This is a genomic window from Helicobacter sp. MIT 03-1616 (genome assembly GCF_000765685.2).
Lineage (GTDB): Bacteria > Campylobacterota > Campylobacteria > Campylobacterales > Helicobacteraceae > Helicobacter_C > Helicobacter_C typhlonius.
On sequence record NZ_JROY02000002.1, the window covers coordinates 1 to 230,686 of the forward strand.

The 230,686-nt window shown below is 38.5% G+C and carries 217 protein-coding genes, 4 tRNA genes, 1 other RNA gene and 1 pseudogene (1 of these 223 cut by a window edge); 97 read left to right on the top strand and 126 right to left on the bottom strand.

The annotated features are described in order from the left end of the window. Window positions 1–336: 336 nt before the first annotated feature. The 16 genes from LS67_RS01300 to LS67_RS01370 form a co-directional block, all read right to left on the bottom strand. A complete protein-coding gene (locus tag LS67_RS01300) occupies window positions 337–825 on the bottom strand; it encodes a hypothetical protein (RefSeq protein ID WP_052099957.1) in 489 nt (162 codons plus the stop codon). A gap of 39 nt (window positions 826–864) precedes the next feature. Continuing rightward, window positions 865–1,542 (bottom strand): ParA family protein, encoded by a 678-nt coding sequence (locus LS67_RS01305; RefSeq protein ID WP_034367132.1) that lies wholly within the window; start codon window positions 1,540–1,542, stop codon window positions 865–867. After that, window positions 1,543–1,764 carry a hypothetical protein gene (locus LS67_RS01310; RefSeq protein ID WP_034327408.1) on the bottom strand — a complete coding sequence of 74 codons (222 nt, stop codon included), beginning with the start codon at window positions 1,762–1,764 and terminating at the stop codon, window positions 1,543–1,545. Between the two features lie 113 nt (window positions 1,765–1,877). Continuing rightward, window positions 1,878–2,894: a tyrosine-type recombinase/integrase gene (locus LS67_RS09855; protein WP_236096320.1), complete on the bottom strand. Its 1,017-nt coding sequence runs from the start codon at window positions 2,892–2,894 to the stop codon at window positions 1,878–1,880. Between the two features lie 74 nt (window positions 2,895–2,968). Beyond that, the gene (locus LS67_RS01320; protein ID WP_034327407.1) at window positions 2,969–3,196 is read right to left on the bottom strand and encodes a hypothetical protein; all 228 of its coding nucleotides are present in this window, start codon (window positions 3,194–3,196) and stop codon (window positions 2,969–2,971) included. Between the two features lie 248 nt (window positions 3,197–3,444). After that, a complete protein-coding gene (locus tag LS67_RS01325) occupies window positions 3,445–4,458 on the bottom strand; it encodes an ArdC family protein (protein ID WP_052057420.1) in 1,014 nt (337 codons plus the stop codon). Window positions 4,459–4,592: 134 nt separating this feature from the next. Further along, entirely contained in the window at window positions 4,593–5,126 is a 534-nt protein-coding gene (locus LS67_RS01330; RefSeq protein WP_034327406.1) for a hypothetical protein, read from the bottom strand. Window positions 5,127–5,136: 10 nt separating this feature from the next. Next, complete coding sequence (locus LS67_RS01335; protein ID WP_052057422.1) at window positions 5,137–5,478, bottom strand: single-stranded DNA-binding protein; 342 nt, start codon at window positions 5,476–5,478, stop codon at window positions 5,137–5,139. Window positions 5,479–5,527: 49 nt separating this feature from the next. Then, entirely contained in the window at window positions 5,528–6,421 is an 894-nt protein-coding gene (locus tag LS67_RS01340; RefSeq protein WP_034327405.1) for an ArdC family protein, read from the bottom strand. A gap of 9 nt (window positions 6,422–6,430) precedes the next feature. Continuing rightward, window positions 6,431–6,559 carry a hypothetical protein gene (locus tag LS67_RS10090; protein ID WP_268902978.1) on the bottom strand — a complete coding sequence of 43 codons (129 nt, stop codon included), beginning with the start codon at window positions 6,557–6,559 and terminating at the stop codon, window positions 6,431–6,433. 269 nt (window positions 6,560–6,828) lie between these two features. Continuing rightward, window positions 6,829–8,457, bottom strand: coding sequence for a class I SAM-dependent methyltransferase (locus LS67_RS01345; protein ID WP_034327403.1), 1,629 nt, complete (start codon window positions 8,455–8,457; stop codon window positions 6,829–6,831). Window positions 8,458–8,481: 24 nt separating this feature from the next. Beyond that, window positions 8,482–9,003 (bottom strand): hypothetical protein, encoded by a 522-nt coding sequence (locus tag LS67_RS01350; protein WP_034327401.1) that lies wholly within the window; start codon window positions 9,001–9,003, stop codon window positions 8,482–8,484. Between the two features lie 111 nt (window positions 9,004–9,114). After that, complete coding sequence (locus LS67_RS01355) at window positions 9,115–10,287, bottom strand: toprim domain-containing protein (protein WP_034327399.1); 1,173 nt, start codon at window positions 10,285–10,287, stop codon at window positions 9,115–9,117. 2 nt (window positions 10,288–10,289) lie between these two features. Then, a complete protein-coding gene (locus tag LS67_RS01360) occupies window positions 10,290–11,351 on the bottom strand; it encodes a hypothetical protein (protein WP_034327397.1) in 1,062 nt (353 codons plus the stop codon). A 105-nt stretch (window positions 11,352–11,456) separates the two neighbouring features. Next, a complete protein-coding gene (locus LS67_RS01365; protein ID WP_034327395.1) occupies window positions 11,457–12,209 on the bottom strand; it encodes a hypothetical protein in 753 nt (250 codons plus the stop codon). A 19-nt stretch (window positions 12,210–12,228) separates the two neighbouring features. Then, window positions 12,229–13,461, bottom strand: a complete 1,233-nt coding sequence (locus LS67_RS01370) for a hypothetical protein (protein ID WP_034327392.1) — start codon at window positions 13,459–13,461, stop codon at window positions 12,229–12,231. A 229-nt stretch (window positions 13,462–13,690) separates the two neighbouring features. Between LS67_RS01370 and LS67_RS01375 the strand changes: the two genes are divergently transcribed. Beyond that, the gene (locus LS67_RS01375; RefSeq protein WP_034327389.1) at window positions 13,691–14,134 is read left to right on the top strand and encodes a hypothetical protein; all 444 of its coding nucleotides are present in this window, start codon (window positions 13,691–13,693) and stop codon (window positions 14,132–14,134) included. 69 nt (window positions 14,135–14,203) lie between these two features. Here the strand turns inward: LS67_RS01375 and LS67_RS01380 are convergent, their stop codons facing one another. The 34 genes and pseudogenes from LS67_RS01380 to LS67_RS01540 form a co-directional block, all read right to left on the bottom strand. Then, window positions 14,204–15,670: a PcfJ domain-containing protein gene (locus LS67_RS01380; RefSeq protein ID WP_034327387.1), complete on the bottom strand. Its 1,467-nt coding sequence runs from the start codon at window positions 15,668–15,670 to the stop codon at window positions 14,204–14,206. A 2-nt stretch (window positions 15,671–15,672) separates the two neighbouring features. Further along, window positions 15,673–16,116, bottom strand: coding sequence for a YopX family protein (locus tag LS67_RS01385; protein ID WP_052099881.1), 444 nt, complete (start codon window positions 16,114–16,116; stop codon window positions 15,673–15,675). Continuing rightward, window positions 16,113–16,589 carry a methyltransferase gene (locus tag LS67_RS01390; protein ID WP_034327385.1) on the bottom strand — a complete coding sequence of 159 codons (477 nt, stop codon included), beginning with the start codon at window positions 16,587–16,589 and terminating at the stop codon, window positions 16,113–16,115. The genes LS67_RS01385 and LS67_RS01390 overlap by 4 nt, the downstream gene beginning before the upstream one ends. After that, entirely contained in the window at window positions 16,586–17,167 is a 582-nt protein-coding gene (locus tag LS67_RS01395; protein ID WP_034327382.1) for a hypothetical protein, read from the bottom strand. The genes LS67_RS01390 and LS67_RS01395 overlap by 4 nt, the downstream gene beginning before the upstream one ends. Further along, window positions 17,164–17,583, bottom strand: coding sequence for a YopX family protein (locus tag LS67_RS01400; protein WP_052057449.1), 420 nt, complete (start codon window positions 17,581–17,583; stop codon window positions 17,164–17,166). The genes LS67_RS01395 and LS67_RS01400 overlap by 4 nt, the downstream gene beginning before the upstream one ends. Window positions 17,584–17,636: 53 nt before the next feature. Beyond that, window positions 17,637–18,446, bottom strand: a complete 810-nt coding sequence (locus LS67_RS01405) for an outer membrane beta-barrel protein (RefSeq protein WP_052057447.1) — start codon at window positions 18,444–18,446, stop codon at window positions 17,637–17,639. A 263-nt stretch (window positions 18,447–18,709) separates the two neighbouring features. After that, on the bottom strand, window positions 18,710–19,255 hold the full coding sequence (locus LS67_RS01410) for a thermonuclease family protein (protein ID WP_052057444.1): 546 nt from the start codon (window positions 19,253–19,255) through the stop codon (window positions 18,710–18,712). A gap of 2 nt (window positions 19,256–19,257) precedes the next feature. Then, window positions 19,258–21,114: a type IA DNA topoisomerase gene (locus LS67_RS01415; protein ID WP_034327379.1), complete on the bottom strand. Its 1,857-nt coding sequence runs from the start codon at window positions 21,112–21,114 to the stop codon at window positions 19,258–19,260. 21 nt (window positions 21,115–21,135) lie between these two features. Next, window positions 21,136–21,405 (bottom strand): hypothetical protein, encoded by a 270-nt coding sequence (locus LS67_RS01420; protein WP_034327376.1) that lies wholly within the window; start codon window positions 21,403–21,405, stop codon window positions 21,136–21,138. 433 nt (window positions 21,406–21,838) lie between these two features. Beyond that, window positions 21,839–23,788 (bottom strand): annotated as a pseudogene (locus tag LS67_RS01425) (type IV secretory system conjugative DNA transfer family protein); the annotation flags it as partial. A gap of 2 nt (window positions 23,789–23,790) precedes the next feature. Then, the gene (locus tag LS67_RS01430) at window positions 23,791–24,258 is read right to left on the bottom strand and encodes a hypothetical protein (protein WP_034327054.1); all 468 of its coding nucleotides are present in this window, start codon (window positions 24,256–24,258) and stop codon (window positions 23,791–23,793) included. Window positions 24,259–24,268: 10 nt separating this feature from the next. Beyond that, window positions 24,269–25,201: an ATPase, T2SS/T4P/T4SS family gene (locus LS67_RS01435; protein WP_034327053.1), complete on the bottom strand. Its 933-nt coding sequence runs from the start codon at window positions 25,199–25,201 to the stop codon at window positions 24,269–24,271. A 10-nt stretch (window positions 25,202–25,211) separates the two neighbouring features. Then, window positions 25,212–25,412 (bottom strand): hypothetical protein, encoded by a 201-nt coding sequence (locus tag LS67_RS01440; protein WP_034327052.1) that lies wholly within the window; start codon window positions 25,410–25,412, stop codon window positions 25,212–25,214. A gap of 87 nt (window positions 25,413–25,499) precedes the next feature. Continuing rightward, entirely contained in the window at window positions 25,500–27,332 is a 1,833-nt protein-coding gene (locus LS67_RS01445) for a hypothetical protein (RefSeq protein WP_201273684.1), read from the bottom strand. Between the two features lie 66 nt (window positions 27,333–27,398). Then, window positions 27,399–28,955: a DNA type IV secretion system protein ComB10 gene (locus LS67_RS01450; protein ID WP_081947970.1), complete on the bottom strand. Its 1,557-nt coding sequence runs from the start codon at window positions 28,953–28,955 to the stop codon at window positions 27,399–27,401. Window positions 28,956–29,021: 66 nt separating this feature from the next. After that, window positions 29,022–30,305, bottom strand: coding sequence for a TrbG/VirB9 family P-type conjugative transfer protein (locus LS67_RS01455; RefSeq protein ID WP_034327051.1), 1,284 nt, complete (start codon window positions 30,303–30,305; stop codon window positions 29,022–29,024). Beyond that, window positions 30,302–30,619 carry a hypothetical protein gene (locus LS67_RS01460; protein WP_052057439.1) on the bottom strand — a complete coding sequence of 106 codons (318 nt, stop codon included), beginning with the start codon at window positions 30,617–30,619 and terminating at the stop codon, window positions 30,302–30,304. Before LS67_RS01460 ends, LS67_RS01455 begins: the two co-directional genes overlap by 4 nt. A 10-nt stretch (window positions 30,620–30,629) precedes the next feature. Beyond that, window positions 30,630–31,751 carry a VirB8/TrbF family protein gene (locus LS67_RS01465; RefSeq protein WP_081947968.1) on the bottom strand — a complete coding sequence of 374 codons (1,122 nt, stop codon included), beginning with the start codon at window positions 31,749–31,751 and terminating at the stop codon, window positions 30,630–30,632. Between the two features lie 16 nt (window positions 31,752–31,767). Further along, a complete protein-coding gene (locus tag LS67_RS09545; protein WP_161594466.1) occupies window positions 31,768–31,905 on the bottom strand; it encodes a hypothetical protein in 138 nt (45 codons plus the stop codon). A gap of 12 nt (window positions 31,906–31,917) precedes the next feature. Next, window positions 31,918–33,177, bottom strand: coding sequence for a type IV secretion system protein (locus LS67_RS01470; RefSeq protein WP_034327050.1), 1,260 nt, complete (start codon window positions 33,175–33,177; stop codon window positions 31,918–31,920). Beyond that, on the bottom strand, window positions 33,164–35,515 hold the full coding sequence (locus LS67_RS01475; protein ID WP_034327049.1) for an FtsK/SpoIIIE domain-containing protein: 2,352 nt from the start codon (window positions 35,513–35,515) through the stop codon (window positions 33,164–33,166). The genes LS67_RS01470 and LS67_RS01475 overlap by 14 nt, the downstream gene beginning before the upstream one ends. After that, window positions 35,512–35,691, bottom strand: coding sequence for a hypothetical protein (locus LS67_RS01480; RefSeq protein ID WP_034327048.1), 180 nt, complete (start codon window positions 35,689–35,691; stop codon window positions 35,512–35,514). The genes LS67_RS01475 and LS67_RS01480 overlap by 4 nt, the downstream gene beginning before the upstream one ends. Window positions 35,692–35,701: 10 nt before the next feature. Continuing rightward, window positions 35,702–35,965 carry a hypothetical protein gene (locus tag LS67_RS01485; RefSeq protein WP_034327047.1) on the bottom strand — a complete coding sequence of 88 codons (264 nt, stop codon included), beginning with the start codon at window positions 35,963–35,965 and terminating at the stop codon, window positions 35,702–35,704. Beyond that, window positions 35,965–36,261 carry a TrbC/VirB2 family protein gene (locus LS67_RS01490; protein WP_034327046.1) on the bottom strand — a complete coding sequence of 99 codons (297 nt, stop codon included), beginning with the start codon at window positions 36,259–36,261 and terminating at the stop codon, window positions 35,965–35,967. Before LS67_RS01490 ends, LS67_RS01485 begins: the two co-directional genes overlap by 1 nt. Window positions 36,262–36,281: 20 nt before the next feature. After that, the gene (locus LS67_RS01495; RefSeq protein WP_034327045.1) at window positions 36,282–36,953 is read right to left on the bottom strand and encodes a hypothetical protein; all 672 of its coding nucleotides are present in this window, start codon (window positions 36,951–36,953) and stop codon (window positions 36,282–36,284) included. A gap of 609 nt (window positions 36,954–37,562) precedes the next feature. Continuing rightward, window positions 37,563–40,628, bottom strand: coding sequence for an efflux RND transporter permease subunit (locus tag LS67_RS01500; RefSeq protein ID WP_034327043.1), 3,066 nt, complete (start codon window positions 40,626–40,628; stop codon window positions 37,563–37,565). Continuing rightward, window positions 40,628–41,716 (bottom strand): efflux RND transporter periplasmic adaptor subunit, encoded by a 1,089-nt coding sequence (locus LS67_RS01505; protein ID WP_034327041.1) that lies wholly within the window; start codon window positions 41,714–41,716, stop codon window positions 40,628–40,630. The genes LS67_RS01500 and LS67_RS01505 overlap by 1 nt, the downstream gene beginning before the upstream one ends. Continuing rightward, entirely contained in the window at window positions 41,713–42,999 is a 1,287-nt protein-coding gene (locus tag LS67_RS01510) for a TolC family protein (RefSeq protein ID WP_034327039.1), read from the bottom strand. The genes LS67_RS01505 and LS67_RS01510 overlap by 4 nt, the downstream gene beginning before the upstream one ends. Window positions 43,000–43,067: 68 nt before the next feature. Beyond that, window positions 43,068–44,063 (bottom strand): hypothetical protein, encoded by a 996-nt coding sequence (locus tag LS67_RS01515; protein ID WP_034327037.1) that lies wholly within the window; start codon window positions 44,061–44,063, stop codon window positions 43,068–43,070. Beyond that, a complete protein-coding gene (gene folP, locus LS67_RS01520; protein WP_034327035.1) occupies window positions 44,060–45,199 on the bottom strand; it encodes a dihydropteroate synthase in 1,140 nt (379 codons plus the stop codon). The genes LS67_RS01515 and folP overlap by 4 nt, the downstream gene beginning before the upstream one ends. After that, window positions 45,196–45,816, bottom strand: coding sequence for a DNA polymerase III subunit delta' (locus tag LS67_RS01525; protein WP_034327033.1), 621 nt, complete (start codon window positions 45,814–45,816; stop codon window positions 45,196–45,198). Before LS67_RS01525 ends, folP begins: the two co-directional genes overlap by 4 nt. Window positions 45,817–45,833: 17 nt before the next feature. Further along, the gene (locus LS67_RS01530; protein ID WP_034327031.1) at window positions 45,834–46,382 is read right to left on the bottom strand and encodes a HobA family DNA replication regulator; all 549 of its coding nucleotides are present in this window, start codon (window positions 46,380–46,382) and stop codon (window positions 45,834–45,836) included. A 7-nt stretch (window positions 46,383–46,389) separates the two neighbouring features. Beyond that, window positions 46,390–47,595, bottom strand: coding sequence for an aspartate kinase (locus LS67_RS01535; protein WP_034327029.1), 1,206 nt, complete (start codon window positions 47,593–47,595; stop codon window positions 46,390–46,392). Window positions 47,596–47,656: 61 nt separating this feature from the next. Next, window positions 47,657–48,151, bottom strand: coding sequence for an RNA pyrophosphohydrolase (locus LS67_RS01540; protein WP_034327027.1), 495 nt, complete (start codon window positions 48,149–48,151; stop codon window positions 47,657–47,659). Window positions 48,152–48,239: 88 nt separating this feature from the next. On the opposite strand from LS67_RS01540, the gene hemW reads away from it, so the two are divergent. Next, window positions 48,240–49,469 (top strand): radical SAM family heme chaperone HemW, encoded by a 1,230-nt coding sequence (gene hemW, locus LS67_RS01545; RefSeq protein ID WP_034327025.1) that lies wholly within the window; start codon window positions 48,240–48,242, stop codon window positions 49,467–49,469. A 14-nt stretch (window positions 49,470–49,483) separates the two neighbouring features. On the opposite strand, the gene LS67_RS01550 is transcribed toward hemW, so the two are convergent. From LS67_RS01550 to LS67_RS01585, 8 genes are read right to left on the bottom strand one after another with little or no spacing between them, the layout of a single operon-like run. After that, the gene (locus LS67_RS01550; RefSeq protein WP_161594467.1) at window positions 49,484–49,906 is read right to left on the bottom strand and encodes a glycosyltransferase; all 423 of its coding nucleotides are present in this window, start codon (window positions 49,904–49,906) and stop codon (window positions 49,484–49,486) included. 26 nt (window positions 49,907–49,932) lie between these two features. Then, window positions 49,933–51,213 carry a glycosyltransferase gene (locus tag LS67_RS10235; RefSeq protein WP_138109537.1) on the bottom strand — a complete coding sequence of 427 codons (1,281 nt, stop codon included), beginning with the start codon at window positions 51,211–51,213 and terminating at the stop codon, window positions 49,933–49,935. 33 nt (window positions 51,214–51,246) lie between these two features. Beyond that, window positions 51,247–52,386 (bottom strand): glycosyltransferase family 2 protein, encoded by a 1,140-nt coding sequence (locus LS67_RS10170; RefSeq protein WP_138109539.1) that lies wholly within the window; start codon window positions 52,384–52,386, stop codon window positions 51,247–51,249. A 15-nt stretch (window positions 52,387–52,401) separates the two neighbouring features. After that, window positions 52,402–53,241 carry a hypothetical protein gene (locus tag LS67_RS01565; RefSeq protein WP_034328416.1) on the bottom strand — a complete coding sequence of 280 codons (840 nt, stop codon included), beginning with the start codon at window positions 53,239–53,241 and terminating at the stop codon, window positions 52,402–52,404. Window position 53,242: 1 nt separating this feature from the next. After that, window positions 53,243–53,869, bottom strand: a complete 627-nt coding sequence (locus tag LS67_RS01570; RefSeq protein ID WP_034328414.1) for a haloacid dehalogenase-like hydrolase — start codon at window positions 53,867–53,869, stop codon at window positions 53,243–53,245. Further along, complete coding sequence (locus LS67_RS01575; protein WP_034328412.1) at window positions 53,869–54,720, bottom strand: glycosyltransferase; 852 nt, start codon at window positions 54,718–54,720, stop codon at window positions 53,869–53,871. Before LS67_RS01575 ends, LS67_RS01570 begins: the two co-directional genes overlap by 1 nt. Window positions 54,721–54,763: 43 nt before the next feature. Beyond that, the gene (gene pyrC / locus LS67_RS01580; protein ID WP_034328410.1) at window positions 54,764–55,792 is read right to left on the bottom strand and encodes a dihydroorotase; all 1,029 of its coding nucleotides are present in this window, start codon (window positions 55,790–55,792) and stop codon (window positions 54,764–54,766) included. 3 nt (window positions 55,793–55,795) lie between these two features. Beyond that, on the bottom strand, window positions 55,796–57,208 hold the full coding sequence (locus tag LS67_RS01585) for a phosphomannomutase/phosphoglucomutase (RefSeq protein ID WP_034343273.1): 1,413 nt from the start codon (window positions 57,206–57,208) through the stop codon (window positions 55,796–55,798). A gap of 236 nt (window positions 57,209–57,444) precedes the next feature. Here LS67_RS01585 and hisC point away from each other — a divergent pair, with 236 nt between their 5' ends. The 12 genes from hisC (at window position 57,445) to truA (ending at window position 69,163) form a co-directional block, all read left to right on the top strand. Further along, on the top strand, window positions 57,445–58,602 hold the full coding sequence (hisC, locus tag LS67_RS01590) for a histidinol-phosphate transaminase (RefSeq protein WP_034326831.1): 1,158 nt from the start codon (window positions 57,445–57,447) through the stop codon (window positions 58,600–58,602). 9 nt (window positions 58,603–58,611) lie between these two features. Then, window positions 58,612–60,330 carry a flagellar basal-body MS-ring/collar protein FliF gene (gene fliF, locus LS67_RS01595; protein ID WP_034326830.1) on the top strand — a complete coding sequence of 573 codons (1,719 nt, stop codon included), beginning with the start codon at window positions 58,612–58,614 and terminating at the stop codon, window positions 60,328–60,330. Between the two features lie 14 nt (window positions 60,331–60,344). Beyond that, window positions 60,345–61,376, top strand: coding sequence for a flagellar motor switch protein FliG (gene fliG, locus LS67_RS01600; protein ID WP_034326829.1), 1,032 nt, complete (start codon window positions 60,345–60,347; stop codon window positions 61,374–61,376). Then, window positions 61,363–62,187: a flagellar assembly protein FliH gene (gene fliH, locus LS67_RS01605; RefSeq protein WP_034326828.1), complete on the top strand. Its 825-nt coding sequence runs from the start codon at window positions 61,363–61,365 to the stop codon at window positions 62,185–62,187. The genes fliG and fliH overlap by 14 nt, the downstream gene beginning before the upstream one ends. 18 nt (window positions 62,188–62,205) lie before the next feature. Beyond that, the gene (gene dxs / locus LS67_RS01610; RefSeq protein ID WP_052099851.1) at window positions 62,206–64,062 is read left to right on the top strand and encodes a 1-deoxy-D-xylulose-5-phosphate synthase; all 1,857 of its coding nucleotides are present in this window, start codon (window positions 62,206–62,208) and stop codon (window positions 64,060–64,062) included. 78 nt (window positions 64,063–64,140) lie between these two features. Next, window positions 64,141–64,225, top strand: a tRNA-Leu gene (locus LS67_RS01615). 116 nt (window positions 64,226–64,341) lie between these two features. Next, entirely contained in the window at window positions 64,342–65,391 is a 1,050-nt protein-coding gene (locus LS67_RS01620) for a ribonucleotide-diphosphate reductase subunit beta (RefSeq protein WP_034326827.1), read from the top strand. Continuing rightward, complete coding sequence (locus LS67_RS01625; protein ID WP_034326826.1) at window positions 65,381–66,118, top strand: carbon-nitrogen hydrolase family protein; 738 nt, start codon at window positions 65,381–65,383, stop codon at window positions 66,116–66,118. Before LS67_RS01620 ends, LS67_RS01625 begins: the two co-directional genes overlap by 11 nt. Window positions 66,119–66,142: 24 nt before the next feature. Next, complete coding sequence (locus tag LS67_RS01630; RefSeq protein WP_173644103.1) at window positions 66,143–66,754, top strand: protein-L-isoaspartate(D-aspartate) O-methyltransferase; 612 nt, start codon at window positions 66,143–66,145, stop codon at window positions 66,752–66,754. Window positions 66,755–66,761: 7 nt separating this feature from the next. Beyond that, window positions 66,762–67,412, top strand: coding sequence for a prepilin peptidase (locus LS67_RS01635; protein WP_231944754.1), 651 nt, complete (start codon window positions 66,762–66,764; stop codon window positions 67,410–67,412). A 3-nt stretch (window positions 67,413–67,415) separates the two neighbouring features. After that, complete coding sequence (locus tag LS67_RS01640; protein WP_034326822.1) at window positions 67,416–68,435, top strand: LptF/LptG family permease; 1,020 nt, start codon at window positions 67,416–67,418, stop codon at window positions 68,433–68,435. Then, window positions 68,435–69,163: a tRNA pseudouridine(38-40) synthase TruA gene (gene truA, locus LS67_RS01645; protein ID WP_034326820.1), complete on the top strand. Its 729-nt coding sequence runs from the start codon at window positions 68,435–68,437 to the stop codon at window positions 69,161–69,163. The genes LS67_RS01640 and truA overlap by 1 nt, the downstream gene beginning before the upstream one ends. 22 nt (window positions 69,164–69,185) lie before the next feature. Here truA and prmC read toward each other — a convergent pair whose 3' ends face one another. Both prmC and LS67_RS01655 read right to left on the bottom strand, forming a co-directional pair. Further along, window positions 69,186–70,022, bottom strand: a complete 837-nt coding sequence (gene prmC, locus LS67_RS01650; protein ID WP_034326818.1) for a peptide chain release factor N(5)-glutamine methyltransferase — start codon at window positions 70,020–70,022, stop codon at window positions 69,186–69,188. Continuing rightward, a complete protein-coding gene (locus tag LS67_RS01655) occupies window positions 70,012–71,235 on the bottom strand; it encodes a M48 family metallopeptidase (protein WP_052082035.1) in 1,224 nt (407 codons plus the stop codon). Before LS67_RS01655 ends, prmC begins: the two co-directional genes overlap by 11 nt. A 139-nt stretch (window positions 71,236–71,374) precedes the next feature. Between LS67_RS01655 and pyrG the strand changes: the two genes are divergently transcribed. Next, complete coding sequence (gene pyrG, locus LS67_RS01660) at window positions 71,375–72,997, top strand: glutamine hydrolyzing CTP synthase (RefSeq protein ID WP_034326815.1); 1,623 nt, start codon at window positions 71,375–71,377, stop codon at window positions 72,995–72,997. After that, window positions 72,997–74,658, top strand: coding sequence for a single-stranded-DNA-specific exonuclease RecJ (gene recJ / locus LS67_RS01665; RefSeq protein ID WP_231944753.1), 1,662 nt, complete (start codon window positions 72,997–72,999; stop codon window positions 74,656–74,658). Before pyrG ends, recJ begins: the two co-directional genes overlap by 1 nt. Before the next feature lie 179 nt (window positions 74,659–74,837). Here the strand turns inward: recJ and traF are convergent, their stop codons facing one another. Genes traF through selA form a run of 6 tightly spaced genes read right to left on the bottom strand, consistent with a single transcriptional unit; the run spans window position 74,838 to window position 82,711 of the window. After that, window positions 74,838–76,472 (bottom strand): conjugal transfer protein TraF, encoded by a 1,635-nt coding sequence (traF, locus tag LS67_RS01670; RefSeq protein ID WP_081951342.1) that lies wholly within the window; start codon window positions 76,470–76,472, stop codon window positions 74,838–74,840. 10 nt (window positions 76,473–76,482) lie between these two features. Beyond that, window positions 76,483–76,899, bottom strand: coding sequence for a universal stress protein (locus LS67_RS01675; protein WP_034326813.1), 417 nt, complete (start codon window positions 76,897–76,899; stop codon window positions 76,483–76,485). A 16-nt stretch (window positions 76,900–76,915) separates the two neighbouring features. Beyond that, window positions 76,916–78,193 (bottom strand): molybdopterin molybdotransferase MoeA, encoded by a 1,278-nt coding sequence (locus tag LS67_RS01680; protein ID WP_034326811.1) that lies wholly within the window; start codon window positions 78,191–78,193, stop codon window positions 76,916–76,918. A gap of 30 nt (window positions 78,194–78,223) precedes the next feature. Further along, window positions 78,224–79,411, bottom strand: a complete 1,188-nt coding sequence (locus tag LS67_RS01685) for a cysteine desulfurase (RefSeq protein ID WP_034326809.1) — start codon at window positions 79,409–79,411, stop codon at window positions 78,224–78,226. After that, complete coding sequence (selB, locus tag LS67_RS01690) at window positions 79,411–81,294, bottom strand: selenocysteine-specific translation elongation factor (RefSeq protein ID WP_034326807.1); 1,884 nt, start codon at window positions 81,292–81,294, stop codon at window positions 79,411–79,413. Before selB ends, LS67_RS01685 begins: the two co-directional genes overlap by 1 nt. After that, the gene (gene selA / locus LS67_RS01695; protein WP_052082036.1) at window positions 81,287–82,711 is read right to left on the bottom strand and encodes an L-seryl-tRNA(Sec) selenium transferase; all 1,425 of its coding nucleotides are present in this window, start codon (window positions 82,709–82,711) and stop codon (window positions 81,287–81,289) included. Before selA ends, selB begins: the two co-directional genes overlap by 8 nt. A gap of 97 nt (window positions 82,712–82,808) precedes the next feature. Between selA and msrA the strand changes: the two genes are divergently transcribed. Next, the gene (gene msrA, locus LS67_RS01700) at window positions 82,809–83,306 is read left to right on the top strand and encodes a peptide-methionine (S)-S-oxide reductase MsrA (RefSeq protein ID WP_034326805.1); all 498 of its coding nucleotides are present in this window, start codon (window positions 82,809–82,811) and stop codon (window positions 83,304–83,306) included. A 33-nt stretch (window positions 83,307–83,339) separates the two neighbouring features. Here msrA and LS67_RS01705 read toward each other — a convergent pair whose 3' ends face one another. Next, window positions 83,340–84,107: a 3'-5' exonuclease gene (locus LS67_RS01705; RefSeq protein ID WP_034326803.1), complete on the bottom strand. Its 768-nt coding sequence runs from the start codon at window positions 84,105–84,107 to the stop codon at window positions 83,340–83,342. 5 nt (window positions 84,108–84,112) lie between these two features. Then, window positions 84,113–84,763: a ribulose-phosphate 3-epimerase gene (gene rpe, locus LS67_RS01710; protein ID WP_034326801.1), complete on the bottom strand. Its 651-nt coding sequence runs from the start codon at window positions 84,761–84,763 to the stop codon at window positions 84,113–84,115. Between the two features lie 137 nt (window positions 84,764–84,900). Between rpe and LS67_RS01715 the strand changes: the two genes are divergently transcribed. Genes LS67_RS01715 through LS67_RS01745 form a run of 7 tightly spaced genes read left to right on the top strand, consistent with a single transcriptional unit; the run spans window position 84,901 to window position 91,129 of the window. Continuing rightward, window positions 84,901–85,578 carry a hypothetical protein gene (locus tag LS67_RS01715; protein ID WP_034326799.1) on the top strand — a complete coding sequence of 226 codons (678 nt, stop codon included), beginning with the start codon at window positions 84,901–84,903 and terminating at the stop codon, window positions 85,576–85,578. Window positions 85,579–85,621: 43 nt separating this feature from the next. Beyond that, window positions 85,622–86,458, top strand: a complete 837-nt coding sequence (locus LS67_RS01720; protein ID WP_173644102.1) for a class 1 fructose-bisphosphatase — start codon at window positions 85,622–85,624, stop codon at window positions 86,456–86,458. Continuing rightward, window positions 86,451–86,693 carry a hypothetical protein gene (locus LS67_RS01725; protein ID WP_034326796.1) on the top strand — a complete coding sequence of 81 codons (243 nt, stop codon included), beginning with the start codon at window positions 86,451–86,453 and terminating at the stop codon, window positions 86,691–86,693. The genes LS67_RS01720 and LS67_RS01725 overlap by 8 nt, the downstream gene beginning before the upstream one ends. Before the next feature lie 48 nt (window positions 86,694–86,741). After that, on the top strand, window positions 86,742–88,688 hold the full coding sequence (metG, locus tag LS67_RS01730) for a methionine--tRNA ligase (protein ID WP_034326794.1): 1,947 nt from the start codon (window positions 86,742–86,744) through the stop codon (window positions 88,686–88,688). Window positions 88,689–88,709: 21 nt separating this feature from the next. Next, the gene (locus LS67_RS01735; RefSeq protein WP_034326792.1) at window positions 88,710–89,741 is read left to right on the top strand and encodes a hypothetical protein; all 1,032 of its coding nucleotides are present in this window, start codon (window positions 88,710–88,712) and stop codon (window positions 89,739–89,741) included. Beyond that, a complete protein-coding gene (cmoB, locus tag LS67_RS01740) occupies window positions 89,738–90,664 on the top strand; it encodes a tRNA 5-methoxyuridine(34)/uridine 5-oxyacetic acid(34) synthase CmoB (RefSeq protein WP_034342161.1) in 927 nt (308 codons plus the stop codon). The genes LS67_RS01735 and cmoB overlap by 4 nt, the downstream gene beginning before the upstream one ends. Window positions 90,665–90,673: 9 nt before the next feature. Next, window positions 90,674–91,129: a hotdog domain-containing protein gene (locus tag LS67_RS01745; protein WP_034327305.1), complete on the top strand. Its 456-nt coding sequence runs from the start codon at window positions 90,674–90,676 to the stop codon at window positions 91,127–91,129. Between the two features lie 242 nt (window positions 91,130–91,371). Here LS67_RS01745 and LS67_RS01750 read toward each other — a convergent pair whose 3' ends face one another. Beyond that, complete coding sequence (locus tag LS67_RS01750) at window positions 91,372–91,929, bottom strand: hypothetical protein (protein ID WP_034327304.1); 558 nt, start codon at window positions 91,927–91,929, stop codon at window positions 91,372–91,374. A gap of 55 nt (window positions 91,930–91,984) precedes the next feature. Continuing rightward, complete coding sequence (locus LS67_RS01755) at window positions 91,985–93,034, bottom strand: AI-2E family transporter (protein WP_034327303.1); 1,050 nt, start codon at window positions 93,032–93,034, stop codon at window positions 91,985–91,987. A 409-nt stretch (window positions 93,035–93,443) separates the two neighbouring features. On the opposite strand from LS67_RS01755, the gene LS67_RS01760 reads away from it, so the two are divergent. Continuing rightward, window positions 93,444–94,736 (top strand): O-acetylhomoserine aminocarboxypropyltransferase/cysteine synthase family protein, encoded by a 1,293-nt coding sequence (locus LS67_RS01760; protein WP_034327302.1) that lies wholly within the window; start codon window positions 93,444–93,446, stop codon window positions 94,734–94,736. 36 nt (window positions 94,737–94,772) lie between these two features. After that, entirely contained in the window at window positions 94,773–95,654 is an 882-nt protein-coding gene (locus LS67_RS01765) for a homoserine O-succinyltransferase (protein ID WP_034327301.1), read from the top strand. Here LS67_RS01765 and LS67_RS01770 read toward each other — a convergent pair. Further along, the gene (locus LS67_RS01770; protein ID WP_034327300.1) at window positions 95,649–96,095 is read right to left on the bottom strand and encodes a class I SAM-dependent methyltransferase; all 447 of its coding nucleotides are present in this window, start codon (window positions 96,093–96,095) and stop codon (window positions 95,649–95,651) included. The genes LS67_RS01765 and LS67_RS01770 overlap by 6 nt on opposite strands. A gap of 58 nt (window positions 96,096–96,153) precedes the next feature. Then, entirely contained in the window at window positions 96,154–96,372 is a 219-nt protein-coding gene (locus LS67_RS01775) for a hypothetical protein (protein ID WP_034327299.1), read from the bottom strand. Between the two features lie 468 nt (window positions 96,373–96,840). Here LS67_RS01775 and purD point away from each other — a divergent pair, with 468 nt between their 5' ends. The 9 genes from purD to LS67_RS01820 all read left to right on the top strand — a co-directional run bounded on the left by purD (window position 96,841) and on the right by LS67_RS01820 (window position 105,876). Next, window positions 96,841–98,127, top strand: a complete 1,287-nt coding sequence (gene purD / locus LS67_RS01780; RefSeq protein ID WP_034327298.1) for a phosphoribosylamine--glycine ligase — start codon at window positions 96,841–96,843, stop codon at window positions 98,125–98,127. 62 nt (window positions 98,128–98,189) lie between these two features. Further along, window positions 98,190–98,654: an RDD family protein gene (locus LS67_RS01785; protein WP_034327297.1), complete on the top strand. Its 465-nt coding sequence runs from the start codon at window positions 98,190–98,192 to the stop codon at window positions 98,652–98,654. Further along, window positions 98,651–100,828, top strand: coding sequence for an LPS-assembly protein LptD (locus LS67_RS01790; protein ID WP_236096322.1), 2,178 nt, complete (start codon window positions 98,651–98,653; stop codon window positions 100,826–100,828). Before LS67_RS01785 ends, LS67_RS01790 begins: the two co-directional genes overlap by 4 nt. A 10-nt stretch (window positions 100,829–100,838) precedes the next feature. Continuing rightward, the gene (locus tag LS67_RS01795) at window positions 100,839–101,504 is read left to right on the top strand and encodes a phosphoribosyltransferase family protein (protein WP_034327296.1); all 666 of its coding nucleotides are present in this window, start codon (window positions 100,839–100,841) and stop codon (window positions 101,502–101,504) included. Next, entirely contained in the window at window positions 101,501–103,612 is a 2,112-nt protein-coding gene (locus LS67_RS01800; protein ID WP_034327295.1) for a polyribonucleotide nucleotidyltransferase, read from the top strand. Before LS67_RS01795 ends, LS67_RS01800 begins: the two co-directional genes overlap by 4 nt. A 104-nt stretch (window positions 103,613–103,716) precedes the next feature. Further along, complete coding sequence (locus LS67_RS01805) at window positions 103,717–104,034, top strand: F0F1 ATP synthase subunit C (RefSeq protein WP_034327294.1); 318 nt, start codon at window positions 103,717–103,719, stop codon at window positions 104,032–104,034. Window positions 104,035–104,071: 37 nt separating this feature from the next. After that, window positions 104,072–104,156 (top strand) — tRNA-Leu (locus tag LS67_RS01810). Window positions 104,157–104,211: 55 nt separating this feature from the next. Beyond that, window positions 104,212–104,298 (top strand) — tRNA-Leu (locus LS67_RS01815). 99 nt (window positions 104,299–104,397) lie between these two features. Next, window positions 104,398–105,876 carry a Na+/H+ antiporter NhaC family protein gene (locus LS67_RS01820; RefSeq protein WP_052099874.1) on the top strand — a complete coding sequence of 493 codons (1,479 nt, stop codon included), beginning with the start codon at window positions 104,398–104,400 and terminating at the stop codon, window positions 105,874–105,876. A 187-nt stretch (window positions 105,877–106,063) separates the two neighbouring features. On the opposite strand, the gene motB is transcribed toward LS67_RS01820, so the two are convergent. From motB to LS67_RS01855, 7 genes are all read right to left on the bottom strand, one after another. Then, the gene (gene motB, locus LS67_RS01825; RefSeq protein WP_034327292.1) at window positions 106,064–106,816 is read right to left on the bottom strand and encodes a flagellar motor protein MotB; all 753 of its coding nucleotides are present in this window, start codon (window positions 106,814–106,816) and stop codon (window positions 106,064–106,066) included. 11 nt (window positions 106,817–106,827) lie between these two features. Continuing rightward, the gene (gene motA, locus LS67_RS01830) at window positions 106,828–107,595 is read right to left on the bottom strand and encodes a flagellar motor stator protein MotA (protein WP_034327291.1); all 768 of its coding nucleotides are present in this window, start codon (window positions 107,593–107,595) and stop codon (window positions 106,828–106,830) included. Window positions 107,596–107,639: 44 nt separating this feature from the next. Beyond that, complete coding sequence (locus tag LS67_RS01835; protein ID WP_407081049.1) at window positions 107,640–108,317, bottom strand: MBL fold metallo-hydrolase; 678 nt, start codon at window positions 108,315–108,317, stop codon at window positions 107,640–107,642. Continuing rightward, window positions 108,271–108,660 carry a 30S ribosomal protein S9 gene (rpsI, locus tag LS67_RS01840; protein ID WP_034327290.1) on the bottom strand — a complete coding sequence of 130 codons (390 nt, stop codon included), beginning with the start codon at window positions 108,658–108,660 and terminating at the stop codon, window positions 108,271–108,273. The genes LS67_RS01835 and rpsI overlap by 47 nt, the downstream gene beginning before the upstream one ends. 8 nt (window positions 108,661–108,668) lie before the next feature. Continuing rightward, on the bottom strand, window positions 108,669–109,097 hold the full coding sequence (gene rplM, locus LS67_RS01845; protein WP_011115340.1) for a 50S ribosomal protein L13: 429 nt from the start codon (window positions 109,095–109,097) through the stop codon (window positions 108,669–108,671). An 82-nt stretch (window positions 109,098–109,179) separates the two neighbouring features. Continuing rightward, a complete protein-coding gene (locus LS67_RS01850) occupies window positions 109,180–111,024 on the bottom strand; it encodes a menaquinone biosynthesis decarboxylase (protein WP_034327289.1) in 1,845 nt (614 codons plus the stop codon). Window positions 111,025–111,158: 134 nt separating this feature from the next. Then, entirely contained in the window at window positions 111,159–111,680 is a 522-nt protein-coding gene (locus LS67_RS01855; RefSeq protein ID WP_034327288.1) for an outer membrane beta-barrel protein, read from the bottom strand. Window positions 111,681–111,924: 244 nt separating this feature from the next. Between LS67_RS01855 and LS67_RS01860 the strand changes: the two genes are divergently transcribed. Further along, on the top strand, window positions 111,925–114,018 hold the full coding sequence (locus LS67_RS01860; protein ID WP_034327287.1) for an RNA degradosome polyphosphate kinase: 2,094 nt from the start codon (window positions 111,925–111,927) through the stop codon (window positions 114,016–114,018). Between the two features lie 130 nt (window positions 114,019–114,148). Here the strand turns inward: LS67_RS01860 and LS67_RS01865 are convergent, their stop codons facing one another. Next, window positions 114,149–116,347, bottom strand: coding sequence for a phosphoethanolamine transferase (locus LS67_RS01865; protein WP_236096323.1), 2,199 nt, complete (start codon window positions 116,345–116,347; stop codon window positions 114,149–114,151). A 27-nt stretch (window positions 116,348–116,374) separates the two neighbouring features. On the opposite strand from LS67_RS01865, the gene LS67_RS09735 reads away from it, so the two are divergent. Beyond that, on the top strand, window positions 116,375–116,593 hold the full coding sequence (locus LS67_RS09735; protein WP_034327363.1) for a hypothetical protein: 219 nt from the start codon (window positions 116,375–116,377) through the stop codon (window positions 116,591–116,593). Between the two features lie 480 nt (window positions 116,594–117,073). Here LS67_RS09735 and LS67_RS01870 read toward each other — a convergent pair whose 3' ends face one another. The 10 genes from LS67_RS01870 to LS67_RS01915 form a co-directional block, all read right to left on the bottom strand. Further along, window positions 117,074–118,420 (bottom strand): 2-hydroxyacyl-CoA dehydratase, encoded by a 1,347-nt coding sequence (locus tag LS67_RS01870; protein WP_173644082.1) that lies wholly within the window; start codon window positions 118,418–118,420, stop codon window positions 117,074–117,076. A 9-nt stretch (window positions 118,421–118,429) separates the two neighbouring features. After that, window positions 118,430–121,465, bottom strand: coding sequence for an acyl-CoA dehydratase activase (locus LS67_RS01875; RefSeq protein ID WP_081953928.1), 3,036 nt, complete (start codon window positions 121,463–121,465; stop codon window positions 118,430–118,432). 58 nt (window positions 121,466–121,523) lie between these two features. Beyond that, window positions 121,524–122,174, bottom strand: a complete 651-nt coding sequence (locus tag LS67_RS01880; protein WP_034327362.1) for a hypothetical protein — start codon at window positions 122,172–122,174, stop codon at window positions 121,524–121,526. A gap of 8 nt (window positions 122,175–122,182) precedes the next feature. Continuing rightward, a complete protein-coding gene (gene gmhA, locus LS67_RS01885) occupies window positions 122,183–122,749 on the bottom strand; it encodes a D-sedoheptulose 7-phosphate isomerase (RefSeq protein WP_034327361.1) in 567 nt (188 codons plus the stop codon). After that, window positions 122,746–124,176, bottom strand: coding sequence for a D-glycero-beta-D-manno-heptose-7-phosphate kinase (rfaE1, locus tag LS67_RS01890; RefSeq protein ID WP_034327359.1), 1,431 nt, complete (start codon window positions 124,174–124,176; stop codon window positions 122,746–122,748). Before rfaE1 ends, gmhA begins: the two co-directional genes overlap by 4 nt. Further along, on the bottom strand, window positions 124,177–125,175 hold the full coding sequence (rfaD, locus tag LS67_RS01895) for an ADP-glyceromanno-heptose 6-epimerase (protein ID WP_034327358.1): 999 nt from the start codon (window positions 125,173–125,175) through the stop codon (window positions 124,177–124,179). It lies immediately after the preceding gene. 11 nt (window positions 125,176–125,186) lie between these two features. After that, window positions 125,187–125,717, bottom strand: a complete 531-nt coding sequence (locus LS67_RS01900) for a D-glycero-alpha-D-manno-heptose-1,7-bisphosphate 7-phosphatase (protein ID WP_034327356.1) — start codon at window positions 125,715–125,717, stop codon at window positions 125,187–125,189. Between the two features lie 46 nt (window positions 125,718–125,763). Further along, window positions 125,764–126,474: a sulfite exporter TauE/SafE family protein gene (locus tag LS67_RS01905; protein WP_034327355.1), complete on the bottom strand. Its 711-nt coding sequence runs from the start codon at window positions 126,472–126,474 to the stop codon at window positions 125,764–125,766. Window positions 126,475–126,483: 9 nt separating this feature from the next. Beyond that, window positions 126,484–127,413 (bottom strand): ribose-phosphate pyrophosphokinase, encoded by a 930-nt coding sequence (locus LS67_RS01910; RefSeq protein ID WP_034327352.1) that lies wholly within the window; start codon window positions 127,411–127,413, stop codon window positions 126,484–126,486. A gap of 61 nt (window positions 127,414–127,474) precedes the next feature. Further along, window positions 127,475–128,212, bottom strand: a complete 738-nt coding sequence (locus tag LS67_RS01915; RefSeq protein ID WP_052099879.1) for a hypothetical protein — start codon at window positions 128,210–128,212, stop codon at window positions 127,475–127,477. Window positions 128,213–128,324: 112 nt separating this feature from the next. Here LS67_RS01915 and der point away from each other — a divergent pair, with 112 nt between their 5' ends. Next, window positions 128,325–129,860: a ribosome biogenesis GTPase Der gene (gene der, locus LS67_RS01920; RefSeq protein WP_034327351.1), complete on the top strand. Its 1,536-nt coding sequence runs from the start codon at window positions 128,325–128,327 to the stop codon at window positions 129,858–129,860. Between the two features lie 153 nt (window positions 129,861–130,013). Here der and LS67_RS01925 read toward each other — a convergent pair whose 3' ends face one another. Together LS67_RS01925 and gap are read right to left on the bottom strand one after the other, a co-directional pair. Further along, window positions 130,014–131,270 (bottom strand): glucose-6-phosphate isomerase, encoded by a 1,257-nt coding sequence (locus tag LS67_RS01925; protein WP_231944750.1) that lies wholly within the window; start codon window positions 131,268–131,270, stop codon window positions 130,014–130,016. A gap of 22 nt (window positions 131,271–131,292) precedes the next feature. Next, the gene (gap, locus tag LS67_RS01930; protein WP_034327348.1) at window positions 131,293–132,294 is read right to left on the bottom strand and encodes a type I glyceraldehyde-3-phosphate dehydrogenase; all 1,002 of its coding nucleotides are present in this window, start codon (window positions 132,292–132,294) and stop codon (window positions 131,293–131,295) included. A gap of 148 nt (window positions 132,295–132,442) precedes the next feature. On the opposite strand from gap, the gene LS67_RS01935 reads away from it, so the two are divergent. From LS67_RS01935 to LS67_RS01945, 3 genes are all read left to right on the top strand, one after another. Next, window positions 132,443–132,519, top strand: a tRNA-Arg gene (locus LS67_RS01935). A gap of 311 nt (window positions 132,520–132,830) precedes the next feature. Beyond that, window positions 132,831–133,655, top strand: a complete 825-nt coding sequence (locus LS67_RS01940) for an outer membrane beta-barrel protein (RefSeq protein ID WP_034327347.1) — start codon at window positions 132,831–132,833, stop codon at window positions 133,653–133,655. 99 nt (window positions 133,656–133,754) lie between these two features. Continuing rightward, window positions 133,755–134,351, top strand: a complete 597-nt coding sequence (locus LS67_RS01945) for a peroxiredoxin (protein WP_034327346.1) — start codon at window positions 133,755–133,757, stop codon at window positions 134,349–134,351. An 80-nt stretch (window positions 134,352–134,431) separates the two neighbouring features. Here the strand turns inward: LS67_RS01945 and LS67_RS09555 are convergent, their stop codons facing one another. The 4 genes from LS67_RS09555 to purH all read right to left on the bottom strand — a co-directional run bounded on the left by LS67_RS09555 (window position 134,432) and on the right by purH (window position 140,412). Further along, complete coding sequence (locus LS67_RS09555; RefSeq protein ID WP_156407286.1) at window positions 134,432–134,581, bottom strand: hypothetical protein; 150 nt, start codon at window positions 134,579–134,581, stop codon at window positions 134,432–134,434. Further along, window positions 134,582–134,728 carry a hypothetical protein gene (locus tag LS67_RS09560; protein WP_161594469.1) on the bottom strand — a complete coding sequence of 49 codons (147 nt, stop codon included), beginning with the start codon at window positions 134,726–134,728 and terminating at the stop codon, window positions 134,582–134,584. It abuts the gene before it with no gap. A 104-nt stretch (window positions 134,729–134,832) separates the two neighbouring features. Continuing rightward, entirely contained in the window at window positions 134,833–138,867 is a 4,035-nt protein-coding gene (locus LS67_RS01950) for a type IIG restriction enzyme/methyltransferase (RefSeq protein ID WP_138109543.1), read from the bottom strand. 9 nt (window positions 138,868–138,876) lie between these two features. Next, window positions 138,877–140,412 carry a bifunctional phosphoribosylaminoimidazolecarboxamide formyltransferase/IMP cyclohydrolase gene (gene purH / locus LS67_RS01955; protein ID WP_034327770.1) on the bottom strand — a complete coding sequence of 512 codons (1,536 nt, stop codon included), beginning with the start codon at window positions 140,410–140,412 and terminating at the stop codon, window positions 138,877–138,879. A 62-nt stretch (window positions 140,413–140,474) separates the two neighbouring features. Between purH and LS67_RS01960 the strand changes: the two genes are divergently transcribed. The 4 genes from LS67_RS01960 to trxB all read left to right on the top strand — a co-directional run bounded on the left by LS67_RS01960 (window position 140,475) and on the right by trxB (window position 143,388). Next, window positions 140,475–141,503, top strand: coding sequence for a 3'-5' exonuclease (locus tag LS67_RS01960; protein ID WP_034327771.1), 1,029 nt, complete (start codon window positions 140,475–140,477; stop codon window positions 141,501–141,503). A gap of 2 nt (window positions 141,504–141,505) precedes the next feature. Next, window positions 141,506–141,739 (top strand): hypothetical protein, encoded by a 234-nt coding sequence (locus tag LS67_RS01965; protein ID WP_034327774.1) that lies wholly within the window; start codon window positions 141,506–141,508, stop codon window positions 141,737–141,739. Continuing rightward, window positions 141,732–142,373, top strand: a complete 642-nt coding sequence (gene hisH, locus LS67_RS01970; protein WP_034327775.1) for an imidazole glycerol phosphate synthase subunit HisH — start codon at window positions 141,732–141,734, stop codon at window positions 142,371–142,373. The genes LS67_RS01965 and hisH overlap by 8 nt, the downstream gene beginning before the upstream one ends. A gap of 79 nt (window positions 142,374–142,452) precedes the next feature. Beyond that, the gene (trxB, locus tag LS67_RS01975) at window positions 142,453–143,388 is read left to right on the top strand and encodes a thioredoxin-disulfide reductase (RefSeq protein WP_034327776.1); all 936 of its coding nucleotides are present in this window, start codon (window positions 142,453–142,455) and stop codon (window positions 143,386–143,388) included. A gap of 133 nt (window positions 143,389–143,521) precedes the next feature. Here trxB and LS67_RS01980 read toward each other — a convergent pair whose 3' ends face one another. Next, on the bottom strand, window positions 143,522–143,869 hold the full coding sequence (locus LS67_RS01980; protein WP_052082068.1) for a toxin-antitoxin system YwqK family antitoxin: 348 nt from the start codon (window positions 143,867–143,869) through the stop codon (window positions 143,522–143,524). A gap of 210 nt (window positions 143,870–144,079) precedes the next feature. Between LS67_RS01980 and dapB the strand changes: the two genes are divergently transcribed. From dapB to LS67_RS02040, 12 genes are all read left to right on the top strand, one after another. Further along, window positions 144,080–144,847, top strand: coding sequence for a 4-hydroxy-tetrahydrodipicolinate reductase (gene dapB, locus LS67_RS01985; protein ID WP_034327779.1), 768 nt, complete (start codon window positions 144,080–144,082; stop codon window positions 144,845–144,847). Between the two features lie 72 nt (window positions 144,848–144,919). Further along, a complete protein-coding gene (purF, locus tag LS67_RS01990; RefSeq protein WP_034327780.1) occupies window positions 144,920–146,332 on the top strand; it encodes an amidophosphoribosyltransferase in 1,413 nt (470 codons plus the stop codon). Then, a complete protein-coding gene (locus tag LS67_RS01995; protein ID WP_034327783.1) occupies window positions 146,317–147,279 on the top strand; it encodes a TIGR01212 family radical SAM protein in 963 nt (320 codons plus the stop codon). Before purF ends, LS67_RS01995 begins: the two co-directional genes overlap by 16 nt. Before the next feature lie 262 nt (window positions 147,280–147,541). Then, on the top strand, window positions 147,542–148,045 hold the full coding sequence (locus tag LS67_RS02000; RefSeq protein WP_052082067.1) for a flagellar FLiS export co-chaperone: 504 nt from the start codon (window positions 147,542–147,544) through the stop codon (window positions 148,043–148,045). Beyond that, window positions 148,045–149,394, top strand: a complete 1,350-nt coding sequence (gltX, locus tag LS67_RS02005; protein ID WP_034327785.1) for a glutamate--tRNA ligase — start codon at window positions 148,045–148,047, stop codon at window positions 149,392–149,394. The genes LS67_RS02000 and gltX overlap by 1 nt, the downstream gene beginning before the upstream one ends. A 19-nt stretch (window positions 149,395–149,413) precedes the next feature. After that, on the top strand, window positions 149,414–149,713 hold the full coding sequence (locus LS67_RS02010; RefSeq protein WP_034327788.1) for a YggT family protein: 300 nt from the start codon (window positions 149,414–149,416) through the stop codon (window positions 149,711–149,713). Between the two features lie 9 nt (window positions 149,714–149,722). Continuing rightward, window positions 149,723–151,351, top strand: a complete 1,629-nt coding sequence (locus tag LS67_RS02015; protein WP_034327789.1) for a lytic transglycosylase domain-containing protein — start codon at window positions 149,723–149,725, stop codon at window positions 151,349–151,351. Window positions 151,352–151,361: 10 nt separating this feature from the next. Then, window positions 151,362–152,192 carry a UTP--glucose-1-phosphate uridylyltransferase GalU gene (gene galU / locus LS67_RS02020; protein ID WP_034327791.1) on the top strand — a complete coding sequence of 277 codons (831 nt, stop codon included), beginning with the start codon at window positions 151,362–151,364 and terminating at the stop codon, window positions 152,190–152,192. Window positions 152,193–152,229: 37 nt separating this feature from the next. Continuing rightward, complete coding sequence (locus tag LS67_RS02025; RefSeq protein ID WP_231944749.1) at window positions 152,230–152,592, top strand: hypothetical protein; 363 nt, start codon at window positions 152,230–152,232, stop codon at window positions 152,590–152,592. A gap of 22 nt (window positions 152,593–152,614) precedes the next feature. Beyond that, window positions 152,615–153,880 (top strand): UDP-N-acetylglucosamine 1-carboxyvinyltransferase, encoded by a 1,266-nt coding sequence (gene murA / locus LS67_RS02030; protein WP_034327795.1) that lies wholly within the window; start codon window positions 152,615–152,617, stop codon window positions 153,878–153,880. 89 nt (window positions 153,881–153,969) lie between these two features. After that, window positions 153,970–154,551 (top strand): toxin-antitoxin system YwqK family antitoxin, encoded by a 582-nt coding sequence (locus LS67_RS02035; RefSeq protein ID WP_034327797.1) that lies wholly within the window; start codon window positions 153,970–153,972, stop codon window positions 154,549–154,551. Window positions 154,552–154,562: 11 nt separating this feature from the next. Then, window positions 154,563–155,390 (top strand): hypothetical protein, encoded by an 828-nt coding sequence (locus tag LS67_RS02040; RefSeq protein WP_052099898.1) that lies wholly within the window; start codon window positions 154,563–154,565, stop codon window positions 155,388–155,390. Window positions 155,391–155,748: 358 nt separating this feature from the next. Here the strand turns inward: LS67_RS02040 and rnpB are convergent. Continuing rightward, window positions 155,749–156,078, bottom strand: an RNA gene (gene rnpB / locus LS67_RS02045) — RNase P RNA component class A. Window positions 156,079–156,139: 61 nt separating this feature from the next. On the opposite strand from rnpB, the gene LS67_RS02050 reads away from it, so the two are divergent. Next, window positions 156,140–156,580, top strand: a complete 441-nt coding sequence (locus LS67_RS02050; protein ID WP_231944748.1) for a MarR family winged helix-turn-helix transcriptional regulator — start codon at window positions 156,140–156,142, stop codon at window positions 156,578–156,580. 98 nt (window positions 156,581–156,678) lie between these two features. On the opposite strand, the gene LS67_RS02055 is transcribed toward LS67_RS02050, so the two are convergent. Next, window positions 156,679–158,019 (bottom strand): SLC13 family permease, encoded by a 1,341-nt coding sequence (locus tag LS67_RS02055; protein ID WP_064504581.1) that lies wholly within the window; start codon window positions 158,017–158,019, stop codon window positions 156,679–156,681. Window positions 158,020–158,490: 471 nt separating this feature from the next. Here LS67_RS02055 and LS67_RS02060 point away from each other — a divergent pair, with 471 nt between their 5' ends. Together LS67_RS02060 and LS67_RS02065 are read left to right on the top strand one after the other, a co-directional pair. Then, window positions 158,491–160,419 carry a heavy metal translocating P-type ATPase gene (locus LS67_RS02060; RefSeq protein ID WP_052099917.1) on the top strand — a complete coding sequence of 643 codons (1,929 nt, stop codon included), beginning with the start codon at window positions 158,491–158,493 and terminating at the stop codon, window positions 160,417–160,419. Next, on the top strand, window positions 160,416–160,763 hold the full coding sequence (locus LS67_RS02065; RefSeq protein WP_138109545.1) for a hypothetical protein: 348 nt from the start codon (window positions 160,416–160,418) through the stop codon (window positions 160,761–160,763). The genes LS67_RS02060 and LS67_RS02065 overlap by 4 nt, the downstream gene beginning before the upstream one ends. Here LS67_RS02065 and LS67_RS02070 read toward each other — a convergent pair. From LS67_RS02070 to flhA, 9 genes are all read right to left on the bottom strand, one after another. Then, a complete protein-coding gene (locus LS67_RS02070; protein ID WP_034328363.1) occupies window positions 160,700–162,448 on the bottom strand; it encodes an ATP-binding protein in 1,749 nt (582 codons plus the stop codon). The genes LS67_RS02065 and LS67_RS02070 overlap by 64 nt on opposite strands. Beyond that, window positions 162,432–164,174: an ABC transporter ATP-binding protein/permease gene (locus LS67_RS02075; protein ID WP_138109547.1), complete on the bottom strand. Its 1,743-nt coding sequence runs from the start codon at window positions 164,172–164,174 to the stop codon at window positions 162,432–162,434. The genes LS67_RS02070 and LS67_RS02075 overlap by 17 nt, the downstream gene beginning before the upstream one ends. A gap of 219 nt (window positions 164,175–164,393) precedes the next feature. After that, entirely contained in the window at window positions 164,394–166,193 is a 1,800-nt protein-coding gene (locus tag LS67_RS02080) for an extracellular solute-binding protein (RefSeq protein WP_034328341.1), read from the bottom strand. 9 nt (window positions 166,194–166,202) lie between these two features. Then, window positions 166,203–167,618: a sodium-dependent transporter gene (locus tag LS67_RS02085; protein WP_034328339.1), complete on the bottom strand. Its 1,416-nt coding sequence runs from the start codon at window positions 167,616–167,618 to the stop codon at window positions 166,203–166,205. Continuing rightward, on the bottom strand, window positions 167,618–168,802 hold the full coding sequence (locus tag LS67_RS02090) for a cation:proton antiporter (RefSeq protein ID WP_034328337.1): 1,185 nt from the start codon (window positions 168,800–168,802) through the stop codon (window positions 167,618–167,620). Before LS67_RS02090 ends, LS67_RS02085 begins: the two co-directional genes overlap by 1 nt. Further along, window positions 168,799–169,536: a phosphoribosylglycinamide formyltransferase gene (gene purN / locus LS67_RS02095; RefSeq protein WP_138109549.1), complete on the bottom strand. Its 738-nt coding sequence runs from the start codon at window positions 169,534–169,536 to the stop codon at window positions 168,799–168,801. The genes LS67_RS02090 and purN overlap by 4 nt, the downstream gene beginning before the upstream one ends. Before the next feature lie 14 nt (window positions 169,537–169,550). Then, window positions 169,551–169,817 carry a hypothetical protein gene (locus LS67_RS02100; protein ID WP_034326720.1) on the bottom strand — a complete coding sequence of 89 codons (267 nt, stop codon included), beginning with the start codon at window positions 169,815–169,817 and terminating at the stop codon, window positions 169,551–169,553. Further along, window positions 169,817–170,938 (bottom strand): DHH family phosphoesterase, encoded by a 1,122-nt coding sequence (locus tag LS67_RS02105; protein WP_034326718.1) that lies wholly within the window; start codon window positions 170,936–170,938, stop codon window positions 169,817–169,819. The genes LS67_RS02100 and LS67_RS02105 overlap by 1 nt, the downstream gene beginning before the upstream one ends. A 9-nt stretch (window positions 170,939–170,947) precedes the next feature. Next, complete coding sequence (flhA, locus tag LS67_RS02110; protein ID WP_034343892.1) at window positions 170,948–173,155, bottom strand: flagellar biosynthesis protein FlhA; 2,208 nt, start codon at window positions 173,153–173,155, stop codon at window positions 170,948–170,950. A 233-nt stretch (window positions 173,156–173,388) separates the two neighbouring features. Between flhA and leuS the strand changes: the two genes are divergently transcribed. From leuS to LS67_RS02150, 8 genes are read left to right on the top strand one after another with little or no spacing between them, the layout of a single operon-like run. Further along, on the top strand, window positions 173,389–175,881 hold the full coding sequence (gene leuS, locus LS67_RS02115; protein WP_034326717.1) for a leucine--tRNA ligase: 2,493 nt from the start codon (window positions 173,389–173,391) through the stop codon (window positions 175,879–175,881). Then, the gene (gene lptE / locus LS67_RS02120; protein WP_034326715.1) at window positions 175,881–176,420 is read left to right on the top strand and encodes an LPS assembly lipoprotein LptE; all 540 of its coding nucleotides are present in this window, start codon (window positions 175,881–175,883) and stop codon (window positions 176,418–176,420) included. Before leuS ends, lptE begins: the two co-directional genes overlap by 1 nt. 45 nt (window positions 176,421–176,465) lie before the next feature. Further along, window positions 176,466–177,728, top strand: a complete 1,263-nt coding sequence (locus LS67_RS02125) for a bifunctional folylpolyglutamate synthase/dihydrofolate synthase (RefSeq protein WP_231944746.1) — start codon at window positions 176,466–176,468, stop codon at window positions 177,726–177,728. Continuing rightward, window positions 177,728–178,600 (top strand): M23 family metallopeptidase, encoded by an 873-nt coding sequence (locus tag LS67_RS02130; RefSeq protein WP_034326713.1) that lies wholly within the window; start codon window positions 177,728–177,730, stop codon window positions 178,598–178,600. The genes LS67_RS02125 and LS67_RS02130 overlap by 1 nt, the downstream gene beginning before the upstream one ends. Window positions 178,601–178,603: 3 nt before the next feature. Then, the gene (locus LS67_RS02135) at window positions 178,604–179,500 is read left to right on the top strand and encodes a M23 family metallopeptidase (protein ID WP_034326711.1); all 897 of its coding nucleotides are present in this window, start codon (window positions 178,604–178,606) and stop codon (window positions 179,498–179,500) included. Further along, entirely contained in the window at window positions 179,458–179,877 is a 420-nt protein-coding gene (locus tag LS67_RS02140) for a bactofilin family protein (protein ID WP_034326710.1), read from the top strand. Before LS67_RS02135 ends, LS67_RS02140 begins: the two co-directional genes overlap by 43 nt. A 14-nt stretch (window positions 179,878–179,891) precedes the next feature. After that, window positions 179,892–182,897, top strand: a complete 3,006-nt coding sequence (mfd, locus tag LS67_RS02145; protein WP_034326707.1) for a transcription-repair coupling factor — start codon at window positions 179,892–179,894, stop codon at window positions 182,895–182,897. Between the two features lie 10 nt (window positions 182,898–182,907). Then, entirely contained in the window at window positions 182,908–183,231 is a 324-nt protein-coding gene (locus tag LS67_RS02150) for a hypothetical protein (RefSeq protein WP_034326705.1), read from the top strand. Between the two features lie 403 nt (window positions 183,232–183,634). On the opposite strand, the gene LS67_RS02155 is transcribed toward LS67_RS02150, so the two are convergent. The 4 genes from LS67_RS02155 to LS67_RS02170 all read right to left on the bottom strand — a co-directional run bounded on the left by LS67_RS02155 (window position 183,635) and on the right by LS67_RS02170 (window position 190,028). Then, window positions 183,635–184,318, bottom strand: coding sequence for a CheB methylesterase domain-containing protein (locus tag LS67_RS02155; protein ID WP_034326703.1), 684 nt, complete (start codon window positions 184,316–184,318; stop codon window positions 183,635–183,637). Next, a complete protein-coding gene (locus LS67_RS02160; protein WP_034326701.1) occupies window positions 184,315–185,157 on the bottom strand; it encodes a CheR family methyltransferase in 843 nt (280 codons plus the stop codon). Before LS67_RS02160 ends, LS67_RS02155 begins: the two co-directional genes overlap by 4 nt. Before the next feature lie 13 nt (window positions 185,158–185,170). After that, on the bottom strand, window positions 185,171–186,595 hold the full coding sequence (locus tag LS67_RS02165; RefSeq protein ID WP_034326699.1) for a Do family serine endopeptidase: 1,425 nt from the start codon (window positions 186,593–186,595) through the stop codon (window positions 185,171–185,173). A gap of 208 nt (window positions 186,596–186,803) precedes the next feature. Then, window positions 186,804–190,028: a DNA translocase FtsK gene (locus LS67_RS02170; RefSeq protein WP_034326698.1), complete on the bottom strand. Its 3,225-nt coding sequence runs from the start codon at window positions 190,026–190,028 to the stop codon at window positions 186,804–186,806. A 277-nt stretch (window positions 190,029–190,305) separates the two neighbouring features. Between LS67_RS02170 and LS67_RS02175 the strand changes: the two genes are divergently transcribed. From LS67_RS02175 to LS67_RS02205, 7 genes are read left to right on the top strand one after another with little or no spacing between them, the layout of a single operon-like run. Continuing rightward, window positions 190,306–191,799: a hypothetical protein gene (locus LS67_RS02175; RefSeq protein ID WP_034326697.1), complete on the top strand. Its 1,494-nt coding sequence runs from the start codon at window positions 190,306–190,308 to the stop codon at window positions 191,797–191,799. Next, window positions 191,796–193,757 (top strand): ribosomal protection-like ABC-F family protein, encoded by a 1,962-nt coding sequence (abc-f, locus tag LS67_RS02180; protein ID WP_034326696.1) that lies wholly within the window; start codon window positions 191,796–191,798, stop codon window positions 193,755–193,757. The genes LS67_RS02175 and abc-f overlap by 4 nt, the downstream gene beginning before the upstream one ends. 59 nt (window positions 193,758–193,816) lie before the next feature. Beyond that, window positions 193,817–194,740, top strand: coding sequence for a branched-chain amino acid transaminase (locus LS67_RS02185; RefSeq protein WP_034326693.1), 924 nt, complete (start codon window positions 193,817–193,819; stop codon window positions 194,738–194,740). A gap of 10 nt (window positions 194,741–194,750) precedes the next feature. Further along, on the top strand, window positions 194,751–195,851 hold the full coding sequence (locus tag LS67_RS02190) for a prohibitin family protein (protein ID WP_034326691.1): 1,101 nt from the start codon (window positions 194,751–194,753) through the stop codon (window positions 195,849–195,851). A gap of 3 nt (window positions 195,852–195,854) precedes the next feature. Continuing rightward, window positions 195,855–196,547, top strand: a complete 693-nt coding sequence (gene hisIE / locus LS67_RS02195; RefSeq protein WP_034326689.1) for a bifunctional phosphoribosyl-AMP cyclohydrolase/phosphoribosyl-ATP diphosphatase HisIE — start codon at window positions 195,855–195,857, stop codon at window positions 196,545–196,547. Between the two features lie 9 nt (window positions 196,548–196,556). Further along, window positions 196,557–197,327, top strand: coding sequence for a DUF2393 domain-containing protein (locus tag LS67_RS02200; RefSeq protein ID WP_064504565.1), 771 nt, complete (start codon window positions 196,557–196,559; stop codon window positions 197,325–197,327). A gap of 43 nt (window positions 197,328–197,370) precedes the next feature. Beyond that, window positions 197,371–199,050, top strand: coding sequence for a hydrogenase small subunit (locus LS67_RS02205; RefSeq protein WP_034326687.1), 1,680 nt, complete (start codon window positions 197,371–197,373; stop codon window positions 199,048–199,050). Between the two features lie 62 nt (window positions 199,051–199,112). On the opposite strand, the gene LS67_RS02210 is transcribed toward LS67_RS02205, so the two are convergent. From LS67_RS02210 to LS67_RS02220, 5 genes are all read right to left on the bottom strand, one after another. Then, the gene (locus LS67_RS02210; protein ID WP_034326686.1) at window positions 199,113–201,098 is read right to left on the bottom strand and encodes an FUSC family protein; all 1,986 of its coding nucleotides are present in this window, start codon (window positions 201,096–201,098) and stop codon (window positions 199,113–199,115) included. Window positions 201,099–201,121: 23 nt separating this feature from the next. Next, the gene (locus LS67_RS09745) at window positions 201,122–201,298 is read right to left on the bottom strand and encodes a hypothetical protein (RefSeq protein ID WP_162845533.1); all 177 of its coding nucleotides are present in this window, start codon (window positions 201,296–201,298) and stop codon (window positions 201,122–201,124) included. 324 nt (window positions 201,299–201,622) lie between these two features. Further along, the gene (locus LS67_RS02215; protein WP_034326683.1) at window positions 201,623–201,856 is read right to left on the bottom strand and encodes a hypothetical protein; all 234 of its coding nucleotides are present in this window, start codon (window positions 201,854–201,856) and stop codon (window positions 201,623–201,625) included. A 367-nt stretch (window positions 201,857–202,223) separates the two neighbouring features. Continuing rightward, on the bottom strand, window positions 202,224–202,358 hold the full coding sequence (locus LS67_RS10095) for a hypothetical protein (protein WP_268902957.1): 135 nt from the start codon (window positions 202,356–202,358) through the stop codon (window positions 202,224–202,226). A gap of 217 nt (window positions 202,359–202,575) precedes the next feature. After that, a complete protein-coding gene (locus LS67_RS02220) occupies window positions 202,576–203,259 on the bottom strand; it encodes a carboxymuconolactone decarboxylase family protein (protein WP_197631359.1) in 684 nt (227 codons plus the stop codon). 70 nt (window positions 203,260–203,329) lie between these two features. Here LS67_RS02220 and LS67_RS02225 point away from each other — a divergent pair, with 70 nt between their 5' ends. The 12 genes from LS67_RS02225 (at window position 203,330) to LS67_RS02275 (ending at window position 216,178) form a co-directional block, all read left to right on the top strand. Next, window positions 203,330–204,550 (top strand): HD domain-containing protein, encoded by a 1,221-nt coding sequence (locus LS67_RS02225; protein WP_034342881.1) that lies wholly within the window; start codon window positions 203,330–203,332, stop codon window positions 204,548–204,550. A gap of 209 nt (window positions 204,551–204,759) precedes the next feature. Further along, a complete protein-coding gene (locus LS67_RS02230; protein WP_138109551.1) occupies window positions 204,760–205,203 on the top strand; it encodes a CPBP family glutamic-type intramembrane protease in 444 nt (147 codons plus the stop codon). A gap of 496 nt (window positions 205,204–205,699) precedes the next feature. Beyond that, a complete protein-coding gene (locus LS67_RS02235) occupies window positions 205,700–206,737 on the top strand; it encodes a glycosyltransferase family 2 protein (RefSeq protein WP_034328597.1) in 1,038 nt (345 codons plus the stop codon). Window positions 206,738–206,925: 188 nt separating this feature from the next. Further along, a complete protein-coding gene (locus tag LS67_RS02240; protein WP_236096324.1) occupies window positions 206,926–208,503 on the top strand; it encodes a hypothetical protein in 1,578 nt (525 codons plus the stop codon). Window positions 208,504–208,544: 41 nt separating this feature from the next. Continuing rightward, window positions 208,545–208,778 (top strand): glycosyltransferase, encoded by a 234-nt coding sequence (locus LS67_RS10100; RefSeq protein WP_268902979.1) that lies wholly within the window; start codon window positions 208,545–208,547, stop codon window positions 208,776–208,778. Then, window positions 208,696–209,580: a glycosyltransferase gene (locus LS67_RS02245; protein WP_268902980.1), complete on the top strand. Its 885-nt coding sequence runs from the start codon at window positions 208,696–208,698 to the stop codon at window positions 209,578–209,580. The genes LS67_RS10100 and LS67_RS02245 overlap by 83 nt, the downstream gene beginning before the upstream one ends. After that, window positions 209,562–210,230, top strand: coding sequence for a hypothetical protein (locus LS67_RS02250; RefSeq protein WP_034328440.1), 669 nt, complete (start codon window positions 209,562–209,564; stop codon window positions 210,228–210,230). Before LS67_RS02245 ends, LS67_RS02250 begins: the two co-directional genes overlap by 19 nt. An 86-nt stretch (window positions 210,231–210,316) precedes the next feature. Beyond that, complete coding sequence (locus tag LS67_RS02255) at window positions 210,317–211,657, top strand: hypothetical protein (RefSeq protein ID WP_138109553.1); 1,341 nt, start codon at window positions 210,317–210,319, stop codon at window positions 211,655–211,657. Window positions 211,658–211,740: 83 nt separating this feature from the next. Then, complete coding sequence (locus LS67_RS09875) at window positions 211,741–213,240, top strand: DUF6056 family protein (RefSeq protein WP_236096328.1); 1,500 nt, start codon at window positions 211,741–211,743, stop codon at window positions 213,238–213,240. A 253-nt stretch (window positions 213,241–213,493) separates the two neighbouring features. Then, window positions 213,494–213,883 carry a GtrA family protein gene (locus LS67_RS02265; protein ID WP_034327333.1) on the top strand — a complete coding sequence of 130 codons (390 nt, stop codon included), beginning with the start codon at window positions 213,494–213,496 and terminating at the stop codon, window positions 213,881–213,883. Window positions 213,884–213,959: 76 nt separating this feature from the next. Beyond that, window positions 213,960–214,691: a 3-deoxy-manno-octulosonate cytidylyltransferase gene (gene kdsB / locus LS67_RS02270; RefSeq protein WP_034327332.1), complete on the top strand. Its 732-nt coding sequence runs from the start codon at window positions 213,960–213,962 to the stop codon at window positions 214,689–214,691. A gap of 113 nt (window positions 214,692–214,804) precedes the next feature. After that, window positions 214,805–216,178 carry an MATE family efflux transporter gene (locus tag LS67_RS02275; protein WP_034327331.1) on the top strand — a complete coding sequence of 458 codons (1,374 nt, stop codon included), beginning with the start codon at window positions 214,805–214,807 and terminating at the stop codon, window positions 216,176–216,178. On the opposite strand, the gene LS67_RS02280 is transcribed toward LS67_RS02275, so the two are convergent. Continuing rightward, window positions 216,166–216,780: a Crp/Fnr family transcriptional regulator gene (locus LS67_RS02280; RefSeq protein WP_231944744.1), complete on the bottom strand. Its 615-nt coding sequence runs from the start codon at window positions 216,778–216,780 to the stop codon at window positions 216,166–216,168. The two genes, LS67_RS02275 and LS67_RS02280, sit on opposite strands and share 13 nt — an antisense overlap. A gap of 83 nt (window positions 216,781–216,863) precedes the next feature. Here LS67_RS02280 and LS67_RS02285 point away from each other — a divergent pair, with 83 nt between their 5' ends. From LS67_RS02285 to LS67_RS02295, 3 genes are all read left to right on the top strand, one after another. Beyond that, entirely contained in the window at window positions 216,864–217,301 is a 438-nt protein-coding gene (locus LS67_RS02285; protein ID WP_034327342.1) for a copper resistance protein CopD, read from the top strand. 109 nt (window positions 217,302–217,410) lie between these two features. Further along, the gene (locus LS67_RS02290) at window positions 217,411–217,800 is read left to right on the top strand and encodes a group III truncated hemoglobin (RefSeq protein WP_034327329.1); all 390 of its coding nucleotides are present in this window, start codon (window positions 217,411–217,413) and stop codon (window positions 217,798–217,800) included. Between the two features lie 10 nt (window positions 217,801–217,810). Then, the gene (locus LS67_RS02295; RefSeq protein WP_052099876.1) at window positions 217,811–218,650 is read left to right on the top strand and encodes an alpha/beta hydrolase; all 840 of its coding nucleotides are present in this window, start codon (window positions 217,811–217,813) and stop codon (window positions 218,648–218,650) included. Between the two features lie 2 nt (window positions 218,651–218,652). On the opposite strand, the gene LS67_RS02300 is transcribed toward LS67_RS02295, so the two are convergent. From LS67_RS02300 to napA, 6 genes are read right to left on the bottom strand one after another with little or no spacing between them, the layout of a single operon-like run. After that, window positions 218,653–219,015 carry a chaperone NapD gene (locus LS67_RS02300; RefSeq protein ID WP_034327328.1) on the bottom strand — a complete coding sequence of 121 codons (363 nt, stop codon included), beginning with the start codon at window positions 219,013–219,015 and terminating at the stop codon, window positions 218,653–218,655. Between the two features lies 1 nt (window position 219,016). Beyond that, on the bottom strand, window positions 219,017–220,057 hold the full coding sequence (locus LS67_RS02305) for a WD40 repeat domain-containing protein (RefSeq protein WP_231944743.1): 1,041 nt from the start codon (window positions 220,055–220,057) through the stop codon (window positions 219,017–219,019). Window positions 220,058–220,059: 2 nt separating this feature from the next. Continuing rightward, window positions 220,060–220,626: a nitrate reductase cytochrome c-type subunit gene (locus LS67_RS02310; RefSeq protein ID WP_034327327.1), complete on the bottom strand. Its 567-nt coding sequence runs from the start codon at window positions 220,624–220,626 to the stop codon at window positions 220,060–220,062. Next, window positions 220,623–221,549 (bottom strand): quinol dehydrogenase ferredoxin subunit NapH, encoded by a 927-nt coding sequence (gene napH / locus LS67_RS02315; protein WP_034327326.1) that lies wholly within the window; start codon window positions 221,547–221,549, stop codon window positions 220,623–220,625. The genes LS67_RS02310 and napH overlap by 4 nt, the downstream gene beginning before the upstream one ends. After that, a complete protein-coding gene (gene napG / locus LS67_RS02320; RefSeq protein ID WP_034327325.1) occupies window positions 221,546–222,379 on the bottom strand; it encodes a ferredoxin-type protein NapG in 834 nt (277 codons plus the stop codon). The genes napH and napG overlap by 4 nt, the downstream gene beginning before the upstream one ends. Before the next feature lie 9 nt (window positions 222,380–222,388). Next, on the bottom strand, window positions 222,389–225,199 hold the full coding sequence (gene napA / locus LS67_RS02325) for a nitrate reductase catalytic subunit NapA (RefSeq protein ID WP_034327324.1): 2,811 nt from the start codon (window positions 225,197–225,199) through the stop codon (window positions 222,389–222,391). Window positions 225,200–225,436: 237 nt separating this feature from the next. On the opposite strand from napA, the gene LS67_RS02330 reads away from it, so the two are divergent. The 7 genes from LS67_RS02330 (at window position 225,437) to hisG (ending at window position 230,121) form a co-directional block, all read left to right on the top strand. Continuing rightward, window positions 225,437–226,114: an HAD family hydrolase gene (locus LS67_RS02330; RefSeq protein WP_034327323.1), complete on the top strand. Its 678-nt coding sequence runs from the start codon at window positions 225,437–225,439 to the stop codon at window positions 226,112–226,114. A gap of 65 nt (window positions 226,115–226,179) precedes the next feature. After that, entirely contained in the window at window positions 226,180–226,674 is a 495-nt protein-coding gene (gene greA, locus LS67_RS02335; RefSeq protein WP_201274011.1) for a transcription elongation factor GreA, read from the top strand. Next, a complete protein-coding gene (gene dut / locus LS67_RS02340) occupies window positions 226,674–227,114 on the top strand; it encodes a dUTP diphosphatase (RefSeq protein WP_034327322.1) in 441 nt (146 codons plus the stop codon). The genes greA and dut overlap by 1 nt, the downstream gene beginning before the upstream one ends. Window positions 227,115–227,129: 15 nt before the next feature. Further along, the gene (locus tag LS67_RS02345) at window positions 227,130–227,798 is read left to right on the top strand and encodes a hypothetical protein (protein ID WP_034327320.1); all 669 of its coding nucleotides are present in this window, start codon (window positions 227,130–227,132) and stop codon (window positions 227,796–227,798) included. A 3-nt stretch (window positions 227,799–227,801) separates the two neighbouring features. Next, a complete protein-coding gene (locus tag LS67_RS02350; RefSeq protein WP_236096325.1) occupies window positions 227,802–228,827 on the top strand; it encodes a plasminogen-binding protein in 1,026 nt (341 codons plus the stop codon). 2 nt (window positions 228,828–228,829) lie between these two features. Then, window positions 228,830–229,450 (top strand): type III pantothenate kinase, encoded by a 621-nt coding sequence (locus LS67_RS02355; RefSeq protein WP_034327319.1) that lies wholly within the window; start codon window positions 228,830–228,832, stop codon window positions 229,448–229,450. A gap of 53 nt (window positions 229,451–229,503) precedes the next feature. After that, window positions 229,504–230,121 (top strand): ATP phosphoribosyltransferase, encoded by a 618-nt coding sequence (hisG, locus tag LS67_RS02360; protein ID WP_034327318.1) that lies wholly within the window; start codon window positions 229,504–229,506, stop codon window positions 230,119–230,121. Here hisG and LS67_RS02365 read toward each other — a convergent pair. Together LS67_RS02365 and LS67_RS02370 are read right to left on the bottom strand one after the other, a co-directional pair. Continuing rightward, window positions 230,111–230,437, bottom strand: coding sequence for a hypothetical protein (locus LS67_RS02365; protein WP_034327317.1), 327 nt, complete (start codon window positions 230,435–230,437; stop codon window positions 230,111–230,113). The two genes, hisG and LS67_RS02365, sit on opposite strands and share 11 nt — an antisense overlap. Then, window positions 230,434–230,686: the end of a YgjP family zinc-dependent metalloprotease gene (locus LS67_RS02370; RefSeq protein WP_034327316.1), read on the bottom strand. It continues 464 nt past the right edge of the window; 253 of the gene's 717 nt are visible here — the last part of the coding sequence; its start codon lies beyond the right edge, outside the window; the stop codon is at window positions 230,434–230,436. The genes LS67_RS02365 and LS67_RS02370 overlap by 4 nt, the downstream gene beginning before the upstream one ends.

A 230,686-nucleotide genomic window follows, 5' to 3' on the forward strand; every position in this document is an offset into this window, starting at 1 on the left:
TTTTTTATCCTTTGGTTTGACATTGTGATTCTTTTGTAGGGTAAGCTCTTGTGCGTGAGTAAGATTGACATTTGAAGCAGATTCTACAAAGTCTTTTGCCTTTGTGCTTGATTCTAAGCTATTTATTTGTGCAAGTTTATTTTTTACATTGTATTTCATTAATATGCCTTTATGAAATTATCTATCGCCTTTTGCTTTTTGTGGGCTGTGGTGATGTGTTGGTGTTTTTGTGTATGAGAGGTGTGCTTATCTGCTTTATAGCTTGTAAGGTCTTAGTATATTCGCTTACAAAAAAGCTAACATAAGGCTTACTATCGCCACTTTCATAATAGGCAATCATAGCGTCTTTATATTTTGCAACTCTAGCTCTAATGGATTGCTTAATGGCACATACTCACTATTGCCTATTGTTACAGCTAACTCTCTCACCCCACCTTGCGCCTTTTTTGGTAATAATCCTTGAGATAGGATTTGATGTATTTCTCTTATGCTATGCTTTGTAATCGTAGGCTTTTCTTGCAAAATATAATCAAGGGCGTATTTGATGTTGAGTAGCATATTTGCATCATCTACACTCTTTGAGCTTATTGGGAGGCGCGTTTCAAATAATGTCTCCGCCTCTCCTCTTGTATAGGTGTTGCCCTCGATAATAGCAGAAGTGTATATAAAATCAAAGCATAGTTTATGGGCGATAGATTTGCGGTTCTCTATATTTGCAATAATCTCGTTTAAGTCTATGTCTGCACATATGGCGCGTAAATTATCACTTTGGGCTTTGCCTAAGAAGCTTGTTTTCTCCAAAAATTCAGGATTGTATTCAATCATCATTTATCCTTAAAGTTATAAAATTGCAAAACTTATACCTTAGGCTATCTCTGTGCTTGAGGCTACTTGTAATATCTCGTCTTTGATATTTAAAAACTCTATTTGGGCTTTTGTATCATTATATTCATTAATACCTAAGCCCTCACTAATAGCTCTTTTGTATGAGATTCTATCATAAAGAATAGATTGAAGTAAATACAAATGCTCATAGCTTTGCTGTGCTTCTTTAATTGCGTTACATAAGTCTTGTAGCTCTTTATGCAAAAAAGGATTTGGGCTTATTTTATTCATTACAATACAGATTTTAAGAGATTCATTAATCTCTTTAATCTCTCTTGTCTTCTCTAGCATTTGTAAAAGCACTTCAAAATCAAGGTAGCTAGGTGTGGTAGGTATTACAAGTATATCTGCATAAAGCATAGCTTTGCGAGATTCTGTGCTATCAATTCCACCTGTATCAATAATGATGTAATCATATATTTCTAGGCTTTGTTTAAGTGATTGTGTAATATTGCCTGTTCTGTTTGTGAGAGTAAAGTGTTTTAAGTCCATACTATCATTTCTATTTTCACGGATATTTGTAAAACTTTCAATGTTTTTTTGAGAATCTGTATCCATAATAAGCACTTTATGCTTATCTATAAGTGATATACCTAGATTAATAGCAAGTGTGCTTTTACCACTGCCACCCTTTTGATTTGCTATTGTGATTGTCATTTATGCTCCTTTGCTTTTGACACACGCAAGGGAAAAATCTTTTGCACTTTCTATGAGGCGCAAAATCTCATTTGTATCAACTTGCTTATCAAATAAGGTTTCTTGATAGTTGAGAAATGCTCCCACCATAATAAGCACTTCAGATTCTAAATACTGATATTCATCTTTATTGGTTGGTTCTTTAATATGAAATATTTTATTTTGTAAATCAATGTTAATCATTACCTCTCCTTATTTAAGATATGCTATTATATCATAATTATATTACATTTACAATAAAATATAATACAATATATTGTAATTTGATATAAATATATAAAACTTATTCATCTACACTAAAAGAAACTAGAAACTTTCTCATATACATCGCTATTCATATGTATATAAATTTGTGTATTAGAAATATTTGCGTGTCCTAAAGCTTTTTGTGTGAGGAGAATATCTCTACTCTCCCTATACACAAACGAAGCAAAGCTATGGCGTAAAAGATGTAGCATATTTCCGCGTGGCTGCATACAATTAAGCTTTTTTAGGATAGGTTTAAGATTAATACATATATTTGGTGGTTGATTGAGATTTTTGAGCTGAAACAAGAATGGGCTTTGGCACAACATAGCCTTTCTTTTATCGAGAAACTTTTGCATAAGATTACCTATAAATACTTTTTTAATCGATACAAGTCGCTCTTGTGAGCATTTGCCCGAAATTTTAAAGATATATTGCTCTCTATCTTCTTTTATATCATCAAATATAAGATTTCTCATCTCTCTTGTTCTAATGCCAGTATAATATACAAGCAGGATAATAAGCTTTTTTCTTATATCGTATATAGAGGTTTCTTGAAGCTCTTTTACTTCTTGCAAAAATGCTTTATAATAAAAATCATTTAAAAAGCTAGGAAGCTTCTTTTGTTTAGCAAAATTCATCTTAATAGACTTAAGATTAATGCTTTTATAACCTTTATCATTTAAAAACCTCATAAAAAGATTTACGCACATTATGTATTGATTGATAGTTGAGTTTGCTAATCTCTTTGTAAGGGAGAAAAAATAATCCACAAACTTAGCACTATCCATAGCAGGATTAAAGTAGCCATTATGATTTAAAAAGTATTCAAGCATAGTAAGGGTAGGAGTAAAGAGATTTGCACTAATAAAACCTAAAGCTTTTGCCTTTTTAATGAAGATTCTTATCTCCCTAAAGCTTGTAAAGTCATAATGGCATTGTAAAAAGATGTTTGCCTTGTATTTGTCGGTAATGGCGTTTTGTGAAAAGCTTTTACACTTCATAATGCAGTATTCGCCAAAGAGCTTTATTACTTCCTCTTTATTTAAATGAACTTCTTGTAGCATTGCGTCTCCTTTTTAGATAAATAGATATTGTGTCAGCACACAATATTCCTTTTCTTTTGTTAAAATACTTTTCTTCACTCTGCAAACACCCTTAAAAGAGTAATATGCCCACCACCCCATTTGTGTGTCTCAAATGAAAGCTTTACCATTCTTGCTTGAAATTCATCTTTATACATTCCAAACTTTTGCACATATTTAAAATGTTCCCAGCATTCTTTTAAACCCATATTTGAGCAAAAAATATCATATCTGCCCTGCTTGTATTCAACCGCGTAAGATTCTGTCGTTTCTTTAAGATTCATCATTGCTCCTTATGTTTTTATAAGCGCATTATAGAATAGATAAAGCCCTATAATCACACAAATACCGCTATTTACAGCACTTTATCCCTTAAGTTTAAAACTTACTTTATGCTTTGTTTTTTGTGATTTTTGTTTCTTTAGTGAAGTGGCGGAAGTATTTGGTGGTTGTTTGCTATATTTTAAACAAAGATATGTGGATTAGAATCTGCCTTGATATATGAAGTAGATTCTAAGATTTAAGCGTGAAACTATCTACCACGCCAACATTTTTTCTTATTTTGTGGCTTTTGCGCTATGGGTTTTCTTTCATTGACTTCTATGTGAGTGATATTTTGCTCTAGGGTGTGTTTTAGTTTTTGGGGATACCACTGCTCTTTTACAAAATGAACTATCTTTATAGCGTCTTTAAGGGCTTCGTTAATCTCCTTTTTGTTATCTTTAAACATTTTACTCCAGCTATCTACATAACTTGCGTGATTTTTTAAGTCATAGTCTATACCTAACTCTATTGCTTGCAGAAATGAGTAAAGCTCTGCTCTTAGCTCCTCCTTCGCGTAACAATACGAACCAAAACTACCGCTTAGGTCTCTATCAAGCCTTGTCTTGTGTCCTGTGGCGTGTCCTAACTCGTGCAGTGCTGTGGAGTAATATTGTTCTTTGCTAGTAAAAACTTCTTTGGGCGGTAGATATATTTTATCCTCGTCTATGACATAACAAGCCCTGTCTGCATTGTGATGTATAATAGGGATATTGCTATTTTTGAGGACCTCCTCTATAAGAGGATTATCCTCAAAACGATTTCTTTCTTTGAGTGTTTCTAGTGGTGTAATGTTGTGTTTGACTTGATATTGTTGTATTTTGTTTATATCAATGTTGCTTGTTTGCTTAAGATTAAACACTGAAAATATCTTATAATATGGAGTTTGTTGTGTTGGAGATTCTAAATCACTCTCTTGCAAGTCATTTTCTTTTTTTGCGTCTTTATAGCCTTTGAACCACACTATATGCGCTTTTTCACCACTTTTTACATATCCACCTAAAGCTTTTATTTGATTAAAGGTAAGATAGCGATTTTCATCTAAACCATTTATCATTAAGTTAAGTGCATTCACGCCTTTATAAATAGTGCCTGTTATGGGATTATGAGGCTGTATGCCGTTATTGCTCCAAGGCTTAAGCCAAGGAGCAGTGCCATTTTCTATTGATTCAAAAATTTTATTCGCAATTTGCTCTGCTAAAGCCTCCATTCTGTCTTTATTCATTGCCTGTTTCCTCCAGCTCTTGCGCGAGGTAATCAAATTCATCTGTTTCTACATTTTCGATAATCTCATATTCTTGTTGCTCTACTTCTTCTTGCATACCATTCATATCTTCTCCTTTATTGATGAGGCAAATATTATCTGCCTTTATATGTAGCTTTTTTGGGTGTCTTAGATTTTTCTTGTTTTTGTTCTTTTTGAATCTCTTGCTCTATATTTTGCTTATTAAATGACTTCTCAATATAATCAATCTCAATGTTTGCTACCTTTGCTAATGCCTTTACGTTATCATAAACACCACCTTCTAGATTTTTAATACTATGGTGGTCGTGTCCTTCAATGGTTGCATAACCATTTTTCTGTGCCAAAGCAAGTAATACCATAACCACCGCTGTATATGGGTTCTCGTGTGTTTTACAAGAACCCCATATGGTAGGTATATAAAAAGGTTCGCCACCTTCGTAAATTTGTCTAAGTCCATTGATACCAATGCCGTCTTCATTGATAAAATCTTTGATATTTTCATCTGTAAGTTTTTCTTCACCCGTATTGTCGGCAAGTGTAATACCTAGCTCTATTGCTTTTTTGCAAACTTTTCGTGCAAGTTCTACAAACTCTACGTCAAGTGTTCCGCTTTCCGCTGAAGTTGAATAATAAATTTCGTAAGCCATATCTTCTCCTTTATTGATTTTGTGAGTTTTTAGTTTGATTATGGCAAGGATAAATCTTTGAAGCTATAATGCTTACTTTAGAATATTTGTTGCCATTCTTTTCCCAACTTTCTTGTGTAAGTTGTCCTTGTATAAACACTAATGTGCCTTTTGAAAGAAAGTTTATTGCAGCAGCATATTTTCCATATACACTTACATCAAAGAACATAGCTTTCTTTTCAATATTTCCTCTTTCGTTTTTAAAAGACTTATTTTGAGCGATTGTGAAGTTTAGGCATTCTGTATTGTTTTGCCCTATGTTACAAATTGTAGAATCTTTGGTTACATATCCTCGTATATTGACACTATTCATTGTTATCCTTTTTATATTTTTGTTAAGGGGGAGATTCCCCCTTTAATATTTATCTACCTTTTGCAACAGACTTTGCCTGTGGTTTTTTTACTTGTGTTTTGGGTTTATCTTGTTTTTTCTCTTGGGTTTCTTTATTTGCTTGTTGTGTCTTTGGTGTTTTTTCTTTTTTCTCTAGGGATTCATTGACAATTTTAGCCACCTGCTCTTTTTGTTTTTGATTGAGGCTTTTAGGCACAGAATAATCTTGCTTATAGTTTTGAGCTTTAAAGTAGGTTTCTATCTGCTCCTTTGTAACGGGTGTTAGCTTCTCTGCAATGTCCTCTAAAATCACACTTTTAACACCTGCTTGTTGTTCTTTTGAATGTTTGTATATGTGTTTATACTCTTTTTGAACATTGAGTTCTTTAATACGACTTCTATCAATGCTAGGGAAGTTCTCTATATTGTAAAGCAACTCTCGCTTGAGTGTAGGCTCTATATCTTTTGTCTCATAGAGAACATTACCTTTTTCATCTGTTGCAAATTTAAAAGCAGGTTCGCCATTCTTTTTCACAACTTGATTGCCCTCCTTGTCTAAGAGAGGTTCATTGCTATAAATAGGCTTCACCTCTTTCTTTTGAATGAAGTGTGTAGATACTGCATTTTTTTGCCAATTTGTCTTAGCTGCCTCAATTTCTTGTGGAGCTGCGCCTAGCATATTTGCTTGTGTAAGGCTTACCCATTGGTTGCTTGTGTATCCCATTTCTGCTTTTTTAATATCAAGCAAGAGTGAATTAATACCATTAAATGGCATACCCGTAGCCGCATTATAAGCCCTTGACATATCACTTGCATTTTGATGTCGTAAGAATGGGGCTTTTTGTGATTTAATACTTGCTGCAATGCTAGCAACCGCATTTGTTTTAATTTGTTCGATTAATTCTTCATAAACTGCTGCTGACATAGTAACTCCTTATATATTTTGCATATCGCATTCTGCTTGTAATTCTGCTACAAGCTCATCTAACTCAAGCGTAGCAACGCCATATTGCACCAACATAGCTTCATCAATATTTGAAAGCTTTACTTCTGTATCCGTCATTGTGTCTCCTTTGTATTTAGATATACAGAATTCTAGTAGATTATCAAGCGCAAAATATACACATCTTTACATCTTGGGGGAGAAGTATGCACATCAATGTTATATGGATATAAGGGATAAATAGAGATAAAAGAGAGTGGCGTGGGTCTTATTGAATGACAACCCAGCTCAAAAAGAGGGACTTACGCTCTAACCTTAGTGCTTCACATTTATTCTTATTTTAAACCAAAAAGTCTAAAATTAAAGTATAAGGATTCTATTTCACTCCTTTAAAACATCTCAAGCATTTTAACACTATCGCCTACACTTATACCAATGGGCTTTTCAAATAAAGTGTCTAGCTCTTCATCGCTTATATTCTTAAACTCTTCTCTAGCTTCTGCTTTATTCTTAATCCAATTATTGATACGCCCTACTTGTATATTAAGTTTCTCCATAAATTCTATACTAAACTTAATATGTGCGTTACCATTTTTGTAGTGCTTCACTTCAAACAAAACTTTATCACCGCTCCATTCCTTATAACTTTGTCCTGCTTTAAATCTACTTATAGTTATATTATCTGTATAGAATCCTAAGTTTCTACCAATGACTTTTAAGTCTCTTAGAAAATTAGTCCAATCTTCATCGTGATAAAAACTGCTATAAGAGAGATAAGCTACTCTAGGCAATACGATTCTATAATCAAGTTTATAAGGATTTGGTGTCCTGCTTTTGTCTTCTCTGTTTGCGTATCTCCAGCTATCGATATTAAATCTTTGATTGCTCTTATAATATAAAACATTCTCACCCTTTGCCATTCTCTCAAAGAAACTCAAATAAGATTTCTCAATATATTTATTTGCATTCTTGATAACCCACAATACTACGCTATAAATGTTATCCTTATTAAAATCAACATTGTTTTCAACAATTACACTTTCGTGGAGATACCCTGCATAAGTTGAAGTAACTCTGTTTCGTATTGCATCTAATTTGCTAAACAATTCTTTCCAATATAAATATTTTAAATCCTTCAATTTTGTTTTTATACCTTTAAGTAATTTCTTTTTATCAACATTCATACATTTAAGCAAATCACTATTAATTGCGTTTAAATGATTGAGAGATTCTATAAACTCATTATATTCTTTCTCATATTCACTTACAAGAAACTCAATCAAATCTCCATTAGCAACTTGATATGTTTTCTCCTCTAAAGAATCATTTTTAGGCAATCCAAACTTATAATTATATTCTTCCTCCTCAATATCATCAAATAGCTTTTGTAGATTAAATTGTTTAATGAGATTATCAGCAAAGACATCTTCATCAACACCATATTTAGCGTTTTTATCTGTTACCCTTATTGTTTTAAACAATACAATATCAACCTTAGCTCTAGCACTTCTTTCAGCATTTAAAAAGTCAGTAGATTCTAATACTTCATACTCTAATCCCTTACGACTTTCAATAACGCGTTTAATATCGCTATCATCTTGCCAACGACTAGGAATAACTAATGCGATAAATAAAGAGTTTATCTCCCTAAGTATTCTCATAACCCATTCTTTATAACTAGAATAAGGCGGATTACAAAAGACTAAGTCATAGGTTTTCTCAATAAGTGAAGTTTGGTTGAAATCACTTCCTACTACGAGGATATTTCTATCCATAGAATCTATGAGGGTCTTGCTCTTTTCTATGGCGTGGATATTGTCAAGTCTTAAGTTTTTATCAAAATACTTTAACACTCTACCATCGCCTGCTCCAATATCTAGCATAGATTCTAAGTATAAGTTTTTATCCTCTTTTATTTCCTTGATTCTTTTTAACAAAACATCTAACATTTCATTAGTAGTAGGATACCACTCAAAATCTTCGTTATTTTGTTTGACTAAGTCTAATAAGCTACTCATTTCATACCACCTAATAAGCTTTCATTAGGCAACATTTGTTTCAAACTCATACACTAGCCTATTGTATAAGGATTCTATTTTTGCCCTCTCTGCTTGGAGTATAGAGGCATTTTGTGTAAGCTCTTTAAGAGAACTTAAACCCTTAAACTTTTTATGTCTTATAGAATCTAGTGTGTCTTTAGCTTTAAGTATCTGCTTCTTATAGCGGTGCATATTGCCATAAGATGAAAAGTGTAAGTTATTTGCCCGAAATTGCACCTCTGCATTCTGCATAATGTGTTGCATTTTCAAAAAGACATTATCATTTTTTGGCTTCTGCTTTTTCACATTGCTAACCACCGCTTTAAAAAAGGGATAAACATACTCTTGCACCCTATTATCAAAACCAAACAAAGTTTCTTTTTGCAAAGGATTCATCATCTCCTTAAAAGCTTTTGTGCGCCTTACCCTTTGACATATAAACTTCTCTCTAGATTCTAAATCTAAAGTGTTAAAGTATTCCATAGCCTTTTTGTTGAGCTTTTCCGTTAATATACACTTTTTCATAACCTCTCCTTATGTTTTATAAGCGCATTATAGGATAGATAAAGCCCTATAATCACACAAATACCGCTATTTACAGCACTTTATCCCTTAAAAATAGCACAATAGAGCGATTTAGAGTAATTTAATGGAAGCGTGTTTTTTGATAGTATTAAAAAGATTTCTATTTGCTTCATTAAGAGGCTTGAGGCTATGGAGCTTTCTTAAATGATGCAATATTAATGCTCGTGTATTGGTATCATTACTTACCCTATATTTTAGAATCTTTGCTTCTGCCCAACCTTGATATGTTTCTTGGTTAAGCGTTTTTAAGTCTGTGATATTCCTAATTTTTAAATCATCATTGCAGTCTTTACTAAAAGGCTTGTAAATGTATGGGAGTTTCTTTGTGTGTGTAAGGATATTTTTTTCCATTTCTTGTGTGTAGCTCTGTCCTTTTGTGTCATTATCAAACGCAAGAGTAATCCTTGCATTTGGTGCTTTGTCTAAGATGTAAAGCATACTTTCTTCCAATGTTTTTATATTAAAGTTTCCAGCAGTAGAGATGAATACACATTCTTGCGGAGGAATGTTTTTCATTTGTCCTAGAGATAGAGAATCTATAATATTTTCACTGATAATAATGTTTTTAATAAGTGCAGGATTCTTATTTCCGCTTAGAATCTCTAATGATTTATTGCCATATTGTAGGCTTTTGAGCGGTCTTGTTAATTCTACGCCTTGCTTATCTTTCGTGATAGGATAATTTAGCCTTTTTGTGTAGCCACAGATAAACATTATCTTAGGATTGTAATTTTTATCATCACTTGAAAGCTTGAAGTTTGGAATCACAATATTGCCGTGTTCGTCTTTCTTAAATGTATGCTGCAAAGGTTTGAGATATTCTATATCAAAGCCTTTTTGCTTGAATAATGGAATCTGTGCTATGTCCTCTTGTGTTATATTGCTCAATGCCTTATAGGCTTTAATAATTTGATGTGAATCTTGCTTGTGAGTAAAAAACTGATGTTTATACTCATTAGCTAGAGTGATATTTGTATCATAGTTTGCTACTAACTCTTTTATATCAAGTCCTCTTATACGCACAAATGAGAGAATATTGCCCCTGTCTGTTTCATCATTTGGATTGAAATATAAATAATTTTCGCCTTTTTTAGAGACAATAAGGCGTTCGTTGTTATCGACATTGACGAGGCAAGGATACATCTTTGAGCTTTTTACTCTATCAAGCTTGTAGCCATTAGCAAGTAGCACTTCGTGCAAAGGGAGCTTGGTTAAATCTTGCATATTTATTTGCTCCTGCCTTTTGTTTTAGTGTGTTGTGGGAGTGCTTGATTATTGATAATGGCATTAAGCTTGGCAGTATTCTCACTATTAAGGTTACTGCTTTGGTCTTTTATTTTATTTGCGATTTTTGGTAAGGTAGTCTCGCACATTTTTTTATCAATGATATTGTTAGAAGCTTTAAGCTTTTCTGCACTCTTTGCAAAGTCAATGATATTATTGTTGATAAGTCCTTCTCCTATTTCTGCGCGGATAGCGCATTCTAAGCCTTTATCAAGCAATTTATTGTTGGTGAGATTGTATTTTAAGCCCTCATTTAGCATATCTTTATGTTCTTTTGTGAGGCGACTAGGCTCTTTATTTGCAAGGAGTAGTAAGATTTTCATTTCATTTTCATTCATACCATTTTTGCAATATTCTAAAAACTCCGCCTTAAACTCGTTTTTAGTAAGAGGCATATTCTCATTATCGAGTTTTTTCTTATCAAACCAATCAATCAAGTCATTGAAGTAGTTGTTTGGGTCAAGCTTTTTACTATTCTCCATAGATGGCTCTTGCAGTGAGGCAATCTCCTCTTTAAAGAGCTTTTGAAAACTTTGTTCGTTTGCTAAATTCTCCTTTATAGAATCCATATTGATATGGTCAGTTAGCTTTGCTTTGGGGTTATTTTCTAAGTCTTTTTGAAATGCCTCAAGCTTATCTTGGGGAAATATCATTTTATCGTGGTAGATAGTGCAATTCTCATTACTTTGCATAAGCTCTAGCTCTTGCAAAGAAGTGGCATTATCTAATACAAATTGCTCTTTTGCTTCAAGCATTTGTTGAGATATGTCTTTAGATTCTATGTCCTTTTCTATGAGTGGCTCTTGTTGTGTTTTTTCAAGTTCTTGTTCTTTTGAATTAGAATCTATTGTGTTCTCCTGTGTTTCCTGTTCCTTAATTTTTTGCCTTTCTTCTTCTAGGATTTGAAAGAATAAATCTCTATCTTTAGGGATAAGCATTTTAAACCAACGCAAAAATTCTTGTCCCATATCATCTGTTTTTACATCATCGTGCCAAGTATCCATAATAGCTCCTTAGATTAAGTCGCTAGATTCTAGTAGCTTTTCAAGCACAAAATATACACATCTTTATTTTTTAAGGGATAAAAATGCACATCAAGGAATAGGGGATTATCTCCTGCGCTTTGTGGGTGTATATGTTTTGGTGGGGGTGTTTTGTGATTGTGCGGGAGTAGAATCTAGCTCTTGTGTGGAGTTAGATTCTGTATTTTGTGCGCCATAAGCCTTTAAGGCTTCTTGTCTTTGATACTCTGCAAAATGTGATTTAGAATCTAGCTTAGATTCTAAAGTAGATTGTATTTGTGGTTCTTGTGTAGTATCAACCCTGTAAGCCTTAAGGATTTGCGCGATAGTAGGCTTTCTATCATCTTGTATATGAGAGCGTTTGAGTAGATATTCTAAGGCTTCTCTTGGTAATCCTCTTTCTCCCATTGCTGCACTAAGAGCAGCAGCTCGTCTAGCTCTCTGTTCTGCCTCTGAATCTCTAAAGTCTCTGTCTGCAATTTCTCCCTTTCTTTCCGTATCTCTTGTGTCTCTTTCCTGTATTTCAAGGCTCTTTCCACGCATTCGCGTGTTTCTCTCCTCAACTGCGCCATATAGTCTTCGTAGGGTATAGCTTTCATAGCTCTCATCTCTGGCGTAATTTGTGATGTAGTCTGTGAGGTTGATGTCAAACTTGTCATAGGTGCTTTCTCCTCTTGCTTTAATATAAAAGCTTGTTAGATTTTGATTGTCTTGGATTATATCATAATTATATTTTTCTTTAAGAGTATTAAGCTTTTCTTGCGAGAGGAGTGTTGCTTTTGGTGTATCGTCTTTGAAATACTTTTTAAGTGCCTCTATAAAGTCTTTTGGATTTGGCATTAAAGATACCTTGAAAAATCTAAAACTTAGGGAATCCAAACTTATCAAGCTTAGCTTTGCCATAGCCACTAAAATCGATTGCATTCTTATTAGTATTAACCTTTTCTTTAAATTCTTTTTTACGCTCATCAAGCTGAGAACCAAAGTCATCAATGCCTTTGGTTACGCCCGAAACCCTTTCTTTTTCCTCTGCTAATATTGCCGCAGTCATTGCCATTGTCTCATTTAGGAAGCTCATATGTGTAGCTATTTCACGGAGATAATCAAGCATAATAAACTCTCTGTCTGCTTGTGATTGACTTGTGTCGGCATTAGAATTTTTCCTTGCATTCTCTAGCATTTGTGCCTCTTTATTTTTCACATAATCGAGTGTTAGCAATACAGGCGCACAACCACCATTTTTAGTCTCTTTACAAAATTCTATGCCATTTTCTTTTGCCATATTCACATCTGTTACTCCTAGTGTTTGTTGCATTTGGAGCATTCTTACTTTAAGTGGTGTGAGTTTTTGTTCAAATTCTTTTCTTTCTATGGCTTCTTGTTTCATTATATAATTGACTTTCTCTTGTTGTTGTTTCTTATATTCTTCAAAATCTCCACTAAGCAAAGTAGATTGCATTTTAGAGTGGAATTCCTCATTTTTTAGCTGTTTTTCATATTCTTTCAACCTATCACACATTACTATTGCAAGAGGTAATCCTTTTAGCCCACCTGCTAGTCCGTCTATCTCATTTGCTTTAATATCTGTAAAGGTTTCTAAGAGATTTTTCACATCTGCTTGAACCATAGTTTCCTCACCTGTTTGTATCGTTTCAAACTCTGTTTGGTCAGGGTCGAAGTAGTCATCAATTTTAAGGAAATCACCGCATTTATTTTGAAGTTGTTTTAATCGTATGGCATTCTTAATGTCATAATCCCTTGCATTTTGGGCTAGTCTATCAGTATTGCGTTTGATAGACTTAAGGGTGTTATTGAGATTATCAAGCACTTGCATAGGATTTGCAATATTAAGATTCCCATTGTTGATTAGGTTATTGGCTTGGTTTGTGAGCTTATTGATTTCATTAAGCCTGTTGATTTGGTCGTTTGCAGCTTGGAGCATTTGTTCGTATTTTTTATATGCCTCTACAAATTGAGCAATGACTTGGGTGTGTTGCACTGCACCTTGTGCATCTCCTACGATAACAGTCTCTGTAGGGATTGCAAATAAAATACTGCACATAAACATCAAAGATAGAAGTGGCTTTTTCATAGATTCTCCTCATATATAAAAGTAGAGGCAGGATTGGATTAAGTTTTATTTTTTAATGTAGTTTTCTTGTTAGTTTATTTATATCCCTCCTAGCCTCCGCATATATTATAGTAGTTTTTAGGGTGCAAAATATACACATCTTTTTTAAGGGGATTTATTTATGCACATATTGATTAATTTTTAGAGATTAGCTAGAATGAGGTTTCTCAAATTTTAAAGAGGAGCAAATATGAAATATGTGTTGTTATCGTGCATTTTAGGAATGCTTGTGTTAAGCGGTTGCGGTGAGCCTAAGCCGAGAAAACTTGAGAGCTGTAAAAATACGCCATTGCCCTATGAATTAAGGGGATATAAGGAGCTTAATAAATTTATGGCTCTAAATCTTTATAATAGAAGTGCAGATACAGTCTTCTTGATGAGAAATATGGCTAGTAATGCAGGTGTTAAACCAGAAGATTTGGAAGTAGATTTTAGTTTTAAAGACATTAAAACTAAAGGAGAAAAAGACGGCATATTTACTTGCACCGCTAACTTGGAGTATGAGTTAAAACGGACTCGTTTTAACATTAAAGATTCCACAAAAATAGAATATACTCTTCATAGGGTAGGGAATGGCATAGGATTTACTATTACTAAACCTGATATTAAGGCATATAATGAGAAATGGAAGTAAAGAATCACACTCTTATTTCCACAATCACTAGATTCTATGGGGTTTTTACCCCATAAGCTTGGCTTTTGCTTATACTATACTACAATAGTATTTTCCCTCCATTATCTTTGTATTTTTAGAATTAACTCTTTCTAATTCCTCTCTCACATAGGAATAAATCTCCTCTGTTGGTTCTGCATTGTGTTTTCCTTTTAGTTCAAAAATGATGAATTTCTCTTTTCTTTTTGTTATCTCTAAAGTGTAATCTCCTTGATAGTCTAAATCATAGATTGCACTTGTGCCTCTATTGACTTTATCTTTTCGTGTATAAACACAATTATTCTGCTTTTCTCCTTGTAAAAAAAGCTCTCTTTCTGTTTTAAGCAGTTTAAAGTTTTTAGGTAGTTTCAAATGGACAAAAGATTGATGAATTTTTAATTTTTTACTTTTTGGAATCTTGCTTGCATTGAGTTTGTCTATTAGCACATTATGTTCTTGTCTAATTCTTTGAAAAGATTGGATTTTAAGATTAATCATTGTTTTTGTCTCATAGATTAACTTTGCATAATCTTTTAAAGTAGATTCATCATTGTATTTGTATTCCTCACCTCTTAATTGGATTGTTTTAAGTAAATAAAAATAATAGAGGTCTAGGACTTTAAATTTCTTTCTTTTATAAAAAATATCACAAGTTCGTTCAAAAAAAGCTTCATCAGATTTTATTTTAGGGCAATTTTTGCTTAATGCAAATTGATAGAATTTGTTTTGTTCTTTTTCCTCTATGAATTGTAAAAAGATTCCAAAGGATAGAGCAGTGAATAAATCTAGCTTGTTAAGATTAAAAGGGATTTTAAGATTTAAAGCAGATTCTACAAAGTCTTGAATGGTATGGGATTGTTTCAACAGATTAAAATCTACTTTGAGATAAGATAAAAGAAAAGTAGGCAATAGATTCAAATCTTTAAGAATAGGAGTATGGATTCTTTGTAAAAAGCAATTTCTTAAAATTTCATTATCAAAGAGATAATCGCATTGGCTTGTTTTAAAAGTTTTTGTATTAAATTGCTTTATGGATTCCCCATTTTCTCTTTTCCACTTTTTGTAGATTTTAAAGACACATTCGTTGTTTTCTTTGAGGATAATAAATTTTCTCTCCTCTGTTTGAAAGACTACAAAAGTAGATTTTTCTTTTCTTAGGAAAACTTGATTTTCACTAAGTAAAATATCTTTTGTTTGTATATTATAGCGGAGAGAATAAAAAAGGATTTTGCGTTCTTGTATTTCATTAATCCCAAAACTAAACCCTAAGTTTTTATTTGCCTCTAAGATTTTTTCTAAATAATCAAAGAGAGAATTGGGAATCAGATGCAATTCAAGATTTAAAGTGCAAGAGTATCTAAAAATAGAATAATTCTCTTTTGTGCTTTCTATAAAAGACATAAAAAGTTCATCTTTTTGCCATTCTTTTAAAATAGGAAACTCTTTTAAGAGTTTTTCATCAATAGAGCTAAAATCTAAGGGTTTATAAGACTGAATGAGATTCTGAATCTTTTGCATTGTTAATTCTCTAAAGATTCTAGCAACTTGGGATTCTCGTGGATATTACCTATTACTTCAACCTCATAATATTCAAAATCAAAAACATCATTATTATTTGTTATTTTATACATCATAAAATACAAAGGTATAGAATCATCGTGATATTTCTTAACTATTGCTATAAATGGCTCTGCTTCCTCTGGATAATCTGGGTCTATAATTCTTTGTTTAGCCTTTACAATATCCCCTTCGTAAATCTTTACACCCTTTTTATCTTTAAGCCTTATCCATAGTTCAATTTCACAATCTTTAATTTCTTGATGTCCAAGAAGCTCATTAAATTCTGTTACGAAAGGCTGTTTGCTACACTCTGAAATTCCTATCGCAATAGGTTCATTCCCTGCATACAAAAGCCTTTTATTCTTATTATCCCAAATCCTAAAGTCAATTTCTTGTGGTTTCATACTCTCTCCTTAAAAAATACACAAAAATGTGAAGTCCTACTTGTCTTTTGCATAAGTAAAGGCTCTTTATCAAAACAACTTAGAATCTCACTTAAACTAATTTGTGCTTCACTCCACTTAAAAATCAAAGTGCCATTATTTTTTAGCACTCGCATACATTCCTTAAATCCCTTTGATAAATCCTCTTTGTAAGATTTGTCAAGTTTCCCATACTTTTGCACCATAAAGGATTTATCACTACCATTTTTTATATGAGGCGGGTCAAAGATAACAAGAGAGAAACTTTCATTTTCAAAAAGTAAATCTCTAAAATCTGCTATCACATCAGGCTTAACGATAAAGTATTCATCTTTTTGCTTACTCTTTTTAAAGATTGTTTCAAACTCCCGCTTATCACAAAATAGCACATTAGGATTATTCTTGTTTGCATAAAACATTTTACCACCACAGCATACATCAAGGATAGGTTTCATTCATTCTCCTTAATTCTATCTTTATAAAATGAAGTCTCTAAAAAGCCTAATATGTTGTCCCTTTTGAATTTGTAGCTCAAATTAATGCTCCAGCTTATTTGACAAGAGCAATTAGTTCTCTCATCTACCATTTCTATATGCTTCCACCAATTACCCTGATATTCCTCAACAAACACAAAAAAACTTAAATTACTTAACCCATAAAATGAGCCTACATAGTGTAAGCCATTCTCACTTAATTTGACAGAATTTAGAAACTGCATTATTCCCTTTTTACTCATTGCGTTCTTTGCTAATTCTGTAAATCTTATCATTATCATTTCCTTACTATCTTCCCATTGGGATTTAATAGGGCTACTCCACTCGCTACTTACAAAACCACACGATGTCAAAAGAAGTGCGTATTCTGCTTTTGTGAGTTTATTTTTATGGTTTATCAAATCGCATATATTCTTTGCGGTCATAATATTTTTACAAGCCGCAAAGATTTTATCATTTGCATAGCATATAACACGATAAGGATATTTCTCTTTTGTATCTACTTCTACATATACTTTTAAGTCTGTGCTTGATTTCATTCCTCGCCTCCTAATAACTCACTATTCTCGTGAATATTGCCTATGATTCTTATATCTTTATATCTTGAAACAAAGTCAAAAAAAGAGTAATGCGGGAATAAATCTTCATATCCCTTAATAATGAATCTCCCTTTTTTAAAAGAAACAGCTCCTACAATAGTTAAAATTCCCATATCGTGAGAATCTGCTTCAAATCTTACAATATCTCCCTCATAGATTTGCTTTTTATTTTTATCATAAAACCCTGTGAATATCTCAATTTGTAACTCACCTTGTGGCAAACAAGGCAAATCATTTGTTTGCTTGGTGTATCTTACTTGACCAAAAGCATTGACATAAATTTCACTATCTTTAACTTCTAGTGGTAAATACCTCTTATCATAGTAGCTATATACTCTAAATTCTAACCTTGTCATTTTCTATTCCTTATATATCCTTTTGTTCTGTTATAATTGTTTATGCCTATTGGCTAAAACTTATACACATAAGCGAAATTAAATGAGTTTGTCGGTTTATTCCCATAATTTACGATTACATCATCTTGCAACATACTCCCATTGCTAGAGGAGTAATTGCGATATTTGTATGTAAGCCAAAATTGATGACTGCTATTTAAAAAGTAATGCACCCCGTAGCTTATGGTAACACTTGAGGTATTATAAGACTTAAGTTTTATCTCTGTTATGCCACTACCCATTTCATCAGGTGTTACAAATGAGCTAGAAAAAGAGCTAAACTCATATCCTACTGAAGCATTAAACCCAAATGTGTGCCTAGAGATTGAGATAAAATCATACAGGTATGATAAGTCTATACCATAATGAATAGCATAGGATTTAAGTTTAGAATCTGTGCCGTCATTTAGCGTCATATCTGAATCGTATTTTGCATATCCTATATAGCCTTTGAGATTAACCCCCATATTGTGAGTAAAGTAATATTGATACCCAAAAATAAGGTTGAAAGGGGTAGCTAAACTTTTACTTGAGCTAAAATCATAATCAATGCTTAAATAATTATTAACACTTGGTGCTATACCTAATTCTGCACCTACAAAGCAACCTGTGTTTTTATATTCTCCCCCACAAAAGGCAAGAAAGTTTTTCTTGTTTGGTATGTCTTCAAAGGGTTGTGGCAGTTCCAACTCTTCACTTTGATGTTGTGTTTCTAAGAATCTAATTTCCTCTTTTAGCCTCTGTATCTCTTCCTCTATTGTTTGCGCATAAATCCCTCCTGCAAAGAATAATGTGCCAATTAAGATTAATCTTTTAGTAAGCATTTGCTTATCCTCCCTTTTAAGAATATAATAAATTTTTGTGTTACATACACAACAAACACAATGCCGCATAACAATAAAACAACTAATGTGGGGAATGTGAATGTATAAAGACACACAATAGAAACTACAAGAAGAGCTAAATATCCCACTACTGATTGAAGTATCTTGAAATTTCTCTTTCTCACAATGTTTCCTCCTTTTTATTTTTTTTGTAAGTGCATTATAGGGTAGATAAAGCCCTATAATCACACAAATACCGCTATTTACAACACTTTATCCCTTATTAGATTTTTTCTAAATTCACTCGGTTTGACAGGATTCTTTTGTCTCCATAATCCTTTTTTTTCTACTCTTGCTTTAATTTCTAAATGTGTATAAGCATTAGAATATTCTCTATATGCCCACGCATAACCATTTTTTACTTGTTCAGCATTTACATTAATATCATTGCATAGCACAATGGCTACAATGCGCCCGTATTTATCTTTATCTTTTATTTTTAAGGTTGCTTGAGAATCTAAAGGGCAGAGATTAAGTAGATTTTCTTGCGATTCTCTTCCATAATTTTGGTTAGATTCGGGTGCGTCTATACCATAAAGCCTTATCTTTAGCCTTTTATTATCGTGTAGTAAAGTGATAGTATCTCCGTCATAGATTTTTATCACTTTACCGCTTATTTCTTTACTTAGTGTGTCGAATATACTTTCTTTATCAATTATTGTAAAGATGACACTTAGGCAAAGCAAGATTAGGATTCCTATCGTGCCTTGTTTCTTTAATATTCTTTTTGCCATATATGGTATTTTCATTCTTAGTCCTTTGCTTTCTTGGGTAGTTTTGCCTTATTATCGTTGATAAACTTACTTGCAATTCTGTAATCCTTTTCATATCCATTTGGTAGTTCTATGTTTAGTTGCTCTGCTATGGATTTACAAAAAGCAATTTGCCCTGCGCTACTAGGATATTCTTTTTTCTCACTAGATTCATTCTTAAGTGGTGCAAAGCCTACGCTTTGATGAGTCTGTTTTATATATTCGAGGTATGTTTTTGCGCCATTACTTATTTCATCTAAGTAATCTTCCATTTGCTTTGTATAATTTAAGTCAAGAATCCACGCATTCTTATCTTTCTTAAAGAAGTTTATAACGGATACTCCAAGAGGAGTAGGCACAATTTCTCTCTTTTTGTCATTTGAAATAGTAATGTAGCCCTTGTTGAGCAGTAATGGCAAAAATGTAGCGTAAGTGCTAGGTCTGCCTATTCCTGCTCTTTCCATTACTTCTATGAAGTCTGCTTCTAAATAGCGTTTTGGTGCAGATTTATTAATCTCTTTTATGCTTATTTCATTTATATCTATAAAATCTCCCTCTTTATAAGGGAATGAAGCAATTTCATCTTGGTCGTGTTCGTCCTCGTTTTCATCATTGAAAAGGTCCAAAAAACCTTTTTCAACAAGTTTTCTAAAGCTCATTTTGAAATCTGTCATTTTGATTTTGATAGAGACATTGAGCCTTTCATAAACTGCTGGTTTTGCTTGTGAGCTAAGAGTGTTTTTAAAAATAATCTCGTAAAGAGATTTATGTTTGGGAGTTAAATTCTCTTTGTCGCAAATGCTGTCTATATCCTCATATTTATGTGGGTGTGTAACGCGTATAGCCTCGTGCGCTTCTGCTTGAGAATTTTTACCTGCCTTATACTCTGTGTATTGGTATATATTAGGATAAATACCTTGCCAAAAAGCTTGTGCTTCTTGCAAAAATTCTTTTGATAGAGATTCTGCGTCTGTGCGAATATAGGTAATGAGCCCTTTTGCAAAAAGTTCTTGTGCTAGATTTTGTATGTCTTTGGTGCTAATCCCCATAATTTTACTTGCTTTTTTGAGTAGTTTGCTAGTAGTAAATGGCTTTGGTGGATTAGTTTTTGTTTCTTGTTTTTCAATTTTATATATGAGGGCTTTATTTATGTCCTTAATCTCTGCAAGGCTAGATTCTAACTCCTGCTTTGTAGGATATTTTATTTCTTTGTTATCCACGATATGCTTAAAGGCGATTCTTTTACCCGCAATATTGCTTATGGTTTGTAGGGCATATTCTTTTTTGTCTTCCTCACTCAGAGTTTCAAAATCTTTTATCTCCTGTTCCCTATTTGTGATGAGTGATAGTGTAGGTGTTTGCACTCGTCCCGCGCTTAATGTGGTCTTGTTGTTATATTCTAATGCTTTTGTAAGATAGGGCGAGAGTATGAAGCCTATAAGCTGGTCCGCTACTCTACGCCCTAAATAGCTTTGATAATAATTAAAGTTTGTATCAGCAAAAAGTTTTGCATTTGCTAAACCTTGTTTTATACCGCTTGGCGTGATTTCGTGGAACTCTGCACGATAGATATTTTTTGCCACATTTTTAATCTTTTGATAAAACATATAGCCAATAGCATATCCCTCTCTATCTGGGTCAGAGGCAATATACACATCTTGCCCTTTTGCCTTTTCTATGGCTTGAGTAATACGCTTTTTCTTAGAATCGTCATATTCAAATACGGGTGTGTAGTCTTTTTCTATGTCGATTGTCTTAAGATTCATAAAATGTCCTATGGTCGCTATGACTTCATAGCCTGTGATAGCTTTAATCTTTGCTACTTTGTTTGGTGATTCAATAATAATTAATGGCATTGTGTTCTCCTTTGTGATGATTTAGAATAATCTTTCGAGATTATCTCTATGTGAATTGCCTACAAGCGTGAGCGTGTTTAGTATTTTTATATGATGATTTGTTGCTAAAAAGACTACCTCTTGTCTGTTTTTCACAAAATCCCTCTCATATACCTCCTTACCCTCTTTGTCAAAGCCTAGTAAGTTGTCAATAATCAAGTTTTCTGTGTCTGCTCCATTGGCTAATTCTAGTGCTTCTTTTCCAAAAAACATTTTCATCTGTTTTGTATCGATGACTCTAATTCTTTTCATTTTCTCTCCTTTTTTGAAGTGCCTTTTCTAGAATCTCATTAGTGATTTTGAGATGAAAGCCATATTGTCGCAACACCTGTGTATCTTGTTTTATCTGTTTATGAGTGCTTAGAGGCACGAGCAAAGGAGCAGTGGAATTAGATATTTGTGTATTTAGCACAGCATTAATGTGCTTATCCCCTATTGTGTAGGCATATTCTTTGTTTTCTTGCTCTTTAAGTCTTTGTATTTCGGCTTCTATCTCATCAAATGTTTTGCTATTTAACTCATCATCAAGCTTTTGCCTATCCTCTATGGCTTTGAGTGCGGCTTGTTCTCTTATCTCTCTGTTAATTTCTTGTGGCGCATTAGCTTTTTCTTGCAGAGATATTTGTGTCGTTTGTAGCGGAGCTTTGTTAGAATCCTGCGCTTTTTCCTGTGTAGTATTACCTAGCAATTTACTATTGCTAGGGTCGTAATTCCAACTAAGGCGTTTTAGCATTTCTTTGTCTTTAAAGAAATATCCCGCCTTGAGTTTCAAAGGCTTTGCTTTAAAGCCCGATATGAGTATGATAATCTCATCTTGTGGAATATTTAAAATATCTTGCGCGGTTATAAGTTCTGTTCCCTCCATTGAATAGCTTGAAGTGCCTCCAAAGGCAAGACTTCCGTCTTTTGTGCTATGGCTTCTATTTTCTCGAGTATATTTACCTATTTGTTTTGAAACATTTTCTGCAGAATCTGCGTCATTCATTTTAAAAAGTATTTGAAAGGCGATTGTGTCTGTCATTGTTTTTAAATCATCTTCTCCATAATACTTTTTAATGAGTCCATAGCTTTGCGTAATATAGAGTGGCACAACACCATAGCTCCTACAAAGTGCGGGCATTTCAAGCAAGAAAGGCATTTTACCAAAGCGAATAAACTCATCTAGCACGAGATATATGCGCTCATTTGGCTTTTTGCTTTCTTTTGTCATAAGATTTTTAGCAATGCTTTCTAATAGCACACGGATAAGTGATTTGAGAGTATCAATATCTGTTTGTGCGATTTTTATGTAGAGCGTGATATTTTTCTTTCTTAAATCCTCGTATTCAAAACTCATTGCGTTTGTAGCATCTCTCACTTGATAAGAATTGAAAACTGCCATCACTCTATTGAATGTGGATTTAATAGAACCAAATTCCTCATCATTTCCCTCTGCCCACGCTCTTGCATAGTTTCTTACTACTTCATCAAGGACATTTTCGCCTCTTTCTTTGTTTGCTTGTATCTCCTCGTAGGTTTCCTCTTTCCAATTAAGTGGGTTATTAATGTCTGCATATTTTTGGTCGGCGCATTGTTTGTAGAATAGCTTTTGTGGATTCACATCTGCTATCTCTACCCTTTTGCCCGTTTTCTCATCAAAATCCCATAACTGATTATAGTAAGGACTTTTTTCGTGTATAAGTGGCTTATAATCTTTTATTGGGGCGTTTGCGATACTAAAAAAATCTGATTCGTTCTTAGTGCAAACATCATAAAGGGCATAAAATGTAAAAAGCTCTTTTGCTTTGGCTATCCAGTGAGGGTCTTGTCCTTGTTCTTCCACAAAAATGGTATTAGCAATCTCATCAACGAGCTTCTTTTTAGCATTAAAATCAAGCTTTGAGACGATTTTCTTATCAAATGGATTAAACTTAAGGTTATTATCTGCTCCAAATGGATTAAAGACATATATCTCATTCTTTAGGGCTTTTTGGCGATAACCTGCGGTTAAATCACACAATTCCCCTTTAATATCTAGCACCACACAACTTGTGGGGAGTGTTAGTAAATTTGGTATAGCTACGGCGGTAGATTTTCCAGCTCCGGGCGGTGCTACAATGAGAGCTGATAAAGGTGCGTCATAATATACCTTTTTACTACTCCATAGGTCTTTGTAAAGCCCTAGTAGAAAACCGCCCCTACTAAAGTTTGCGTCTAGCATTGGTGTTTTTGTTACAAATCCAAAATCAAGCCATTTTCTAAAGGTTTGAAACCATTTTGAAAACGGATAAAAATTAAGCGGATTGAATAAGGCTAGGGTATCAATGATAAATTTGCTTAACACAAAATCCGTTTTTTCTATGTCATTTCTATTAGCCCAACGCGCCTTGCCGTGCGTGGTAACTTGCTTTTTGGTTTTTAAAATCATCAATATAAAAATGGGAGGGAAAAAGGAGAGAATAATTGCCAAATAGACATCAAATTTAAAGCTTCTTTGCCCTATATTATCGATGATAAGCATAGCAAAATGCAAAAGCTCTTCTATATCATTAATTGCAAAAAACTTATGCAAACAATATAAAAATGTTAATGGCACACTTGCTATCGCTACAAGAAAATATAAGGGATAAAGTTTTTTGTTTCTTAGTATATCCATATTTACCTCTTTCTTTTAAGTGATTGTTGTTTGTTTTCGAGCATATTGATAATATGTTTTGTAAGAATCCTTAAGTCTATTAGCTCTACTTTAACTTTGGAGAGACTTTCATTGACTTCTTTATGAATCTCTTTTGTAACGATGTCATTTAATTCCCCGTTGATATGCGCGAGATTGAACTTGTAAGCTATTTGATTGATATTGCTAAAAGTAGCGTTTAGGTCAAGAAATAGTTTTTTGTTGAAGTTAATAAGGCTTGTGAGCTTATCATAAAGCTTGTTGGCATTATCAAAAGTAGTTTCGCCGTTTTTATCTTGCGTAAGTAGAAGCAAAGATTCTATGTATTGTGTAGTATTGGAGATACCTAACTTTTCTTTTTGTGTTTTGAGCGCAAGATATGCTTCCTTACTTAAAACAAGGTGCGTTCTTTTCCCCGTGATTTGCTTTTTATTGTAATTGATTTCTTTCATAATTGCCCCTTTATATGTGCTTATTTGCAAGTATGCGCTTTAAATCTTGTTTAACATTTAGCACATTAAAGACTTCTCGCCCTTTGCTTGTGCGCCGTATTTGTATGACATAGTCAATAGCCGATATGAAGTAGTCAATGATTGTTTCATCACTCGCATTTATGCCACTAAATTTTGTATTCATAGTGATAGCGTGGATAGAATCCTCAACGCTATTAGCGTGTAGGGTAGAGATTGAACCACTATGTCCTGTATTGTTTAAGCGTAAAAAGAGTAGCGTATTGCGCGTGTCAAGCTCACCTACAAGTAGCCTATCGGGCGACATTCTCATAGAATCGTTTAGGGCTTTTTCGTAAGTGTAATTAGCAGATTCATTTTTGCTTACTACAATTTGCACTTTATTAAGGTTTTTGATGTGAAGCTCTGGAGAATCTTCGATAGTGATAATACGCTCATTAATATCAATCTCCTCTATCAATGAATTTGCAAATGATGTCTTGCCTGTGGCTGTTCCACCGCTGATTAAAATATTCTTTTTATCACGCACAAAGCCTTTTAAGTCTTCATAGGTGTAGTTGCAATTTTCATTGATAAAAAAGCTTTCTATGGGAAATTTAGAATCACTTGGGATTCTAATATTAATGCTAATGTTATTAGTCGCAGTAATGCTTGGGTGCAACGCATTTACTCTATATCTCGTATGTGGAATGGAGCAAGAAAGATGAGGCACTTCGATATTAAAAAATAGATTTCGTGCAGTCGCTAATTGTTCGCAAAAATTAAGCAAAAATCGCTCATCTAGTTCCTCATCTTTCACTATTTCATAATTACCATTCTTACCAAGCCAAAGCTCACCCTCCTTGTTAAAACATATTTCGTTAATATCCATAGTGAGATATTTCTCAAGCTTCAACAAAAGAACATCTAATAGTTTTGAGCGCATTACATATCCCTTATAAGCTTAAATTTGCGGATTCTGTAAGCTTTTTGATTTTGAGCTTTTTACTTTCTACTTTTGCAATAAGAACTTGAAGCTCTTTTACTTCCTTTTTAATGGTTTCCATTATTTTTATCTCTTGGTTTTTCTTATCAATAGATAAAAGCAAATTGCTGAACTCATCTTTATTTTCTGAGTTTGGTGTGTTGTTTTCCATTGTGTGTGTCTCCTTTCTATTATAATGTATTTGCTTTTTGTGATGTTTTCCATTTGTTCTTATGTTTTCATAGAATCTCCTTTGTATTTATTTTGGCATTATGTAATTGAACCATTTTGTGCAAGTAATTGAGCCATCACCGCATTTAGTGTCAGGATTCCACACGCTATAATTTTGGCAAGTTGCATTATCTCGGTAGTTTTTTTGCACCCATTGATTAAACTCGGGGCTTTGTTGTATTTGCTTGTCTTCGTAAAATCCCTCTTTGATTTCGTAGTTCCTAAACCAATCATCAGGGAGATTGAAATTGTTTTGGTGTATCACCATTTCTCTATCTATTCTTGTAAAAGTTTCGCCATTAGGGCTTAGATTTTTCTTGTATTCTGTGCCGTCTGGACGCAAATATACATCATAGGCAGTTACATCTTTCGTTACATAATCAGTAGTCCATTTAGTTTGCCCAATAAATATTTTATTCTTTTTATAGCCCGTGCAGGAGCATTTTTTAAACCCGCATTGCCAACTATTTGATGTAGTCCAACCACTCCCTTGCACTTCTTTTGTGAAAGAATAGTCTTTTGCTTCTCTACTTAACTCTTGCTCTTTATAAGTGGAGCTTAGATTTTGATAAGGGAGGATATATTCGCTTTTCTTGCCACCTTGCGTTGAAAAATCACAACTTGTTACATTAAATTGTGCATATTCTACATTATCATAAAAGGCAATCTGTGTTCTTTTTTTGCCCTGAAGTAATGTATCGTCCATTTGCCATTCGCCACACGGAGATTCTACATACTTAAATACAGCGTCTGTTCTTACACCTTTTGTGATATAGATTTTTTCTTGTGTGTATGGGTCTATATAATACTGATTGACTACTCTTTGCGCTTCTTTTTTGGTATCATCTGTTATATGCTCGACTAACTCCTCTTTGATATTGCCATAAGCAATGCAATCCGTAGCTTCGTGAATTAGTCCATCAATGCCACGAAAGAGAATCTGCGTTACAAAAAAGCTTCCTTTACCTCCGCCATAGTCTTTATCGGTATGCTCAAGCTTACAGCGCGTATCATCTTTGTATAACTCTGCTTGATATTCTGCACCTACTAAATCTACACAATCACCTACATTTTGCACTTTGCTTTCATTATCTACATAGTAGAATTGCGTTTGTTTAATGGCTTTTCCATTGGCAAAATCATATCTGTATTCACATTTTGTGTCATCGCGCACTGCCATTTTTTCAACGCAGCTTCCGTCTTTATCTACAACGCTTAATTTAATGGCATTTTCTAAAAATTCAGGCACTTCACAAAATTGAGAACTCCAAATCTTTGTGCTTGTGCTTCCGTCTGGGTTTGTTGTGGTGGTAGTAATAGAGGGTATAGCATAAGGAATATTACTTGAGCCATTGCTGCCACCACTACCGACACTTATATTGCCTATACTACCGCCACCACTACCACTTGGGTTACCACTACTACCACCGCCTTGAGTAGATGGCATTTTATTGTTTCTATTAACCTGTGTGTTATTGCTCCCATTTTCGAGTTGTTTAATCTGCTCTGCAAAGTCTCTAAACTCTTTTTGATTTTCACCTTTGAGTGTAAGCTTTGTGCCTTTTACTAATTTGCTATTTCTACTTTTTATGCGTTTTGTAACTTGTGGTTTTTTCTCAAGCAAGGATAATTTTTGTCCTTTCATTATCCTATCGATGACAAAGACTACCTTTAAGTCTTTTTCCAACTTATAAGTTCCAAATGCCTGAAATTGCTGGTTGCTGTGCATTACATTTGCGCTCACAACGCCTTGTGAGTTTGTGAAATTAATTTCGTCCTCTAAGTAAATGTCAATGTTTGCATAAGAGATATTTATGCAGAATAAAAGAAGTATTATGCTTTTTATATTGTGATGTTTCATTGTTGTTTCCTCCTTGTTTGTGATTTTGAGATTTTTTCTGTTTGTAATGCAAAAAGCATTATGTTTTTACTCATTTGTGTTTTCCTCCTCATCTGTGATTTGAGATTCTTCTCTAAAGAAACGGGCTAGAGTTTCTCTATTTTTTGGTATGGGTATAAAAATATCTTGTGAAGGTGCGATAAAAATCCTTGAACCTTCTCGTATTGTAATGATTGGTTGAATTTTCATCTGCTCTTGCACGATTCTTTGAATGATAGTAGAGACATCTTGCCTCATACCTGATAGAATCTGTGCTGTCATATATGCTTGACTTAAATCGCTTTGATTGTTTGCTGAAGCAGTTTTGGCATTGACGGCAAGAAGTAGCCCATTTGAAAGAGTAGATAAGGTCATAGGTATGCCGTAGCGTTGAAAATTCCTAGAATGCACTTCACCCACTAAGCCGTTATAGCCTTTAACATCTGCACCTTTTGCATTGGTAAGTAAAATGTTAATGCCGTGTGGCGTAATGATTCTCGTCCATATTACTTCTAAGCGGTATTCTCCTATTTTGTTGTTGCTTTGGTAGAATCCTATAACGCGTGAGCCTTTGGGGATAAGCACTACACGCCCCATAGCTCCGTAAATATTACTTTCTACTTGCGCGACTACATTACCCGCAAGTTGAGACGAAATGGGGCGCACTAAGAATGCAGGTATCATTCTATCCGCTGTAATAGTGCGCAAGAGTTTATGCTCGTTACTTCCCTCATCTTTGTCGTCTAGGTTAGTAAATTCATCTACACCATATTCAAGCTTTTTCTTGGGCTTTTCAACCTCTTCACTTTCAAAGCGTGAAGCTAGAATGCTGTTAATATTCTTTTGTTTAGAATCTGCTAACTTTGGGTCAAACTTTTGATTTTCTACTGCGACACTATCGCCTACGATGTTGCCGTCTTCATCATAGAGATACAAATCCTTTTCTCTTTCTTGCCCTTGCAGCTTTGGTATAGGATTTTTGGTAGGAGCTAGAGGAATTTTATTGCCCTTTTCTATCATATTGCCGTTTTTATCGTGTATTTCATAATTCCCCTTGTTGTCCTCATATGTGAGATTGCCGTTCTTGTCTGTGGTAACCTTTTTATCTTTTTCTACATACACATTATTGCCCTCGCTGTCTTTAAATATGATTCTCCCCTCACTATCACGGCTCATAGGATTACCATTTGCGCTAACAATGGGTATGCTTTTATCTAGGGCTATTTTGCTATTGTTTTCATCAAGCGTATAAGGCTTGGCGTTTTCATCAAGAAATACTCTTTGTCCATCGCGGGTGTGGAGTATAGGCTCTCCATTGTTATCTAAGGGAATGGTATTGCCTTTGTCGTCATAAAGGTTTTGATAAAGGCTAGGTTCATTGCTTTTTTGTTGGGTGTTTAATTGTTCTTGCAATTGCTTAAGGCTATTATCAATTTGTAGAAAGTTTTGCTCTTTCTGTGATTTTTCACTCTCTAGCTCCGCTTTTAGCCTTTCAATCTCTGCCTTTTCTTTAGAATCTGCAAAGAGATAATCTTCAAGTGGAAATTTACTCTCTAGTTCGTCTAGCTCATCATCACTTGCAATAAATGCTTGTATAAGAATCATAAAGCACACAAATGCTATGAGAAAAACAATAATCGCTTTTTTCTTAAAAACCCACACAATCACCCCTTAGTGCATATTTTGTTCTTTTGATTTTTTTTGCAGTGCTTCGAGTTCTTTAATGCGCTCTTGGTTGCGCTTGATAAGTTCTTCCTTGTTCCTGTTGTCTATGCTTCCCTTTTGTTCCACTTTTTCTATTTTTGGCTTTTTTAAGGGCTGCATTTTGGGCTGTGATTGTGTTTTTTTGGTTTCCTTTGGTGTGGATTCTGTATCTGTTGCCTCTGTTTCTGCTTTATCTACTTTTTCTTTGATGATAGTCGGCTTTGTAAGCATTCTTACACATACATACTCATCACCCATTTTTAAAGTCCATTTCTCGCTTAAATCCTCTGCAACGAGGTAGTTGCCTACGATTTTGACATTCACAGGATTATCGTAGTCATCTACGACTTTAAACACAACGGGGAATTTAGACATTGCATCCTCTCTATCAAATTTGAAGTATGTATATTCGTTGTCATTAAAAATATCAATAGCTTGCATTTTGATAGATTCAGGGGATTGTTCTTTGTTGAGCCATAAGCTTTTCCAAGTGCGCTTTGCTTTGGGGATTTGCGCGTATCCACGCTTGATTTTTGCCTTTTCAATATGGATTTTATTGATATTGTCGCCTATGGTAAGAAATTCGCCGTCATCTTCCTCTATGGCTTCAAATTCGATTCGCTTGTAATTGTTATCATCTTTTTTCTTATCTTTTTTGTTTTTATTGTCTGTGCTTTGCATAGCAATCTTACCTATTTTGCGGTCTTTGCTTACAAAGATAGTAAAGGCTGGGTTTCTACGATTAGTAAAGTGTGTTGAAAAGATGTAGAATGTATAAATCGTGCCACTCTCGCCGATGATAGTAAGGTTTGTATCTATACCAATGAGTTTTGGTTTAATGGTGAGCACATTTCTTAAATCCCATTTTTCACTACCTAACTCTGTTACTTCAAAGCCATTTGGGTCCCCAAAAATCACTTTTGCGATAGGGTCATTATCAAAGATAATGGTGCTTATCATTGCATATCTCGTGCGTATCATATGTGTATCGCCGTCTTTATGCAAGATATTCATATTGTTGTCTTGCAATTTTCGTCTAGGATTCCAAAAGTGTTTTTGCACAGAATCTAAAAACATCATCTTGTCGGTGTGAGCATTGCCCGACATTTCGCCACTCTCAAAATCCTCATCACTGAATACGCTTCCGTCCTCATCATAAAATGGTTTTTGCTGTGGTGTATCTGCAAAAGGTGAATTTTGGGCACACAAACTGCCTAAACAAAAACCGAGTGCTAAAATGATTTTTCTCATTTTTGCTCCTTGTTGGCTTCTTTTGCCTCATCTTGCACGGCGTTAGGTTCTGTGTTCTCTTGCGATTCAACCTTATAAGTCGTTTCTTTACTTATATCTACTTCCTCTTTTTTTTGAAACTTCGCTAAAAACTGCTTTATGCTCTGCATTTGCAAGTATGAAAAGCTTTTAAACTCCTCTCTTACTTCTGCATTGTCTTTAATGCTTATATAAAGCTTTTTTGGGGAGTATGATTGCTCTTTGAGGTGCTTAAATAGTGGTTTGTATGTGAAATACAAAATACCTACGATTGTTCCTAAAAATATTCCTAACATTGTGTTCTCCTTAGTCTAAAAATGGATTTGGGCTATTCAAGCTACTTTCTACGCTTTGGGTGTTTTGTTGTTTTTTTGCCTCCTCTTGCTTGATTTTTTCCTCTTGAGCTTTTTTCATAGCCTTAACCTCCTCTGCTAAAATCTTATTTTTTTCGCTAGGAGTGAGATTTTTATAATCCACTTCTTGCGCTTTTTTCTTTTCTTTTTCTTCTTTGAATTGATAAGCTTCTTTTAGTAGGTCATTTGAATCTATTTGGTTTTTTTCGTTGAGCTTGATTTTTGACTTAGAATCTTTAGGATTAACTTTGTTTTCTTCTTCTAACTCTTTAATAGTGGCAATTTCTGTTACAGCGTATTCTTGCACCTCAAAACCTGTTGGATTCTTGGGTAGAGATTCAAAGTCAATATCTAAGGTATTAAACTTATACATTAGGGTAATCTTGTAGCGTTTTTGGCTTTGTAAGACACCTAAAGCATACAAAGATATGCTTACTTCTGCATTGGCATATCCATTTTTCCATTTAGCGATATTTACCACTTTAACGGAGCGTGTAAGGTTTGTATTGCCATATACAGAAGCTTCTTGTGCTACGATGTTTTCAAAGATTTTCCATACTTTGTAACTGCTTTGTGTTCTTACTATTTCATACCGCTCGGTATCATCAAAATGATTTATTGTCTCCCTGTTAATGATATACGCACCTATAAGGCTTCTTATGAGGGCTTCATTAGCGGTGATAGTTTCATTAGCTCTTTCTATATGCACAAAGTTTTGGGAGGCATTAGAAAATCCTATGAGATAGGGTTCTTTCTCTTTTAAGGGGAATAAAGAAATAATAAGAATGCTTAATATAATGACGAGAGCTATAAGCAACTTGTTGAGATTAAGCACAAAATCATAAGTCTTTTTCTCTATTGCAAAAATAGTGTGAGCGTCTTTGATTGTGTCAAAAATGGTATCAATTTTGATATGGTGTGGCATATTAAAGTTTTTAATGCCCTCTTGTAGCTTTTGCAAATATGGGGATAATTTTTTTTCCTCTTGCTTTGGCTCACTATGAAATTCTTTTTCTACATCAATGAGGCTCTCTTGTTCTTGTGTAGATTCTATCTCCTGCCTTATATCACTCATAAATTACTCTTTTATCTTATGCGATATGATGGCTCATACAAGCACAAGGGCTTTTTTTCATCTCATAACTCTTAGAATCTTGCATTGCTGCACAACCACTATAAAACGCAATGAATATGAGTGATAGGATTCCAGCATAGATTGTCTTTTTCATTATTTCTCCTTTTTATTTATTATTCTTTCCCATAATCTTGTTGGTTAGTTCTTTAGCAGTATTGCTTCCTGCACTTACGCCTTTTGAAACCAAATCATTAGCTTTGCTGCCTCCTTTTGTTTTGTTAATGGCGTCATTAATTTTTTGCCCTAGCTGTTTTCCACCTGCGCCTTTAAAGGAGGCATTGCTTAAACCTCCTGTTACTAAGGCACTTGCGGCACTTGCTAATCCACCGATACCACCACCTCCACCTTGATAACCGCTTTTTGCCATTCCTCCTACTGCACCAGCTGCCATACCAGCCGCACCACCTGTTGTCATACCTAATGCTTTTGCACCTGCTTGTGCGATTCCTGCACCCACACTACCACCAGCACCAATGACTTGATTAATGAAACTAGGCACTTGCTTTACAAGATATACACATATAAAACAGCCAATAATACCCACACCGATGTAGCCTATAATGGTTGTTTCTACTGCAATATCTTTCACCCACGCGGTAATCATATCTTTGCCCTTAAGCAATTCATTTCTGCTTGGCATATTTGTTAAAATATAATCAGCCACAGAAAAGTTAAAAAAGCACATTACAAGAACTAGAGGCTTATATAGAGTAAGCCCCACAATATATATTATGTAGCTTCCTACCATTTTTCTTGTTTGTGGCAAAAACATTAAGGCTATCATCAAGAGTGCTAAAGCTTTCCATATTAATATTTGTAATTCAGCTACTAATATCACAAGCAATACGACTATGATAAAAATCATTGTGCATACAAAATATACGATAGCAGCAAAAAGGGCTAAAAACTGCCCTTTAAAGCTTCCCCACGAAAATTCGGGTGCGGACACAATGACGATTTGAATACTCGCGTCAAAGGTTTTTTGTATAAGGTAGCCTACAGCACTTTGAATTTGTGGCGAGGATTGAACTTGTTGCAGAGTGGAATGCGAAATATGTGTGGTTAGAGTCTCTGCGGGATAGGAGATTAAATTTCCAAAGTATTCCATATATATTTTGGGATTTTCAACTGCCCAATTAAAGAATCCTACATAGAGCATCATCAAAATGATTTGTGTGAGATTCTTCCAAGTAAAAAAATCGCCCTCTTGTAACTTTTTCACTGCGAAAGTAATGATAACTATCATACCAATAAGATTAAAGAGAATTTTTACTTTCATCACTTCAGTAAGGGCATTTAACATTCCTGTTGCAAAACCCTCTGCTACTTTTTGAAAGAGTGTTATTATAAAATCATAAATATCCATTTAAAAACTCCTCTTTCCACATATGAGAGTTAAGTTTTAGCTTTTTAATCTTTTGCACTACATCAGAATCAGAGCTTAGGATTTTGAGATATTTGCCTAATTTATCAAGATTCACATCAACGATATTGCTATGCTCGTTGTTGATGAGATTCTTGATAAGCACCTTTCTTTCATTTTGTCCTGTGTTTATCAAAAAATTAATCTCATTCTCTGCAAGTGGAATGTTGTATTTGTTAAAAATCTCTATGTCTTTTGTGGGAAAGATGATGATATGTGCTAGGTTTCTTATAAAAGAATCTGCATTTTTAACATTGTCAAGCTGGTGCATATCTTGGAATGCCATAGTAATTACACCATTAAGCTTTCTAGCTTGTGTAAGTGTAAGATTAATTCTTTCGTTGAATGTTGGGTTGTGGAGATATGATTTAAACTCATCAATAAATACAAAAAATCCTTTATCTTGATTCTTTGCTTTGTAGATGATTTTATGAAAAAGATAATGTGCGACAAGTCCTGCGTCTTTTTCATTTTCTACAATGAAATCCATATTCAGTGTAGTAAGTCTCCTTTTAAACTCTAGCGTATCGCTGTGCTTGTTAAAAAGCGGATTTTCTAGGTATCTATCGAGTTGCAACGGGATATGTTCATCACCTGTTTTTGTAATCGCTTCTCTTATGTCCTTGAGGGAGAAAGAAATACCTTGTGGCGAGAGATTGTGATACAAATCTCTTATAACTTTTTCAACCGCTTTTACCTTTTGTGCTTCCTCTGCATTTGTAGCCTCACTATTTAGTCCTATCATCACATTAAGCCACGAGCTTAGGAATGTGATATTTTCACTATCATAGGGTAGGGAGCAAGGGTTGATATAGAAATCCTCGCCATTGTTATATTCTCCATTTAAAAATTCTGTAACGCTGTATAAGCCATTTAACCTATCAAGTGCGAGTATGTCTATATCATACTTGAATAGATTTGCCATAAGGAAAGAAACGAGCGTTGTCTTACCTGCTCCCGTGCCTCCTACTATCATTGTATGCCCTACTACTTTATTGCTATTGTCCGCGTGAAAATTAAATAAGAATGGCGACATACTTTGATTTTTAAAGAGTGTTACGGGTGTTGCTCCCCAAGAATTTTCTGTTTGTCCTATATATTCTTTTTCAAATAGAATCATAGATGATATAGTTTTGCTTGTATGGATTCTCTTTCGTGCATTCAAAAAGCTTTTGTTAGGGAACATACTAAAAAATGTAGGTTGCATATTTAGTGTTTCGATAACAGCGATAATGCCAGCATTTTTGAGATGATTGAGGATTTTGCTAGAGGCTTCATTTAGAATCTCTTTATTTTTAGCTTTGACTAGAATCGCATAAGAAAAGTTCTGCATATTCAACCTATCAGAATCTATAAACTCTTTTAACTCTCTTAGCTGCTCTTTGGCAAAGCTAGGTGCAAGTTTGATTTTGTCCTTAATCTTACTCTGCGCCCTTTCTTTTGAAATAGAATCTATACTTAGATATACATCAAGTTCATAGGAGCTATGGAGTATGGTCGATAATGTAAGGCTTGAGATTTGCTCGTTATCATAAGCCTTAATACCGATGAAGCGATTAAAAACTTGGTAATTATTAAACTCTTGTATAAAATAATCTTTGTGAAAGCTTACTTTACTGCCAATATAACTATCACTCAACAAGCCATTTGTAGCTGTAAATGGCACATATACGCCATTTATATATTCAGCATAAAAGCGTAGCAGCTCTGTGGAGGTCATTTTTTTAGGTGTATAGAGACTCAATGTAGAAAAATAACGCTCTATTGTGGCTTTAAGAATAGCTATTTTATTAACATAAGTAAGATTATTTGCCTTATCCTCTTTGATTGAGGTTGTCATTTCAAGTTTTTTCTTTTCTAAAAAGCCCTTAGCTCCCTTATTTTTGGTTTCAAATATGATATAATAGGCATTCGTAAAGACATTTTGCCCACTTTCCCACTTATTAACGATAAGTTCCGCGTATTGATTATCTATTTTATACTCTCTGTTATAAACAAGCTCTCTCCGCTTTACAATAATTCTAGCTTCGACATCATCACTTAGCGCATTTAGGGCATTAATCCTGTCAATTAAAGTATTAATCAGTCCGTCCTCGCTAATTGCATTGTAATTAAAACCCTCAAGCGTGATACCTGCTACAAAATTTTCGCTCTTAGTGATGATTAGCTCTTCATCATACAAGGCTAGAATGTTATTCTCCTCACACATTGAGTATTGATTGGGTAAAGATTCAAAAACTAAGTTAAGAATCCACTTTTTTATTGTTTCTGTTACATTCATAGCACTTGCCTTATCTTGTTGGAGGTATGAGGTTCGTTTTTGCCTGTGTTAAGTAGTCCAAGATAAAAACTCGCACTTATACACGCCAAAACCACAAGAAACACAATGATTTTATAGAGCATTACAAGATTCTTTAAGTTCAAAACCTTTCGCATATAAAAAACAAATTTGCTCATCACCGATTCTTTATGGGTAGTATGTGCTAACATTTGTTTTCATCTGCAATGTAGCAAATGCAATGTCTATAATGTCATCATCAAAAAATTCTATGATGTAGAAAAATATGATGAGAAAAAAGAAAAACACAAAGGCATAAATACCAATGTGGGGCTGTGTAATAAGCCCACTCATTACGGATATAACCCACGACTTGAAGTTAAGCCTTAGTAGCTTTTCTTTTTTGGTAAGCTCTCTAATATTTTCCGTTTCAATAGAATTTATGCGTAGCATTAGTTAAACGCCCATTGAGAGATAGCTTGTGCGTTCATAATAAGTAAGGTAGCCGCGATGATACCAACGCATTGAATAAAAATTTCTTTCCAGCGTTCAAGATTCTTAAGAAAATAGATACCTACTGCTACGATGATAAGTGTGCCAATAGCTGTAAGGGCAGTCTGCACCCAATTAAAAATCTTTGAAACCATTGAGTTTAAATCCGCGCTTAATGCAAGTTCAGGAATTAAAACAAAAGCAATAGCTACAAGGATTAAAGCCTTTGAGTGTTTATTATGTTGTGTTGTGTTCATTGTGTCTCCTTTTTTGTGATTTACGAGCTTAATAGCTCTAGTGATTTTTTTATGTTTGACTTAATGATTCTTAGGTGGTATGGATTGTTGATAGGTGGCAAGGATTTTTGTGTAAGTTGTTGATATGTGATGCTTGTATAAAAACTACTATCCTGTATGTTTTGCAACTCCAGCAAAATAACCTTGTATTTGGATATTTTTTTATCCTTGCGACTAAGATTTTTAAGCCTCCATATCTCATTGTCGAGCATTAGTGTTTGGTGAGCGCATTTGCGAGATATTTCTCTCATAATTTGTTGAACATTCTTGTAGAATCTTGTCGGTAGCTCTTGCGGAATTTTATTTGTGGCTTCTTGCGTATGAAGTGATTTATAAACCCTCGATTCTTTGTAGTCTAGCACATTCAAAAAATATAATTGCTTTCTTGTAAAATTGAATCTAATAAGTTCCAATCTTTCGAGTTCTTTGAGCCATATCTTGATTGTCTTTTCACATACATCAAACTTATAAGACATTTCTAGGATATTAAAGAAAATATTTGTGTTTTGTTTAGCATTGGAGAGTTTGACAAGTGAGATAAAAAACATAAAGATTTTGGGATTCTTGTTTGTTTGAAAATACTCACAAAGGTTTTCGTAAATTTCAAATGCACTTTGACTTTGAATCTTGTCAAGTTTCTTGGAATGGGACATATGAGCTCCTCATATCCCAAACCTTATTTTTTGCTTTAAAATTTGAATTTAAGTAAATTTTGTATTTATAAAAGATAAGAATCTTGCAAAAAATAGAGAAAATCCACATATTTTTAGACAAAAATCTTACTGTGAATCCTTATAATAAATAAGTGATTGTAGCAAATGTGAGAGTGAGAGTAGCACAAAGATGAGAAAAAGTAATGAAATGTGAGGGAATGAACATAAGGCTTTAAAAAGCTTTTAATGTGTTTTAATTTAATGCGTATAGTAAGTAATTATAGAGCTTTTTAAAGGTTAGGGATAAGAGGCTTAAAGGGCTAGTTTTACTGCTGGGGATTATTTACTTAAATTTAATGTTTGAAATCAAAGTAAAATCCCTCACTTTGATTTCAAACGCGAAATGACTTTGATTTTACGCGAGGGGTTACACTTGCATACAGAGTATATGTAACCCTGCATTTGACTAAAGGCAAGTTTAGAATTGATATACCTTGGATTTTCAATGTAGTTTTTGCCTTTATATAATAAGTGCATTTATTATAAAAAATACGCAAGTAATCATAAAGAATCTTGATATATCTAAAAAAGAAAAAAATTCACATAATCCTACACGCCGAATTTTCGCACTACGATTCTAAAAAGTGGCGGCAAGATAAGCAGTGTTAACATTGAGGAAGTTACAAGCCCTCCTAACACCACGATAGCGAGAGGTTTTTGCACTTCACTCCCAACGCCCGAAGAGAGCAGCATTGGGATAAGCCCAAGCCCTGCGATAAATGCAGTCATTAGCACCGGGCGTAACCGCCTTTTTGCTCCAATGACAATAGTATCTTCAAGACTATATCCCTCCTTAAGCAAATGCAAGAAATATCCCACCATTACCACACCATTAAGCACTGCGATACCAAAAAGCGCGATAAAGCCCACGGAAGCCGGGACAGATATATATTCGCCCGATAAGAAAAGTGATATAAGCCCACCGGTAACCGCAAAGGGGATATTAAGCAAAATCAGCAAGGAAAGAGAAATAGACTTGAAAGTAAAGAAAAGGATAAAAAAGATAGCAAGGATACTTAGAGGAATAACGGTGGAAAGCCTTTTATTCGCGCGTTGTTGATTTTCAAACTGCCCACCATAAGTGATAGAATATCCCTCCGGCAATTGCACTTGTGCGGCAATTTTCTCCTTTGCTTCTTGAACAAATCCGCCCAAGTCTCTCCCCATTACATTGCTTCTCACTACGCTATAACGTTTTGATTGCTCTCTTTGAATCTGTACAGGACTATCAACTTCTTGAATGTCGGCAATTGAGCTAATAGGCACAGGATTTCCATCAAGAGAGCTCATTTGCAAACTCTTCAATTTTGTAATATCACTTGCAATATCAGCATCTTGACGAATGATGACGGGGATTCTCGCAAAGCCTTGTGGAATGTAGGTTACGATAATACCCTCTAAGCTTGAGCGCATAAATTTTGTAAATTCATCACTTGAAATACCAGTATTTGCCATTACGGACTGCCAAGGTTTTACATAGAGGCAATTCACCCCTTTATTAAGCGTAGTAAAAACTTCAGCAGAGCCTTTAATATCTTTAAGAATATCTACAATTTGTGAGCTTAGCTCATTAAGTTTATCAATTTCTAAGCCAAAGATTTTAATAGCTAAATCCCCACGCACACCGGTAAGCATTTCGGAGATTCTCATATCAATTGGCTGCACAAGTGCAATATTCATACCTTTAAATTCACTTGCAACTTCGCGTATTTTATCCTCAATCTCTTCCATATTTTTTGCTTGCCATTCTTCTTTTGGCTTAAAGGATACAAAAACATCACTTTGGTTGAAACCTGCTGGGTCAAGCCCCACTTCATCAGTTCCTGTGCGCGTAACTACACTTTTAATTTCAGGCACTCTAGCGAGTAATTCTTTTTGCATAAGGAGCATTACATCTCGACTTTGCTCTAAAGAAATAGAGGGGCTAGATTCAATATTCAGCACCAAATCACCCTCTTGCAAAGTCGGCATAAAGGCACTTCCAATAAGCGGAAAGAGTGAGAAGCTAAAGATAAGAAAACATATCGCACTTATAAGCAGTAATTTTGTTCTTGTAAGTGCAAAATGGAGCATCGGGGCATACATTTTATGAAAAAATTGTGTTAATTTGGTTTCGTGATGCTCTGTCGCTTTAAGCACAAAGGAGCTAATTACAGGAATAACCGTCATTGAAAGCAAAAGTGAGCCAAGTAACGCAAATACGATTGTTTGTGCAAGAGGGACAAAAAATTTCCCCTCTAAACCTTCAAGTGTAAGGATAGGCACAAAAAAGATGATAATGATAATAATGCCGCTAAAGACAGAGACAGATATTTCTTTACACGCACGATAAATGGTATGCAGTTTTGGTGAATTTTTAGTGAGACTTAGCTTTTCAAAGGCATTTTCAACATTTACAACTGCAGAATCTACCAAGATTCCAACAGCAATTGCTAATCCTCCAAGACTCATCAGGTTTGCTGAAATGCCATAGTGGCGCATCATTACGAAAGCAAAAGCGATAGATAAAGGTAAAATTACGCTTACAGCTACCGCCGCACGCACATCACCCAAAAACAAAAAAAGTAAAATAACGATAAGCACAATGGCTTCCACAAGCGTTTTAATGACATTATTGACTGCTTTTTGCGTGAGTTCAGACCTATCATAAAAAACACGCAATTCTAGATTCTCGGGTAATTCTGTCTTAAGCTCTTCCATTCTAATTTTAATTTCTCTAATTGCATCGCGTGAATTTGCTCCTTTGAGAGAAAGCACTAAACCCAATGTTGTCTCGCTTTTACCATCTATTGTTGTAAGTCCAAGCCGCGTCATATGATTTTCAATCACATCGCAAAAATCTCTTATACGCACATAGCCAGATTTGGTAATGACAGAGATATTTTTAATCTCTTCTATATTTGTTGCGCCCGTTTGCACTTTTACAAGGAAATTCTCATTGTCCCGTGTTACGCGTCCTGCACCATCATTTTTAAGATTTGCATCAAGTGCATCTTGCAAATCACTAATTGTAATGCCAAGTCGCGCCATATCATCAAAGTCTGGAACGACTACAATCGCTTTAGTATATCCGCCTAAGCGATTCACATCGGCAACACCTTTGATATTACGCAAAGCGGGGCGAATGGTAAAATCAAGTAGCTGCCTTTTTTGTGCTTCTGATATGGAATTGTCGCTACTTTCAAGAGTGAACATAAACATATCACTTAGGGGAGTTACAATCGGTGCAAGTCCGCCACTCACACCATTAGGCAAATCCCCTAATGTGGTAGAGAGTTTTTCATTCACCATATTACGTGCAAGATAAATATCTGTGCCATCGTTAAAGTCAATTGTAATATCAGCAAGTCCATATTTTGAAAGACTACGCAAACTCTTTTGATTAGGAAGCCCTAGTAATTCTAGCTCTAATGGACGCACAACACGATTCTCTACTTCTTCTGGTGCCATCCCGGGGGCTTTAAGAATAATTTTTACTTGTGTGGAGGAGACATCTGGAAATGCATCAATGGGGATTGTAAAAAATGAATATGTGCCAAAAATAAAAAGTATGATTGCGCTTAGCACCACAATCATACGTTGTTTAAGGGAAAATTCTATAATTTTTGCTAGCATTATTCACTCCCAAGTCCGTCCATCATACCTTTTAGGCTGATAATATTGCCTGTGGCGATCTTCATCTGGGCATTTAAACCTTTTGGATCAATGACAAAACCATTGTCTCTCTCTTCAACCTTATGAATCTTGGTGGGCTTAAACCCTTTGGCACTCTGCACAAATATAAAATAATCATTGCCATTTTTTATGACTGCAGATGAGGGGATAAGAATCGTGCCCTTAGGCAGTAAGCCATCAATATATACTTCTATCATCTCACCGACTTTAAGATTTGTGTCGCGGATATTGGCAATGGCAAGAATAGTGTTTGAGACTTTATCAATGACTACTGACATAGTTTCAACCTCCCCAATTTTATTGCCATCATCATCAAAGACAGGCGAACCCTTTTGGATATTGTGTGATAAGTGTAAAGGGATTTTAATGTGTCCAAGCAAATTGCTTGTTGCATTATCGCTTACTTTTGAGATTCTCACATAGGGCGTGAAAGCCCCGATTTTCTCACCGCTTTGTTTGGGGGCAACGGATAGAATCCCCGAAGTTTTTGCTACCACAGGAAAGCCATATCTGCCCTGTGAGCCATTTTTGATGAACTGCGGGTCAATGCCCAGTAAATCAAGCTTTGATTGGATTTCATTCAATTTTAAACGCAATTCATTCATTGCGAGGTAGCTTAATTGATATTCCCGCTTGGAAATCACACCGGCTTTATATAGGGATTTATCCTTTGCCTCGTTTTCTTTAGCGATTTTGAGTCGCTCGCGTGTGTTTGTGAGCTCAAAAAAGAGCGCACTCAACTCATTGGAGCTAATATCGCAAATCAAATCCCCCTCATTTACACTCTCCCCCTCGCGTTTATAGATATTCACCACGATTGTCTCAAAGCTCGAACTTTGCGTGCTGGAGCTCTTGTCGTCAAAGTCAATAAGAGCATTGAAAGGCACACCCTTAGTGTTAAAGGCTTGATTGAGCGGGATAATTTTAATACCATTTTTTGCCACTTGCTCCTGTGAAATAACGATTTCGCTTGCAGCAAACATAAACTGGGTGCATAATAGCGGGATAAAGCACAGATATTCTTTCATTGTTTGTCCTTTGTGCTAGGTATATTTAAGACGAGACTTAGAGTTTCTTCAAGCATAGAGAGCGTTAAAACATAGTCGCGCTTTGCCTGCGTGGTGGCAATCATCGCATCAAGGTGATTATTTTTCACACTTAAGTATTCAAACGCACTTGTTTTACCTGCCTCATAGCCAATGCGCGATATTTCACTTAGCTCCGCACGATTATTTTCATTATCCTTTGCAAGAGCAATAACCTCCTTTTTTGTATAGAGTTGCTCCAAATATGACTTTGCATTCATCAGCAACGAAGCCTTTAGAATCTCGCTTTCGCGTATAGAACCACTTTGTAACGCTAGATACATCGCCTTTTGATTGCCGTATTTGGTGGTTAAAGGAATGGGGACTTTAATTTTCAACATAATGCCATCGCTCGATTCGGCGCTATTAAATCCGCCGCCAATCTCCAGTGCGTCAAAGCGATTTTGAGAGGCGAGCTTTGCGCTGTATTGATAGTCTTTGATGTCTAGGCTCACTATATCAAGGTAAAGATTCTGTTCTAATGTCTTTTCAAGCCCTGCATCATCAAGGCTAAGATAATCAAACTGCAGCCCATTTACATTGATGTTGCTGTCTGTTGTATTTACACCAAGAATCACTTTGAGCGCATTGAGCGTGTTTATAAGCTCTGTATGCAGGGTTTTTAGTGCTACCTTTGTAGCCAAAAAGTCGCTTTTGAAAAACAAATATTGTGATTTGCTAATGCGCCCGGCTTCGTATTGTTCTTGTGAGATTTTAATCTGATTCTTTGCGTTTTCATAACGTGTGGTATAGATGTGATACTGCTCGTTTAAGACGAGATAGTCCAAATACAATCTTTTTGCGCTAATTATCGCTAGTCGCCTTGTGAGTTCATATACTTTTTCTTGCCTTAGAATCTTGTTTTGGTAGCTTTGTGAGAGTGTGTAGCTCACCCACGGCAAACGAGGTGTAAGCGTAAGCAAAAATGTGCTTTCAAGTTCCGTGCCACCGCTTGGCGATTTTACGCGATTAGTTTCCACTTCAAGGTATGAGCTATTCCACGCACGCATTGCTTTGCCCTCATAGGTAAGGGCTTGTGCCATTGCACGAGATTTTGCAAGATTGATAGAATTTTTCTCCACACGCGTCATAAATTCATCAAGGCTCATTACATATTTGTTTGTAGGCATATAGACATAAAATTCTTCTTCTAGCTTGTTAAAGTCTATAAAATCATTTGCGCACATTACACTTATGTAAAGCATAAGGGCAGTGATATATTTCATCGCAATCCTTCGTGATTCTATGCTAAGTTAGGTAATTATAGGGATATTTTTTAAACTATTCGCTTAATCTAATGTTTTGTATTCTTTTTGAAATCACGCATAATAGTATTAAATCTATTGAGAAACACTGGGTTTTTGGCATTCATATATTCCGAAATCATAAGGATAAGCTTTTGATTAAGATTCATACAAATTTTTGTGCATACATTTGAAAATTCTTGCTCATCGGTGCCATACATTGCTTCATCAAGCATTTGGACATAATGCATGTAAGTTTTTTGGTCGCGCTCATCTTGTTTTTTATTGGCAATAATTTTTTCTTTCATAGTTTCAAGCTCTTCTAAGGGTATGTTTTGAAGATATTTTTTAGAATACATACCCGTGAGCCCGAGAATTTCACCCACAAGTGCAAGTTTTTCTGGAGTGTTGTTAAGATATTCTTTGTAAGTATCGTTAAAAGTTTCATCAGGCATAAAGTCTTTTACGATGAGTAGCTTTAAATGTGCCATATCGAGAATCTGTTGTCGCTTTTTCTCGTTTCCTAGCTCCGTGATTGTGTTTTGTAGGCGCATTGTATCATTGCGTTTTTTTTCATAATAGCCCATAATCACCTTATATTCTTCAATAGGTAATTCCTTAAGCTGCATAGAGATTTGGTCAAGCAAATTTTCTTGAAATTCGCGATAAGCAATGCGCAAGATTCTTTGAATTTTCAACATAGATACATTTTTGAGATTGAGTGTGAGGATATCTGCCACATCGGCATAGCTAAAGTCATTAAAGGCGTCCCTTATGATGCTCATTAGCACAAGTGTATTTTCTAAATTTTCTTGCACTTTGAGCTTAAAATCGCCGATATCTGCCTCATCGAGTGAGCTTATCGCTGTGTAGTTATCCTTATCCATATAGTGCAAAAAATTTAGTGTTTCTGTGCGCGTATCTTTCTCATAAAGCTGCATTATTCCATCTTTATCGAGCTTTGAAATCTCTTGTTCTGTGTGTCCGTGGCGCATTAGAAAAGCCTTAATAGGCTTTAAGTCTTTTTTGTCATCTTTTGTATTCATTGCATTGCCTTATAGATTTTGAGCATATCAATGTGCGAATCTTCATCGTGTATGCGGAGGATATTCGCTCCATTTTGCAAGGCGTAGAGGTGCATAGCCAAAGTTCCGGCGAGTCTATCTTTGGTCTCTCTACCTGTAATTTTGCCAATGGTGTTTTTGCGACTAGCCCCCACGAGTAATGGTAGTCCAAAATGCTGAAAATGCGATAAGTGTTTGATAAGGGCGATATTTTGTGTCTCATCTTTTGCAAAGCCAAAGCCAATATCAATAATAAGATCTTTTACCCCCGCTTGTCCTAGCGCAGTAATTTTTTCTGCAAAAAATGTATCAATATCATCAAAAAGATTCTTATAGGTGTGTGTGAGGCTCTGCATTTGTTTTGGTGTGCCTTTAGTGTGCATTAGAACCACCCGTGCGTTGTATTGTGCAGCGACCTCTATCATTTGGGATTCACTTAGTCCGCTTACATCATTAATAATTTTAAATCCGTGAGAGAGGGCATATTCAGCTGTTTTAGCATTGTAGGTATCAATGCTAAAATCGATTTTTTCATATAATTTATTTGTAGCAATATGCTCTATCACAGGCGTGAGACGCTCAATTTCCACATCTGTGTCTATTAGCTCACTGCCCGGGCGTGAGCTTGCCGCACCAATATCGATAATCCCCACTTCTTTTTGTATTAAGGTGTGGATTCTATCTATCGCGCCCTGTGCGTCTTTCCGTGAATTTTCATAAAAGCTATCGGGTGTAACATTGATGATTGCCATAATGGTTTGTTGGTGTGCTATGCGTTGAGAAGCGTAGAGATGAGATTCTAATGCTTTTTTGAGTGCTTTTAAGCCAAAGGGTTGCATTGCGAGTTTTGGGAGTATTTTTTCTATATTGCTTCGTGTGCCAAAAAGCAGGGCAATATGCTCACCTTTATGCGTGATGCACTCTTTTGGTGTGGCACATTCTGCCCCAACACTTAGTGCCTCTTGCTTTAAAATATTCATCGCTTCAAAGCCCAAATCTTTTATTTCAAAGCCAAGCATTTGTGCCTTTTTACCCATAATCTTCTGCCCCATAGAATCTGCGCCTATGGATTTAATATTGTCTAAAATGCTATGGGAATCTAGCCTTTGTATAGTCATTGCCGTCCCTTTTGTTTGTGGTAGATTCGTAAAAGGAGAGGGAGAAAAATATAGTTTTGTTTTTCGGTGGCATCATTTTGATTAAGGGCAATGGCTCTATCAAAGAGGGTGAGTTCTTTTTGGGTAAGCTTTATTTGTGCTTCATAGAGGGCGAAAAGTAGAGATTGAATCCTAAGCTTAATATCCTCTTTGCTGTGTTGTGCGCTGTCATTTTGTTTGCAAAAGTTATAGATAGATTCTAAACTTAGCCTTGATACATCAAGTTCAAATGGTGGCATCTCCGCCTTGTGTTTGTGTATGGTAATACTCATACGAGAACGAATTGTAGGAATAAGTGCATTTTTATTCTTAGCGATGATAATAAACTGCACCAAAGGTGGCGGTTCCTCGATGATTTTGAGGAGTGCATTTTGTGCGGCAATATTGTATTTATTTGCACAGATGATAATGAGCATTTCCTGTTCGTAAGTGAGATAACTTTTTGCTATGACTTCCTTTGCATCATCAATCTTAAAATCCTCTCGTTCAAAAATTTCATAATACTGCTCTTCGCGTTCGGCAATGAGCTCGTCTATAAGTTCCTTTGCAAAAGGTGTAATGTGTATAATCCCGGTCATCTTACGCTTCTTTATGTCTATATATCAAGCGAGATTTTATTGAGGAGCGCGCACAATATCGCCCTGTCAAAGAGTTTAAAAAGTATGAGAAGCTTATAATCGAGGTATTCATCTGTAGGGTTAAAAATTTCATTTTCGTCAAATATCCAGTGCCACCCGTCTCCGCACTCTTTTGCAAAGGTTGCATATATGCTCTTTTTGCCTATATACCATATTTTATAGTTGCCATACATCATATCAAGCATATTGCTAATAAGTTTAAAGCCTTTCATATCGTTGCCTTGTGCATTAGAATCTATCATATCGCGCAAATGTGTGATTTCAATGACGGGCAAAAATGGTCGTCCCTTGTGGTGCTGATTGATGTGTTGGGTAATGTATGTGCCAAACCATTGATGTTGTCTGTCTGTGAGCACGATAACACTCCTGCCTTGCAATATGTGCGTAATGAGCCGCACCATATGTGGCAAAAGCAAAAATCGCTTTTCCTCTATCCACCCACTCATTACGCCTCTTTTTTCGTCCTCGCGTATGGTATTCAAAAGCCAATCACTGATATTTTCCATTCTCTGCCTATTCTTCTAGTCTATATACGCTATGGAGCTTACGCACCGCGTCTTGAGCAAATTCTGCATTGATAATCATAGAGATTTTAATCTCACTCGTGCTTATCATCATAATATTGATATTATCCTCCGCCAATGCTTTAAAAGCTGTGCTTGCCACGCCAGAGTGTGATTTCATACCCACACCTACAATCGACACCTTAGCGATATTATTGTCGTATTCTATACTGCCAAAATCATTTTTAAATTTTTCTAGCACTTGCTGTGTGAGCTGCACCTCTGTCTTTGGAATCGTAAAATCAATATCTGTTTTGCCATCGCGCCCGATTGTTTGCACAATCATATCCACATTAATGTTATTATCTGCCAAAAGCCCAAAAATATCCGCCGCAATGCCCGGGCGGTCAAGCACATCAGCAAGGCTCACTCGTGCTTGATTGTTATCGAGTGCCACACCGCTAACAATTGGTTTTTCCATTATATCCTCCTCTTTAGTAATAAGTGTGCCTTCATTTTCGCTAAAAGAACTCGCGCAATATAGCCTGACATTAAGCTTCTTAGCAAGCTCTACCGAACGATTAAGTAAAACTTTTGCTCCCATAGATGCGAGCTCTAGCATTTCATCATAGCTAATTTTGTCTAGCTTTTTTGCTTCTTTAACAATGCGTGGGTCAGTCGTATATACGCCATCTACATCGCTATAAATTTCACATTTTGTCGCATTGAGCGCACCTGCTAGCGCAACTGCTGATAAATCGCTTCCGCCGCGCCCCAAAGTCGTAACTTCTCCCTTTGTAGAAATCCCTTGAAATCCTGCCACGACAACGACATACCCTTCATTAAGCAAGTGAAAGATTTTCGTGGTATCCACATATTCTATACGCGCTTTTGTGTGAAAATTATCCGTAACAATCCCAGCACCCCTACCACTAAGTGAAATTGCCTTAATTCCCATAGATTCTAAAGCTATGGCAAGGAGTGCTGCGGTTACGCGCTCTCCAGAGCTAAGCACCATATCGACTTCGCGTGTGTTAGGCAGTGGCGTGAAATGCTGTGTAAAGTTAATAAGTCTATCTGTATCTCCGCTCATTGCAGATACGACTACGACAAGGCTATGCCCTAAAGCCTTGCTTTTGGTAACGCGTTTAGCAACATTGTAGATTCTGTCACAATCCCCCATACTTGTGCCACCATATTTTTGCACGATGAGCATAGTAGTCCTTAATGTATAAAATTAAAAATGCTAATCATAGAATCTTATTGCTTAAGATTCTTTATATACAGCCCTCTTTTTTAAAATAGTCTAAAATTTTTTTATATGTATCTCTTTTAAAATGCGTAACATACTGAAATATCTCATCTATGCTTACAAATTGATATTTATCAAACTCCGGTATATCGGTTTGGAGATTGATTTTAGATTCGTCTTTGATACGCACGAGGAAGTATTTTTGCCTCTGTCCGTCATAGCCCTTATACATCTTTTTTGGCATAGTGTTTGGGAAGTCATACTGCACCCACTCGGGGCATTCACTGATGATTTCTACATCATTTGTGCCTATTTCTTCTTCTAATTCTCGTAATAGCGCATCTCTTGGGCTTTCACCCTCATCAATGCCCCCTTGTGGAAACTGCCACGCGCCTTTAATATCTGTGCGGTGAGCAATAAAGAATCTATATTCGCTAGGATAGGTGCTTGATAAAATTATGGCAGCGACATTTGGGCGGTATCTTTTTGGCTTTACATCATTGCTTTGCTCTGCGCTCATTGCTATACCTTTTGCGAATTGTTTATGGCATTATACGCTACAATATATAATATTTTAAGCGAGGCGAGTTTAAGGGGATTGTAAGAGTATGCTACTTTATATTCACATACCATTTTGCGCGAGTAAGTGCGGATACTGCGCTTTTACCTCTTTTGTGAATAAAGAGACTTATTTTGAATCCTACATAGAGGCTTTGTGCGTGGATTTAGCACAGATTCTAAAAGGTAAAGATTATGTGTTAAGCTCGATTTTTATTGGTGGAGGCACACCAAATCTCTTAGATTCTATACATTATGAGAAAATCTTTACTCAGATCCGTGCGTATGCGAGGCTTGAAGAGACTTGCGAAATCAGTATTGAATCTAATGTCAATCTCCTCAATCCGCAGTGGTGCAGGGATTTACGCGCATTAGGTGCAAATCGACTAAGCATAGGTGTGCAGAGCTTTTATGCGCCAAAATTAGCCTATTTGGAGCGCGACCATAGCGCAAAAGATATTTTTCATCGCGTGGAGAGTGCCTACAATGCAGGATTTACGAATATAAATTGCGATATGATGATAACACCTCTAGATTCTTATAATATCTTAGAATCCGACCTTACACAGGTTTTGAATCTCCCCATAAGCCACCTATCGCTTTATGCGCTAAGTATTGATGAAGGCTCACGCTTTGCAGGGCAAACAAATGTGGTGCGCGGAAATGTTGATGAGGCATTGAGCTTTTATGCGCGTGATTGGCTACAAGCGCAGGGATTTATGCAGTATGAAGTGTCAAATTATACGCGCAATACACAAACGCAATGCGCTCACAATATGGGCTATTGGCAGGGGCGAGAGTATCTCGGGTGCGGGGCTTCGGCGGTGGGGCGTGTGGGGCGTGTGCGAATGCGGGCATATCCAAATCTTAAAGAATATATCAAATCGCCCACCGCGCGTTTTAATGAGCATTTGAGTGTGGAAGACATACAGATTGAAAACCTTATGCTAGGGCTACGCATGAGCAGGGGTGCGTGGCTAAAACTTGCGCCATTAGAGCAAGAAAATCAAGCGTGGCAAGAATGTATAGAGGCGGGGGAATCCATAGGCTGCGGACTTGAAGTAAGTGATTTTAAAAAGCCTCCACTGCGATTTTTGCTTGATGAGGGCAAATGTCATTTGCTAGAGTGTGAGGGTGCAAAGCAGGGCAGAATCTTAGCAAAACAATCAAGAGAGCGTGAAAAGTGTAAGGGTGAAATGTGTGAAAAGATAAGCTATCTTGTGGCAAATGAGCTTTTTTTGGCTGATGAGATTGCGCTGTGGATTTTACGCCACAAATAAGCACGGAGAAGTGATTATGAAAGGCTATATATTTGTGCGGCGTTGATATATCGTTCAACAATAAGTCTTTTATCGTGTTTTGTAAGCACAAAATTTCGTGCATTTTGTTTCATTTGCATTCGCTCTCGTGGGCTAAGATGAAGCATCTTGCTCATAGACTTGGCAAGTGAGACACTATCTTTTGCTTGACACATTGAGCCTATTTTTGGCGTGATAAGTTCTTTGCAGCCGCTCACATTTGTGGTAATAATAGGCTTTCCCATACTCAAGGCTTCTAATAGCACCATAGGTGCGCCCTCACGATAGCTAGGCAGCACAACGCACGAGCTAGATTCTATAAAGGGGCGGACATCATTTTGCTCTCCAAGATACTTGATAATTCCCTCCCTTTCCCATTTTTGAATGATAGATTCTGCAATAGCACTAGGATTTGCCACATTGAGTTTGCCAAGGAGATAGAATTTTATCGCCCCCCCCCCCCATTAGATTTTTTATTGTTTTTTTGCAACATTTTTGCTGCTTCTACAAACTCACCCACACCTTTATCCCACAGCATTCTAGCAATAAGTAGAAATACAAATTCTTCTTGTGGTTGTGCAGCATTGTGCAGATTTTGACTTTGTGGGGCAAAATATTCTGTATCTACCCCCTCGCTTGGTAAAAGTTTGGCTTGTGTTTGAGAAACAAGCTCCCGCTGCAAAAATTCCTCTTTGTCATCGGGGTTAAGAAACCACACTTCTTTGACACATTTAAGGGCTGTTTTATACATTTGGCAAACAATGAAGCGCAATATTTTCTTTTTTATTTCTTTACCAATAAATACATAGCCAAGTCCCGTAATGACTGCAATAGTGGGAATATTTAGGATTCTGGAAGCAAATGAACCATAAATGACGCTCTTAATAGTATAGTTAAAGAGAAGTTTGGGCTTAAGATGGCGCAGTAGTTTCAATATCTGCCATATCGTGCGTAAATCTTTGAATGGATTAAGGCTTTTAGAATCTATGGTGAGCGGGTGGCAGATGAAGCCGTGTGATTGCAGTTTTGACGTGCTTTCATCAAATGGTGCAATGATGTGGATTGCAAAGCCATTATTTTGTAGTGCTACAAGAGGCTGCAAACGGAAATTATACATACCAAAGCAAGTATTAGAAATACAAACAATGATAGAATGCTGTGAATCTTGTGAAAGATTGTGTGTTGTTTGGGATTGTAAGGCAGGGGTTTGAGTGTGTAAAATATGTGTAACGCTTGTTGTATAAATATATGTGATAAGTGGCATATCAAAAAGTTTTTTAGCTAATTTTCTGCCTTGTCTGCCGAGTGTAGCAGTAAGGTTTTTGTGTGTGGCAAGATAATACATAGCTGCTTGTAGGGCATTTGGGTTTTGTGGGGGAATGAGGATTCCATTTATGCCAAGGAGTAAGCTTTCATCTTTATATACAAGCGGTGTGTAGGGCTTGATAACACATTCCTTGCAGCCGCTCACATTTGTGGTAATAATAGGCTTTCCCATACTCATTGCCTCAAGCAGCACACGAGGAACACCCTCTTTATAAAAGCTAGGCAGCACAACGCACGAGCTAGATTCTATAAAGGGGCGGACATCTTTATTTGCTCCTAAATAGGTAATAATCCCTTCCTCTTGCCATTGCAGAATCTGCTTTTTTGTAATTGCTTTGGGATTATTGCAATCACTTGCCCCAAGCAACAAAAATTTGAGCGATGAGATTCTAGGCGGCATAAATACGCCTTGCAAAAAGATGATAAAAAGAGTTTAGAGCCTGATAAGAGTAAAGCTTAAAAGATATACGATTAAGCGAATATAAGTAAGAGAGCGATTCCAATATTGCAAGGAAAGTAAGCAACAAAGCACATAGGGTGAGCGGATAAAGTGAATATATCTCGGAATCTTTGGTGATGGAATAAGGGCAGATTCTATAAGGGATTGAAGTGGTGCAAGTATAGTTTCTACCCCCCCCTCATTATCTAAAAAGCGAGATTCTAAAATAATAAGCGCAGCAAGATTTTTACCCATCACTTGTGCTACAAAAGGCATAAGTGGATTATAGGTTTCTAGTTCATTGCCTAAAGAGTGTAGAGCCTCGCTGATATAGCACATATCTGCGATTTTTTTGTCTTTTGCCTTTATATTTTGCGTGATAGAGCTATGATTGAGGCAGTAGATATAAAGCCGCTCATCAAGGCTCACATAGCTTTTGGCAAGTGCGCTAATGGCAAAAAACTTGAGCATATCCTCTGCCATTGTGAGCTTGAGCGGGATAAAGCACTCCATAAAAGGGAGAATCTGCCGAATAAGCGAGGTTTTATAGCATTTATCCCATAGGGTAAATTTAGGAAATTGTGTGCTTTTGAGGAAAAAATTATATGCGATTTGCTCGTTTTGTAGGGGTTTGTGGCTAAAGCGAGTAGGCAGGATATAGCGCAGTTTATGGAGGCAATTTGCACTTAGACTTGCTTGAGATGAACCACGATAAGCAGGGCGGAAGTGGATTATATCAGGGAGATTTTTCTCCTCTTGCTCACTATGGGACTGGGTGTTAGAGCTTAGCGGCGTGGAGTTTAAAGCCATAGAGGCTTTTTGATATGCCCTCTCACACGCATTAAGCGTGAGATAGTCATCGGCATCTAAGTGGAGGATATAAGTTCCTTGTGCCTCTTTCTCTCCTGTGATTCGTGTAGCAAAGAGCCCGAGATTGGTGGGATTATGAATAATGCGGATTCTAGAATCTTTACTCGCATAAGTTTTAGCAATACTTATAGAATCATCACTCCCACAATCATTAATGACTAAAATTTCAATATCGCCTAAAGTTTGATTAATGCACGAATCTAAACAACGAGCGATGTAAGATTCTACATTGTAGGTGGGGATAATGATAGAGAAGAGTGGCATGGTAAATCCTTTAATTTATTTTTTATGTGGATTATTTTTGTAGCGTTTGTGCTGAATATAGGTTGCTAAATATTTGTTTTGTAAAGTAGCTAGACATACAAGTCGAAATACGAGATAATAAGCACCTAGCTCAAAAAAAATATAATCTATTTTCTCATAAAGATATAGAATGCCAAAGAGGATTGTATATATCGTGTAATAGAACACACGAAACATATCAAAATTTGTAATAATTTTGCTTGTGATAATAGTAGTTTTATAGCGTTTTTGTGTGCTAAATTCTAATAGTTTTGGAAGTGGATAAAGTGCAAAAAGTCCTAGAAGAGTATAGAAATTTTTATCAATGATAGGTAGTATTATTGAAAAAAATTGTAAAAAACTTAAAAATGGAATAAGCAAAAGGTTAGTTATATTGCGTTGGGTATTGTAAATGATATAGAGTAGCTGTAATAAAATCATTGAAAGAGCAAAATATAACAAGTATTCATATTTAAGCATAGAGAGTAGCCAAAATAGTATAAAAATTAAAGCAAATCTTCCTATCATTATAGCTATAAATTTTTCACGCATTCTCAAAAGAAGATATGTTGGAAGACGTAATGTTGGCTTTGTTTCATTTTTTATTGTAAGGACATCATTTTGTATATAGCCATTAGAATAAATCATATCAGTAATGCAAAGAGCCACTAAAAGTATAGGGAGCGAATCAAGAATGGACTCTTGTGGGGCAAAATGTAGATAAAGTATAGTGATTGGAACAAAATAAATACATATCCAAGAAATTTTATGAACAAGACTTTTTAAGCGCGTAAAAAATTGATACATAAAAGGAACAAAACTAATTGTGTAAAACATTTTATATCTCCATAATAGTGGAATTTTTGAGATTTTGAGAAAGCCATTTCTTTTTGTTTCTCTTTTTTGTGAGTATAACAGAACTCTGCGCTTTTTGACAGAGTAAAATATCGTCTAAATTATCAGTGGCTACAAAGTATATATCCCCAAAAAGCGTATGTTTATTCCCCAATAAGTCGATCTCTAGTGTTCCTTGGCAGATTTCTTGCTGATTATAGAGGAGTTTTGATGAAACAAAGTGTGAAATATTAAAGTACTGAGCAATATGAAAGGCAAGACAATCAAGCGTAGCAGAAGCAAAAACAATGTTATGTGACTGAAAGTTATCGAGTAATGAAATAATGCACTCACGCCTTTTGGAAACAAGGAATGTATGGACGAATTCTTTAGCTTGTTTAAAAAGCATATATCTTGGAGCACCTTTTAATGTTCTTATAAAAATATCTCGAATGGGTATCATTTCTTTTTTAAGGCATAAAAATGAAATTTTGTTTAGTATCATTATCGGTCTAGAACGTAGTAGGCGCAATAAGAATTTTGTACATCCATTAGACCGCCAGATACAAAAATCTAATGTTGTATTAGAATCGTAAAGTGTGCCACAAATATCAAAAATAGCTTTATACATTATTTGAGCCTTTGTCGGATAAAATTAGCTATTTTTTTAGGTAAAATATTTCTTATACAAACACGTGGCAAAATGTAGAACAAGTAGTATAAAGTATGGGTAAAGAAGTAATATTTCATATATTTGATACCCACTAGAATATCTTCCATGAATTGAGTAAAAGTAATTTTTGATGAAATACCTAATGTGTTATATGTTGCAATAATTGTTTGTATTTTTTTCCATTTGTAATTATTTATAAATACTTTTGAAAAAAAATCTATTTCTCCTCGTATTTTAAATTCTTTGTCGTAAAGATATTTTTTTAGTAAATGTGTTTGAATAAAAGAAGCCTGATGATGACAAAATTCAATTTTAAAGGGTCCAAAAACGATGTTATAATATTTTATTTTCTTGTAATTTTCATCATAGACAATTTCTACTCCACCATCTATAACCCCATATTGTTCATCTAGAAGAGGTGCAATATTTCTAAGAACACTTAAATCATAAAATCTATCTCCACAATTCATAAAGTTGCACCATTCGCCCGTGGCTAAATCAATCCCCTTATTCATCGCATCATAGATTCCGCTATCACGCTCACTTAGGAATTTAAAGGCAAAGTTTGCTTTTGTGCGATGAGTAGCCTCCATATAGAATCTGCCCTCATCTTTGTGGGTAATATCACAAAGTGTGCTAATGTAAGATTGAATACATTCTTTCGTGCCATCTTTGCTATTACCATCAATAATGATGTATTCAAGGCGTTCATAATCCTGCCCCACGACAGAATCCATTGTTTCCTTGATATGATTTTTATCATTATAAACGATTGTGATAATGCTTACAAGCGGGAATTTTTCACTCATTTTCATTATGCCTTTTTGCGAGGTTGTAGCATTTTCACTCTTTTTATTCTTTTATGCGCCACGAGAGATTTTGCCCTGCAAAAAGAGGCACGATTGCTCCTAGCGGGGTATCTATGCGCTCTGGCACATTGTATTGAATCTTTTCAAGCGTGATTGATTTTTGCGCAAAAGCTTGTAGCTGATAAATCTCTATCGCTCTATCACTCACAAAGGCCTGGAGAGAATCTAGGGCATTATGAGATTCAAAGAGTTGTGTAAGTGCTGGTAAAAGCACAGGTGCGCTAAAAATCCCCGCTGCACCTTTTGCGCTAAGCTTGGCAGATTCTAAATGCGGTGCAGAATCCGAGCCAAAACTTACTTTTGGATGTGCCTTTAATGCCACTTGAAACAGGGCTTGTTGGTCTTTTCTTGTCTTAAGCATTGGTTTGCAAAACAAATGAGGATTAAGCATTCCCCCGCATACATCATCAAGGCTTAATGTGATATGGTGCAGTGTAAGCGTGGCGTAGAGATTCTCATATTTTTCAATCATTTCAAGGCTGCGTCTATCGCTCATATGTTCGATAATCACACGCAGTTTAGGGAAATTTTTTGCAATATGCTCAAATATGCTTAAAAACTCAAACTCACGCTCCATACAAAATCCATTACTCTCGCCGTGTATGGAGAGGATAAAGCCTAGAGATTCAGCCAAAGCAAAAATCTCTAAAGTCTTTTCATCAAGGATTTGACTTACCCCGCTTTCACTTCCTGTGGTCGCACCCTTTGGGTAGAGCTTAAGGATAAAAATCCCCTGCTTTTTTGCTTCTATAAGCTCCTCTTTGGTAAGCCCTGCCGTGAGATAGAGGCTCATAAGCGGCATAAATTCCTTGCAGCCTCGCTTTTGTGCGACTTTAAGAATCTGCTCCTTGTAGGTGAGGGCAAGTGCGGTGGTGGTGATTGGCGTTTTGAGATTTGGCATTACAAGTGCTGCGCTAAAGGCTTTGGCAGTGAAAGGCAGGACAGATTCTAAAAGTTCGCCCTCACGCAAATGGAGGTGCATATCAAGGGGCGTGTGGAGTGAGAATGTCATTTTTTAGCCCTTGACAGATTCTAAAAGCTTAAGCAACGCTGTTTTGTAGCGTTCGCATTCCTCTTTGCTTGTCGCTTCAAAACGCGTAACAAGCACAGGTGTGGTATTACTTGCCCTTACAAGTCCCCAGCCATTTTCAAAAACAACGCGCAATCCGTCAATATCAATGATGTCTTTGAGGATTGGGAAGTCTTTGGGCGGATTTTTTAAAGCCTCTTTTAAGGCGGAGATAAGGGTAAATTTTTGCTCCTCTGTGGTGTGGATTTTCTCCTCATCTGTGCTATAAAGGCGAGGCAAGGCGTGTATCGCAGATTCTAATTCTGTGGGCGTATAGCCTAAGAATAGCTCTAAGGCGCGGAAAGAAGCATAAATGGCATCATCATAGCCAAAGTAGCGGTCATTAAAAAATAAATGCCCGCTCATTTCTGCTGCAAGATGGGCGTTGAGCTCTTTAAGCTTGACTTTGAGGTTACTATGCCCTGTTTTATACATCACTGCTTTGCCAATTTTGTTAATCTCATCATACATTATTTGTGAGCATTTCACCTCGCCGATGACAATAGGGCTTAAAAAATGTTTTTTCATATCTTTAGCAAAAAGGATAGCAAGTTCATCGCCCTTATAGTTATGATGAGTTGTTAAAAGCGCAAGTCTATCAGCATCGCCATCAAAGGCAATGCCGATATGAATCTGCTTTTGTGCCATTTTTTCTTTAAGCATTGTGAGATTTTTTTCCTCACTTGGGTCTGGGTGGTGATTAGGGAAAGTGCCATCGGGTTCAAAAAAAAGTGGTGTATAAGAAATATTAAGATTTTTTAGGATTTGCGCTAATGCCACACCTGCCACGCCATTACCGCAATCATATACGACAGGGTAGGGGAAGTCTTTTAGGTGGGCAAAATGTGTGCTTAGAAAATCGATGTAGGCTTGTTTTGCATTAAGATTTTGTATTTTTTGTAAATTTTTAGAATCTGCATTTTGCTTTTTTGTGTAGGGTAAGTTTTGCTCGAGCTTTGCTCCTAATGCGCGGATTTGCTCCCCATAAAAAGGCGATTGATTTATGGTGATTTTGAATCCATTGTATTGCGGGGGATTGTGTGAGCCTGTAATCATCACGGAGTTTGGGCAAACAATAGAATCTATGGTGTTAAAAGTTGCAAAATACGCCACAGGTGTAGGAATAAGCCCGAGCGCAAAGACTTTTATATCCTCGCTTAAAAAACCCTCCGCAAGCCAATTAAAAAGCGTGGGCGAATGTGTGCGTGCATCATAGCCAATATGTATGCAAGGGGGGAGATGTGAATCTTTGATGCATCTGCCAAGCTCACGCCCTATACCACAAACCACCTCTTGCGTGAGGTCTTTTTCAAAAATGCCACGAATGTCATATTCGCGAAAAATATGTTGTATCTGCATAACCTACCCTTTTGTGCTAGTGAAAACGCGCATTGTAGCCAAAATATCAAAAAATATTATTAACTATCAGCAATGTTTGAAAGTTGGATTTATGTTAAAGGTTAAAATTCAAATTATGTATTGAATGGTGCGTTTAAACTCTCAATAATCGTAAAAATTATAAAACTTTTAAGACTTTTAAGATAGAATGTAAGGTTTTACAGCGATGGAATGCAAAAAAATCGTAAGGATATGCGGTGTTTAAGAAGACATTAGATAGTGTTGTAACCTACGAGGCAGGGAAGCCAATCGAGCTTGTAATGCGTGAGTATGGTATTAAACAAGAAGATGTGATAAAGCTAGGGAGCAATGAAAATCCCTATGGCACATCACCAAAAGTCATAGAGACATTACAAAAGAACGCACACAAGGCGTTTTTATACCCTGATGATTCTATGTATGAGCTAAAAAATGCTCTTGCTTCGCGTTTTTGTGTAAATCCTAAAGAAATTATTATCGGTGCGGGGAGCGACCAAGTCATCGAATTTTGCCTCCAAGCTATCGACCATACTCGCGCAGCTGTGCTAATGGCAAAGACAACATTTGCAATGTATGAGGTGTATTCTAAGCTCGCGGATGTGGAGATTCATAAGACTAGGAGCGATGCACATAATTTAGATGAATTTTTAGAATCTTATGAGAATGTGAAAAATGGCGCAAGTAGGACGAGCATAACTTCTCATTCTAACAAAGAGTGCGCTAATCGCGCGAGTATAATATTTCTATGTGTGCCAAACAATCCTTTGGGCGAGTGCTTAGACTCTCAAGCAATAGAGGATTTTATATGCAAAGTTGATAAGGACACGCTCATCGTGCTTGATGGCGCGTATCAGGAGTTTGCCTCATATAAAGACAAGGCAAAGGCTCTAAATCCCGCCTCTCTCATTAAAAAATTTGATAATGTCATTTATCTTGGCACATTTTCAAAGGTGTATGGGCTAGGCGGTATGCGTATAGGCTATGGCATAGCGAGTGAGCGCATTATCTCTATGCTCTACAAAGTGCGCCCACCCTTTAATGTAAGCACTCTAAGTTTGCAAGCTGCGCTTGTGGCGCTAGAGGACAGGGCATTTACCGAGCAGTGTATCCAAAGCAATATCGAACAAATGCTACGCTATGAGGAATTTGCAAAGCACAATAATATAGACTTTATCCCTTCATTTGGAAATTTCATCACATTTTCGCGCGAGGATATAGAATCTACACATTTGTGTCAATGGCTTTTGCAAAGGGGCGTCATTGTGCGTAATCTCCGCTCCTACGGGCTGAATGCCTTTCGCATTACTATTGGCACACCTGCGCAAAATGCGCGTGTGTTTGAGCTCTTGCAAGAATATTTGCAAACACGTGGTTAAGGGTAGGCTATGGATTTAAGAGTAGTTTTTGAGCAGGTTCTTAAGGTTTTAAACAAGTTAAATAAAAAACAGCGCATTATTATCCTTTCGACCATTATTATACTTATTAGCTTTTTAACCTATCTCATACTCTTCCGCGTGGAGACACATAACGAATATGAAAATTATGATGTGCTCTTTAGTAATCTAAGCCCAGAAGATAGCGCGGCTATCTTGCAAAAGCTCCAACAGGAGAAAATTTCGTATAAGATTCCAGAGGATAATATTATTCTCGTGCCAAAAGATAAAGTGTATGAGCAGCGCATTAATATGAGTTCTTTGGGGCTGCCAAGGTCAAGTCACAATGTCGGCTTTGATATTTTGCTTGAAAATAATGTTGGAGATACACCATTCACACAAAAGACAAAGACGCTTGTCGTGAAGCAAAATGAACTTGCAAAGACGATTGAAAGTCTCAATCCTATCGAGAAGGCGACGGTTAATATTTCTATGCCAGAAGAGTCGCTTTTTGTGCAGGGCGGACGCCCATCTACCGCTTCAGTAAAGATTGTCGTGCGTGACAATATGTTTTTGACACCAGAACAAGTTATAGGTATCAAGCATTTGGTGGCTGCAGCAGTAGAGCGTCTTGTCCCAGAGGCTGTAAAAATTATCAATCAAGACGGGGAGCTTTTAGGCGAAGATAATGAAGCTGCCCAGCAGGGTGCGCGCGTGAGACAGGCGACATTCCAGCGCAAATATCAGCAAAATGCAGAAAATGCTATGGAGGCAAAGATTATTAAATTCTTACAACCAAGCGTTGGGGACGGCGTGCAGGCACAAGTTACTATGGATTTTGATTTTAGCGTGCGCAAAACCACTGCAGAGACATTTGGACAAAATCCTGTTGTGCGCGGGACAAGAGAGTATGAAAAAGAGCGCAAAGGATTCCGTCCTCCACAAATTGGCGGTGTGCCCGGTGTCGTGAGTAACATCGGTCCTGTGCAAGGGCTTAAAGATGATGAGATGATGGAGTGGGAAAAGGAGAGCGAGGTTGTCATTAATAATGAAATCGACAGGTCAGTGAGTAGCATTGATGAAAATTATGCCGTGCTTACGAGGGTGAGCGCGTCTGTGATGGTTGATGGCATTTATAATGAAGTTGTAGGCGAGGATGGTGTGCCACGACTTGAATATACTCCTCGCTCACAAGAGGATATGGATAAAATTTTAGAGGGTGTGAAAAATGCCATTGGCTATAATGAGTCCAGGGGCGACCAAGTCAATGTGATTAATATGCCTTTTAGAAGCACACAGCTCAATTATCGCCCTCAAGATTCTTTAGAGCTGTTCTCAAGCAAGGTAGAGCGGTATTTGGGACCATTTATGCCATTGCTTAAATATGTGATTGTGGCGGTGATTTTGTTTGTGTTCTATAAAAAGATTGTTGCGCCATTTGCAGAGCGTATGCTTGAAGTGCAAGAGGAGGAGGAAGACGATATAGAATCCTTTATGCAGCTTGATGATGATGAGGAAGATATCAATAAATTTAGTGAATTACGCAAACGTGTGGAAGATCAACTCGGGTTTGGTTCTGGGCTTGATGAGGATAATATCAAATATGAAGTGTTGCTTGAGAGAATGCGCGGTGTAATTTCTGAACGTCCTCAAGAGATTGGTGCATTATTTCAAACGCTCATTAAAGATGAGCTTGATATTACAACTAGCGGTCTTGGCAGCAGTTCATAAGTAAAGGAGTAAATATGGCAATCACGCTTAGTCCGCGTCAAAGGGCGCAATATGATGAGCTCTCAATGGCAGAAAAGATTGCCATTTTGCTCGTGCAGCTAGGTGATGAGATTACTTCGGAGATTTTTCACCATCTTGATATAGATTCTATTACTGAAGTAAGTAAGCAAATTGCGCAGTTGGGTGGTATGGATAAGACCATTGGTGCAGCAGTTTTAGAGGAATTTTATGTCATTTTTCAATCAAATCAATATATCAACTCTGGTGGTATGGATTATGCGCGTGATTTGTTGATTAAATCTTTAGGACCAGATGCTGCAAAGGCAATTTTGGATAAGCTTGCCAAAACAATGCAGTCCCAAAAGAACTTTGCTTATCTTTCAAAGATTCGCCCTCAACAACTTGCAGACTTTATTATTAACGAGCACCCTCAAACAATCGCGCTTATTCTCGCACATATGGACGCAAGCGGTGCAGCGGAGACTTTGGGGTATTTTTCTGATGAGTTGCGCGCTGAAGTAGCGATTCGTATGGCAAACCTCGGAGATATTTCGCCCAATGTCGTTAAACGCGTGAGTGCGGTGCTTGAAAACAAACTAGAATCTCTCACAAGCTACAAGGTCGAAGTGGGTGGCACACGTTCTGTTGCGGAAATTTTCAACCGACTAGGACAAAAGGCAGCAAAAGCGACAATTGCACAAATCGAGCAAATCGATGCACAACTTGCCATAGAAATTAAAGAAATGATGTTTACCTTTGAAGATATTACCAAGCTCGACAACAACGCTATTAGAGAGATTCTTAAAATTGCTGATAAAAAAGACCTTACGCTTGCCCTTAAATCTGCCCCTGATGAGCTCAAACAGAAGTTTATGGGGAATATGTCCCAAAGGGCGAGTGAGCAGTTTATGGAGGAAATGCAGTTTTTGGGTGCGGTGAAGGTGCGTGATGTGGAAAATGCACAAAGAAAAATCGTGGAAGTGGTGCAAACACTCGCAGAGCAGGGCTTAGTGCAGCTAGGAGAACAAGACGATGTCATTGCTTAGTCAAGAAAATATCATAGGGCAGGAGCGACTTAAGAATCATAATATCAAAAAGTATGAGTTTAAAACAATCACTTCTGATATGGTGGAATCTGGTAAAGAAATTCACCATATTGATACACAAGCACCCGTGGTAGAACAAAGCTATGAGGAGGCACAAAATGCTTTGCATTCGGAATCTAACGTGCAAAAAATTGCGAGTTTAGAGCAGGAGCTTGTAGAAAAATTGCTTCAAAAAACTGATGATCTTTCAAGTTCTCTTGCAAAACTACAGATTCAGTTTGAGAAGTTGCAGGTTGAGAGCGAACAACGCGTAGCGAGTGCGAGAGATGAGGGATATAAGGATGGATTTCGAGAAGCACAGGAAAAAGTTAAGGGGGATATGTTTGCAGAAATTGATGCGCAAAAAAAATTTTTGGTAGATTCTATCATTACTCTTGAAAATACCCTAAAGGCAAGCCAAAAGCACTTGGAGGAGCTAGAAAAGGAATTGAGTGCAATCTCTGTGGATATTGCTAAGGAGGTGATTATCAACGAAGTGAGTGAGAATTCACAAAAAATTGCCCTCAACCTCACACGAGAGCTACTTAATAGCATAATGGACGCTACAAATATTAAGGTTAAGGTCAATCCCAATGATTATTTATATCTCAAAGAGCATTTGGAGGATAATACGAAGGTGGAGGTTATCTCCGATGGCGCAGTATCGCTCGGTGGCGTGGTAATAGTGAGCGATACTGGCAATATTGATGGCACGATAATGTCGCGCTATAAAAATCTCAAACAATCAGTGCTTGAAAATATGCGTGATTAGTGAGAATGTGGGAATTGTATGGGTGAAATTGATTATAGTTTTGAGAGATTAAATGCCCTCTCCACAGAGGAGCTATACACACTTACTGGGCGCATTAGAGAGAGAATTTTGGAGGTTGTAAGCGTGAATGGTGGGCATTTAAGTTCTACACTAGGTGCCGTGGATTTGATTGTAGGAGTGCACGCGGTATTTGATGTGCGAAAGCACCCATTTATCTTTGATGTCTCTCATCAAGCTTACGCGCATAAGCTGCTTACAGGGCGTTGGGAAGATTTTAGCACATTAAGGCAGTTTGGTGGCATTAGCGGATTCTGTAATCCCAAAGAATCTGCGAGCGATTATTTTATCGCTGGGCATAGCTCGACTTCACTATCTCTTGCGGTGGGCGTTGGTAGGGCTAGGGTGCTTGGGGCGGATATTTCTATGCCTGTAGTGATGATAGGCGATGGTTCAATGAGTGCGGGACTCGTCTATGAGGCACTTAATGAATTGGGAGATAAAAAATACCCAATGGTAATTATTCTTAATGACAATGAGATGAGTATTTCTAAGCCTATCGGTGCGATTAGTAACTATCTCTCACAGATTTTGAGCACATCGTTTTATCAAAAAACGCGTGATGGTATTAAAAGAGTGCTTGCAAAAATGCCAGATTCTGCGACTTATCTCGCAAAGCGATTTGAAGAATCTTTGAAACTTATTACGCCGGGTATTTTGTTTGAAGAGCTTGGGCTTGATTATGTAGGTCCAATTGATGGGCATAATATGGAGATTATTGTCGCAACTTTGCAAAAGGCTAAAGATATGAATAAGCCCGTGATTATCCACGCACAGACGCTTAAGGGTAAGGGCTATGAAATTGCGGAGGGCAAATTCGAGCAGTGGCACGGCGTGGGTCCTTTTGATATTCACACCGGCTCCGCGTTAAAAAAATCCGCTACTCTTTCGCCAACAGCGGTATTTAGTCAAAGTTTGCAAGAATATTTGCTAGATGAAAAAGTCGTTGGCGTGAGCGCAGCAATGCCTAGTGGCACAGGCTTAGATAAGCTTATAGAGAAAGATTCAAAACGTTTTGTAGATGTGGCGATTTGCGAGGCACACGCTGTTACCTCAATGGCGGCTATGGCGAAAGAGGGTTTTAAGCCCTTTGTGGCGATTTATTCTACATTTTTACAACGCGCTTATGACCAAATAATACACGATGTGGGGATTTTGAATCTGCCTGTGCGCTTTTGTATCGATAGAGCAGGGATTGTAGGCGAGGATGGCGAGACACATCAAGGGCTTTTTGATATTGCCTATTTGCGCTCGATTCCCAATATGGTGCTTTTTGCCCCACGTGATAATGAAAGTCTCAAACAAGCTGTGGATTTTGCCTATCATCATAATAGTTCTCCTTGCGCGTTCCGCTATCCGCGTGGTAGCTTTGTGCTAGGCGAGGATACTTTCCCTGCTAGTGCGTTTATGCTCGGCAAAGCGGAGATTCTTAAAAAGGGTAAAAAACTATTGCTTATAGGCTATGGCAATGGCGTGGGTAGGGCGTATGAAGTTTATATGCAACTTATAGAGGAGGGCTATAAGCCTACTTTGCTTGATTTGCGCTTTGTAAAGCCACTTGATAAAAAAACCTTGTCTAAACTTTTGCTCTCACATAAATATGTGTGCGTATTTAGCGATAGTTATTCTATGGGCGGCGTGGGAAGTGCGATTTTAGAGTTTATGGCGGAGGAAGACATAGCGAATGTGTACCTTAAAAGCTTTGAGATAAAAGATGAATTTATCCCGCACGGCAACACACAAATGATAGAATCTATGCTAGGCTTAAATGCAAAAGATATGGCTTTAAGTATCCAAAATTGGCTAGATTCTAAGTAGATTTTAAAGATTGAATAGGTAAAATACGCATTTCATTTTTACTCTTTAGTTTAGGCTTTGGGTTTATTCTTTTTTCTTGCGGGAATGGCGAAATTGGCAGACGCACCAGACTTAGGATCTGGCGCCGCAAGGCGTGGAGGTTCAAGTCCTCTTTCCCGCACCACTTTCCTATTTTTCTTTTTGGTCGGTATCGGTTGAAAAATAAACATCGTTTTATATCGTTTTTTAAGCGTTAAATCCATACAATTACAGCTTTACAAAAATTTCTAAAGGTTTTTAATGAGTATCACACACGAAAATAAGCCTATTTCACGTAAATTAATCTACAATCCAGAATCTACTGAAAGTGTCGCAGATAGACGTATTTTTGGTGGTAATCCTACGAGTATGTTTGAGCTCACGCAAATCAAATATCAATGGGCTTATAATCTATGGAAGGTGATGCTTGCTAATACTTGGTTTCCAGAAGAAGTCAATATGAATCCAGATAAACGTGATTATGAAGTTGGCTTAACACCTCAAGAAAAACTAGGCTATGATAGGGCATTGGCGCAACTTATTTTTATGGATTCGCTGCAAACAAATAACCTCATCGATAATGTCAATCCCTACATCACGAGTCCAGAGATTAATCTTGTGCTTGTGCGTCAGGCATACGAGGAGGCATTGCACTCTCAAAGCTACGCGGTAATGGTAGAATCTATTGCTGCGAATACAGAGAATATCTATAATATGTGGCGCACTGATATGAAGCTAAGAAGCAAGAATGATTATATTGCTAATGTATATACTGAACTTGCACGGAATCCAAATGAGCAGGGCTTATTAAAGGCGATGTTTGCCAATCAAATTTTAGAGGGTATTTATTTTTATAGTGGGTTCTCATTCTTTTACGCCCTTGCGCGTAGTGGCAAAATGCTAGGCTCTGCACAGATGATACGATTTATTCAGCGCGATGAGGTAACGCATTTAATCTTGTTTCAAAATATGATTCGTTCCTTGCGTAAGGAGCAGGAACATCTTTTCACTCCGGCACTTGAAGAGGAAGTGATAGAGATGTTTAGGAAAGCAGTGGATATAGAATCAAGCTGGGGTGATTATATCACGCAGGGGCAGATTCTAGGGCTAACGACAGAGATTATACGCGAGTATATACAATACCTTGCAGATGAACGTTTGAATGCGGTTGGATTCAAAAAGCTTTATAATAACCAACATCCTATCAAGTGGGTTAATGCTTTTTCAAGCTTTAATGAGCAAAAGACAAATTTCTTTGAATCAAAGGTTACAAATTATTCAAAAGGGAGTCTTAATTTCGATGATTTCTAAAAAACTCTATGCTATGCAGATAAAAACGGCGCAAGATTTTGAACAAAATCTTGCACAGGTGGAGGATTTACTCGCTCAATGTGGCAAAGGGGCGATCGTGTGTGCACCGGAGGTGGCACTAAGCGGTTTTGCGTATCAACGTATGAGCGAAGCGAGTGAGTTTTCAAAACTTGCGACAGAGCGATTTTTGGAATGTAGTGCAAAATATCAAAATACTCTTGTGATTACGATGATTGAGGAAAAAAACAAGAAGTTTTTTAATAATCTCAAGGTGTTTCACAATGGAGAAGTGATACATAAGCAAAGCAAGCATAAACTTTTTTCACTCGGTGATGAGCAGCTACACTTTGTCGCGGGAGATAAAAGTGAGATTAGCATTTTTGAGATAAATGGGCTTAAATGTGCAGCTTTGGTGTGTTTTGAATTGCGTTTCGTGGAGCTATGGGAACAGATAAAGGGTGCAGATTTGATTTTTGTAAGCGCGCAATGGGGCAAGGCACGCAAAAATCACTTTGAGGTCTTATGCACCGCTTTGGCAGTGATAAATCAAGCTTTTGTCTTAGCGAGTAATAGCGCAAATGATATAATGGCAAAGGGAAGTGCAATTATCACACCCTATGGGATCGTGTATAAAAATGACAAAAAACATTTAATTACTCACGAAGCAGATATAAGCGAAACTACGCGTATGAGAAAATACATCAACACAAACATAAAGATAAACTAAATGTATAAACTTGCTGCAAAGGAAATGTGTGATGAAATTACTAAAATCTTTCCACTTTCGTCTAAGGTCGTTGCAGCACTTTGCGCGGTAGATAGGGAGAAATTTATTCCCGCTGGATTTGCACCATATTTAGCCTATGATATAAATCCCCTGCCTATGACAGAATCTCAATATATTAGCTCCCCGCTTACAGTCGCGCAGATGACAGAATATCTTGCGCCAAATGGTGGGGATTCGGTGTTGGAGATTGGCTGTGGGAGCGGCTATCAGGCAATGGTGCTTTCCCATCTCTTTCGCCGTGTATTTAGTATTGAGCGCATTGACAAACTTCTAATTAAGGCAAAGGAGCGATTTAAGCTCTTGCAATCCCATAATATTTTTGTAAAGCTTGATGATGGGCAAAAGGGCTGGGCGGAATACGCACCCTTTGATGCGATATTATTTTCAGCGTGTGCGAGGAATATCCCTCAAGTGATTATTAATCAGCTTCAAGAGGGTGGCGTGATTGTTGCGCCTATGCTTGAAGGGAATAAGCAGGTGATAAAACGTTTTAGAAAATGTAATGGAATTTTAGGAGCGGGCGAGTGCTTGGGCGACTGTCTCTTTGTCGATGTGCAAGATGATATAGTGAGGTAGGGCAAAAATGACATCAATGTCAATTTTTATCGCGCTTTCTTTGTGTTATGGTTTTGTCGGTGCGATACTTATTGCATTATATGCGGAACAGAGAGAGCAAAATGCCTCACTGCTTCATTTTCTTGCCTCTACGCAGTATAGAATCTACTTTTTGATTCTTAGCCTCTGCTCTTTTGGTGTCCTTATGTGGCAGGGCGTTGGTGTGTCCTATGCGATTTTGATGTTTTTATTCGTACTTGGCATTATTGATATTAAATGCCTCGCAATACCCGATGTGCTCAATTTTTCACTCCTTTTTATATGTGTGATATATGCTTTTTTGGATAGCAGTATGATTGGAGATAGCTTTGTGTATAGGGTGCTTTTGGGTTTTGGTGTGGGGGGAATATTTTTTGTTCTCAAAGCCTTTTATCAATCCCTTAGTGATAGGGATATTATCGGCGAGGCGGATATTATAGTTTTGAGCTCTTTGGGTATAGCTTTTGGCGCAATAAATGCTTTTGTGAGTGTTTTTTTAGGCAGTATTGCAGCTCTTGTTTATGCACTTATTCTCTATCTTTTTTTTAAGCGCAGTTTGTTCTCTTTAAAATTACCATTTTGTTTTTTTATTTTTCTTGGCACAATGGTAAATTTTATATGGATTGAAATTGGGATATGAACTATGCTTAAACGTTATTTATTTATGAGCTTTGCACAGGTGTTTTTTCCTTTCTTTGTCGTGTTATTATTTATCGCTTCTGTCGTGCTTTTGATTGATATTGCGGGGCGCACATATGTGGTAAAAATGAGTTTTTTAGATTTGGGGACTTTGTTTTTGTATCTCATACCTAGCAGCTTATTTTTCATCATACCCATCACATTTTTTACTGCCTTGGTATTAAGTATATCACGTCTAGCGTATGAATATGAACTCTTAGTGTGTTTCTCGCTTGGGAGCAAGCCCTTTGATATTGTGCGATTTTTTTTTCCTATCATACTTTTAGCTACGCTTATTTTGTTTGTGTTTTCGCTCATTATGTTGCCACTTGCCAATAGTGCTTCAAAAAACTTCGTGGCGCAAAAAAGAGCGGATATCAATGTGAATATTAAGCCCGGCGAGTTTGGACAAAAGCTGGGCGATTGGCTCGTGTATATGGATAGCGTATCAAATCGTAATTATCAAAATCTCATTTTATTTTCCGAAAATGGTTTTGAGGGCGATACATTTATTGTCGCACAGGAGGGCAAGACAAACAATAATCAGGGGCTTTTTGAATTAAATCTCAGCAATGGTAGTGCATATTTTGCCGCTCCAGATGAGATTAAGAGGGCAGATTATAGACAAATGAGTGTGCGTCAAAATGTGAGCGCACCGCAGTTGAGGGGCTATGATTTGATTGAGTATTGGAGTGATGCTTTTATGCCAGATTCAAGGCAAAAATCGCGCAAACTCGCTCAAGCTGTGCTTGTCTCTCTTTTCCCTCTTGTGTCTATTTTTCTTATCCCGCTTTTTGGCATTGCAAATCCCCGCTTTAGCTCAAATATGTCTTATGGGTATGTGATTGCCGCGGTAAGCCTGTATTTTGTCTGTATGCACATTATTTCTGATAATTTCCCTCTGATTGGTATGGGGATTTTCCCTCTGCTGTGGTTTTATATAAGTTTTATGCTGTATAGAAAGTTTATTTCTAAGTTTTATTGATGTGTAGATTTAAAGCGGTAATTGCTTATGATGGAAGTGCGTTTAGTGGTTTTGCTCTCCAAAAGCATAGGCGCAGTGTTTTGGGCGAATTGATAGAATCTTTTGCGCGTGTGGGGATTGGCGGGGAGATTTTGGGGGCTTCTCGCACCGACAAAGGAGTACACGCCACCGCGCAGGTGATTAGCTTTCAAAACAAGCATATCCACAGATACGATACGCATTTTTTGCGCTCACTTCTTAATGCAAAGCTCTATCCGCATATTATGGTGCGCTCATTGTGCGAGGTGGATTCACATTTTCATCCGCGCTTTGATGCGAAGTGGCGCGCGTATCGTTTTTTGCTCTCTCCTACTCGTCCATCACCTTTTGCTTCAGCATATATAAACTATGAAAAAATCGGCGATATGGTGCGCTTTCATCAAGCCTTAAGGCTTTTTAAAGGCACACATAATTTTGTATTTTTTAAGAAAAATGGTTCATATACGAAAGATGATGTGCGACATATTTTTGATGTGCGACATTATCAGCGCGGGGGCATAGATGTCGTGTATATGCGTGGAAATGGCTTTTTGCGCTCACAAGTGCGCCTAATGGTGGGCACGGCTTTGAGCGTGAGTAGGGGCGAGATGAGTATTGAGAATCTACAGGAGCAGCTTTTAGGCAAAAAACGGCATTATCATTACCCTATTAGTCCTCAAGGGTTGTATCTTTGTGGCATTGGGTATTAAAAGACAACACAAATGTGAATTTTTACATAAAGTATGCGCTAAATCCCCTATCCCAGCCACTTAAATCCTTATAAAATTCCACATTTTTCGCATTTTGTAGCAATATGCCCATAGCCTCTTTTTGGTCATATCCCATTTCGCAGAGAAGCCATATATTCGTGCGCCCCTCTATGGTTTTTAGAATCTCCCTATACACATCTAGCCCATCCTTTCCCCCAAAAAGTGCAATTTGCGGCTCATAGCGAAGCGGTTTGCTTATAGGGTAATCATCTCTAATATAGGGTGGATTGCTGATAAGTAGCTCAAAGGAGGACATATCGGGCGGCAAAATCGAGCAGTGATGAAGGGTAATATCTGCATTTGGTGCGTGGGTAGCGATATTTTGACGCGCTACATAAAGTGCCTCTTGGCTAATATCTGTCGCAAAAAATCGACATTGTGGCTCTAGCCTAGCGAGTGTGGTGGTGAGAATGCCCGAACCTATGCCAATTTCTGCGATTGATGTGATATTATGCTTATGTATAAGCTCCCTTGCCTTATCGATAAGAATCTCACTCTCTGGGCGCGGGATAAGCACACTAGGATTCACAAAAAAATCAAATCCATAAAAACTTGCCTTTTGAGTGAGGTATTCGATAGGCATACCATTTTTGCGTCTAGAGACAAGAGAGAGAAAATGTGTAGCGAGGGTAGATTCTATAATTTGTGCGCCGTGTGTGTGAAGGTAGATTCGGGGGACATCTAGCACAAAGCCTAATAGAATCTCACTCTCCATTTTTGGTTTGAGCGAGAGATTTTGGGCTACAAGGGATAAATCGCTTGTAGCTCTTTGCAAAAGCTCATCAATACTATGCTTCATAATTTAGTGCTTTGAGCCTTTGTAAAAGCGGTGGGTGGGTGTAGTAAAAGAAAATGTATGCGGGGTGTGAGCTTGGAAAACTTTTGTTTTCATTAACAAGGCGCACGAGCGCGTTTGCAAGGCAGTGTTTGCTCGAAATCCCAGCACCAAATTCATCAGCAGCATATTCAGCCTTGCGACTAAAGTAGCCAATGAGTGGCATAAACCAAAAGCCAATAATAGGCGAGATAAGCAACATAAGCACGAGGATACTCGCGCCATTGTGGGCTAAGCCGATTGTATCAAAAAGTTGTGAGGGTAAATGCCCCACAACAAAAAAAAGTGCAAAAAGCACACAAGCCATAATAATGATATTTTTGAAAATATCATTATGTTTGAAATGTCCCAGCTCGTGCCCTAAAATCGCAATCAACCCATCAGCACTAATCTTATCAAGCAGGGTATCAAAAAGCACCACGCGCTTACTTTTGCCAAAACCACCAAAATAGGCATTGAGTCGCCCATCGTGTTTTGAAGCATCGACCACAAAAATACCACTACTTTTGAATCCTATGCTATTCATCAGGGATTCAATGCGGGATTTGAGGTTTTCATCATCAAGTGGGGTAAATTTATTGAAAAGTGGCGCGATAAGTGTGGGGTAGATAAAATTGACTAAAATAACGATTGCAAGTAGAGCTATGAATCCTGCAATCCACCACAGCGCGATATTGTCTATAATCGAAATAAGCAAAGTCGCCACAATGCCACCTAGAATAATGCTTAGGAACAGTGTTTTAAACAAATCGGCTATAAAAATACGTGGCGTTTGATTACTAAAATGAAATCTCTTATCAAGTCCAAATGTCTTATAAATACTAAGGGGTAAGTCAATAATGCTCCCAATGATGACAAAGCTAAGCACGAGAGCCACTCCTTGCCACAAAGGGTTGATATTAGGCGCAATAGATTGAATAATGGTGTTAAGGAAAGATAAGCCAAAGCTTACCCATAGCACAAAAACAACCGCTTCAACGACTTTAGAGATAATATCAAGCTTCAAGGAGGCGAGAGCGTATTCTCCTGCTATGCGATAATCTTCGGATTCTAAAAGAATAGCGGGTTTTAGCATTTCTGCTTTGATGTGTTTGCTTTGAAGTAGGGCTAAAATAATGCTAGGTATGGTGTAGAGGCATACAAAGAGCGCGATAAATAATATTAAATAGTCTTGCAAAATATTCTCCTTGAGCTAAGATGTAATGAAAAATCATTATCATAAAAGATAAAACACAAAAAAGAGTAAATTAACAAGCTTTTAACTACTCTTTTATTATCATTCTCGCAAATTTTAGAATCTTAATCAAGGATATGTTATGGAAACCAAATATATTTTTGTAACCGGAGGTGTTTTAAGTTCTCTTGGAAAGGGTATCACTTCTTCTTCAATTGCAACTTTACTTCAGCATAGTGATTATAATGTCTCAATCCTAAAAATTGACCCTTATATTAATGTCGATCCGGGCACGATGAGTCCGCTAGAGCACGGCGAAGTGTTTGTTACAAGCGATGGCGCGGAGACAGATTTAGATATAGGGCATTATGAACGTTTTTTGAATAAGGATTTTCATAAAACAAATAACTTTACCACAGGGCAAGTATATATGTCTGTGATTGAAAAAGAGCGCAAGGGCAAGTATTTAGGCAAGACGATTCAAATCGTGCCACATATTGTAGATGAGATTAAAAGTCGCATTAAACTCGCCGGAGACGGAAGTGATTTTCTCGTTGTGGAGCTTGGGGGTACCGTGGGCGATATAGAGGGAATGCCATACCTTGAGGCTATGCGACAGATGAAACACGAGCTAGGAAATAAGCAAGTAATTTCTATCCACGTTACACTTATCCCGCTTGTGCGCGCAGCTGGTGAGCTAAAAACAAAGCCCACCCAACATTCTGTGCAGGAGTTAAGACGCATTGGAATTTCCCCGCAGATTCTCGTGGCGCGCTGTGAAAAGAGCCTTGATAAAGAATTAAAGCGCAAACTTGCTTTGAGCTGCGATGTTGATGATGATAGTGTGATAGTGGCAGAGGATACAGAGAGTATTTATAAATGTCCGCTTAATTTCTTGGAGGAGGGCATACTCACGCCCATAGCGCGATATTTGGGGCTTGGTGCATTAGAGCCAAAAATGGATAATTGGGATATGCTTGTAAAAAAGATTATCGCGCCCAAAAGTCAAGTAACTATTGGCTTTGTGGGGAAGTATTTGAGTCTTAAAGAATCTTATAAATCCCTTATAGAATCTCTTATTCACGCGGGGGCAAACACCGATACGCGCGTGAATATTAAATGGATTGATAGTGAGCTTTTGGAGGAGAATATCACACTTTTGCACGATGTGGATTCTATCCTTATTCCCGGAGGGTTTGGCGAGAGGGGCATAGCGGGGAAACTTGCAGCGATTAAATATGCGCGAGAGGAAAATATTCCTATGCTTGGCATTTGTCTAGGTATGCAGCTTTCTTTGATTGAGTTCGCGCGCAATGTGCTAGGTATCAAAGATGCAAATTCTGTGGAATTTGATGTGTATACCAAAGAGCCTATTATTTATTTGATTGAGGATTTTATAGACACGCAGGGCAATAAACAGCTTCGCACGCATACTTCGCCTATGGGTGGGACAATGCGACTTGGTGAGTATGAATGCCACATCAAAGAGGGCACAAAACTTTATGAAGCCTATGGCAGAGAGAAAGTCATCAAAGAGCGACATCGTCATCGATACGAGGCAAACCCAACATATCGCACACTTTTTGAGCAAAATGGTATGATTGTGAGCGGCGAGAGTAATGGGCTCATAGAATCTATTGAACTCGCAAATCATCCGTGGTTTGTAGCCGTGCAGTTTCACCCTGAATTTACCTCGCGTTTGCAGCGCCCCAACCCAATTATCCTTGAGTTTGTGAGACAAACTCAAGGATATAAAAAAGCATAATGAAAGTAGATTTAAAACATATAGAATCTATGGGCGCGGATTCTCAACACACAGATATTCAAGCAGATTCTAAAAATACAGTATCTCAAAGTGATTATCCTATTCTTAGCAAGGCGCAGATTTTGGAGCGGCTTTTAGCGCGTGATGTGGAGAGGGGGTATAAGTCTCTCAAAGACTTGCCCCTGCCTCAAGCCCTAGCGCATATCACAGAGGGCGCGGAAATTGTTGCAAATTGTATAAAAAGCAATCAAGAAGTGCTCGTGGTTGGGGATTATGACGCTGATGGCGTGTGTGCGAGTGCGATAATGGTGCAATTCTTTAGAATCTTAGGCTATGCAAATATGCGACTCATTATTCCCAATCGCTTTACAGACGGCTATGGTGTGAGTGCCGCGCTCTTGCAAAAATATGCAAATAATGCTGCCGTGGTAATAAGCGTAGATAATGGTATTACCGCATTTTGTGCCGCACAATGGTGCAAAGAGGCGCAGATTCCGCTTGTGATTACTGACCACCACACGCCCACACACCAACTGCCAGAAGCTGATGTAATTATCGACCCCTATTTGAGCGAATGCACTTTTCCACAGAAATCCATTTGTGGCGCGGTGGTAGCTTGGTATTTTTGCGCTACTTTGAAGCAGATTCTTGATTGCGATGTGAATATGAGCGTGTTTTTGCCCTATCTCGCCATAGCGAGTGTGGGCGATGTAATGCCCCTTGTTGGCATAAATCGTCTGCTTGTTAAAAAAGGTATAGAATCTCTTTATACCACTTCAATGCCTTTTGCGCGGCTTTTGCGAGAAAAATACAAGAAACTTGACGCACAGACTTTGGGCTTTTATATCGTCCCATTGCTTAATGCCCCCGGGCGTATGGCGAGTGCCGATGTAGCTTTAGCATTTTTAGTCAGTGAGGATTTAGATAAGGCACAAAGCGCGTATGAGAGGCTTTTAAACCTTAACAATGAGCGCAAAAAGATTCAAAGTGAGGTTTTAGAATCCGCACACAAGCATTTGATAGAATATGATGATTTTGTGGTGAGCTACGCGCAAGGGTGGCACGAAGGTGTGCTGGGTATTGTAGCCTCGCATTTATCGAGGGAGTATCAAAAAAGTGCATTTGTGTTTAATGAAATAAATAATGTGCTCAAGGGTAGTGGGCGCAGCTTTGGTGATGCAAATCTTATCGCTTCTATCACGCCTTTGGCGGATAAATTACTGGGTTTTGGCGGACATAGCGGGGCAATGGGGCTAAGCGTGGAGAAAGAGAAACTGCGGGATTTTGCCTCATCTCTTTGTATGGTATGTGAGGAGAGCGAAGATAAAGATTCTGTGCTTGGCAAAATAGAGAGTGCGAATATTGATAGAGAGTTGCTAGAGATAATTGAGCACTTTGCGCCCTTTGGTGCGGGGAATCCAATGCCTGTTTTGATATGCGAGTATATGCGTATAGAATCTATTAAGCCTTTTGGCAAGGTGGGAGTGCATTTTGAGTATATCTTGCGTGATACACGCACGCAAACGCGCCTTGTGTGCGTGGAGTTTTTTGCGCCTTGTATGCGTGAGGTAGGGCAATGTGGCGATGTGTATTGTGAGATTATGCGAGATGATTTTACATTGGGAGTGAAACTAAAGATGATTGAGGGGAGATTTGTATAAAGGTTTTTAGAATCTTGGTTGTATCAAAAATATTTTTATATGTTTCTTTTTTAAGGTGGGGATAAAAATATGCAAATGTGAGTTTATGGCTTTGTTACTACACATCAAACATTCCCCTCGTGAGATTGTGTATGAAGATTCTAAAACCTTGACAAAGTCTTAGAATTTGCTGCAATGTTCTAAAAGCTAAAGCTTCCGCCTACGCGGAGATTAAGATATTGAGGAATAGGTATGTTCTCTACACGAGTGAATTTGGTGCTTGTTTGCAAAGCAACATCAAGGAATCCTAGCACATTTAGCCCACCTGTTAAAATAAGCCCCGTATCTTGTCGCAAGTCTTTCATCGCACCCACGCGCACATCAATAGCCTTTAAGTCAAAGGCGACACCACCGCCAACCATTTGGCTTTGCTGTCTAATATTGCTAAATGCAATCAAATCATTTGGGGTTAAATCCGCATCAAAAGCGACATTGAAAAATCGCGAGTTGTAGCCAATACCGGCGCGATATTGTGGCTTAAGCGTGATATTAGAAAAAGTAGATTCAAAAGTTGGCGAGTTAATGTTTTTTGCCACAAGTCCAAAAGTGAGATAGCGAAACTCCGGTAAATCAATCTCATAAAGTGCGCCAACATCAACACCAAAATTATTTGAAGAGATAGCTCCATCAAGCGAGGCAAAATTAGTAAGCTCTTTTTTGCCTATATTTTTATTAATAAACATTTCATTTTGACTACTTAGAGCATTCATCAATTTGCCTGTTAGCCCAATATTGAGGTTGCCATTTTTGAGATAAAAAGTGCGTGCATAGCCCACAGGCAATTCAGTAAGCACAAAGCTTGTAGCGATAAGCTTGTGATAATTACCATCTAAAGAAGCAATGAGCGAATAGTTGTTGTAATCACTTTGTGTCGAAGTTTTATAGCTAAAGCTATCACCATTATCTGTGAGTTCATAATAACTTCCATTGCCACCATCAATGATAAGACGCATACGAGAAGCATCAGCTTTGACTGACATACTTGAATATAAAGAAGTAAAAAGCGCTACGCCAAGGCTTCCAAGTTTTTCATTCATCGTTTTAGTAGAGAGTTGTAAAATTACGCCATTTTGGCTTACTGCATTGAGATTATTATCTTGAAAGATATCTTTAACGGCACTAATATCATTTATTGCTTTATCTAATTCTTTATCACCGCCTTTAGAAATAGTAATATTTTGCAAAAGCCCTCCTACACCTCCACCTGTGCTTGAACTAAAATCAAGATGGTCATAATCAATATTCCCTGCGATACTGCCAAGTATATTTTTTTGGTCTGGTGTGAGGGCACTACTTTGTTGCACTTGTTGTAGCACACTTTGTATCAAGTCATTATAGTTTCCATCGGGGTGCTGTTGGAGGTAATCTTGCAAATCTTGTTTGACATCACCACTAGGATTTGTTAATACAGAGGCAAGTGCATCTTTGACAACATTTGTAATCTCACCCACATTCGCTCCACTACCAGAAGCAAAGGTATTTACAAGTCGTTCTGCAGTATCTGCCATATTTTTGATATCAATCTTGGTAATTTTAGCAAGATTATGTTCTTCTAAACCAACACCCAAAGAATATCCCATTTTTACGCGCGGGTCGGAACTAAGAAGTGCAGGATTGTAGTAAAGCCCCCACGCAGAGTGCTTTAAGGCAACTCCTGCACCACCCATTGCCGCAGAAGTGTTACCCATAGAGCCAAACTCTAATGCTTCAAGTGAGCCATAGAAGCAACTGCTTAACATTCCTAAGGCAAGAAATTTTTTTCTAGTCCCCCACATCATAGTCTCCTTATTTTGCTACCAAAACAGGAATAGGAGAGGAGTTAATAAAGCTATTTTGATGAGAATTAAAGATTCTATGCAAGAGCGAAGATTCACTCGCACCAATGATAAGCAAATCATAGTTATTAACAATTTCAAGCACTACATCAATAGGATTACCTGTTTTTAGAATCTTTTGACAGGTAATACCCTCCTTATTAAAGGCAGATTCAAACTCACTAAGAATAGCATTTGATTTTTCATTTTCAATATTTTCTATTGTGCCATAATCTACAATTCCGCTTTCAGCATATACAACAATTTCAGGTGTTACGTGCAAGAGAGTGAGCTCTATCTCATCTCTATGTCCAAAAAATTTAATAATGGTCTGAATTGCTCTGCGACATTCTTGTGTATCACTTACTCCAAATAAGAGCTTTGTCATATTCACTCCTTATAGTTTAATTCTCTAATTCATTAATGAAGTCTATTATATCACAAAAATCGGCATTATAAGGAATTACCTTAATGCACCCTCCTTGTCCTAAACCGTATATTTCTTTGATTTGAGATGTATTAGAATCTTGGCACAAAGTTTTGTGCGCTCCTGCTTTGCATATTGCTATACCACTATTTTTCCACATATTTACAAGGGAGCTTGAACCGATTTTTCCGCCTTTGTAAAGTATGAAATTATTGTGCTCTATCTTACCTAGAATCATTGATGTGGTGTTTATTTTCAAATGATATTCCCCGACAAGCTTTAAACTTATGGGTTTAGGATAAAAATTCCTCGAGCCCTGCATAGATTCTAAAAAGCTTAATATCAATGTATGCGTATGAAGCAGCAAGGCTAAGGGATTACCGGGTAGGAGGATAATAATTGTATCACCCAAAGTCGCACAGGCAAGGTGTCTGCCGGGTTTTAGATTCACACCATCAAATAAAAATGTAGCGCCCATAGATTCTAATACATTTTTTATCAAGTCCGCATCGCCCACACTTGCTCCACCGCTTGTAATTACCACATCATATTCACTAAAACGCGCTAGGGCAAGTTTAAGCGCACTTTCATTATCTGGTAAAATCCCGCCATAGTTGCATTCATAGCCGCGTGATTGCAAAAGTGTGTAAAGACTCGTAGCGTTTGTATTGTAAATTTGATGAGGGGCTGCAGTTAGGTGCGGCTCTATGACTTCATCACCACTTGAAAATATCGCTACACGCAAGGGTGCGTAGGTGCAAATGGTGTCTATGCCTTGAGAGGCGATGATACTTAAATCAAGGTGATTGAGCCTCTTACCTTTGCGTAAAAGGACAGAATCTAGCGTGATTTCCTCGCCTTGAAAGCGGATATTTTGCCCTTTTTTAGGCTCTTGGCATTCAAAGATTACTTTAGCACCTAAATCTTGTGCCATTTCGATTTGCACTACCGCTTCGCTACCTTTTGGAAGCATTGCGCCTGTCATCACTTTATAGGTATGTCCGGCTTGTAGCTCAAGGTTTGCGGCATTGTCTCCGGCTAGGATTATTCCATCGCAAATACAAGGTTTATCATAATCCTCTAGTTTTATTGCATAGCCGTCCATTGCGGAGTTATCAAAGGGTGGCAGAGGCTTTGTGGCGATAATATCCTCGCTTAAGACACAGCCATAAGATTCAAAAATTGTGTTTTTACGCGTGTGTGCGGTGCGTGGCAAAGAAGTGCCTATCTTAAGGGCTTGTAAAAAATCAACCATATTTTTTTTCTCCTCATATTTTTTAGAATCTTAGCAAAATTGCCGTAGCTGCAAATAGGCATTAGCTATGCTCGTAGCGATAGATTCAATATCTTTTAAATCCACATAACTAATGCTAATTAATTCCCTGCATTGCGCTTCTTCATAGCCCATAGATTGAAGCACAAAAGAGGGCTTGGCATTCCCATAGAGACAGTCTAGCCCATTAATTGCATAAATGCCCTCAATCTGCAAAGCTTGGATAATCTCACGTGCCTTTATGTGCTTAAGGCGCAGGGCTAGGGTGTTTGGCGCACTTAAATGCAGGGGCGCAAAGAGTCCAATATTATCTTGAAGTTTTGCTTTTAGAGATTCAAAAAATTGCACTTTAGAATCTTCAGCCTTAGGGGTAGCAAGTATGCTTTCAAGCGCAATAAGTGCTGCTTTGAAGAGATGTGGGCGTAAAAGTTGCGTGGTGTTATAATCTTTTAGCGCAGGGGACAAAGTCTGCGTGGGACTTAGGATAAAGCCACTCTTTCGTATTAAACCTATGCTTTCGCCATTGCAAATAAAAAATACTCTAAGATTCATAAGGGAGCGCAAAAATGCACATTTTTCTTGCGTGAGGGAGCTTAGAAAAAGTGAAATATCACAAAAAATAAGCACGTTTTCATAAGTGGTAAAAATCTCCTCAATAAGGGATTTTATGGGGTTTAGCGTCAGTAAGTCTTGATTGATGAGTGGAATAAAAAATGCAATGGATTGTGTAGAATCTATACAATCTGTTCGCACGGAATTTTCTTGTATTTTTTTAGAATCTGCCTCCGTGCGCGTAGAATGATTGTGCGCGTGATTCTGTGTAGATTCTAAACATATTTTGCAATTTTTAATAATGCCATTAGGATTAAGCGGCAAAAATGAAATGGCACTTGGATAAATCGCTGTGAATCTCTCTCCCGCGTAAAAACTCTGCTGTGATAGGCTAGGGGCTAGGGCTATGTGGAAATGATGTTTATGAAGTGTATCAAAAAGGGAGAGAAACTCGCCACAACTATAATCAAAACCTAGCGCAAATGAGGCATCAAAAAACTTTGCTAAGGATAGAGAATCTGCCTTAAATGTGCTTAAGAAGGCATTGTCAAATGTATTTGGATTTGCAAATTCTGTGTGAAAAAGCGCGTTTGCTACTTTGTTTTGCGGGACATTTGCTAAAAAATCAAGGTGTATTGACTCAAACATTAGCTTCCTTTATGTGTGTATTTGAAGCTCCGCTTATGCTCACTACATTGTATATCCTCGAATTTATCGAGGTATTCGAGGTAGCCGATGAGGTATTTGCGACTAAGGTTTGTATGTGTTTTTAAGATATTTACATCGACATAGCCGTGAGTAGCGATAAGCTCACGCATAAGACTTACAATGTGATTAAGCGCATTTGTGGTAATAAAAAGATTGTGGCTTATACGCACGACTTTTTTAGCAAGGCTTAGGGATTTAAGTGCATTATCGCCAAGCTTTTTATCAATATCAAAAGATTCATAGATATTATAGGGTGCAAGTGGTGCGCAGCCTTGCTTTTCTAGCTCGTTATAGAGTTTTTCTTGCACGAAAGTGTTAATATCTTTAATCTTGCAAGTCCTAGACATATAAAGTCCATTTTTAGAGATGATTTGCCCCTCGTCTTTTAGTTCATCAAGGGTGCGTTGGGCGAGTGCGGGAGAGAGCCATTTATGTTTTAGGCTTAGGCTTGAAGCAGAGAGTAGGGCGGCATTATTATGCGTGAAAATCTCTATAATATTTGACTTGACTAATTCAATTTGTGAGAGTGGGTAGAGAGTGAGAGATTTTTCATCAGCAAAAATAGATTCTAAATGCGCGGCAATATCGTAGCTTTGCGCGTGGCTTAGGGCGAAACGTTGCGTGGAGCTTACAAGCCCAAAGCCCTTTTTGTGAATCTGTGTAAGTAAAGTAAATGCGTATTTAAAGTCTTTTTGTGCGAGGGCTTGGAGTAAAGTAATTTTTGTGTGCTTTTTGATTGGGTCGATGATTGGATTTAACACTATGCCACCGCATATTTCGCCCTCATCATTGCGTAAAATAAAATGCTGTGAAAATACGCTAAAAATCACTTCATCGCATTTAAGGGTAGCAAGGGTCAAAGGCTTTTTGCTAAAAACTGATAAAATGCCCTCTTGCTTTAGAATTTGCACCTTTGCGTTATATTTTGCACTCCCTATATAAAACTGATAAATGCCATTATGTTTTATCTTGCCAAAAATACCCACATCGATACTATTAAATCCCCTCAAATAGCCCTTTGGCGCGAGGAGATAGCCTCTTTGTAGCTCATTATGGCTAATGCGGCTAAGATTAAGTGCGACACGATGAGAGGGAGTGGCGATTGTAGTGTCTAAATCGTGAATCTGTATGCCCTTAATCTCCACTTCCTTGTTGATATTATAAGCATAGAGCTTGTCATTTGGCGCACATTGTCCGCTAAGCACACTGCCAGTAACAACACAACCCGCGCCCTTAATCGCAAAGCTCCTATCAATATAATACATAAAAAGCCCAAAGTCCCTTGTTTTGGGCTTTGGTATAGAATCCAGCAGATTCTTTATATATTCTAGCTCCTTTGCATTATCTACCTGTGGGTGCAAGGAGAGCGCGATAGATTCTAATAATTGCATATCACAAGTGCTAAATTGCTCCTTGAGTGCGGATTGTAAAAGTGTGATTTTCTCATCGAGTTCATCTTTTGGAAACTTATCAATCTTTGTAATCACGCACACACAGGATTTTATCCCCAGCATATCGGCAATTTTTATGTGTTCTATGCTTTGAGGCATAATGCCCTCATTTGCCGCGACAACAAGGAGCAACACATCAATACCAAAGGTCCCGGCTATCATATTTTTCACAAGCTTTTCGTGCCCGGGCACATCGATAAAGGCGATATTGCGCGTTGGCAGTTTGAGCGCAGAAAAGCTCAAATCAAGTGTAATACCTCTTTGCTTCTCTTCATTAAGACTATCGCCATCAAAGCCATTGAGTGCCTTAATGAGCGTTGTCTTGCCGTGGTCGATATGCCCAGCTAAGCCTACGATAATATCATTATTCATCTCTTGCCTCTTTAAAAATGGCTGATATTGTTTCTACAATATAATCTTCATCGCCCTTAAGCAAGGTGCGCATATCAAGGCAAATGCTCCCCTCTTTAATGTAGGCTATTATGCCTCTTTCTCGCAGCAAAGATTCAAAGTTTTCTACATCAATATTTTTTGCTTTTAGACTAAGCCCAAAGGAGCTAAAGTTTTCATTTGGAAGCGAACCACCACCGGCAACTGAATCTAGCCTTATGCTCTTTACTTCTAGTGTTGCGATATTGAGCGCACATATATGTTCTTTTAGCGCGTTGGCTTTAGATTCTAAAGTTTTAGAATCTGCTAAAAGCATAGCGAGTGTTGGAATCTTATGATATGCCTTGTCTTTGTAGGCTTGAAGCGTGGCTTGGAGGAGCAAAATACCACATTTATCCACTCTAAAAGCTCTAAGCAGCGGATTGGTTTTAAGCTTTTTTATAAATTCTGCTTTGCCACAGATAATACCCACTTGGCAACCACCCAAAAGCTTATCACCACTAAAGCTAAGAAGTGAGGGCTTATAGGCGCATATCTCTTGCACACTGGGTTCATCTGTGAGGTGCAAAACTCCTAAATGTCCGCTCCCCAAATCAAAATAATCAATCAAATGATGTGCACGTGAGAGCGCGATAAGCTCCTTTATATGACAGGAGCTCACAAAACCGAGTTGCTTAAAATTACTTTGGTGGGCTTTCATAATCATTGCACTTTGTTCGTTAATGGCATTTTCATAATCGCGCAAATGCGTCTTGTTTGTCGTGCCTACTTCGCGCAATACACTTTCGCTACTCGCCATAATCTCGGGGATTCTAAAACTCCCGCCAATCTCTATAAGCTCCCCGCGCGAGATAATGACTTCTTTGTGCTTTGCGAAAGTATTAAGGATTAAAAACACACTTGCAGCGTTATTATTCACTAATAGCGCGTCCTCACAGCCACAAATCTCACGCAGTAGTTTCACACAATGCGTGTATCGCTCCCCCCTTTTGCCCTGTGCTAAATCATACTCAAGCGTGTGATAGGAGCGCAAAAATGGCATTACTTCATCTAGTATTTCCTCGCTAAATACACTGCGTCCTAAATTTGTGTGAATCACAACGCCTGTGGCGTTAATTACGCGCTTTAATGTTGGGGCGCATTGCTTCTTTGCTTTGGATTCAAGCGTGGGGATAAGGTTTGCAATACGCTCTTTAAAATCCTGTGTGTCTATGTGCCCATTTTGTAAAGACTGCTTCAATTCCTGCAAATGCGCGTTTATGAGTGGCATAAGCATAGATTTATCAAAATCTTTTAAAGCAGAGAGCAGGGTATCTATTTTTGGAATAAGTCTCAAGAGTGCTTGCAAGTCATTATTTTGCGAATCGTGTTTGGTAGTTTTGTGTGAATCCTGTGGCATTTACTCCTCCGCACCTGTTTTGTCTTTGTATAAACAGCTAGGTTAAGATTTTAGCTTGTTTATAATAATGTAAGGCAAAAACACTAAGGAAGTAAAAATGGCGACAATTTATCTTGCAGGTGGGTGCTTTTGGGGGATTCAAGGCTATTTTGATAGGCTAAAAGGTGTGCAGGATTCACAAGTGGGTTATGCGAACTCTTATATTGCAAATCCTACTTATGAAATGGTATGTAGTGGCACGAGCGGTGCGGTGGAGGCTTTGGAGCTTACTTATGATAGGCAGATTTTAAGCCTTAATGAGATTATGGGGCGATTTCTTAGTATTATTAACCCTGCCGCACTTAATTTTCAAGGTAATGATGTGGGGAGTCAATACCGCAATGGCGTGTATTTTGTGGAAGTAGCCGATGAGGAGATTATCCGCAACAATCTTCGAATCTGGGAGCAAAATCACCAAAAAAAGGCGGTTACAGAAGTGTTTGCTCTGCGGAATTTCTACCCCGCTGAAAATTATCATCAAAAGTATTTAGTAAAAAATCCAAATGGATACTGCCATATTGATATAGAATCTGCGCTTGAAGAGTGGAAAAAATAGTCTGTGTGAATGTATAGATTCTAAAAGTTTGAGTTATTTGTATCCCACTCGCCCTTTTGAAAAATCAATCAAATCTTGTATACTTCGCACAGATGGTGGAAACATCATTGTCGCAATGTTAAAGATTTTTAGACTTGTAAGGGCATCAGCATAGGCGCGGTGTGAAACAGGCGTGTGTATGCTTAAAAAATCATTGAGATAGGCAAGTGCATATCGTTTAGAGGGAATAACTTTTTTGGCAAGTTCAATCGTGCAAAGTTTGGGATTAAGCAAACCAAAAAACCCACATTGTCGCAAATGATAGTCCAAAAATCCATAGTCAAAATTCACATTATGCGCCACAAACACACTATAGCCTAAAAATGCCTTAAATTGCTTTAAAACCTGCTCCTTGCGCGGAGCATTTGCTATGTGATCGTAGGTAATGCCTGTAAGTTCGGTAATATTTTCTGGCACAAATGGCGCATAAATGTAGCTCTCAAAAGATTCTATAATCTTACCCCCACGCGTTTTAATCGCACCAATCTCTATAATCTCGCTACTTTGGGGCTTTGCACCATTTGTCTCAATATCGACAAATATTAAATTGCTCTCTTCCCACATTTTCTTATGTGTTGAAAGGCTAAATCTCACTTCATCGCCATTAATTTCCTTAAACAAAGGCGCACCCGCCCCATTAAGCAGTTCGATTTCACTATCCACATCTGCATATAAACCGCCGATATTTTTCACATACATACGAAATTCTTTCTCGCTCATATCAGCGGTGCGGAGTTTCTCAAAAAGTTGGGCGTAAGTCATAGAAACTATTTAAGTTTAGCGATTGCTTCTGCATAATTTTGCGAACCAAAGATGAAGCTCCCTGCCACGACCATATCAATCCCTGTATTTTTAAGTGTGTGGATATTTTTATCACTCACGCCCCCGTCAATTTCAAGCAAACATTTGGGATTAAGCCTATCGCGCATTTTTTTGATATTATGGAGTTTTTTAATGCTAGATTCAATAAATCTCTGTCCGCCAAAGCCCGGATTCACACTCATTAAAAGCACCAAGTCAATATCGGGTAAGATGTATTCTAAAAGCTGCTCACTCGTGTGTGGATTGAGCACCACACCAGCTTTTACACCGCTATCTTTAATATGCCAAATGAGGCGATGTAAATGTTGCACTTCTTCAAGATGCACACTTATAAATGCAGGTTTTAGGGGCAAAAAAAACTCGACAAAAAAAGGCACATTTCGCACCATAAGGTGAATATCAAGGGGCTTTGAGGCGGCTTTGGCTATGGCTTCTACCACACAAGGACCCATAGTGAGATTTGGCACAAAATGCCCGTCCATTACATCAATATGCACATAATCACACCCCGCTGCACAGACACTCTCTACCTCTTCACCAAGTCGCATAAAATCCGCTGAAAGCACACTAGGTGCGACAAGAACTTGTTTTGCCATTTTTATCCTTTGAATAGAATCTAAACTTCAATCATTATATGAGAATCTTCTATGCAAAATATTCGCGCCATTGTATCATACAATCACTCTAATTTAATTGTATAGCCTATAATGCCACAAACTTATAAGGAATATATATGCCTGTATCTCACCCATTCGCGCCACTACTTGGATTATCTACTCCTACGCTTATTTATCCTGCTACATTGCCTAAGCCGCCCACGCCCTTTATCCCCTATGGTTTTAACATTGAAGCGCAAACTTTGCTCGCTCCACGCAATCCTAAGGCGATTGTCATCTTTGTGGGGGGCTTTTGCGATACGATTATGTGCGCTGTATATAGGAGTTTTATGGCATTCAATCAAGAATCTTGTATCAAAATATATGCGAGTTTCAAATCTCAAGCACTTTTTAGTGCGTGGTTGCCACTTCTTGTGCAATGCAATCTCCCTATGTTTGTTATTGCGCATTCTTGGGGCGGGAGTAATTTCTATAAAGCCCTGTTGGATATAGAATCTAAAAATGCAAACAATGATGTAAATTTGCATTATTTGCTCACACTCGACCCTGTGGGTTATCATAAGCCAAAGGTGCGCCCACTCGGCATTGGGTATTGGGAAAATGTGTATATCGCGCATAAGCACACATATCTGCGCCGCACGAATATCATCGCACTTATAGGACACGCGTGGAATGAAATTGCTGTGAGTGACAGCAATTTTGCGCTATACAAACCGCTTCATCACGCAAGTATTGAACAAATGATTGCAGCGACACATTTTGCCGATGAGCTTACAAAAATCATAAGCATTTAAATGCTATAATCCTAAGCCAATCCGCACTTTGGAGAATAAAATGATAAGCGTAATTATTGAAACATTAAGAGAATCCGCCCTACATATAGATACGCTCCTCAATCAGCAAAATGGGAGCTATCTACAAAGCACGAATGCAAGTGGAGATATGCAGCTTGAAGTTGATGTGGAAGCAGATAGAATCTTCCAAAAAGCCTTACTTGAACTACCAAGTGTGAAGGCGATTTGCAGTGAGGAGCAAGAGGAGATTTGCTACTCAAATAACAAAAATGCACCCTATATTATCGCCTATGACCCGCTTGATGGTTCTTCGCTCATAGATAGCAATCTTAGCATAGGAAGCATTTTTGGAATCTACAATGAGGAGCTAAAGCCTAGCTCACTCATTGCAAGTGGCTACATTGTCTATGGACCGCGGCTTGAAATGGTAGTCGCGCAGGAGCAGGTGCTGCATTATCGTTATGATGGCGCACAATGGCGCAATTTAGGGGTTTTACAGCTCAATACCAAAGGGCGTATAAATGCACCCGGCGGCACACAAAAGCATTGGGAGAGTAAGCATAAGACAATGATAGAATCTCTATTTATGCAGGGCTATCGTTTGCGCTATTCTGGCGGTATGGTGCCCGATTTGCACCAGATTTTGGTTAAGGGTGGGGGGCTTTTTAGCTATCCTGCTACCACTGATGCACCAAATGGCAAACTTCGTAAGCTTTTTGAAGTTTTCCCCCTTGCTTTTATCTATGAAAAAGCGGGAGGTTATGCGACAGATGGGACAAAAAGGCTTTTAGAGCTTGAAGTAGGGCATATACACGAGAGCAGCCCCTGCTTTTTTGGGAGCAAAGAGGAAATGGAGCTTGTGAGGAGAATCTATGAGTGAGAATGTAGCACAAAATATAGAATCTTCGCAGCAAGGTAATACCCCAATAAATGATGTTTATGAAAAGGCATTGCAAGATAATATCGATATTTTACAGCAATGTCAGCGTGATAAGGGTTTTAGCACCTGCACGATGTGTGAATTGCTCATTAGCTGTGAGGTGCGTAATAACTATGTTAAGGCGGTGTATAATAGTATGTCAAAGGGGCAGCACGGCGACTTTGATTTTAACTAGATTCTAAAATATGCGCTAGATTTTAGAATCTAGCAAAAAAGGAGTTTTATGCAAACAAAGACTTATATCACTTCACCTATTTATTATGTCAATGATATACCACATATCGGGCATTCTTACACAACTTTTTTATGCGATATGCTTAAGAAATTTTATCAACTTCAAGGGCAAGATGTGGTTTTTACTACTGGCACGGACGAACACGGGCAAAAAATCGAGCAATCCGCGCAAAAGCACCAACTTAGCCCACAAGACTACGCAGACAAAATTAGCATAAGATTCAAAGAATTATGGAATGAATTTAATATAGACTATGATATTTTTGTGCGCACCACGGATAAGGCACACTGCTTAAGTGTGCAAAAAGCTTTTGAGATAATGTATGTAAAGGGAGATATTTACAAGGGTAGTTACGAGGGGCATTACTGCATTTCGTGTGAGAGCTTTTTCACACAAACACAGCTTGGAGCAAACAACTCTTGCCCAGATTGTGGCAAACCAACACAAATCGTGCAGGAGGAGAGTTACTTTTTTGCACTTAGCAAATATCAGGAGAGGCTTTTAGCCCATTTTGCTAAGAATCCTACAATGATAACTCCTAGCTTCTATCAAAATGAGATTATCAATTTTATAAGCAATGGGTTAAATGACCTCTCAATCACGCGCACAAGCTTTGAATGGGGTGTGCCGCTCTTGTCAAATCCTGCGCGCAAAGATGATAAAGCCCACGTGATGTATGTGTGGCTTGATGCACTTCTAAGCTACCTAAGCCCCTTAGGCTATCTCTCTAATGAAGCAAAAATGCCTTATTGGGATAATGCCGTGCATTTTGTGGGAAAGGATATTTTGCGTTTTCACGCGGTGTATTGGCTTGCCTTTTTAATGAGCCTTGATTTGCCCCTACCTAAGCATATCTATACGCACGGGTGGTGGACGAGAGATGGTGCGAAGATGAGTAAGAGTATCGGCAATGTAATCAATCCCAAAGAAATGGCTGCCACTTATGGCACTGAATCTTTGCGCTATTTTTTACTGCGTGAAATGCCCTTTGGGCAAGATGGCGACTTTAGCGAGCGAGTGCTTATTGAGCGCATAAATGCCGAGCTTAGCAATGATGTGGGTAATCTCCTTAATCGCCTACTTGGAATGGGTGAGAAGTATTTTAGTCTTATTATAGATTCTAAAGATGTGGCGACACATTTTGCCGATGAGATTAACGAGCTTCATTCACACATTGATAAAGTTTGCGAAAAAATGATGCAAATGCAGCCTCATCGCTACATTGAGGAGCTGTGGAAAATCTACGCACTTGGCAATAATGCCATCAGTAAATACGAGCCGTGGAAACTCATCAAAAATAATCAGCAAGAACCCGCTATGGCATTACTTGGCTTAATTGCAAATATCCTCGCTAAAAGTGCGATTTTGCTCTATCCTATTATGCCTCAAAGTGCCGCTAAAATCGCTCACGTGCTAAGATTTAGTATTAATGAGCAAAGCTTTGAAAGATTTATCACTAAAAAAGAGCTTTTGCAACCGCTTACTTTGGAGAAAATCCCTCCACTTTTCCCACGCATACAAGAGGAGGCAAAGGCGAGTGATTGTAAAAATACACAATCTAGTGCAAAATCAATAAAAACAGCTAAAGAAGATTCTAAGGATTTAGAATCCTATATTGACATCAAAGATTTTAAGAAGCTTGATATACGTATAGGCACGATTTTAGAATGCTCCGCAATGGAAAAAAGTCATAAACTCCTTAAGTTACTCGTAGATGTGGGCGAGGAGAAGCCACGGCAGATTCTATCGGGCATATCACAGCATTACAGCCCAGAATCTCTGCTTAATAAGCAAGTATGCGTGATAGTCAATCTCAAACCAGCCAAGCTTATGGGCGAAATAAGTGAGGGAATGATACTTGCTAGTGAAGATGAAAATGGCTTATCGCTTCTAGGTTTAGACAAGGCACGAGCGAATGGGAGTAGGATAAGCTAGAACTTTTAGCAAAGGTGTCAAGTGAGGGTTAATGAAGTTGTAGAAATCGTTGGAGGCACACTTCTCAATACGCCTTCTATTGCGATGTTTTCACGTATAATCTGTGATGTAGAGCAGATAGAAAAGGGTGATTTGTTTATCGCGCTTGAAGATTCTCATATCACACAAGCCATACAGGCGGGTGCGTATGGGGTGATTTATACACATAAAATAGATATGAGTGATGAGGAGATAGCACATATTCTTGTAGAAGATATGCAAGATTGTCTAATGCGCCTTATCCGCTACAAACTTTTAGCAAGAAATATAGCTTTTGTCGCTCTGTCATCGCTTATTGAGGAGGGCATTGCTACAAATATCATCAATGATACGCGCGTTAGCTTTTTTAATGGCGATTTGTGCGCACTTATCGAACTTCTAAATGATGAGAATATTGCCTTTATTTTTACCAATAGCGAACAAATTTTACAGCTTGGATTCAATATTATCCATACAAACAAGTCAAAAGAATATCCATTTTTGGTGCTTTCACATACACTTTTTGATAGCACAATTTTGTATAAAGAGGCGCATTATCGCATTAATTTGCCAAAACTATTTTTTAGTGAGCTAAATAGTGTTTTGCAGTTGTGTGAGCAGGAGGGCATAGACTATGCACTCGAGCAATTTAAGCAGATTCCATTTTTTAAGCCAAATTTTTTAAACGCATTTGGCAAAATCATCGAATATGGACAAGCTTCAAAGGTCGCTATTGCGGAGGAAGATATTGAGCAATTTAAGCGATATATGGCATATATTGCTAATAACGCGACTTGGGGGAAGATTCTATTCCTTGTGCCTCCTGTGTATGTGGAGCTTTTCAATCAAATTGCACAGACTTTTCCTTACTCCTCGCACGAAGAGTTGTGTGGGCATTTGCATAGAGAGAATTTTAACTTCGCACTCATTCTTGGTATAGACGATGAAAGCCTTGTATGTGCGCTCAATACTAATCGAAGATATGTGTTAGAGCCGGATTTGTTTTCTACCTTGTTGAGTGAGGAACAGGCGTGAGCGATTTTTTTGACTATCAGGCAAAAAAAGCTTCGCATATCACCAAAGCAAAAAATATTGCACCGCTTTTGGAGCAAATCACGCATTTGCCTACAATCCCCGCGACTTTTCATAGTGATAATGGTTTGCATATTACTGCGCTTGATTGGAATCTTTACGCGCCACATAAGCAGCGCATTTATGATTTGGCTTTGCAGCTTAAGCCTTGGCGCAAAGGACCTTTTTTTTTATTTGACACACATATTGATAGTGAATGGCAGAGCGTTATCAAGTGGCAGATTCTAAAGCCGCATTGTCATCTAGGTGGCAAACGCGTGGCTGATGTGGGTTGTAACAATGGCTATTATATGTTTGAAATGCTGTGTTTAGAATCTAAACCCCAAAGCATTATAGGCTTTGACCCTAGCGGTATTTTTAAGGCACAATTTGATTTTATCAATCACTTTGTGAAAGCACCGCTGTGCTTTGAACTGCTTGGCGTGGAGGATTTGTATAGCTATACACAAGCATATAAAAGTCCTTTTGATGTGATTTTTTGTCTGGGTGTGCTGTATCATCGCCTTGACCCCATAGGCACATTAAAGAATCTGTATCAGTCTTTGGCAAGTGGCGGAGAGTTGATTTTAGATACACTTATTTATGAGAGTGAAGATGAAGTATGCCTCTCTCCAGCCCAAAGCTATGCTAAAATGTCAAATGTATATTTTATCCCGAGTTTAAGAGCGCTTCAAGGTTGGTGTGAAAGGGCGAAGTTTAGTGATTTTGAGATTTTAGGCTTTAAGCCCACAACTACGCAGGAGCAGCGACAAACGATGTGGATAGATTCTAAAAGTTTGGGTGATTTTCTCAATCCCAGCACAAATCTTACCATAGAGGGCTATGCGCCTCCGTTGCGTGGGTATTTTAAACTCAAAAAACACTAAAGGATACAAATGATAGAAGATGACTTTAATGAAGAAGATGTAAATATCCCACTTGAAAATGATGATTTGCTCATCTGCACCGAGATGTCTCCTAGTGTCGTGGGAGAACTACTTGAGCTATATAGCAATAAGGCGGTGGTGCGCTTTAGTCCCACAGAGCGTATGATAATGGACGAAAGCAAGATGATTCACGCAGGATTTGTGTTTAACGCCGCAAGTTTTGCCGCAATGGCTGCGATTAATAAAAAATATAGCGTGCTTATTGCCGCTGATGTGAAGTTTCTCGCCCCTATTGAGCTAGGGCACGAGGTAACATTTAAGGCAGAGGCAATTCAAAGCGATACAAAGAAGTGTGAAGTAAAGGTGGAGGGCTATTTGCTTGATATTAAAATCTTTGATTCGCTCTTTCATATTGCCGTGTTTGATAAGAAAATCTTTAAGTTGCGTTTTAGGGACGATAGCTAATAGAAAGTATAGCAACATAATCCAAAACGCGAGATTTGATAGTATTAAGCTTTGAAACACGAGAGCAAGTCTCTGCAATGCGTGAGTAAGAATAGCATTGGCAAATTCTCCTCTTGTAATCACCTCTACAATACTTTAGGAGTTTTGCACTTTGTGTGATGTTTGATGATAAATAGAGATGTTATTCGCCTAAAGATTCTCAATCTAAGCTGCATTTTTGAATCTAGGTTAGCAAAAAGCCTCTAAAAATACTTTCTATATCCCAATAAAACCTTTGTAATTGCTTGTTTTGTTTGCCTTTGATTGAGTAAGGCTTGGCTGTAAAACATACTTCCGCCCCCAAATTCAAAGAAAAATGTGTGTCCATTTTGAGAGATGAATTCGTGTCCTATGCCGCCGTTCACTTCTATGTAGTATGGGGCTTCTCCAAAGTTGCTGTATTTACCGCCCGTGAGCGCGTATCCTCCACTTATAAATAGATATGGGCGAAAGTAGGTTACGCCCATAGCTGATACCACGTTACTACCAGCAAGATAGCTCAAAACCATTTTTTCATTAAAGAGCAAGGCGGCGCTGTCGTATTTAGAATCTATGAGTTTTAGTCCAAAGCCCTCAATGCTGATAAAATTACGCCATTCTACAATCTCGCCCTTTATAAGCGGGAATGAAAACTCAAGCCCAGCACCCATTGGCGCACCTGTCCTCGCATATACCCCAAAGGAAAAAGTGCGATTGTGCGCAAAGTCCTTTGCTACGCACACATTACCTAATACACAGAGCAATAAAATGAGCTTTTTCATATTCTACCCCCTTTAAGATTCTTTAACTTGGTGCAGCACAAATCCACCCATTAAGCTAGGGTGTAAGTGATTCTTTTGAAGTTTGTTTGCGGTAGATTCTAAGGAGTGAGATGAAAAGCGCAGTCAAAGCGGGAGCGATGATAATGCCCCAGAATCCTAAACTTGTGAGTCCTGCCAAAATTGCAAAGAAAATGAGAAGCTCATTAATCTGCACGGAGGTTTTTAGAATCTTCTTGTTGATAATGCCAATAAGGATAGGCTTGATGATATTGTCAATCAGCACCGCACACACTACGAGCGCGTAAATGGCGATAATAATGGCATTTTGCGTGTGTCCTAAGTAAAATTCATATCCTGCAAGGGGTAACCACACCAAAGAGCCGCCGACAATAGGCACAATCGAGGCAAGTCCATAAAGCATACCAAAAAAGACGCCATCATAGCCAAAAAATATAATCATCACGCCAAAGGCAAAACCCTGTAAGGCGATATTGAGGAGTGAGGTATAAAAAACAACTTTAATGGTATTTGTTACTTCATTTAGCACGAGCGTGATTTGGGTGTTTTCAAAGGGTATGAGCTCGGTGATGTAAGCATAGGCTTGATTGCCATAAAGAAAATAGAAAAACAAAAACACGATGATAAAGCCTGTGTCTATCATAAAGCCCAAGCTTGATTTACCAAGCTGTGAGCTGAAATTAAATACATAGCCAAGGATTGATGAGGCAGAAATATTCATCAATGCGGATTCTACTTTGACCTTGATTTCAGGGAAAGAGTTAAAAAGCGAGAGAATTTGCTCTTTGCTTCCCTCGATAAAGGCACTAAATGCAGCGGGATTGAGTGTGAGCTCTGTGGCGGAGGCAATGAGGCTTTTGAGTAGGAAAAAGAGAGGCACAACGAGCAAAAGCACCAAGATACATACGCTGATAAATGCACTCACAATGGGGTATTTGATATGCTTTGATAGGGTATTGTATAAACCAAATGTAGCGATAGAGATGAGGAGTGCGATGAGAATATCCATTAGATATGCGGCATAGACATAATACATCGCATACGCACTTACACCAAAAACTATCCAAAAAAATGTAATTGCTCTCACAATCTTCACTCCTAAAATCAAACGCTAAATAATGCCAAAATCATAGAAACTATAATAACGCAAAGGCTTAAAACAGCGGATTCTAATGGATAATACCTTAATAGCATTTTAAAATATTTTTTGCATTTTATGTGATTTGTAAGCGAGGCGTGGCATTTGTGCCAAGACTATGTTTGATAAATGTCCTGCAAGAAGTAATATATATTTTGTGGATTCACTTTCTATCTGCTTTGTAAGTCCAAATCCACATAGCATAAGAATCTGCAAAAAATGAAAATACAATATGTAATTTAAAATATTTGTAAAAAAGTAACATTTGTATAATTTTTGCGTATTTTTATAGAATACATATTGTAATCTTAATTTTATGTGATAATATGCAGTCAAATTTTATCGCAAAGGATTGTAAATGGCAAATCTCAAACACAATAATTTTTCACAAGACACACTCGCACTTCACGCGGGTTATACTTATGATACCCAACGCACTATGAGTGTGCCTATCTATCAAAATACTGCTTATAGTTTTGAAAGCTTAGCTCAAGCCGCAGCACGATTTGGCTTAAAAGAGCTTGGCAATATTTATACGCGCCTTACAAATCCTACGACAGATGTGCTTGGTGCGCGACTTGCAGCTGTTGAAGGAGGTGTGTTTGGTGTGCCTACTTCAAGTGGAAGTGCGGCGATTTTTTATGCGATTGCAAATTGTGCGGAGAATGGCGATAACATCGTGTATTCAAATAAAATTTATGGTGGCACACAAACGCTTTTTGTGCATACTTTAAAACGATTTGGCATAGAAGCGCGCGTGTTTGATATTGATGATATTAATGGCACACTTGAAAAGGTTATAGATTCTAAAACAAAGGCAATTTTCTTTGAGAGTATTTCTAATCCGCAAATTTCTATCGCCGATACAGAATCTATCACAGCCATTGCTAAAAAGCACAAAATCATTAGCATTTGCGATAACACCGTGGCTACTGCATTTTTGCATAAGCCTTTTGATTATGGGGTTGATATTAGTGTGTATAGCTTGAGTAAGTATGTTAATGGGCAAGGCAATGCTCTAGGTGGGGCGATTATAGAGCGAGCAGGATTAAATGCGCTTATTAAGGATAATCCACGTTATCCTGCCTTTAATACGCCAGACCCTAGCTATCACGGGCTTGTTTATGCGAGTTTGCCTCTACCTATTTTCAGTATTCGCCTTATTACAGAATGGCTAAGAAATATCGGTGCGACACTTTCTCCACAATCAGCTTGGCTTTTATTGCAAGGATTAGAGACTTTGGAGCTACGCATTAAAAAGCATAGTCAAAGCGCATTGCAAGTCGCACAATTTTTGGAATCTCACCCTAAAATAAGCAGTGTATCTTACCCATCTCTATCAAGCAATCCTTACAAATCTCTGCTTGATAAATATTATGCAAACTCGCAAAGCTCGGGGCTTATTAGCTTTGAAGCACAAAGCTTTGAAGAGGCACAAAAAATTTGCAATAGCACAGAGATTTTTGCAATGGTGGTTAATATTGGCGATAGTAAGTCGCTTATCATTCACCCTGCCTCTACTACGCATTCACAGCTTAGTGAAACGGAATTAGAATCTGCAGGTATTACGCCTTGCACAGTTCGTTTAAGCATAGGCTTGGAATGCGCACAAGATCTTATTGCGGATTTGAAAAAGGCTATTGAATCTTAAGATAGTTCATATAAATTGGGAGATAAAAGGATTGCTATGCCTGTTGTGATACCAGAGGATATACCTGCTTATACATTTTTGCAACAAAATGCTTTTATTATGGGGGCAAAACGCGCAATACATCAAGATATTAGGGCGCTAGAGGTGCTAATTATTAACCTTATGCCTACAAAAATTGAGACAGAAAATCAGCTTCTCTCTCTCCTTGCAAATTCTCCTTTGCAAGTTAATATTACATTGCTTTCAACAGCGAGTTATATTGGGACAAATACGCCTAAAAGCCACCTTGATAGATTCTATGTGAATTTTAGCGAGATTAAAGGACGCAACTTTGATGGTGCAATTGTTACAGGTGCGCCCATTGAGCATTTGGCATTTGATGAGGTGGTGTATTGGAGTGAGCTTGTGGAGATTATGACATATTTGAAAAATCATTGCACAAGCACCTTGTATTTATGTTGGGGGGCTATGGCAGGGCTATATTATTTTCATAAGATTCCAAAAATATCCCTAGACAAAAAGCTTTTTGGTATTTTCGCGCATAGTAAGATACAAGAAGATTTGCTCCTTAATGGCTTAGATGAAATTGTGTATATGCCTCATTCTAGGCATTCAGGCATTGATGAATCTTATATTAAGCACACAAGTTTAAAGGTCTTGCTTCAAGGGGAGCAAAGCGGTGTGAGTGTGCTCAAAGATGAAAAAGATTATTTTATCCTCTCTCACCCCGAATATGCCAAAGACACGCTTTTATTAGAATATGAGCGCGATAAGCAAAAGGGCTTAGAGATTGAAAAACCATTTGGGTATTTCAATGAGCGTAACGAGCCTGTGTTATCGTGGAAATCAAGCGCAAGCGTGATGTTTGCAAATTGGCTTAATTTCTCGGTGTATCAAAACACGCCTTTTGTGTTATAGAGGTTTGCTTGCTTCTATATAAAGGCTTGAAAAAGATCTCTCTTTTGCGTCAAAAAGCAATAATGTATTGCGTCCATTATTAAAAGAGGAGCGTTGAATATCCACAAAACCAACCGCTTCAAGTGTATAAGCTAATCTATCATAATCCCATACGCTTAAATGGAGGTATTCTTGTGTGAGTTTTCTTATATACTCACTTGCTAAAGCTCGTTGGGTAGAATCTTGTTTTTTTGCATTAAGGTATTGCTGTATATTCAGTTCTAAATCAGGCACACTTAGGCGGATTGTGCCATTAGGCTTTAGAATCCGAAAAATCTCCCTCAATAAAGCAATCGCATCGTCAATATATAAATGCTCTAGCGTGTGTTCGGAGAATACGCCATCAAAGGTATGAGAAGGACATTGCAGAGGATAGCGCAAATCAAGCTGCCATTGGGGCATAGGTAGAGAATAGGTTTTGTAAGGCTTAAGGTGCGAGAAAAAATCGGCATTAATTATATTATGCCCCCCCCCCCATTACTTGTCTAAATTGATTGCCACAGCCAAGATTGAGATAATTTTTCTCTCCTTTGGTATTGAGTTTGTGAAAATTGGGTGTGCGTGAGGGCAAATGCGAGAGAAAGACTCGTCCCAAAAAGCTTATGATTTCAAATTTAAGCATACCTTTGAGCGTAGATTTGTATTCTTGTAAAATAGGCTTATTTGGCACTTCTTGCATTTAATTTCCTTGTGTTGTAATAAGGGTAGATTCTATAAAATTTTTACAAAATGATAACTTAATCTCTTGTAAAGATATTAAGTTTTTGTTTAATGTGAGATTTGAATATGCTCTAGGAGTTTATTATGGCTGGGTGTTTGAAGTTATAGCTGATGATGTGAGTGCTTTTTATTTAGGCAAGTCAAAATTTATACTTGTTTTAGCGTAAAGGCAAGGGCTTTTAAGTTTATTTTTGTTACAATGCGCGCTAACCTAAATGACGCGCATTTCCTTACATTCGCTAGTCTGTTATTAAAAGATTATTGGGCTAATCGTAGTAGTTTCTGTGTGTCGGTGTTTCTGCTTGAGCTGCTAACGCAGTGAGGATTTGCCGCCTAATGAGATTCTCTTAGCTCTGTTTGTGGCTTTTTTAGGCTACGCACATTGGGGTAACGCTCATTTGGGGGTTTATAAAACTTAAGGACTATTATGCAAGAGCGGATTTTGATTATTGGTAATGGAGGACGTGAATATGCCATAGGCTTGGCATTAAAACAAGATAGCAGAATAGAATCTTTATATTTCGCACCCGGCAATGGTGCTACACATAATCTCGGGCAAAATCTCCCTTATAAAACTACACAAGACATTTTAGAATCTATCACAAAATATAATATTACACTTGTTGTTGTAGGACCTGAAGCACCACTTGGCGAGGGTTTAAGCGATGATTTGCGCGCTCATAATGTTCGTGTTTTTGCACCCTCTAAAGCGGCAGCAGCTTTAGAGCTAAGCAAGGCTTATATGAAAGATTTTGTCTCTAAGGCAGAGATTCCAACTGCACGATATATTCAATCAAGTGATTTTGATTATATTTGTGCTTTTATTGATACGCTAACGCCACCCATTGTGGTAAAGGCTGATGGCTTATGCGGAGGCAAGGGCGTGATTATCGCACAAAGCTATGAGGAAGCAAGGCAAAGTGTAAAAGATATGCTTTCTGGCACAGCTTTTGGAGAAGCGGGGAAATGTGTCGTGGTCGAGGAATTTTTAGATGGATATGAACTTTCTGTCTTTGCGCTTTGTGATGGGAAAGATTTTGTAATGCTCCCCGCGTGTCAAGATCATAAGCGGCTGCTTTCAGGAGATAAAGGACCAAATACCGGTGGTATGGGCGCATATACGCCCACCCCCTTATGTGATGAGAATCTAATGGATAAAATTAAGCAGCGCATTATTGCTCCCACACTTGATTCAATGCGTAAGAATGGCACACCATTTGAGGGAGTGCTTTTTGGTGGGATTATGGTGGTAGAAAAAAATGGTGAGTTAGAGCCATATTTGCTAGAATTTAATGTGCGATTTGGCGACCCTGAATGCGAAGTGCTAATGCCTATGTTACAAACGCCTTTGCTTGATATCATTTTGCATTGTATTGAAGGTAGAGTAGGACAACTCCATTGTGAATTAAAACATCAATATGCAGTGGCAGTAGTGGCTTCATCAAAAGATTATCCTTATACTTCAAGCGCCTCTGTGCCTATTAAGATTCAAAACTTTGATGAGCATCTAGGGCATATTGTGTATGCGGGAGTGAGTGTAGATTCACAAGGGCAACTCATAGCGAATGGCGGGCGAGTGCTTTTGGCTGTGGGACTTGCTTCAAGCTTAAAACAAGCACGAGATAATGCCTACAAGATTCTAAAAAATGTATTTTTTGAGGGTATGCACTTTAGAGATGATATTGCTTACAGGGCATTAAAAAATGCAGACTAGACACACATTAAATCTACTTCTTTGGCGAAGAGTGGCACAACAAAAGGACTTGGAGTAAAGGTATGGACGAAGAGCAAATTTTAGATATGCTAGAGAGGGAGAATCTGCATCTTGCCGATAAGACATTGCGCTCTTTAGCGTGGCTTATTGATGTTGTGTTACTCTCTTTTATATTTACGCTTATCCATTTAGATACACTCTCACAAATGAGTGAGGTTAATAGCGATTATGAAGCGTTTAGAAGCTTTGCTATGGCGTATGCGTGGCAGGTGTGGATTCTAAAGATTAGCTATGATACACTATTTGTGTGGTATTATGGAAGTAGCATTGGTAAGATTCTATGCAAAATGCGCGTGGTAAGCGTGGATTTGCTCGATAAGCCTACATTTATTTATACACTCCTTAGGGCTTGTGGTAAATATGTGGGCGAAAGTTTGCTTTTTGTTACCTATGTGTTTGGTCTGGGCGATAAATGTGCGAGGACTTTGCACGATAGATTTGCAAAAACTTTGGTAGTTGCGTATTGAAAAGGTATTTTTTTCTCATATGTGCATTGTGTGCCTTGCTCTATGGGCAGCAAAATACTAATATTTTTGATTTATCCGCAGATGATGTAAAAGCACGTAATGATGAGGTAATCGCAGAGGGAAATGCGTTTTTGCTCTATAATGATGTGTATATGGTGGCGAATAAAATCATATATAACAAGCAGAGTAAAGAGGCGCACCTGCAAGGTGGCGTGAAGATTTATCAAGGTGATGTGCTATATCTTGATGTAGAGGAAGCAAGTGTAAATATGCAGGATAAGCAGGCGAAGCTCTCGCATTTATATTTGCAAAGCACGATGGGAATTTGGCTAATGTCAAAGCAGGGTAGTGGGCGCGAGGGCGTTTATAGTTTTAAGCGCGGGGTGATTTCGGGCTGTGATATTACCTACCCGCTGTGGCATTTGAATGTTAGCTCTGGCACCTATAATTCACAGAAAGAATATATGAGCGTATGGAATCCGCGCTTTTATGTAGGTGCGGTGCCGGTATTTTACCTGCCTTATTTTGTTGCACCTACGGGCAATGTGCGCAAAAGTGGCTTACTCGCACCCGAAACATCTTTTAGTAACAAACAGGGCTTTATGTATATGCAGCCTCTGTTTATTGCGCCTTTTAACCGCTGGGATATAACGCTCTCCCCACAAATCCGCACAAATCGTGGTTATGGCGGGCAGTTTGAATTTGCCTTTGCTGATAGGGATAATAAAACTGCACTTCTGCAAATGCGCTATTTTCAAAACACCGATGATTATATGCGAGAAAATAATCTCAAGAATCAATATATTTATGGAGGGACTTTCAGTTACATCACGGATCATATATTCACGCGTGGCGATGATGCAAAAGATGGATTTTATGCGGACATCACCTATATGAACGATATTGAATATATGCGCCTAAAAAGCCTCAATGCTGCGTTTAATACGCGTCTGTATGAATCTCGTATCAATTATTTTGTTAATGGCAACAAAAATTACTTCGGCACCTATTTTAAATATTATCTTGATCTCTCAAAATTCAGCAATCAGGATACTTTTCAGGTTTTGCCACATATGCAATATCATCATTATACAGATTCGCTTTTTTTTGAGAATCTCCTCTATACATTTGACTTGCAAAGCAAGTATGTTACGCGCTATAATGGATATGGGTATTTTCAAAATACTATTTCGCTCCCCATAGGCGTGGCTGTGCCACTTTTTAACAATTATATAAGTTTAGGTGCAAGTTTTGATATGTATGCAACTTCGGTTTTATTGCAAAATGCGCAAGGGTTGGTTGATGCGAGAAATGAGACACTAAAAAATCGCATTAACTATTCGGTGGGAAGCTACAATATTTCGTTAAACTCCGATTTGGCGCGTCCTTATAAGCATTTATTTCATTCTGTGCATTTAGAGGCGATTTTTAGTGGTGCATTGTATAAATACACTTCAAGGGCAGTTTCAGATGAGCGATATGAGGCATATAATGCACTATTAGAACAGGGCATAGATTCTTCACTTTTGGCATTATATTGGAATCCTAGTGATATAGTTGATGTGATAAAAAATAAGCATAAGGTTGATTTGCGGCTTTCGCAGTATTTTTATGGAAAAAATGGCAAGGAATTGTTTTATTGGCGTATGTATCAACGTCTCTTTATGCAAGATAGCTTTTTGACAAAAAATCAAGTATTGCAAAATGAGCTTGGATTCTCACCCATAGATGGGCTTAATTTAAGTGCTTCCACATTTTTTTCATACTCACTTGAACGCGTTAGCGAAGCTTCTGTGAATGCCTCGTTTAACAAATGGGGGTTGGATTCTAATCTTACTTATTATTTTAAGCTTGATCCTATGTATCTCTCATCAGGCTTATACTCTACCGGTAATACAGGCTTTGCTCGTGGGAGAGTAGGATATAATTTTGGGCTGTTTCGCTTTGATGCGAATGTGGGCTATGATGTTGGCGTAGGGTATTTAAAGGATTGGTATGTTACAATCTCCAAAGATATTCGGTGTTTTGGTGTGGGATTCAAACTTGCTCAAGATATGCGCCCTACACTTACAGCTAATAACGACATTACGCCTATTACAAATCAGTATGTGAAGGTTGAGTTTCGTTTCGTGCCTTTGGCAAATACAGGTTTGAGTTATAGATTCAAAGAATAAAGGATACAAGTTGCAGCACATTGTATTTGAAAAAAATGAAGATGTGGTTCAGGCGGTTTTTGATGTGATAAACCTTAAGGACTTGCCACTGCAAAATACGATATTGCTCGTTATTGGGCGAGATGGCATAGAGTGCGCATATGAACTTGCTCAAAAGATTAAGATTCCAATGGAATTTCTTTTTACGCGTATTATTCCCGCACCAAACAATCCAGAGTGCCCTATTGCGGTGGTAAGTGAAACTATGGAGATTATCATTAATGAAGATTTAGTAAATGCCTTTGAAATAAGCCTAGATTATATTTATGGCGAAGCAAAGCGTCAATATGAGGAGGCAATATTGCAAAATCGCTATCAGTTGCGTCACGGCAGGGAGCTTGTCTCGCTCAAAAACAAAGATGTTTTACTTTTTGATATGGGTGTGGAGACGGGATTTCGTATGAGTGTAGCGATAAAAACTTGTATGAATATGAATGTAAAAAGCCTGACTGCCATAGCACCCATTATGCCAAAGGATATTTATGAAACTTTAGGCGAGATTTGCGATGAGGTGTGCTGTCCCTATCCTATTGAATATTATGTTTCTATGGCGCATCATTTTCCAAAGCTTGTGCCACTTACAGATGAGGCATTTGAGGATATACTGAATAAAAGCACGACAAAGGATAGCAAATGAGACATATTGAGATTAACTTAGAGAATCTGCACGAGCGATACAGCCTTGAATATGTGGCAAAGGCAGCAAATGGGGCGATTCTTTACCAAAATGGCGGCAGTGTGCTACTTGCGAGTGTTTGCACACAAGAAGATGAGGAGCTAAGCGAAGACTTTGTGCCTTTAAGTGTGCAGTATATCGAAAAGTCCTATGCAAAGGGCAAGTTTCCCGCAGGATTCATTAAGCGCGAGGGTAAGCCTAGCGAGTTTGAGATTCTCACTTCAAGGCTTATTGATCGCACATTGCGTCCGCTTTTCCCAAAGGGCTATGGATACAATACTTCTATTACAATTTTAGTTTTAAGCTATGATGGTAAGAGTGATTTAGCTCTCAATGCCCTAAATGCCGCAGCAGCAGCCTTATATATTTCAAATTTGCCCTTAGAATCTTTGCGTGAAAATGCAGTCTCTGGGGTGCGAATAGGGCGTATAAATGGGGCATTTGTGATAAATCCTAATACAGAGGAGATAAAGCAAAGCGAGTGTGATATTTTTATTTCTGGGCGCGGAGATGAGCTTTTGATGATTGAGATGAAGTCTCTACGCACCAATGATTGCGCCAATGAGCTAAGTGAGGAAGAATTTTTATCCGCCATAGAGTTAGCCAAAAACTATATTTCAAAAGCGACAAAGATTTATCATCAGCAGTTTGCGCCATATAAAAAGCCACCGCTTCATTTAGAAATATCACAAAAAGTATTAGACAGCGAGTTGCAGGAGCGCATTTGTAGGGAGTATAGAGCGCAGATGAGCCACGCCATAGATTTTATGGCAAAGTCCGAATCTTTGAGGCATATTAACGCACTTATAGCGCAAGTTGCTAAAGATTGCGCATTAGAGCAGAGTGAGGCGCAAAAATATGTCCTTAGTTTCAAGCGGCAGTATGTGCGTGAGATGATTTTGGATTTGGCAAAAAGGGCTGATGGCAGAGGGCTTTGCGATGTGCGTCCTATCAGCATAGAGACAAATATTTTGCCTTTTGCGCACGGGAGTGTGCTTTTTGCACGCGGACAGACTCAAGCTTTAGTGAGTGCGACTATTGGTATAGAGAATGACGCACAAAGCTATGAGAGGCTAGGCAGTAAGGTAAGCCTCAAAAAGCATTTTTTATTTCATTATAATTTTCCGCCCTTTAGTGTGGGTGAGGCTGGTATCATAGGGTCTGTTGGGCGCAGAGAGCTAGGGCACGGGAATCTAGCAAGAAATGCCTTGCATTCGAGTGTGCAAGAGAGTAAAAAAACCATTCGTTTAGTTTCGGAGATTTTAGAATCTAATGGTTCAAGCTCAATGGCGAGTGTATGTGGGGGGAGCTTGGCTCTGTGTGCCTGTGGAATTGGTGTAGATTCACTCATCGCCGGTGTGGCTATGGGGCTTGTGAGTGAGGGAGAAAAATATGCTGTGCTTACAGATATTAGCGGGTTAGAGGACCACGATGGAGATATGGACTTTAAGGTCGCTGGTGGATACAAGGGCATAACGGCTATGCAAATGGATATTAAGCTTGGTGGGATTACACAGGAGATTCTCAAAAAGGCGTTGTTACAGGCTAAAGATGCACGCATACATATTCTTAATATTATGGAATCTGCACGAGCGCAGATTGTGCTAAATGATGCAGTATTGCCAAAGAGTGAAAGTTTTATGATTCCACCGCATAAGATTGTTGAAGTTATCGGTGCAGGAGGGAGGGTGATAAAGGATATTATCGAGCGTTTTGGAGTAAATATTGATTTAGTGCGTGATAGTGGTATGGTAAGCCTCAATGCTGATAATGCTGAAAGTGTGCAGAAGGCAAAGACATTTATTATGGAAATTGTGGGGAATAGTGAGAAAATAGATTGGGGGAGTTATGAAGTGGGTGAGCAATTTATTGGGAAAATTAAAAAAATCGCAGATTTTGGGGTATTTATAGAGTTGCCACGCGGTGGTGATGGACTCGTGCATATTAGCAAAATCACACAGGATAGAGGGCAAAAATTGAGTGATATATTACAAGATGTGAGCGAATTAGAGTGCGAGATTCTTTCACAAAATAAAAATAAGGTCGAGTTAGGACTTGTTAAAAGTTAATGTTTAATGTTTATTTTATTAAAGCTTCGGCATAATATGCGCTCCAAAGTATCTAGTAGGGGATAGATCCGAACAGACTTTGAGAAAAAAAGTGAGGTGCAAAGATGAAATTTCTAGCTCTTTTGTGTTTAGGTATGGTAGGTTTTGCTTTTGGATCAGATGTAAGCGGTATGGGTATTGATATGATTAAATCATATTCAGTTGCTGGTGCTGTGATTGGTCTTGGTATTGCTGCACTTGGTGGTGCTATCGGTATGGGACACGCTGCTGCTGCGACAATTTCAGGAACTGCGAGAAACCCCGGTATTAGCGGTAAATTGCTAGGAACAATGTTTATTGCTTTGGCGTTGATTGAAGCACAAGTGATTTATACATTGGTTTTGGCTCTTATTGCTCTTTACGCAAATCCTTTCCTTTCTTAAGTTTTAATAATACCTCCCCCATATAAGGGGAGGTTGTGCGCTGGTGGTGGAATTGGTAGACACACCATCTTGAGGGGGTGGCGGGGCGACCCGTGCGAGTTCAAGTCTCGCTCAGCGCACCATACTTCTATAATAGAATCCAATTCATATCATAGTTTGGAATCTCTTATAATTTACGCCGGAGTGGTGAAACTGGTAGACGCGCTAGACTCAAAATCTAGTAGGGGCAACCCTGTGTCGGTTCGAGTCCGACCTTCGGCACCATAATCACACTTCTTTAACTTCATCTCAAGGACTATCGTGGAACACTATGGATTTGCTGATTCGGCATTAAGTCTTGTTGTGCCTCTTTTTGCTGTGATAATGGTAGTGCTTACAAGGCGCGTAGTGTTGTCACTTTTTTTAAGTATTTGCTTGGGTGGATTAATGCTCTATGGGTTTAACCCTCAAGCATTGTATTTTATCTTTAATGCCATAGTAAGTGTATTTTATGACAATGGTGTGAATCTAGACAGCCTTTATATTTTTGTATTTTTAATCATACTTGGCGTGATTACGCAACTTATTTTGTATAGTGGGGCGATTAGTGTATTTGTCAAATGGGCAAAAAGACATATCCGCTCTGCTAGAGGCTCGGAATTTGTGGCGTTTGTGGCTGGATTGGTGATTTTTATTGATGATTATTTCAATGCCTTAAGCGTAGGGCAAATTGCGCGCCCGCTGAATGATAGCTATAATTCAAGTCGTGAGCGTTTGGCTTATATTATTGATTCTACTTCTGCGCCTATTTGTATCCTCATCCCTCTTTCGAGTTGGGGTGCGTATAATATCGGGCTTTTGTCAAAGCAAAATATTGATGAACCTTTTATGATGCTTTTGCAAAGCATACCTAATAATTTCTACGCTTTTTTTGCGCTTTTTGCTGTGAGTTTGACTATTTTTTGGCGTGTCAATCTCCCTGTAATGCGCAATAATATCAATGTGGATATACAAGATTCGCAGACAAATGCCCCCAGCCACATTTCTAATGTAGCGATATTTTTTCTCATTGTGCCTATCCTTGCACTTATTGTTGGTATTTGCTTTATGATTTTTTATAGCGGATATAAGGCGAGTGGCGAGGGTGATTTGATTGCGATGTTGGCTCACACAGATACGCCTTTTTCGCTTTTCTGTGGTGGAATGTTTGCGCTTATCATTACTTTGCTCCTTACCCTTAGAACGATAGAATCTAAACATTATCTGGCAATTTTTTGGTATGGGGTAAAAAGTATGTTTGGTGCGATTTTAATCCTCACTCTTGCGTGGGCGATTGGTCCTGTGATTAAGAATCATATACAAACAGGCATTTATCTTGCGAGTGTGGCAAAGGATTTTGTAAGTGCTGAATATTTGATTTTTATGCCTGTATTTTTATTTTTCATCTCGGCATTTATCGCATTTTGCACAGGCACGAGTTGGGGGACATTTGCTATTATGTTGCCTATTGGTATGGAGATTGCACTACAAAGTGGCGGAAGTGATGTGTTTTTGGCAATATCTGCGATTTTATCTGGCGCAGTTTATGGCGACCATACTTCGCCTATTTCGGATACGACTATTCTCTCATCTGTCGGTGCTGGCTGCTCTGTGCAAAGTCACTTCATCACGCAGTTTCCATATGCGACAATCACCGCATTATGTGCGGCTCTAAGTTTTATCGTGGTTTCGTATTTTCAAAGCACAATTTTAGCCTTTATCGTAGGGTCGGTAGCCCTTGTTGGCGTATTTTATGTATTAAAGCTATGTTATGGAGGGGATTTAGAATCTAAAAAATTAGAGATTGCAAAAAGTGTGATGTAAAATGTATAAGTTTTTTGGACTCTAATGCAGACTTTAAGATTTAAAAATTCTGCTTAAGCCTTTGAGTAATAGAGCCTCTTTTTGCAACACACAACGAGCTTTTTTCATTTAGGAGGGATTTTTAGATTTAAAAAAGTTTGAATCTAGCAAAGAGTTTAGATTCAAACTTTAACCAATTTGGACGGCGTTATTGTTGCGTGTTTTGCAGTGTTTCTTCTAGGATTGATTGAGCCACTGGTGCATCCTGTGGATTCACATAGAAAAAGATTTCCACACGATTATTTTTTGCACGATTGATAGGGCTATCATTAGGGGCGATTGCTTGATATTCTCCATAGCCGGAAAATGAAATACGTTCGGCAGAAATGCCGTTTTTTATAAGAGCCTTCATCACGCTAAGCGAACGCCCAGAAGACAATTCGTAATTATCTCTATAATGCGAACCTATCGGTAAAGGCGCATTGTCAGTATAGCCTCGCACATCGACCCTTACATATTCAGGCAATTTTTTGATAATTGCGCTCATTCGTTGCAAATACAAATACACGTCGCTATTGGTAATGTCAGCCCTTCCTGATTCAAAGAATATATTTGAAGGCAGACGCAAAGATATACCCATTTCCATTTGTTCCAAAATCCCGCCTTCTTCTACCATTTTTTCAATTTCAGCATTTGTTATACTAGCGGTTTCAGTAGAGGCAGAGACACCCTCAACTTCATTATCGCTTATATCCTCCTCACTAGAGGGCAAAGGAGAAGTAAGCGTAAAGTCAAAGATTTTCACAAATTCGCTTTTTAATGCTTCTGAATCTGCGGCGGCAGTTGATGAAATCGCCCAAAGTGCAATAAAGAGCGCCAACAGAAGTGAGAGGAAGTCCGCATAGGGGACAGCCCATTTCTCACCAGCAGGGCAGTCAGGACATTTTTTCTTTTTAGCCATTTAATGCGCTCTTATTCAAATTGTGAGATTTTAGGCTCACCTGGTGGGATAAATCCAAGTAATTTTTCTTCAAGGTTACGAGGGTTATCGCCATTTGCGATACCTACAACTCCCTCCAAAATAACGGTGCGCCCTCTAATCACATCTTTGCTCTTTGAGTGCATTTTATGTCCCCAAGGTCCAAAAAGTGCATAAGAACAGAAGATACCTGTAACGGTCGCTGTAAATGCTCCCGCAATCCCTGCCGCCATAGCTTTTGGGTCATCAAGGAGCTGGAGAGCAAGCATAAGCCCCATAACCGCCCCAACGAGCCCCATTGTAGGGCAAGTCTCTGCATACAGAATCCAAAAGTGCGAACAGCCGTGATAGTATTCCTCAAGCGTTTCAATCTGCACTTCCATATCCTCGCGCACAGCGTGAGCGTCCCGCCCGTCAATAATCATAGAGAGAGATTGACGCAAGAAATCATCTTCAATCTGTGCCGCCTTTCCTTCAAGTGCTAACACGCCGTCTTTTCTCGCAAGAGTGGAGAGCTCTACAAGCTGTCGTATAATTTCATTAATATTGACACCAGCTGAACCAAACACGATTTTTAACTCTTTAAGCGCACCTTTAACGTGTGAAGCGTGAGTGGCACTTGTAGCCGCACAAAGTGCTGTTGGGATAATAATAAGAGAGCTAATGTGAATGAGGTGTATAGGATTCCCACCTTCCAAAAAGTCCCCAATAGACAAACTTGCAATCGCCCCAATGAGTCCACCAATGGTCGTTAAGTCCATAAACACCCCTTTCTAATTTTGAGATAAAAAAGCAAAAGACATTCCTACTGCCTGAGTTTAAGCTGACGAATCCAAAAAGCCACATTGTGCTGCTCGTCTATAAGGGAAGTTTTATCGCCGTGCCCGGGATAAATCGTTTTATTGGTATCTGCGGAGAGTTCGCTAAAGCGAATGAGGGATTCTATCATATCACTTGTGCTTGAGTAGGGAAAATCACAGCGCCCAATAGAGCGATGAAAGATAAAGTCTCCGCTGAAAATTGCGCCTTCAATTTCTATAATCGAGCAACCGGGTGTGTGTCCGGGAAAATGCGAAAACATTACCTCCACATCTTTGAGGCAAAGTGTATCTGTGCCTTTTTCACACTTGCTTAGTATATCTGGCTCACTTGGAGTTACGCCTGTGCCAAAGCAGTCAGATTCTAACATAAAGGCATCAAGTGCTGGGGCGACAAGTGGCACATCGGGGAAGTGAGATTTAAGAATCTTATTGCTCCAAATATGGTCGAAATGCCCGTGTGTGTTGAGAAAGGCGAGTGGGTTGGGGCATTGCTCTATAACCCAATTATGCGCTCCAATTCCCGCGTCAATAACAATCTCTCCTTGAGGAAATTTGCAAATATAACAATTTGTTTGATACTCGCCAAAACTTCGAGAGAGAATTTCCACCGCAATTTTACCTTTTTGAGAATTGTGGGCTTCTGCGCGCCTTTCTCTTTCCATATTTTTTGCGTTCCACCACACGAGAATCGCGTGTCAAAAGCCCTTTTGGTTTCAAAATCGCTCTAAACGCAATATCATAATTATTAAGAGCCTTTGAAATGCCGTGTCGCAAAGCTTCAGCTTGAGCAGAATATCCACCACCAAGTGTAACAGCGTGAATATCTACGGATTTTTCTTGTTTGGTAAGGATAAGCGGCTGCATTACTTTCATTTTGATAGCTTCGTGCCCACCGAGCCAGTCATTAAGACTTTGTCCATTGATAGTGAGCTTGCCGCTCCCAGAAGTAAGCCAAACTTTCGCGATTGCTGTTTTTCTTTTTCCTGTTGCATAAACTTTTGCCATAGTATTCCTTATTTTGAGCTTTTAGCGACTTGAGCGCTGTGTGGGTGCTCACTGCCGCGATAAACTTTGAGTTTTTTAAGCATAGCTCGTCCAAGTTTGTTTTTGGGGAGCATACCTCGCACCGCAAGATGATAGAGTTTTTCGGGAGTTTTTTCTAACATTTCTTGAAGTGTTTTACTTTTAGTGCTGCCAAAGTAACCTGAATGCGTGAAGTATTCTTTGTCTTTGAGTTTCATACCTGTGAATTTTACTTCTGTGGCATTAATAATGACTACAAAATCGCCACAATCAATATGAGGTGTGAAACAAGGTTTGTGTTTGCCTCGTAAAAGAGTAGCTATTTCTGTGATAAGGCGACCAAAGACTTTATCTTTTGCATCAAGCACAATCCACTGACGATTGATGTCATTTTGTGTTGCTATTTTTGTCAATTCCATTATTTTCCCTTAGATTCTAAATAATTTTGGAAAGGGGATTCTAGAGTAAAAAAACTTAAATTTTTATTAACTTAAGCATATTTTAATGTAAGATACCAAAATGCTCTAAAAATTCATCATCTATATCATCAATAAGTCCCTTTTTCTTTAATGTGGCGATGACAGATGGGCTACAATTTGTATCTTGGGGCCACTCGCGCAGATGTCCATCACAGGTTGATTTATCGGTTGCATCAATAAAAACAAGATTTTCAACAATGAGAATATCACGTTTTGCGTCAATATTATTGACAATGCGCCAAGTAAGCATATAAGGGTTTGCAAGGTTATTTTTATGTGAATCTACAAAGATAATAATACTTAAGCAGTTTTGTAAAGCTTGAAAACCTTTAAGATTCTCATTTAAATCTGTAAAGAGATGACTTTGCTTTACCACACTTACAATACAAATGGGATTGGGCGTGTGAGTAAAATATTGCTTCAACGCATTAGCTTGAGGAAAAAGTGGAGCAAATTTTTCCCATAATTGCCCATCACTAAGAGCAGCAAATGAAGGCTTATGCACAGGTGTAATAGCTTCTACACCAAGTTTGCCTCCGTGGGCGAATTGTGGGCTTGAATGATCAAGTGCATCACAGATTCCCTCTGTAATAAGCAGATTATTAGGAGAGAAGCGCTCAAGTATGTAAGTGCCAAGCGCTTCATAATCTGTCAGTTCGGGTGCATTTTCATCAACAAAAATAGCGTGTTTTACAAAGCTCATTTGCCCCACTCCCCAAAAATTGTGCATAATTTGCTGTGCGTGGCTTGGATATTGAGGCTTGATTTTTGCAAAAATAAGATTATGAAAAACACCATTTTCAGGCATATGGTAATCAATCAAGCCGTGCGCAGTAGTTTGTAATAATGGCAAAAATACGCGCTCTGTTAAATAACCCATATATTTATCCTCAAGCGGAGGTTTGCCAACGATTGTGGCTGGAAAAATGGGTTTTTTCCGCATTGTGATTGCACTCACTTCAAGCACAGGATAAGGTTCAATGGGCGTATAGAATCCTGTATGATCGCCAAATGGTCCCTCATCTCGCATTTGTGTGGTATCTACCCAACCTTCAATAACAATATCTACATCATTTGGCACAAAGAGTGGGTTAGTGATACACGGGCAAAGCACAGGCTTTTTAGAGCGGATAAAGCCATAGAGCATTAGCTCAAAGATTCCCATAGGTAAAGGTGCCTGTCCGCACCAAATATACAGCGGATCGCCACCAAGTGCAATACTCACAGGCATTTTTTCTCCTGCTTGTTTATATTGATGATAGAAATGTTGAGAATCTTTATGTATCTGCCAATGTAGCCCTAAATGTTTTTCATCATAAACTTGCAGACGATACATACCTAGATTTTTTGCTTTGCCATCAAGGCTTTGGGTATAAACTTGCCCCATAGTGATAAATGCTCCGCCATCGTGTTCCCAAGTTGTGAGGATAGGGAGATTTAAAAGATTAATTTCTTCATTTTGAAAGATAATTTCTTGACATAAACCTTTGGATTTCGTGTATTTAGGAAAAACAAAGCGCAAGGTAGCAAGTTCTTGGAGCTTTTTTAGAATTGCTCTTGCACCCTTTGGTGGTTTAAGTGCAAGAAGATTCTGTATGTGTTGAGCAATATCAGCAATGGGTTTATCACACAAAAGATTAAGCCTTTTGTGTGAGCCAAAAATATTCATAAGCACAGGTATATCAAAGGTTTTTCCACTTTTGGCACAAATAGGATTTGTAAAAAGAAGAGCTTTGCTATTTGGCTTTTTTACTTCAAGGTAAGCAAGTTGTGGGATTTGCAGATAAATATCCAAAGGTTCATTAATGATAGTAAGTTCATTATGAGATTGTAAAAAGTCGATAAGTTTATGAGAATCTAAAGTCATATAAAGCTCCCAAGATAAATTACCCTAGCTCCTTGTGTCAAACACATCTAATGCTTGGCAACAAAGGACGCAATACATAATGTCATAGGGCAAATACGAAGATAAGATTCTAAAACTTTGCAAAATGTAGAATCTTAGAAATGCACACCAAGAAGAGCTTGTATACTTTGCATTTTTACTTCTTGCTTTGTTCCTTCAGTTTCTGGTTTTTGATAAGTATAAAGTACACCAAGAGAGATAGGAATCAAATCAAACTTAAGCTTTAAGCCTGCATTGTAAGCGGTGGTATCTTTATAAAATTTATTAAAGCTTGAATAATTCACTCCTACATAAGGTGTCAATCGCGCGACAAAAAGCCCAATATTATATCCCGCAGATACGCCATATTGCAAATTGCGATAGTTGGTATCTGAATTTGAATATGAATTAAAATCATATTTTACTTGTGGAGCTACCACAAAATCAAAAGCACCGAGCCAAATACGTCCAAACACACTATAATCTTTAAAGTTTGTATCAGCACTAGAAATAGTCTGTTTTGTTTGCCCTGCACCTAAACCAAATTCAGGGCTAATTTCAAACCCCATAATACTCGCAGCCTGTGTGTTCATAGCAAATCCTGCTGCAAAAAGCAATGAAAGTGAGAGTTTTTTCATTATATACTCCTTTTTATGAAATGAGTGCATATTATACAAAAATTAGCTTATAAATCAAATTTTAAAGAAAATTGGCTACGCAGTAGGGCATTTACAGATTTTTTATAGATAAATGCAAAATAAATATGAAACATTTTTACCAAGCCAATGCGATTTGGGGGTGCGATTCTCAAAAAGCGCGATATTTTTAAAATAATTTAAGATAAAATGAAACCACACTCACATCATTCAAGGGGGCAAAAATATGACAATCAATGACGCTAGAATGTATTTTAATCGTGAGCTTTCGTGGCTTAAATTTAATACGCGTGTGCTGAATGAGGCTAAAAATACAAATATTCCGCTTTTGGAGCGATTGAAGTTTGTAGCTATTTATGGCACGAATCTCGATGAATTTTATATGATACGCGTGGCAGGACTAAAGCGTTTGTATGCAAGTGGTATTACCGAGGTGGGCGCGGACAAACTCACGCCATTGCAACAGCTTAAAAGCATACGAGAATATTTAGACAAAGAAAAGGGCATACTCGAATCTGTGTTTAGAGAGATTCAGAACGGGTTAGCTAAGGAAAATATGCATATAAAGCAAGTGAGTGAGCTCAATACTGAGCAAAAGAAGCGTTTGCACGAGTTTTTTATAAACTATCTCTATCCTGTAATTGTGCCTGTGGCAGTTGATGCGACACATCCTTTTCCACATTTGAATAACCTTAGCTTTGCAATCGCACTCAAGCTTAAGGATACGCAAGATGGGAGTATCAAATTTGCAATGGTGAGAATCTCGCGCCTACTCTCGCGCTTTGTGGAAATAGAGAGTGGCATATTTGTAGCAGTGGAAGACATTGTGGGTGAGTTTGCGAGTGAGCTATTTGGGGAATATGAGATACTCAATTATGTGCCTTTTAGAATCACGCGTAACGCGGATATGGAGATTGAAGAAGAGGAAGCCGATGATTTTATTGAGATTATGAGTGAGGGGCTTAAAACGCGCAGAAAGGGTGAAGTAGTGCGCCTAGAAATCGGCGCGGATAAAGATAATAGTCTGCTTGAGTTTATTAATTCTCATCTTAAGGTAGATTCTAAAGATATTTATATTTATAATATTCCTTTGAATCTAAGTGGGTTGTGGGAGCTTGTAGGGAGCAAGGCTTATGCGCATCTTACCACCCCACCATTTAATCCAAAGACTCTGCCTCCATTGAATGGCAATGTCGATATTCTCTCGACTATGGAGAGCAACGATATTGTGCTTTTTCACCCATATGAGAGTTTTGACCCGGTGGTGAATTTCATTCAAAGTGCGGCAAAAGACCCAGATGTGTTATCAATTCGTATGACGCTTTATCGCGTGGGTAAGAACTCGCCCATTGTTAAAGCCCTTATTCAAGCTGCTGAAAACAATAAGCAAGTAACCGCGCTTGTCGAGCTTAAGGCGCGATTTGACGAGGAAAATAATCTCTATTGGGCGCATTCTTTGGAATCTGCTGGTGCGCACGTCATCTATGGTGTGCCCGGACTCAAAGTGCATGCAAAAATTGCGCTTGTGATTAAAAAAATCGGCAATACACTCAAAGAATATGTGCATTTAAGCACAGGAAACTACAATCCAAGCACGGCTAAAATCTATACCGATTTGTCGCTCCTCACTTGCAACGAGCATTTTTCAAAAGACGCTGTTAAACTCTTTCATAGCCTCTCTACCGGCTCATCTTATCGCACGAAGCTAGGACATCTTTTTATTGCGCCAACGCAGATTAAGACAAAAATTCTCGAACTTATCGAGCAAGAAAAGAAAATGGGCACGCAGGGACGTATTATTATGAAAGCAAACGCGTTTGTGGATATTGATGTGATACGCGCACTCTATGGGGCTTCAATGGCTGGAGTGAAGATTGATTTAATCGTGCGTGGTGTGTGCGCGTTGCGACCGGGCATTAAGGGCGTGAGTGAAAATATTCGTGTATTTTCAATTATTGGCAAATACCTTGAACACGCTAGAATCTATCATTTCAAAAACGATAAAGTGGGCGTGTATTTTGCTTCGGCGGATATTATGCCAAGAAACCTCGAAAGACGCGTTGAAATTCTCACACCTAGCCTCAATGAGCAAATGAGTAAGCGGCTGATGGAGATTTTACAAATGCAGTTGAGCGATAATGTACAGATGTATGAGCTTCAAAGCAATGGCGAGTATCATAAGGTAACAAATACGCAAAAGCCCTTTAGCTCTCAAATTGCCTATGAAGAGTATGTCAATGCGATTTATGGAGATTCTGTAAGTAATGATGAGGTGATAAAAGCAAAAAAACTTGCAAAAAGAATGCTTAAAGAGAGTTAAATACTCTGTGGCATAAGGCTATGAATGCGGCACTTGCCCTTAGTAAAGTTCTACTTTTTGGATTCTGAATCTAGAATGTAAAAAGTAGGCGGCTTAAGGTGAGGATAGCAAGATTATCTGCACTCCGCTCTTAGCGATAATTACCCTTTTCGCCTACGAGTATAACTTTTATTTGTGGGTCAAAAAATGCCTTTGACTGCATATTTTCATAGCCATTATGTCCCTCATTCCAAGTGAGAAGTGGTACATCAAGCCATTCGATATTATCAAAATAGCGCAGTGAAGCATTCTTTATAAAATCATAGAGATAGTAGGGAAAGCTAAGCGAGTTTATATTGCCACTCTCTATTATGTGTTTTAAACCCTGTATAATCTCCGATTTTTGCTCCTTTAGCTCTGCCTTGCTGTAATAAGGCACATAATAGCTACTCCAATATCCCTCTTTCTTAAAAATACCAAGAGATTTGTATTCGCTACTCTCTATAATAAGTGCAGAGTGGGGAATATGATATGTATCGCAGAGAGTATTAAGAACTTGAAGCGCATTCTCTGCGTTTTCTGGGGATAGATTCTTAAAATCAAGCCAAATGCGTGGCTTTATATCATTCCCCCCCCCCCCCAAGCTAAATCCACTATTTTGCATAGCTTCAAACATATCTTCGAGTTTGAGATTAATGCTTGACTTTTCCCCATCGTGCCCGACATCAAAATATGGTGTTGGAGATTCTAAAAAATACACATCGATTTCAAATCCCGCGTATTTGTCCTTAAAATCCATAAATTTTTGTATCTCATCGACACGATGAAGCCATATTTTGCTAGGATACATACCACTTTGGTTTAAAAGATTATCGTGTTTTAAATCTTTGTCATAGTCTTTGCCTGAAAATATTCTCATACGCTTGTCGTTATAGTCCTTGCTAAAGAGTGAGCGAGATTGTATAGAATCCTGTGCGCTTATATCAAACAAATCCAAAAAGGCGTGGATAAAATCATCACTCATAAAAGGCTTATCCTTGGCTTCTTGCACCTTTTTTACAATCTCTGGGTAATGAGACTTGAAACTCTCGCTCATATAAATCATAAAAGGCACTTCTATCATAAATCTTGAGCCCATACTCTCAGTGTGTCCCGCAAAATCCCTAAAGTCATACACTTCATCGCCGTGATCGCTAAGATATATTACGATGCTATCACTTTCCTTGAAGCGCTCTATAATCTCACTCACTACATAGTCATTATATAAAATTGCATTGAGATATTCTGTTTTTGTGCGTAGCTGTGCATTATTAAGTAATGTGTTAGAAATTGCGGGGTAGGGTGCGAGAGTGTGGAGATTGTGCGATATTAAATCCTGCGGAGTAAATACATCAAAGGCTTTTGGGTAGCGGTGAATATAGTGTAAATGTGTCCCCATAAGATGAAAGATATAGGTATTTTTAGAATCTGTGCTTTTTGCTTGAGATTTTATATCTTGCATATTGTCAAAAAGTGGAAGCAGAATTTCATCATAGGTTTCGTTCGTGTAGCTATCATTTATTGTAGCAAAGCGCGTTATATCTGCGCGAGTAGAAATCACCTCGGGGGCATTGCCATAGATTGAGATAACTTCTTGATTGCTAAGCCAATGTGTTTTATATCCTGCGAGCTTAAGTATATCGATGAGATTTTGCTGCTTAAACCACGGCGTTTGGTTGTTTTCATAGTTTTTGAAAGTCAGCACTTTTTCTAAGACTTGATTTGTGTGAGAGTGGGGTGAAATCACATCGCTAAAGACGATAAGATTACCGCTTTCTTGTAGCTTTTGTAGTTTTGGTGTGGTGGGTAGTGGGTAGTTGTAAAGCGACATATAATTTTTTTGTGTGGATTCACCTATGATAAGCACGATGTTAGGAAAAGTGCGCGTTGCGGCTATAGCACCTTGTGATTCTTGCAAGAAAGCATTGTAGTTTTTAGATAGTTCTTTATATTGTGCGATGTGGGATTGATTATTGATTGTGTTTGCTATACTATCGCCCCAGCGCATATAGGAGGATTTGCTGATGAGATAGACCATTATAGATTGCTCACTATATACGCGATAGAGTTTGAATCCTGCCCCTAAGAGACAGATGATACACACACAGAGTGCAAAGGCTTTACTAAGCGAGTTAGCTTTTACATTAGATTTTGTGTGGGATTTAAAGATATTTAGAATCTTTTCATAAGGTGCAAACAAAAATATGCCGCTACATAGGATAAAAAGTGCGATTACCCATATATTTTGCCTCCCATAAAAGGTAAGAAACTCTCTTGCCTCGTTTGGATTACTCGAAAAGAATATATCCACAAATACTGCATTAACAAAAGTATGAAAATGCGCGATGAGAAATGTATCCACACAGGCGATGAGAAACATCACACCTACAAGGAGCCAAGTAAGGAAGAGGCGCGGAAAGAGATTGATAAGATAAAAGAGCGGGAAGAGGAGCGAAGCATTAGTAATAATATTTTTTACACAGAGAGCAAAAATGCTTTGCGATATGTCATATGCCCCCCCCCCCGTTTAATTGCCACGAGAGGAAAGCATAAATAAATGCGTTGGCAAAAATGATATAAAAAAATTTTCTATCACATACAGATGTAAGGGCAGGGAGGGCATTCAAGCAATGAAGAAGAGACATAAAAACTCCTTTTTTAAGATGTAAAGAATTGTCGTAACGGGGCGGATTCTATCTTTAGAATCTAAATTGGCAAAATGTTTTTATTTTATACTTTGGTTTGCAAACTTTAGAGATTTATCTTTAAAGAGTTTGATTCTATTTTGTGAGTTGTGGAATCTTTGTTGTAAAAAAACGCTTTTTGATTTTTTGTATAAAAAAGAGGGAATAAAATATGTCAATATGAGTTTGTGGCTTTGCCACCGCATAATTACTCATTTTTTATTATTTTTAGAATCTAGCACTTACTTCTAGGGGACTTTCAATGTAGCCCACTTGGGCTTAATGAGCTTCCAAGGATACACCTTAAAAGCTAGATTCTAATCATCTATTACGCAAATAGAATCTGCAAGATTCTACACTTCCTCGCTCATCGCATTATGCGCTTTTTTTGCATTACTAAGCATTAGTTTAATGCGATTTTCTTGATTGACTTTTGTCGCGCCCGGGTCGTAGTCAATAGATACAATATTGCTTTGTGGATTGCGCTCTTTGATGACTTTCATCATACCGCGCCCCACGATGTGATTAGGCAGACAACCAAATGGCTGGGTGCAAACGACATTTTCCACGCCTTGTTCAATAAGCTCAAGCATTTCAGCAGTCAGTAGCCACCCCTCGCCCATATTCATTGCTTCAGATACATAGCCATCAACCATTTTCTTTGTGTGTTTAAACGCAGTAGGAGCCCTAAATACGCCGTGCTTATTGATTGCCTTAATCATATCAATTTGCTTACTTGCAAAAAACCAATACACCACACGATATATGAGTGTCTCCATAAGTGTGCCACCATACATTTTATTACCTACAATTGTGTCGTTAATGCAGTAAAGGCAGAAGTCCATAAAGCCCGGAATGACAACTTCGCAATTTTCGCTCAAAAGGAAATCTTCAAGGTTATTATTCCCAAGCGGAGAGAATTTGATATATATCTCACCAACGATTCCTACGCGCACCTTTTTTGTAGTATCTCGCGGGATAGAGGCAAAATCTTCAAGGATAAGCTTCATATCTTTTTTAAGCACACTATATTTTCTTAGTCCCTCGTTTGTGCCCTCACTCGTAATACGGCTCACCCATTTATCGACCATTGCATCGGTATCGCCTTTATTAATTTCATAGGCGCGACATTGGTTTGCGATATGCATAATCAAATCGCCATAAACGATAGCATTGAGAAGATTCTGTAACATTGGACGCGTAACGCTAAAGCCTTGACCAGATTCTAGTCCGCTAAAATTAAGCGAAATCACAGGGATAGAGCCAAATCCTGCTTTATTAAGTGCCTTACGCAAGAGGTGGATATAGTTACTCGCACGACAACCCCCCCCCGTTTGTGTGATGAGCAATGCGACTTTATCCAAATCCCATTTGCCGCTTTTGAGCGCATCAATCATCTGCCCAATCACAAGCAGGGCAGGGTAGCAAGTATCATTATGCACATTGCGTAAGCCCTCATCTACCACACCTTTGCCATCATTGTATAAAAGCTCCGCATTGTAGCCGTGTAAATGCAAGATTTTTACAAGAAGTTCAAAATGCACAGGCAACATCATCGGCACGAGGATTGTATGCGTTTGTTTCATCTCTGCTGTAAAAGGCACCTTCTTAAGTTCGCGCTTATTCTCTGGTTTGACGATAAGCGATTTAGTATCTGGCATTTGCCAAGAATTGATATGTGGGGTCATTTTTTGTGTCATAAGATTCCTTTATATTAAGATATTTTCAAGTATTTGTGTTTTTTCAAGCAGCACTTTTGTGTTTTTTTGTGCTTGTTTTTCTTCCATAGCTCCAAGCAATGAGCGGATTCTAATTTTCACTGCACCGAGATTGCTAATCTCATCAATCTTTAGCTGGGTGTAGAATTTGCCGTGAGATTCCAAAATCTCACGCACTTCATCGGTGGTAATAGAATCTATCCCACAGCCAAAACTTACAAGCTGCACGAGCTCGAGATTATCATCAGCGCTTACAAAGGCTGCCGCGTTATAAAGGCGAGAATGGTAGCTCCATTGATTGAGGATATGCAGCTCTCCCGCCTCTGCCAAATGATCTACACTATCCTCGCTAAGCACGACAAGCCCTAAAGAGTTAATCAGCTTGTCAATGCCGTGATTAATCTCTGGGTCGATATGATAGGGTCGCCCACATAGCACAATGGCTTTAAGTTTATTTGCTCGTGCAAAGTGCAAGGCTTTTTCTCCTTGCTCCTTAATATCGCTAAGCCATTCATTACGCACTTCATAAGCCTTATCCACAGCTTGTAAGAATGCCTTTTTATCCACACCAAGTTCTTTTTTAAAAAACTCAAATCCTTTTTTTCTAAAATCATCTTTTTTATGCAAACCAAAATAAGGATAAAAGAACTTGACTTCGCGCAACGCATCGACATTAGCATTAAGCAATTCCGGATAGTAGGCTACCACAGGGCAGTTGTAGTTATTTGTGCTTGAATCCTTATGCTTCTCATCACCAGCAAAACTATAACTCATACAAGGATAAAAGATTTTGTCCACACCTTTTTTGAGGAGATTCTCAATATGTCCGTGCAGGAGCTTTGCCGGATAGCACACAGTATCGCTTGGAATCGTGTGTTGCCCTAGTGCAAAGGTCTTGCGTGTGCTTACATCTGAAACAATGACTTCGTAACCTAACTCACTTAATAATGTATGCCAAAAGGGCAGATTCTCATACATATTAAGCCCGAGTGGAATACCAATTTTTCCTTTTGTGAGGCGAGATTTATCCATATTTTCATAGGCGCAGAGTGATTTAAGCTTGTTGAGCTTGTAATCATAGAGATTTGGCAAGAAAAGGAGTTTTTTAATGCCAAGTGGCTTGTCGCAGCGATTACCAGAGATAAATTTCTTGCCTTCACCGAAGCGGTTAATTGTCAAATGGCAGTTATTACCGCAAATTTTGCACACGCTCGCTGTTGCGGTATGCTTGAATTGTCCTAGTTCCTCTTTATTCATCGTGCTAGAATGCTCCAAACCTAAAGCCTTTGCATAGAGTGCTGCTCCAAAAGCCCCCATAAGTCCGCTGATTTTGGGGCGAATAACCTCGCGTCCAATTTCTTTTTCAAAGCTTCTTAGCACTGCATTGTTGAGAAATGTCCCACCTTGCACGACAATTTGTTTTCCTAAATCGTCTGCATCGCGTGCGCGTATAACTTTGTAAATAGCATTTTTTACCACACTCATAGAAAGTCCCGCACTAATATCCTCAATACTTGCTCCCTCTTTTTGTGCTTCTTTAACCGAGCTATTCATAAATACCGTGCAGCGACTTCCAAGCTCTACAGGGTGTTTAGATTCTAAACCAAGTTTTGAAAAACTTTGTATATCATAGCCCATAGATTTTGCAAAGGTTTCAATAAAGCTTCCACAACCCGAGCTACACGCTTCATTAAGCATTATAGAATCTATGGTTTGATTTTTGATATAAAAGCATTTCATATCCTGTCCGCCAATATCAATAATAAAATCTACCTTAGGATTAAAATATTTAGCAGCCTTAAGATGTGCCATTGTTTCCACAAGCCCCGCATCAAGATTAAATGCAGCCTTTATAAGCTCCTCGCCATAGCCTGTAACCGCACTTCCTTTAATGTTTATTTTATCACCAAAATGCTCGTAAATATAGGTAAGTTGAGAGCTAATGACAGCAACCGGATTGCCTTGATTAGAGTTATAGTATTGATATATGATTGCATTATCACTATCAAGCATAACGAGTTTTGTTGTTGTGCTTCCGCAATCTATGCCAATATAGACATCAATTTTTTGGTAATTATTTGCTGCATAGGCTTTGTCAATATTAATCTCCTTTACATTCGCACTTTCGTGTCGCGCAATAAATGTATCATAGTCAGCCTGTGAAGCAAAAAGTGGTTCGAGATATTTGTTTGTAGAGGCAGCATTTTTGCTTGATTCTAATGTTTGAATGAGTGAAGCACAGGTGTAAGTTTTTTCCAAATTACGTGCTTGGAGTGAGACGCCAATCGCTACCGCATATTGCGCAAAGTCTGGAAAAATGGCGTGTTCTTTATCAAGTTTTAAAGTTTTGGCAAATCGCTCCTGTAAGCCTTTATAATAAAAAAGCGGTCCTCCAAGAAAGAGAATCTTCCCTTCAATTTTGCGCCCTTGAGCTAAGCCTGTAATCGTTTGATCCACGACAGCTTGAAAAATACTTGCAGTAATATCTTCTTTATTGACACCTTGATTCAAAAGTGGCTGCACATCGGTTTTAGCAAACACACCGCAACGCGAGGCTATAGGGTAGATTTTTTGGCATTTGAGTGAGATTTCATCAAATTCCTCAGGGGTAATGGCAAGGAGAGTTACCATTTGATCGATAAATGCTCCTGTTCCACCAGCACAAGAGCCATTCATTCGCTCCTCTGTTCCTCCAGTTAAAAAAATGATTTTCGCATCTTCGCCGCCTAACTCAATGACTGCATCTGCATCAGGCACGAGATGTCTCACTGCCCCAGCTGTTGCAAACACTTCTTGCACGAAGTCAATACCCGTAGCTTTGCAGATACCAAATCCAGCAGAGCCAGAAATTGCTACTTTTAACTCTCTATTACCGATAATGTCTGTGATTTTTTGCACAATTTCTATACTTTTTTCACGCACCTTTGAATAATGTCGCTCATATACTTGAAACAACATCTCATCGCCGTCCATTAGTGCGACTTTCGCAGTTGTGCTCCCTATATCAATCCCTAAAGTCAAGCTCATAAAAACCCCTAATTTAAAAGTCAAAAGCTTAAAAGAGAGTGAGTGTAACACAAAAAAATTAACAACAACATACCTCTAAGATATGCTCGTTAATGCGTATCCATGCCTCTGTTTGAGATGCAAGAGGTTTCTTGCATTTGTAGCAAAAAAGATTAGAATCTTGTAAAACAAGCAGTTCCCTTTGCCTAATTTCTGGGCGAGATTCTAAAAGATTTAGCCATTGGTGTGAAAACACATATACTTGTAAAGTGCTATCAATAGCCTCACCCTCGCGTAAAAATTTAAGAATCTCGCTACACATAGGGCAAAGATCAAGCGGATAATCATTATACAGCCCCACATCATTTAGCCCCTGCTTGATACTCACACTAAAGGCATTTTTATTACTAAACTTAGCGATATAATGCTTTGAATCAAGTGTGCGGGCTTTGTTTGCGAGATTAAAATCTTCGGCTATTTCGTTACATACGCAAAAATGCACCTTAGGTAGTCCATAGGCTTGAGATTGCTTATAGCTAATGCGATTTTCGTGTAAAAATACTGGCATAAGCACACCATCACTTAAAAGCGCGTAGATAAAATAATGCCCAAAAATCACATCTAGGAGCGCGACATTTACGCCATAGCTATAAAGTGCATCTTGCAGGGTATCTTTAATCACATCTTTTTGTGTGTTTTGTAGTGATTGTAAAGTCTTAGGCAGGAGCATTCAGCGTTTTATTCCATACTTGCTTTTTCGATAATGTCACATAAAATATGTATAACAAGGATATGTAGTTCTTGAATTCTAGGCGTGTCATCACTTGGCATAATGAGATTAATATCACTTGTTTGATTGAGTTTGCCACCATCACGCCCGCTTAGCCCGATGATAGCACAACCCATATCACGCGCTACTTTCGTGGCTTGAAGCACATTTGCAGAGTTTCCGCTCGTAGAAATACCAAAAAGCACATCACCTTTTTTTGCTAATGCCTCTACTTGACGAGAGAATACAAACTCAAAGCCATAGTCATTGCCAATAGCGGTAAGTGCAGAGGTATCCACGCTAAGAGCAATGCCTGCGATTCCTTTGCGCTCCCTTTTGTATCTACCGGTAAGTTCAGCGGCAAAATGTTGGGCATCAGCAGCACTGCCTCCATTACCACAAATAAGAATCTTTCCACCTTGCGCAAGAGATTGTGTAAGTAAAGAAGCAGCCTTTTGTATCTGCTCTGTGAGTGAAAAAATTTTTTGCACACTTTGTAAATGAGCGTTGAATTCAGATTCTATAAATGTCTTCATTTTTTGTCTCCTTTAATATTTTCTATGATTTGTGAGCTTGAGTAGCCCTCCACAAAGTCAATCAGCACGACTTCCTTTGCAAATTCACTCCCCACGACTTCCTTACCACGATAATCGCCGCCTTTGACAAGCACATCGGGGAGAATTTTCTTAATGAGATTAAGCGGTGTATTTTCGCTAAAGCTTACCACATAACTCACGCATTCAAGCCCAGCTAACATAAAGGCGCGCTCTTGCAGGATATTTATAGGGCGAGATTTACCCTTGAGGGCTTTTATCGAGCTATCATCATTGAGCCCCACAATCAACACATCGCCTAGTTCGCGTGCGTGATTTAAGTAAGTCAAATGCCCTCTGTGTAAAATATCAAAGCAACCATTAGTAAAGACAATCTTGCTTCCCTTGAGGCTTTTAAGGACATTAGGGAGGGAATCTTGTGTGATGATTTTAGATTCTATATGTTGTTGCATATTCGCGGTTTGTGTATGGAGATACTCCACTATCTCATTATGTGTGGCTACCGCGCTTCCCACCTTGCCTACCACCACTGCAGCAGCAGCATTTGCAAACTCTGCAGCCTTTATGATATTGTAGCCACTGCTTAATGCAAAACCCAATGCGGCGATAACGGTATCACCAGCTCCTGTTACATCATAGACCTCTTTTGCGCGTGTGGGAATGCGCTCCATAGTGTCGTTTTCAAATATGCCTATGCCGTCCTCGCTTAGGGTGATGAGCGAAATATCAAGCTCACATTGATTTTTGAGAGCCATACCCGCGCGAATGAGTGAATATTCATCATTTATTGTTATGCCTGTGGCGATCTGTGCCTCTTTTTTATTGGGTGTAAGCAAGGTTGCCCCGCGATATTTGCTATAATCCTGCCCCTTAGGGTCGCACAAAACAGGCTTTGAATGTTCCTTAGCATAAGTGATAATAAACTGCGTGAATTCCTTACTCAAAAGCCCTTTATTGTAGTCCGAAATAATCACACAATCCACTTCATCAAGCACGGCGTGGAGGCGATTTATAATATCATTTTGCATATCTGAATCTATAGGCATTTTGCTCTCTCTATCCACGCGTAATACTTGTTGATTTGCTATGACTATGCGTGTTTTTTTGGTCGTGGGGCGTGAGGTATCAACAAAGAGATAAGAAATATCCACGCCAATAGATTCTAATTTATCCCCAAGCCACAACCCTGCATCATCATTACCCACAATGCCACACACAAAGACTTGTGCATTCAAAGCAATGAGATTATGCACGACATTACAAGCTCCTCCAAGCCGATTACTCTCATCTTTCACATCAACGACTTGCACAGGGGCTTCTGGAGAGATACGCTCACAACTTCCCCATATATAATGGTCAATCATCAAATCCCCAACCACGAGGATTTTAGGGTGCTTAGATTCTAACATTTATCTACTACTTGCAAAGATTTCTTGAATCCTAGGGATATAGGCTTGTATGCCCTCTTCAAGACTAAATCGTGGCACATAGGATAAAAACTCTTTAGCTGAGGTAATATCTGCTTCTGTATGTTTTTGGAAAAAACTATAAGGATTATCGATATATTCTACCTCAAAATCGCCCAAACCTTTTTTTAAGCACTCTATAATATCATTAAAACTTCTCGCCTCGCCACTACCGACATTATAAATACCGCTCTTTGGAGATTCTATCGCCTTGACATTTGCCTGAATCACATCTTTGATAAACACAAAATCCCTCTTTTGTTCGCCATTTTTGAATAACCGCACCTTTTTATGTTCGAGGGCTTGGAGTGAGAGCTGGAGTATCATTGAAGCCGTCTTACCTTTATACAGCTCCCTGTCACCATAGACATTAAAATACCTTAAGCCGATGATTGGATAGCCCGGGTCTTTTTGTAAGAGATTCCTCACATATTCGTCCATACAAAGTTTTGAGTAGCCATATACATTCTCTGGCACTTCGCCACTGCCTACGATATTTGGTGCGCTTGAGTTGCCATAAGTCCCCGCAGATGAAGCATAAATCATTATGGCTTGACAAGCATTTGCTAAATCGATGAGGTGTAAAAATGCTTCATAATTTGTCTCCATTACGAGTTTTTGGTCTTGCACTGTTGTATCTGAAATCGCTGCTTGATGAAAGATAATATCAAAGTCATATTCTTTGAGTTTTTGCAAATCATTTGGATTTGTAATATCTCCTACAATAATTTCGCCTTTAAATCCTATAAGATTCTTAAAATGCCCTAATGAAGTGGGATTGCCACTTGGGAAACACTCACTTGTGCGAAATTTATCGAATACATACACCTTAGCGAGGGGGTGTTTGTTTTGAAAATAAAATGCGAGATTGCTTCCTATGAATCCAGCCCCGCCCGTAATGAGAATCTTTTTCTCCGCTAAGTCGTCATAGATGTATTTCATACTAGCTCCTTTTAGCCTAATGTGTCTATTATACTATGTAGTTCTTGCAAAGTGGCAATTTTTTGGATATTTTGCAGTGTTTTGTCCGCTACTTCCGCACTTCCTAGTAAAAATTTCCCATTTATTCCCGCATTTTGTGCGCATTCCATATCTGTGATTTTATCCCCTACGAAAAATGATTGCGATAAATCAATGCGAAAATCTTTGCAAGCAGATTCTATCATTCCTGCCTTTGGTTTGCGACAATCACAATTTTGGCTTGGCAAATGTGGGCAGTGGTAGATTCTATCAAAAGCAAAGCCAGTTTTTTCCTTTATAGAATCTTGCATAAATTGATGAAGTTTTGCCAAATCAGCTTCACTATAATATCCCCGCGCAATACCAGATTGATTGGTAATAACAAGGAGCAAATAATTTTTAGACTTAAGGAGCTTTAGCAGCTCAAAAAGCCCATCATTAAAGAAAAAATCCTCTATTTTATACACATAGCCATTGTCTTTATTGATAACGCCGTCCCTATCAAAAAACGCACATTTTTGCATAAATCCTCCTTTATAATTGTGAAAAATGAGAACTAGAATCTAGATTCTAAAATGTCAAAAAGCCTAGCATTTTGCTTGCCTTATACATTTCATACGCACCAAAGATTATCATCATTATCGCGCTTAGGCGCAAAAATAGTGCGCGTTTTTGCTGAATACTCGCGCTTATAAGCCCCAAAAACAAAAGTGAGGGCATAGCTGTTAGTCCAAAAATACCCATAACAATTGCGCCATTTACACCATTTCCTGCTATTGCTGCAGTGAGTAGAAAATAATACACAATGCCACAGGGCAGTAAGCCATTGAATAATCCTAGCACGAAAAGTCGCCATTTTGAGCTTTGGGCGATGAGAGGGCGCATAAAGATAAGGATTTTTGAAGGGATAGAAAATCTCATCTTTGTATATTGTGTAAGATTCACAAAATTCCCCACTACCAATCCATATATGACAAGCAAAGCCCCCACAACAAGCAAAGCACCGGATTTTATATTCTCATTTGGCATAGCTACATAGCCTAGAGCACCGATAATGAAGCCTAGAATGCAATAGGTTGTGATTTTGCCACAATGATAGGAGAGATGAAAGGGGAGTTGATGTAAAAAGGCGAGTTTAGAATCCGCACATTTAGAATCCTGCGAGGCTTTGGGTAAAGAGGCACTATAAGCTAAGACTATGCCTCCACACATACCTATGCAATGTCCTAATGCTGCAAAAAAAGCAATACTCGCTAGTGTGGCAATCTCAATGTGTTCCATTTGAGTGTCTTAAATAAAGAGTGAATTTACACTTTCATTATGATAGATTCTGCGAATAACTTCAGCAAAGAGTGGGGCGACATTTAGCACCTTGATTTTTGGGTGAGAGTTGCGCAAGGGTATAGAGTTTGTAACCACCACTTCATCAAGTGAGCTTTTAGCTATGCGTTCAAGTGCTAGACCACTTAGCACGGGGTGTGTGCCTAGTGCCATTACACTTTTTGCCCCACGCTCTTTTAGCGCGTCTGCTGCTTTACACATCGTCCCCGCCGTATCTATCATATCATCGACAAGAATTACATCTTTGCCACTGACATCGCCGATAATATTCATTACTTCGCTTTCATTTGCTTTCTCGCGCTTTTTATCTACTATGACTAAGTCCATACCCATTTTATCTGCAAAGTATCGTGCCCGAGCTACGCCACCAATATCAGGCGAGGCAATAATAGGATTCTCAAAAGACTTTGTGCGTAAGTAGTCTGCAAACACAATCGAGCCATAGAGATTATCCACAGGAATATCGAAAAATCCTTGAATCTGCCCTGCGTGCAAGTCCATCGTAATTACGCGATGCACACCGCTTTGTTCAATGAGGTTTGCTACAAGCCTTGCGCTAATTGGCACACGAGGTGAAGCCTTTCTGTCTTGTCTTGCATAACCAAAATATGGAATCACTGCGTTTATGCTGTTTGCTCCACTTCGCCTAAGTGCGTCTGTGATTATAAGAAGCTCCATAAGATTGTCATTTGTGGGCGCACAGGTGGGCTGAATAATGAAAATATCCTTGCCACGCACAGATTCATCAATACGCACACTAATTTCGCCATCACTGAAGCGATTAATACTTGCTTTTGAGAGGCTAACATCGAGGAACTTTGCAAGTTCATTGCTAAAGAGAGTGTGGGCTGAACCGCTAAAAATTTTGAATCCGCGCATATATCGCCTTTGTAAAGTGGAATAAAACTCGCATTATAGAAAAACTCATTTTATGTTTGGCTTATTTGAGATTCAGATTCTCTAAATAGCACTTGAGAAAAAGCTCGATTTTCCCTTGTGTCAAAAGTCGCGGATTGATAGCGTTATTAAGATTTATTAGTATTTCACTGCGCGTCCTATCGCGGATAAAATGCCTTGTTTGCACGATGTGGCAGAGTGAGTGTGGAATTGCCTCTAAGATTGCCTCATCAAAGTTGTGGATTCTATAAATATCAATAATCTCGTGAGGATTTTTGCTTTCATCATTATATTCTTCAAGTGTGAGTTTGAAGCTTACAGGGGCAATTTCGCTATATAGATTTGAACCCTTAATACTTGAGTAATAAAATAGAATCTCTTTGCCTTGATTATAAATCTGCGTAGTGCTTTTGGCAGAGCGCAAAGTCCGCGCATCAAGCGAAGAATGCTGTTGGGCTAGAAATACTTTAAGTTTTTTTGAGAGTGGCACGAGTGCGTAAGAATCCCCATACATTTTAAACATCGCATCATCTTTTTGTAGCACAAATACCACGCCTTCATCGACATATACTTCTTTATCCTCTCGTTTATTGGCTGTGGTTTGCGTATGTGAATGCGCTTCAATCGCGCTAGATTCTACAAGGTTGTGTGTGGGTTCATTTACAGAATCTTGCGTGGTAAGCGGAGATTTAGCGACAGAGTTTATTTCCTCCTTATTCGCGTTTGTCTTTGCTAATAGGGCTACAACACAAAAAAGTAGAATGTATATAATCTTATACATCAGGATTCCTTTGTATTTTTATCAAGCTAAAGCCAACTTTGGCTACCATATCATTTTGTAAAAAGTATTTTATCAAAAAACCTTGTATAGTAGCATAATTTAAAGGATACAAATGAAAAGCATTGCAATTTTAGGCAAACCCAATGTTGGCAAAAGCTCACTTTTTAATAGATTGATTAGGCAGCACTTGGCTATTACTTCGCCTGTGAGTGGCACAACGCGCGATGTGAAAAAGGCACATTTTAGCATTAGTGGCGTTGAAGTGGAGATTATTGACACAGGTGGGCTTGAAAAGACACAAGGGCTTTTTGCTAAAGTAAGTGAATATTCTAAAAAGGCTGCATTAGTGGCGGATATGGTGCTATATATGGTTGATGGAAGCATTATCCCACAAGATGATGATATAGCTTATTTTCGCACATTACAGAGAGAGAAAAAGCCACTTTTGCTTGTCGTAAATAAAGTAGATAATGATAAAATCAAGCAGAGGGCGTGGGATTTTAGCGTCTTTGGAGCGCAGGAGATGTGCTTTATTTCTGTGCAACATAATCGTGGCATAACTCTTTTACTTGAGAGTATTTTTGATATATTGAATCTTGCCAAAGAGCAGCCTTTGGGAGAGCATTTAAAGGAACAACTTGAGGATATAGATGAGAGTTTGGAGGAGTTTTTAGAATCTTTGGATTCTAAGCCGCAAGAGGAGGATTGCATAGCGGTTGGGATTATTGGACGCGTAAATGTCGGCAAGAGTTCACTTTTGAATGCGCTTTTAGGCACAGAGAGAAGCGTAGTGAGCGAGGTAGCTGGGACAACTATCGACCCTGTCGATGAGGAGATAATGCTAGAGGATAAAAGAGTGAAATTTATCGATACAGCAGGGATTAGGAGGGCAGGGAAAATAGAGGGTATTGAAAAGTTTGCCCTCTCTCGCACAAATGCAATGCTTTCTCAAAGCCATATTGCGATTTTAGTCCTTGATGCAAGTGAGAGTTTTGTCGAATTAGATGAAAAAATTAGCTCTCTTATTCCTAAACACGCTTTGGGTGTGATTGTGGTGCTAAACAAATGGGACAAAAAGTATAAAGAATACAAAGAAATAATCCAAGAATTTAAGCATAGATTCCCTTTTCTCTCTTTTGCACCGATAATGACACTAAGTGCGCTTAATGGGCGCAATATCAATAAGTTGAAAGTGGAGATTCTAAAAGTATATGAGCGATTTTGCTTTAGAATCCCAACAAGTGCGCTTAATGATGTTATCACTAAAGCCACTGCCGCACATCATATCCCAAGCGACCACGGCAAAATAGTAAAAATTTATTATGCAACACAATATGATGTGAAACCCCCGCAAATCGCCCTTGTAAGCAACCGCCCAAATAGTTTGCACTTTAGCTATAAGCGATATTTGATTAATGTATTACGTAAGGAATTTGATTTTAGCGGTGTGCCTTTATTTTTGAGTGCTAAGGCAAAGAATCAAAACGATATGGAGCAAGAGGATAAGACACAAAATGAACAAGAGCGCATAGAACAACATATATCAAAGCAAGATACCAAGGAGCAAAAAGCCTCTAAAAAGCCTAAAGTTTCTAAGATTCAAAAAACTAAGCCACATAGGCGCGGAGACAAGAATACAAGGTATTAATTTGCTACAAAGCGCAAAGAATAAGGGGCACAATAAATCTTTACCTGCTCTTAAATGGGGTGTTTTGATAAAATATTCAAATGCGCTACAATTCGCATACTACAAAACTATTTTTATTTTTCATTCCTTATTTTTAATAGGTTTCTCTCACATTTAAGATTCAAAAAGCTTCCTTAGCCGCTCTTTGCCAAACTCCACACCGGGTTGGTCGTAGGTATTAATCTCAAAGATATTACCCACACACGAAGTGAGTAGCTCAAAATACGCGATGAGAATCCCCACACTTTCTTCGCTAAGCTTCATTACTTTAATGCAATCACTCATAATCCCCTCATTCTTTATGCTTTGCATTGTCGCAATGCGCTGCTTGTCAAGCAATGTCGCAAAGCCCTCGCCATTGACAAAATTTGTAGATTCTAAAAATGGAATCTCAAGCTTTGGGATATTTGGTTCAAGGCTATGCGTGGGGTCAAGGCTAAGAAAAGTTATGCTCTTATCACGCACACCCTGCACGATGAGTTGCAAGAAAGAATGCTGGTCAATGCTACCAATAAGCGCAATAGGCGTAAGCCCGACATTCTGCCCGTGCGCATTGATTTTACCTAGACTTTCGCCCCACAGCTGCACATACCACGCATTAAAATGCGTAAAAAGGCTAGAATACGAGAAAAGCACATTCATCGGCGTTTGCTTGGCATTGAGCGCATAAATCAATGCTTTATGCAAAATATGCTCCTCTTTGCGTTCAAAAAAACGCTGTATGAGCTGCGCTGCCCCTTGTAATAATGCGCTCACATCAAAGCCTAAAATCATCAAAGGCAAGATTCCCACCATACTCAAAACCGAAAACCTCCCGCCCACATTAGGCGCGATATTAAAATACTCTATGCCCTCACTCTGTGCGAAAGACTGCAGCGGCGAGTCTGTATCGGTAATGGCGAGTAAATGCCGCTTTGTGCTAGAATCTGCAAGTAAATGATATTTATACAGCACATATTTAAGGAGCGAGGAGGTTTCAATAGTTGTGCCTGATTTTGAAATCACAATAAAAAGCGTGTTATCCCGCTCCACATCTTGCAATGTTTTAGCGATATTTATCGGGTCTGTATGCTCTAAAAAAAGCAGTTTGAGGACATTTCTATGCGGCAAATGCTCAAGCATAGAATCAATGGCTTTAAGCCCTAGTGAGCTACCGCCAATACCAATAATGACGAGATATTTTAATGTGTCTAAAAATGCCCGCTCACGCTCACAAAATGCTGCCGCTACTGCAAATGCACTCTCATCAAAGGGGAGCTTATAATAACCACTTTTACCCTGCAAATGCTCATTTTTTATGCCTTCAAAAACAGAATCTGCACGACTTTTTACTTCCTCACTCACCTCTAAATCAAAGCTAAACCTAACCACAATTCCCCCCAAATGCCATTGTTTATAGTCCCTTGCACACAAACGCACTCATATCAATAAGGCGGTGCGTATAGCCCATTTCATTATCATACCACGCAAGCACTTTTGCGCTTTTGTCAATCGCCACGCATTTATCCGGCACAATCACCGCACTCGCCGCACAGCCGATAAAATCACTTGAAACCCTGCTTTCATCATCAACGATGATAAGCCCCTTAAGCGCACCATCAAGAATTGTGCCATTTTGTGCGTTATAAAATGCCTCATTCACTGCCTCTTTGCTTACTGCGCTTTTAAGATTCACGCTTAAATCCACCAAGCTTACATCAGGTGTTGGCACACGCACAGCAATACCATTAAGCTTACCTGCTAAATGCGGTAGCACAAGCCCGATAGCCTTTGCCGCACCTGTGCTTGTAGGAATTATATTTTGCGCAGCCGCACGAGCGCGGCGCAAATCTTTATGCTTGACATCAAGGAGATTTTGATCATTTGTGTAGCTGTGGATTGTTGTCATCAAGCCATTTTCAATGCCAAAAGTAGAATCGAGCACTTTCACAATGGGAGCGAGACAATTTGTCGTGCAAGAAGCATTTGAAATCACACTTTCACCATTGTATTGCGTATGATTGACGCCATAGACAAAAGTAGGCGTATTATCCGCAGGAGCAGAGATTATCACGCGTTTAATATTGCCTTTTAGATGTGTGCTTGATTTTTCTAAAGCATTAAATTTCCCGGTGCATTCAATCACGCCCACTGCTTCGCCAAAATCAAGATTGAGCGGGTCTCTATCGCTTAGGATTTTCACATTTTTGCTTTTACCAATGCGGAGTGTGTTTTCACTCATTTTTTCAACATCATAGAATCTATGCACCGAATCATAACGCAACAAATGCACGAGCGTATCAATATCAGCCGTGCTATTCATCGCAACAAGCTCTATATCATCACGTTCCCCAATAATCCTAGCCGCACAAAGCCCAATGCGCCCTGTGCCATTGATTGCAAGTTTGATTGCCATATATGCTCCTTGAAATATCGTAAAATATAAAGTGCAGATTCTAGCATAAAAAAAGCTATTGTGTGATTTGCGAGACTTGATTTATGGCATATAAAAATGTAAAATGCGCCTTTTGTCTCTTAAGGCTTCTTGTTACTCATTCTCATTTGTCCTCGTAGCTCAGCTGGATAGAGCACACGATTCCTAATCGTGAGGTCGCGCGTTCGAATCGCGCCGGGGACACCACCAAAAAACTTAAATTAGATTCTAAAATGCTAAATTGTAAAAACAGCCCTTTTGCCTTATGCTCTATTTGTTTGGGATTCTTGATGGCAAATGGATAAAATTTGAGGGACTAAGGCGTATGCAAAAAAAACAAAAGAATAGGTAGCGCAAATAAACAATGCTCTTAAAATGAGGATAATTGCGACACATAGTTCAATCCAAACGATACTCAAAGCCCAAAAATCTTGGCAAAAGTAGAGTGTATTTTTAAGCAGAATTTAAGTGGGGGGGGGTATAATATCGCTTTATGAGCAAAAATCAAGGGGATTTTGATGAAAAAGCGATATTATTTATTTTATTGTGCTTTTATGATTGCGCAGATTCTAAATGCGGAGAGTTTAGATGAGAGAAAAGCAGCACTTGAGCGGCAAATTCGCGAGATTGAATCTCAACAAGCCCAACGAGCTATAGAGGAACAAAAGAAGCAAAAAGAAGTAGAAGAACTTGAGCAAAAACTCAAAGCACTTCAGTATTCCTACCCTAAAGAAAAATCGCAGAAGAATCTTGTGCAGCAGGATTTTGCACAAAATAATAAAATCACACAAGAGCTTGATAAAGATGCTGATAAGATGTTTGGAAAAAATCGTAGCGGTGTGTTAATAGGTATTAGCGCAGGGCTTATGCCTATGGAATATCAAACTTTATTACATTCTGTAAAAGGCGATTTGGGTGTTGGCGGAGCAAGATTGGGCTATCAATATTTCTCTCACAATAATAGCATACTTGGCTTTAGAATCTATGTTGATTCACATATTGGTAGAGGGCAAACAGAAAATACTTTAACTCAAATAAAACAAGATTTTATGGCGTGGAATTTTGATGTGCTTCTTGATTTCCGTATTCCTAATACTTATAGTTATATTGGACTTTTTGGTGGAGTTGGGCTTGGAAGTTTAAATTTTGAAACTACAGATATATTAGACTATGCATATTTAAAAGGTGGAAGAAATTTTTATAATTTTGGCTTGGCTTTTACCGGTGGTGCAAAGCATCGTTTGGAGCTATATTGTAAAATGCCTATAAAGTCAAGTTATAATGAGAATTTTTATTGGAAAAGTTCAATGCTCGCAAGCATAGCCTATCAATATACTTTTTAATAAAATAATGACATCTTGTTACTATTGAGTTACTTGCGCGTATTACAATGGCATTTCAATAACAATTTGTTATTAATATTTTTTATTAGGAGTTGAATTATGTTAGTTACAAAACCAGCACCAGATTTTACAGCGGAGGCAGTAAAGGCAGATGGCACTTTTGAAAATAGCTTTAACCTTTATCAAAATCTTGGCAAAAATGGTGCAGTAGTATTTTTCTGGCCTAAAGATTTTACTTTTGTATGTCCAAGCGAAATTATCGCATTCAGCAAACGCGTAAAAGATTTCAAAGAACGCGGCGTGAATGTAATAGGTGTATCAATAGATTCTAAAGAAGTGCATTTTGCGTGGAGAAATGTCCCTGTGAATGAAGGTGGGATTGGTGCAGTGGAATTTCCTATGGTATCTGATATTACAAAACAAATCTCTCGTGATTATGATGTGCTTTTCAATGGTGCAGTAGCACTTCGCGGTAGCTTTTTGATTGATAAAAACAAAGTAGTGCGCCACGCAGTGATTAATGATTTACCACTTGGACGTAATGTTGATGAAATGATTCGCATGGTTGATGCAATGTTGTTTGTTGAGGAACACGGCGAAGTATGCCCTGCAGGTTGGAACAAAGGTGATGCGGGTATGAAGCCTGATGCAAAAGGTGTAGCAGATTACCTTGCTAAAAACGCTGATAAGCTTTAACTTTTATTATCTCAAGCCTCTATCTCTCCTAAATTGAAGGGGGCTTGAACTTATAATTATTGCTCTTTTTTATTCTAACACTACAAAAAGCATTTCATTTGTTTGTGCTTTTGCTCTAAAGTTTGATTGTTTGCGAGTTTATATACAATATCATCAAGCAAGATTCTGTCATTGAGTGCAAGTTTCTTGTGTTGCTTTTTATACTTTGCGGAAGTGTGGATTTCAAACATTTAAGAATCCATAGCCTTTTTGTAGCTTTCAAAATCCTTAAACTTTTCTACCTTGCCTTGCCTTACTTCTTTGATTGTTTGCTTAAGGGACTTGCTTAATTCTTTGTCTTGTTTAATCTTGAGCTTCGCCCCTGATGCCTTAGCCATATTTTAAACGCTTTGATTAAATCCTCATTAGTATTTTCCACACTCAAGTTTATAGTCATATTTACTCCTTATGCGTTGATTTTATATTATACACAAATGAAGTTTTAAGATTCTATAATACGTATTTCTGCTTGGGTGAGATTATACAACTCATACACCAAAGAATCAATGCGGGATTCTAAAGCGGCAGTGTCAAAGGTGGAATCTTTTGCCTTAAGTTTTAGAATCTCATCTACTAAAGCGATGATTTGATTTGCGATGTTTTGGTTTGCCTTTGTGATTTTGGGAAAACTAAAACAATCAATGTAGATTGGCATAAGTCTTATAGCACTCCCGCCTAATTTTGTGCTTGATTTTTCAATAAAAAACCAAAAAAGCTTAGAGTTTAAAACTCCTAGAATAAGCTTTTCAATTTGTTTATAGTTTTCTTTTAAGGCTACATTGTGAATGCTCGCATTATGGAATATTCCCACATTATCAAAACCAAATCTTGGATAATTTAGTAAATCTGGTATCATAATTTTGGCAGCTTTATAAGTGTGAGCGTTTCTTAAAGCTGAAAATTTATAATAATTTTGCTCATCTATAACTATTTTTCTTTGGAGCAAAACTGACTTTAAATTCTCTAAATATTTATAAGCAAGTGGGTAATCGCTTTGGAGTGTATTTTTATTTATTAAAATATTTTCTTTATCGTAAGGATATAAAAGATATTTTGTTGCCTTGCAGTATTCAAACCTTTTAATATCCTCACCATAGCAAAATGGCACTAAAACTTCTTTTTCTATATGGAATCTTCCAAATTCGTTTTTTACTTCTATGGTATTTTTATTATCTGCGATAAAATCAAATAAAAATACCTTATCATTTCCTGTTGATGAGCCTTTAGCAATTTGAGCTATACTAGAGAATTTTAAAGGAAATGATTTTAGCTTAGAAACAAGGTTCGTTGTGTTATCCTGCATTTCAAATCTAAAATAGTCTAAATTTAGGTTTGATTGAGGCTTTAAAAAATACTTACTTGAGATTATTGTTTCTATATTGTTTTTAAAAGAATCCATTAGTTCTTGCGAGATTTCACAACATTTTATTTCTTGTTTATATTGATAATTGGCTACTTCAATAATGCTAACATCAACACTTGCGGAATCAAAAACTTTAACACCACTAAAATCAATATAGCTTTCTATGAAAGATTTTTCTAATAAAAATTTTTGCAAAGGTTTCCCATATCCAGCTTTTACCCATTTATTAGAAGTTACAAAAGTAAATCTAGCATTTTGCGCTAATAGCTTAAAGGCTAACTCAAAAAAATATACATAAATATCAGCTGCCCCATCAAAGCACTTGTAGTTTTTTAGTTGTGGCTTTAAGGAAGTAATTGCTTGTTGCCTAATATACGGCGGATTGCCAATGACTAAATCAAAGCCTTTGAAGTCGCCATTGCTATCTAGCACTTCGGGGAATGCAAATCGCCATTCAAAAGTTGCTTGGTTTTGAAACTCCTCATAAATTCGCATAAGTTTTAGGATATTTTCTAGCTCTTTTTGCGGAATCTCTCTTTGTGCGCTTCTCTCAAAATTTACGCTTTTATGAAAGTCAAAAGACTCCGCATAAGATTCTATATGAAATCTAGTCTCTGGCTCTAATTGTGCGAGATTGATATAGCCATACTGATAGAAAAATTCCTTTAGGGCTTGATGGAAGTTAATGTATTCATCGCAATTTCGCTTAAAAAGTGCGCAAAGAAAGTGGTAAGCCTCCTCATAGCCCATCTTGTGGATTTGCGCGGATTGTTTATCGTGTTCGTTTTTGTATTTTCGCGCATTTTGGCTCATTTCTTGGAATTTACTTTGCGCCTTTTTCTTTGTGTCTTGGATTTGGCTCATAAGGCTTTGGTGTAGGAATAAATCCCTTTTTTCAATAGCCTTTGTAAGCCTTGATTCTAGCTTGTGCGTGAAATTATCTAAAGTGATGTTGGTGTCAATGTTTGAGATAAGCGAGTTTCCGCACTTAATGTTTATATCAATATTTGGCAAAGTTTGGAGCTTGTGGGTTTTGGAATCTTTATCTTTTGTGAAGTTCAAGTAATAGGCGTTTTTAAGTAGCTCTATCCATAGGCGAAGCCGCGCGATATTGCACGAGTTGGGATTAATATCCACGCCAAAGAGATTATTTTCAATAATAGATTTTTTAAGCGTAAAAAGTGCCTTTTGGATTGCGTGATTAGAATCTTGTGCGCTTGCAGGTCTCTTGTAGGCGAAGTTTTCTTTACCAATTTGAAGGTGGATTTCATCATCTTTTATCTCTAAATGCTCACAATCAATCTCTAAAAGCCCGAGTGTATAGTAGATATTTATCATCTCGCTAAGGGCGGAGACTAGAAAATGTCCGCTTCCAACTGCTGGGTCGCAGATTCTAATGCTTTGTAAAAGTTTTTTGTATTTGTCTTTTACTGCTTCTTTATCGCCACTTTTGCGCTTCTCTGCTTGGATTTCATCTCTTAGGTCTTCTAGTGTTTTGGCATTCCACGCGGGATTTAGGGCATTAAACTTTGCCACCACGATTTTTGCTAAAGATTCCTTACACATATAGCTTGTAATGAAACTTGGCGTGTAGAAACTGCCCTCCTTGTAGCCATTGAGCTTTTCAAAGACTGCGCCTAGCACACTTGAGCGGATTAAGTCTTTAGAATCGCTAGATTCTATATCGTGAGATTCTGCGCTAGATTCTACATTTTGAGATTCTTCGGCTAAAGCCTCAGAATGACAAGGGGCTTTAGAATCTTCGCGCTTTTTACCAAAGTCAAAGGCGTTTAAAAAGTCAAAAAGATAGGTAAGAAAAGCGCATTTGCTCCCCGCTTTATGCGTGCTTTGCGTGGATTGGAAAATTGTAATTTCTAAAGCATCATCAAGCAAGGCAATATCCAAAGTCTCTAGCCTTTCATCTTTAATAAAAAGCGAGGAGTTGAGGTAGGGCAGGAAGTTAAAGCCTTTATCATTCCCTCTTGCTTCATAATCTCGCGCTAAAACTTCAAAGAAGAGGTGGCTTAAGTGTTTAAAGCTTGTAATTTTTGCACTGCTTAGGAAGTTGAGAGATTTATCAAAGCCATTAAAGGCGAGGAGATTTGCTTCAATGAGTTTGAGAAACAAAATGCGATTGAGCCAAAGCAAAATATGGCTCATCACCGCTTCAAAGTCGCTAGGTTCGTTATGGGATTCTAATTTAGAGGCAATGTGCTTAGCGAAACTTACGCTTTGGGTATCATCAAGTTCAATCGTGATTTTACCGCCTCTGTCAAATTCCTTTAGCCCTAAAATATGCAAGAGCTCTTTATAGAATCGTGGATTAAGTGCGTTGGGGTCTTGCTTGTATTCGTGGTGTAAGAAATCTCTATTTAGAATCTTATGTGCGATATTTAGGTGTTTGTCGTTGCGTAAATCAAAAGCGGTGTATCTAAGCGCAGAATCTTCTACTAAATTCTCTTCTGCCCCCCCCCCCCCATTTAATTGCTTAACTAGAATCTTTTGGATTTCGGTGTAAAAATCTTTTGAATTATCAATCAAGCCTTTTTCTTTGTGCGTTTTATAGAGATTTGAAATTGCCTTGTTTTTATAAAAATGCCGCTCAAACTCTCTTGCACTAAAAATATAAAATTGTGTAAAATCTGTGATGATGATGAATCTAAGATTTACATTTGGGATTAGGGTTTGACTATCCCCCTCGCGCTCACGAAAATAATACAAAATGCACTCGTGCAATGCTTTGCAATTTGGCTTGTTTGGGCTAAACATTTCTTTTGCATTGATTGGCTGCTTCTTGGCTTCAATGATGATTTCAACTTTAGAATCCTTAAGCAAGCTCAAGTCAATTTCGCTATTGCCTTGCTGTTTGTAGGCTGGTTGAGCGTGGAATCCTAACTCTTTTAAAAAAGGCGCAAGGGCGTTTGCTACGATAGCACTTTCATTGTGTCCTTTGTTCTGCTCGTAGGATTCCAAATATTGCACTACTTTTTGCTTGAAATCACTTTTTTGTGAATTGCTTAGGCTAGATTCTAAGTAGTCTTTGTTGCAAGAAGCAAGAAATTCTTTTAATGTGAGAGGTTCAAAAATAAGCCCTTTGCAATTAGTCTCGCGCATATACTCTCCTTAGTGTAAAAAATGCCTTGTATGCGTGAAATACATCGCCATATCATATTCATTACACGCGGCTATCACTTCATCATCGCGGATACTGCCCCCGGGCTGAATAATCGCACTCACGCCATATTGATGAGCTAAATCCACGCTATCACGAAATGGAAAAAAGGCTTCAGAAGCACATACGCAGCCTTGCAGGTTAAGATTCATATCTTTTGCTTTTGCCATTGCTGCCCTTGCTGCATCAACGCGACTTGTCATTCCCATGCCGATACCCACAAGTGCGCCATCTTTAACATAAGCTACGCAATTTGATTTGGTAAGTGCAGCAATGATATAGGCGATTTTTAAATCTTGTCTTTGATTCTCACTTGCAACATTCTTGCTCACAAGCGTGGCGTTCTCTATCTCGCTTTTATTTACTTTATCGCTCTCTTGAAGCAAAAATCCTCCCTGTATGTGCTTAAAATCATACATATCACAAGGCAAACTCAAAGCCTTATCATTTTGTGTAAAGATTTTCATACGCTTTTTGCTTTCAAAAATTTTGAGTGCTTCCTCTGTAATATCTCCCGCAATAAGCACTTCTACAAAAATTTTATTTATCTCTTCTGCTAGGGATTTATCCACTATGCCATTTACTGCTACTACACCACCATAAGCACTGATGCTATCACAAGCAAGGGCAGCCTTGTAAGAACTCAAAAGCGAATCTTTAAGTGCAAAGCCGCAAGGATTGGCGTGTTTTACAATACACACCGCATTTGCTTCTTTACCAAAGCTTGTAGCGATTTTAATCGCCGCATTCATATCATTGAGATTATTAAAACTTGCTTCACCCTTTTTGATAATAAATTGTTCCTGCCAAAATGTGCCAAAGCCATAGAGTGCGCCTTTTTGGTGAGGATTCTCACCATAGCGCGTTTGCATAATCTTTTGTCCTTGAATAAAGAAATGTTCCCCAAAACCCTGCTTAAATCGCTTATTCATATAGTTTGCAATCATTACATCATAGCTTGCGGTGTGTGAGTAAGCCTTTATCATCATTTCTTTGCGTAACTCCAATGTATTTTGCCCATTGCGTAAAGATTCTATAATGGGCTTATAGTCGTTTTTATCGGTAATAATAAGCACATTTGCATAGTTTTTTGCCGCAGCACGCACGAGAGTTGGACCGCCAATATCAATATTTTCAATAATTTCATTAAAATCATCAGTGCGTTCAATGGTTTGTTTAAAGGGATAGAGATTAACACATACTATATCAATGGATTCTATATGATTTGCTTTTGCTGTGGCTATATCTTGTGCATTATCTCTTCGAAACAAAATTCCCCCGTGAATCTTAGGGTGCAAGGTTTTCACGCGTCCATCAAACATTTCTGGACTTTGTGTAAAATCACTCACATCAATAGCCTTTATTTGTGCCTTTTGCAAAAGGCTTAATGTCCCACCCGTGCTTAGAATCTTATAATCCAAAGCCACCAAATCCTTTGCAAACTCGACAATACCCTCTTTATCACTTACGCTCAATAACGCATACATACTCTGTCCTTGTTGGTAAATTTTGGTAATATTGTAGCTAGATTTTGTAAGAAGGCAATGAAATGATATGTGTCTTTGATATTGAAACAATCCCTGATTTTCATCTCTTATCCCGCGTCTATGGTTATGAAGGCTTACCGCTAGAAATTGCAAAAGAGGCATTCAAAGCCCAATATGAAAAAAGCGGTAGCGAATTTCTCTCACCTTGCTTTCATCGCGTGATAAGTATCTCTAGTGTGATATGTGATGAATATGGGAGATTCAAAAAAGTAGGGCATTTTGGCGGGGGATTCTTAGATGAGGTGAGCGCATATGTGGGTGCAAATGGGGTAGATTCTAAAAATTGTGAATCCACGCGAGATTCTAAGCAGAGGCAGAATTTTATCGATGATAATGGCAAGATAGATTTTGAAAGCGAAACCTTTTTAGATAGTTTAGAAAAACAGCTTATAAGCGAGTTTTGGCAGTTTTTCAATAAGAGCAATCCGCGACTTGTAAGCTTCAATGGGCGGGGTTTTGACATACCGACCTTGCTTTTGCGCGCTATGCGATATGATATAAACGCCTTTGCCTACTACGAGCAGGACAATCACGCGCTTAATAAAAACAAATGGCAAAATTATCGCCAACGATACAGCGAGGAGTTTCACACAGATTTGCTTGATAGTTTGGGAAGTTTTGGTGCGGTGCGCACACTTAGCCTTAATAATCTCTGCGCTATGCTTGGCTTAGTGGGTAAATATGATATGAATGGCTCACAGGTTTTTGAAACTTATCTTTGTAGCGATGAAGTATTTAAAGAAGAGATAGAGCAAGAACATAGCTCTGCAGATTCTAATGTGATAAGAGAATCTAAAATCAAAGCCTTAATGCGTATCAATCACTACTGCCATAGCGATGTGCTTAATACCTATTGGCTTTATCTCAAATACGAGCTATTAAAAGGGAGTATTACAGAGGCGGATTATTATGATATGTTGCAAGTTTTTTATGAAAATTTGCCACAAGATAAGCCATATTGGGCTATTTTTGCGGAGACTTTACAGGGACATATACGCGCCTACACTTCACGCAACTTAAGCAAGGGATAGTAATGGATTCATTTATAAGCAAAAATGGTGAGATTACCTCCAAAGACGCGCTTATAGCAGAAATAGAATCTTTGCTTAACACTTTTCCTACAGCCTCGCCTACCGCGCTTTCGCGCTCGGTGATGAGTATGCTAAGTGGTGAGGAACTAGAGCATATACGCGATAGTCTCTTGCAAAAAAAGGAAAGTGTGATAGTGCGCAATAAAGAATGGTTAAAGGGATTTGTAAATGACTAAAATAGGCATTATTAACTATGGGGTAGGCAATTTAGGCAGCGTGCAAAATGCGTTTAGCTTTGTGAGTAATCAAGGTGATGTGCCAAAATTTGAAGTTTGTATAGAATCTAGTCCTGAAAAGCTCAAAGACTACGATAAGCTACTTTTGCCCGGTGTGGGGGCATTTGGCAATGCAATGGAGCATTTGAGAGATTCTCATTTAGATGAAGCGATTAAAGAATTTGCACAAAGTGGCAAATATCTGCTTGGAATCTGCCTTGGTATGCAGCTTTTATTTGAAAAAAGCTTTGAGTTTGGGGAGCATAGGGGGCTTGGACTAATGCAGGGCGAGGTGGTGGAGTTTAGCAACATTGCCCCGCTTAAAGTCCCACATATAGGCTGGAATAGCATTAATTTTACGCAGAGGGCGCAAGATTCTAAAATTTTTGAGGGTATAAAGGATAAGAGCTTTTTATACTTCGTGCATAGCTTTCATATAAAGGCAAAAGAGGAGCTTATTCTCGCATATTGTGAATATGGCTATCCTTTTGGTGCGATTGTAAATAGGGATAATCTCTTTGGGATTCAGCCACACCCGGAAAAAAGCCACGATGTAGGATTGAGGCTACTTGCTAATTTTATTAAATTAAAATAAAAAAATATTCCTATTTACCTTATGGTTAAACTAATAGTTTTTAATAATGGATAATTTTTATTAAAATAAAGGAGATGAAATGATTGATTTAGCAATAATTGGTGGTGGTCCTGCTGGGCTTACAGCAGGGCTATATGCGACACGAGGCGGTATTAAAAATGTAGTGCTTTTTGAAAAAGGAATGCCCGGCGGACAAATCACAGGCAGCAGCGAGATAGAAAACTATCCGGGTGTGAAAGAGATTGTGAGCGGAATGGAGTTTATGCAGCCTTGGCAGGAGCAATGCTTCCGCTTTGGGTTGCGACACGAGATGAGCGAAGTAACGCGCGTAAGCAAAAAAGGAGATACATTCCTTATCTCTCTTGCTGGTGGCAAAAGTGAAGAATCAAAGGCGGTGATTTTCTGCGCTGGTGGTAGCCCAAAGAAAGCAAATCTTAAAGGTGAAAGCGAATTTTGGGGCAGAGGCATTAGCACTTGTGCTACTTGCGATGGATTCTTTTATAAAGACCAAGAAGTGATTGTGCTAGGCGGAGGCGATACCGCACTTGAAGAGGCAATTTATCTTAGCCGCATTTGCTCTAAGGTGCATTTGGTGCATAGGAGAAATGAATTTCGCGCAGCACCTACGACTATCGAACACGCAAAGAGTAATGACAAGATTCACTTTATCACTCCTGCAGTAGTCGAGGAGATTAAGGGCGATGCTTCGGGCGTAACGAGTGTGCTTATCAAACACACAGATTCAGGCAAATTAGAAGATATTGTCGTAAGCGGTATTTTTATCTTTGTAGGCTATGATGTGAATACAGCGATATTAAAGCAAGAAAATGGCTCTATGCTTTGTGATTGCGATGAATGGGGGAGTATCAAAGTGGATTTGTCTATGAAAACAAACATAGAGGGGCTTTTTGCCGCGGGCGATGTGCGTGTGCAGGCTTCTAAGCAAGTAGTGTGCGCTGCGGGTGATGGAGCGACTGCTGCACTTCAGGCGATTGCGTATTTGGAGCATAAGTAAGCAGGGACACTTTTATTCTCTTATATGCGGGGCAAGGCAAGATTTTGCCTTGTTTTAAATATGTAATGTAAGAGCATAACTTATAAATGCTCCTTGCAAAGCATTTTGCTCTTAATAATCCCAAATAGAATCCTTATGATTGGACTTTAAAAGTATCATTTTTGTATAAACGCAATTGTTTTAATTTTCCATTTTTATCATACTCTTTTGCAACACCATTTTTATAATCATCTGTATATGGAGCTTTAATATAAAGCTCTCCAGTTTCATAATACCCTTTTGCAATATCATTTTCTTTGCCATTTTTGTATGGAAATTCTATTTTTAATTGTCCATTGTGATGATAATCTCTCTCCACACAACCTTTTATCTTGTCCTCATTATTCACGCACTCGGGCAAAGAATCTACTGAAGAATCTGAACACCCTACAAATACACATATTAATAGCAGCAGAGTAGAATATATGAGATGTTTTAGCATTTTGTTTCCTTGTTTTGAGAATAAGTGCATTGTATCTTATGTTCTCTTAATGCCCTGAAGATTCTCTTGGCTTTGAAGCTTAGCGATGAGTTTCTTTTGCTTGGGTATTCACATAGCTAAGCTGTATAATTTCTCACCCAAAATCAATGCAAGTAACACTATTTATGTATAATGCGCTCACTTTTATTCTAAAATTTGCAAGGAGAATCTATGCTAAAAGTAGGAATTTTTGGTGCTACCGGGCGTGTGGGTAGGCTGCTGATTGAGGAGATTCTAAATAGCAATCATCTTAATCTTTCAAGCATTTATGTGCGTAATGAGTTGCAGTATTCCCTGCCTTCTAGCACAATGGTAACGCGAGACTTTGAAGTGTTTTTACAATCTAGCGATGTGATTGTTGATTTCTCCTCTCCGGAAGCGACAAAAGCCTTGCTTGAAGTAGCATTGGGCAATCCCACACCGCTTGTGATAGGCACAACCGGACTAAGTAATGATACACATCATTTGATTGAAGAAGCCTCACATACTATGCCTATTTTATATGCGACAAATATGAGTAAGGGCATAGCTGTGTTGAATAAAGTTGTTTCACTTGTAGCGCAGACTTTAAAAGAGAGTGATATAGAAATTTGTGAGATTCACCACCGACATAAAAAAGATGCTCCATCAGGCACGGCACTCACTCTTGCGCAGACTTGTGCGAATGCGAGAGGATTAAACCTAGACAAAGTGCGCGTAAGCGGACGCAATGGCGTAATTGGTGAGCGAAGCAGTAATGAAATTGGCGTGATGAGTTTGCGCGGTGGCGATGTGTGCGGACGCCATAGCGTAGGATTCTATCTTGATGGCGAGTATTTGGAATTTACTCATAATGCAACCTCGCGCCTTACTTTTGCTAAGGGTGCGCTTGATATGGCGAGTTGGATAGTGCAACAAGAAAGCGGTTTATACAGCATACAGGACGCCCTAGCACTTTAGAGACAAAGATTTGCTTATTTAGTTTTATTGCTATACAATTATACATACAAGATGAAATCAAGGCTTAAGAGTATGAAAAGTTGGAACGAAGAATGTGCGGTTGTAGGCGTGTATAATGTCGATAATGCGAGTATGCTAAGCTATTATTCACTTTTTGCGATGCAGCACAGAGGGCAAGAGGCAAGTGGGATAGCCACGAGTAATGGCACAAAAATTAGCACAATCAAAGATACAGGGCTTGTAACAAAGATTTTTACACAAAAGCGATTAGACAAACTACAAGGACGCTCAAGTATCGGGCATAATCGTTACTCGACTGCAGGGGAAGATTCTATCAATGACACGCAGCCTATTTTCGCGCGATATGAGCTAGGCGAAATCGCAATCGCACATAATGGAAACCTTACAAATGCTAAAGATGTGCGTAAGGAGCTTATCCAAAAGGGCGCGATTTTTCAAAGTCATTTAGATACGGAAAATCTTATCCACCTTATCGCCCAAAGCAAAAAACAATCACTTACAGATAGAATCATTGATGCGCTAGGTTGTGTCGATGGTGCATATTGCTTTGTCTTTCTCTCTCGAAGCAAAATGTTTGCCATACGCGACCGCTATGGATTACGCCCCTTAAGCTTAGGCAAGATTCAAAATAGCGATGGCTCTCTAGGCTATGTCGTGGCGAGTGAGAGTTGCGCATTTGACCTTATTGGCGCGGAATTTGTGCGCGAAGTAAATCCGGGCGAGATGTTAATATTTGATGGCGCATATGCGCTCACAGATACGCAGCCTAAGAGCATTCAAGTTTTTGAATCTTACCCTCGTCCTTGTGTGTTTGAGTTTGTATATTTCGCGCGACCCGATAGTTTTGTGTTTGGGTGCAATGTCTATAAGGCGCGTAAGCAAATGGGTATAGAACTTGCCAAAGAGCATAAGATAGAGGCAGATATGGTAATCCCCGTGCCAGATTCTGGCGTGGCAGCGGCACTTGGGTATAGTAAGCAAAGTGGCATTGATTTTGAGCTAGGCATTATCCGCAATCACTATGTGGGGCGCACATTTATTGAGCCAACACAACAAGAGCGCGAACTCAAGGTGCGCTTAAAGCTTAATCCCATTAAGGAGCTTATTGCGGGGAAAGATATTATTGTGATTGATGATTCTGTGGTGCGCGGCACGACAAGTAAGCAGATTATTAGAATCTTGCGTCAGGCTGGGGCAAGGAAGATTCATTTACTCATCTCATCTCCACCGACTATTTCTCCTTGCTACTATGGCGTGGATACTCCAAACAAAGAACAGCTCATTTGTGCTAATAAAAGCATTGAAGAGGTGTGTAAATACATCGGTGCGGATTCTCTAGGCTTCCTCTCTGTTGATGGGTTAGTAAGGAGCATAGGCGGAGAGGGCAAAGGTTGGTGCAAGGCGTGTTTTGACGAATGCTATATTGATGATTATACTAGAGGACATCAATGCGACTCGTGCTAAGTGTAGGGCGATATTTTAAAAAACGATTTGGCACAAGGGTAAGAAAAATCCCCATTTCCTTGCAGGGATTCACTTGCCCCAATATTGATGGTAGCCTTGCTAAAGGTGGGTGCATTTATTGTGATAATGAAAGCTTCTCGCCAAGCCTCATAAAGATAGATAAAATCTCACAAGTAAAGATGAATTTCTCCCTTAGCACAAACCCACTTCTTCCTATACAGCTTAAACAACTTGAAGAGCAATTTTATTGGCATAGTGAATTTCATCAAAGAAAATTCGGTGTGAGTAAATATATGGTGTATTTTCAGTCTTATACCAATACTTACGCGCCATTTGATACGCTTAAAGCCCTCTATGATAAGGCTCTAAGCTTCCCTAATGTCGTGGGCTTAAGTATCGGCACACGCATTGACTGCGTGCAAGATGAGCTACTTGAGCTTTTAGGCGAGTATGTCAAAAATGGCAAGGAGATTTGGCTCGAATATGGAATCCAATCTGTTTATAATGAGACATTAGAGCGCACAAATCGCGCGCACAAAATCGAGGGTGCAAAAGAGATGTTTGAAAAAACTCGCGCAAAGGGTGTGAAAGTCTGCGCTCATTTGATTTATGGACTGCCGGGCGAGACAGAAGAGATGATGCTGCATTCTCTTAACTCGGTTTTAGAATGGGGGATAAATGGCATTAAGATTCACCCGCTGTATGTTGTCAATGGCACAAGACTTGCCAAACTTTACAAAGATGGGCGATATGAGCCTATTAGTATAGAAAGTTTTAGCAACCTCATTGTGAAATCTTTGCAAAAAATCCCGCCTGATGTTGTCGTGCAAAGAATTAGTGCAGGGGCGCACGATGAAAGCCTCCTTGCGCCCAAATGGTGCTTTGATAAAAACATTCAAATGCGCTATATCCGCGATAGGCTTAAGGAAGTGGGGATAGAGTATTAGCAAGATTTTGGTTTTTTAAAGTTTTGTTTAAAACCTCACTTGTGTATGAGATTCTAAAACTTACACAATAGAATCTACAAAATAAACACCCCTTTGGGAAACTTTAGAATCCTTATTTTGTCAAAGGGAGAATTAAGTAAAAAAACTTTTATGTTTGAGCAAATTATAGAAGTCTTATAAGAATGGGAAACAAATCACAATAAGCCTTTAATGGAATAAAATATGCTTACGCACAGGAAAATGCTAAATAAGAGGTTAGGCTATGCAAGATATGCTATCTACATTTCAAAAACACATCGGCTCGCAGTTTGAAACACCCCTTGGCACTTTTAACGCGAATTCTATCCATAAATTTGGAGAGGATATTAAGGGTGCAAATGAGTTCATAGGTGCGCTGCAAAGCACTTCTGTCGCACTAAGGAAGATTCTAAAAATCGCTCATAATACTTCGGCACAAGATATGCAAAATATCAAGGTGAGTATTCAAGAGATAGTGGATAATGCCTCATTTATGGGCGTAGGACTTTTTGAAACGCGACTAGATACAACCTTAAACAATACGCAATACAGCTTTATCGTGCAAAATCCACTGCCGCTTTGCAAAGTTATAGAATCTCAAGTCAATATGGGCGAGGTTGTGAGCTATGTAGAGGAAAAGTTGCAAGAAATTAGCCAAATGCTTATTACCTTAAGCGATGTCCTGACAGAGCCAAATCCACCAGAATTTAATCCCGCGCAATTTGCCGCAATGTTTAAGGCAAAATAATGTTGCGCTTTGCTCCCTCGCCCACTGGTGATATGCATATTGGGAATCTTCGCGCAGCTATTTTTAACTACATTATTGCTAAGCAGAGCAGACAAAAGTTCCTCATACGCATTGAAGACACAGACATTGCGCGCAATATAGAGGGCAAGGACAAGGAGATTCTTAATATTCTTAATCTTTTTGGGCTTTTGTGGGATAATCTTGTCTATCAAAGCGATAACTTTGACAAACATCGCCAGCTTGCGCAATATCTCATTGATAAAGGTTTAGCGTTTTACTGCTATTGCTCCAAAGAGTTTTTAGAATCCAAACGACTTGAAGCAAAAGAACAAAAAAGACCTTTTCGTTATGATCCTTCTTGGGCAGAAATTGAAAAATCAAGTAACACTAAGCCTGTGGTGCGTATTCGAGGAGCAAGTGAGGCTATTAGTTTTGAAGATGCCATCAAAGGCACATTGCGTTTTGAGGCAAATGAGATTGATAGCTTTGTGATTCTTAAAGATGATGGTATCCCCACCTATAATTTTGCCTGTGCGGTTGATGATATGCTGTATGATATAAGTTTTATTGTGCGTGGTGAAGACCACGTAAGTAACACACCTCGTCAGATTCTTATTCATCGCGCTTTAGGTTATGATAAGGTATTAGGATACGCGCATTTGCCTATTATACTTGGAGAGAGTGGGAGCAAGATGAGTAAGCGTGATAGCGCATCATCAGTGGCGTGGCTTTTAGAGGAGGGTTTCTTGCCTCAAGCGATTGTCAATTATCTCGTATCTATGGGAAATCACGTGCCAAGCGAGGTTTTTAAGCTCCAAGATACTTATGAGTGGTTTGATATTAAGCATATTGCAAAATCACCCGTGAAGTTTGATATTAAGCGGCTTAGATTCTTAAATAGAGAGCATTTCAAAACACTCAATGAGCAGGAATTTGCTCTATTGCTTGATAGTAAAGATCCAAGCGTTGGGGCTTTGGCAAAGCTACATTTGCAAGAGGCAAGCACGCTCAACGAAATACGCGCGAAGATTGGGTGCATTTTTGCACCAAAGAATATTATGCAAAAAGAAAATGATGAGAGTTACGAGCAAGAATGTAGGATGCTTTATGCGTTTTTGCGCGAGATGATAGAATCTCACAGCGAGGATTTAAAAGACTATGAGAGTATGAAAAACGCGCTTTTGCAAAAAAGTAATCTAAAAGGCAAGAGATTTTTCAAGCCTCTTAGAATCTTACTCACAGGCACAACTCACGGCTTAGAGTTAAGCGAACTTTATCCTTATTTGCGCTTTTTCTTGCGTGATATTGTTACTTTGGATTCACAAGATTATTCTAAGATAGCAGACTAAATAAAGCAGTGGAGAGGTTATGGTTATAGGCACTTTTTTACAGGCATTGGCTAGTATATTGAGTATGCTCATCAATTTATATATATGGGTGATTGTCATTGCCGCACTCATTAGCTGGGTGCGCCCCGACCCCTATAATCCTATCGTGCAAGTGCTTAATCGCCTTACACAGCCCGTATATGCGAGGCTACGCAGGATAATGCCTACCACGATAAGCGGGATTGATTTTTCGCCACTTATTGTGGCAGTTATGCTAAAATTCATTGATTTGTTTTTAGTGCAGATTCTATTAAAATACGCGCAGAGTGTGCATATCTAGGGGTGGTTGATGAAAAGAATATGCGTTTTGTTGGTGCTTCTTTGTAGTATAGGTTACACCACGACCATAACACTTGAGTTTTTAGAATCTAAACCCAAGGGCTTGGCGAGAGATTTTTACATTTGGCAATTTTTGAGCGATGAACGCACGAGTTTGCAAGATGCGCTCAAAGCTTATGATTTGATATTTCGCAGAACTGCAAAACTTAATAATCTAATGAGTGCAAAGGGCAAGGTGAGTGAATTGCCGCGCAATCTGTATTGTCAGCGTCTAAGTTTTGAGAAGCTAAAAACGCAAGATATTGCGTGTATCAAGGCGGGGCTAAATATCGCTAATATCCCTTCAATGCCACAGAAAAATAAAGATTTTTTACTTAAAAAATTTCAAAGTGATCCAACGTATAGAAAACGTATCGAGATTCTAAGCTCCCCGCAGATTCTAACAGCTATGCTACAAAGTGATGCAAAAAACTTTGCTACTATTTATCGTGCTTTGAGGGCAAATCAACGCACACAGATTCTTAATCAAACAATCAAGCCTCAAGCACTTAAAAAACTCGCCGATGAAAACAATCAAGCCTTTAATAATATGCTTCAAAGCATTCTCATCACACAAGATAAAAGTTATGAGAAGTTTAAAGAATCCCTTATAGGTGCAAATATCACAGGTGCGGATTCTTATACATTGTTTATGCTTGGACTTAATGAGATTTTGTATAATCAGCCAAATGCGGCGTTAAAATACTTTCAAAATGCCTATAAAAAGGCAAATACACCTATGCAAAGAAATCGCACTTTGCTGTGGCAGTATTTTTTAAGTCAAGATGAAGGGGTGCTAAAAGAGCTCTCAAGTAGCACAAATATAGACATTTACACGATTTATGCAAATCAAAAGCTTAATGTAGAGCCGAGCTATCAAGTCGTAACAAATCTTGGCAAACTCTCAAGTAAAAAACCAAAGTTTGACATTAAAGACCCTTTTCAATGGCAAATGCTCAAAGAGAATCTTTCGCAAGTAAAAAGTGAAAAAGATTTGAGAGAATTAAGCAAACATTTTGCCTATGAGGATACGAGCGCACACTATGCCTATATCCTCACGCAGATAAATAATTTTAAAGTAAATTATTTCATCACGCCTTTTAGCGATAAAATCAAGTGGCGAGATGATTCACAAAAAGCCTTTACTTACGCGATTGCAAAGCAAGAAAGCATACTTTTGCCAGCCCTTGTTTCAACTTCGTATGCGCTTGGTATGATGCAGATAATGCCCTTTAATGTAGAACCCTTTGCTAAAAGCCTTAAACGCGATAATATTAAGCTAGAGGATATGTTTGACCCCGTTACCGCGCTTGAGTTTGGAACATTTTATCTTAATGATTTATCGCGTGAATTTAAACACCCGCTTTTTGTCTCATATGCATATAATGGCGGTCCGGGCTTTTTGCGCCGCGCACTCAAAACAAAAAAATTATTCATAAAAAAGCGCAATTATGAGCCGTGGCTGTCTATGGAGCTTATCCCCTATAAAGAATCTCGTGATTATGGGTTAAGAGTTTTGGCAAATTATATTGTTTATCAAGGGAGTTTTGGGAATCATATCAATTTAGAAGATTATCTTAAGCAAACGCTTGTGAATTAAAGGAGATTATATGATACACAAATGTCTATTTCCTGCCGCAGGATATGGCACACGTTTTTTACCCGTTACAAAGGCGATGCCAAAAGAAATGCTCCCAATCCTCACAAAGCCCTTGATTCAATATGGTGTGGAAGAGGCACTAGAAGCTGGGTGCAAGGATATAGGAATTGTAACAGGACGGGGAAAAAGAAGCATTGAAGATCATTTTGACATCAATTACGAGTTAGAGCACCAAATCGCAAACACAGATAAGGACAAACTTTTAAGCGGTATCCGCAAACTCACCAAATCTTGCACTTTTTCATATACGAGGCAAAATGAGATGAAAGGTTTGGGGCACGCTATACTTACGGGTGAAACATTGATTGGCAACGAAGCTTTTGCAGTAATCCTCGCAGACGACTTATGCTTTAATGAAAATGGCGCAGGGGTGCTTTCTCAAATGGTGAATCTCTATGAAAAATATCGTTGTTGTATTATCGCCATTGAGGAAGTCGAAAAAAACGAAGTGGATAAATACGGCATTATACAAGGCGAGGAAATAGAATCTTGTGTGTATCGTGCAAATGATATGATAGAAAAGCCAAGTATAGATAAAGCCCCGAGTAATCTTGCTATTATCGGTCGCTATATTCTCACACCCGATATTTTTGATATTTTACGCGTTGCAAAGCCCGGTAAAAAAGGCGAGATTCAAATCACTGATGCACTTTTAGAGCAAAGTAAAAAGGGACGCGTCTTAGCATATAAGTTTCAAGGCAAACGTTATGATTGCGGGAGTATTGATGGTTATGTTAAAGCAACTATAGATTTTTATCAGGCTTTAAACGCAAATGTTTAATCTTAGTTTTTATGTTATTTGTTGGTTATGCTTTTTTTTGCTATGCTTACCTATTATTTTTAGTGGGCTTTTTGCGGCTGCACTTGATACCGAAAAAGTAGAAGTGGTGGTGAATCACCTCAAAGATATATCCGAAGAGATCAATAAAAATGTCAATGACAAGGACAAGCTAAGGGCAGTTTTTAATGATTTTATGAGTAGTTTTAAAACCTACCCAAAAGATGGGGAAGACTATGAGCTATGGGTAGATGTAATATCGCGCTTTGCGGCGAATATGAATCTTATGGAAGTCGATGAGGTTGTGAATCTCCAAGATACACTAGAGAATGCAAATCCCGATAGCAAGGTGAATATTAGAGAAGCCATAGGAAAAGCCCTGCAAAAAAGAGAAGGCAAATGAGAAAATATAAAAAAGGATTAATATGGATTATTTACAAATTCACAAAACAGATTCACTCAAAGGCAGTGTAAATATTTCTGGTGCGAAAAATTCAGCCCTCCCTATACTTGCCGCCACACTTTTAAGCAAAAATGAAGTGAGTATTAGTAATCTCCCTGATGTCGCCGATGTAAAAACACTCGCAAAGCTTTTAGAACATTTAGGTGTGAATATTGCGTGGCAGAATAATAACACGCTTGTATCTAGAGCCGAACACATCGTGCATACACGTGCGATTTATGATATTGTGCGTAAAATGCGCGCCTCTATCCTCGTGCTAGGACCGCTCCTTGCGCGTTTTGGCTACTGCGAGGTAAGTTTGCCCGGTGGTTGTGCGATTGGTGCGCGTCCTGTGGATTTGCATATCAAGGCTATGCAGAATCTTGGTGCGAATATCCACATAGAGGGGGGATATATCATTGCGGAGGTAAAGGGTGGTTTAAAAGGTGCGGATATTTTCTTTGACAAAATCACCGTTACAGGTAGTGAAAATGTGATTATGGCAGCAGCCCTTGCTCACGGTACAACGCGCATCATCAACGCGGCTAAAGAGCCTGAAGTCGTACAGCTTTGCGAGATTCTATCCGCTAGTGGCGTGAAAATTGAGGGTATTGGGAGCAATGAACTTGTTATTTATGGCACAGGTGGAGAGTTGATTGACTTTGCACCTATTGAAGTCATACCCGATAGAATCGAAGCAGGAACTTATCTGTGTGCGGGTGCGATTACAAACTCTTCTATCACATTACAAAATGTAAAAAACACGCACCTTGCAGCAATCACAGACAAGCTAGAAGAGATTGGTTTTAGCTTTATTAAAGAATCTAATGCCCTTACCTTGCTTCCCGCGAAATCCCTAATGCCCTTTGAGATTGTAACAACAGAATATCCCGGATTCCCAACCGATATGCAGGCGCAATTTATGGCACTCGCTACACAATGCAATGGCACAAGTGTGATTGAGGAGCGACTTTTTGAAAATCGCTTTATGCACGTGAGTGAGTTGCAACGGCTCGGCGCGGATATTTCACTTAAAGGCAATCACGCTAGAATTAATGGCAAAACTCTGTTGCACGGCGCTGATGTGATGTCTTCGGATTTGCGTGCTAGCTCCGCGCTCATCGTAGCAGCTCTTGTAAGTGAGGGGACCACGAATATTCACAGAATCTATCATCTCGATAGAGGTTATGAGCAGATTGAAAATAAAATGCGCCAACTTGGAGCGGATATTATGCGATTAAAAAACTAAATTTAGGGCAGATTTTAAGTTTATAAGATAAGATTAGATTTTCAAGAGAATAAATCTAGGATTTTAAAAAGTTAAAAAAGGAGTGGGCTATGAGATGTAAAATTGCACTATTTGTGCTATTTCCTTTATTGCTTAGTGCGGAGGTAAATACAGAGTATGACCTTAGAATCTCCTACACAGGCGATAAAAACGCTCCTATGACAATTAAGACGCATTATTGCAAGGGCACGACTACAAAATGTGGCAGACAGGTGAAAATCGCGCAAAATGGCACTTTGCTGTTTAAGGCTTTTTACAAAAATGGCAAATATGATGGCGAGGTGCTTTCATATTATGCTAATGGCGCATTGCAGGAGAGGCGCACCTACACAGAGGGTATTGAGGTAGGGAAGCGCGTGATATATTATAATGATGGTAAGATTCAAAGCGAGCAAGAGTATGCTTTCAATAAGCGCGAGGGCGAGGGAAAAAAGTATTATGATAATGGCGTGTTGCAAGCAGAGTTTAGCTATAAAGATGATAAACTTAATGGTGTGAGAAAGGAATTTGACAAGCAGGGCAATATCACATATGAAACCCTGTATAAAGAGGGCAAAAAACAAACGATGAAAAAATATACCAATAATGTTGTGATTGAGGAGAAAAATTGCCGTTGGAGTGCGTGCTACTAGGGAGGAAGGAAGTGAAAAAGCTAAAATGGATATATCTCATCGTAGTGGCTGTGTGCGCGGGTGGATTCTATGCGTGTGCAGAGCAAGAGCCAACACCACCAGCACAGCCTACACAACACACAAGTGCGAAATCACAAAATACAAAATCTCCGCAAAAAAATCTACAAAAAACTACGCAAATTTCTGCAAAAAATACTCTGCAAAAAACCTCACAGGCAAATACACAGAAGTCTTTGATAGAATCTAAAAAACAAGAGCATAAAAAAACACCAGATTCTACAAAGGCTTTGGAATCTAGCACAAAAAAAACATCTAAACCTGCCGATACAGATAGCAAATACACGCAGAATATGCTTGAAAACATTAACGGAGAGCAGAGGAAAGAAGAGGTGGAAGAGGATGGACACACCTATGAAGCGATAATTACATATAAGCCAGATACGAAAATAAAGCACGGCAAGGAAACGCTCTATTATCTTGGGGGTGGTGTAGCGCAAGTAGCATTTTATATTGATAATAAAAAAGAGGGCTTGTATCAAATTTTCTCCCAAGAGGGTGTGCTTGTGTATGAGGCGTATTATAAAAATGGGCTTTTGCACGGACTATGTCGCATTTTTGAGGTAAAAAGTGGCAAACTAAAAAGCGAGATGAATTTCGCAAATGGCGCACAAGAGGGTGAGATGAGAATCTATGATACAGCAGGTAGGCTGTGGCACACTCTTGAGTATAGGGGCGGTAAGAAAAATGGCACTGCTAAAGAGTTTGACGACAATGGCAAGGTTGTGCGTGAGGTGCTATATAGCAATGATATGGAGATAAGCAACAAAGCGAAGTTTTAGATTCTAAAATTTCACAAAATAGAATCTGCAAAACTAAAAAGCTTTTAATAAAAGCTACTTTTGCAATGAGTGATTAAAATTAATCTAATCGATGTATGTGTGCTACACTAGAATAATTGTAAGGGCATAGGCGCAAATAATGAGGAGAGTGAAGATTAGGTCTTAAGCTGACTTTATATGCAGGGGAAGCCACAAATCTAATGTATATTTTGCTCCCTATAAAATACGAGCGAATTGCTAAAAGTGAGGTTTTATGCAATGAAGTTATGTTTTTTGAAATTTTCAATTCTCACCTTGAAATAAGGAGCGAGATTTTTGAGGCAAGGCAAAAATAAAAAGAAATGCAAAAATGGCAAAGATGTTAGGCATAGCGATAAGCCGAGTTCTGTCGTGGGTGGCTATTTATCTAGGATATGTTTTGCAACATATCTCAAGCGAAGAGTTATATATAAGACTTTAACCATACTCTTCTTGCTACGAATTGGGTTTGCAGAGCATTGCATATTACTACACAATCGGTAGGCTCTTACCCCACCTTTTCACCCTTACTTTTGTATTTTCACAAAAGCGGTTATTTTCTGTTGCACTTTCCCTTAGGTTACCCTAGCCATTAGTTAAATGGAATCCTGTCTTTGTAGCTCGGACTTTCCTCTTTTGCATATGCAAAAGCAACCACCTACTATACCTAAGCGCAGAATTATAACAAACTTTGATATAATACTCCCTTAGTTTAGCTTAAGGGAAGTAAAGTGCAGCATTCTATTTGGTATCAAATTGGTAAAACAGAAAAATATATGCATATGTTTTTCATTGATAATCTCAAAATGTATAATCTCACTTTCGAACAGGGCGTTATTTTGTTTATCATTGAAGAGGATAGTCAAGTCTGTATTACTCAAATCGCCACAAAGCTCAATAAAAATAAAGCCACCATTTCACGTGAGGTAAATTCCCTCGTTAAAAAGGGTTTTTGTATCAAAAATCAGCCAAACAATCGGCGTGATATTTCCCTTTTACTCACAGAGAATGGACAAAAGGCACTTTCATTTATGAAGAGTGCAATCAAACAAATAGACCAAGAAATACTTAAAAGTTGCACACAGCAAGAAATTGATATTTTCTTTAACATCTTAACGCGTATGCAGTCGATTTTTGAATCTAGATTTAAGGGGGGGGGGGGAGACTATTAAAATATATGACCGCTTCGCACCCAAAATGATGAATTTGTACGCGTAGGGGATTTATGAGCAAAACTCCGCGATTTTTGGCATATTTATCTTAAGAATTACTATCCTAAAAACCAACGCCAATACACAAATGCAAAGAGTGTTACAAGCACGATACCAACCACGCTAAGTAAAAAGCCAAAGCGCACCATATCCCAAGCTTTTATATTGCCTTTGGCAAAGACAATGGCATTTGGCGGCGTGGATATGGGAATCATAAATGAAAAACTCGCACATATTGTAATTGCAAGCATTGTAATCGTGGGTTCGCTGCCTTTGAGGAAAGACTGCGTGGCTGTGTAGATGATAGGCAATAAAATCGCAATAAGCGCGGTTGTGCTTAAAAATCCTGTGGCGATAATCGCGCATACACACGCGATAAATAAGAATACAATGAAAGGTAGATTCTCAAATTGTCTAAAGTAGTCTTCAAATATACCGCCTAGTTCGGATTGTGAAAAAGCAGTAGCGATACAGAATCCTGCCCCAAACAAAAAAATCAACTCATAGGGGATAGATTTAGAATCGTCCCAATCTAAAAAGCCGATTTTTGGCACAAACATCAAAAGCCCAAAGGCGAGTAAAATTATATTTTCATTTAGCCCTAGCCCATTGTAAAAGGGTTTAATAGGGGAATTAATAAAGAGTAAAAGTAAAAGCGCGACTATACAAAAGAGCAGTCTTTTATGTGCCGCAGTAGTTTGTACATCACTAAAAGCATTCACTTCGAGCTGATATTCGCCGCTTTTGTATGAAAGGATATAAATCATTGCATAGAGCATAAGGCAAGTAAGTGGTGCCATCATAAAAATCCAAGTTGTAAAACTAATGCCATCAAAGCCTAGTTTTTCTAAGAAACCTAGAAAAATAAGATTAGGCGGTGAGCCAATGGGTGTGGTAATCCCGCTAATGCTCGCGCCAAAGGCGACTGCGAGTAAAAAGCGCATTTTGAGGGCATATTCTTGCGTGATAGAAAGCGCGATGGGTAAGAGTAAAATAGCAGTGGTGGAGTTTGAAAGTGCAGTCCCAAGCACGCAGGCAGCAAGTCCAAGCGCGGAGATGATGCCTTTTGGTGTGTTGGGGAAAAGGCTTAAGAATCTTTTTGCAATAACTTTGTGTAAGCCGATTTTTTCTGTCGCTGTGGCGAGCATAAAGCCACCTAAGAATAGATAGATGATAGGGTTTGCATAGTTTGCGGTCGCGCTTTGCGTATCTAAAATGCCAAAACTAGGGAAAAGGATAATAGGCAAGAGCGATACTACGCCTAAAGGCAGGGCTTTGTTTGTCCAAAGAGTAACGAGTAGGGCGATAATGCCAAGGAGGGCTGAAACCTTAAAAGAAGCTTGGAGATACAAATGCGATAAAATAGCTGCAAGTATCCCAAAGAGAAGTGCCACAAACATACCGATAATGATTTTTACCCCTTGCCTTTTTGTCGTGTGTGTAAATCTCGTGTAGATTCTGTGCGCCTTTGCCCTCCTTTTTATACGCGCATAATGCCTTGTTGCCTTGCGCGTGTTTGCGGGTGTATTTGTGCTTATGGGTGCGGACAGAGGGCTAGTAGAATCTTTCATTTGCGTAGATTGAGAATCTTTTATTTTTTCAATGTGTTGTTTGGGAGATTTTTTTGCCACATTTTTTTGTTTTTGCGTATCCGTGTTGGATTCTATGTGTGGCTTTGTGGCAGATTTTCGTGGCACAGGATTCCTTTAAGTGCAAAGCTTTGAGAGATTATAGCATAAGCGTATAATATTTGTGAATCTTGCACAAAAGTACGAGCAAATTTTTAAAATAATGAAATAATACATATACCCCCTATAAGTATTTACTTTTTGTATGCTATAATCTTAAAAATTTTCACTAAAAGGTTATGAATGGAAAAAAATGTAGAGATTCACTCACATAGCCAAGCAGATTTGAATCCTCTTGGTTGTGTGAGTTGTGAGAGTGAAGAAGTAGAAAAACCTTACTTTGTCATTTTTTTAATCGCACTTTATGGGCTGTGTATGGTCGCTCTATATAGTTCATTTTTTGATTTTGTCCCTTTTATTAATGAGATTATAATCATTGTCCTTGCGTTGATTTATCTAAGTGCGGGTAAGCCTATGTTTAGCACATTTTGGCATAACTGCAAAAACAAGGTTTTCTTTGATGAGCACACTCTAATGTTCTTTGCCACAATCGCCGCGTGGTGCATCGGTGAAGTGAGCGAGGCGGTGGCTGTCCTACTCTTTTTCCGCGTGGGAGAGTATTTAGAATCTCTTGCTGTGCAAAGGTCTCAAAACTCCATTAGCGCGCTGGTGCAGGTAATCCCCGATATTGCACATAAAAAAGAGAATGATACTTTAATTGACTTGCATCCGGAGGCGTTGCAAGTAGGCGATGTGGCACTCATCAAGGTGGGCGAGAAAATTCCCACCGATAGCGTAATCCTCAAGGGTAAAAGTTACATTGATATGCGCTCAATTAATGGCGAGAGTGTGCCTGTGAGCGTGAAAGAGGGAGATTCTATTATGGCTGGGGGTATAAACACGAGTGCGTTGCTCGAAGTGAGTGTGGAGAAGCCCTTTGCAAACTCGCATATTGCAAAAATAGCCAAGCTCACGCAGGAGGCGACTAAAAACAAGGCAAAAACGCAAAAGATTATTACTTCCTTTGCAAGTGTTTATACACCTATTATTTTTGCGATATCTATATGCGTTGGGATTATCCCGCCGCTTTTTAATGGCGAGTGGCACGAGTGGATTTATCGCGCACTCGTGGTGATGATGGTAAGTTGTCCTTGCGCACTCGTTTTGGCTGTGCCTCTAGGATACTTTGTAGGGCTTGGTCGCGCAAGTAGGGAGGGTGTGTTGTGTAAGGGGGCGATTTACCTCGAGACACTTTGCAAGGTAAAAAATATCGTTTTTGATAAAACAGGCACACTTACAAAAGGGAGTTTTGAAATTTTACATATCTCGCCAAGCAAGGATTATACAGAATCTTTGCTTTTAGAACTTGCCGCAATTGCGGAGCAAAATTCAAATCACCCTATCGCAACTTGTATCAAAAATCATATACATATACAAACTCATATTGAATCTTATGAGGAAATCAGTGGCAAAGGCGTGGTGGTAGTGTGCGACAGGGGGGAGATTCTTGTCGGTAATGCTATATTATTGCAAGAAAGGCACATTGGGTTTGAGACGCAGCAAAGCGCAAATACGATTGTCTATGTCGCGCATAATGGCGTGTATGCGGGGTATATTCTCATTGGCGATACGCTTAAAGAGAATGTCAAGGAGGATTTGCAAAGTCTCAAAAAATATGGCATAGAGCATTTTGCGATTTTAAGTGGCGATAATCAGCACAGCGTGGATTGTGTGGCAAAAGAGCTAGGCATAGGCTATGCGTATGGGCATTTGCTCCCCGCACAAAAGGAGCAAATGCTCCTTAATCTTATGGCGCAGTGGGAGGGCAAAACTGCCTTTGTGGGCGATGGCATTAATGATTCTATCGTGCTTAGTCGTAGCGATGTGGGGATAAGTATCAACACCGGCGAGAATGGCAATGATATTAGTAAAGAGAGTGCTGATATTATCTTGCAACATCACTCGCTACGGGGCATTGTATCGGCTTTGCGCATTGCCTTTCATACACGCAAACTCACTTGGCAAAATATTATTTTTGCGCTTGGAAGTAAGCTTGTGCTGATTATTCTAGGCATAATGGGTATTGCAAATATGTGGCTTGCGGTGTTTGGCGATGTGGGAATAGCACTCCTTGCGCTGCTTAATGCTATGCGCCCACCAAAAACACGATGAATGATTTTTCAAGTTTAGCAAATAAAGATTTTAAAGAAGATTCTGTGCGGGAGTTTATCCTCGCTCCGCGCTTATTAATGAGCGATTTGATTATGACCCAGCTTCTAAACTCTACCATAATATGCGATGAGGCAAGTATCCTAAATTATGGGATTCCATTAGAGAAAAGGGCGAGATATATCGTTGCCCCCCTATCCTTACAAGAAAAAGAAAATAGAATATTTGTAACAGGGATTTTAGGGCTTCCTAAAGGATTTTTATCTTATAGATTCTTAGAATCTTACCGCCCAAAACCCATACTCTTAGTGCCATCAAAATTTCCGCTTAGCTCGGCTTTGATTTGAGTGATAAAATCCTCTTGAGCAAAGATGGGTTGCACTTTTGTGGCGACTTTGTAGGCAGTATTTTTTACTATGAGTGCGATTTGCCCCCCGCTTAAGTCATACTCACTTAGAATATAAGCAAACTCCTCCCGCGTAGATGAGCCAAAAGGCGCGTTTTTGGGGAGATGCTTAAGCCATAGCTCCTCTCTTTGAATCTTGTTTGGTCGCTTAAAAGGAATTTTGTATTCAAAACGTCTTGAAAATGCGCCATCGACATTTTCAAGTAAGTTTGTCGTGGCAATTAAGATTCCATCAAATCGCTCAATTTGCTCTAAAAAAATATTTTGCATTTGGTTGTGCATTTTGTCTGCGCTGTGTGCGACACTTCCGCGTGTGCTAAGGAATTGGTCGGCTTCATCAAGGAGTAAAATAGGCTCATTTTTAATTTTTTTACAAATTTCTTGGTAACTATCAAAGATTTTGCGCACATTTTTTTCGGATTCCCCTACATACATCGATAGAATCTTGGAGCAGTCAAAGCTTAGAATCTGCTTCTTTAGGCTCTTGGCAAGGGCTAGGGCTGTGATTGTTTTGCCTGTGCCGGGTGCACCATAAAGTAGAATCTTCGCGCTAATGCCCTTTTTCTTATCCCTTATCCCCCAAAGCTTAAGTAAATGCGATACTTCGCTGTTTGCCTGCGCAAGGAGATTTTCAACTATTTCTTTTGCATTCTTATCAAGCACAATATCTTTTAAATCATATTTTGGCTCTAAGAGTTCGAAAATCTCCTGTTCCTTGATGAGCGAGGGGAGATTGAGCTTTACGCGCTTTTTCTTTTTATTTGGGTGGATAATGCCCTGCAAGATGTCCTCTGGGATAAAGAAATGGCGCGATATGCCACCAAATGGGCTAAGCAACTCATCATAATCGATTAAGCCTTTTTGCACGAGCGTGGCATTTTCATCAAGCAGAGAGCGATTTTTAATTTTATCATACTCATCAAGGCTTACAAGCTCCAAAAGTGTGTTCATATCGCGCAGACTCTCATCACCGCCCGAATACTCTTCCTTAAGCAGGGCAAAAAAAATGATTTGTTCTTTCTTGTCTAAATGATAATCCTTGATGAGTTTAAGGATACCTATATCCTTGTGTGTGAGTTTTAAACGCGCTTCTATACTCTCCTCCAAAAGTTTTAAGCGATGATTTGCCCGAGAAAGTGAAGGTGTGTGAATCTTTTGTGAAAATTTCAACGCGCTGATTTTATAAAGTAAATCAATATGCGTAAAACGATCTTTGAGATATTCTAAATGGTCTTCGTAGGCTGTGATTTCAGGCAAATCGGCATTGGGCGAGCCATCTTCGAGGAGCTTTAAAAATGTGTGCGAGAGGCATATGCTTTCATTGTAGAGTTCAAGCAGGGTAATATCCGCGGACTTAGTTTGCAAAAATGTGCTTTGATTAACCCAGCCAAGCTCAATGAGATTGCGAATATGGGGTAAGTATTCCAGATAATATTCTTTTGGTGCTTTGTTTTTATGAAAAATTTTAACCAAAAGGCTATGCACGATAAAGTCATTTTCTCCTGCCATAAGCGAATGTGCCATAAATTGCAAAATTTTCCCCTCATTTTCATCACATTTGAGAAAACTAAAAATTTCATTGTTTTGTAAATTTTTGCTTTGAATAAAATCAAGATAATGCTTCATTTGTATCCTTATACTTATTCATTATTGCCCCCCCCCTGCTTGCTTTTAAAGCAATCTTACGCTCACATTTTTCTATCGTGCTAAGGCGGTGGGCGATGATAAGGAGTGTTTTATTATTCGCGACATCATAAATTTCCTCCATAATATCGGATTCTGTTTGGTTATCAAGTGCGGAGGTGGCTTCATCAAGCACAAGAATCTCTGGGTCATCATAAATTGCTCTAGCAATACCTATTCTTTGTTTTTGTCCGCCACTTAACAAAATACCCCCTTCACCCACGCGAGTATCTATGCCATTATGCTGCTCTAAAAAGTCCAGAATCTGCGCCTTTTTACAGGCGATTTTTACCTTTTCTCTATCCATTTGGCTACCAAAGGCGACATTTTCCGCCACGCTACCATCAAAGAGATAAATGCTTTGTGGAATATAGCCAATTTTTTTACGCCAAGAGCGGAGATTGTGATTGTTAATAGGCACATTATCCACAAGTAATTGTCCTTTTTGAGGCTTATAAATACCGATGATAATATCCACCAAAGTGCTTTTCCCTGCTCCACTCTCTCCTATGAAAGCGACTTTTTCACCTTTTTGGATAGTAAGTGAGAAATTTTTTAAAATTGGCTTTTCTTCCATATATGCAAAATCTATATTTTTAAGTGTAATAGAATCTTTAAATTCACAAGGCTCATTGTCTTCGTATTCGGTATGATAGATGAGATTTTCATATACATTTTTTACACTTGAGCTAAAATAACTCATTGTATTAAGATTGCTGACAATGCGTGTAATGGCGGGGAGGATTCTATAAAGAGCTAGGGCATACATTGAGATAATAGGTATCACAGCACTTGCATCTTCGTATTTAAAAAGAATATAAGCCACACAGGCGATAAGCACACTAAATCCAATGGTTTCAAGAACAAGACGCGGTAAGGGAAAGAGTGATTGAGTAGTGATTTCTGCTTGTGTGCGCTCACGCGAGAGGAGTTCAAAAGTTTCAAGCACCTCTTTTTGATTACCTTTAAGCTTGATAAACTTAAAATTGCCAAAGGTTCTAGTAAGGCTTTCATTGAGTTTGCTATCTGCTTCCACACGAATTTCACCCTTATGCTTTATCCTTTTTGTGAGGACTTTAAGGATAAACAGCACTTGCACACCAAGCAAAAAGGTAAGCACTAAAGTCATTTTCCAACTTACAACAAGGAGCAGGGCATACATAAGGATAATGGTAAAAAACTCCGCACTTGTTTGCAAAAGATTTTGTAAGTAATTTGAAACATTAAATGCTTCCCTTATAATGCTTTGACGAATCTTGTCTGTGTTTTTAGCTGTAAAATCAAGATAATTTAATTCTACACTTTTACAAAATAATCGATAGGCAAAAAAATGATATTTCCCATAAGAAAAACGCACCAATGCGTAGCTATAAAAGGCATTATAAAATGCGCGAAAAAAATAGAATGCAATAAGTGCAAAGCTAAATACATACATAAATTGCATTGTGCTAGTGAGGTTGAGTTTTTCATAAATCCAAGCCGAGCTCCAATGTGAAAAAATCATTTGTGGATTACTCGCAAAAGTGATAAAAGGCATAATGATACTAATGCCTATGGTTTCAATGAGGGAGAGCACGATATTGGCGAGAAATAATGCAAACAAAATAACTTTGTCGCGTCTAGTGGTAAGAGAGCGCAATATCATTACATTACTAGGAGATTCTTTCATTTGTTTCCTTTTTTTCAAATCTTCTTAAAATTCTTTATTTTTTCAATTTACGCGCTAAAGCAAACGCACCTTATAATGAGATTACATAATCGTCTATATCTTGAATTGGCACATTATAGCATAGCCTCCTTTTTGTGAGCTTATTTAGTATTTTAGGTTTTAAGATTTTAGATTTATAATAAAACAATCCGCGCTTTTACGCACTTGCCTTTAGCATTTTTACTCGGTATTTATCCACCATAAATATGGGTCAATGCCATAAGGTGGGGTAATGGTTGGCATCTCAATTTTGCGCCAATATGCCACACGAAAAGCAGGCAGATTAAAATGTGGGATAGTATAGAATCCCCACAGCAAGATTCTATCCATTGCTCTGCCAATAGCTATGCGCTCTTTTTCATTCGTAGCATTTAATAATCTTTGAATTAAATCATCTACCACAGCATCTTTTACGCCTGCAAAATTTTTACTCCCACTTGTATCTGCCACTGCAGAGCTCCAATAGTAATTTTGCTCATTGCCCGGAAAAAGGCTTTGCCCTAAAAGCTCAATGACCATATCATATTTGAAATGCCGCACACGATTAATATATTGCGAATCATCTACTTTTTTAATCGTAGCAGTAATACCAAGCTTTTGGAGATTTTTTACAAAAGGCAAGCAAATACGCTCAAAAGCTTCATACGATATAAGAATTTCAAAAGTAAAAGGTTTGCCTTGCGGCGTATAAAGTGTGCCATTTTTAATATAAAATCCCGCACTTTTAAGTAAATCTCTTGCATATTTGAGATTCTCTCTTAAATTTTCCCCACGCACTTTTGCTCCATCTGTGCGGGGGATAATATAGCTTTGGGTAAAGATTCTAGGATTAAGCTTAGAGTTATATTCTTCCAAAATCTCTTTTTCCCTGTCTGTGGGAATGCCAGAGGAAGCAAAAGGGGAGTTATTAAAAATATGTTTCGTGCGTTCATATTGATTAAAAAATAAATTTTTATTACTCCATTCAAAATCAAACGCATAAAGCAAAGCTTCCCGCACTCTTATATCGGCAAAAAGAGGATTTCTCGTATTGAAAAAAAAGCCTTGAAATGTGCTTGGAAGCTGATGTTTAAAGCTCTGTAAAATGATTTTTCCCTCTTTTTTTGCCTTGCCCTCATAGTCGTTTGCCCACACTTTTGCTGAAGATTCTATGCGATAGTCGTATTCTCCAGCAAGGAAGGCATTTTGCGCCACAGAAGGGTCTTTATAATATTCTATAATGACTTCATCAAAGTTATATGCCCCCTTTTGTGTAGGGTGATTTTGCGCCCAATAGTGAGGGTTGCGTTCATAAGTGATACTGCGCCCTATATCAAATTTTTTCACTCTATATGCGCCGCTTCCTATGGGGATTTGAAGTGGATTCTCACCAAAAGTATTTTTGCCCTCTTTAAGATAAATATGAGCAGGTAAAATAGGGAGTTGCCCTAAGATTAAAGGTAGCTCTTTGTTAGAATCATTTTTAAAATAAAATGCCACTTCGCTCTCACTTAGCACTTTGACGATTTTGACATCAGCATAGTAGCGTTTAAACTCTATCTTGCCCTTTTGCATTAGCGTCTCAAAGCTAAATGCGACATCTTTTGCGCTCACCTTTACACCATCACTAAATTTTGCCTTTGGGTTGATATGAAAGATAATGTAATCTCTCCCCCTTGTCATAGAATCTGCAATTAGCCCATATTCGCTAAAAGGCTCATCTAGGCTTTGAATGGTAAGTGTGTTATACACAAGTGTGCTAAGCTCCGCAGCCGCATTGCCCTTTTGCACAAAGGGATTGAGGCTATCAAAAGTGCCAAGCGCAAAGCCTTTGAGTGTGCCATCTTTTGGGGCATTGGGATTAGCATAATCAAAATGTGTGAAGTTTTGAGGATATTTTGGCGTGCCATAAATGCTAAGAGCGTGGGTTTTTGTGGTGTGTAAAGTATTTGCGTTTATCCCTACACACAAAATAAATAGAAGTATAAAAGAGATTTTCATTGGCAGGAATTATAGAATCTTTAAATAAACTAGGAAATTTTTAAGCGTTTCAGGAAATACACCAGCAATAAAAATCAGCACAATCACGAAGGGCAAGATATATTTAACATACGCATACCATATATTTACAAGGTGCGGATTAAGTGTGCCATTGTTGCTTAACTCTTTTTTTGCTTCATCTTTTAAAATCCAACCCACAAAAAGTAATGTGCCAAGAGAAGTGAGCACAAAGAGAATATTACCGCTGATAAAATCAAAGCTATCAAAGATATTTTTGCCATTCCAAGTGATATGCTCCCAAGCTCCATAAGAGAGGATACAAGGGAGATTCCCACATATGAAAATAAAGCCAAGTGTGATATTAATTGCATTGGTGCGTGAGATATTACACTTTTCATATAAGGCGGTAATAATCACTTCATAAATGGGCAAAGAAGTAGTAAGTGCTGCAGTAATTAAAAGCAGGAAAAAGATAAGGGCGAGGACATTACCAAAATAAATATGTGAAAACACAATAGGGAGGGTTTGAAATACAAGGCTTGGTCCTTGATTTGGTTCTAATCCAAAACTAAAGAGTGAGGGAAAAATCATAAATCCAGCTAAGAGTGCGATAAGTGTATTAAGCACACCGGTGGCAACAGCGGTTTTAATCATATTTTCATTTTTTTGTAGATAGGAGCTAAGTGTAATCATCACGCCAAAACCTAAGGAAAGTGCAAAAAACACTTGCCCTAGCACATCAATGAAAAGCTTAGCTGTGATTTTGCTAAAATCGGGCAAAAGATAGAATCTCACGCCCTCCATTGCACCCGGAAGCGTAAGATTGCGGATAACGATAATAAATAAACAGATAAAAAGCAAGGGCATAAGATATTTCATACTGCGCTCAATGCCATCAATGATGCCTTTTTTGAGAATTACCCAATTTATAGCGACAAATACACTTGTCCAAATGCCAATCATTAGCGGATTATGCTCTATTTTGGCATTATAAAAGCTTTGGGCAAGTTCTTTATCAATGGGCGAGGAGAGATTAAGCTCGCCACTTAGGATACTTGTGATATAAGTAATCACCCAGCCGCCTAGCACCATATAATATGCCATAATCCCAAATGCTCCTGCAATGCCACAATAGCCAATGATTTTATAGATATGCGGAATGCTTTTGCCTTCTATCTCTCCACTAAAAGCATCAACTGCATTTTTATGTGCGCGTCTGCCAATGACATTTTCTACCCAAATCACGGGGATTCCTACTAAAATCATTGCAAGAATAAAAACAAGCACATACGCACCACCACCATTTTCTCCTACAAGATATGGGAATCTCCAAGTTGCTCCAAAGCCAATAGTCGCTCCTGCAACGGTTAAAACATAAGTGAGACTAGAGCTCCAAGTTTGGCGAGTAGGGGCAGGATTTTGCATTATTTCTCCTTTTGGGGTGTTTTCCAAAATACATATACAATTTTAATAAGCACACTAAAAATAATACCCTCTAAAATCGCACCAAGCACAAATGACGTATAAAGCGTGTCATTGAGTTCCCCAATACTTTTACCTAAAGTAGCAGTGGCGATAAGAAAGGTAAGTGGCATAGAATCGCTTAGCGCAAAAAGGAGTGTAAATTTTGCACTTTTAAAATATTTACCAAAGACAATACTTGCACTAATGAGGCGCAATGTAAGCATACCGATGATAAGGTATAGGGCATAAGTGAGAATCTCCGTGTCGCTAAAGAGGGCATCAAGATTGAGCGTAGAGCCGATATGCACGAAGAAAAATGGCACGAGAAAGCCAAAGCCAAAATGGTGTAGATTCTGTGGCAATTCTGCCTTGTGTTTAAAAAACGTGCTAAGAATTGTCCCGGCTAAAAATGCCCCAAGCACCGCCTTTATATCAAGTATCATCATAAGCAACACAAAGCCAAAGAGGAGCAAAAAGACAAAGCGCAAATCTTGCGAGTTACTATCATCTTTTGGCAAAAATAAAAAGCGCACCTGCGGTATCCACCAAAAAAGCACCTTTGCCATTCTAAATCCTAAAATTACAAATACCAAAAAGAGCACGAGAATAAGGAGTTTATACCCGAGATTGCTCCCTACACCGTGCCTTAATGCCCCATCGACAATCACGAGCGCAGTGATACTGACAAGTTCCCCTAAAATGCCAATTTTGAGTGCTAAATCAAGCCAAGGTTGTTCTTTACCATAGTCTTTTATGAGTGCCACAATCATTCCTAGACTCATCACAGGTAGAGCGGCAATATAGATATAAGAAAGTCCTGCGCTCAATACGACAATGCAAGCAATGCCGTAGAGAATGCAAAAATATGCGAATGTACGGAGCAAAAATGGCGCACCGAGATTTGTAAAGGATTTGATATCTACCTCCAAGCCGCATAAAAACATCAAAAATAAAAAGCCTACTTCTGCAATGATATTAATCTCCTCAATATCGTGAATAAAGCCAAAAAAGTGTCCTGCTAACGCACCCAAAATCATCTCCACTACAACAATAGGAATACGCGTAAGGGAGCTAATGGGCGAGGCAAAAAGAATAAGCAGAGCAAAAATGCTAAATGTGCTTAGTATTTCTATGGTGCCACTCATTGTGAAACTTTGTGTGTGGAAGTTTTGCTTTGTGCGGGAGAAAAACTTGTGGATTCTGTGATGTGAGAATCTGTGAGTTTGGATTCTGTTCTTATGGAATCTGTTGCCCTAAAATCTTGAGAATCCGCCTCGTTTAATCCTAAGGCGTGTAAAATCGCGCGGGGGTAAAGGCTGTATTCGCATTCGTGGATTCTTGCCTCAAAAGTTTCTAGGTTGTCGTTTGGGAGCTTTACAACTTTTTCTTGCAGGATAACCTCTCCGCCATCAAGCTCCTCATTGACCCAATGCACACTCACGCCGCCATAACTACTAGAGGAGTAAAAGCTATCTTTTATGGCGTGCGCACCTTTGTATTCAGGCAAAAAAGAGGGATGTATATTAATAATCTTAAATTTTTGCGTGAAAGCAGGGGTAAGAATCCTCATAAATCCAGCCAAAAAGATATATTCAATTTTATGAGTATGTAAAATATTTATCATTGCTTTATCAAAATCTTCACGCGTTGCAAAATGTTTATGAGGGAGAATCTCGCAAGGAACGCCAAGATTTTTTGTGCGCGTGATACCATATGCAGAAGGGTTGTTACACAAAGTGAGTGTTATTTCAATCTCATATTCTTGTGCGGTATCTTTTTGCCTAGATTTGAATCTTTTATGGTGCAAAGATTCAATTAAATGCTGCATATTGCTGCCATTGCCGCTAAAGAGGATTGCACACGAAAGAGTTGTAGCCATTAGTTTAGAGCCATTTATGAATGAAAAAATTGTGGATAATCATTCTTAAGGGATTTGATAATCTCTATCATCTCATCGCGTCCATAGGCAGCATCTTCTGGCAAAAGCTCATAGAACTTATCCATTTGTGAAGAATATAATTCAATAAGCTTTTCTATGTGAGGTTTTTTTGCTCCGGCAAAATACAGCGCGACACCGAGCATATCAATCACTTCCATTGCCATTTCCTCAAGGCTCATTTCAAGTGCTAATTCGTCATCGACTTTTTCATCAATACTCATTAGTGTTCCTCCTTATTTAAGATATATTCTACTTGCGTTTTAATATCTGCATAGGCAAAGCTTTCTTTAAATCCGTCTATCTTGCCACCAGAGGCGTTTTTATGTCCTCCACCATTAAAGCACTCTTTGCTGATAAGACTCACATCGCAATTTCCATTTGCGCGTAATGAGACATTCCCACGCGGATTTACATCGATATAGAAATCATACTCGGGATTGAAGCGCAAAAAGAGATTTGCTAAAACGCTAATGCCTCCCATAGAGTAACTTAAAAAGCCTTTTTTATCCTCATAATGAATACTACAAAGCTCTTTTTTGCTGCTAAGGAGTTCTACCTGTGCGTGAGAGATGATATTATCCATTGTTTGCTTTTGCGGGTCTCCCCCCAAAATACGCTTTTTAATGCAAAAGAGTGCGTTATCAAAATCCACCTCGCCATTTGGGGATTCTAAAAATTCTTTCATAGATTCAATAATGGCAAATTTATAATCCCTATGCTCTTTGTCAAACATAAATCGATTAAGCTCAAAACTCCCACTAATCGCGCCCATAGCAACTTTGCCAAAGTCAAATTTATAGCCATCTTCAAGCCAAATATCCACGGAGTTAATCATATTAGTGAGATTTGAAATCCATTCTAAGCGATTAGAATCAAGGATTGGGTAAAGTTCTCTTAGGGTATCAAAAGTAATTTTAGAGGCACAGCGCGTATCATCAAGGTGATACCATTGATATTTATCGGCACATTCTTGTCCGCTGATATGATGATCAAGCAGTAAAACTTCTATATCAAATCCTGTGATTTTAAGCTCTCCTATGTGTTGATAGAGGTGTTTTGCCTCGCTTAGAGTAAGATTCAAATCAGTGATTAAAATGAGATATTTTTGATTTGAATCCACCTTTTGTGGATTCTTAGCAACCTTGCCAAATTTTGCACTCAAAAGCGCGTAGGCGTTATCGGTGTGAGAATGTGCTATGCTATCGAGTATGCTATTTATACGCACGAGCACTTCTTTGCCATAGTTTGCATTGTAAAAAGTGATGTCTGTGAAAAATTCTTTAGCGATGAATTGGCAGCCATAGCCGTCCAAATCTGTGTGTGAGAGATGAAAAACTTTCATTATTTATCCTTAAAATTGTATGTCAATCGTGCCGAGCACTTCAAACTTAACATTCGGGTCGATTTCTGCATTGCCAAGTATAGTATTTTTGATATTAAAAGATTCTAGTAGTTTTACCAAAGGTTTGCGGATTCTATAATCCACAAATAAAATTGGCATAATATTTTTTTGCTGTAAGAGTGCGAGATTCTCTTCTTCTACGGCTTGGACGAGTTTTTGCACATCATTTGAATGCAAAAGGAAAGTTTTGCCATTTGGCTGCTCTTTTAGCCTGTCGATGAGGTATTGCTCGGTAGCAAGAGACATCGTAAAGATTTTGAGGCTATCATCTTGCCCCTTGAAAATATCAGTGATTGTGCGCGAAAGTCTTGCGCGGACTTGCTCTACGATACTTTCGGTATCATTTTGCAAAACCGGATAAGTATCAATAATACTTTCTAAAATCGTAGGCAAATCTTTGATAGGAATGCGCTCGTGGAGCAAATCACGCAACACATACAAAATCGTGCTCATTGGAATCTTGGAGGCTTCGCTCACGACTACCGGGAAGTTTTGTGCGTGTTTATCAAGGAGCATTTTTACTTCATCACGCGTGATGAAGTCCTCCGCATAGGTTTTGACGAGCTCGGTCAAATGTGTGGTGATAATCGTAGAAGGATCAATGATGTTATAGCCTTGAATAATCGCGTCTTCCTTGTCTTTTGGGTCTATCCATAGTGCGTCCATATTAAAGGCTGGTTCTTTGGTGGGGATACCCTCAATGGGCTGTCCTACCATACCTGTATCCATTGCTAAAAATTTATCTGGCATTACCGAACCACCACCGATTTTTACGCCTTTAAGCAAAATAACATAGTCGTTTGGTTGCAGATTCAAATTGTCTTTAATGCGGATTTGTGGCACTAAGAATCCATAATCTGAAGCGATATTTTTACGCATAGCACGGATTCTCTCTAACAAGTCGCCATTTTGCTTCACATCAGCAAGGCGGATAAGCCCATAGCCCAAATAAATCTCCAAAGTTTCTACTTTCAAAGCCTCATTGATGATATTTTCCTCTTCTTTTTTAATCTCCTCATCTGTTTTTTGCACTCTTTGGGCTTTATGCTGGGATATATCAATCTCGCGTTCCTTGTTCGCTTCTTGGCTAGTTGCAGCGCTTGTATCTTTTTTGTTTATCCATTTTTCTATGGTGGCAAATATACTGCTTAAATCCTCTCGGCTTGTGAGCCACGCTACAACGAGGAAAAATCCTCCTACAAAACCAAGTGAAATTGGCAATCCGGGCACGAGCGCAAAGAGGATTAATATAAATCCCACAATTACTAGAATCTTTGCGCTGTTTGCAATTTGCGTGATAATATCTCCGGCAAAATTTGTCTGTGAGCTTTTTGCGGCACGTGTGGTGATGATACCTGTGGCTGTAGCAACTATGAGTGCTGGAATCTGCCCCACAAGCCCATCGCCAATAGTAAGAATAGTAAAAGTCTCCGCACTCTGTTTGGCTGACATTCCGTGTTCAAACACACCGATAAGGAATCCGCCAATGATATTTACGATTGTAATGATGATAGAGGCAATCGCATCACCCTTGACAAACTTACTCGCTCCGTCCATTGTGCCATAAAAGTCTGCCTCTTGTGAGAGGGCATCGCGTCTTCTTTGCGCCTCCTCTTGCCCGATAAGTCCGGCATTTAAATCTGCATCAATCGCCATTTGCTTACCGGGCATTGCATCAAGTGTAAATCTCGCTCGCACCTCTGTTACGCGTGTAGAACCATTTGTAATAACGATGAGATTCACAATCACAAGTATGGTAAAGACAATGATACCAATGACATAATTGCCCCCCACGACAAAATGCCCAAATGCAGCCACAATACTACTCACCGCCTCCACACCATTATGCCCCTCGCTTAGAATCATACGCGTGGTGGCGACATTGAGGGCGAGGCGATAGAGTGTAACGATAAGCAAAATTGTAGGAAAAGCAGAAAATTCTGTGGCTTTATCTACATAGAGTGTGATAAAAATAATAAGTAAAGAGAGTGCAATAGAGATACTTAATAAAAAATCAAGCACTTGACTAGGTAGCGGCACGACAATAATACTCACAATAAGCATAATAAAGATGACAACAATCATCTCCTTGCTTTGTGAGAAATTTTTTAGAAATGGTAGAGTCTTATTGAGAATCTTTGTCGTATCAAAAGTCAAATCTACTTACCTTTATGTTTGTGATATAGAATCTAGTATAAACCTGCAATTGTAGCAAGAATTGTTAAATTGTATAAAGCCCTTGACAAAGCACAGATATAGAATTCTTAATAATTTTTAAGTTTTAGCAAAAAGTGTGTAGGTAAGATTACTTAGATAAGAAGCCCTTGCTGATTTAAGCTTTTTATTTATAATGCCTTTTTTATTCTACATTTAAAGAAAGCGAGTGAGATATGGCAAGTGAATACAATCCCAAAGAGATAGAATCCAAGTGGCAACACTATTGGCAGGAACACAAGAGCTTTGAGCCTAAAGAGATAGATTCTATAAATTCTAAGAAAAAATACATCCTAAGTATGTTTCCCTACCCAAGTGGGGCGATTCATATGGGGCACGTGCGAAACTATTGCATAGGCGATGCGCTCGCTAGGCATTATCGACAAAGCGGATACAATGTGCTTCACCCTATGGGTTGGGACGCCTTTGGTATGCCTGCTGAAAATGCTGCGATAAAGCATAAAAGCCACCCCAAAACTTGGACTTATAGCAATATTGACACAATGAGGGCGGAGCTTGCCACACTCGGGCTTAGTTTTTCGCAAGAGAGGGAATTTGCCACGAGCGATACACTCTATACGCGCTTTGAGCAGGAATTTTTTATCAAAATGTGGGAAAAGGGACTGATTTATCGTAAAGAAGCTTATCTTAATTACTGCCCTAATGATAAAACAATCCTAGCAAACGAGCAAGTTATAGAGGGCAAATGCTGGCGTTGTGATACACCCGTGGTGCAAAAGCAGATGTTTCAATACTATATTAAAATTACGGATTATGCTGACGAGTTGCTTTCGTGTTTAGATGATTTAGAGGGGCACTGGTCGTCGCAGGTGCTGACTATGCAGAGAAATTGGATAGGCAAATCAAAGGGCTTGAGCTTTAGCTTTGAATTGAGCGAAGATTCAATAAAAAAAGTGGGTGGCGAGATAACAAGGCTTGAGGTTTTTACCACTCGCGCGGATACGATTTTTGGCGTTACTTATTGTGCCTTGGCTCCAGAACATAGCATTATTGAGGCACTTATCGCCCAAAACGCGCTTGATTGCAAACTGATAGAATCTATTAATGCCATTAAAAACACAAATGCGCGAGATAGGGCGCAAAGGGAAAAAATAGGCTTTGATTTGGGTGTGCGCGTGATTCACCCGCTGACAAATGAGGAAATACCCGTGTGGGTGGCAAATTTCGTGCTTATGGAATATGGGAGCGGGGCGATTATGAGTGTGCCTATGCACGATGAGCGGGATTTTGCTTTTGCCAGAGCTTATAATCTCCCGCTTAAATGCGTGCTTGCAAAGGATAAAGATTCTGAATCTATACAGGATTTTTCAGGAGCAGATTCGGTAGTAGATATTGAGGAGGGCTATCTCATTAATAGCGGTGCGTTTAATGGACTAAGCAGTGCGGAAGCAAAGGAACGCATCATTGCGCTTTTTGAGAAAGAGGGTAAGGGCAAGGGTGTGATTATGTATCGTTTGCGCGATTGGGGCGTCTCTAGGCAGCGATATTGGGGTGCGCCTATTCCTATGGTACATTGTGAAACTTGTGGCATTGTGCCTGAAAAGATTGAGAATTTGCCTATTACCTTGCCTTTTGATGTAACTATTGATGGTGAGGGGAATCCCTTAGATAAGCACCCCACTTGGAAGCATTGTGCTTGTCCAAAATGTGGCGCAAAGGCTCTAAGAGAGAGTGATACAATGGATACTTTCGTGCAGTCGAGCTGGTATTTTCTGCGCTACACGACACCCCCTACAATGTGGGTGCAAAAGCCCTTTGATAAGGAGCATTTAGCCTATTGGCTTAATGTCGATGAGTATGTGGGTGGTATAGAACACGCAATTTTGCACTTGCTGTATGCGCGCTTTTTTACCAAAGTGTTGCGTGATTTGGGCTATGTGGAGATTGATGAGCCTTTTGCAAATCTCCTCACACAGGGTATGGTGCTGAAAAACGGCGCGAAAATGTCAAAATCTAAGGGAAATGTCGTCAATCCAAATGAGATTATCGCGCGCTTTGGCGCAGATAGCGCAAGACTTTTTGTGCTTTTTGCCGCTCCACCTATGCGGGAGCTTGAGTGGAATGATAGTGCGTTAGAGGGGGCGTATAGATTCTTAAAGCGACTATGGGATAGGTCGGAAAATATAGAATCTTGTGAGGTTTTGCCTCGTATTGCTCACGCAAACCTTACCAAAAACGAGCAATATGCGCGCCAAAAGGTGTATGAGGCATTACAAAAAAGCGTAGATATTTTTAGCAAAAAGCAGGTTGGTTATCCTTTTAATACCCTTATTGCCGCAGCTATGGAGGCTTTTAATGCCTTGAGTGAGCAGGAAAATGCACAGGTATGGAGCGAGGGTTATTTTATCTTGCTGCATATTCTAGAGCCTATCGTGCCTCATATCTGCTGGGAGTTGAGCCAAAAATATTTTAACCTCACAAACTTTGCACCCATTAGTGTTGATGAGGCGGCGTTGCATAAAGATGAGGTAGTGTATGCGGTAACGATTAATGGCAAAAAACGCGCAGAAATCGAGCTTCCTTTGGGATTAGATAAAGATGAAATCATCGCTAAGGCAAAGCAAAGTGTTGAAAAATGGCTTGTTGATGTGGAGATTGTGAAAGAAATAGTCGTGCCAAATAAGCTTGTGAATCTTGTGGTGAAATGATGAAAGACTATTTTTTTTCTTGCGTGAGATATGTAGTATTTTGCACTTTTGCGTGGCTTTTTGTGGGCTGTGGATATCAGCCTGTGAGCCATTATGCACAGAGTATTTTTAATGATGGTGTGTATGTGGATATTATTGTTAATTCCTCTATACCTGAATCGGGCGCAAATATCAAAGATAGGGTGAATAATGCGGTAATTAAGCGATTTGGTAGTCGGTTAAAGAGTAAGAGGGAGGCGCAGAGCTTTCTCACAATCAATGTGAAAAGCATTACACAAACGCCTGTGGCTTACAATCAACAGGGTTTTGTGAGCTACTATCGCACAAATATTGTGCTTGATATTCATTTTGAAAATGCACAAGGTAAGAGTTTTGATGTGAGCAATACAGGTTATTATGATTATAGTGCAGATTTTACCTCTACAATCATATTTGACCAATATCGTTTAGAATCTGTGGCGAATGCGGCGCATATGGCATTAGATAAATTTATCTCGCAAGTGGCGTATTATGGGGAATTTTATGATGAGAAAAAATAAGATTCTATACGACACAAAACGCGGTATCTATTAAGGGTGGTTGAAGTGCAAAAAACACAGAATGTTGGAAATGCGCAAGATTGTATAAAATCGCAAAATCCTAAAATCTCGCAAATGAGCCTGAAAGATGTGCTTTTAAGCAAGGGTGCAGAATACGCGCCTTTTGATGTGATGCGTGTCCATAGAATTTACAAGCACATTGCACCCCTGCTGGGCTTTGAAACTATTTTTAACAAAAAGTGTAAGGTAATCCACATAATGGGGACAAATGGCAAGGGTAGCACTGGGAGATTTCTTACTATGGGATTAGCACAGCATAAAAAGAGAGTGTTACATTTTAGCTCTCCCCATATCTTTAGCTTCAATGAACGTTTTTTTGTGTGTAGGGAGGATTATTGCGGGGATATTGATGAGAACGAGCTGGAATTAGCGCATAAGATTCTATGGGGTATTGAATCTGTGCGTGAGGCGAGTTATTTTGAATATGCGACCTTCCTTGCCTTGCTTCTCGCTCGAGATTGTGAATATCTCGTGCTTGAAGCTGGTGTTGGTGGCGAGTATGATTCTACTTCTGTGATAAGCGCGGATATAAGTGTTTTTACGCTCATTGGGCTAGACCATAAAGATATGCTGGGCGAGAGCTTGGGGGAAATTGCACTCACAAAGCTTAAGGCGATGAGTGGGCGTGTGATTCTTGCGAGGCAAAATCACAAAGAAGTGGAGAACTTGGCTCTGAATTTAGCCACACAAAAGGGCTTAGAATGCGAATTATGGCAGGACATACACGCGGATAAGCGTTTGCGTGATGAAGCTCAGGATTTTACGGAATATTGCCAAAGATACACGCTCCCGTCATTCTTGCGCGAGAATCTCCATAATGCTATGCGCGTAATGTGGCATTATGGAATGAATTTTGATTTTAACTCTCTGCCTATACTTTGTCTTCGTGGGCGATGTGAAAGATTTAAAAGCAATATTGTCCTTGATGTGGGGCATAATCTTGATGGTGCAAAGGTTTTGTGCGAATATCTTAGCGGAAAACAAGTGATTCTTGTGTATAATAGTTACGCAGATAAGGATATTGAGGCAATTTTGCGTGAGCTTTTGCCAATCATTAAGAAAGTTTTAATACTTTACGCGGAGCGAACTCGCATTTGTCCGAGGGAGAAATTAGTCCATATATTACAGACCCTAGGGGTAGAGTATGAAGACTTTGAGCTTAGAAAAATAAACGATGAAGAGCAATACCTTGTGTTTGGCTCTTTTAGTGTGGTAGAATTATTTTTACAACAATACAAAGGAATGTAGTGCAAGATAGATTGATGATTTCTATTATTGATGATAATGGCTCAAGACAATTTAGTGTGCATTGCTTGATTCAAAAAGTGGCATTATTTTTGGTGGCAAGTATTGTGGTAGTGGTGGTATCGTATCTCATAGCAGCGCATTTTTTGATGAGTGAGCTTGAGGTGATTTTGGCGAACAATATGCAGGTGCGTGAGAACTTCCAAGATATTTATGAAAAAAATAGTGAGCTTGAGCGCGATATCGACTACAAGACAGATGAGCTCCTCAAAGTCAATAATAAAATCAATGAACTTGAAAACATCATCAATGTTTCCAAGCGCAATCACGAGGTATATAATAACCAAGACATAGATTTCGATGCACTCACATCTTCACAAAAAGATATACTTCTAAAAATTATTCCTAATGGAGACCCTGTGGATAGCTTTGCCTCAAAGACTTTCCCTCACAAAAATACTTCAGCTTATACACTCAATCAAAGCACACCCGTGTATGCTACTGCAAATGGCATTGTAGATTCAGTGCGTGTAGCAGGAAGTGAAAATCATCTCGTGCAGATTCAGCATTCTTATGGATTCGCATCAAGCTATAGGCATTTGGGTAAGGCGGTCGTGCAAAAAGGCGATTTTGTGATTAAAGGACAAGTGATTGGTTATAGTGGCTCAAAACTAAGTCTCTATTATGATTTACATTTTGTAGATTCTGCTTTGCCTGTGGCGAGTTATACTGACTGGAATAGCGACAATTTCGCGCAAGTTATTGGTGTGAATAGTGCAATTGATTGGAAAAGTCTAATATGGGCGCTTGATGATTTAATTCAGCTCAAAAACTATCGTGTAAGTTACCAAAACAATGAGATTCCCGCTTATTAAACGATGAATCCTAAGAGTAAACGCCTTATTTTGATGATTACCGACCAAAATGGGTCGCGCTACATTAATGTAAATTCTATTTTTAGACAGGTTGCGCTGTATCTCGTTATTTTTATTATCACATTTGTGATTTTTGGCATAGTATCAATAAAAACCTTTAGCGCGGAGATTCACAAAATATCAGAGTTGAATGAAAAAATTATGAAGCGATATGAAAAAATGATTGCTAAAAATGAATCGCTTAATAATCAAATCAAGCAAAGAATCGAGGAAATTTCGCAAGTCGATAGCAAAGTGGAGGATTTAGAATCTATCATTGGTGTGTCTATTGATTCTAAAAGCACAGGGGATAATTTAGAATCTCGCATAGATGTTGCCTCGCTCACAGGCACGCAAAAGGTTTTTGTGATGAAATTTATCCCAAATGGTTATCCTACCGAAACCCATCATCATATCTCTGCTCCTTATGGTTATAGGGTGCATCCGCTGCTTTTTACGAGGCATTTGCACACAGGCGTTGATTTTGCTATGTCTGTTGGTACGCCGGTGTATGCTACTGCCAATGGTGTGGTCAATGAAGCAAGATTCTCAACCGGTGGTTATGGTTATCTTGTTAAAATAGATCATTCACTTGGGTTTATGACTTATTATGCACATTTGAGTAAAATAGTGGTGCAGAAAGGAATGTTTGTCAAACGTGGGCAGCTTATTGCTTATAGTGGCAATACAGGACGAAGCACAGGACCTCATCTTCACTATGAAATACGATTTTTAGGTCAAGTGATTAATCCTTCAAATTTTATGGATTGGAAGATGAGTAATTTTGATTCAATTTTTGAAAAAGAAAGGAGTGTAGCATGGCAATCTTTGTTAGCGACAATAAACAACCTGATGGAGTAAATACAAGTGGCGGTGGAGCGACTATCATCGCGCAGGGCACGAAAATTAAGGGAGAAATCAACACGGATTGTAGATTGCATATTGATGGCGAGTTTGAGGGGAATATTCACTCTAAAGACACCGTGATGATTGGTAAAAATGGTGTTGTGCATGGCGAAATAGATACAAGCTCACTTATTGTTAGCGGACGTTTCGTGGGTAATGTTGTCTCATCAACACTTGAAATCAAGCCGCAAGGGCGCGTAGAAGGCACAGCTACGACAAGCGAATTTGTCATTGAGCGCAAAGGTGTATTTGTGGGTGAAAGCAAGGTAAAGGGTCCAAATGCAAGTAAGGCTGATATCGCTGCACTTGGGTTATCAAAAAAAGATAAATAATACTGGAGAGAGGTTTGATACAATCTTATCTGTATAAACTTCTCAAAGCGGGCAGTTTTTCATATGAATTGCTGCTAACTAAAGATTCTAAACAAGCTCAAGATGCTTGCGAGGTTTTTAGTTTGTTTAGAATCTCCCCTTTTGTTTTGCCTGAGCTTCCTATTCGTTATGGTGATGATTTGAGCTCATTCCGCGAGGAATTTTTACATACCCTACATACTTTGCGCGGTTTTTATGCCGCAAAAGAGCCCAAGATTCTTGTTTCTCCCATTACGAGTGTGCTTTATGCTCTGCCTAAGGCGGATATTTTACAAAGCTTCATGCTCAATGTTAGCCAACATTACAATTTTAGCTCTATCAAGGAGCGCATTATCGAGTATGGCTATGAATGTGTGGAGGTGGTGGAGCTAGAAGGTGAGGTGAGCTTTCGAGGGGATATTATCGATATTTTTATACCCCAGAGTAAAAATCCCTACCGCATTGCGTTTTTTGATGATGAGATAGAGAATATACGATGTTTTGATACACGGACGCAGATGAGTAATCCCGCTGATAATATCACGCAGCTCGAAATACTTCCCGCGCTTTTTTCGCTTGACACGCAGGAAAATAGCGCATTAGAACATCTTGTGCAGGGTAGCGACTTTGAGGGATTTAATAAAAATGTAGCTTCGTTTGGACTTTGGTTTCTAGGTGAGAGGGCGCATTTTTTGCCCTTGCAATATGCGACTTTACTCACGCCCTGTGCGCTTAGTGAGGCAAGGGAGATTTATGGCTTAGATTCTATGCAAGAAGCCATTGCACTAGATAAAATAGAATCTTTGTCCCTGTGTGAAGAGATAGAGGGCTATAATGATATAGCTTTTAATCCTAAAAATCTCATCTCGCTCCTCAAGGCTCATAGCAATCGCAAAATTACATTGCTTACATCAAATGATATTAAGTTAAAAGCCTTTGATAAGGCAGATTTGCAGGGTGTGGAGATAAAGCATTCTAATGCTATTGTGAATCTTATCACGCCAAATGAATTGCTCCTTTCTCTTAATACATTTAGTCCTAAAATTAAGCACAAAAAACCCACCTTAAAGCTTAATGAAATTTCTCAAGGTGAATATGTCGTGCATAGTGAATATGGTATAGGGCAGTTTATTGGATTGAAAAGTGCGCATATTGCTGGAGTGGTAAGGGATTTTATAGAAATTGCGTATCAGGGGGAAGATAAGCTTTTATTGCCGGTTGAAAATCTTAATATGATTGATAGGTATGTGGCAGATTCTGGACAGATTCCAATAATTGATAGACTAGGCAAAGGGAGTTTTGCAAAGCTTAAACAAAAGGTAAGGGTAAAACTTTTAGAAATTGCAAATGGTATCATCGAACTTGCAGCCAAGCGCAATCTTTTGCAGGGTGCAAAAATTGATACACAAAATCCTGCACTTGTGCTTTTTGCAAATGCGTGTGATTTTACACTCACAAGCGACCAAGCCCGAAGTATTAATGAAATTTATGCAGACCTCTCTTCGGGCAGGGTAATGGATAGGCTTTTGAGTGGTGATGTGGGCTTTGGCAAGACGGAGGTAGCGATGAATGCAATCTATGCTGTATGTCTTAGTGGGTATCAAGCGGCGATGATTGTGCCTACAACTTTGCTTTGCGCCCAGCATTATCAGAATCTTAAAGCGCGTTTAGAGCCATTTGGGATAAAAATAGGACGATGTGATAGATTCATAAAAAATAATGAAAAAAAGGCTTTGTTTAGTGCGTTAAAAAATGGAAATATACAGGTTGTTATCGGCACTCACGCGCTTTTTGGCACAGAATTTAGTAATCTAGGACTTATTGTTGTTGATGAGGAGCATAAATTTGGTGTGAAGCAAAAGGAGCGCATTAAGGAACTTTGTGCAAATACTCACCTTTTAAGTATGAGTGCCACACCCATTCCGCGCACATTGAATATGGCTCTTTCTCAAATCAAATCTCTTAGCTCACTCCACACGCCTCCTGTGGATAGAATCCCTGTGCGCACTTTTATCAAAAGTGGCAAGCCTTCACTTCTTAAGGAAGTGATTTTGCGTGAATTGCGCCGTGGAGGGCAGGTTTTTTATATCCATAACAATATCGCAAGTATTGAAAAAAAAGCAAAAGAATTACAAGCACTTTTGCCCGACCTTACAATTGCTATTTTGCATTCTCAAATCGATAATGCAAAAAGTGAGGAGATAATGTATGATTTTGCGCAAAAAAAATACAATCTTTTGCTTTGCACGAGTATTGTAGAATCTGGGATTCACTTGCCTAATGCAAATACGATTATCGTAGCAAGTGCTGATAGATTTGGTATAGCTGATTTGCATCAATTACGAGGGCGTGTAGGGCGAGGCAATAAAGAGGGATTTTGCTATTTTCTTGTAGAGGATATGGAGGTTATTACGCCAGAATCCAAAAAACGACTGATGGCATTAGAGAAAAACTCTTATCTTGGTAGTGGTGAAAATCTTGCATATTATGATTTAGAAATTCGTGGTGGTGGGAATCTGCTAGGTATTGCTCAAAGCGGACATATTAAAAACATTGGTTATGGATTATATTTGCGTTTGCTTGAAGAGTGTATTAATCATTTAAGTGGCAAGGGCAGTGTGCAGCAAGTCCAATGCGATATAAAACTTAATCTCAATGCCTATCTCAATCCGCAACTTATAGCAAGTGATAAATTGCGCCTAGAGCTTTATCGGCGACTTTCGCTTTGTGAAAATATAAGTGCAGTCAATGATATAGAATCTGAAATTTTTGATAGATTTGGCGCACTTGATGAGGCGAGTGAAACATTTTTGGAGCTTATACGCATTAAGGTTTTGGCAAATCAATGCAAACTCAAGCAGATTCTGCACTATGGGCAAAATATTACCTTTGTGTATCCTAATGGCGATAAAGAATCTGTGCTTTCACCGAGCAAGGATTGGGACGATGTAATGGAAAGCATAATGGTATTTTTGCGCAAAAAGCTACATAAACAGGCATAAAAGGAATAAAATGAAGTGTGGATTCTGTGAGCGGATAAAAAAACTACGCAAACTTGATGTGATATTAATGCTGTGTATTTGCTTGTTTCTCTATATTGGAAGTCAAATGCAAAAAAAGGAAATGCAGACATATAAAGAGCAGAGTAAGCAGAGACAGGAGAAAAAGCTAGAGCAAGGGCGAAAAGTAGAGGCAGTGCAGGTGCAACAAACACAGCAAGAGCAAGAGAGCGAACTGCAAAAATATGAGGACTTGCAACGTCAATGCTATTTTAAGAGTGATAAAAAGGCGTGTGAGGAGCTCAAAAAATATCAATGGGAGATAATTAAGAGATAGTAGCCTTAAGGCTTAAAAAAGATACAATGTGCTTTGCCGCGTAAGAATCTTAGCTGGTTGTTAGATTCATAAATATATCAAAGGTGGCAATGAAAAGTATAACAAGGCGCATAAAACGCGTATAAAAGAGACAAAATTCGCAAAATTTAGCACGAATTTTTGCTACACATCAATGAGGGTTTTGCGCTATGATAGGGATACAAAAATCTTATTTTAATAATCAACCCATAACTATCATCGTATTTTGGATATTATGTGGATACCTTGTGATATTCTCGCAGAATTTGGGTTGAAGTAAAACCATAGATAAAGAAGCGGTTTTGGCGTTACGAGGAGCATAAGTATGTGAGAGTAGATATACTCAAAACAAGCTCACACATATTTTTCATATATTTTAGTGCAATTATGACTCTGGTGTTTGTGGAGATTCTTTAAGTTGTTTGATTGGTGTGTTTGCATAGCTCACAATGCGTGATATAATCATATCAAGGCTTAGAATTTCCCTCACTGCACCCATTTCAATGGCTTTTTTAGGCATACCAAAGACAACACAATCTTTTTCATTTTCTGCTAATGTATGCGCTCCATTATCATATAGTTCTTTTAGCCCTATACAGCCATCATCACCCATACCGGTGAGGATAATGCCGAGTGCAGATGCCCCGGCTGCGTTATTTGTGCTACGAAATAAAATATCCACACTCGGCTTATGGCGCGAAATGCGCTTTTCCTCATCAAGTGGACAAGCATAATATGCACCCATTGCAAAATCAATAATCATATGTCTATCGCCTCCCGCGATATATACAAAGTTGTTTTTCATAGCCATTTTTTTGGCTACTTCACAGACATTAAGTTTGGATATAGAATCTAGTCGCTTAATAAATGAGGAGCCAAAGCTTTGCGGGATATGTTGTACCACTGCTATGGGCGGTAGCTGCTCTGGCAAGCGAGAGAAAATGTAAGAAAGTGCATCAATCCCGCCCGTAGAAGCCCCAATAACTACAAGTTTGCTACGAGTAATCTTGCAAGGATTGCTCTTTAGTATCTCGTCTGGATGGTATTTTACTGCATCTGCTGTTATCATTTTATACCTTTAATTTTGATAAAAGTTTTATTGCCAAGCCTTTCGAATTTATCCTCTAGATCATAGAGAATTTCGGAATGCCCGAGATAAAATACCCCATCAATGCGCAAGGTATTGATGAGACGTGTTAAAATGTCAAGTTGGTCTTTTTGTTTGAAATAAATAAGCACATTGCGACAGAATAATATGTCAAATTCATTATTCATAAATGGATAGTGCTTGTTGAAAAGATTGAGCTTTTTAAAGGTAACCATCGATTTAAGCTTGTCTTTGACCTTGAGGAGACGTATATTTGGATTTTTGCCATCATCAAGCGAGTCAAAATATTCATCAAGGTTGCACCAAGCAGGGAATTTATCAACTTTAAAATCAATTGTGTAAATGCCCTCCCTCGCCTTTTGTAGCACATCGGTATCAATATCAGTGGCTACAATACTCACGGGCACATTTGTCTTGTAAAGCTTTTGTGCGTATAGCACACTCATAGCGATAGAATAAGGCTCCTGTCCTGTAGAACTCGCACAGCAAAAAATCTTAATAGGGCGATTGAGCTTAAAAAGCACGGGCAACGAGCGGTCAATCATATCTTGGAAATGTGGATATTCGCGGAAAAAGTCAGTTTTGTTTGTTGTGAAGCTATTAATGAATTTTTGTTGGATATTGTTATTATTTTCAATACTTAACAAGAGTTCGTTTATATTGAGCATATGCGTCTCGCGCATAAGAGAGTAGATTCTATTTTTTATCATTGTGAGCTTTGTATCACTTAGATAAATGCCGCAGTATTTATAGAGACTCTCTTTAATAAGTGCCAACTGCTTCGCATCAAGTGTTGCCATTGTGGTAGATTTCCTATTTAATGAGTATAGTTTTCGTGCCGCTACTGCTATATACGAGAACCCGCTTATTTTTGCCCTTTAATCGCGCAAAAGCATTGCTTAAATCAGCAGGCTTTTTTATGCTGATATTCTCCACTTGCGCGATAATATCACCCACCTCAAATCCCGCTTCCTTAGCCTTTGAGTTTGGATTCACACGCGAAATGATGACACCCTCTATATTGTTTGGGATTCTATACTTTTGCTTCAATGCTGGAGTGAGCTCTTCGACACTCAACCCCTCTATTCCTGCACCGCTGGGTGTGTTTTGTGTTGCAGGTGATGATGGCTTTGACTTATCATCTAGGAGTTCGGCAAGTGTGATTTGTGCCACGCGCTCTTGTTTATCGCGGATGAACTTCACTACCACTCTTTCATTTGGAGAAAGCAAACCGATAAGATTTCTTAGTTCTGCTGCACTTGAAACTTTTTTGCCATTTACGTGTGTGATGAGGTCCCACACCATAAGCCCCGCCTTTGCCGCAGGGGATTGAGGTTCGAGACTAATGACAACCGCGCCAGTATTATCACCATAGCTTTCCTTTAAATCTTTGCTAATATCTTGAATCCCAACACCCAAGAATCCTCGCTTAATACTTCCTTTCTCTACGAGTTCTTTAGCGATTTTTTTTACCATATCTGAAGGTATGGCAAAGCCTATGCCGTGATTTCCGCCTGTGCGCGAGAGAATGGCGGTATTGATACCAATGAGCGCACCTCGTGAATCCACCAGCGCACCGCCGGAATTGCCCGGATTGATTGAAGCGTCAGTTTGGATAAAGTTTTCATAGTCGTTAATGCCAATTCCGCTTTTATTGAGTGCTGAAACAATGCCTTGCGTGATACTCTCTCCCACACCGAAAGGATTCCCAATCGCAAATACCACATCGCCGATGAGCACATTTGAGCTATCGGCAAAACTAATAGGCGAGAGGTTGTTCACGTCAATTTTAATCACTGCTAAATCGCTACGCGCGTCCGTGCCCACAACTTTTGCTATATATTCTTTTGTGCTATTTGAGAGTGAGACAAGCACCTTGTCTGCATCCTCAATCACGTGATTATTTGTAATGATGTAGCCATTGCTCGAGATGATTACGCCACTGCCTAAACTGCGCTCTATGCGGTCTTTTGGAATCTGCCCATAAATATCACCGAAAAATTGCTGAAAAAATGGGTCGTTAAACATTGGGTGATTTGGGATTTGATTGCTCACATTTTTTTGCGTGGAGATATTAACCACCGCTTTTTTAGCTTCTTCAATCGAAGAGTTAAAAGAATAAATTGTATCATTGCCTACTTGTGGATTAATGCGTTTTTGTGCTTTGGGTGCTTCTAAAAAATCAATCGCGCATAAGTTAGAGAGTGCAAGAATACATACACATAGAATATATTTCATAAAATACTCCTTAAATATTAAATTATTTGTGTGGTATTGTATAAGTTTAAAATAAATATTTATTAAGCCTTGACTTTTACCCATTTTCTAGCATTACGAAGCAGATTTTCTAATGATTTTAGAATCTTATGAACTTTGAAAAGTTTGTTTCTAAAAAATTTAAATCTCACAGATTCTTAATCGTGTAAATTTTAGAAGCCACAGCGCATTATTTACCGATGATTTCGCGCACACCTCTTGCATTTGGTTTAGACAAAAAGCCCTCTTTTTCAAGCTGCTCTACGATTTCTGCGGCTTTGTTGTAGCCTATTTTGAGCTTCCTTTGTAAAAAGCTAATCGAGGTTTTATTATCCTCTAAGAAAATGCTTTTTGCCTTTGCTATATCATCGCTACTCGCTGAAGTTTCGACACTTTGGCTTATTTCATCTTTTTCATCAGGCATAAAGTCTTTGTCATACTCTACTTTTTGTTGTGATTTGATAAAATCCGCAACTTCTTCTATTTCATCTTCTGTGCTCCAAGGCGCGTGAAGTCGTATCATTCTATCAGCTAGCTTGAAAAGCATATCACCTCTGCCGAGCAGAGATTCGGCACCAAAGCCATCAAGAATAACTTTAGAATCTATTTTGCTCCCCACCTTGTAGCTAATGCGTGAGGGCAAGTTCGCCTTGATAAGTCCAGTAATCACATCTACACTCGGTCGTTGGGTCGCTATGATGAGGTGGATTCCAGAGGCGCGTCCCATTTGTGCGACACGCGCAAGGGCAAACTCCACTTCTTTGCCTCCTGTCATCATCAAATCGGCTAATTCATCGATGATGATAACAAGATAAGGGAGCGTTTTGCCATTATCGTCTATCATTTTGCGATTATATGTATCAATATCCCTAGCTCCCACTTCACTCATCAAATCAAGTCGCCGCTCCATTTCGCTTACCGCACTATTAAGGGCGGTAATTGCTTTTTTAGCTTCAGAAATAATTGGCGTAATAAGATGAGGAATATCTCCATAAATGCTAAACTCCACTTTCTTTGGGTCAATCATTAGGAGTTTGAGCGTATCGGGAGTGTTTTTATAAAGCAGCGAGAGAATCATCGCATTCAGCCCCACACTCTTACCACTTCCTGTTGTTCCCGCAATAAGCAGATGCGGTGCTTTTTTTAAATCTGTAACAAAAGGATTGCCGATAATATCCTTGCCGAGTGCGAGAGTAAGCGGCGAAGTGGAAGTTTTAAACACATCGGATTCTAAAATCTCGCGTAAATAAATGGTTTGCGTGGTATTGTTTGGAATCTCTATCCCTACGACATCTTTGCCTGGCACAGGGGCTTGTATGCGTATTGAGCGCGCACTTAGTGCCATTGCTAAATCATCACCTAGAGTGAGGATTCTATTTACCCTCACATCGGGCGCGGGGCGAAATTCAAAGGTTGTAACAATAGGACCGGAATAATTGCGCACAATATCACCATCTATGCGAAAAACCTTGAGTTTTGCAAGGAGATTCTCACTTTTTCTATCTATCTCATTTTCATCAATATCAATATGTTCGTTTGGCGGCTTATTGAGTAGGCTTGTGGGTGGAAGTTTAAAAATTGTAGGCTTTTGCACCTTGCCATACTCGAGTGTATCTAAAAGGTGCTTATTTTCCTCAATCTCTTTTATACGCTCATAATGCCTTTCCTTATGCACTTCTTTTTGTATTGGGATTTCTTGCACGATAGAATCCACCCATTGTGTAGGATTCTCATTCTTTTTCGTAGAGGGGGTGATTTCTTGTATATCAAGCTCTAGTGGTTGCATAGGGGTAAAGAGACTTGGAGATTGATATTTTTTTGGTGTTGCTTGGACTTGCGCCTTAGATTCTATTTGTGGTTTTGCATTTACACTTATGGGTGTTTTAGAAACTATGCTTTCTGTCTCTGTAATTTTGGTGGATTGCTCCTGTATGCTTTGTGTCGCAGGTTTAGAATCTTGTGTTTGTGTGCTTGAGAGTGGCATTATAGGTGTAAATGGCGTATGCAAAGCCGAATATGTCGGCTCTTTAGATTCTATTATTTGGCTCTTTTGCGTAATGTCTTTTTGTGTAGATTGTGTATGAGGGTGCATAAGGCTCTTTTGCGCTAAGTTTTTAGAATCCTCGCCCGTTTGGATCTGTTGTGGTTGCGTAGATTCTGTATGTGTAGAACTTGTCGCCTCTTTCTTGGGAGATAGTCTAATGCCCGGGGACTTGGAAGCCTGTATGTTGTTATCTTTTATCAAGCTCTCTAGCAAATCTTTTGAATCCTTTTGTATGTTATTGCTGCTCATCTGTAAAAACACACTTGGATTAGCCGGACGCGGAGGAGGTGTAGGGATAGTGCCTGTGCCGGTGTAGGTTGATGATGTGCTTTGCTCTGGTGTGTTGTCCTCTTGTGTAGATTTTTGTGAATCTTGCACGAAAAGTGTCGCTTGGGTAGGCTTTATCGCCGGGTCTGTAAGAGCGATGTGCTTGTTGAGGCTTCTTAGCATATCTTTATGCTCTTGGATTTGATTTGCAAAAAAATCTTGCAATTTCATTTCTTGTCCAGTAGATTCTACAATCTCTATGCGCACTGATTTTTGCTTCATTTCGGGCTTTGTGCCTTCTGTGTTTATTGGCGGTTGAGCGTTTTGCATCTGTGCGCTTTGGGTGGAAAGTGCAGGAATAGAATCTAGCACTATATCTAAAGGTGCAGGGGTTTGAGCAGGGTTTGAGATTGGATTTGAAAGGGTAGATTCTAGGGGTTGGGATTCTAAAGAGTTAGATTCTACGCGCGCCGTGCCTTTGTGTATTTCATCAAATCCCTCTTCTATAACTACATCTCTAAAATCATAATACGCCTTTGTCGTCCGCTCTTGCTTGGCTTGTTGCAAGTCAAGCACATCTTGCGTTTTTTTGCCAAAGAGCTTCTTTATGTGCGGGGTAATATGCGAGATTTGGCGTAAGACAAAGGATTTTGTGATATGAAAATATGTAATAGCAAAATGCACGATGAAATCTCGCGCTACAAGGCATTTATGTTTTGTTTGCTTTGCGAGGAGGGCGAGATTGCGATTTGTGAAAATAAGCCACGCGAATACGAATAAAAATATATCGATTGCCCATACCCCAAATGTGTTGATATAACGCATAAATGCAGCTATTATGGCATTGCCAAAATGCCCTGTGCTAAAGATGAGAGATTGCAAGAGTAAAAGTGCGAGGAAAAAGAGGCAAAAAGATACAACGATTTCAAGTCGTCTAAAGTCTATCACAGGGTTTTTATAAAATCTATATAACACAAAGAGTAAAAAAGGCATTAAAATATAGCCAATATAGCCAAAGATACCTACATTTACATACGAGCAAAATACGCCAAAAGCCCCTATAATATCGCCAAGAAGTGTTGCTATGGAGAAAATCACTAGCACAAGAGCAATACCAATAAATACGGATAATCTTTTATCTAATCTTAAGCGTTTGATGAGAATCCTTTGCAGCCTGTTTATTTTTGTAAAATTTTGATACTAAATTTATGGCAGAAACTAAGTCGCTCATTATATCATAAAGATTTTGTAGATTTCATAAATGATTTTTTTATTTTTTTTAGCTAGAATACAAAATTTTGATGTGAATTTTAGGCGTTAATGAATCTTAAAGGATTTTGCAACTTAGATTCATCGCTGCATTAAGTGTAAGGAGCGCAAAGTGCACGGCAAGATTTTGAGATATTCAAACCAAACCAAAAATGGCGTAATTATCAATGCTACAAAGAAAATTTTTGAGTTGCGTAGTAAAAATTGGCACGACAAACGCGTAATGCCAAGTGCTGGCTTGTTGGTAGAGTTTCGCCTTGACGATGAAGATGGTAATGGGAACAGGGTTACAAGCTGTAAGGCTTCAAAATACCAGGCTTTCCCAGAAGGTGGGCTCATACGCGAGATTGACTTTTGGCGCACAAATACCGATGATGAGCTTAAAAGCAAAGAAATAGATGCAAAGGGTAATATAGCTAAGAAGATTTTTGAAGAGACGGATTATTTCAAGTTAAGCAGTATTGAGATTAGCACACCGATACAAGATACAATAAAAGAGTATTTTAAGGAGGAGTTTAATGCGCTTACCTCTATAAAGGGTATGGAGGAGAATACAGATAGCGAAGATGAACACCAAAAGAGGATTAACTACACCATTGTGAAGCCTTATCTTACAAAGGCGATTGATTATCTTGTATTTAACGATAGACACATTACTATAGATGTTTTTGCCGATAATTTACAGGTACTCACAAAGCTTGAGTATTCTTATAAGCAGTTTCAAACCAATGTGAATCTTACCGCGGATAAAATCTATCAAGAGTGTTTTCTTGATGCGCAGTATCACTACAAAGGCGTATTGAGGGCGATTGAGAGCTTCAATGAAAAAAAGCTTTCAATGCAGAATAAGATTCGCGTGGGGGCTATGGAGCTTCGCTCGATTCAGGCTAAGATTGACGCAAAAAAGGGTGATCCAGCGGTGTTAGAAGAGAAAAAGAAGCGCACGATGTCGATTGTGGCTAAGGCAGAGGCTGATATTAAAGTATTGACTGAAGTTCATGAGAGGCTAAAGGGACTTGCCGATGGATTCAAAAAAGACAATCTTAAAAAGTTTGAAAGTGTCTTTAATAAAATGTATGAGATTCTCATTGGCAAGACAAAGGATGCTATGGATGTGTGTGCCACGCATATTGACAATAAGCTATGGCAGCTTGGTATGTCTTCACTTGCGATTAAAAATGTATTTTTTAAGCATAACATTAATAGCCCATTTTGCGCAATGACTTTCCTGGGTAATCACGTAAAAATGCTTGATAAATCAAAGCTACGCGATAATGAATATGTTGTGTATCAGCATTATAACAAGTATGTGCAAAAAAATATGAAAAATTTTTTGATTTTCTCTGATAATCCGGATTTTTGCCTTGAACTTAAGGTGAAGATTATGACAAAGAGCAAGTTTTATAATGTCGTGCCTTTTCACAAAGAGATAGAATATTTCAGTGCCGTCAATCGTCAAAAATATGAGCTTATCTATATAGATTCAGAACTGCGATTTGGCACACCTGCGGGAATTATCAAAATAGGTAAAGAATCTAAGCGCAACAAAGAGACAAATTTTGCGATTTTATCAATGGCGCAAATTAAGACTTTTGACCCACAATGAATCTGCTCTCCCTGCAAGATGTAAGTAAGCAGTATGAGCATAAGATTATCCTCAATCGTATCTGCGTTAATATTACAAAGGGCGAGAAAATTGCGATTGTCGGGCAGAATGGCTCGGGCAAATCGAGCCTTTTAGGCATTATCAGCGCAAAAATAGATATTGATAGCGGAGAGCGCATAAGCATTAAAAATCTTAAGATTCTATCCCTCCCACAAAAACCCATTTTCCCACCACAAGCTACGACTAGCGATGTATTACTTGAAAGTATGAGTGAGCTAAAAGCTGCTAATGAGCGAGTAGAAGCACTCCATAAATTAATGGCTACAAATGAGAATCTAGGCAGTGAGGTGCTAGAGGAGTATGAGCGATTGAGTGCGTATCTTAGCGCGTATAGGGGCTGGGATTTACAAGGGTTAATCGAGGAGATTCTCACGCGTTTTGAGTTAGAAACTTTTAGGGATAGACTTGCTAATTCTTTGAGTGGTGGTGAGCAAAAGCGTATAGCATTAGCTAGTCTGCTCTTGCAGCCCTGCGATATTTTGCTCCTTGATGAGCCCACAAATCATCTTGATGTGCAAATGGTGGAATTTTTGGAGGATTTTATCGCTTCATCTGGTCTAAGTGTCGTATTTATCAGCCACGATAGATATTTTATCGATAAAGTAGCCACGCGCATTATAGAGCTTGATAATGGTGCTGCTAGAAGCTTTGATGGTGGATATATGGATTATCTTGCTAAAAAGGCGGAGATATTGCAAAATATGGATAAGGCTCATCAAAAGCTTCTCAAGATTCTAAAAAGTGAGGAGGAATGGCTAAGGCGCGGTGTGAAAGCACGTCTAAAGCGAAATGAGGGTAGGAAAGATAGAATCTTGGCTATGCGTGAGGAAGTGAAAAAAAATCCCGCGATTTTGCGTAAAATGCGCCTTGAATTAGAGAGGGAGCAAAAATCCTTTAACAGCACACAAAGCAGCAATAATCAAAAATGCCTTTTTGAAATTGAGCATTTGCATAAAAGCATAGGTGGCAAGTGCCTCATAGATGACTTAAGCCTTAGAATCTTGGCTCGTGATAAAATTGGTATCGTGGGTAGAAATGGCACGGGTAAGTCGAGTTTGCTTAAATTATTACTTAGGGAGCAAAAGGCGGATTCGGGACTGATAAAGGTTGGCGATATACGCATTGGTTATTTTGACCAACACACGAGTATGTTAGAACACGATAAAGACTTGCTTGAGACCTTTTGCCCAAATGGCGGAGAGCATATCAATGTGCGTGGTAAGCATATGCACGTCTATGGATATTTGAAAAATTTTCTTTTTCCAAAAGAGCAGCTTTTTCAAAAAATTGGCGCATTAAGTGGTGGAGAAAGAAATCGCGTGGCTTTGGCACTGCTTTTCACTAAAGAGGTTGATGTTTTTATCCTTGATGAGCCGACAAACGACCTTGACATACAGACGATTAATATTATTGAAGAGTATCTTTTAAGCCTTTCTTGTGCAGTCATTTTTGTAAGTCACGATAGGTATTTTGTCGATAAACTTGCCCAAAAGATTCTCGTTTTTGAGGGTAATGGCAAAATCACACAGAGCTATATGCCTTATAGTGAATATCTGCAGATTGCTAAAGAGTTAAATGAGATTACATCTTATGAGAGTGCGGAGATAATAGAATCTAAAAATACACAATCTCCCCAAAAAGCCCAAGACAGGGTAGATTCTAAAAAGCCCACAAAGTTAAGCTATAAAGAGAATCTTGCCCTGCAAACATTGCCAAAAGAGATAGAAGAGCTTGAAAAAAGACAAAAAGACTTGCAAGAAATTCTAAGCAATCCAAAAGAGTATGAGAAGCAGGGTGTATTGACTTTAGCAGAGGAATTAGCACAGATAGAATCCACACTAGATACTAAAATCACGCAATATTTGCTGCTTGAGGACAAAATGCACGCACTCCACTAGAATATTACAAAACTTTTGCTACAATCACGCATATTTTACGACAAGCGGAGGCATATTTAATGAAAGAATCAAAATATATTTGGAAAGATGGCAAACTTGTCCCTTGGGCAGAAGCGACAACGCATGTTTTAACACATACTTTGCATTATGGTAATGCCTTGTTTGAGGGCACAAGGGCGTATATGACAAAGCGCGGATTAGCAATTTTTCGTCTTAAAGAGCATACGAGACGACTTTTAGATTCTGCAAAAATCGTGTGTATCAAATCCCCATATACGCAAGAGGAGCTAGAAAAAGCGCAAGTAGAGCTTTTGAGAGCAAACCGAGATGATTATAAAGGTAATGTGTATATTCGACCACTCATTTATTTGGGCTATGGTGTAATGGGGATTAATCACATCAATGCGCCGGTGAATGTGGCAATCGCCGCGTGGGAATGGGGTGCGTATTTGGGTGAAGATGGCATAGAAAATGGTATAAAGGTAAAAACAAGCTCCTTTGTGCGCAATCCTATAAAAGCCTTTATGGGTAAGGCAAAGGTAGCGGCAAACTATCTTAACTCACAAATGGCAAAGCACGAGGCAATTTCTTGCGGTTGTGATGAGGCGTTGTTGCTTGATGATAATGGATTTGTAGCCGAAGGAAGTGGTGAGTGCTTTTTTATCGTAAGAAATGGCAAACTCATCACGCCACCTTATGATAATACTTTAGAATCTATCACCCAAGCCACGACCATAGAACTTGCAAGGGATATGGGGATTCCAATCGAGCAAAGACGTATTACACGCGATGAAGTCTATATTGCTGATGAGGCATTTTTTACCGGCACAGCTGCGGAGATTACGCCGGTGCGTGAGCTTGATGCACGCGTGATTGGCAATGGCAAAGCTGGAGCAATGACAAAAAAACTTCAAGAATCATTTTTTGCACTTGTCAATGGTGAGAATCCAAAATATGCCCACTATCTAACTTATATTGACTAAAGGAGAGGCAATGCCTATTGATTTAAACGAACATTTAAAGAAAAAACGCGCACAAAATGATGAAAAAGCAGAGCAGAGAAATGAGCCACCACGAGGCAATGGCAACAATAATAATCGCCCAAACAATGGTGGCAGGAACAATAGTGGTAATGGTGGTGGATTCAATATAGAATCTTTCCCTATGCCTTCAATGCCAAGTGGCAAGTCGCTAGGAGTGCTTATTATCGTCATATTGTTTGTAGTGATTTTTATAGCTGCTCGTCCTTTTGTGATTATTAATGCGGGTGAGGTGGGTATCAAGGTAACTACCGGTAAATACGACCCTAAGCCGCTCGACCCAGGTTTGCACTTTTTTGTGCCAATTATCCAAAATGTGATTATCGTGGATACAAAGGTGCGCACGATTAACTTCTCGCGTATTGAGGATATGGGGAATATTGGACGCGAGCAAAGCATTTTGCGTAATGACGCGATTAATGTGATGGATACGAGCGGTATGACAATTTCTATCGAACTCACCGTGCAGTATCAGCTCGAGCGTGAGAAAGTCCCTGCAACAATCGCAGAATATGGCACGGCGTGGGAACAAAAAATCATTAATCCTGTGATTCGTGATGTCGTGCGTAGTGCGGTGGGGAATTATCCCACAGAGGAGCTTCCTACAAAACGCGATGAGGTAGCAAACCTCATTCACACAGGTTTTCAGGCAAAGCTTGATGCGACCCCAAATCAACCTGTAAAGCTTGTGTCGATTCAGTTGCGCGAGATTGTATTGCCAGAGCAGGTAAAAACGCGTATTGAGGGCGTGGAACTTGCTAAAAGAGATGCACAAAAAGCAAAAGAAGAGGCAAATGCTTTGCGTGAGCGCGCAAAAGGTAAGGCGGATGCGCTAGAAATTGAGGCAAAGGGTCAAAGTGAGGCAAACCGCCTTGTCAATGAAAGTCTTTCACAGCGATTGCTTGAGCTGCGCCAAATTGAAATGCAAGGCAAGTTTAACGAGGCATTGAAAGAGAATAATAATGCGCAGATTTTCCTTACCCCCGGTGGAGCAGTGCCAAATATTTGGGTGGATTCAAAAAGTAAGCAGAAAAACGCGGTTGTGGGGCAGTAGTCAATGCAAAATGTGCTTGGGCAAATTGATTGGAAGCGATATGAGCTAATCCCTACTATTGTGCAGGAGCAGGGCAGTGGGGAGATTCTAATGCTAGCTTATTCTTCTAAAGAATCTTTAGAGCTAAGCACAAATACTCGCATTGCGCATTATTTTTCGCGCTCCAAGCAGAGAATCTGGCAAAAGGGTGAGCAGAGCGGACACATACAAAAGATTAGTGAGATATGTTTAGATTGTGATGATGATAGTCTGCTTTTCATCGTGGAGCAGGTCGGTGTGGCTTGCCATACAGGCGAGAAAAGTTGCTTTTTTAAGAGTATTGATTTAAGAGGGAGTGAGCCAAAGCAGATTCTAAAGCAACCTCACGCGCAGGGAATCTACCACATATTCGATGAGCTTTATCATACAATACAATCGCGTAGAAACGAAAGCACAGAGCGCAGTTATAGTGCCTCTCTCCTTGCCAAAGGTGTAAATGGTATAGGCAAGAAAATCATAGAGGAGGCGGGGGAGTTTTGCTTCGCACTTAAAGACAAAGAGGAAGAGGCGATTATCTATGAATGCGCGGATTTACTCTACCATACGCTTGTTGGCTTGGCTTCTGTGTATATTGCACCTGAAAGGGTTTTGCAAGAGTTGCAAAGGCGCACGGGACAAAGTGGCATAGAGGAAAAAGCTTCGCGTAGCTCATCTTAAGGGAAATCAATGCTTGAGAATCTTAAAACACTCCTTTTGCAGATTATCTCCTATTTTTCGCTGTATGAAATTGCTACGATTATGGCGATTTTTTTTGTTTTTATTATGATTTTTACGCTTGGGCTTTTGCTAAGAGGGCGTAAGTTTATCCCATATTTTTTCTTTTTTCTATCGGTTGTCGTAATATTTTCTACACCTTTCGTGCTTCATTTTGTTATGCAAAAGATTTTGTATCCCATTGATGTGAATATCACTTCCGCGCACCCTATGCAATATACGCAGGGATTCTTTGTTGCTGGTGAGATTACGCATAAGGGCAAAGTCGATATAAATGAATGCTATGTGGCGGTGGCACAGGTGCGTGATGAGAAAGGTAGTAAGCTGATAAAAATCCTTAATGATATTTTGCCTCAAAGCGAATTTGGCGTGAATGTTGAAATGGATATTAAGGTGGGCGAGACAAAGGATTTTGCGGTGATTGTGCCAAATATTAAGGCGAGTGAGCCATTTATGTATAGAATCTATGTAGATTGCTTCCTTTCAAATAAACTCGCTCAAAATATGCAAAAGCCTAAAAAGCCTAGCGCAGATATTATCACGCCCAAACCTCCAAAAGATGTGATAGAGACACAAGAGACACAAAATGTAGTAGATGAAACAGATAAGGCAAACAAAGCAGATGAAGTAAATAAAGCAGATGAGGCAGATTCTAATGATGAGACTACAAATGATGAAAACAATACCCAATCCGTGAGTGAGCCGATTAATACGATAGAATAGGGCAAAGCACGATAGGATATGAAGTCAAAAATAGGAGTGTTGAATGGATAAAGCCCTGATTTTAGAATCCTTGCGTCAGCATTTACAAAGTTTAGAATCCACCTACACAGAGCCTAGATGTGAGGTCGATAAGGAATGGATAACTCGCATTTGTGCGTTCATAGGCATACCCAAAGAGGGCGTGGAGATATGCGAGAAGATTCTATCTTTAAAACCTCCTGTGCCTGTTATATGGCTTCATATGGCGGAATGCACCGGTTGTAGCGAGAGTTTTTTGCGCCTTGATAAGCCCGGTGTAGAATCTCTTATCTTTAATCACATCTCATTAGAATACCACGAAACTATTATGGGCGCAGTGGGATTTAGCGCGAAAGAATTGCTCCATAACGCACTAGAAAAGGATTTTATCTTAGTCATTGAGGGTGGCGTATCGCTTGGAGACAATGCCTATTTTATGACTTCTGGTGCCGATAGTGTGAGTGGAGAACAAGAATGTAAAGAAATGGCAGAATGTGCACAGGCGATTTTTGCGGTAGGCACTTGCTCGAGCTTTGGTGGTGTGCAAGCGGCTATGCCTAATCCCACGCATTCTGTGGGTATAGATACTTTTCTTGCACAAAAAGTCGTCAATATTCCCGGCTGTCCGCCAAGCGAGACAAATATCGTGGGTAGCCTAATATACTTTATTCTACTGCGAGAATTACCCGAACTTGATAGGTTTAATCGCCCATTATGGAGCTATGGTAAGAATCTCCACGACTTATGCGAGAGAAAGGCAAAGTTTGAATCTGGGGACTTCGCGCAGAGTTTTGATGACCCACATTTACAAGATGGTTATTGTTTGTATAAAGTTGGGTGCAAGGGACCTTATGTGCTTAATAATTGCCCTAAGGTTAAATTCAATGCAAGGACAAGTTGGCCTGTGCGTGCAGGGCACGGCTGTATCGCGTGTAGTGAGCCAAATTTTTGGGATAGTTTTGGGTGCATTGAAGAGCCCTTGAATAATGAAAATGCCTACATTAAAGAACCTCAAAGGCTTTTGTCGCTTCCAATCGTGCATAGCCTCGCGGAGCAAATACCACAGGATACACTCACGCTCGTTTTACAAAGCAATGCGCCGACTATGATTTATAGGGAGACTTATGAGGAGATTTATAAAGATTTTACCTCACAATCTCCGCAGAATCTCATCACTTGCACCTTTGAGGCGGATTTTCCCACACTTTTGACATTCCTTAGCTCCAAAAATAAGCTTAGTGCGAGACTTGTAGAAAACTATGCCAAATGGCGTGTGCAGAGACAACTTGCAGAGATTGCAATGCCCAAGGTGCAAGGTGAGATGTCATCTAATATGAGCGATATTTTACTCCTTATTGCCCAAATGTATGGCGAGGATATGAATGCGCTTGATGTAGCTTCACACGCGCAGGGCTACCTTTTCCCCCATATTAGCAAACTTGATATGAAGCTCACACCCGCTTATAATATTGAAATTGACAAATCATTGCGCCTACCATTGTGCTATTTGCTCGGTGGGCTTCATATGCAGGGTGTAGCCTATGGCGCAATAAGCTCGATATGTGAGATTCTCTCACTTGCCCTAACTACACTCGCAAAGACGCACGAAATAGGGCGCGTGGCTTTTAAAGGTGATATGATGCAAAATGTGCTTATCCAAGATAGATTTAGAATCTACTTGCCTCAATGGCTTGAAGTAGTATAAAAATAGAGGCAGTATTTGCTAAGAATCTTGCGCCTATAATCTTAATAAGTGCAAACACAACATTATTTGCCAAGTGTGGTATGCAAAAAAGTGTAAATCTTGTTTTGTAAATCAAAAATTTCGCGCACAATGGGATAAATTTGATTGTCTTTGAGTAAGAATCGCTCATCTTCATCGGTTTTAAAATAATAAGGTTTAGAATCTAGCATTGCACAAAGCATAGAAAATCGCACACGCAAAGCCTTTAAGTCATTTTTTAAAAGCATATCATTTGTATTTTGTAGGGTGATTTTTTCACATAATGTGAAAAGCGATTCTTTTAAATGCGTGAAGTCATCAGCGAGATTCGCAAAACCTTGCAAAATCTGCTCCCCATAAAGCTTTTTTTCTTCGCGACTTTCTTTGATAAAAGAAGAAAGTTCATCAAGAGAGCGCATAAGTTGATTTTGGCACGTAAGTGTGTAGCCATTGGAATCTTCTATGCTTGTTACAAGTGCAGCAAAAGATTCTAAGCATAATGTCGTTTGCGGGATAAGTTCATTGGCACTATAATGTGGATAGATAATTTTAGAGATACAAAATGCAAGTAAAAATCCAAGTAAAATATCTCCAAAACGATAGAGGATAAGCTCGATAAAATTGCTATCCAAAAGCGCAAACATTAGCACAAGCTCGAGCATAAGCACCATAGACCATAGCATAAAGGGATAGGTTTTAAAATACACCACCAAAAATAAATTAGGGATAAAAATCCACAAAAGCAGAGGCGAATCGCCAAAGATAAGCACCAAACTAATGCCAAGTATCAAGCCGATGAAACTGCCAAATATAGAATCTTTGCCCGCGGATTTGATTGAGCCAATGTTTTGGTGCATCATAGAAATTACACCTAGGGCTATCCACGCGCCGTGATTGATTTGAAAAAATTGCGCGAAAAACATCGCACAGCCAATCGCCACAGCATATCTCACGCCATAAAAAAAAGGTGCAGGATTATGTTTGAGTGAAGCATACATTTCTGTAAAACTTTTTGTGCTTGTATTTTCTACAAAGGCTTGAGATTGCAAAGATGAGAGACGCGTAAAAGATTCTACTTTTGAGTAGAAAATTTTAAGTGCATTAATCCATTGTGAATCTGCATTATTTTTCAGCGCAGATTCTAAGCAATGCTTTGTGATATTTGGCTTTTTTCCATAAAAAATATGTGAAAGTTCGTTGAGGTTATACGCCATTTCTTTTTGTGCTTCTTGCAATGCTTTTGAGTGATTGTGTAAAAAATAATAATTCATTAAATCAAGCACATAGCATACACTTTCGAGCTTATAGAGATAAAAGAGGGCGCGTTTGTGGTTTTTGATAAGATGTGCGTCCTTGATTTTTGCCGAAGCAGAAGTGAGTTTTGATTTGAGTAAAGAGATATGATTAAGGGCTTGAGATTTGAGCGTCTCATAATTTTTTGTGCCAAGATTCTCGCACATCATAGAGATTTCAAAGAGTTGAGCGACAAATTGCGTCTGTATGAATCTACCATACTGCCCAAAAGATATAAAGAGTCTCACCCCTATACTCACGCTCCCACCGAGCAGAGCTGCACCCATACAATGCCATAGTGGCACATCAGGGTGTGAGCCGGCATAAATATTTGCTACAAGCGCATTAACAAGTGCGAGTGTAAGCACCTTTGGCAAGTCGTTATCATACACTTCGCCAATACCAATACCAAAGGCAAGGAGCATTGAGGGGATAATAAGCCATAAACTCTCCTCCCACAGCCCAAAAACAGGTATGAGTGCGCACACAAAGATGACAAAAAGCACAAGATATTGCCAATCCATATCTTTATTGCTTGTGAATCCATTGAGAAAAAAAACATACATTGCCATCATCACTGCCCAAATCATCACCGGAGTGCCTAGCAGCAGGTAGCAGAGTAGCCCACTAATACAGATAGCAATCATTGCCTTAAACGCATAGAAAAGCCCCAAAAATCCAGCGTCATAGACATAAATAAAACGTTTAAAGATGAGATTATAAGCAGATTCAAACATAGTGTTAGGATATGTATTGATGATTATTTTTTGTAATAATCTCCACTTGCGCTAATACATTGCTGGGTGCATTGATTGTTGCTACAAATTGTGCGACATTCTACACTTTGAAAATTGCCAACAGGCTGCTTTTTGCTACTACAAGCATTGAGACTAAAAATACAGAGAGCGACACATAAAAGAGTGTAGAGTAATTTCATTATGACTCCTTAAAGGATTAAAATAAATGCGAAATTGTAATGTCTCTTAGTTACAAAATCGCAAATTATACGCATTTGCATATTGTGTTTAGGATACTTTCAATGTATCGGCAGTTGGAGTAATTGTTTGATAAATATACTTGTGCGAACATTATGAGAATCTCTAAAATCTCCATAAATATTGATATTATGGGTGGCAAGTTGAGATGTAAGATTTTCAATTTTTTGAAAAGTTTTAATATCTGTGAGATTAAATAAAGAATTCTCCATAGTTACGGGATAAAAGAGAAAGATTTTTATATTTTTAGAATCTGCAAAAGTCTTTTAGTCGTTTATATTCACCGAGAAAAAAGAGGATACTTCTAAGTGTGTATTAAGATAGGCAGATTCTGTGTAAAAAGGTTTGCTATTTTCTTGTGAGCAAAAATCACCATTAGGGCTTGAAGACTTATAATTATAACCTGCCCATTTCGCTGCCTGACAAGGAAGTGTTATCATTTCTTCGTGAATAGAGGGATTTTGTGATATTGTGTTTTCTTGATTTACAATCTTTTCCATATTTGCTTGAATATTAGATTGATTGGATTGATATGTGTATTTTATGAAGTGTATGATCTGTGATAGTGTTTGTTTATGGTTATTGTGGAGGAGTGCTAATGCTACATCTATATATGTTTATATATTTATAATATCCATCTCCCCAACTTAGCATATCCAGTATCCTTTTGTCGGGGCATTATTTGAATAATAGTTAAATTCTATATGATAATTTATAGGCAAACCTAATAAATCTAAATTGAGTATTAGCTTCAATCATTGCTCCATTTAAGCCAAAGAGTGAGTTAGAACCACTTATGACAATAAGCCTTTGTTTTGTAGTTAGCTTATCATTAATCATATCTTTAATTTTATACATATCTTTAAGCTAAATTTCAGTATTTGTAAGCACAGGAATCTTAAGGAAAAAACATAAAACAGCGATGAGCGTAAAATAGCTTACAGCAAAAAGCAGCGCAGAATATATAAAAATGACAATTTGTTTTAATCCCGATGGTTGCATTAAATTTCCTTCAATTTTAAAAATTAAAATATAAAAATGGCGTGTTGTAGTCTTAAGCAAGAAGTGTCAATACAGAGCATACAAACATTATATCTATGTGTCAATTATATGAAGTAAATTAATGGGGGTTGTGGGGTGGGATATGAAATGTAAAATATGAGATGTTGGGGTATGGTGGGTGGGTTAGAAATATGAAAAGAGCGAAAGGCTAATGCCCTCACTCGCTCCTTTCAATCCTGCATAGATTTGTGAATCCTGCCGTTGGCACACCTAGTGCGCGTATGAGCCTAGCCCAATAATTCACTTGCGCTGCAGTCGCTGCGAGGATTAAAATCGCCCTTTGGGAATATTCCTTTTTTACCTCTTTGATGAGCTCCTCACTTATCACAAGCGGTGTTTTTGTGATAGCAGATATATAGCGCAGGGCGACTTTCTCCCTATGCGAAAAGCTTGGGCAACTATCAATATCCATACTTTGTAGCACCCTTATTTCTTCCTCTGTAATGCAGTCCTTATCGTATTCAAAACTATTCATATCAATACAAAAAGGACAAGCGACATCAATAGAAATGTGGATTCTAATAAGTTTTAAAAGTCTCTTAGGCACTTCTATATCATCGTGCGTGATGAAAGTTTCCATTACCGCCGAGCTTATAGCGGTTTTAGGACTCCACGATAGAATCTTTGGTAGAAGCAAATCTTTTTTGAGCTTCTTTTTTGCTATCCACATTGGGAATCTTAAAAACCAAGGGATTTTTGGTGGAGGGTTGATATAGGCATTTATATCGCTTTCAAAATAATTACTTTTATCATTTGTCTTAAAAATATTCATCGCTCCTCCCTTTACGCGTTTGCTACCAAAAGATTCACTAATGGTATCAAATTTTATATATGCTTTCAAATAAAGCCCTTAAATATGTTAGAATCTATCCCAATAATGCCATAAAGACAACATCACCAAAAGGAATATTATGGATTCACATAATCACAATATAGGTTTAAAATCGCCACGCTTAAGTGCGGGATTATTAAAGAGGATTTTTGTTGCTGCAAGTATTCGCCGCTGGAATGACCAAGCTACACCTGTGGAATTTGTAGAGCTAGATAAACAAGCGCATAAAATTGTGATTGCTTATATTTTGGCAAAGTATGAGGAAAATAATGGCAAAAGTATTGATTGGGAAAGATTGATATTGCAATTTTGCTTTGAGTTTTTTGAACGCATTGTTTTAACAGATATTAAGCCTCCTGTGTTTCATAAATTGCAAGAAACGCATAATAAAGAGCTTGTAGAGTTTGTATGCGAGCAATTAGAATCCGATTTAAGTATGTATGAGTTTTTTCCAAAAATGAAAGAATATCTCATAAGCACCAAAACTAACCTTGAAAAGCAGATTCTCAAAGCCTCGCATTATTATGCGTCTAAATGGGAGTTTGATATTATTTATCACTTTAATCCTTATATGTATGATGTGCAAAATATTCGCGATATTATTAATAAGCAGGTAGAGGAGCATTATCATTTGGTGGGAATGCGTGAGATTATGCTCTATGAAAATGTGCGTGAGCTTGTTGCGATGTTTGGGCAGCTTAGATTCCAAAAGCGGTGGAGTCAAACACCGAGAATCCCAGCTACTTCAGTGCTAGGACATACGCTTATTGTGGCTTTAAGTGCATATTTGATAAGTTTTGATATAGGCTGTTGTGAGAAAATGCGTATTAATCATTTTTTATGTGGGCTTTTTCACGATTTGCCTGAGATTCTAACGCGTGATATTATCTCGCCTATTAAACGCAGTGTAAAAGGGCTTGATAGACTGATTAAAGAGATTGAAGAAGAGGCTGTGAAAAAAAAGATTCTAGCGATTGTACCGCCTAATATTGCAGAAGATATTACTTATTTTACACAAAATGAATTTGCTAATCGCTATATGATTGAGCATTTTCCTCATAATACTGTAAGTGGCGAGGAGCTAATGGAGCGTTTTAATCATAATGAGAATAATCCCATTTATGGGGAATTTTTGAAGATATTTGATAATTTAAGTGCGTATTTGGAGGCAAAAATCTCCATTAGCCACGGCATTTCAAGCGATGATTTGATAAGTGGTGCAAATGAAATTTATAAAAAATGCGCCGATAAAGTTGTTTGCAATGTAGATATAGGCAAACTATTTAGGGATTTTGCTTAAGAATTTTATAGAATCTTTGCATAAATGTGCGTTTATATGAAGGTGTATGTTTGCGTAAGCATAAGAGCTAGATTCTAAAATTTACCCAAAAATGTGAAAATCATAAATAATAAATTACGCCAATAATGGCATTTGAAGCGCAATGTGCTTCAAATGCAGATAGAGAATATTTATTAAAGCAAAAAATAATAAAGAAAAAAAGGGTTTGTGTGAGTGAGTATAAATCCATAGCGATACAGGCGGGGCTTTCTCTGTGTTTGTTGGTTTTTGCGTGCGCGGTATATTATTTTGCAATTTTTCGCTTAAATGGGGAGCTTGTGGGACTCTATCCCTTTATCCTTTCACTTCAAAGTCTGCTCTGGCTCTGCTTTGGGTTTGTAATGGCGTCTGTGATAATGTGGATATTTTTGCAGTTTCCGTGCCATAAAATATATGATGAAAATGTATTTATCTTTGCAAAAAGCGCAAATATGTATTTTATGGTGCCATTTTTTCTTATCAACGCCTTGGCGGAGGAGCTGATTTTTCGAGGGGTTTTACAATATCATTTTGGACTTATTCTTGCAACTATTCTTTTTACACTCGTGCATTTTTCGTATTACAAAAAACCGCTTATGTTGCTTGAAGTATGCGCGCAGGGGCTGCTTTTGTGATTTTTGTATGAGATGAGTGAATCTTTATGGGTATGCACACTTTGCCACGGCGGATTTAATTATTTTCTCCTTTTGCTGATTAAAAAGGATTATGTGAGATATGATGACAAATCCTAAGCAATGGCTTTAGAAGATTCTAAGCCCAAAGGTATTAGAATCCACGACTTTAAAGCCTCAAGCTAAGAAAATATAAAGGTAGAAAGTGCAGAGGATATATACACGAGTAAAACACGCTAAAACTTTACATTTAAAATTTGCTTTTTTTGTGAATCTTATTTCTTTGCAAAGCGCAGATTCTATAAAATCTATAAAAACTATACAATGCCTCTTTTCTCCCTTGACTAATCTTGTGTTTGCCCCCCCCCCCGCTAAAAATTAACTCCTTTTTTGTTTCTTTATTTTTATTAACACATTTATCATTTTTTAGTGCGTTTGGCTTTTTTGCCTTATTTTTGTTAATGTCTTTATTGTGTTTTGTCGTGCGAGGGGGTGTGTAATGCGTCTTGCTATCGTAATTCCTGCGCATAATGAAGAAGCGGTGATATTGCAAACTTGCAGAGAGCTACAGCTTGTGCTTGGAGAGTTGGTAAAGCAAGGTGAGATTGCGCGTGAGAGTTTTATTTGCTTTATTGATGATGGAAGCAAGGATAAGACTTGGGAGATTTTGCAAGATATTTCGCGCGATACTATGAGATTAGAATCTACACAGCAGCTTAGCACAGATATAGATTCTAAAGCCTCACAACCTCAAGTAGGCAAAACAGAATATATAGCAATAAGCGCAATTAAACTCTCACGCAACTATGGACATCAAAACGCGCTTTTAGCGGGATTAGAATATGTGGCGGACAAAAGCGATTGTGCCATTAGCATAGATTGTGATTTGCAAGATGATATTTCGGTGATTGATGAATTTGTGAGAAAGGCAAAAGCAGGTGCAGAGGTGATTTATGGGGTAAGAAAAAAGCGTGATACAGATAGCTTTTTCAAAAAATATACCGCACTTGGATTCTATAAATTAATGGCATTAATGGGTGTAAAAATCACCTACAATCACGCTGATTATCGGCTGCTTTCTGCAAGAGCTATCAAATCACTTCTTAACTTTAATGAAGTCAATCTCTTTTTGCGTGGCATTGTGCCATTACTTGGCTTTAAAAGCGATGTGGTGGAATACGATAGGCTGGAGCGATTTGCAGGAGAGAGCAAATATCCTTTAATGAAAATGCTTTCTTTTGCGTGGAATGGCATTACAAGCTTTAGTGTTACGCCATTGCGGCTTGTGAGTGTGCTAGGCGTGGTGTTTTTCTTGCTTTCCATTGGGCTTGGTGCTTGGGTGCTTTATGTCAAGCTTTTTACAAGTGGCGTTATGTATGGCTGGGCTTCCACGATGATACCGCTTTGCTTTTTTAGCGGGATTCAGCTTTTGAGCCTTGGTGTTATCGGCGAATATATTGGCAAGATTTACGCAGAATCAAAGCACCGACCGAGATATTTCATAGAAGACATTGCAAATCCACGCAAAAATTTATAGCCAAATAAGATTCTAAGAATCTTTGCATTATACTCACGCTCTCATAATTTTGCTAAAGACATTTTCATAAGGAGTAGCGATGAGTATGTTGCAAATCAGTATCGGGGGGGGGCAACTTATTAGCTAAAGCTCCTTTATGGTGGCATATAGGCTTTTTTCTTTTTGTATGTTTGTATGCGTTTTTGATAATGTATCACTCGGCTTTTAGTGTTATAGATGACCACATACTTACACAAACACTTCTTGTAGGACAAAATATAGGTTTTTTTATTCAGCCAAATATTGGCAGATTCTTTCCGCTTGATGGGCAAGAGCTAAATCTACTATCAGCGGCTTTTGGCGTAAAAGCAGCAGTATTTTATACTTTTAATGCCTTATGTGTGTTTGTGGTGATTTTTGCTTTGCGCTATGCGATGAGGATTTTTATCGCGCATATTTTAGAATCTACTTCGCATTCACATAAAGCATATGCTATGCAGAAAGTCCCCTATGTAGTGGATATACTTCTTGTGCTTTTGCTTCTTTCTCCTAGTTTTATTGGTTCGTGGCTTAGGCTTTTTGTGCCAGAGCGTATGGAGTTTGTATTTTTGAGTCTTTTTCTTATGAGCTATGCTTTTGTATTGGAATCCAAAAATACACGCACTTCTAGCCTTATGCTTCTTGTTGGTTTAATCTGTGCTAATGTGTCTTTGTATTATAAAGAAACGACTTTTGCGATGATAATAGCTTTTGCATTCGTGCATCTTTTTTGTGTGTATTTTTCACATACAAAGTGTAAGATTCATATAAAGCTTTTTGATATGGGGCTTATTCTTAGCACGATTGTATGGTTTGTTGTATATGTTTTTGTTGTTTTATTACAAAAACAAGATTCAGGATTCTATGGAGATACGCCTTATAGCGCGCTTCTTACCTTTGCTAAATCTCTTTTTACATATCTATGCAATGAACCTTTTTTGTGTGGGATAATCTTTAGTGCATTAATATATAGAATCTATGCGGTGCTTATCAAAAAGCAACCCTTTATCCCCCTGCTTGATGCGAGTATTTGGGGCAGTGCGATTTTGCTTTGTGAATATGCGGTGCTCAAGCTTTCCTCTCATCATTATCTTTTACCTGCGTATGTATTTACCCTTATTGTCATTGGTGCGAGTTTTCTTTTATGGTGGCAGCATAAATGGTATAAAGTGATTCTTGCACTCTGTGCTTTTATGTTTGTGGGAAATACACTTTTTGTATCTGCGTATATATGGGCGCATTATAAATTTGTCCCGCCAAATTTTCAAGCCACACTTAGCTTTGTGAGTGATTATACACATAATCACCCGCATAATAGAATCTTCCTTGAGGGCGTGGATAGGGTAAGCTATGTAGAGGTTTATCATAGCTTTGGTAAGTGGCTTACATATTATGGGGCGCAAGATTTTGATTTGTATTCAAGCGATGCTGTCGATTCGCGCTTTGTGGATAGATTTAATGGTAATGCACATTGGAGTGTGTTTCAAAACAATGAGGCTATTGCTAAACAAAGTGGAGATTTGGTGATTGCAACCCCTTATAGTGCATATAATTTTGATTTAGAATCTTTAAACGAAAAATATGAGTTGCTTTTTAGCGCAGAGCAGGGCTATAATGTGCCATTACTTGGACTTAAAACTTTTTTGAAAGCCACATTGCAATTTTTAGGACTAACACAAGGTGATGTGATACTTTCACAAAATGTATATGCTCTGCCTCTGCATTTTTATGTATTGCGAGTGCGTTGATAATGTGTTATAATACGCCTCATTTTGTTTAAAGGAATGAAGTGGCAAAGCTTTCTCTTATCGTGCCTTGCTATAATGAAGCAGCAAATATAGATACATTTTATACTCACATAATGGATATTTTTGCCACGATTTGGCGCACTTATACAGGCACACAATTTGAGCTTATCTTTGTCAATGACGGGAGCAAAGATGAGACGCTTCAAGCTTTGTATCGTCTCAAAAATTCATCTCTCACCTCCCCCCCCCGCTCAATGCAAAATAAAAATTATTGATTTCTCACGCAATTTTGGTAAAGAAAGTGCCATATATGCTGGATTACAAGCAAGTAAGGGCGACTGTGTAGCACTTATTGACGCGGATTTACAAGACCCACCGACGATGCTGCTTGAAATGTATAAAAAATGGCAGGATAAGGAAGCAGACATTATATATGCAAGACGAATCTCTCGTGCGGGAGAGAGTTTTATAAGGGCTAAGCTTAGCGAGGGATTTTATATTTTAAGCAATCTCATTTCGCAAGTGCATTTAGAATCTGGCGTGAGAGATTTTCGCCTTATGGATAGGCAAGTTGTGAATGCCCTTTTGAGTATGAGTGAGTATCATCGTTTTTCAAAGGCAATGTTTGAATGGGTTGGCTTTAAAAAAATTGGCTTAGAATATGAGTATATTCCACGCACACAGGGTAATAGTGGCTGGAGCTTTTGGAAACTTTTTAAATATGCCATTGAGGGCTTTATTAGCTTTAGCACTATGCCTTTACGCGTGGCTTTTGTGTTAGGCTTTGTGATGAGTGCGCTAAGTTTGGGCTATGGGTGTTATGCAGTGATAAGCACACTTATTTTTCACAATGCTGTGGCTGGTTGGACTTCACTTGTAGCGTGGATAGCCTTTTTGGGTGGAGTTCAGCTTATCATACTTGGTGTTATTGGCGAGTATATCGCAAGAATCTATGAGCAAGTAAAATCTCGCCCACATTATATCGCACGAGATATGAGCGAGGATACAAGAAATGATGAGCTAAAAGATAACGTGCAGGATTTTCATAAAGGTAAAGAATGCAGCAAAAAATTCTAAGTCAAGTAAAAATCATTGTTTTTTTAGCATTTTTTGTCTTTTGTGTGGCTTTTGGCTTGAGGCTTTATTTTTTAGAATTTAAGCAAGTAGCGCATATGGATGAAATACTCTCCATTGTGTTATCCGAATACAATGAATATGGCTGGGGCAAAAATTTTGAGCCACATAAAATCTATACTGCTAAGCAGTTGCAACATATGACATTATGGAATGATAGCTCATTGAGTGGCGCATTAAGTGATGTGAAAAAACTATATGTTAATAATCGCGATGACCCACATACAAATTTATACTATTCTCTTTTGCGTTTGTGGCATATTGGCTTTATTCATACTGATTTAAAACAGACTTTTTATCGGGGCATTAGCCTTAATTTTGTCTTTTTTACTTGCTCTTTTGTTTTGGCATTTATGCTTTATGTGCGGTTATTTGGCTTTAATTATTTTCTTTTATACTTTTTGGCTTTAGCCTTTTTAAATCCTGCGAGCATAAATAATACTCTTTTTATGAGACCCTATGCCCTGCAAGAGATGAGTTTTTTACTGCTTTGCTATGTTTTTGTGAGGATATTACAATCTTTTAAAAACACATCATTTAATATGCCTTTTTTAGATAATAAAGATTTTGCGCTCAAGCTAAAAAATACATAAAAATATGGAGTATATGTATCATTTTTGCCTTTGGATTTTGTTTTGCATTAAGGTTTTTTACCAATGAGATACGATATGCACAAGTGGTGGCTCACAATATAGAAATAAATACAGAATCAAACATAGAGACAAAAGAGATTCATTATAAGATAGAGGGTAAAATGCTCTTTTCAAGCTCTATTTTTAGAGACCATAGTCCTTATATTGTTATAGAGCCTATGCTAGATTCTATGAAATTTACTTCTCAGGTTTTATCCCCTCCTATTCATCAAGATAAGAATCCCCGTTATTTGCAATTTGATAGCACCAAAGACATACAAAAAGGTGAAATCATAGGCAATATCGCCTACACACTTCATATATCATATAAGCTTTATGTGATGCTTGTGCTTGTATATGTAATAGGCTGTGTGCTTTTTGTTTGTGTAAGGCTATTGTCATATGAAGTGTTGATTTTAGCTATTTGCACAGCTTTTGCACTCTTAAGTGGATATTTTGCTCTTATATTTGTAGTGATGATTTACTTTTTAGCGACTCTATGGGCATATCGTGCAAAGGCATATAAAGATAAACTCTTTTTTGCTACTACTTTTATATATTCATTGCTTTTATCTAAGCTTTTGTATCCTAATTATTTCTCTGGTTTTGTTGGAGGTAGGGGCAAGGAAGTAGGAGATAAGCTAAGTTTAGAGTATGTGATAGAAAATTTTTATCAAATATGCACTCAATTTTTTGACATATTCACTCATTATCTCTCGTATAGTGTGGTTATTTTTGGCCTTTTTGGTTTATGTCTAGCCTGTGCATATGCCCTAAAATATCGCTCCGCAATTCTTGTGTATTTTAAGAGTGATGATGTTGGCTTGAATCCGCCACTTATAGCTTTGCTTTTTGGTATTTGTGCGCTCCTTTGGGCTTTTGTTGTAATTTTTGTAGCCCCCTACAAAGACTTGCGCTATATTATGTCTATTTTTCCTCTTTTATTCCTTTTGCTTAACTTTGCGTTGGTGAGCCTTTATCATCTACTATCTCACTCTGTTCCTCAATATGTTCGGGGGGGGGGGGTTATAATAGCTTTATGGTGTATAGGAAGTATAATGCCATTTGATAAGCAAAAAATAGATACGCTTCAAGGTTATAGATTCACACTGACTAAAGAGTATAAAGATATGGTGATTCCTCAAATTGTATTGATTGAAAATTCTACTTATTATGTTTCGCTTATTATACCATATTTGCCTAAGGACTTAAAAGTGATGTTTATAGAATCTTGTGAAGATTTATCCTCTATAATGTCTGTTTATGATAAGATAGACTTTGTTGTGAATGAGAAATTTGAATGTGCTTTGGATAGTTATGATGTGAAAATATTATATGAGAAATTGGGCGGTTTAACAAGTATAGTTTTAACGCCTAAGATTCGGTAGTTTGCATACATTAAATAAAATTAATAAAGGAGTGAAAATGAAAATAATCAGTCATAACGCGGGGGGGGGGGCTTAAAAGTGTAATTTATTTTTTCTGTCTTTTAGGCGGATTCTTTCTTGTTTTAAACGCGCTTTTTCCTACACAAAGTGATGATTTGGGTGCGGTGAGCGAGGGTTTAAGCGGTGCGTGGCGTAGCTATATGAATTGGAATGGTAGAATCTTTGAAATGCTAAGAATTGCTTGTGTGGGAGCTCTTGCACCGAGTGTTTATTTTGTGATTCTTAATACCCTTATGGGTGTGGGATTTGTATTTGCATTTTTTGTTTTTATATTTGGGCGATTGCCACGCGATTTTAATGATGTGGTGATATTAAGTCTTTTAATGTTTGTGCTAATGTTTCAGAGTGCTTTTGGTTCGATTTTCCTTTGGGCTGCTGGGAGTTTAAATTATTTGTGGGCGTATTGTGCCTTGCTTTGTAGCTTTATCCCTTATCGTTTATTTTGGGGAGATATTTTCGAGCAAGATTCTAAAGGTATTTGTAAATCAAATGTTGTAAAAGAGCTATGCAAAGCCCTTGTGTTTATGCTTTTATGCTTTGTTGCTGGTATGAGTAGCGAAATGATAGGCATTGTGGCAATCATCGTGCATATAGGATTTTTTATATATGCCCTCTATAAAAGAGTGCATTTGCCTGTGTGGTATTATGCTGGGCTTGTGGCTTTTATGCTAGGCTATTTTGCACTCTATCTAAGTCCCGGACACGCTAAAAGAGTAGCAGTGTTTTGGGAGCTTTTAGGAAGAGATTCGTTTTATACGCTTTCGGATTTGTGGGCTATGAGTTTTGGTGAGAAAATGCGACATTTAAGTATTACTTATGCAAAGTTTGTTGGTTATTTACCTGTGATAATCATAGTGCTAATCCTTTTTGTATGTTATAAAGAAAGGGTTAAAAAATTTATATCTTTGATTTTTATTTTGCTGTGGTTGTATTTTTTTGTAATGGTAAAAAATCATAAGCATTTTTTACCATTTGCAAGTGATTTTATTGGCATTGTTGCCTTTGTCATTGCTGGGTGTTTTTTTGTGGGATTTGCTTATTTTTATTATAAGAGAAATGATGAGGCAATGTGTAAGCTTTTTATTAAATTATTCATTGCATTTTTACTCTTTTGTCTGCTTGTAGGCACTACGATTCAAGTAGATTTGCCATCACGCGCTAAGCTTGGCTATGTATTGATTGAATTTGTAATGATTGTTTTTGTCTATCAGCAGTTTATGGAATCTTTAGGCAGTGAGCGCATAGCAAAAATTATTCAAATATCAATCATTGCTTTATGTTGTGCTTATGGGATTTTTGTGCTAAGTGCATATATTGATGGGCGTATAAAGTGGAACAATATGGTAGATTCTATTCAAGCGCAAAAAGCTCAAGGCATAGAAGATGTGAAAGTGAGTGCTTCTACCTTTGCTTCATTTTATAAAAATTATGGCGATTGGGGCAATCCCGGAGACAATCCAAATGAGTGGCCTAATACGACTTACGCGTATTATTTTGGTGTGAAAAGCTTTGTGGTAGAGTAAGTGATTCATTTGCTTTTGGCTGTGAGATATTTTTATAAGCAATAAAATAATTGTGTGCGTGAAGCCAAACTTTTAAAGCCTTGCAAGGGCAGGGGATTATAAAGGGAGCGATTTTGCATTTATGCGAAGCTACTTTAACCCACAGCGTATTTTTGTCCCTCCCTTATCAAAAAGAAAATAAAACATTTGAAATTTACATTCTAATTTTTGCTAAAATTTGGATATGGCAAAACAATACAAATCTGGAGCATAAATGAAAAATCCGTGGCATAAAGCAGGTATTAAATACTTAAGCGTAGGAGTAGTAAATACTTGCGTTGGCTATGGCGTGATATTTTTTGCACTATGGTGTGGCATCGTGCCAGAAGTGGCAAATGCAATAGGCTATGGCGTGGGTTTTGTGGTGTCTTATATATTAAATAAAACTTTCACTTTTGCTTCGCCCTCTTCTCATAAGCGCGACTTGCCTCGTTTTGCTTTAGCTATGGGTATAGCATATGTGGCACAATTTCTTGTAATGAGCTTTGCATATAGAATCTTAGATATGAATCCTTATTTTGCACAAATTGTCGGCGGTGTAGTGTATGTATGTGTTGGTTTTGTGATGAGCAAATGTTATGCTTTTTCGTCTAAGGATTCATAAGTAAAGATGTATGTTGCGTGAGATTTATATGAAGTAAGCTACAATTTCATAAAATTAAGGCATAAGGAGGCAAAAGATGATTATTATCCCGGCGCGTTTAGAATCCACGCGATTTCCGCAAAAGGCATTGTGCGATATAGGCGGGTTGCCTATGGTTGTGCGTACAGCACTTAATGCAAAAGAGGTAGATTCTGTGGTGGTGGCGTGTGATGATGAAAAAATAGCATCTGTATGTAAAACACATAAGATTCCTTGTGTAATGACAGCTAAAAGTCATAGTAGCGGCACAGATAGATGTGCAGAGGCAGCACGAAAACTTGGTTTAAAAGATGATGAGATAGTCATTAATGTGCAAGGTGATGAGCCATTTTTGGAACATAATGTTATTTCCACACTCATTGCCTTAATGAAAGAAAAAAAGCCTTTTATGGGGACTTTAGCAAAGGTGATTTCTGAATCTTCTAGCGTGGATTCTAATCTTGTTAAAGTCGTGCTAAACGCGCATAATGAGGCGATTTATTTCTCTCGTGCTACTATTCCATTTCACCGCGATAAAGATAGCAAGACTATGCAGCATTTTCCATATTTGGGGCACTTGGGAATTTATGGCTTTTATGCAAAGACTTTGCAGGAGTTTTGCTCCTTGCCAAAAAGCCCTTTAGAGGAGATAGAAAAACTCGAGCAGCTTCGCGCAATTTATCATAGAAAAACTATTGCTTTAGCGGTGGTAGAAACAAAAAGCGTGGGGATTGATACGCCACAAGATTATGAGAGGGCGTTAGCATATCTTAGAGAGAGTGAAAAATAGCATTTTATTGCGCGTTTGCTAGGGCGCAGATTCTAGCACTTTAGCACAGCGCATTAGATTCTATGTTTTATCACAGGTTTTATATTTATTTTGAATCTACAAAAGGAGTGAAAATGAGCGTGGCAGCGGATAAAGTCAATATGCGCACAGATTCTATTTATAAGCTCTTTTTTTATTTTTTTATTCCAAATTTATGCGCTATGCTTGCACTTTCTACTTATTCAACCATTGATGGTATTTTTGTGGGGAAAAAGCTTGGTGAAAATGCACTTGCTGCTATTGGGTTATGTTGGCCTGTATTTCCTGCCCTCATTGCTTTTGAATTACTCTTTGGCTTAGGAGCTGCTTCTATTGCTTCGTATTTTTTGGGTAAAGGACAAGATAACCGCGCAAGATTAATGTTTAGCTCGGTATTTTATTTTGCTACCCTCTCTTCTGTCATTATCGGCGTAATTCTTTTTTTCTGTGTAGAAAAAGTTGCTCTTGCACTTGGGGCAAATAAGTTAGTGCTGCCCTATGTGGTAGAGTATTTGCAAGTGATTTTTTTGAGTGCTGTGATTATGGTGCTTCACCCTTTGCTTGATATTTTTGTGATTAATGATAAACGCCCGATTTTGGCAATGATGGCGATGATTATTGGCTCTGCATCAAATATTGTATTAAATTATATTTTTTTATTTGTGTTAGAGCTTGGTATGTTTGGCTCTGCACTTGCTACTGCTATGGGACACGGATTAGGTATGATGATACTTTTAAGCCATTTTGTGCGTAAAAGAGGGCGCATTTATTTTGTATGGCGTTTTTCACTCAATGCTGTGTTTGCTTCTGCAAAAAATGGTGTGCCTCAAAGCATTTCTGAACTTAGCGTAGCATTTGTAATGATTATGTTTAATCACACATTGAAAGCTTTGGCTGAAAGCGAAGAGATGAAAGTGAGCTATCTTGCTATTTATAGTATCGTGATGTATGTGGGCGTAGTGTGCTTTACGATTTTACTCTCTTGCGCCCAAGGTGTACAGCCTGTAGCAAGCTATAACTATGGAGCTGGAGAGATGAAGCGAGTGAGGGGGATTTATGCTTTTGGAGTGGGCTTTGCTACTGCTTTAGGCATTTTAGTTTATGCAGTATTTATGAGTATAGATTCTATGCTCGTCAAACTTTTTTTAAAAAGTGGGCAAGAAATGATTTTAGAGCCAACCCTTGAAGCAATGAAAGTGTATTTTATAGGCTATATATTTTTAGGATTTAATATTGTGAGTGCAATATTTTTTCAATCAATCCAACGTCCCAAAAGCTCTTTTATCATTACACTCTCTTATAATCTTGTTTTTGTGTGTATTTTGCTTTTTGCACTCTCGTATTATTATGGTATATTTGGTGTATGGCTTTCTTATCCGCTTTCTCTTGTGTGTTCTAGTGTGGTGGTGATTGGTGTGATTATCTATGAGTTTCGCTATGGTGTGCTAAATCTAGCTCATAGAATCTGAATCTTGCCCTTGATTGTAGTAATGATGCCTTTATTTTTAAGCATCTTAAGGGTGCGCGAGAGCGACTCTGGAGAGACATTGAGACTTTGGGCAATTTGCCTTTGAGTTTGTGTGTGGAGTAAATCTTTATGCGCATTGAGATAGGCTAAAAGCCGTGTTTGCAAGTTTTGATTGTGTGCATTGATGTGAGATTCTAAGATTTGTATCTTGTGGCATAAAGAAGTGATAAAAAGTGAGCACATTTGCACATCTTGCAAAATATGTGTATGAAAGATCTCAAGCCGAATCTTGATGATTTCGCAAGGCTGCATACATTGTGCGTTTGATGGATATTTTAATCGCATAAAAAAGGGCATTTCAGCAATAAGAGAAGGTGCAGTGATGATATGCAGGGTGCATTCACTATCATCAATATCTGTTTTGCTTTTATAGAGGCGCACCTCGCCTTGAGTGAGTAAAAGCAAAGAGGATACACATTCTCCCTCAAAAAAGAGTAGCTCTCCTGCATTGTAATGCCGTTTTTGCCCGATATGTGTGAGGGTGTCAAAAAGTCGCTGCATAAGGGGTCGCCTCTGTATAGATTTATGGATATATTGTAGCAAATCTTAACCTATATCAATGTTTTTTTATATATTTTGCTTTAAGATTTTGTATTTTAATCCAAAAAGAGTATATGGGAGGTTTTGTGGAGGCACTTTATCCCTATTTTCTCACACTCCATTTGTTGTGTGCGATAATATTTTTAGGCTATATTTTTACTGATGTGGTGCTACTCACTCCTTTGAGGAGGATTCTAGGCGATGAGATTGCTGATAAGGTATTTGGCGTAATAAGCAAAAGGGGTGTAAAGATAATGCCTTTATGTCTGCTTTTCTTGGTGCTGACAGGTGGAGCGATGATAAGTCGCTATATCGGCGGTAATCAAGGCTTTTTTGAGACATCGTTTCAAATCTTTTTGCTTATAAAAATGTGCCTTGCATTCGCCATTGTATTAATGGTGGTTATCTCGCTAAGCTGCAAGTTTTTAGGGCTTAAGAATCCTTTGGCAAAAGTGATTCACCCCATTGCCTTATTTCTTGGGTTATTCATTGTGCTATTGGCAAAAGCGGCATTTTATGTGTAAGTGTAAGGAGGAAATGATGAGCATAGAGATAGTCAGTATGGTATTGTTTGTAAGCTTGGTGGTTTTTATTTTGCTAAAGCTTGCGTTATTTTTAAAATAAGGAGAAAAGATGTTTGAAGAAATTAATGTGGATTCTATCCGTCAGCTTATGGATATTTTTTATGCTAAGGTGCGTGCGGATAAAAGTGGGCTTGGCGAAATTTTTAATACCAAAGTTGGCACAAGCGATGAGGTATGGGAAGCACATAAGGCAAAGATTGCAAATTTTTGGCAAGGTATGCTTTTGAGTATGGGCGATTATAATGGGCAACCGCTCAAAGCTCACCTTGATTTGCCACCTTTTCCACGCGAACTTTTTAATGTGTGGCTTAGTCTCTTTGAGGAGAGCTTGAGGGCAGTGTATGCAAAAGAGGAGCATATCGCAGTAATAATGCAGCGGGCTCAAATGATAGCCCAAAGATTCCAATATATGATGTATGAGAGTGGGTTGCACCATTAAAAGAGCTTTGATGAGAATCTGCAAAATAACGATATTAATCGTGTTGCTTTGCTCCTCTGCGTTTGGCGCACCCTCGCAAGAAATCTCGCCTATCACCCAAGAAGCAAAGGCACTTTTTGCAATAGAATCTATACGCTTACAAAATACGCAGGGCAGATTCTATAATATTTACATCGCTATTCCAAAGCATAAAAAAGATAAAACAAGTGTATTTTATATGCTAGATGGCAATGCGTTTTTCCCCTTGTTACTCAATGAAATTGCCAAAAAAGAATCTACACAGCCTTTTCAATCATTGCCTATCATTGTAGGAATCGGGCACGATAGCACATTGGCTTTTGATAGGGCATCGCGCACTTATGATTATACGCCTTTGCTTTCTAAAGAATTGCGGGATTCATTTAGTGGTGGCGGTGGAATCAATATATTTTTAGATTTTATCACGCAAAAAGTCCAACCATTGATACATAAGCGATTTGGTATACCTCATAAAGAGCTACTTTTTGGACATTCTTTTGGCGGGCTTTTTGTGTTACACACACTTTTGCATAAGCCGCGAAGTTTTAGCCATTATGTGTGTGCTTCGCCTTCACTTTGGTGGGGTGAGGGGAAATTTATAACCTTGCCTCTTGAGATAACGCATTATCCAGATTCTATTATTTTCACTCGTGGTAGTTTAGAGGCAAATTCTCAAAGACAAGCAAAATACAAGATTGAAGAGATTGTGCAAGCTTTGCAAAAGAGCGCACCCAATCCCAAAAGTATTGTATTTGTTGAGTTAATGGGGCAAAATCACGGGAGCTCTATTCCTTATGCTTTAAATTTAGGCTTAGATACTTTAATGCAATAGCACTATTTTTTGCGTTTTTTACCCATAAGATGTGCCACAGAGCCAGAATATGCGATGTTTTCAATAGGGATAGAATCATTATTGAGAAATTCACTTACACCACCATCTATGTTTTTAAGCTGCGCGTTAATTTCGCTTTCTTGATAAGCGTAGTGCATATTCGCACTTATCACACCGCGCAAGGATTCTATATGTTTATTGAGGGCGATTTCCTCCTCTGTGCTAGGGGCTTCTACTACTACAATAAGCTGATGTGTGGGCTTATCTGCGATATAAATCTCACAATTTTGCAGTTCATCTATTACCTCTTTCACGGATTCAAAATGCTCTTCTGTGGTTTTTACAATAATGCTTGAAATATTCATCTTAGTCCTTTAGTTGCCAAATAATCATACTTTTATCATCACTTCCGCTAATGATTGTTTTCTCATCATAAAAAATAATGCTATTAATAAGCGAGGTTGTGCCTTTCAATGTGTAAATTTCGCGCATAGTGGGCAAATGTATCACGCCTATGTCGTTTTGTTCATTTTTGCTAAATGCCCCAAAATTTGCTTGTGGTGAGATTCCCACCGCGTAGATAAGAAAATGACTTTTTATACTTGCAGCATTTTTTAGGCTAAATTGCGCTTTTTGTGTGCTATTTTGTGGCTGTGTGCTAAAAGTATAAACGCCCATTTGCCTATCTGCACCCGCAGTTAGAATCTTATCACGCGCAGAGGCGATTTGGTAGTTATTGTCCTTATTGATGTTTTCAAGTCGTGCAAGTAGCTCACCATTAGACACATTAAGCACATTGACTATACCGGATTCATCGGTGCTAAAGATAAATGGTGCATTCACGCATAAATCCGAAAAACCAGCAAGGCTAGGGTGGCTCATATAGATAAAATTCGCGTTTTTTATATCAAAAAGCCCAATTTCATTACTCAAAAAACCAACAACGAGTTTGTCTTTATCAAAGGCGATAATGCGCTTAGGTGAAGTGGTCGTTTGGTAAATCACCTCTGCTTCTTGCATAGCGGAGATTTTGAGAATCTGCTTTCCACCGCGTGAAGCCTCACTTAGCACAAAAAGTGTTTTGCCATCAAAGGTTGTAATATCAAACACGCGTGGCGCAAAGTCATTGTCAAAATAATCTTTCACGAGGGGCAAAGTGAGGCTATATGCCTTATGCGCCCTTTTACTTTTATCAAGGCTAAACACATCGATGCCACCACTGGCATTACCCACGAAGATTTGATTATTAAAGCTACTTATATGCGTGATAATCGCGCTCGTATGGATTATCTGTGCATTTGTGCTTTCTATAACAATCGGCTTTGTCAATCCACTATTCGCGCCATACTGCGCCCATAGGGGCAGCATACAAAGCAAGGCGAGTAATGGAACACAGAATCTGCACATTCTTACTTGACACCTTCGTTAAGCACATCAAGCAGATTCGATGAATTTTTAGAACCTTGTGTGCGGAAGTCAGGCGAGAAAGTATTTGCAATTGTTGGCGATACTTCGGCTTGTGGCGTATGGCATAGCACACAATTAAATCGCGCTGGAGAGACACCTGCTAAATCCTTATTTGTGCGTAAATCATAAGTGTGTGAAGCCGGAGCAGCCACTGCGCCTACATCTTTTGCAATAGCCGGGTCGTGGCACGCAAGGCATTGATTGTTATCCTGTGTGATAGGGAGCATATCCTCTATGCTATGGGAAATCATAGGCGGTGCATTTTCAAATGAACGTTCAATAGGTGTGCTTTCACCAGCAGAAGCATTAGGATATGCGTATTGAAGCAATTTGACATCTTTTTCATCTTGCAAATCCACTTTTCTCAACCCAATCTCATTATCTTTAAGCATTTCGCCACTTTGTATTTCTTTAGGTGCATTATCGCCCTTAGATTCTGTAGAATCCGAACACGCAAAAAATGCCAATCCAACTAAGCCTATCATTAAGCCCTGAATGTATTTTTTCATTTTTTCTCCTTTTGTGTGAAATTCACAATACTAAATTTTAGTGCGTCATCATCGCACACCTCAATACACCTACCACAGCGCAAACACGCTATATCTTTTAATGCGCCCTCTGTTTTACCAATGGGTTTTAGCACTTCAGGCTCTGGACAAATGCGCACACATTGCATACATTTGGTGCAATTATCTTTTACGTGATATACGCGCAAAAGTGCAAATTTGCCAATGAGTGAATACATTGCTCCAAGCGGACAGATATGCCCACAAAAGCCATTTTTTAGCACAAACAAATCAAACACAAACACCGCCAAAATGGCAAAGATTCCAAAGCCCATACCAAAAATAAGCCCACGATGAAGCATAGAAATGGGGCTAAGTAGCTCGAAAGCTGCCACACCGCTTATCGCGCTAAGCACTAATCCTATCGCTAAAATCACAAATCGTGTGGAGCGAGGAATAGCGAGTATGTGCCGAGCCTGATTGAATCCTAGCTTCTCACGCAAGAAGTTGGCAAAATCAGTTACAAGATTCATAGGGCAAACAAAGGCGCAATACGCGCGTCCTAAAAATACCCCATAAATAAACACGACAAGCAACACTCCAAGCGCGACATCAAGTGCAAATCCACCACCTGCGAGGAAAATTTGTAGTGCGCTTAATGGGTCGGTGAGATTTACCATACCAAACCATTTTGCGTGGCTAAGATTGCCCTGTGCGATATTGCTTAGCGCACTTTGTTCTTTTGCCACGATTGAGCTAGAATCCCCGATGAAAGATTCTATATTGCCACCAAAGACACCTCTTTGTTCCTTGCTTTGGACATTTTTCAATGTCGCAATAGAGTAATTCCCTAGCACAAAAAACACGAGGATAAGAATCTGCATCACCCGCCTAAGAAAGAGATATTTGAATTTTGTATATTTCATTCTATCTCTCCTAGTGAGCGATTAAGATAGTCTAGAGTGTCCTTTGGTGCAGTATTTTTAGACTTACTTTGCTCTTTAAGCTCAAAAAGCCGATTTTCATCAGTCTTATCCCAACCCTTGATATAGTTTGTCCCCATTTTGCCCAGTGCAACGCTACGAGGTAAGACAATAATCGTAGGAAGCTCTGTAACACAGGCTTTTTCACACATACCGCAACCAGTGCAGTAGTCGCTATCTACAATGGGTAGCAAAAAGCCGTGTTTGCCGGTGCGCTCATTGCGCTTATATTCGAGGCTTATTGCCTTATCAATAAGCGGACAGGCGCGGTAGCACGCATCACATTGAATCCCTGCATAAGCTACGCAATGCTTTGAATCTACAATTGCTACACCCATTGTGGCGTTATTAATATCCGCCTCTGTGTAACTTTTGTCTGTATCGGGCTTCTTTGGCTGATACAGACGCTCAAGCTGAAGCGCATCGGTGGGACAAGCCTCCGCACAAGGAATGTCCTTACACATATAGCAAGGCACTTTGCGAGCTTCAAAAAATGGTGTGCCAAGCGTGGTATCATCATTTGGCGTTGCAAGTTTAAGCGTATAAAAAGGACACGCCTCTACACACAAACCACATTTAATGCAGCTTGATATAAATTCAGCGTCATTTTTACTCGCACCGGGTGGGCGCAAAATATTTGCATTCCCAGCCTTAGCGACATTGACATACGCTCCCCAAACAAACGCGCCAAATAGAGCAAAACCTGCGTTTTGTCCTATTTTGAGTAGAGCTTGTCGTCTCTGCGGATTCTGTGGCTTTGTGTCTTTTTGCACATTTTATCCTTATGCTTTATATACTTTCACAGCGCATTTTTTAAAGTCTGTTTGTTTTGAAATAGGACAAGTCGCATCAAGGCACACTTTATTGATGAATACATTTTCATCAAACCAAGGCACATAAATAAGCCCTTTTGGTGGGCGATTTCGTCCGCGTAAATCAAGTTTTGCCTTGACTTTGCCACGGCGAGATTCTACCCACACGACTTGATTTTGTTCAAGATTCTGTGCCTTTGCGTCTTCAGGGTGCATATAGCAGAGTGCTTCAGGCACAGCACGATAGAGTTCAGGCACACGCATAGTCATCGTGCCAGAGTGCCAATGCTCAAGCACACGTCCGGTGCAAAGCCATAAAGGATATGTTTTATCGGGCATTTCGCAAGGGTCCATATAAGGGCGCAAGAAAATTTTTGCCTTATTATCAATACTCACTTTATCATCATTTGGTGCTTGAAGTGAGCCAGCAGGCATACTTTTGCCTTGATTACCATAGAATGCAAACGCCTTGCCATTACCGAGCTTTTGTGCGTAGAAGTCGTATTTTGCGTTAAATCTCCATTGTGTTTCTTTGCCATTGACTACAGGCCATCGTAAGCCTCTCACACGATGATAGGTGTCAAAATCCGCTAAATCGTGTGCGTGTCCTAAGCCAAATTGGCGATATTCTTCCCACAAATATTTATGGACAAAGAATCCATAGCCCCTAAAGACTTCGCCATCACTTCCCTCTACATTGCGATAATCGCCCAAAACTTCGGTGTTGAGTTCATTTTTTAACATAGAATCTTCTACACTAAAGGCTTTTGCGTCCTTGTTTGCAAAGAGCACATCAAAGAGCGTATCATCTTCTTTGTAACCCATAGCCTTAGCATCTTCTAAAACCGGCTTCAAATCAAGGTCAGCGTATTCTTTAGCCCACACTTCGCTAAGTTTGAATCTCTTAGAAAATTCGAGTATTTGCCATACATCAGTCATCGCCTCACCCGGTGCGACAACTTGTTGTTTCCAATGTTGTGTGCGTCTCTCGGCGTTACCATATGCACCCCATTTTTCATAAATCATTGCTGTTGGCAAAATCAAATCCGCGACTTTTGCGCTTATGCCCGGATAGCATTCGCTTACAACAATAAAGTTATCTTGCTCCCTTGCTGCAGCAATCCAGTGATTAGCATTAGCAGTATTTTGCCACGGGTTATTTACGTGAACCCACGCCCATTTGATTTTAGAATCTTCCAAATCACGCATAATTTTCAAAAATGGTGAGCCTATTTTGCCATTGAGCGTTCCAGCGGGAAGCTTCCATATTTTTTCAGTCATCTCTCTATGTTTTGGATTTGCTACTACCATATCCGCAGGGAGGCGGTGTGCAAATGTCCCAACCTCACGCGCTGTTCCACACGCACTTGGTTGTCCTGTGAGTGAGAATGCACCACTGCCGGGTTTTGCTTGTTTGCCAAGGAGCATATGCACCATATAGCTTTGCTCATTGACCCAAGTGCCTCTTTGGTGTTGATTCATACCCATTGTCCAAAAACTTACGACTTTGCGACTTTTATCGATATAGTAATCCGCCATTGTTTGAAGCTTTTGCTTGAAAGATTCTATACTTTCATCGGGGTTACCCTTAGCGAGATTTGCTACAAAATCAAGTGTATAAGGTTCTAAGCCTTTTTTGAAGTCCTCAAAGCTAATGCCCCAGTGATTGCCAGCTGCACCAGCTTTATCCATTTTCATCTCATCACCCGCTTTGATACCAAGGTATTGTAGTGTGATACCCTCATCTTCGCTTACAATTTTTGAAACTTCCTTAGCAACAATGTCTTTTTCTGAATCTTTAAATTTTGGGTGATTAGGATTATTTCGCATACCATAACCAATATTCACAAAGCCTGTGCTAAATACACAATTTTCTTTGACAAAGTTTTCATCTACGGCGTTACGATTGATAATCTCACGCGCAAGATAATTCCAAATCGCCAAATCAGTGTGAGGCTTAAAGATGATTTCAATATCCGCTAAATCCGATGTGCGGTTAGTGAAAGTGGAGAGATTGATAATCTTTACATTGCTATTGCTAAGTTTTCTATCGCTCACACGACTCCATAGCACAGGGTGCATTTCAGCCATATTCGCACCCCAAGTGATAATCGTATCGGTAAGCTCAATATCATCATAGCACCCAGCGGGTTCATCGATACCAAATGTCTCTATGAAACCAACAACCGCACTCGCCATACAATGCCTTGCGTTAGGATCAATGTTATTACTTCTAAAGCCACCTTTAATGAGCTTTACTGCTGCATAACCCTCTTGCACGGTGTATTGCCCAGAGCCAAAAACACCTATGCCTGTTGGTCCTAGTTCGTTGTAAGCTTTTTTGAATTGCTTTTCCATCTCATCAAACGCCCTTTTCCAGCTTACAGGCGCAAATTTTCCTTTTTTGTCAAATTCTCCATTGCTATTTACGCGCAAAAGAGGTTTTGTAAGTCTATCTGCTCCATACATAATTTTGGCGCAAAAGTATCCTTTGATACAATTCAAGCCTCGATTTACAGGTGCTTCGGGATCACCCTTGACGGCTACAATTTTTGCCTTGCCTTGCGCGTCTTTTTGTGTGGCTACCATAATGCCACAGCCTGTTCCACAGAATCTACACACAGATTTATCCCATTTCCATAGCTTTTGTGCCTCTTGTGCCTCTGCACTCATTACGCTTGGGATACTTAGCCCCACACTTGCTGCTGCTGAAGCCGCTGCCGCACTTTTGATAAAGTCGCGGCGTGAAAGGGTAGGCTTATTTTGCATCTTGTTTGTCATAAAACCTCCTTGAAATTTGCATACATTTGGTCTCTCCAAATGCCTTTTAGCACTTTAATGCTTATTCTCATCGTGCTATTTGATAAAAATCAAACTTATAAAAATATTTTTTAACTTTTTGGGTTTTACATATATATTTTAAATTATATAATGTAGTGTGAAATTACCTGTAATGTGTGTAAATAGAATCTAAAAATATTATAATACTGCCTTTCAAAAATAACAAAGGATAGACAGATGCAAGATAAGGCAAAAAATGCCATTGTGCTTTTTGATTTGGACGGGACACTTGTAGATTCTACACAGGCGATTTATGCGAGTTTTTGCGAGGCATATAAGAGTATGGGCAAAGTCGCTCCAAGTCGTGAGGAAGTAATTAAAACAATCGGGCATACTTTAGAAAATATGTTTATGCAAAATGGTGTATTGCATACAGAAGTTGATGAATATGTGCGCCATTATAGAATCTGCTACCGCACTCTTATGGAGGCTGGCACACATTTAATCCCTCACGCAAAAGAAGCGGTGATTGAGGCTTATGACTTTGCGTATCTTGGTGTCGTAACAACAAAGCGCGGAGATTTTTCGCAGATTCTATTAGAAAAGCTCGGTGTGTGGCAGTATTTTGATGGTATTATTGGTATTGAATCTGTGAGTCGCCCCAAGCCCGATGCTGAACCCATTTTAAAGATGTTGGAGCATTTACGCGTTGCGCAAAGGGGCATAGCGCAGGATAGAATCTTTATGGTGGGCGATACTTCGCTTGATATTTGTGCTGCTAAAAATGCGCAGATTCAATCTGTGGGTGTGCTGTGTGGCTTTGGCGATAGAAAAAGCCTAGAAGCCCAAAATGCACTCATATGCGAGAACGCACTTGAAGCCGTGCGTTATATTGCGCAAAAATGTAGTATTTAGCCCTTGTTTTTTTACTTTAGCTAAAATGGTAGGTTTATTGTAAATTATGATTTTTGGGAGGAGTAATGGCGACAGAACCAATGACGAATTATGGCTATGAGAAGCTGTGCGCAGAGCTTAAGAATCTTAAAGAAGTGGAGCGTCCGCGTATCGTGGTGGAAATCGATGTAGCACGAAGCCACGGGGATTTAAAAGAAAATGCAGAATATCACGCTGCACGAGAGAAACAAGCCTTTATTGAGGCGCGTATAAACGAGTTAGGGCAGATGTTGGCAAATGCGCAAATTATTGATCCCGCGAGTTTGCCACACGACAAAGTAAGTTTTGGCTCAAGTGTGAAAATTGTGAATCTTGATACTGACAAGGAGTTTGTCTATACATTGGTAGGCTCAATGGAGAGCGACCCATCTAGGGGGCTTATCTCTGTGTCTTCACCTATCGCAAAGGCTCTCATTGGCAAAAAAGAGGGTGATGAGGTAAGTATAATGCTACCGAGTGGTGAGAATGAATTTGAAATCTTAGAAGTTTTTTATAGAGAGATTAATTTTAAAGGTGAGTGATGAAACAAGCTTATATCAAAATCAAAAAACTTCATCAAAAAGCCATTATTCCAAGCTATCAAAGCGCACAGGCTGCTGGTTTTGATCTACACGCACTCAAGGATTTTGTATTGGGTGCGAGAAGTAGAGCACTCATCGAAACGGGCTTAGCTTTTGAAATAGAATCTGGCTTTGAAGTGCAGGTGCGCCCACGCAGTGGCTTGGCACTCAAAAATGGTATATCTGTGTTAAATACCCCTGGCACGATTGATAGTGATTATCGTGGAGAAATTAAGGTAATTCTTGTCAATCACGCCGATGAGGATTTTCATATTTGTGCGGGTGATAGAATTGCTCAAGCGGTGATAAGCGAGGTAACTCAAGCGGTTTTTATCGAAGTGGAGAATCTAGAGGAAAGTGAGCGCGGAGACAGGGGCTTTGGCTCTTCTGGTGTGAAGTGATATAAAGGAGAATAAATGAGTTTGCAATCAAATTTAAAAAATGTCAAAGAATCTTTTGATAGAGATGAGAAGATTCTAGAGAGTGCGTTTGCGCTGGAGATTTTATGGAAGCGATATCGCAAGTATTTCATAGCGATTTTTGCACTTGCTGTATGCGCGCTCTTAGGCTGGTATGTGAGCGGATATATAGAATCTAAACGCGCAGATGAAGCGACAAGTGCGTATGCAAAGATCCTCATCAATAGCAGTGATGAGGAGGCATTAGCTACGCTCAAAAACAAAAGCCCGGAGTTGTATGATATGTATCGCTTTTTTAATGCAGATAATGATATAGAGACTTACAAAGAGTTAGCAATTTCTAATAATTCCTTTGTGCGCTCCTTGGCTGCTTATGAGGTAGCTTCTCTACAAGCAACCGCGTTTGTAGAATCTCATACTGCTTCATCGGGTGAGATAAGCTCTAATGTAGATTCTGAAGCTTTGAAAAATCGCGTTGCAATGCTTGAGCACACGAGTTTAAGGGGTTTAAGAAATCTTGCCCTTTTACAGGAAGCGTATTTGCTTTTTACTTTTAATAAAGCAGATGAGGCTCATCAAAAGCTTATGCTTATACCTGAAAATAGCCTATTTTGGGCAGAGGCTGTGAGTCTAAAGCATTTGGGCGTATCGTCAAAAAGAGAGTAATTGATGTCGCAAAAATATATCAAAAATATGATTTTTAAAAATCTCATTTATTGCACTTGCGTGTGCGCTTTCATCATATCTGGTTGTAGCTCGAAAAAACATTTTGAGCCTAAAATCATTAGTGGCAAGGTAAATTTTAGCGACAAGTTGAGCGCACCCATAAAGAGTGCTACGCGTGAGGGCGCAATACTTAAAGACAATACGCTAGTGAGCTATACACGTGGCATCACACCTATTATTTTGGAATCTAATCATAAATTTTTAGCAGAGGATAAAAACACTTATGTGTTGCAAAAGGGGTGTGGGGAAATTTTGATTATGGAATCTGCACACGATTTTTTACAAAGCATACCTTTTGATAAATGTGCGCTCTCTGCTGATATTAAGGGTAATGAACTTGCCTTGGTGCTGATTGATAACACCATAGTTTATTATGATATAGCACAAAAAAAAGAGCTTTTCTCTCAAAAACTTTCGCCTGTCCTAGCGATAAACTCCTATATTGCTTCACCGCAAATTGGCGATAAGTATGTTATTTTTCCTGATTTGGAAGGAAAGATTCTTGTCTATGATAAGGCACAAAATAAGATTATTAAAGATATTTTAATCGTAAGTGACAAGTTTTTTAGTAATGTGATTTATATGTATGCGAAAGATAATTATCTCTTGGCGGCGACTGCAAAGAGAGTGAGTGCGATTATCGATGATAGGAGCTTTAAATATGATATAGATTCGCGTGATGTGTTGTTTTATGATAATAAGGTATATGTGCTTAGCATTGAGGGGGAGATTTTAGAGTTTGATCATACTTTGAAACTCTTGCGTAAGGTGCGACTGCCTTTTGCGGTGCTAAGTGGCATTGTGATTGCAGACAATACGCTTTATACGCTCGAAAAGGGTGGTTATCTCATCGCTTTAAGTTTCGATGATTTTGCCCCTATGGTATATAAGCATAATCTGTCTAAGAAAAAAAGCCTTTTTTATAATCGAAATACGATATTTTATGATAAAGTATATAAGAGGTTTTAATAATGCTTCTGTGTGATATAGGCAATACTTTTTTGCATTTTTACCATAATGGCAAGATATGGAAAGAAAAGCCATATTCGCTCACAAAAAAAAGAAGCGATATTCCTATTTATTATATTAGCGTGAATGAGCGATTTGAGCGCTGTCTGCTTGCCTCGCACCCCTATTGTATAAATGTAGGTGGGCATATTGAGGTAGAGAGCGGATATGCAGGCTTAGGCGTGGATAGAAAGGCAGCGTGCAGGGCGATTGATGATGGAGTGATTATTGACGCGGGTAGCGCGATGACGATTGATGTGATGGATTCAGGCATACATATCGGTGGCTATATTATGCCCGGGTTGGAGGCATATAGAAAGATGTATGCGGAGATTTCGCCCGTGTTAGACCGCAGTATAGAAATGGCTGTGAATCTAGCAAATCTCCCTCAAAACACGACAGATGCCATAAGTTTTGGTGTGCTTAAAAGCGTGGTTTTAATGATTAAAAATACCTCACGCACAAAGAAATTGTATTTCACAGGGGGTGATGGCAAGTTTTTTGCACGTTTTTTTGAAAACGCAATTTATGATAATACGCTCGTGTTTAAGGGTATGCAAAAAGTCTTACAAAAGCATATATGAGCGAATTAGACTTTAAAAAATTTGGAAGATTCTAAAAGAGAAAGGAGAGAAAAATGATAAAAATAGCCTTGCCTAAAGGGCGCATAGCACAAGAGAGTTTAGCATTATTTGAACGACTTTATAGTGGGAATTTTGTTTTTGACGATAGGAAATTAATTTTAGAACATAATGATTTTACTTTTTTGCTTGTACGTAGTCAAGATGTGCCGACCTATGTCTTTCATCAGGCGGCTGATGTGGGGATTGTGGGACTAGATGTGATTGAGGAGCAAGAGGCTAATATCGTGCGGCTTTTGAATCTTGGCTTTGGCAAGTGTAAGGTTGTGGTTGGCTCACCTGTAGGAAAGAGTCTAGATTATCAAAAGCCAAAGTTAAAGATTGCGACAAAAATGCCAAATATCACGCGCAAATATTTTGCAAACAAAGCTGTGTCTATCGAATCTTTGAAACTCTATGGTTCGATTGAGTTAGCCCCGCTTGTGGGTTTAAGCGATGCGATTGTAGATATTGTGGAGACTGGCAGCACTATGGCGCAAAATAATCTTAAAATTGATGAAGTGATTATGGAATCTAGTGCGTATCTTGTGGTTAATAACAATAGCTTTTATGAAAAGAAGGAGCAGATTCTAGCTCTCTATAATGAGCTTAAAAAAATTACAGCTACTCAATAGCAGAGTGTAGTATCTCTTGGGATTTTTTGAGTGCCTCGAGCTGAAAATCTTTAAGTGCATTTGTGTTTGGTTTAGTGGGTGCCATTGGTGTGGTGGGTGCAGTGGCTGCTTGATTTTTATTTATCTCATTAGGAAGCATACCGCGGGGCATTTTGACAAATATATCTTCATAATTTTTCTTACCCAAATGATGACGAATATAAATCTCTCCGCTATTTTGCGAGTAGATATAGGTGTCTTTGCCATCTGAAAACATCACCCATTCTCCGGCAAATAGATTCGCAGCTATACATACACTCCATAGAATATTCTTCATTCTAGCTCCTTTAGATATTGTAAAAGTGCGGGGTAGATTCTAGCCTCTTGTCGCAAATTTTCGCGCAATATTTTGGCATCAGGGCAGTATTGTATCACAAGATTCCAAAAAGCTTTAGAGTGATTTTTATGCACGATATGGGCTAGTTCGTGGATAATCACATAATCAATTAATGTCTGTTTGGCAAAAATTAGCATAAAGGAAAAGCAGAGGCGGTTTTTACCGCTACAACTCCCAAAGCGTGATAGG

Bases quoted from the DNA above. Each gene is read 5' to 3' on its own strand.
- LS67_RS01300 (WP_052099957.1), bottom strand. From the start codon at position 825: ATGATTGAATACAATCCTGAATTTTTGGAGAAAACAAGCTTCTTAGGC.
- LS67_RS01305 (WP_034367132.1), bottom strand. From the start codon at position 1,542: ATGACAATCACAATAGCAAATCAAAAGGGTGGCAGTGGTAAAAGCACA.
- LS67_RS01310 (WP_034327408.1), bottom strand. From the start codon at position 1,764: ATGATTAACATTGATTTACAAAATAAAATATTTCATATTAAAGAACCA.
- LS67_RS09855 (WP_236096320.1), bottom strand. From the start codon at position 2,894: ATGCTACAAGAAGTTCATTTAAATAAAGAGGAAGTAATAAAGCTCTTT.
- LS67_RS01320 (WP_034327407.1), bottom strand. From the start codon at position 3,196: ATGAATCTTAAAGAAACGACAGAATCTTACGCGGTTGAATACAAGCAG.
- LS67_RS01325 (WP_052057420.1), bottom strand. From the start codon at position 4,458: ATGAATAAAGACAGAATGGAGGCTTTAGCAGAGCAAATTGCGAATAAA.
- LS67_RS01330 (WP_034327406.1), bottom strand. From the start codon at position 5,126: ATGGCTTACGAAATTTATTATTCAACTTCAGCGGAAAGCGGAACACTT.
- LS67_RS01335 (WP_052057422.1), bottom strand. From the start codon at position 5,478: ATGAATAGTGTCAATATACGAGGATATGTAACCAAAGATTCTACAATT.
- LS67_RS01340 (WP_034327405.1), bottom strand. From the start codon at position 6,421: ATGTCAGCAGCAGTTTATGAAGAATTAATCGAACAAATTAAAACAAAT.
- LS67_RS10090 (WP_268902978.1), bottom strand. From the start codon at position 6,559: ATGACGGATACAGAAGTAAAGCTTTCAAATATTGATGAAGCTATGTTG.
- LS67_RS01345 (WP_034327403.1), bottom strand. From the start codon at position 8,457: ATGAGTAGCTTATTAGACTTAGTCAAACAAAATAACGAAGATTTTGAG.
- LS67_RS01350 (WP_034327401.1), bottom strand. From the start codon at position 9,003: ATGAAAAAGTGTATATTAACGGAAAAGCTCAACAAAAAGGCTATGGAA.
- LS67_RS01355 (WP_034327399.1), bottom strand. From the start codon at position 10,287: ATGCAAGATTTAACCAAGCTCCCTTTGCACGAAGTGCTACTTGCTAAT.
- LS67_RS01360 (WP_034327397.1), bottom strand. From the start codon at position 11,351: ATGGATACTTGGCACGATGATGTAAAAACAGATGATATGGGACAAGAA.
- LS67_RS01365 (WP_034327395.1), bottom strand. From the start codon at position 12,209: ATGCCAAATCCAAAAGACTTTATAGAGGCACTTAAAAAGTATTTCAAA.
- LS67_RS01370 (WP_034327392.1), bottom strand. From the start codon at position 13,461: ATGAAAAAGCCACTTCTATCTTTGATGTTTATGTGCAGTATTTTATTT.
- LS67_RS01375 (WP_034327389.1), top strand. From the start codon at position 13,691: ATGAAATATGTGTTGTTATCGTGCATTTTAGGAATGCTTGTGTTAAGC.
- LS67_RS01380 (WP_034327387.1), bottom strand. From the start codon at position 15,670: ATGCAAAAGATTCAGAATCTCATTCAGTCTTATAAACCCTTAGATTTT.
- LS67_RS01385 (WP_052099881.1), bottom strand. From the start codon at position 16,116: ATGAAACCACAAGAAATTGACTTTAGGATTTGGGATAATAAGAATAAA.
- LS67_RS01390 (WP_034327385.1), bottom strand. From the start codon at position 16,589: ATGAAACCTATCCTTGATGTATGCTGTGGTGGTAAAATGTTTTATGCA.
- LS67_RS01395 (WP_034327382.1), bottom strand. From the start codon at position 17,167: ATGAAATCAAGCACAGACTTAAAAGTATATGTAGAAGTAGATACAAAA.
- LS67_RS01400 (WP_052057449.1), bottom strand. From the start codon at position 17,583: ATGACAAGGTTAGAATTTAGAGTATATAGCTACTATGATAAGAGGTAT.
- LS67_RS01405 (WP_052057447.1), bottom strand. From the start codon at position 18,446: ATGCTTACTAAAAGATTAATCTTAATTGGCACATTATTCTTTGCAGGA.
- LS67_RS01410 (WP_052057444.1), bottom strand. From the start codon at position 19,255: ATGAAAATACCATATATGGCAAAAAGAATATTAAAGAAACAAGGCACG.
- LS67_RS01415 (WP_034327379.1), bottom strand. From the start codon at position 21,114: ATGCCATTAATTATTATTGAATCACCAAACAAAGTAGCAAAGATTAAA.
- LS67_RS01420 (WP_034327376.1), bottom strand. From the start codon at position 21,405: ATGAAAAGAATTAGAGTCATCGATACAAAACAGATGAAAATGTTTTTT.
- LS67_RS01430 (WP_034327054.1), bottom strand. From the start codon at position 24,258: ATGAAAGAAATCAATTACAATAAAAAGCAAATCACGGGGAAAAGAACG.
- LS67_RS01435 (WP_034327053.1), bottom strand. From the start codon at position 25,201: ATGCGCTCAAAACTATTAGATGTTCTTTTGTTGAAGCTTGAGAAATAT.
- LS67_RS01440 (WP_034327052.1), bottom strand. From the start codon at position 25,412: ATGGAAAACAACACACCAAACTCAGAAAATAAAGATGAGTTCAGCAAT.
- LS67_RS01445 (WP_201273684.1), bottom strand. From the start codon at position 27,332: ATGAAACATCACAATATAAAAAGCATAATACTTCTTTTATTCTGCATA.
- LS67_RS01450 (WP_081947970.1), bottom strand. From the start codon at position 28,955: ATGATTCTTATACAAGCATTTATTGCAAGTGATGATGAGCTAGACGAA.
- LS67_RS01455 (WP_034327051.1), bottom strand. From the start codon at position 30,305: ATGAGAAAAATCATTTTAGCACTCGGTTTTTGTTTAGGCAGTTTGTGT.
- LS67_RS01460 (WP_052057439.1), bottom strand. From the start codon at position 30,619: ATGTTAGGAATATTTTTAGGAACAATCGTAGGTATTTTGTATTTCACA.
- LS67_RS01465 (WP_081947968.1), bottom strand. From the start codon at position 31,751: ATGAGTGATATAAGGCAGGAGATAGAATCTACACAAGAACAAGAGAGC.
- LS67_RS09545 (WP_161594466.1), bottom strand. From the start codon at position 31,905: ATGAAAAAGACAATCTATGCTGGAATCCTATCACTCATATTCATTGCG.
- LS67_RS01470 (WP_034327050.1), bottom strand. From the start codon at position 33,177: ATGGATATTTATGATTTTATAATAACACTCTTTCAAAAAGTAGCAGAG.
- LS67_RS01475 (WP_034327049.1), bottom strand. From the start codon at position 35,515: ATGAATGTAACAGAAACAATAAAAAAGTGGATTCTTAACTTAGTTTTT.
- LS67_RS01480 (WP_034327048.1), bottom strand. From the start codon at position 35,691: ATGAGCAAATTTGTTTTTTATATGCGAAAGGTTTTGAACTTAAAGAAT.
- LS67_RS01485 (WP_034327047.1), bottom strand. From the start codon at position 35,965: ATGCTACGCATAAATTCTATTGAAACGGAAAATATTAGAGAGCTTACC.
- LS67_RS01490 (WP_034327046.1), bottom strand. From the start codon at position 36,261: ATGAACACAACACAACATAATAAACACTCAAAGGCTTTAATCCTTGTA.
- LS67_RS01495 (WP_034327045.1), bottom strand. From the start codon at position 36,953: ATGTCCCATTCCAAGAAACTTGACAAGATTCAAAGTCAAAGTGCATTT.
- LS67_RS01500 (WP_034327043.1), bottom strand. From the start codon at position 40,628: ATGCTAGCAAAAATTATAGAATTTTCCCTTAAACAACGTATGATTGTG.
- LS67_RS01505 (WP_034327041.1), bottom strand. From the start codon at position 41,716: ATGAAAGAATATCTGTGCTTTATCCCGCTATTATGCACCCAGTTTATG.
- LS67_RS01510 (WP_034327039.1), bottom strand. From the start codon at position 42,999: ATGAAATATATCACTGCCCTTATGCTTTACATAAGTGTAATGTGCGCA.
- LS67_RS01515 (WP_034327037.1), bottom strand. From the start codon at position 44,063: ATGAATACAAAAGATGACAAAAAAGACTTAAAGCCTATTAAGGCTTTT.
- folP (WP_034327035.1), bottom strand. From the start codon at position 45,199: ATGACTATACAAAGGCTAGATTCCCATAGCATTTTAGACAATATTAAA.
- LS67_RS01525 (WP_034327033.1), bottom strand. From the start codon at position 45,816: ATGACCGGGATTATACACATTACACCTTTTGCAAAGGAACTTATAGAC.
- LS67_RS01530 (WP_034327031.1), bottom strand. From the start codon at position 46,382: ATGGAAAATATCAGTGATTGGCTTTTGAATACCATACGCGAGGACGAA.
- LS67_RS01535 (WP_034327029.1), bottom strand. From the start codon at position 47,595: ATGCTCATCGTGCAAAAATATGGTGGCACAAGTATGGGGGATTGTGAC.
- LS67_RS01540 (WP_034327027.1), bottom strand. From the start codon at position 48,151: ATGAGCGCAGAGCAAAGCAATGATGTAAAGCCAAAAAGATACCGCCCA.
- hemW (WP_034327025.1), top strand. From the start codon at position 48,240: ATGCTACTTTATATTCACATACCATTTTGCGCGAGTAAGTGCGGATAC.
- LS67_RS10235 (WP_138109537.1), bottom strand. From the start codon at position 51,213: ATGCCGCCTAGAATCTCATCGCTCAAATTTTTGTTGCTTGGGGCAAGT.
- LS67_RS10170 (WP_138109539.1), bottom strand. From the start codon at position 52,386: ATGCCACTCTTCTCTATCATTATCCCCACCTACAATGTAGAATCTTAC.
- LS67_RS01565 (WP_034328416.1), bottom strand. From the start codon at position 53,241: ATGTTTTACACAATTAGTTTTGTTCCTTTTATGTATCAATTTTTTACG.
- LS67_RS01570 (WP_034328414.1), bottom strand. From the start codon at position 53,869: ATGTATAAAGCTATTTTTGATATTTGTGGCACACTTTACGATTCTAAT.
- LS67_RS01575 (WP_034328412.1), bottom strand. From the start codon at position 54,720: ATGAGTGAAAAATTCCCGCTTGTAAGCATTATCACAATCGTTTATAAT.
- pyrC (WP_034328410.1), bottom strand. From the start codon at position 55,792: ATGACATTCTCACTCCACACGCCCCTTGATATGCACCTCCATTTGCGT.
- LS67_RS01585 (WP_034343273.1), bottom strand. From the start codon at position 57,208: ATGCAGATACAACATATTTTTCGCGAATATGACATTCGTGGCATTTTT.
- fliF (WP_034326830.1), top strand. From the start codon at position 58,612: ATGGATTTAAGAGTAGTTTTTGAGCAGGTTCTTAAGGTTTTAAACAAG.
- fliG (WP_034326829.1), top strand. From the start codon at position 60,345: ATGGCAATCACGCTTAGTCCGCGTCAAAGGGCGCAATATGATGAGCTC.
- fliH (WP_034326828.1), top strand. From the start codon at position 61,363: ATGTCATTGCTTAGTCAAGAAAATATCATAGGGCAGGAGCGACTTAAG.
- dxs (WP_052099851.1), top strand. From the start codon at position 62,206: ATGGGTGAAATTGATTATAGTTTTGAGAGATTAAATGCCCTCTCCACA.
- LS67_RS01620 (WP_034326827.1), top strand. From the start codon at position 64,342: ATGAGTATCACACACGAAAATAAGCCTATTTCACGTAAATTAATCTAC.
- LS67_RS01625 (WP_034326826.1), top strand. From the start codon at position 65,381: ATGATTTCTAAAAAACTCTATGCTATGCAGATAAAAACGGCGCAAGAT.
- LS67_RS01630 (WP_173644103.1), top strand. From the start codon at position 66,143: ATGTGTGATGAAATTACTAAAATCTTTCCACTTTCGTCTAAGGTCGTT.
- LS67_RS01635 (WP_231944754.1), top strand. From the start codon at position 66,762: ATGACATCAATGTCAATTTTTATCGCGCTTTCTTTGTGTTATGGTTTT.
- LS67_RS01640 (WP_034326822.1), top strand. From the start codon at position 67,416: ATGCTTAAACGTTATTTATTTATGAGCTTTGCACAGGTGTTTTTTCCT.
- truA (WP_034326820.1), top strand. From the start codon at position 68,435: ATGTGTAGATTTAAAGCGGTAATTGCTTATGATGGAAGTGCGTTTAGT.
- prmC (WP_034326818.1), bottom strand. From the start codon at position 70,022: ATGAAGCATAGTATTGATGAGCTTTTGCAAAGAGCTACAAGCGATTTA.
- pyrG (WP_034326815.1), top strand. From the start codon at position 71,375: ATGGAAACCAAATATATTTTTGTAACCGGAGGTGTTTTAAGTTCTCTT.
- recJ (WP_231944753.1), top strand. From the start codon at position 72,997: ATGAAAGTAGATTTAAAACATATAGAATCTATGGGCGCGGATTCTCAA.
- traF (WP_081951342.1), bottom strand. From the start codon at position 76,472: ATGTGGGGGACTAGAAAAAAATTTCTTGCCTTAGGAATGTTAAGCAGT.
- LS67_RS01675 (WP_034326813.1), bottom strand. From the start codon at position 76,899: ATGACAAAGCTCTTATTTGGAGTAAGTGATACACAAGAATGTCGCAGA.
- LS67_RS01680 (WP_034326811.1), bottom strand. From the start codon at position 78,193: ATGGTTGATTTTTTACAAGCCCTTAAGATAGGCACTTCTTTGCCACGC.
- LS67_RS01685 (WP_034326809.1), bottom strand. From the start codon at position 79,411: ATGTTTGAGTCAATACACCTTGATTTTTTAGCAAATGTCCCGCAAAAC.
- selB (WP_034326807.1), bottom strand. From the start codon at position 81,294: ATGAATAATGATATTATCGTAGGCTTAGCTGGGCATATCGACCACGGC.
- selA (WP_052082036.1), bottom strand. From the start codon at position 82,711: ATGCCACAGGATTCACACAAAACTACCAAACACGATTCGCAAAATAAT.
- msrA (WP_034326805.1), top strand. From the start codon at position 82,809: ATGGCGACAATTTATCTTGCAGGTGGGTGCTTTTGGGGGATTCAAGGC.
- LS67_RS01705 (WP_034326803.1), bottom strand. From the start codon at position 84,107: ATGACTTACGCCCAACTTTTTGAGAAACTCCGCACCGCTGATATGAGC.
- rpe (WP_034326801.1), bottom strand. From the start codon at position 84,763: ATGGCAAAACAAGTTCTTGTCGCACCTAGTGTGCTTTCAGCGGATTTT.
- LS67_RS01715 (WP_034326799.1), top strand. From the start codon at position 84,901: ATGCCTGTATCTCACCCATTCGCGCCACTACTTGGATTATCTACTCCT.
- LS67_RS01725 (WP_034326796.1), top strand. From the start codon at position 86,451: ATGAGTGAGAATGTAGCACAAAATATAGAATCTTCGCAGCAAGGTAAT.
- metG (WP_034326794.1), top strand. From the start codon at position 86,742: ATGCAAACAAAGACTTATATCACTTCACCTATTTATTATGTCAATGAT.
- LS67_RS01745 (WP_034327305.1), top strand. From the start codon at position 90,674: ATGATAGAAGATGACTTTAATGAAGAAGATGTAAATATCCCACTTGAA.
- LS67_RS01750 (WP_034327304.1), bottom strand. From the start codon at position 91,929: ATGAAAAAGCTCATTTTATTGCTCTGTGTATTAGGTAATGTGTGCGTA.
- LS67_RS01760 (WP_034327302.1), top strand. From the start codon at position 93,444: ATGGCAAATCTCAAACACAATAATTTTTCACAAGACACACTCGCACTT.
- LS67_RS01765 (WP_034327301.1), top strand. From the start codon at position 94,773: ATGCCTGTTGTGATACCAGAGGATATACCTGCTTATACATTTTTGCAA.
- LS67_RS01770 (WP_034327300.1), bottom strand. From the start codon at position 96,095: ATGCCCCAATGGCAGCTTGATTTGCGCTATCCTCTGCAATGTCCTTCT.
- LS67_RS01775 (WP_034327299.1), bottom strand. From the start codon at position 96,372: ATGCAAGAAGTGCCAAATAAGCCTATTTTACAAGAATACAAATCTACG.
- purD (WP_034327298.1), top strand. From the start codon at position 96,841: ATGCAAGAGCGGATTTTGATTATTGGTAATGGAGGACGTGAATATGCC.
- LS67_RS01785 (WP_034327297.1), top strand. From the start codon at position 98,190: ATGGACGAAGAGCAAATTTTAGATATGCTAGAGAGGGAGAATCTGCAT.
- LS67_RS01800 (WP_034327295.1), top strand. From the start codon at position 101,501: ATGAGACATATTGAGATTAACTTAGAGAATCTGCACGAGCGATACAGC.
- LS67_RS01805 (WP_034327294.1), top strand. From the start codon at position 103,717: ATGAAATTTCTAGCTCTTTTGTGTTTAGGTATGGTAGGTTTTGCTTTT.
- LS67_RS01820 (WP_052099874.1), top strand. From the start codon at position 104,398: ATGGTAGTGCTTACAAGGCGCGTAGTGTTGTCACTTTTTTTAAGTATT.
- motB (WP_034327292.1), bottom strand. From the start codon at position 106,816: ATGGCTAAAAAGAAAAAATGTCCTGACTGCCCTGCTGGTGAGAAATGG.
- motA (WP_034327291.1), bottom strand. From the start codon at position 107,595: ATGGACTTAACGACCATTGGTGGACTCATTGGGGCGATTGCAAGTTTG.
- LS67_RS01835 (WP_407081049.1), bottom strand. From the start codon at position 108,317: ATGGAAAGAGAAAGGCGCGCAGAAGCCCACAATTCTCAAAAAGGTAAA.
- rpsI (WP_034327290.1), bottom strand. From the start codon at position 108,660: ATGGCAAAAGTTTATGCAACAGGAAAAAGAAAAACAGCAATCGCGAAA.
- rplM (WP_011115340.1), bottom strand. From the start codon at position 109,097: ATGGAATTGACAAAAATAGCAACACAAAATGACATCAATCGTCAGTGG.
- LS67_RS01850 (WP_034327289.1), bottom strand. From the start codon at position 111,024: ATGACTTTAGATTCTCATAAACTTATCGACTTTTTACAATCTCATAAT.
- LS67_RS01855 (WP_034327288.1), bottom strand. From the start codon at position 111,680: ATGAAAAAACTCTCACTTTCATTGCTTTTTGCAGCAGGATTTGCTATG.
- LS67_RS01860 (WP_034327287.1), top strand. From the start codon at position 111,925: ATGACAATCAATGACGCTAGAATGTATTTTAATCGTGAGCTTTCGTGG.
- LS67_RS09735 (WP_034327363.1), top strand. From the start codon at position 116,375: ATGCGCGATGAGAAATGTATCCACACAGGCGATGAGAAACATCACACC.
- LS67_RS01870 (WP_173644082.1), bottom strand. From the start codon at position 118,420: ATGACACAAAAAATGACCCCACATATCAATTCTTGGCAAATGCCAGAT.
- LS67_RS01875 (WP_081953928.1), bottom strand. From the start codon at position 121,465: ATGAGCTTGACTTTAGGGATTGATATAGGGAGCACAACTGCGAAAGTC.
- LS67_RS01880 (WP_034327362.1), bottom strand. From the start codon at position 122,174: ATGCTCCTGCCTAAGACTTTACAATCACTACAAAACACACAAAAAGAT.
- gmhA (WP_034327361.1), bottom strand. From the start codon at position 122,749: ATGAAGACATTTATAGAATCTGAATTCAACGCTCATTTACAAAGTGTG.
- rfaE1 (WP_034327359.1), bottom strand. From the start codon at position 124,176: ATGTTAGAATCTAAGCACCCTAAAATCCTCGTGGTTGGGGATTTGATG.
- rfaD (WP_034327358.1), bottom strand. From the start codon at position 125,175: ATGAAATACATCTATGACGACTTAGCGGAGAAAAAGATTCTCATTACG.
- LS67_RS01900 (WP_034327356.1), bottom strand. From the start codon at position 125,717: ATGCAAAAATGTGCGTTTTTTGATAGGGACGGCGTTATCAATAAAGAC.
- LS67_RS01905 (WP_034327355.1), bottom strand. From the start codon at position 126,474: ATGGAACACATTGAGATTGCCACACTAGCGAGTATTGCTTTTTTTGCA.
- LS67_RS01910 (WP_034327352.1), bottom strand. From the start codon at position 127,413: ATGCGCGGATTCAAAATTTTTAGCGGTTCAGCCCACACTCTCTTTAGC.
- LS67_RS01915 (WP_052099879.1), bottom strand. From the start codon at position 128,212: ATGTATAAGATTATATACATTCTACTTTTTTGTGTTGTAGCCCTATTA.
- der (WP_034327351.1), top strand. From the start codon at position 128,325: ATGAAAAGCATTGCAATTTTAGGCAAACCCAATGTTGGCAAAAGCTCA.
- gap (WP_034327348.1), bottom strand. From the start codon at position 132,294: ATGGCAATCAAACTTGCAATCAATGGCACAGGGCGCATTGGGCTTTGT.
- LS67_RS01940 (WP_034327347.1), top strand. From the start codon at position 132,831: ATGAAAAAGCGATATTATTTATTTTATTGTGCTTTTATGATTGCGCAG.
- LS67_RS01945 (WP_034327346.1), top strand. From the start codon at position 133,755: ATGTTAGTTACAAAACCAGCACCAGATTTTACAGCGGAGGCAGTAAAG.
- LS67_RS09555 (WP_156407286.1), bottom strand. From the start codon at position 134,581: ATGTTTGAAATCCACACTTCCGCAAAGTATAAAAAGCAACACAAGAAA.
- LS67_RS09560 (WP_161594469.1), bottom strand. From the start codon at position 134,728: ATGGCTAAGGCATCAGGGGCGAAGCTCAAGATTAAACAAGACAAAGAA.
- LS67_RS01950 (WP_138109543.1), bottom strand. From the start codon at position 138,867: ATGCGCGAGACTAATTGCAAAGGGCTTATTTTTGAACCTCTCACATTA.
- purH (WP_034327770.1), bottom strand. From the start codon at position 140,412: ATGTATGCGTTATTGAGCGTAAGTGATAAAGAGGGTATTGTCGAGTTT.
- LS67_RS01960 (WP_034327771.1), top strand. From the start codon at position 140,475: ATGATATGTGTCTTTGATATTGAAACAATCCCTGATTTTCATCTCTTA.
- LS67_RS01965 (WP_034327774.1), top strand. From the start codon at position 141,506: ATGGATTCATTTATAAGCAAAAATGGTGAGATTACCTCCAAAGACGCG.
- hisH (WP_034327775.1), top strand. From the start codon at position 141,732: ATGACTAAAATAGGCATTATTAACTATGGGGTAGGCAATTTAGGCAGC.
- trxB (WP_034327776.1), top strand. From the start codon at position 142,453: ATGATTGATTTAGCAATAATTGGTGGTGGTCCTGCTGGGCTTACAGCA.
- LS67_RS01980 (WP_052082068.1), bottom strand. From the start codon at position 143,869: ATGCTAAAACATCTCATATATTCTACTCTGCTGCTATTAATATGTGTA.
- dapB (WP_034327779.1), top strand. From the start codon at position 144,080: ATGCTAAAAGTAGGAATTTTTGGTGCTACCGGGCGTGTGGGTAGGCTG.
- purF (WP_034327780.1), top strand. From the start codon at position 144,920: ATGAAAAGTTGGAACGAAGAATGTGCGGTTGTAGGCGTGTATAATGTC.
- LS67_RS01995 (WP_034327783.1), top strand. From the start codon at position 146,317: ATGCGACTCGTGCTAAGTGTAGGGCGATATTTTAAAAAACGATTTGGC.
- LS67_RS02000 (WP_052082067.1), top strand. From the start codon at position 147,542: ATGCAAGATATGCTATCTACATTTCAAAAACACATCGGCTCGCAGTTT.
- gltX (WP_034327785.1), top strand. From the start codon at position 148,045: ATGTTGCGCTTTGCTCCCTCGCCCACTGGTGATATGCATATTGGGAAT.
- LS67_RS02010 (WP_034327788.1), top strand. From the start codon at position 149,414: ATGGTTATAGGCACTTTTTTACAGGCATTGGCTAGTATATTGAGTATG.
- LS67_RS02015 (WP_034327789.1), top strand. From the start codon at position 149,723: ATGAAAAGAATATGCGTTTTGTTGGTGCTTCTTTGTAGTATAGGTTAC.
- galU (WP_034327791.1), top strand. From the start codon at position 151,362: ATGATACACAAATGTCTATTTCCTGCCGCAGGATATGGCACACGTTTT.
- murA (WP_034327795.1), top strand. From the start codon at position 152,615: ATGGATTATTTACAAATTCACAAAACAGATTCACTCAAAGGCAGTGTA.
- LS67_RS02035 (WP_034327797.1), top strand. From the start codon at position 153,970: ATGAGATGTAAAATTGCACTATTTGTGCTATTTCCTTTATTGCTTAGT.
- LS67_RS02055 (WP_064504581.1), bottom strand. From the start codon at position 158,019: ATGTTTGTGGCACTTCTCTTTGGGATACTTGCAGCTATTTTATCGCAT.
- LS67_RS02060 (WP_052099917.1), top strand. From the start codon at position 158,491: ATGGAAAAAAATGTAGAGATTCACTCACATAGCCAAGCAGATTTGAAT.
- LS67_RS02065 (WP_138109545.1), top strand. From the start codon at position 160,416: ATGAATGATTTTTCAAGTTTAGCAAATAAAGATTTTAAAGAAGATTCT.
- LS67_RS02070 (WP_034328363.1), bottom strand. From the start codon at position 162,448: ATGAAGCATTATCTTGATTTTATTCAAAGCAAAAATTTACAAAACAAT.
- LS67_RS02075 (WP_138109547.1), bottom strand. From the start codon at position 164,174: ATGAAAGAATCTCCTAGTAATGTAATGATATTGCGCTCTCTTACCACT.
- LS67_RS02080 (WP_034328341.1), bottom strand. From the start codon at position 166,193: ATGAAAATCTCTTTTATACTTCTATTTATTTTGTGTGTAGGGATAAAC.
- LS67_RS02085 (WP_034328339.1), bottom strand. From the start codon at position 167,618: ATGCAAAATCCTGCCCCTACTCGCCAAACTTGGAGCTCTAGTCTCACT.
- LS67_RS02090 (WP_034328337.1), bottom strand. From the start codon at position 168,802: ATGAGTGGCACCATAGAAATACTAAGCACATTTAGCATTTTTGCTCTG.
- purN (WP_138109549.1), bottom strand. From the start codon at position 169,536: ATGGCTACAACTCTTTCGTGTGCAATCCTCTTTAGCGGCAATGGCAGC.
- LS67_RS02100 (WP_034326720.1), bottom strand. From the start codon at position 169,817: ATGAGTATTGATGAAAAAGTCGATGACGAATTAGCACTTGAAATGAGC.
- LS67_RS02105 (WP_034326718.1), bottom strand. From the start codon at position 170,938: ATGAAAGTTTTTCATCTCTCACACACAGATTTGGACGGCTATGGCTGC.
- leuS (WP_034326717.1), top strand. From the start codon at position 173,389: ATGGCAAGTGAATACAATCCCAAAGAGATAGAATCCAAGTGGCAACAC.
- lptE (WP_034326715.1), top strand. From the start codon at position 175,881: ATGAAAGACTATTTTTTTTCTTGCGTGAGATATGTAGTATTTTGCACT.
- LS67_RS02135 (WP_034326711.1), top strand. From the start codon at position 178,604: ATGAATCCTAAGAGTAAACGCCTTATTTTGATGATTACCGACCAAAAT.
- LS67_RS02140 (WP_034326710.1), top strand. From the start codon at position 179,458: ATGGCAATCTTTGTTAGCGACAATAAACAACCTGATGGAGTAAATACA.
- LS67_RS02150 (WP_034326705.1), top strand. From the start codon at position 182,908: ATGAAGTGTGGATTCTGTGAGCGGATAAAAAAACTACGCAAACTTGAT.
- LS67_RS02155 (WP_034326703.1), bottom strand. From the start codon at position 184,318: ATGATAACAGCAGATGCAGTAAAATACCATCCAGACGAGATACTAAAG.
- LS67_RS02160 (WP_034326701.1), bottom strand. From the start codon at position 185,157: ATGGCAACACTTGATGCGAAGCAGTTGGCACTTATTAAAGAGAGTCTC.
- LS67_RS02165 (WP_034326699.1), bottom strand. From the start codon at position 186,595: ATGAAATATATTCTATGTGTATGTATTCTTGCACTCTCTAACTTATGC.
- abc-f (WP_034326696.1), top strand. From the start codon at position 191,796: ATGAATCTGCTCTCCCTGCAAGATGTAAGTAAGCAGTATGAGCATAAG.
- LS67_RS02185 (WP_034326693.1), top strand. From the start codon at position 193,817: ATGAAAGAATCAAAATATATTTGGAAAGATGGCAAACTTGTCCCTTGG.
- LS67_RS02190 (WP_034326691.1), top strand. From the start codon at position 194,751: ATGCCTATTGATTTAAACGAACATTTAAAGAAAAAACGCGCACAAAAT.
- hisIE (WP_034326689.1), top strand. From the start codon at position 195,855: ATGCAAAATGTGCTTGGGCAAATTGATTGGAAGCGATATGAGCTAATC.
- LS67_RS02200 (WP_064504565.1), top strand. From the start codon at position 196,557: ATGCTTGAGAATCTTAAAACACTCCTTTTGCAGATTATCTCCTATTTT.
- LS67_RS02205 (WP_034326687.1), top strand. From the start codon at position 197,371: ATGGATAAAGCCCTGATTTTAGAATCCTTGCGTCAGCATTTACAAAGT.
- LS67_RS02210 (WP_034326686.1), bottom strand. From the start codon at position 201,098: ATGTTTGAATCTGCTTATAATCTCATCTTTAAACGTTTTATTTATGTC.
- LS67_RS09745 (WP_162845533.1), bottom strand. From the start codon at position 201,298: ATGAAATTACTCTACACTCTTTTATGTGTCGCTCTCTGTATTTTTAGT.
- LS67_RS02215 (WP_034326683.1), bottom strand. From the start codon at position 201,856: ATGGAAAAGATTGTAAATCAAGAAAACACAATATCACAAAATCCCTCT.
- LS67_RS10095 (WP_268902957.1), bottom strand. From the start codon at position 202,358: ATGCAACCATCGGGATTAAAACAAATTGTCATTTTTATATATTCTGCG.
- LS67_RS02225 (WP_034342881.1), top strand. From the start codon at position 203,330: ATGGATTCACATAATCACAATATAGGTTTAAAATCGCCACGCTTAAGT.
- LS67_RS02235 (WP_034328597.1), top strand. From the start codon at position 205,700: ATGCGTCTTGCTATCGTAATTCCTGCGCATAATGAAGAAGCGGTGATA.
- LS67_RS02240 (WP_236096324.1), top strand. From the start codon at position 206,926: ATGTATCACTCGGCTTTTAGTGTTATAGATGACCACATACTTACACAA.
- LS67_RS02245 (WP_268902980.1), top strand. From the start codon at position 208,696: ATGAGACGCTTCAAGCTTTGTATCGTCTCAAAAATTCATCTCTCACCT.
- LS67_RS02250 (WP_034328440.1), top strand. From the start codon at position 209,562: ATGCAGCAAAAAATTCTAAGTCAAGTAAAAATCATTGTTTTTTTAGCA.
- LS67_RS02265 (WP_034327333.1), top strand. From the start codon at position 213,494: ATGAAAAATCCGTGGCATAAAGCAGGTATTAAATACTTAAGCGTAGGA.
- kdsB (WP_034327332.1), top strand. From the start codon at position 213,960: ATGATTATTATCCCGGCGCGTTTAGAATCCACGCGATTTCCGCAAAAG.
- LS67_RS02275 (WP_034327331.1), top strand. From the start codon at position 214,805: ATGAGCGTGGCAGCGGATAAAGTCAATATGCGCACAGATTCTATTTAT.
- LS67_RS02290 (WP_034327329.1), top strand. From the start codon at position 217,411: ATGTTTGAAGAAATTAATGTGGATTCTATCCGTCAGCTTATGGATATT.
- LS67_RS02295 (WP_052099876.1), top strand. From the start codon at position 217,811: ATGAGAATCTGCAAAATAACGATATTAATCGTGTTGCTTTGCTCCTCT.
- LS67_RS02300 (WP_034327328.1), bottom strand. From the start codon at position 219,015: ATGAATATTTCAAGCATTATTGTAAAAACCACAGAAGAGCATTTTGAA.
- LS67_RS02305 (WP_231944743.1), bottom strand. From the start codon at position 220,057: ATGTGCAGATTCTGTGTTCCATTACTCGCCTTGCTTTGTATGCTGCCC.
- LS67_RS02310 (WP_034327327.1), bottom strand. From the start codon at position 220,626: ATGAAAAAATACATTCAGGGCTTAATGATAGGCTTAGTTGGATTGGCA.
- napH (WP_034327326.1), bottom strand. From the start codon at position 221,549: ATGAAATATACAAAATTCAAATATCTCTTTCTTAGGCGGGTGATGCAG.
- napA (WP_034327324.1), bottom strand. From the start codon at position 225,199: ATGACAAACAAGATGCAAAATAAGCCTACCCTTTCACGCCGCGACTTT.
- LS67_RS02330 (WP_034327323.1), top strand. From the start codon at position 225,437: ATGCAAGATAAGGCAAAAAATGCCATTGTGCTTTTTGATTTGGACGGG.
- greA (WP_201274011.1), top strand. From the start codon at position 226,180: ATGGCGACAGAACCAATGACGAATTATGGCTATGAGAAGCTGTGCGCA.
- dut (WP_034327322.1), top strand. From the start codon at position 226,674: ATGAAACAAGCTTATATCAAAATCAAAAAACTTCATCAAAAAGCCATT.
- LS67_RS02345 (WP_034327320.1), top strand. From the start codon at position 227,130: ATGAGTTTGCAATCAAATTTAAAAAATGTCAAAGAATCTTTTGATAGA.
- LS67_RS02350 (WP_236096325.1), top strand. From the start codon at position 227,802: ATGTCGCAAAAATATATCAAAAATATGATTTTTAAAAATCTCATTTAT.
- LS67_RS02355 (WP_034327319.1), top strand. From the start codon at position 228,830: ATGCTTCTGTGTGATATAGGCAATACTTTTTTGCATTTTTACCATAAT.
- hisG (WP_034327318.1), top strand. From the start codon at position 229,504: ATGATAAAAATAGCCTTGCCTAAAGGGCGCATAGCACAAGAGAGTTTA.
- LS67_RS02365 (WP_034327317.1), bottom strand. From the start codon at position 230,437: ATGAAGAATATTCTATGGAGTGTATGTATAGCTGCGAATCTATTTGCC.